The following is a 192,374-nucleotide window of genomic DNA, read 5'->3' as shown; positions in this document are numbered from 1 at the left end:
CGCCACCAGGCCGGTGATAAAGGCCAGCGGCAGGCCGGTGACCAGCAGCGCGAAGATGGCGCCGACCAGCAGCAGGGTTCCGTCTGCGATGCTCATCAGTCAGCGCCTCCTTCGGGTGCGTCGGGGGCGGGCTTGCCCTTGATCGACTGGATCAGGTGAATCAGCGCCTGGACGCACATGATCGCCACCGCGGCGAGGATCATGCCCTTGACCAGGGCGGGGAACGGCGGGTTCCAGGAGGTGCCGGAGCGCTCCAGTTGCCACTCGCCGAGGGGGTTGTGGGAGGCGCCATAGAACATCACCCAGGCGGCGTAGGTCATGCCCAGGCAGAAGCCGAAGGTGACCAGGTCATTGAAGCGATCGAGCCACAGCCGGAACCTCGGGCCCACGGCGTCGTAGAGCACCTTGACCCGGATATGGCGGTTGGAGGCCAGCGCGGCCGGGCCGCCGAGACAGAAGCTGACCGCCACCAGCATGACCACGGTCTCGTGGACCCAGGAGGTGGGCGCGCCGAAGCCATAGCGCATGATCACCTCATAGACGCTGATGGCCATGGCGATGAACACCAGCCAGGCGGCGAACTGGGCCACCCGAACCACGCCACGGTCGAACCGACTGCGCACCACATCGGGGGCACGCTCGGGCGTCTTGTCCATTGACGGATCGGGTGATGGGTCGGGCCCAGGCCCTGCACGTGTCTCGTCACTCATGAGACATCCTCGACATTGATGTATCGCGACGCCCGTGATCTATCGCCCCAACGGGCGCGGACATCGCAAGATGAAAAGGAGGGGGCGGTGCCTCGGCACCGCCCCGGGTTCCACTGGCGCACGCCAGCGAGGATTACAGCAGGTTGTGGTTCTCGAGGTAGGCCACCACGGACTCGTAGAATTCCTGGGTGATCTCGTTCTTCTCGGCCCAGTTCTCCCACTCCTGCTTGGCGATATTGCGGAACGCCACGCGCTCCTCCTGCGGCAGGTCGATGATCTCGATATCCGGGTTCTGGCGAGCCTCGCGCACGGCTTCCATGTCGCGGGTCTTGAGCTCGGCCACCATCTCGTAGGCCAGGGCGTCGACCGAGGTCTCGAGGATGCCCTTCAGGTCATCGGAGAGGCTGTCCCAGACGTCCTTGTTGAGCGACACCGCCACCATCGGCAGCGAGTGGAAGCCCGGGTACAGCGGGTACGGCGCGAACTCGTGCAGCCCCTGGGCCTGGTTGGTGGCGAACACGGTGTAGTCGGCAGCGTCGATGACGCCCTTCTCGAGGCCGGTATAGACCTCGGAGCCCGGAAGGTTGACCGGAGTCGCGCCGGCGGCCTCGAAGATGTTGTAGACCATGCCCTCGGGTGCACGCAGCTTGAGGCCCTGCATGTCGTCGATGGAGCGCACCGGCTTGGTCGACGGCAGCGACTCGAGGCCAGTGGCGGCGGCGCCGATCAGGTGGACGCCGTAAGGTTCGACCAGCTTGTTGTAGAGCTCTTCGCCACCGGCGTTGTTCATGTAGTCGAGGAAGTCGTAGGGATCGCTCCAGGCGCCTACCAGGTTGCCGATCATGCCGAAGGCCGGGTTCTGGCCGGTGAAGTAGCTCGGGTCGGTCAGGTGGCCCTGAAGAATGCCGGACTGCACGGCCTGCAGGGTCTGGTTGGCCTGGACCACGGCGTTGACCGGCAGGATCTCGATGGAGATGCGGCCGTTGGACATGGTCTCGACGTTGTCGGCCCAGGCCTTCTTCATCTCGAACTGCGGCTCACCCGCAGTCTCGGAGGTCTGGAAGGTCCACTCGTACTCGGCCGCCTGGGCAGAGGTCGCCGTTGCCGCGAGGATCGCCGCGCCCAACGTCGTGAGCGCGGAACCAGAGAACTTGAGCTTGGTGCTTGCCATCATGGGAATCTCATCCTTCTTGTTGGCGAGTTGCAGGGAATTCGGGAGCGTCGAAGGTGGTCTCGATCGTGGCGGGCGACCTTGTCACCCCTTCGAGACCCAGGTCCTGCCCGGTGCGCTCCAGTACCGCGAGAGCCGCTCGGGCGGCTTCCTGCGGCTGGCGAAGCCGGATCGCCTCCATCACCCGGCGGTGACGATCCATGCTGTCGTTGAGCCTGTCGGCGCTGTGGTTGGAGCGTTCAACCAGCAGCGCGATGGCGGGTTTGAGAACGTGGCTGATCTGGGCCCACACCAGATTGTGCGATGCGGTAAAGATCGCCTCGTGAAAGGCCACGTCATACTCGTCGTGGCTCTTGCCATCAAAGCGTAGATCATCGTTGGCCAGCGCTTCGATCATGCCTTCATAGGCCGTCTCGATGGCCAGCAGGTCGGCGGCGGTGGCGTGCTCGGCGGCGAGACGGGCGACAAAGGGCTCCACCGCCACGCGAAAGGCGAAGACTTCGCGCTGGATCACCGGATTGGGATGGGCAAAGCGCGCCAGCCAGCCACTGACCCTGGGGTCCAGCAGGTGCCAGCCCTCCAGCGGTTGTACCCGAGATCCCTGGCCCGAGATTCGCGTGATCATGCCCGCCGCCACCAGCACCTGCAGCGCACTGCGCACGGTGGAGCGACTGACTTCGAAGCGCTCGCACAGATCCACTTCCCTGGGCAGGAAGTCCCCCGGCGCATACTCACCGGCGAAGATCGCCTCGGCCAGGGCATCGGCGATGTCCGGGCGCGCGCGACGCGTGGAAGTGGAACTTGCCGACATGGAGCAATCCATACAGGGAACGAGAGAAATCGGACATGTAGCGCCGTGTGTCGGACGGTGCTACAGGCTATGTCCGACATAGCTTGACGAAAACGTGTTTCAAACGCCTTTAGACTTTAGTCATGATTGGGTAGCGCCCTGCCGCCACGCCCTGTCCATGGCGCTCCTCGGGGAACCTCGCTGATTCGGCACAGTCGTAGTGAATAGACCTCGGACCCAGGAAGACAATCGCCCCCTTTACGAAACAGACCGACTGGTCTATTGTGGCGACCGTACACCTATCGATGATCACGGAGCGAGGCGTGAATCCGAGTGATCCTCGGCCACGCTTCGCCCTCTCCGGAGCGACAGCCAATCGACTTCCGGTTCATCACGCAAAGGAGGCATGATGCAGTCGAACTACTACACCATCAGCGAGTATCCCACCGGCACCCCCAGCCAGGACGTCTTCAAGCTCAAGCAGCAGGACCTGCCGGCGCTGGCTGACGGTGAAGTGCGCATCCGCAATCGCTGGCTGTCGGTGGACCCCTACATGCGTGGACGCATGAGCGGTGTCACCACCTATATCGAACCCTTCGAGCTCGAGGCACCGCTGGAAGGAGCCGCCGTCGGCGAGGTCATCGAATCCCGTGACGATCGTTTCAAGGTGGGTGACAAGGTCAGCCACATGGGTGGCTGGCGAGACGTGGCCCAGCTGCCCGCCGACGGCGTGACCGCCCTGCCCGATCTGGACGTGCCGGAACAGGCCTACCTGGGCGTGCTGGGCATGCCGGGGATGACCGCCTGGACCGGCCTGAATGCCATCGCCGAGATGCAGCAGGGTGACAATGTGCTGGTCAGCGCCGCCAGCGGCGCGGTGGGCTCTCTGGCGGTACAGCTGGCGAAGGCCAAGGGTGGTGTTGTGGTCGGCCTGGCCGGCAGCCAGAAGAAGCGCGACTGGCTCGAGTCCCAGGGCGTGATCGCGGTGGACTACCGCGACAAGGACGCCGCCACCCTCAGCGAGGATCTGGCCAAGGCCTGCCCGGACGGTTTCAATGTCTACTACGAGAACGTCGGCGGTGTCTGCCTGGAAGCCGCGCTGAACAACCTCAGGGTCGGCGCCCGCATCGCCGTGTGCGGCATGATTTCCCGCTACAACGATGAAGGCCCGGCACCGGGACCGGCCAACCTGGCGATGATCCTGATTCGCCGAGCGCGTATGCAGGGCTTTATCGTGTTCGAGCACTGGGACAACTACCCGGCCTTTCTCAAGGACGTCGGCCCCAAGGTCGCGGCCGGCGAGATCGACTACCAGGAGACCGTGCGCGAGGGCCTCGAGGCCACGCCGGAAGCCTTCCTCGATCTGTTCAAGGGGGCCAACACCGGCAAGATGCTGGTGCGCCTGGGCTGATTGCTGATTGCCCTTGCTGGACGATTGACCCAGACACCGCCTACGGGCGGTGTCTGTGGTTCAGCACTGCTCGAATGACAGCCGCGCCATCAACGGCCACGGCTGGCAATCATCACGCCGGACACCACCATCAGCATGCCCACCGCCGTGACCCCGCCGATCGTCTCGTCCAGCGCCCACCAGGCCAGCGCCGTGGCGGCCACCGGGGTGAGCGAGCCCAGCGCCGAGGTCGCCTCGGCCCCCAGCCGTCGAATCGCCACGCCCATCAGCAGGCCAGACCCCAGCCCCACCAGGATGCCCTGCACCACCAACTGCACCAGCCACTCCTTCGTGGGCACCAGATGCAGGGACAGCCCCCCCGCCCCGCTCGCCTCGAGCCCGATCACCGTCAGCACAATGACCAGTCCACTGGGCACGGTGACCACCGCCGTGGCCTCGAGCGCCGACAGACCGCTCTGACGCACGCTGAGGGTGAACACCGCCCACATCACGCTGGACAGCAGGAACATGCCCTGCCCCAGCAGCAGGCTCTGCGAGCCCTGTCCCCCGGACGCCAGCAGGCAGACGACGCCGAGTCCGATGGCGACCAGGCCGGCGGCACGCCCCCGCGACAACGGCTGAGCGAAGACCCATACCGCCAGGGTGCTGACGAACAGCGGCGCCGCCCCGGGGATCAGGGTGCTGCCGTGGGCCACCGGGGCCAGCCCCATGCCCACCGCCCCCAGCAGGAAGAAGGGTATGCCGGCGCCTGCCATCATGCCGACCAGCCACACCGGGTTGACCGCCAGCAGACGCTGGCGCCGACGCAGCGCCAACGGCAGCAGCGCCAGACCAGGCACGGCGTAGCGAAACAGGGTCAGGTCGAGCGTTCCCAGTGGTGACAGCGCCCCTTGGCGCAGCGACAGGAAGTAGCACGACCAGATCAGCACCGCCCCCAGCGCAGCGGCGACCCCCAACAGGGCGCGCCGGGGAGAGGCGACAAGCGGTGCCACCTGGGTCAGTGAAGATGACATGACAGGACTCCGTGAGGTTCGGCGGGTGCCTGAACGAGCACCCTGCTGACCCTCAGTCTGCCGCCAACGGTCGGGCAAATGCAGGCAAAGACTCCGACGCGCTGGACCCATATTGGCAGGGCATGCCAATATTTCGCCTAAACCCGCCTGATTGAGCCAATCCGTTGAAAAAACTGGACCGTATCGATCGCCATCTGCTCGCCCTGCTCCAGCAGGACGCGCGACTCACCAGCCACCAACTGGCCGAGCGGGTGGGGCTGTCGCCGTCACCCTGCGCCAGGCGCATACGCCGGCTGGAGCAACAGCGGCTGATCCAGCGCTACCGCGCCGAGCTGGACCGCGAACGCCTGGGGCTGGGGCTGACGGTGTTCGTCCACGTCAAGCTCAGCCGCCACCAGGACGCCCTGGTGGAAGCCTTCGAAGCCGCCGTGGCAGACATGCCCGAAGTCATCGAGTGCCACACCGTGTCCGGTGCCTTCGACTATCTGCTGCAGATCGTCAGCGCCGACCTGAAAGGCTACGAGCGCTGGGTGCGACAGCTGCAGACCCTGCCCATGGTCAATACCGTGGATTCGAGCTTTGCCATCCGTGCCGTCAAGCGCGCCGGCGCCCTGAATCTGCGCAACGCCCGTCCAACTGACAACGATTCGTAAGGCTCCACACGAGGATCCGCTGCACAGCCCCACCAGGCAGACGTCGCCTCAGCCGGTGATCACGGCTGACGCAGCTTCGCCAGCATCGAGCCTAGCTGACGTCGGCGCTTCACTTCGGCGTCATCAATCGTCAAGCTAGGGTCGATCCCATTGCCGTCCGGGCCCACGTACCGCCACCCAGGAGAGTTGCATGCCGACCCCGCCCGCTCCCCCACGCCTGACCCTGGAGGTCTTCAGCGATCTGCGCTGCCCGTTCTGCTACCTGGAGTTGCCCGAACTGGAGGCGCTGGAAGACAGGTTCGGTCATGACATCCGCGTCGTCTGGCGCCCCTTCGAGCTGCGCCCCGAGCCGGAACCTGCCCTCGATCCCCACTGCGACTACCTGAACGAACTGTGGCGAGACGCGGTGCTGCCGATGGCTCAGGAGCGAGGTCTGAGCATGCGCCAGCCGAACATCCAACCACGCTCGCGTCTGGCGCTGGAAACGCTGGCCTGGGCCGAGCGCCGCTATCGCGACACCCCGTCAGCCAGCCAGGTCGCTGCGCTGCGAAAGGCCCTGTTCAGCGGCTTCTTCGAAGATAGCCTGGACCTGTCGGATCCCCGCGCCCTGGCCGAGATCGCCAATCAACTGGGGCTGGACGGCGCGGCACTCGAAGCGAGTCTTGCCGCCGGTGAAAACCGCGAGGCGGTACAAGCTTCCCGCGAGGAAGGTCAGGCGCAGGGGGTTCACGGTGTTCCGGCGCTGCGCTTTCTGGTCGACGGCGAACACGCCGGCATCCTGTCCGGCGCCCAACCCAGGCGCCAGCTCTTTCTTGCGGTGGAACGCCTGCAGGATGCCCTGCGCCAGCATGAGGGCAAAAGGACGTCATGAGTGACCGCACACGTCCGGTGGTGGTGATCGGTGGCACCGGCCTTGTCGGTGCTGCCGTGGTGCGCGAGCTCTACTTCGCGGGCCATGCGGTCCGCGTGGTGGCCCGCCACCCGAGACTTCCGGAAGAGGTGGAAGACGGCGATCCGGTCGAGGCGATCCAGGCGGATATCGAGGATCCGGAGAGCCTCAAGGCGGCCCTTGAGGGGGCCAGCGCGGTGATCAACGCGGTCAGCCTCTACCGCGAGAGTGGCAAGCGCAGCTTCGAGCAGGTGCATGTCGAGGGCGCCGCCAGGCTGGCGCGGCTCGCCCGGGAGGCGGGCATCGATCGCTATGTGCTGCTGTCCGGCATCGGCGCCCGGCTCGATTCGCCCTCGCCCTACGTGCGCGCCAGGGCGAGAGGCGAACAGGCGGTGATGGGCGAGATACCTCGCGCGGTCATCGTTCGCCCCAGCGCCCTCTATGGCCAGCAGTCAGGCCTGGTGGCGACCCTGGCAAGGCTGGTGAAGATGCCGCTGGTGCCGCTGTTTGGCGCCGGAGAGATGCGCCTGCAACCACTCCACGTGGGTGATCTGGCCAGCGCCCTGGCACGCCTGGCCACCCGGGCGAGCCTGCCCAGGGCGCTTTACGAACTGGGCGGGCCCGACCCGCTGCGCTACCGCGATCTGGTCACCCAGGTGGCGCGACACCTCGGCAGAGAGCCCAGGTTCATCAAGGTCCCCCTGCCCCTGTGGCGCGCCCTGGCACTGGCCCTTTCGCCCTTGCCCTCGCCGCCGCTGACCCGCGATACCCTGTGGCTGATCAGCGAAGACAATCTGGTCGCCAACGGCGTCGGCAGCTTCGCCGACCTGGGCCTCAATCCGCGCAGCCTGCGCGACAGCCTGCCGCACTGCCTGCCAACGCAGGCGGGCTGAGTCCGACGGACGGGCCTCGATGGCCCCCGGCCCTATGCCGCCGGGGCTTGGCGTTAGATAACCGCTTCAGGCGTCGCCCATGTTCGCCATCAGGCTCGGCTGCACCACCTCGATCCAGTAGCCGTCCGGGTCCTTGACGAAGACCACGTCCTTCAGCTTGCCCTGCTCGGGGCGCTTGATGAACTCGACGTCGTTTTCATCGAACCAGGCCACCGCCGCGTGCAGATCCGGCACCGCAAAGCAGATATGACCAAAGCCCTGGGGCTCGGCGTTGCCGTCGTGGTAGATCCGCCCTTCCTGCTCCTCGCTGCCCCAGTTGTGGGTAAACTCGAGCAGTCCGCGCTGCTGAAAGGTCCAGGTGGAGCGGGCGGCGGCGTCCTCGGGAACCTGATCATCCGCCTCGAGGTTGGCGAGAAAGTACAGCGAGAACTGCATTTCCTCGAAGTCCAGGCGCCTCAGAACGCTCATGCCGAAGACCCGTGAATAGAACGCCAGGGACACCTCGGGATCCTTGACCCTCAGCATGCTGTGATTGAGGCGAAAACCGCGCGTGGCCTCGGGGGCCGGCTCCACGCCGGGGTGCTGTTCGCCTTGGAAATTGTCGTGCATCTCGGTCTCCTTGGATGAGGGGTCGATTGTCGTTCAGGTGGCGTCAGATCGCCTGCTCGGCCATCTGCTGCGCGATATATTCTGCCTGACGCAGGGCCAGCGAGACGATGGTCAGGGTCGGGTTTTCCGACGCCGAGGTGGTGAACTGACTGCCATCGGAGATGAACAGGTTCGCCACCTCGTGGGTCTGGCCGTAGCCGTTGCAGACGCCGTCCTCGGGGCGCTCGCTCATGCGGCAGGTACCCAGGTTGTGGGTCGAGGGATAGGGCGGCACCTCGTAGACATCCCGCGCCCCCACCGATTCGTACAGCGCCTTGCCCTGCTGATACCCGTGCTGCCTCATGGCCACGTCGTTGGGGTGATCGTCGTAGTGCACGTTGGCCACCGGCAGGCCGAAACGATCGGTCACCTCCGGGTTCAGGGTGATGCGGTTGCTGGCCTGGGGCAGATCCTCCCCCACCAGCCACATCCCGGCCATATGATCATACTGGTCCATCGCGCCGGCGAAACGCTCGCCCCAGGCGCCGGGGTCGAGGAAGGCAGCCATGAACGGCAGCCCCAGCGACAGCGTCTCCATCTCGTAGCCGCCGACAAAGCCCCGCGACGGATCATGGCGCGCCTCATCGGAGATGATGCCGGCCATGGTGGTGCCGCGATACATGTGCACCGGTTCATCGAAGGTGGCGTAGACCGAACCCGTCATATGGCGCATGTAGTAGCGCCCGACCTTGTCCGCGCCATTGGCAAGCCCCTTGGGGAAACGACTGCTCGTGGAATTCAACAACAGCCGCGGCGTCTCGATGGAATTGCCGGCCACCGCCACCACCCGGGCCTTCTGTCGCTGTTCGCGGCCCTCGCTATCAAAGTAGACCACCGCCTTGGCACGACCCTCGTCGTCATGCTCGATACGCGCCACATGCGACTCGGGCCGCAACTCCAGGTGTCCCGTGGCGATGCCTCTGGGCAGCTCGGTATAGAGCGTCGACCACTTGGCCTGGGTCTTGCAGCCCTGGAAGCAGAAGCCGCGCTGCTGGCAGGGCGCCCGGCCATCGCGGATCTCGCTGTTGATGGCCATATGGCCGGTGTTGCAGGAATAGCCGAGCTTCTGCGCCCCGGCGTACATCACCTTGAAATTGTTGTTGCCCGGCAGCCCCTTGTTGTCGTGGGTGCGGGTCACCCCCATGCGCGCCTCGGCACGATCGTACCAGGGTGCCAGTTCCTCGTAGGACAGCGGCCAGTCGAGCAGGTCAGCGCCGTCCACCGCGCCATAGTGACTCAGGGCCTCGAACTCGTGGGGCTGGATGCGTAGGCTGGCACCGGCCCAGTGCACCGTGGTGCCGCCCACCGACTTGACGATCCAGGCCGGCAGATTGGGAAAGTCCCGTGCCAGCCGCCAGCTTCCCGAGGTGGTCCTCGGGTCCAGCCAAGAAAGCTGGTTGAAGGCGCCCCACTCGTCGGCCAGAAAGTCCGAGGTGGTGTGCAGCTTGCCCGCTTCCAGTACCACCACGTCGATGCCCTGCTGGGCCAGTTCGTTCGCCAGGGTGCCTCCACCGGCCCCCGAGCCGATCACTACCACCACACTGTCATCGTCCAGCGCAAAGGTCTTCTGACTGTCGGTCATGGCCATGACGACGCCTCCTCATTGGTCCGTACTGTTCGTTGTTGTCTGTTGTTGTCCGTGGCTGTCGCCAGCGGTCATCGACGCTCGCCTCACCCGGCGCCGATGGGACGGTCAGCCCGGGACTTCGTGGGGCAGGTAGCCGCCCTCGGGCCGGGGCGGATCCGGCAGCCAGTCCAGATCATTGAAGCCCTTGGTCAGGTAGCCGGGATTGCCCGCCTCACCCTCGTAGCCGAAGTGGGCGTAGGCCAGATCGTTGTCATAGAGCGAGACCACGGCGTCACCGCGTACCAGTTCGAAGAATGGCGAGCCGGCCCGAGCTTCCAGCAAGGTCAGACGTTCGCTCGACGTCAGCGATAGCCAGTCCCCCCCCGCCTCGCGATCGAGTGCATCGATACCTTCAGCCACCAGCGCCGCGACCTGGGGATCGGCGGCCTTGGTGTCCAGACTCTTGACCACCAGGGCGTAGACCGCGTCTTCAAGGTCTGGGTGAGGGAAGATGTGACGCGTCATCGCCAGCAGCACCTGGCCCTGGCGACTGGTCAGGGTTTCAAGGGACATGGCCCAGCTACGACTGGGCGCCAGCAGGGCGATGGGACCGGAGGCCATCGCCAGTGTGCCCATCAGCACACCACCGCTGGCCTTGAGAAAGACACGACGAGAAAAAGCGCTACCCTTCATAGCAGGACTCCTTGCCCCAGGCCTTAGAATTCAGATTCGACAGGCGCCACATGCGACACTGCGTCTCTCCAAAGCCTATGTCGCCTCCGCCTACGGCGGGTAACACTGGGGTACTACGTCGACCATGGTCTAATGCTCCTTGACGCAAGAGCCAGGCAGGGTCAGAAGACGGCATCATCGATAACGACCGGACGCCAGCGAGAGGACCACGCCATGTGCCATATGTACGCCTCCACCGACCCTGCCAAGTACGAGTGCACCACCCGTTCCATCCGCCTGCAGGGCTCGGTGACCAGCGTCAGACTGGAAAACGAGTTCTGGGATATCCTCAACGAGATCGCCGCCGGCCAGAACCTGACCACGGTTCAGTTCATCAGCGAGCTGCATCAGGAGGTGATCGAGATCCGTGGTGAGGTGCCTAACCTGGCATCGCTGTTGCGGGTGGCCTGCGCCATCCACCAGCAGAATGCCATCCAGGGGAATGCCGCCCAACAGAATGCCGCCCAACCCGCTGTCGAGCGCCTGTCTCGGGCATCGCTGGGCATAAACTGAAACGGCGCCGGGTAAAGGGGCTCACCGACACCTCGTTCGGCCTCACATGTCTGGCCTGAGGTGCCATTGAGAACAGCACCCTTCTTGATGCGACTAAAGTCTATATCTTTTTTCTCGAAAACTACGCCTTATCTCAATCTTTTCTCTACGCTCCTTGTCATACGCGGCAATTCGTGAAGAATGGCCTCCGCATTCCTACCCAATGGACAATTTGACATGGATTCCATCGCCACCTGGTTCAACGATGCCGTCTCCGTCGGCAACGGCCTGATCTGGGGTAAACTGCTCGTTTACCTGTTGATCGGCGCCGGTCTCTACTTCACCGTCATGACCCGCGGCATCCAGTTCCGCTTCTTCGGCCATATGTTCGCCCTGCTCAAGGGATCCCGTGATGGCGGCGAGGGCATTTCCTCCTTCCAGGCCCTGTCCACCAGCCTGGCGGCCCGCGTGGGTACCGGCAATCTGGCGGGTGTCGCCGTGGCCATCTATCTGGGCGGCCCCGGCGCCATCTTCTGGATGTGGATGACCGCGCTGGTCGGCATGGCCACCAGCTTCGTCGAGTCCACCCTGGCCCAGGCCTACAAGGTCGACCACGGCGACAAGACCTTCCGCGGCGGCCCGGCCCGCTACATCGAGCGCGGGCTCGGTCAGCGCTGGATGGCCATCGCCTTCTCGATCTGTCTGATCATCGCCTTCGGCCTCGCCTTCAACAGCGTCCAGGCCAACTCCATCGCCCAGGCCATGGAGCAGGCATTCAACATCCCGACCTGGATCGTCGGCATCGCCCTGCTGGTGGGGGTTACCCCGATCATCTTCGGCGGCCTGCGCTCCATCGCCAAGGTGGCGGAGCTGATCGTGCCGCTGATGGCACTGCTCTACCTGATCCTCGCTCTGGTGGTGGTGGCGCTGAATATCGATGAGCTGCCGAGCGCCATCGCGTTGATCTTCAACAGTGCCTTTGGCCTTGAAGAAGCCGCCGGCGGTGCCGTCGGCTACGCCGTGGCCCAGGCCATGATGCAGGGCATCAAGCGCGGCCTGTTCTCCAACGAGGCCGGCATGGGTTCCGCCCCCAACGTGGCCGCCACCGCCAGCACCCGACCGAACCATCCGGCGGCCCAGGGCTTTATCCAGATGCTCGGCGTGTTCTTCGACACCCTGGTGATCTGTACCGCCACCGCCGCGGTGATCATCCTGTCGGAGCCGGCGCTGCAGAGCGGCGACGCACCCAACGGCATCCAGCTGACCCAGGTCGCGCTGTCCGAGCACGTCGGTGACTGGGGCGGCATGTTCGTGGCCATCGCCATTCTGCTGTTCGCCTTCACCTCGCTGATCGCCAACTACTCCTACGGTGAATCCAACATCGAGTACCTGGCGGGCTCGCGTCGCTCTGCGGGCGCGGTGTTCATCTATCGCCTGGCGGTGCTGGCGATGATCATGATCGGCTCGATCGCCCAGCTCGGCACCATCTGGAACTTCGCCGACCTGTCCATGGGCATGATGGCACTGATCAACCTGACCGCCATCCTGCTGCTCTCGCCGCTGGCCTTCGCCCTGTTCCGCGACTACGAGCGTCAGCTCAAGGCCGGCCAGGAGCCGACCTTCAACCCGGACGAGTTCCCCAAGCTCAAGGGCAAGGTGGACCCGAGCGCCTGGCCGAGCCTGAGCAACAAGGCCTCGCAGGCCTCCTCCTCTGAGGCGCCCAAGGGCAGCGGAAAGGACGCCTGACCAGGGGTTGAACAAGCAGGACAGCAGGGGCCGCTCAAGCCCCAGCGCCAACAACGCCACGGCCAATGCCGTGGCGTTGTCGTTTCCGACGGCCGGACACGGGCCGTCTCGTCAGGCCAGGCACCGTCGCACCCCGATCGTCCCTACGCCCTGGGCAGTGGCGCGTCCTCCTCGTCCAGGGCACCGTCGAGAAAGTCGAGCAGTGCCCGTACCGACGGCAACTGTCCGCGGCGGCTGGGGTAGACCGCGTGGATCAGTCCGGCCCGAGGCTCCCAGCCCGGCACCACGTCCACCAGGCGCCCGGCGCACAGATCGGCGCCCGCGGCCACCAACGGCAAGCGTGCCACCCCCTGGCCATCGAGCACCGCCCGGTGCAAGAGCCCCACGTCGTCGGTCACCAGCCGAGGCCGATGCTCGATGATTCGCTCCTCGCCGCCGGGACCGTCCAGGCGCCAGCGATGGCGCCGGTCCGGTTCCTCGAAGTCGAGACTGGGCCAATCGCTCAAGGCTTGTGGCGCTTCCGGCATCCCCAGGCGCGCCACCAGATCCGGTGATGCCAGCAGCCGCTGGGGGCTGCGCGACAGCCTGCGCATCACCAGTTCGCTGTCTTCCAGCGGCGGATAGCGTACCCGGATCGCCAGGTCGAAGCCTTCTCGCACCACGTCGACGCGGCGACTGGTCGCCACCACGTCCAGGTCGATGCGGGGGCAGCGACGCAGGAACTCGGAAAACAGCGGCGTGAACAAGGTGGCGAGAAGGCTCGGCGGACAGCTCAGGCGAATGCGCCCGCGCGGTTCGGCCTGGTGGCGCTCGACCACCTCCACCGCCGCCTCGGCCTGCCACAGCATGGCCTGGCAGTGCTGATAGAAGGCCTGGCCCAGTTCCGTGACCACAAACTGACGGGTGGAACGCTGAATCAGGCGGGTATCGAGGCGTGCCTCCAGCGCCGCGATACGTCGGCTGAGCCGTGACTTGGGCAGCCCCAGGGCGCGGCCCGCCGGAGCAAAACCGCCGTGGTCCACCACCTTGACGAAATAGAAGAAGTCGTTGAGATCCTGCACGGCTCGGGTCCTGTCGAGGGTGATTGAGCGCACCATCGTTTCATGTATGCAACGATGCGTCCGAATTTTGCCTACTACCGCCTCCATCGTCTCGATTCTATGCTGTCACCATCACGGATCGCCAGCGATCCTTCCATGACAGGAGGTGTCCCATGAAGACCATCAACGCCGTACACGCTGCCCCTCGCGGTCACTGGGTGGGCGACGGCTTCCCGGTGCGCTCGCTGTTCAGCTACGACCGCCTTGGCGCCGAGCGCCTTAGCCCCTTCCTGCTGCTGGACCACGCAGGGCCTCACCACTTCGCGCCCAGCGAGCAAAAGCGTGGCGTCGGCGTGCACCCCCATCGGGGCTTCGAGACGGTGACCTTCGTGCATCGAGGCGAGGTCAGCCACCGCGATTCCTCTGGCGGGGGCGGCACCATCGGCCCGGGCGACGTTCAGTGGATGACCGCCGGCGACGGCATCCTCCACGAGGAGTTTCACTCCGAGGACTTCACTCGCCAGGGCGGCGACCTGGAGATGGTCCAGCTATGGGTCAATCTGCCGGCGCGCCACAAGACGACCCCGGCGGCCTACCAGAACCTGACCCGTGACGAGATCCCGGTGGTGACACTACCGGGCGAGGCGGGCCAGCTCAGGGTGGTGGCCGGCGAGTACCTGGAGGCACGTGGCCCGGCGCGGACCTTTACCCCGATCAACGCCTGGGAGCTGGCATTGAACGAGGACGCTGAAACGACCTTGTCGCTACCCAACGGGCACACTAGCCTTCTGGTAGTGCTCGACGGCACCCTGCTGGTACAGGATCAGGAGGTCGTGCGCGGTGGCAGCGTGGTCGAGCTGTCCCGCGATGGCGAGACGCTGGCCCTGGCCGCCAACACCGCCGCCCGGCTGCTGGTGCTGACCGGTGAACCGATCGACGAGCCGGTGGTGGGTCATGGCCCCTTCGTGATGAACAGCGAGGCCGAGATCCACGCCTCCATCGACGCATTTCGGCGTGGCCGGTTTGGCCGACTCGATACCCAGAGTGTCGGCAGCTAGAAACAGGTTGCCGGCGGCTAGGCGTCTGCCCCTGCCGACTCCCCCCTTCTCAATGCTTGGCAACTTCCCGGCGGCAGTCGCCGCCGGGACCCCACCTCCAGGCTGGATGCCGGAGGCATCTCTTAAGGAAGGTTTCCCCTGACAGGAGGAGAAAACCCATGACTCGCCCCTATGTTCGTCTCGACAAGGATGACGTCACCGTACTATTGGTCGACCACCAGGCCGGCCTCTTGTCGCTGGTGCGCGACTTCGAGCCCGACGCCTTCAAGAACAACGTGCTGGCCCTGGCCGACATGGCGAAGTTCTTCGAGCTGCCGACCATCCTGACTACCAGCTTCGAGGACGGCCCCAACGGCCCCATGGTCCCCGAACTCAAGGAGATGTTCCCGGACGCCCCCTATATCGCTCGCCCCGGCCAGATCAACGCCTGGGACAACGAGGAATTCGTCGCCGCCATCGAGAAGACGGGACGCAAGCAGCTGCTGATCGCCGGAGTGGTCACCGAGGTCTGCGTGGCCTTTCCGGTGCTGTCGGCCATCGAGGCCGGCTACGACGTCTTCGTCGTCACCGACGCCTCCGGCACCTTCAACCCGGTGACCCGCGAGGCCGCCTGGGATCGCATGAGCCAGGCCGGCGCCCAGTTGATGACCTGGTTCGGGGTGGGTGGCGAGCTGCATCGCGACTGGCGCAACGACATCGAAGGCTTCGGTGGCCTGTTGGCGTCCCACCTGCCGGCCTACTCCAACCTGATGCAGAGCTATTCGCAGCAGACCCAAGGGTGAGCTTCAGGCCTGGGCGTACTGCGCCCAGGTCTTGTTCTTTCTGTCGATCCCAGCCAGGTACAGCCAAACCAGGTCTAGCCATAACCGCCCAGGAGGCCACCATGAGCCTGCACGAAACGCCCCATCGCCCATCATCTTCTTTGGACTGCCCGGTGGTCGATGGACGCCGTTGTATCCAGCGCATCGGTTCCCGGGAGGCCGACGTCGGCGGCCTGCCGATCCACCGCGTACTGCCCACCCGCGAGCGCCGCCTGATCGGCGCCTGGTGCTTTCTCGACCACGCCGGCCCCAGCATCCTGCGCGAGGGCCAGGCCATGCGGGTCGGCCCCCATCCCCACACCAGCCTGCAGACCTTTACCTGGATGCTTTCCGGCGAGGTCCACCACCGGGATAGCCTGGGCAGCGACCAGGTGATTCGCCCGGGTGAGGTCAACCTGATGACCGCCGGCCACGGCATCAGCCATACCGAAGAGAGCCTGGCGGAAACCGACAGCCTGCACGCCGCCCAGCTATGGATCGCCCTGCCCCAGGACAAGGCCGACACCGCGCCACGCTTTGATCACTACGCCGAGCTGCCGCGCTGGCGCCGCGACGGCGCCGACTTCACCCTGCTGATCGGTGAAGCCGAAGGCCACCACGCCCCCACCCTGAGCTTTTCGCCGCTGGTGGGACTCGACGTTCAGGCCAGTGACACCACGAAGCTGGCGGTGCCCCTGCGTCCTGACTTCGAATACGGCGTGCTGGTGCTGGAAGGCGGCCTCGAGCTGGATGACGAGGCCTTCGCGGTGGACGAGCTGGGGTATCTCGGACGTGGGCGAGACAGCCTCGAGATGTCGCTGTCGGCGGGCAGCCGGATCCTGTTGATCGGCGGCGAGCCGATGCAGGACGAGATCCTGATCTGGTGGAACTTCGTTGGCCATTCGCGGGAAGCGATCATCCAGGCCCAGCACGACTGGGAAGCCGCCAGCGAGCGCTTTGGTGACATCCCCCAGTGGCAGGGAGCACGCCTGGAGGCGCCACCGCTGCCCTGGTCTTCCTGAAGGCCGCCTTGCCGACACGCAAGGCATTCATCCAGACGCCTTGTCCTCCTGCGCGTTCAGGCTGGCCCACCAGTCGGCGTAGGAGCTGTTGTGGGGCGCGCGTCCGGACTCATCCTCGGCGCCGTCGGACCACCACACCGGGCCACGCTCGCCCAGCGCCTCCTTGGCCGCCTGGACCTGGCGGCGTGTGGCCTTGAGCGCGTCGTCATCGTCGACCTTGTTGGCCTCCTTGACCGCGCGTCGGGCCGCCATCAGCGCCTTGACGTGGCGCTTGCGGGTGTCCTCGTCCAGGCCGGGATCGGTGCAGCGCCAGAGGCGATTGCGGGCAACAAAGTAGCGCCCATCCGGCGTTGTGGGGTACTTCACATCGTCCTCCTTCTGCCATCTTGATCCAATATGTTGCAGGATGAATGCACAAGATCGGCGCTGGCAATGGCTGACAGAGCGTGCTCCATTGGCTATTGGTCCATGCCTTGCCCTTTTGCGCTTCCGTTCACACCGCAGGAGAACCCCATGAGCGATACCCGTCCCCGTATCCTGGTCTTTGCCGGCAGCGCCCGGGAGGATTCCTTCAACAAGCGTCTGGCTAAGCTGATGGCACAACGCATCGACGCCCTTGGCGGACAGGCCACCTTCGTCGACCTGCGCGACTTTCCCATGCCGATCTACGACGGTGACCTGGAGGCCGGCGAGGGTCTTCCCGAGCACGCCAGCCGCCTCAAGCGGATGTTCATGGAGCATCAAGGTCTCGCCATCGCCTCCCCTGAGTACAACGGCTTCATCACACCGCTTCTGAAGAACACCATCGACTGGGTCTCGCGCCCCGACGGCGACCTGGGCGCCCTCGAGCCCTACCAGCACAAGGTGGCGGCCATCGTCGGCGCCTCACCCGGCGGGCTGGGCGGGCTACGCGCCCTGCCGCTGCTGCGTCAGCTCTTGAGCAATATCGGCGTCACCGTACTGCCTGACCAGCTTGCCGTGGGCGGCGCCGGTAGCGCCTTCCATGAAGACGGCAGCCTGGCCGACGAAGGCAAGGCCAAGGCGCTGGACAACATTTGCCAGCGGCTGGTCACCACCCTGGCGCGGTCGTCACAATGACGGCCGTTGGCTCCTGACGGTCAAAGGGCTGAACGCCGGCGGACAACCCGCCCGCCACCGGTCTCGTTTCAGGGCGGCTACCACAGCGCCCCGATCATGATCGTCAGACACGCCAGCATGCCGACGGCGAAGACGATGGAGCGGGTCCACTGCCAGTTCAGGGCGTAGGCCAGCGGGTGGAGCAGACGTGAGGTGAGAAAGACCAGCGCCGGCACGTCGAGGCTATCCAGCTCCACCCCGGCGCCGATCGCCACCACCGCGGTGGTGGCGTAGACGATCAGCGCCTCCCAGGCGTTGGACTGGGCCGCCTGCAGCCGCGCACCGACGCCTTCAAGACGCGCCTGCTGGGCACGCGGGTGGCGATTGTCCAGATGGCCGAACTGGCGCACGCGCCAGGCGGCGCCGATCCAGGCAAGGAGGATCGGCAGCAGGGAGGCAACAAAGAGGGTGACGAGAAAGATCGACATGGAAGGCTCCGAGGGCGAATTGCCCCCAGCATGGCACAGGGAATGGCTGACAGGCGAAGGGCCAGGCGTCAGCATGGCGGTAGTTGCCTGACACCGGGCAATACCGCATCCCCGAGGTTTCCTTCATGCCAGCGAGCCGAGCCCACGACGTCACCCACGCCCCCGATGTCCACCCTGCCCGTCATGCCCTGACCAGCCGCGCCCTGCACGCCTCGCTGGCGTTGACCATCGGTCTTCTCTACCTCACTGCCTACGGGCGCAAGTGGGCAACCACCCAGCTCGAGTCGGCCAACTGGTACCTGCTGGTGGTCCACGTCAACCTGGGGCTTTTGAGTGTGGCGCTGTCGCTCGGGCTACTGGTGGCCCACCTGTGGCTGCCGCAGCCGCCACCCCTGGGTCTGCCACGGGTGACTCGCCTCGCCCACCGTGGCCTGCTCGCCGTGCTCCTGGCGCTGCCCGTGGCGGCGTATATCGGTACCGGCTTCGACCTCAGGGTGCTGGGCCAGTGGACACTGCCCTCGTTTCAGCGCCTGCCATTGGCGGCGTCGCTCGCAGCCTTGTTCGAGGTGCCGCTGATCACCCTGATGGAGCCATTTGGCCGCTTTCATCGGGACTGGGGCGCCGATCTGCTGCTGCCCTTTTTGCTCGGTGGCCATATCGCGGCGGCCCTGTTTCACCATCTTGTGTTGAAGGACGGCGCTCTTGGCCGAATATGGTCGCTGCGCCGTTGAGCGGCGCCCCATGCTCCTCGCCACCGCGGCAGACATGCGAAGAAGCCCGCGCAGTCACCTGCGCGGGCTTTTGTGCTTCGACCTGGAGAGCGGTCTTCAGGCCTTGGCGGGCCCCTTGCGCAGCGGCACGTCCGGCACCGCCTCCATGCGCTCGCGCTCTTCGGTGATCAGCTCGAGTGCCTGGTCTTCGCTGAGCTCGGAAGCCGGGGTAAACAGACTGACCACAATACCGGCGGCCATGGCCAGGCCCACCGCCGGGATGCTCGGGTTGCCCCAGTACTCACTCCAGCTCTCCACCGAGATGACCGTCAGCGAGGTGGCGGACGCCACCACCAGCGAGGCAATCGCGCCCTGCCAGTTGTAGCGCGGCCAGAAGCGGCCCAGCACGCCGCACACGAACATGCCCGCCAGCACGGTCGCCACCATCTTGGTGATGTAGGCGATCACGTTGTCGGAGGTCAGGGCGAAGGCCAGCGCCAGGCTGATGGTGCCGACCAGGCCGACCCGCGACAGCATGACCACACTCTTGGCCGACGGCGCACGGCCCTTGACCAGCACGTAGAGATCGCGGATCAGGGTGGTGACACCGGCGATGGCGTCACTGCTGGCGCTGGACATGGTCGCCGACAGACCGGCCACCAGCAGCAGCAGGCCCAGCCACAGCGGCAGCACCTCGGTGGCCAGATACGGGAAGGCGAAGTTGCTGTTTTCCAGGTTGGGATTGAGGGCGTAGGTGGCCATGCCGATGATCGCCGGCACGATAGAGAACAGCATGTAAAGGCAGCCAGTCACCAGGAAGGAGCGGCGTACCGAGCCCACCGAGGCGCCGGAGTAGATGCGCTGGCGGAAGGACGGGGTTGCCAGCACGCCGACGGCGATCACCGTGATCAGCGACAGGGCGGGCACCAGGCCGACCTTGTCGATGGCCAGGAAGCTGGTCGCCGCGGCGTCCATGGAGGCGGTCATCTCGGAGAAGCCGCCCACCTCGACCACGGCCACCGCCGCCATCAAAAAGAAGCCGACAAACAGCACGATGGCCTGCACGGTGTCGGTCCAGACCACCGCCATGTAGCCGCCGATGACGCAGTAGACACCGAAGCCCAGCGCCACCACCATCTTGGCCTGCCAGGCGGGGATATCCGCCATCCAGGCCAGATACAGGCCGCCACCGAGGATATGGGCGCCGAGCCAGCCGATGCAGGCGACGTAGATGAACAATGCCACGACATTGCGCACCAGGCGGTTGGCCCCGACGTAGAACGACAACTCTTCGCTCATGGTCATGAAGCGGTAGCGGCGCACACCGGCGAAACACAGCGCCAGCAGCAGCACCCCGATCGAACCACCCAGACCATAGAGTGCGCCGCCCCAGCCGTTGGCGTAGCCGAAGCCCACCGCCCCCATGCTGGAACCTGTTCCCACCATGGTGGCCACGGTGGTACCGATGGTCAGGAATATCGGTACGCTGCGCCCGCCAAGGAGGAAGTCATCGCCGGTGCCGCGATCGTTCCGCGACATCCACCAGCCGAAGCCGATCATCAGGACGATGTAGACGCAAAAGGTAGCAAGGAAAAGATGACTGTTCATACAGACCTCTTATACTTGTCGTCTCGGTCGTTGCCGCGATCGAGACAGTGAACGTGAACGTTTGCTGTGCCTGGCGTCGGGTCCTTGCCGGGATCCGGCGCCTTCCTGTCGCTACGATGCGGGCATCCCTGCCCCGGTCGAGTTGCCGCTCGACGCAATATCCCTGGTTTAAGCGCGGTCGGCGCGGTAGCAGGTCAGGTCCACCTCGACCTTGCAGTCCACCACCAGATCCTGAACGCTGCAGATGCGCGCCGGCGGGTGATCCTTGAAGTACTCGGCGAACACCTTGTTGAACGACTGGAAGTAGCGCGAGTCGGTCAGCACGGCGGTGACGTGGACCACGTCCTCGATGTCGTAGCCCGCCTCGCGGGCGATGGTCAGGGCATTCTCGAAGGCCAGTCGGCTCTGCTCGATAATGCCGCCTTCCACCACTTCACCATCGGTCATCGGGGTCTGACCGGACACCTTCAGCCAGCCGCCGGCTTCCACCGCGCGGGAGAAGGGAAGTTTCTGACCGCCGGTACCGACGCCGCCTTCGGCGCCATAACGCTTGATCGTCATGTCAATGTCTCCTGATAAAGGCTGATGCAATAAACGTGGCTAGAGTGGCGTGGCCGCAAGGCGCACGCTTCGGCGCAACATGCGCCCGGATCGTTGGCCCGACGCCTGACCGTTGGCGTAGGCCGTCGTGCCGTTGACCAGCACCCGAAGGATGCCGCTGGCGGGCGTCTTCGGCTGGTCATAGGTGGCGCTATCTTCCAGGCGCTCGAGATCCAGAAGGACCAGATCGGCGAAGGCGCCTGGACGAATCACACCGCGGTCTTCCAGGCCAAAGGTGGCGGCGGAAAGACCGGTCATCTTGCGTACCGCCTCGGCCGGCGGCATCAGTGCCAGGTCGCGGCTGTAGTGGGCCAGCACGCGGGGAAAGGCGCCCCACAGGCGCGGGTGCGGATGCGGGTCATTGGGTAGGCCGTCGGAGCCGACCATGGTCAAGGGGTGCGCCAGCACCTGGCGCATGTCGTCCTCGCTCATGTTGTGATAGACCGCGCCGGCGGGCTGCAGGCGCCTGGCCGCGTCCATCAGTGACAGCCCCCAGTCGGCGGCGATGTCGGCCAGCGGCCGACGCGCCTGCTCCGGATGCGGCTTCGACCAGGTGATGGTGATGTCGATCTCGTCGGTGACCTGCCCCAGATCCAGGGTCGAGGAACCGGCGGTATAGGGGTAGCAGTCGCAGTGGACACGCTGGCGGCTGGCGGCCTCGGTCAACTGCGCCAGGGCCCGTGGCGCCTGGCCCCAGTTACCGGCACCGGCGCACTTCAGGTGCGAGATCACCAGCGGTGCACGGGCTTCGGCGGCGGTGGCAAAGGCCTCGTCCATCGCCTCGGCCTGTCCGGCGAACTCGTCACGCAGGTGGGTGGTGTAGATGCCGCCCGCCTCGCTGACCGCGCGCACCAGGGCACCGACCTCGGCGCTTGGCGCCTGACGGGCGTTGCGATAGGCAAGCCCGGTGCTCATGCCGATGGCCCCCTCGGCCAGCGCCTGTTCCAGAGCAAGGCGCATGGCGGCGATCTCGTCGTCGCGGGCCGGCCGCTCGAAGTCATCCATCACCAGTGAGCGCAGGCTGGTATGCCCCACCAGCGCCGCCACATTGACCGCCGGGCAGGCCGTCGCCACGGCATCGGCGTAGGCGGAGAAGCTGGGGTAGGCGAAATCCTCGGCGTCGCCCAGCAGGTTCATCGGATCGGGCACCTCGCTGCCGCGCAGCCTGACCGGCGAGGCGCTGATGCCGCAGTTGCCGACCACCACCGTGGTCACCCCCTGACTCAGCTTCGGCAGCATCTCGGGGGTGCGCACCACATTGGTGTCGTCGTGGGTGTGAACGTCGATGAATCCCGGGGTCAGCACCAGCCCCTCGGCCTGCACCACCTCGCTGGCCTCGTGCCCGGCGAGATCCCCCACCGCCACGATACGATCCCCCTTGATCGCGACATCCGCGATACGAGGATCTGCGCCGGTGCCATCCAGCAGCGTGGCGCGACGAATCAAGAGGTCATGGTGCATGTCAGTCTCCCAGCGGCTGGCGATTGTCACCGCCGCGATGGTCATCAAGTGCAATCTTCAAACGCCTGAGCTTGGTGCGCGCCTGGTCGCGATGACGCATGGCCAGCTCCAGCGCCAGCACGTCGATGGCGGCCATCAACGCATAGCGCGACGCCGAAGGGTGAAGAATGAAATCGGTCTCCCGGGCGGCGATCGGCAGCACCACGTTGGCGGCGGCGGCAAGCGGAGACCCCACGGCGGTGATGGCGATCACCTGGGCTCCGTACTGACTGGCGATCTGGGCCGACTCGACCATCTCCGGCGTATAGCCGGACACCGACAGCACCACCACTACGTCCTCGGGCTCCAGGGTGGCGGCCACCATCCTCGGCAGCAGACCGTGAGGATAGGCGCTGACCGCATAGCCCAGGCGCATCAGGCGAAACTGCAGCTCCTGGCACATCACGCTGGAGCCGCCGCCACTGCCGAAGGTCAGGATCTGGCGGGCATTGTCGAGTCGCTCCACCGCGCCTTCGATATCGGCCTCGAACAGCAACTCACGGTTGAGCGCCAGGGTCTGGGCGGCAACGTCGTAGACGATGCTCGATCCCCGGGCGGGATCGGCGTCCTCGATAAAGCGACGACCGGCGGCCAGGGCACGGGTCAGGCGCAGCTTGAGGTCACGCACGTTGTCGCAGTCCACCGAGCGGGCGAAGCGGGTCACGGTGGCATCACTGACGCCTGATCGCCGGGCGATCTCGCTGATGCTGGCCTCTGCCACGAAGTCGATGTCGTCGAAGATCAGCTCCGCCACCTTGCGCTCCGACTCGCTCAGCGAGCGAACCACCGCGGTGATGCGCGACAGGATATCGATCTGTTGACTCACGGCTTGCCTCCCTCCGTTGCGACGTTGCCAGATCACGAAGCCTGTCCAGGGCCCTCGTCATCTGCGGTATCCTTACGCTATGTTAGTTTCTAACAACCATCCACCGTTTTTTGAAAATTTCCGACAATGGTCGTAGTCAGATCAATCTTCGAACATTGCCAATCGTCCAGCGCGGCGTAACATGAGCCGCGTTCCGCCTTCAGGAGAACTTCCATGGCCCACTCCCCCGCTTCCTCCTCCTTCGATGCCAAGGGTTGCCACAAGGGCACCCTGGAAACCGGCAACCGGCTGCTGGCCGACGTCAGCCTGCCGGCAGCGGTGATCCACCAGGCCCCGCTCGCCCACAATCTGGCATGGATGCAGGACTTCGCCCGCCGCCACGGCGCCGAGCTTGCCCCCCACGGCAAGACCACCATGACCCCGGCACTGTTCCGGCGGCAGCTCGAGGCCGGCGCCTGGGGCATCACCCTGGCTACCCTGCCCCAGTGCCGCGCGGCCTTCGCCGAGGGCGCCCAGCGACTACTGGTGGCCAACCAGATGGTCGGTCAGGCCAACATGGCCATCGCCGCCGACCTGATCCGTGCCGGCGCCGAGCTCTATGTCACCGTCGACAGCGCCGAGAACCTGGACCAATTAGGCGCCTTTTTCGGGGCAGCCGGCATCTCCCTGAATATCCTGATCGAGGTAGGCGTCGAAGGGGGAAGGTGCGGACTTCGCGATGATGACGAGGTAATGGCGCTGGCGCGCCGGGCGGCTACCCTGCCCGGCATAGCCCTGGCGGGTCTGGAGGGGTATGAGGGTGTGGTCCATGGCGACGATCCGGTGGCCGGTATCCGTCGCTACGCCCAGCGCCTCGTCGACGGCGTCAAGCGACTGGCCGACGAAGGGCTGGTCGAGCGCGACAAGCCCATCGTCACAGCCTCGGGTTCGGCCTGGTACGACCTGATCGCAGAAGAATTCCGCGACGGTGGACTCGAGGGCCGCTTTACCCCGGTGCTGCGCCCGGGCTGCTACGTGGTCCACGACCATGGCATCTACCGCGAGGCCCAGGCCGGCGTGCTGTCCCGGCGCCAGGACCTGCACCAAGGGCTTGAGCCGGCGCTGGAGGTGTTCGCACAGGTGCAGTCGCTGCCCGAGCCGGGGCTGGCCATCGTGGCACTGGGCAAGCGCGATATCGGCTTCGACCTGGCGCCCGAGGTGCTCAGGCGCTATCGCGAAGGCGGACAGGCCAGCGAGCAGCTGTCGGTGGAAGGCTGGCAAGTCGTCAAGCAGATGGATCAGCACACCTTTATCCAGCTACCGGACAGCGCCCGCGACGTGCGCATCGGTGACGTCCTGGCCTTCGGCGCCTCGCACCCCTGCATGACCTTCGACAAGTGGCGCCAGCTCCATCTGGTCGATGACGCGCTCAGGGTCGTCGATACCTGGGCGACGCGCTTCTAGACTCTCCGACAAGCGAACGACCAAGGGGCGGGCGGAAACCATCCACCCGCCCCGCTCCTGCAATCTTTGCCGCAGCGCTGACGGCACGACCGAACGACGCCCTTCGCTTCTGCGCTCAATTTTCTGGCCACGCCCACGACATACACTGACAGCGACCACCGAGCATCGCTCGGATCAAGAGGGCTGACAGCAAGGGAAGCCGATGGCCAAGAATGTCGCGCTGTTCTTCGATGGCACCTGGCAGGTGCCGGACATGGACCTGGAAGACGGTGACACCAACACCAACGTCAGCCGGCTCTACCAGGCGGTGGCCGACAACCCCATGGCAGAGGGCGGCACCGTCAAGCGCTACTACCATGGCGTCGGCAGTGACCTGCACTGGTACGACCGCCTGGTGGCAGGCGCCACCGGACTCGGGCTATCGGAAATTCTGATCGAGGCGTACGTCGAGCTGGTCGAACTGTTGCGCCCGGACGACCGGCTGTTCCTGTTCGGCTTCAGCCGAGGCGCCTACACCGCGCGCAGCCTGAGCGGGATGCTTCACACCAGCGGACTGCTGCACCCCGAACACCGGCAGTTGGCGGGACGCGCCTACGCGCTTTACCGCGATCGAAGGCGTGGCCCGCAATCCGCCGAGGCTCGACGCTTCGCCTCGCGCTACGCCTGGGTGCCGGAGATCCACATGATCGGTGTGTGGGACACCGTGGGCAGCCTGGGGATTCCACTCAGGAGCTTTGCCGCCTTCAACCGCCGCCGATTCGAGTTCCATGACACCCGCCTGAGCCCGCTGGTGCGCCACGCCTACCAGGCGCTGGCGATCGACGAGCACCGCAAGGCCTTCGCCCCCACTCTGTGGTCGCCGCAGACCACCACCTCCACCCTCGAGCAGGTATGGTTTCCCGGCGCCCACTCCAACGTCGGCGGAGGCTACCGGGACCGCGTGCTGTCGGACGTCAGCCTGGACTGGATGATGGGCCGCGCCTGCGAACAGGGGCTGCCGCTGCTGCCTGACAGCCGCCCCTTGCTTGGTTCACCACCGCGCGAGGACGACATCGTCGACTCCTACCAGAGGTTTCTTTCGCGCCTCTATCGGCTGATCTCGCCCCGGCGTTATCTGCGGCGCATCGGCTTTGCCTCCTTCGGCAACGAGACGCTGCACCCGAGCGTCGCCACCCGTCGTATTGCCCTGCCCGGCTATCGCCCCGCCAACCCTATCCACCCGCGTCTTGCGGCGACGCCGCCATCCACTTAGGGCTTGTCTGAAAAGTGCCTGCGCTCGGTAATACGGCGTTAAAAATCGGATCAACATGCTCATTTACACCCCGTAAACTGCGCTTTCTCACCGATTTTTGCCTTGTCTAACCTTCGCTCGTCGACTTTTCGGACAGCGCCTAGACACTGACAGCCCCCGAGTGATGGCGCGAGCGCCTGCCACGGATACGACAACGCCCACTCGCAAGGAGTGGGCGTTGTCGGTGGCCTGAGGCGCTCTCCCTCGTCGGAGGTCCGAGGCCGGCGCTGCGCTTGCTGGACGAGTCTGGCCTCGAGAGCGCGCTAGTTCGAGGGGAAGTTGAACTGCGCGCTTTCCCTGTCCTGGCTCCTCGGCCAGCGCTGGGAGATGGCCTTGCGCCGGGTGTAGAAGCGCACGGCGTCGGGGCCATAGGCATGCAGATCGCCGAACAGCGACTCCTTCCAGCCGCCGAAGCTGTGGAAGGCCACCGGTACAGGCAGAGGTACGTTGATGCCGACCATGCCGACCTCGATGGCGTCGGCGAAGCGACGCGCGGCCTCGCCATCCCGGGTGAACACGCAGGTGCCGTTGCCGTACTGGTGGGCGTTGATCAGCGCAATGGCCTCATCGAAGCTGGCGACACGCACGACGCACAGCACCGGCCCGAAGATCTCGTCGCGATAGACGCTCATCTCGGGCGTGACCCGGTCGAGCAGGCTCGCACCGAGGAAGTAGCCCGGTGACGACGCGACCAGCGGATGCTCGCGCCCATCCACCACCAGCTCGGCCCCGGCGTCGACGCCCTGCTGGAGATAGCCCGCCACCTTGTCACGGTGCCCGGCGTTGACCAGCGCGCCCATATCCAGGCCGCGCTCGGTGCCGGCACCGATCTTGAGTTCCCGGGCCTCCTGCGAAAGCCGTTCGACCAGGGCATCGGCGGTGTCATCGCCGACACACACCGCCACGCTGATCGCCATGCAGCGCTCACCGGCGCTGCCGTAGGCGGCCCCGATCAGGGTGCTGGCGGCGTTGTCCAGATCGGCATCGGGCAGTACCACGGCGTGGTTCTTGGCGCCACCGAGCGCCTGCACGCGCTTGCCGTTCTCGGCGCCACGCTGGTAGATCGCCTTGGCCACCGGGGTCGATCCGACGAAGGACACCGCCTTCACATCGGGCGCATCGATCAGCGCCTCGGCCACCTCACGGTCGCCGTGGACCACGCTGAACAGGCCGTCGGGCAGACCGGCTTCGGTGAGCAGCTCGGCCATCTTGAGCGCCGCCGACGGCACCTGCTCGGAGGGCTTGAGAATAAAGGCGTTGCCGCAGGCCAGCGCCATCGGATACATCCACAGCGGCACCATGGCCGGGAAGTTGAACGGCGTGATCCCGGCCACGATGCCCAGCGGCTGATGATTGGACCAGGTGTCGATGGCCGGCCCGGCGTTGTGGGAGTACTCGCCCTTGAGCAGCTCCGGCACGCCGCAGGCGTACTCGACGTTCTCGATACCGCGCTTGAGTTCGCCCATGGCATCTTCAAGCACCTTGCCGTGCTCTTCGCTGACCAGTGCGCAGATCTCGTCGGCGTCACGCTCGAGCAGCGCCTTGAAGCGGTACATCACCTGGGCGCGCTTGGCCGGCGGCGTGTCGCGCCAGGCCGGCTGGGCACGGCGGGCCGCCTCGATGGCACGCTCGACGGTAGCAGCGTCCCCCAGGGCGACACGACCGACCGGCTCGGCGGTGGCCGGGTTGATGACATCCAGGTGGCGCTGCGACGGCTGTGACTCACCGCCGATCCAATGATTCACGTCTTTCATCAAAACTCTCGATATGACTTGCTGAAAAGGCGTCAGCGCCGGGCGACCATCTCACATGGGCCCAGCGCACAATGACAGGGCAGCGTGACGCCTCAGAACTGGCGGTCGAGCAGCGCCTCGTCGAAGGGATAGCGGGACAGCTTTTCCACACCGCTGTCGGTGATCAGCACTTCTTCTTCCAGCTTGACCCCGTCGGCGGCCCCCACCTCGCCGATGTAGCTCTCCACGGACACCACCATGCCGGGTTCGAGAACGCCATCCTTGGAGAAGCGATCGAAGTCCATATGGTGAGCGACCAGCGGGGTTTCACCGTGCATGCCGACGCCGTGGATGATGGAGGGATAGCGACGGTCGAGGAAGCGCTCGGGGATCTTCCAGGCCTGCTCAGCGATCTCGCGATAGCTCATGCCCGGCTTCAAGATGCCCATGTTGTGGTGCACCTGGTCGTAGGCCATGCGATACAGCTCCTTCTGGTAGGCGCTGGGGCGATTCGGGCCGACGTGGAAGGTACGCGAGAAGTCCGAATAGTAGCCGTGACAACCGATGGTATCGGTGTCCAGCGCCACCAGCTCGCCCGGACGAATGACCCGGTCACTGGCCTCATTGAACCAGGGATTGGTGCGCGGGCCGGACGACAGCAGACGAGTCTCGATGAACTCGCCGCCCTGGCGGATGACGTTGCCGTACATGATCGCGAACAGCTCGTTCTCGGTGATGCCCGGCTTGATCGCCGCCTCGACCTCGGCCACCGCAGCCTCGCTGCCGGCCATGGACTGGGCCAGACAGGCGATCTCCTCGGGGGTCTTGATGCGCCGGCAGTGCAGGGTGTCCTGCATGCAGTCGAAGACCTCGAGGCCCTGGGCCTCGAGTGAGCGCGCCAGGTTGAGCGCACAGCGATCCAGCCCGATCTTGCGGTTGCCGCGTCCGTGCTCTTCGATCAGTTCGGCGATCTCCACACCGAAGGGGTCCGAAGAGAGGTTGTCGCGCTGGTTGACGGCGGACCACACCACCTTGGAGGTGCGCGATTCATCGATGGTCTCGAGCCAGGTAGAGACGTGGGCGCTGCCCGGGTACTCGAACAGGATCACCGGCCCTTCCAGGGGCACATAGATGTAGCGGGTCGAGTTGCGCAGGAAGTAGCCGAACATGTTGCGCGAACCGGTGGCATAGCGCTGGTTGTTGGGGTCGAACAGCACCATGGCGGCGTAGCCTTGCTCCGCCATCGTCGCGCGCAGCCGCGCCAGGCGCCCGGCGCGCAGCTGCCTGGGATCGAAGGCGGTGGGGATGCTGTCGCCGTTGGCCATCGGCGCAGAGGGCACGACCGGAATATGGTCCGGCTCGTTGTCGGTCAGGTTGTCGAAATCGACGATGCTCATGTCAGGGTCCTGTTCGAATATGGCGGGGTCGCAAGGGGCACAGGCCGAGCCTCTACGTGCTCGGCTTCGATGTCATCGGCGTGGGCTCAGTCGGCCAGCGAATCGCTGCGATTCATGCCTTCCTTCAACAGGGTCTCGTGAATCGGCGCCATGCGCCCGAAGATGCGCTGGGCACGCTCGGGGCGACCGATGAAGCCGGGTTCCTTGGCGTAGGCGAAGATCACGGTGTGACGCTCCTTCTGGCCTTCCACCGGCGTCACCCGGTGCAGCGAATAGCGGCCGAAGAACACCTGCAGGTCACCCGGTTGAAGGTCCAGCGCCTTGAGCCGCGAACGATCGCCGTCCAGCACCTGCTCGACCTCGTCGAAGTTCTCACCCTCGGGGCTGCGGATGCCCGGGGCATACTCGAACCGGCCACCGCCGTGGGACTGGCGGGTCATCATGGTGACGATGAACTCGTTGGTGTCGTAGTGCCAAGGATGCTGGCAGCCCTCTCTCAGCACGTTGACCACCAGGTCCGCCAATGGGTCGGCGTACTGATGAATCTCTTCCATGCCCACGACAGTGGCGATAAAGCGCTGGAAGTCCGGGTGCTGGTAGACCTGGCGAATGATGGTGTCGTCATCGATGCGATCACCGGCGACAAAGCCGTTGGTGCGATCGTCGAAGCGATTGAGCGGATGGCGGGCCGGGCGCTCGGGATCGCCGGCATTGTTGTAGGGGTTGGTCTCGGTCTGGTTGTAGTGCGCCTCGGGCGACAGCCGCTCGGTCTCGCGCTCCAGCCGCGCCAACGCCTCCTCGGGGACAAAGTTCTTGAGTACCACACAGCCATCGTCGGCCAGCTGTTCGTGACAGCGCTGGATCAGCGCCCGTCCGGACTCGCCGTCCAGGTCATGAATCGGGTAGTGCTCAAGGTCGATCAGACCGTCCAGCGAGGAAGTGGTGGGCGCATCGGTGGCCTGCATGAGGAACTCCTGCCTGTCTCAAGTGATGTTGGACAGGATAGAGAGCGCCTCTTCATAATAGAAATGAATGGTTGAGATATCACTTATTTCAAAGGCTCATCGATTATGGATACCGACCTGCTCCGCGCCTTCGTCACCGTGGCCGAGTGCCAGGGCTTCAGCGCCGCCGGCCGCGTGCTGCACCGCACCCAGTCCGCCGTCAGCCTGCAGATCAAGCGACTGGAGGACCAGATGCACAAGTCGCTGTTCGAGCGCACCAGCCGCAGCGTGCTGCTGACGTCCGACGGTGAACGGCTGCTGCCCTATGCGCGACACATGCTGACGCTGGAGGACGAGGCCAGGGCGGCACTCGGCGACCGCCAGCACGGCGAGAAGATTCGTATCGGCACCTCCGAGGAACAGGCCAGCGCCTACCTGCCGGAACTGCTGCCCCGCTTCGCCGAGGCCTATCCGCATACCCGCATCGAGGTCATCTGTGGCATCAGTGCCGACCTGGTGGACAGCTTCCAGCAGGGCCTGCTCGACGTGGTCCTGTCGATCCGCCACGGACCGACGCAATCGGGCCAGTTGCTCGGCTGGGAACCCATGGTGTGGGTCGCGGCAGAAGATGCCGATCCTACCCGTGGCAGCCGACTGCCCCTGGCACTGAACCCCGAAGGCTGCATCTTTCGCGCCCATGCCCTCGCCGCCCTGGGGCGTCAGGAACGCGCCTGGGAACTGCGTTACTCGAGCCAGTCCCCCACCGGCATCAACCTGCCGGTCCAGGCGGGGCTCGCGATCACCGTCAAGACACCCCGCAGCGTACCGGCGGGCTGTCGGATTCTCGGCGAGGAGCAGGGCCTGCCGGCGCTCGGCCAGGTGGAAATCGAGATGCACCGGCGCCCCGGACATGCGAGCGACGCCTTCAACACCTTCTGCCAACAGCTCGAGGAGGTCGTCACCCACAACGACGCAGTCGCCGTGCCCGAGTTTCAGGACCAGGCCTAAGCCTGGCTCGACCGCGTGTCGGTCGAATGCCTGAGTCGCAATATCATGATCGTGACGGATTAATGGTTTGATTACCTCGTCATTACAGGCGAACTACCCCCTGATCCCTATATCGCCACAAGGAGAGATACGCCACACTTCAATAACCAGGATTCTCCGATGGTCTCGCCTGCCCGGCGGTGCCCTTGTCCTGGTCCGGAGATGACAGTGACCACGCCATTTGACGACTCCCTCGAACCTCGGGCTTCCCAGTTTTCATCGGTTGGAATGGATGGAATGGAGCTCCTTGAACAGGAACTCGAACACCTCAGAGCTCGGCATCTAAAGCTTCGCGAAGAGGTCGCAGCCATTCGCCACTATGCCGGCGACAACCTGCCCGCCAAGGCCGGCCTCGTCATCGTAAAGATGCTGGAAGACGCCTTGAAATCCTGACCGTCTTCTCTTCCCGAGAACCAAAATTCTTGCCGCTGCCAATGCATCTTCTTGCTCGTTTATCGGGGAAAGGGCCTCGACGACCTTGCCGCTTTGTCGCGCCTCGGGATTACCCGCCAGCGGGCAATAGTGCGCCTCTGGCCTCTCCTTTTCTTGCCGCTGCCATAAGGTATAGTCACGGCTATATGTCTTTGTTTTGGCTTAAACTTGCAGCCTTGGTAAAGAGTTGCATCTGTCAGCCTGCGCGCTAATATCGCCATGCAAATTCGCTATCGTGTCCATAGCCAATGCCCGGAATATCGGTCGTAACGCTGCGCACGAGGCTCTTTCAGCGACATCACGTATTTTCAACAGGCAACCGCCGGATTCGCACCTTCATGACGCCCACTTCGACCCTGCTGCTCGCCTTCTCGCTATCTTCCGATGCCTTTGCCGCCTCGGTCAGCAAGGGTGCCTGCGTGCGTCGGCTGCGTTTCGTGGTGGCCCTGCAGACCGGCCTGCTGTTTGGTCTGGTGGAAGCCACGACGCCAATTATCGGCTGGCTGCTCGGCACCAGCGCCTATGACACCATTGCCCACTGGGATCACTGGATCATCTTCTTCCTGCTGCTCGCCCTGGGCGGCAAGATGATCCACAGTGGCCTCGCTCCCGCCCCCAAGGACTGCGCCAGCTGCGATTGCGGCACGACCAGCGATCGCACCCGCTGGTGGCTGATCATCGCCACCGCGATCACCACCAGCCTGGACGCCATGGCGGTGGGCGTAGGTCTGGCGTTCATGAACGCCAACATCTGGGTGACGGCACTGGCGATCGGTGGCGCCACCACCCTGATGGCGACCCTGGGCATGCTGCTGGGACGCCGGCTCGGCAAGACGGTGGGGCCGCGTGCCGAGATCCTCGGGGGGCTGGTCTTGATCGCCATCGGCGCCACCACTCTGTATCACCACCTGCTCGCCTGATCCTCTTGCCCGGTCGACCCTGTCGCGATCCCGGGCAGGTTAACTGCCAATGACTCGCTCCTAGCGCTCATCCATGCCGGCAACACGCCTGCTCTAGCAAAGTTCGTCCACGATCTCGCCCGTTTTGTCGATAGTCTGGTGCACTACTGCCGGTATCAGACGGCTGGACACCTCATGATCCTCAAGCCCAGCGCACAGGCGGCTCGATTGCCACGATGGATAGCGGTAACCGTTCTGGCCGTTCTGCTGACCGGCTGCGCTGAGCACTCCCCTTTCTCGCCAGCAGCATCCGCCACCAGACCAGCCACCGAGATGACGTCAGCCCCCCTTGCGGGTCACGGCTTCCAGTCGTCGGTACAGATCGTTCAGCGTGATCAGATTTCCGGCGACCGACAGCACCTTTCGGCCAGCCCGGCGCTGCCCAGCGCCTCCCGTTCCGCCGAGCTGGTGGCCGGGGGGATCGGACGGATGACCGCCAACCAGCTCACGACTCAAGGAACCGCCGTGGCCCGTGCTGTCGGTGCCAACGGATGGGCCAGCGCTACCGAGTCCGCCCTGGCAAGCACCGGGGCCTACCTTGAGGGACCACTGGGGGGATCTCTGGAAGCGGTTGAGGGTGTGCTCGACAGCGTCGCTGCTCTGCCGTTACTGCATCGCTTCGATGACCGGCTGCAGCGGGTGCTGTCACTGGACCGCTATCGACGTCGCCTGACCAGCACGCTGGGCATCGGACAGCAGGAACTCGATCTCGAGGAGCCATGGGGCGATCTTGAGCAGTCACTGACCACCCGAGTGGCTAGCGCTATCCAGCTCGGCCTGGAACCGATCCTGATCACCTCCGACTCCTTGCTGTGGCCAAGCCTGGCGGCGGACCTGATCGTCGCCGGAGGCGATGCGCTGTCAGACGTCAGCGCCACCACCGGCAACGCCCTGGTCGACGCCTCCGCCAGCGGGCTCAGTCGTGCCGGCCAGTGGGTCGCCCTGGCCGGTCAGGTGCTGGGCGGCAGGCGTGATGAGACCAGCCTGCAAGGGGTGGCGGCGCGCACGGCGCTGCGCCATGGCGGGATCAGCCACAGCGGCATTCCGCGGCTGGATGAGCAGGCCGTCGTCGGACTGGTCGAGAGTATCGGAAACGATGAGCGCAGCACGCTCACGGCAGCGACGGACCTGGGCCGAGGCAGCCTGAGTCAGATGCTGGCCACCGAGGCAGTGGGCCTGACCGGTGAGTTCGGCGTCATGGTCACACGTCCCGGCGACATGCTCGACAACCGGGTGACACTCGCCCTGGCCCCGGCCCAGCAACTGGGCGACATGTCGGCCAATCTGTCATCGCTGGTAGGCGACACTCGCACCACCCTCGAGGAGGTCGGACGGCTGGTCGATGCCGGCCAGGACCTGTCCGGGCGTTTGCAGGGTCTGGTGCTGGCGGACAGCCTGGACAGTGGTGTCACGACCCTTGGGCGCTTCGATCAGGGCCTCGACAGGACCGGCAACCGGCTGCTGCCCCTGGCCGACACCCTGGCAGACGGGCTGGCGCAGGCCGATACCCGCATCGAGACGCTGGCCGATCGCCTGGGAGGCACGCTTGACCCCGTCACCAGCGCCCAGCAGGACGGCGTCAACCGCCTGGCGGACGCCGTGGTCCAGGCGCCGATGTCCAGTCGCCCGTTAAGCGAACTGGGAGACGCCGTGGTCGCACTGGGCGACGGCATGCGCCTTGCGCCGATCGCCGCCGGGCTCGACTGGATGATGGTGGTGCCGGTACCCGGGCGCGAAGGCCCGCTCGCAGGCGACACACCTGCCGACTCGCCAACCGCCGGCACAGACACCGACCGCAGTCCCGGCCACCCCACCGTCGACGGCCACGCCCTCGCCGGCTCCCGCGCTGACCATATGCCCTGAGAAGCCGCGCCCCTTACAACATCATCACAGCGCCGCCGGCGTGCAAGGGTCACCCTTTCCACCAGGATAACCCCGGCTATCGAGGCGCTGCCTACTGCCGTGCTGCCTATGCCAAATCTCCCCAGGGCGAATGGGCCAGAGCGCTGGCCGGCGTCGGCGCCAGCGGCAGCTGGGTCGCCTGAAAGGCGTGATAGATGTCCGCCGAGCCGGCGTCGATGATCGTCCTTGCGCAACACACAGTCATCCGGTGCAGCGAAGTTGGCGGAGTGCGGCATGGCGCCCCCCGGGGTGACGATGATGGTGGCGAGGCGAGACCAAAGTGCTATACGCCCAGGCCGGACAGCACCCGACAGCTATGCTAGTATGACTACCATACAAGCCATACCAGACCGGAGCCCAAAGGCTCAACAGTACAAGAGCTAAAAAGCTCAACGAAAGGTAGGTGCCCCCATGCTGACCCCCGCAATCGCTGAACTCTGGGAACAGGATGCTACCGGAGGATCGGTGCGTCAGCGGCTCTACCGAGTCCTCAGACTCGCCATCATCCGAATGCAGTTCGCCCCCGGCCAGGCACTGTCCGAGAAAGAGATTTCCGACGCCTTCTCGGTCAGCCGCCAGCCGGTGCGCGAAGCCTTTATCCGCCTGTCCGAGGCAGGCCTGGTCGACGTTCGCCCACAACGCGGCACCTATGTCGTGGGCATCTCGCAGAAGTCGGTGCGCGAAGCGCGCTTCGTCAGGGAGGCAGTCGAAACCGCCGTCAGCGCCTCCGCCGCCAGGCAAGGGCTCGCCGACAAGGTGATCTACGAGCTGCGGGATCTGATCGAACGCCAGATTCGCTGCGCCCGCAGCGGCCAGTATGACCAGTTCTTCATCCTCGACGAAGACTTCCACCGCGTGCTCGCCCTTGGCGCCGGACACGAGACAGCCTGGCGCGTCATCGAAGAGGTCAAGGCACAGCTCGACCGGGTGCGCTACCTCAGCGTGCCTGACACCACGCCCTTCGAAAAGCTGGTCCAGCAGCACGCCGACATTGTCGATGCCATCGAACAGAGAGACGAAGACAAGGCCCGCCAAGCCATGCTGGTGCATCAAAGCGAGATCCTGATCTCCCTGCCCCAGATGGTGCAGCGCTTTTCGTCGATCTTCGAGGACACCAACGGCTGATAGTTATCTACCCGGCAAACGTCTCTCATGGGCAAGGGCCACCCGCCCCCTGCCCTGCGGCCATCACCGTTCCGCCCTGTGACAATATTGAGCACAACGGCAAACGCACCTGCAAGGCCATCGATCACCTTAATCGCCCCGCGCGCAGCGAGCGAACTGGCAGACTGGACCAGCGACCAGGTCGACTGCACCGCACTGGGGCTGGCCGCCTGGGTACGCTACACCTCCGGCGTCTCGCTCGACGGCCAGCCACATGAGGTGAGCGACCCGCTGGCATCGCGCTTCATCGAGCTGCATGAACGTCACGGCGAAGCCCCTGAAGCGCTGGTGGCGGCCTTTCTGGCCCAGCAAGACATCGTCCCTGCGGCCCTGGCGGCGCAGCAGGGATTTGCCGATGCTGTCACCGATGGCTACCGCCGACTGATCAATACCGGGCTTGCGGCGTCACTGAGCACCCTCTAGCCGGACCCGAGAAAAGGAGATTTCCATGCAACACACCTGGCGCTGGTTCGGCCCCAAGGACCCGATCCGACTCGAGGAGATTCGCCAGACCGGCGCGACCGGCATCGTCACCGCGCTGCACGAGGTGCCCAACGATGAGGTCTGGTCCCGGCAGGCCATCGCCGAGCGCAAGCAGATGATCGAGGACGCTGGCCTCGAATGGTCGGTGGTGGAAAGCGTGCCGGTGCACGAGGCGATCAAGAAAGGACTGCCGGAGCGCAACGCCCTGATCACCCGCTACTGCGACACCCTGCGCAACCTGGCGGCCTGCGGCATCGATACCGTGTGCTACAACTTCATGCCGGTGCTCGACTGGACCCGCACCGACCTGCGCTGGGCGATGCCGGACGGCGCCCTTGCGCTGCGCTTTGACCAGACAGCCTTCGCCGCCTTCGACCTGTACCTGCTCGCCAGACCAGGCGCCGAGAACGAGTACAGCGACGACGAGAAGACCGAAGCCAGGAGCTACCTCGATAGCCTGGACGCCGAAGCCCGCCAGTCACTGGTCGACACCCTGATCGCCGGCCTGCCCGGCGCCGAAGAGCACTACACCCTGGAGCGCTTTCGCGAGGTACTGGCCGGATACGCCGAGATCGACGCCGCGCGGCTGCGCGAGCACCTCGGCTACTTTCTGAAAGCGGTCATCCCGGTCGCCGAAGAACTCGGCATCAAGATGGCGATCCACCCCGATGACCCGCCCCGGCCGCTGCTCGGCCTGCCCCGGGTGGTCTCGACGGCGGCGGACGCCGAGTGGATCCTTGCGGCCGTCGACAGCCCCGCCAATGGCCTGACGCTGTGCACCGGGTCCTACGGCGTGCTCGCCGCCAATGACCTGGCCGCCATGGTTCAGCGCTTTGGTCCCAGCATCCACTTCGTGCATCTGCGCTCGACCCGGCGCGAGTCCCCCGACTCTCGCTCCTTCCACGAGGCGCCTCACCTGGACGGTGATGTCGACATGGTCGCGGTCATCAGCGCGCTGGTCGCCGAGGAACGCCGTCGCGAGCGCGAAGGCGGCCGACGCTTACCGCTACGCCCCGACCACGGCCACCACATTCTCGACGATCAGCACCGCGCCACCGCCCCGGGCTATCCGCTGTACGGCAGGCTGCGCGGTCTGGCCGAACTGCGTGGCGTCGAGACCGCGGTACGCCAGCTCACCTGACGCCCTGGCGTTCTACCAGCCGCTGCGCTGGCGACGCCCGTCGCAGCGGCTATGGCCCAGCGCAGCGGGAGTGGCCCTTCACAACGAAAACGACCAGGCGGGGAGGCGCACTCCCCGCCTGGTCGGCTCAGCGCCAAACCCTGCGCAGAGCACCCCTAGGTCGGCAGATACTCCTCGCTCCAACTCTCCGACACGACGCCTTCGGCGATCAACCGATCGATCTCCTCAGGGCTGTGTCCCAGCTCTTCGAGCACCTGACGGCTCGAGCTGCCGTACTTCTCCGACGGCGCCAGCGGATAGATGCGACCTCGCTTGGGACGGATGGCGTACGGATCGAGCTGCGTAATGACGTGACCGCTGGGGTGCTCGTCGTAGACGGTGAAGGAGTAGCTGCCACGATCGATGCCCGGGGTGTTGTCCCAGCGCCGCGAGTTGTAGGAGCGCAGGGCCTCGATGTTCTCGCACACCGCCGCGGCGATGCCCGCCTTCTGCAGCCGTTCCACCCAGTCGGTGGCCACCGCATTGATAAAGCGAGGTGCCAGATAGGCCGCCCGCTCCTCCGGCGGAACATCGACCACCCCTTCGATCCCCGGCACCTGGGCGAACTTGTGCAGGTCCCGCTCGTAGGCGCTGATCAGCACCACCCCGTCGGCGGTGAAATAGAAGCGTGACAGATCGTCGTAGCCGTTGAGTTCACGGCCCGAGGGCTCGTCGAACAGACCGCGCCGCTCGTAGTCGTAGCAGAACGGCATCTGGGCCAGGCCACTGAGCGCCGACAGCGAGGTCTTGACCCGGCTGACCCGGCGGGTACGCAGCTTCTGGTACAGGGCGGTGGCGACACCAAGAGAGGCACCGAAGCCGCACATCACGTCGATGGTGCCGACGTGGGCGTGCTCTTCTGGCGTGTCCATGCTGCCCCCGAAGCGCAGCATGATGCCGGTGGTGGCCTGCACCAGGTCGTCGTAGCCCAGGTAGTTGGTCCGAGGGCCCGGCTTGACCCCGCTGAAGCAGTCGAGCTGGCAGAAGATCGCCTCGGGATTGATGCGCTGCATTTCCGCCTCGGTCAGCCCCATCCGCTCCACCTGCCTGTCGGTGGCATTCCACACCACCACGTCGCTCTGGCGGATCAGCTCGTCGAGGATTTCACGCCCCCGAGGCACCTGGATATCGGTCAGCAAGGAGCGCTTGGAGCGCATATGCGACAGGCCGAAGATGACCGTGTTCCAGCAGTCGTAGAACGGCTTGGCGGGGTCCACCTTGATGATGTCGGCGCCGAAGCGTGCCAAAAAGGCCACCGAGTGGGGACCGGCGATGACGTTGCACAGATCCAGCACCTTGACGCCTTCGAGCCAACCGTCCTTGGCGTTGCGCGCGCGAACCCGGGGCAGCTTGGTCTCGATGCGATGCAGCACTGCCAGCGCCTGGTCGAACGACACCCAGCGGCGCGGCGTCGGGGTGAGCATCTCGTGGCCGCTGTCGTGCAGCCAGACCATCGGGCCGGGCTGGGTCATCAGGCCGAATTCGGGATCGTCCACTTCGATCATCAGCCCGGCGGTCTCGGCGTGGTCGTCGTGGATCCACTCCTGCAGCCAGCGCTGCGGCGCGCCGGGGAACTTGCCACGGCCGAAGATCTTCTCCCACTCCTTGGAGGTGCGGGTCAGGAACACCTCCTTCATGCGCGCGGCGATATGATCCGCCCAACGCTTGGGCAGCGGGTAGACGCCAAGCGACACGTCACTCTGCCACTGGCTGGTGGGCGCATAGGTGTCGGGCTCTTCCACCAGCCCTTCCTCCACCAGCTCGTCATAGAGACCGAGCACCTTGAGGCAACGCTTGGCGTGCTCCTTGTGACTCGGGCAGACCACGTAGAACATGCGCCCGTCCTTGCACTTGTAGCTGCGATAGAAGGGGTCGAGCAGCTCCTGCAGTTCGTCGTAGTCCAGGTTCATCGGCGCGCCTTCGATGCGGCGTCGCTCGATCTCCTTTTCGCGCTGGGTCTTGTAGCGCTCCGGCAGGCCCTCGATCTTGATCGAGTTGTAGCAGAGGCCTTCCATCAGGGCGCAGGCGATGGGCACTTCGATCTCATCGCCGAGGCCGGTGCGCTCACGCGCCTGCAGCGCCAGGGTGACGGCGGTGGCCGCCAGCATGGTGCCGTAGGCCGAGCCCAGCGGCAGCGGCGAGAAGGACGGATTGATGCCCATCAGCACCCGGTTGAGCCCCATGTCGGTAAACACCCCCGAGTGGGCGGCGATGACGCTCTCGAAGGCCCGCCAGTCACGGCGCAGCTCGTCGTTGGAGGCAAAGCCCGGCATCGACAGGGTGATCAGCTCCGGACGCTCTTCGCGCAGCGCGCTGAAGTCGATGCCCAGGCGCTGCATGACACCGGGCCGGAAGCTTTCAATCACGATATCGGCCTCCTCGATCAGCGCCAGCGCCTGCTCGAGGCCCTCTTCGGTCTTGAGGTCGATCGTCACGATCAGCTTGTTGCGCTGCAAGGTGGCGTTGGCCGGTGACTCCCACATGGGCCCCGTGGGCGGGTCCACGTGAATGACCGTGGCGCCCAGGTCGGCGAGGATCATCGCCACCGCAGGGCCGGCCATGTACTGACCGAAGTCGATGACCTTGACGTCCTTGAGCGGCAGTTGGGAATGAGGATTCGGTGACATCGGGGTCTTCCTGTAGAGCAAGGGTGGCAACGTGAGGAGGCCGAAGCCTCCTCGGTGACGTCAGTGTTTGCCGTCTTCGATAACCAGGTGGGGTTCAAGGACCTTCTTGGCGAAGTCCTGGCGCAGCCAGCGCGGCAACGTGAGGAGGCCGAAGCCTCCCCGGTGAATCAGTGTTTTCCGTCTTCGATAACCAGGTGGGGTTCAAGGACCTTCTTGGCGAAGTCCTGGCGCAGCCAGCGCACCAGTGACCATGCCAGGATCGCCAGCACGGGAATCATCGGCAGCGCCACCACGATGGTGGAGGTCTGCACCGGCTTGAGCCCGCCAAGCTGGATCAACGCTACCCCGACGCCGGCGATCAGAAACGCCCAGATCAGGCGGATCTTGCGCTGCGGTTCCTGATAGCCAGACAACTTGCGCGAGGTCACCGACGCCAGCACGTAGGCGGAGCTGTCCAGGGTCGTCGCCAGGAAGATGAAGCACAGCAGCACGAACAGGGTGGTAATCACACCGGACATCGGCAGGGTGCCGAGGATCGCCTCGACCGCAGCGGGGATGCCTTCGGCCGAAAGAATGGCCGCCACGTCCAGGGTGCCGGAGATCTGCAGGTCCAGCGCATAGCCGCCCCACACCGCGAAGAACACCCAGCAGCCCAAGGAACCGAACACCATTTCGGCGATGATCAGCTCACGGATGGTGCGACCGCGCGAGATGCGGGCGACGAACAGGCCCATCATCGGGGCGTAAGCGATCCACCAGGCCCAGTAGAACACCGTCCAGTCGCGCCAGAAGCTGGAGTCCCCCACCGGGTCGGTCCACATGCTCATGGGCACGAAGTTGGAGACCATCTTGCCGAGGCTGTTGACCCAGCCCTCCACCATGAACAGGGTGTCGCCCACCACCAGGGTGAACACCAGCAGTACCCCCGCCAGCAGCACGTTGATGTCCGACAGGATCTTGATGCCCTTGGCCAGGCCGAACCACACACTGGCGGAGAAGATGGCGGTCCAGATCAGCAGCACCGCGATATCCAGCATGAACGACGGTGACACCCCGAGCAGACCGCTCAGCAGCTGCGATACCAGCGGCACCGCCAGCCCCAGCGAGGTACCGACGCCACCGACGATGCCGAAGACCACCACCGCATCGAGAAGCGCGCCCCACCAGCCGTCGGCATGACGCCCCATCACCCCGCGGGCGGCCACGGACAGCCTGACGCCCGGGCGGTTATGGACGAACATGGAGTAGGCGATCGGGATAGCCGGCAGGCAATAGAAGGCCCAGGGCGTGAAGCCCCAGTGGAACTGACCGTAGGTCAAGGCCCACTCGGCTGCTTCCTGTGAGCTCGGCTCGACGCCGAAGGGAGGCCCGGTGAAATAGTAGATGGGTTCGACCCAGGCCCAGTTGACGATGGCGATGCCGATACCACCGGCAAAGATCATCGCCACCCAGCTGAAGTAGGAAAACTCCGGCTTGTCATCGGGGCCGCCGAGCCGCACGTTGCCGTAGCGACTGATGGCCAGACCCACCAGAAAGACCACCACGGCGATGCCGGCGAGCAGATACAGCCAGCCGAATCGCCCGGTGGCAAAGGCAAAGGCCGCATTGACCAGTGCGGCCCCCGACTCCGGGAACACGATGATGGGCAGGATCAGGCCTGCGATGACCAGCACGGCGGGCACGAAGACCCGCAGGTCGAGCCGATCGGAATGGGACTCTGGCGCGTTCATCAGGGATACCTTTATCGTTTGTTGTTGTGACGCTTGCTGCGCAGGACGCCGGCGCTCAGCCGGCGGCCTCGAGCATCCAGCCCGCCGCTCGCTCGGCGATCATCAAGGTCGGCGAGTTGGTATTGCCACTGGTGATGGTCGGCATGACGCCGGCGTCCGCCACCCGCAGTCCCTGGATTCCCCTCACCCGCAGGCGTGAGTCGACCACCGCCATGGGATCGTCGGCCTGCCCCATCCGGGTGGTTCCGACCGGGTGGAAGATGGTGGTGCCGATGTCACCGGCCAGTCGCCACAGCTCTTCATCGGTCTGGTACTGGACGCCGGGCTTGACCTCCTCCGGTTCGTACCTGGCGAACGCCTTCTGCTCGGCGATCCTGCGGGTGACGCGCAGCGAGTCCGCCGCCACCCGCCGGTCCTCGTCGGTGCTCAGGTAGTTGGGGGCGATGGACGGCGCCTGGGCCGGATCGGCGCTCTGAATCCTGACGCTGCCGCGACTGGTCGGATTCAGGTTGCAGACGCTGGCGGTGACCGCCGGATAGGGATGCAGCGGCTGGCCGAAGGCCTCCAGACTCAGGGGCTGGACGTGGTACTGGATGTTGGGGTGCTCATGCTCGTCGCTGCTGCGGGTGAAGATACCGAGCTGAGACGGCGCCATGCTCATCGGGCCTGTGCGCTTGAACACGTATTCCAGACCGATGCCGGCCTTGCCCCACAGGGTGCTGGCCATGGTGTTGAGGGTCTTGGCGCCCTTGACCTTGTACACCGAGCGTATCTGCAGATGGTCCTGCAGGTTCTCACCGACCCCCGGCAGTTCGTGGACGACGTCGATGCCGTGCTGCTTGAGCAGCTCACCAGGTCCGATGCCGGAGAGCTGCAGGATCTGGGGTGAGCCGATGGCGCCGGCGGACAGCACCACCTCACGGCGCGCCCTGGCCAGCTGGGTGGTGCCCTCGCGCTTGACCTCGACCCCTTCACAGCGCTTCTCGCCGTCGGGCTCGCCGCCGGCGACGATCAGCCGATTGACCTGGGTCGAGTGCCACAGCGTCAGGTTCGGCCGCTTGAGCGCCGGGCGCAGGAACGCCTTGGCGGTGTTCCAGCGCCAGCCGGAGCGCTGGTTGACCTCGAAGTAGTCGACGCCCTCGTTGCTGCCACGGTTGAAGTCCTTGGTCCGTGGAATACCCGCCTGGACCGCCGCCTCGGCGAAGTCGTCCAGCACCTCCCACTTGAGCCGCTGCTTCTCGATGCGCCACTCGCCGCCGTGACCGTGAAAGTCCCGGTGGGCGGCGTCGGCGTCGCCGCCCTCGTCCAGACGATAGTGATCCTCGTGCTGGATGAAGGCCGGCAGGCAGTGCTCCCAGCGCCACTGGTCGTCACCGGTGACCTCGGCCCAGTGGTTGTAGTCCCGGGCCTGGCCGCGCATGTAGATCATGCCGTTGATGCTCGAGCAGCCGCCGAGGGTCTTGCCACGCGGGTAAAGCAGCGAGCGCCCGTTGAGGCCCGCGTCCGGATCGGTGCGAAAGCGCCAGTCGGTGCGCGGGTTGTCGATGCAGTACAGGTAGCCCACCGGCACGTGGATCCAGTGGTAGTTGTCGCGACCACCGGCTTCGATCAGCAGCACCCGGTTGTTGGGGTCGGCGCTCAAGCGATTGGCCAGCAGGCACCCGGCGGTGCCTGCTCCGACCACGATGTAGTCAAACTCGCTGTCGTATTGTTGTGCGGTTGTCATCGCAGATCCCTCGATTCAGGGCGTTATTTGGCGGTCGGCATCACGAACTCCGCGCCCGCCTCGATGGAGTCGGACCAGCGCTGCATGATCGACTTCTGCTTGGTGTAGAAGCGCACGCCCTCTTCGCCGTAGGCGTGCATGTCGCCGAACAGCGAGCGCTTCCAGCCACCGAAGCCATGCCACGCCATGGGCACCGGAATCGGCACGTTGATGCCGACCATGCCCACCTGGATGCGACGGCCGAACTCGCGGGCCACCTTGCCGCTCTCAGTGAAGCAGCTGACACCGTTGCCGAACTCGTGGTCATTGATCAGCTCGATGGCGGTGGCCACATCCGGCACGCGCACGCAGGCCAGCACCGGGCCGAAGATCTCCTCGCGGTAGATCGTCATCTCCGGGGTGACGTGATCGAACAGGGTGCCGCCCATCCAGAAGCCCTCGCTGCAGCCTTCGCCGGTATTGCTGCTGTCGAAGCCACGGCCATCGACCACCAGTTCGGCCCCCTCCTCGACGCCCTTGTCGATGTAGCCGGTAATACGCTGATGGGCCTGGGCGGTGACGATCGGCCCCATCTCGGCGTCCAGCTGCATGCCGTCCTTGACCTTGAGGTTGCGTGCGCGCTCGGCGATCCGGGCCACCACGTCATCGGCCACGTCGCCGACCAGCACCGCCACACTGATGGCCATGCAACGCTCGCCGGCGGAGCCGTAGGCGGCACCGATCAGCGCGTCCACCGCCTTGTCGAGGTCGGCGTCGGGCATCACCACCATGTGGTTCTTGGCACCGCCGAGGGCTTGCACACGCTTGCCCAGCGCCGCGCCACGCTGGTAGATCAGGTTGGCGATGGGGGTGGAGCCGACGAAGGACAGCGCCTTGACGTCGGGGTGGTCGATCAGCGCGTCCACCGTTTCCTTGCCACCCTGGACCACGTTGAACACGCCGTCGGGCAGCCCGGCCTGCTTGAGCAGGTCCGCCATCATCAGCGAGGCGCTGGGATCGGTGGGGCTGGGCTTGAGGATGAAGCTGTTGCCGGCGGCGATGGCGACCGGGAACATCCACATCGGCACCATGGCCGGGAAGTTGAACGGGGTGATGCCGGCGACCACACCAAGCGGCTGACGCAGGGTCCAGTTGTCGATGCCGGTGCTGACCTGGTCGGTGAAATCGCCCTTGAGCAGCTGCGGGATACCGCAGGCAAACTCGACGATATCGATACCCCGTGCCACCTCGCCCTGGGCGTCGGTGAAGACCTTGCCATGCTCACGGGTGATCGCCTCGGCCAGGGCATCCTTGTTGGCGTTGAGCAATTCGAGAAAGCGGAACATCACCCGGGCGCGGCGGATGGGCGGGGTGTCGGCCCAGCTCGGGAAGGCCGCCTTGGCCACCTCTACCGCCTTGTCGATCTCGCTGGCGGAGGCCAGCGCCACGCGGCCACTGACCTGGCCGGTCGCCGGGTTGTAGACGTCCTGATGACCCAGGGAGGCGCTTTCGTCGATCTGGCCGCCGATGAAGTGAGGAATCGTCGAGGTCATGGGGTGCTCCTTTATAAGTGTTGTTTAAGTCATTCGAGCGTGGCCGTATGAGGAAAGGTGCCCAGCCTGCTCGTCTTGTCGCTGTACAGCCTATCTCTGCAGGTGATCTGAGCAATTGAGTTATTTGAAACCCAGATATAAAGTTCTCAAATAACGCACTCTGTTGAAGGAAGGCGCCATGCAGGACTACCCCACGCTGCGAGCATTCGTCACGGTGGCGCACCTCGGCAGCGTCTCCCGCGCCGCCGAGGCGCTGCATCTCACCCAGCCGGCGGTTAGCCTAAAGTTGAAGCAGCTGCAGGCAACGCTAGGACTGACGCTGTTCCACCGCCGCCCCCAGGGACTGGAGCTGACGGCCCACGGTCAGGCACTGCTGCCCACCGCCGAAAAGGCCCTGGAGAGCGCCCGGGTGTTCGATCTGATGGCCCGCTCGCTGCACTCGACGGTGCGTGGGCTGTTGAGGATTGGCACCATCATCGACCCCGAGTTCATCCGTCTGGGCAGCTTTCTCAAGGTGCTGGTCGAGCGCGCCCCGGAACTCGAGACCGAGCTGCACCACGGCATGAGCGGCTACGCCCTGTCGCGAGTGGAGCGCGGCGAGCTGGATGCAGGTTTCTATCTGGCGCCCCCCGGAACAGGCAGCACCCACGCCGACGGCGCCGGCGAACTTGCGTTTGTCGAGCTGACCCACTTTCGCTACTACGTGGTGGCGCCCTCCGGCTGGGAATCGCGGGTCGAGGACACCCGCTGGTCGACGCTGGCCACCCTGCCCTGGATCGTCACGCCCCCCGACTCGGTCCACCATCGCCTGCTCAAGCGCGCCATGCAGGACAGCGGCGAGACGCCCCGGCGGGTCGCCCAGGTCGACCAGGAGGCCTGCATGCTCGACCTGGTACGCGCCGGGGTGGGGTTGAGCCTGGCCCGGGACTCGCTGGCCTTGACCGAGCGCCAGCGCAGCGGCCTGACCATCGTCGAGGGGGTGACGCTGGACTGCGCCCTGTGCTTTGTATGGAAGAAGGAACGCACCCGCGAGCCGCCGCTGCAGGCCGCGCTTGCCACCCTGGAGAGCGTCTGGCCCAACCGCCCTGAGTAAGACTTGTAGGAAAAGTGCCTGCGCTCGGTGGCTTTTTGTACAAGACCCAGGACCTGAGTCAGCCCTGGGCAGACCCCGCTGATAGGCGCCCGAACCTGCTAATAGGCGCCCCAACCCGACAATTGGCGCCCGAACCCGCTGATAGGCGCCCGAACCCGCTTTGGCAGCAGCGCCAAATGCACCAGAGCTGCGCCTTTCTGCGCCTGGCGACGCTCGAATCCGTCGTCGGGTGCTACCCTCCAGACGTTGGCTGACGGCTTTCCCCGGTTCAGGTCAAGGGCGACGCCTGTCTCGATCGCTCCTTGCTCGCACCGTCAGTTCGTACTTCCAGCCACCAGATGTCAGCGTCACGCTCCCTTCGTTCTTCACCACAAGGAATGTCCCCATGACCGACCTTTCCCGCTTCCCCATCACTGCCAAGTGGCCGGCGACACACCCCGAGCGCCTGCAGCTCTATTCGCTGCCGACCCCCAACGGGGTCAAGGTCTCGATCATGCTGGAGGAAGTCGGGCTGGACTACGAAGCGCACCGGGTCAACTTCGATACCAGGGACCAGCACTCTCCGGAGTTTCTCTCGCTCAGCCCCAACAACAAGATTCCCGCGATCCTCGACCCCGACGGCCCTGAAGGCCAGCCGATCGGACTGTTCGAGTCAGGCACGATTCTGCTGTACCTGGCCGACAAGACCGGCCAGCTGGTGCCCCAGACGCCCCAGGCCTACTACCAGGCCCTGCAATGGCTGATGTTCCAGGTCGGCGGCGTGGGCCCGATGTTTGGCCAGATCGGCTACTTCCACTTCTTCGCCGGCAAGGAATTCGAGGACAAGCGCCCTCTTCAGCGCTACGTGGACGAGGCCAAACGCCTGCTTGGGGTGCTGGACAAGCGCCTGGAACAGCGCGAGTGGATCATGGGCGAGGACTACTCGGTGGTGGATATCGCCATCCTTCCCTGGATACGCAACCTGGTCTACCGCTACGACGCCGGGGATCTGGTCGAGTTTGCCAACTTCCCCCACGTCGACCGCACCCTCCAGGCGTTTCTCGAGCGTCCCGCCGTGCAACGAGGCCTCAAGGTCCTGGCCTGAGGCGATACAGCAGGCGCTACCAGGGTGAAGGTGGCGATCGGTGAATGTGGCGACCGTAGAGGTAGAGCGAGACGAAATGAGGTGAGAGCCGCACGATCGAACCTCATCCCACGGGTGACTCGCCGCCGGGTTCAGGCGATGATTGTGCCGGCACAGCAGACTCCGTGAGCCTTCAAGGCGCGCCGTCCTGTGCCTGTCCGCCTGCCCCGTGGCCCCACGGCCCCGGGCAACACCCCCACACGACGGAATCACCGCTCATGCCCGTTCGCCCCGTTCATCTTCTGCCCCTCGTCTTCGCCGTGGGGACCACCTCCGCCCAGGCGGCCTCCGCGCCTAAAGACGCCGACCGGACTACCGTCGAGCAGCAGAGTAGCCGATCCTGCGAAAACCCGACCATGGACCAGCAGATCGAGGCACTGATGGATCACCACGGCATCCCGGGGGTGTCGGTGGCACTGATCGACCACGGCAACATCTGCCTGAGCCACTACGGCGTCGCCAGCCGGGAGTCCTCGACCGGCGCCGCCGTGAACGACGACACCCTGTTCGAGATCGGCTCGGTCAGCAAGACCTTCACCGCGGCGCTGGGCGCCTGGGTGCAGCAAGGCGGAGCCTTCTCCCTGAGCGACAGTGCGGCCAGCATCGAGCCCGACTTCGAGGGTCGTCCAGTAGGCGAGGTCAGCATGGTAGAGCTTGCCACCTACACCGCCGGCGGCTTCCCGCTGCAGTTTCCCGCGGGCGTCGAAGACGCCACCCTCCACGACTACTTCGTGAACTGGCAGCCGGACTTTGCCGCCGGCACCAAGCGCCTGTACTCGAACCCCAGCATCGGCCTGTTCGGCCTGCTCGCGGCCCAGAGCGAAGGCTCAAGCTTCGCTGAGCTGATTCAGGACAGCGTGCTGCCCACACTTGGCCTCGATGCCACCTGGCTTACGGTGCCCGACGACCAGGCCCGCCACTACGCCCAGGGCTACAACGGCGATGACCAGCCCGTGCGCGTCAATCCGGGCCCGCTGGACACCCAGGCCTACGGCATCAAGACCACGGCACGGGACCTGGCACGCTTCGTTCAGGCCAATATCGACGCCTATCAAGGCAGCCAGGACGACCAGCGCATGGCACAAGCCCTGCTGGCCACCCACCAGGGCTACGCCACCGTCGGCGAGATGCAGCAGGGACTCGCCTGGGAAAGCTACGCCCTGCCGACGACCCTCGATACGCTGCAAAACGGCACCACCGCAGAGATGGCGCTGGAGCCCCAGCCTGTCACCATGCTCGAGCCGTCAGGCGAGCCACAGCCCCAGCGCTGGTACCACAAGACCGGCTCCACCGGCGGCTTCGGCGCCTACGCCGCCTTTATGCCGGCGCATGAACTGGGCATCGTCATCCTCGCCAACAAGCGCTACCCCAACGGCGAGCGCGTCGAAGCCGCCTGGCGGATACTGGAGGCGCTGGAGCAGTAAGAACGAAAAGTGCTTGAACCCGGTGCCGCCCGGAGCAATGAAACAAGGAGCGAAGCAAGGGCGAAGCACGGGGCTGTGCAAAGGCAATACATGGGGCAGAGAAGCGTCTACGACCGGTGGTAGGCACTAACCGAGCCAACCAATGAAACCAGACGGCCTGGGCGCTGAATTCTCCAGCCCTCAGGCCCTGAAAGCCGCAGCACAAGCACCGGGGGGAAGCGCTTGGAAAAGACGATAGCTTGTCTGAATCGCAGAAAGCGTCAGGGAGCGTCGGCTCGCAGCGTGAAGCCAAGGGCATTCATGACCTTCATGACTGTCGCAAAACTTGGGTTCCCATCGGCCGAAAGCGCCTTGTAAAGCCCTTCGCGGGTCAGGCCGGTATCGCGCGCCAGTTGCGTCATGCCTCGCGCTCGAGCGATATCGCCAAGCGCCGCCACGACGAGAGCGGGATCACCTTCTTCAAGGCAGGCCTCAAGATACAAGGCCATGTCTTCTTCCGTCTGCAGATGGTCAACGACATCCCATTTCTGAAGTGTGCTCATGGTGCCTCCGTCAACTCCCTCGCCAATCGCTTGGCGAGTTCGATATCTCTGGCCTGGCTGGACTTGTCGCCGCCTGCCAGCAAAATGATCAGTTCGTGCCCCTTCTGGACGAAATACACTCGGTAACCAGGCCCGTAATGGATCCTCAGTTCCGAGACTCCCTCACCGACAGCCTCACAGTCACCGACGTTACCCAGTTCAACGCGCCGTAGCCGAGCCAGTATCCTGGCCTTGGCCCTGGGATCTCGCAGCTTGGCGAACCAGGCAGCATAGGACTGCGTCTCGCGGATCATATTCATACCATCAAGTGTTAACCATAGTTAACACCTTGACAAGATTTTTGCTCGGCGTACCACGGCCTTATCCCAATGACCTAAACGCCCCCTTGGGGCTGGTACACTACGCGCCCTCTCCTGCCCGACCTCTTGATGCCGATGACTGACCGAGATCCCCTGGCCCAGGCCCTCCGCTTTTCCGTGGCGCCGACGATCGGTCGGAGGTAAAGCCCACAGTCACGGGCTTTCCCGGTATCGTGCGCCAAAAATGCACCAGCAAGAAACAGTGGCACGGATCCTACCGCTGAAGTTGCGCTTGTCGGTGAGACAGGCGCGAGCATGGATGTGACGAAAGCATACGTGCGCATTAGAGGCGGCCCCGCTGACCTTCCCCTGACATATCGCCTTTTCAAGGTCTCATTGAGCATAAATCGCCTCCTCTCGCCTGGTGGCCCGTCGCGCCGAGGTAAGGCGCAATCCCTCGTCGGTACCACGATACTCGCGTCGCCGGAAGGCCAGCGCCAGCAGTCCTCCATCTGCAAAGTTTTCCTCGCTGCTCCAATTTGGCGGTAGAACGCAAGGCCAGGGGCAGACTGCGAAGCACCTCTGCTCCGACTCGTACCCGCCGCACAGTCACCACACCAACAATGAAAACGCCCCCTTGGGGCTGGTACACTACGCGCCCTCTCCTGCCCGACCTCTTGATGCCGATGACTGACCGAGATCCCCTGGCCCAGGCCCGCCGCTTTTCCGTGGCCCCCATGATGGACTGGACGACACGCGACTACCGCGTATTCGCGCGCACCCTGACGCGCCGGACGCTCTTGTACACCGAGATGGTGACCACTGGTGCGATCCTTCACGGGCGTCCGCGCGAGCGCTTCCTCGGCTACGACGAGGTGGAGCATCCGCTGGCGCTGCAGTTAGGTGGCAGCGATCCAGGAGAACTCGCCGAGTGCGCGGCGATCGCCGAGGAGTGGGGCTACGACGAGGTCAATCTCAACGTGGGTTGCCCCAGCGACAGGGTCCAGAACAACCTGATCGGGGCCTGCCTGATGGGTCATCCGGACAAGGTGGCGCTGGCGGTGGCGACGATGCGCGAGGCGGTGTCGATTCCGGTGACGGTGAAGTGCCGTATCGGGATCGACGATCAGGACGAGGACGCCGATCTCGAGCGCTTTATCACCCAGGTGGCCGACGCCGGCTGCGAGGTGTTTATCGTGCACGCGCGCAAGGCCTGGCTGCAGGGGCTGTCCCCCAAGGAAAACCGCGACGTGCCGCCGCTGAATTATCCGCGGGTGCATCGCTTGAAGGCCAGTCGCCCCGATCTGCATATCGGCATCAACGGCGGCATCAAGAGCCTCGAGGAGTGCCAGACGCAGCTTAATCACGTCGACAGCGTGATGGTGGGTCGCGAGGCCTACCAGAATCCCTGGCTGCTGGCCCAGGTGGACCAGGCGATCTACGGCGAGCCGGGGCCTGCTGACAGTCGCCACGCCGCCGCCATGGCGCTACGCCCTTACATCCAGCGCCGCCTGGAAGAAGGTGCCAAGCTCAACCATATCACCCGCCATCTGCTTGGCCTGTTCCAGGGCTGCCCCGGCGGGCGCCGCTTCCGTCGACATCTGTCGGAGAACGCTCATCGCGACGGCGCGGGCCTGGCGGTGTTCGACGATGCCCTGGGCCTGGTGCCGGAGCCCGCCAGCGCCTGACAACAGCTGCACGACACTCCGCTGCACGGGCAAACCTGCCCTGCAAAAAAGACAACGGCCGAGCGATCTACTCGGCCGTTCTTTATTGGGTCCGGGGTTGGGGACTCGATATTCATCAAGCCCTCTGGACATCTGTCTCGCTAGCCCTACCGCTACCTCTGCCGCCACCCTCATGCCTTAAGATAAGCGAGTGCTCACCTGCATGTGCAACCTTGGCTCTTGGGTGAACCGCTTCACGCCTTGAGGCCTAGTAGAGTGAATCGGGCGGCGGCTCCAGGCTCGAATGGAAGGTCTCGATGGCACTTTCGGCTTCTTCGATGGCGTCGAAGCGGGCGATATGGAACAGCGCCTCGCCTTCGTTGGCCAGGGGCAGCCGGCTCATGCCGATGACGATGCCGTCGGCCATGGACAGGATCTCGCCTTCGGTCTCGCCGAAGGGATCGGCGACCTTGCCCAGCACCTGCCCCTTGGCGACCCGGGCTCCCAGGCGCACCTTGGGCCTCAGGATGCCGTCGATGGGCGCACGCGCCCAGCTCGACCCATTGGCGACCTCCGCTGCCGGCGGCTTGCGCCGGCGTTGCTCGCCGGTGAGCATGTCGAGCCGGCGCATCACCCGCAGCACCCCTCGGACACCAGCGGTGATCGCCCACTCGTCGAAGCGCAGCGCCTCGCCGGCCTCGTAAGTGAGCACTGGCGTACCGCGAGTCTGGGCGTAGTGGCGAAGGCTGCCTTCGCGCAGCTCGGCGTTGAGAATCACCGGGGCGCCGAAGGCGTCGGCCATGCGCCGGGTCTCCTCGCCGGCGTCACCCAGCTGGGCGCGGATCTGCGGCAGGTTGGTGCGGTGGATGGCGCCGGTATGAAGGTCGATGATGTGGGTCGCGTGGTCGACGATCTGCTCGCGAAACAGCGCCGCGATACGCCCCCCGAGCGAGCCTGATTCACTGCCGGGAAAGCAGCGATTGAGATCGCGCCGATCCGGCAGATAGCGAGAGTGCTGAACGAAGCCGAAGATATTGACGATCGGCACCGCGATCAGGGTGCCGCGCAGACGGTTGATCTGGCGCGAACGCAAAAGACGCCTGACGATCTCGACGCCGTTTATCTCGTCGCCGTGGATGGCGCTGCACACCAGCAAGGTGGGACCGGGCTGGCGTCCGTGAACGACCTCCACCGGGATATCCAGCGGTGCATGGGTGTAAAGTTTGGCCACCGGCACGTCGATCTGGGCACGCGTGCCCGGCTTGACGGTAATGCCGGCCAGTTCGAAGGGGGCTCTTGCCATGGAAGTTCCTTAGTCGCCATGCCGCGCCGTCGACAACACGACAGCACCTGTCGTCCTTATACCTTTGTGACGTCGCCAAAACGAGCCCAATTTACCTCAGTGCGCGTATCGATGCCGCTGATCTCGCGGGGCCAGTCCGGTAGAATACGCGGACTGACCCACCGCCGGAGCGCCCCGCCCCCATGCCCCGCCGTACCAAGCAAGAAGCCGCCGCCACCCGAGCCGCATTGCTCGATGCCGCCGAGGAAGTGTTCCTCGAGCGCGGCGTCTCGCGCGCCTCGCTCGAGGTCATCTCGCGACGGGCCGGCGTTACCCGGGGCGCCCTGTACTGGCATTTTCGCAACAAGGGCGATCTGTTCCGGGCCATGCTGGAGCGTGTCCATCTGCCGTTCGAGGACCTGCTCAATGAGCTCGACGACTCCTCGGTCGATCACCACCCGCTGGAGGCCATTCGCTTGAGCTGTCATGTCGGGTTGCGTCAGGCCGATACTCCGCGCCACCGCCGGGTTCACGGTATCCTGCTGCACCACTGCGAGCGTACCGACGATTTCGACCCGCTGGAGGCCAAGGCCGAGATCGCCCGAGAAACCTGCCAGGCCTTGCTGCGCCAGTTCAAGCAGGCTGATCTCAAGCAGCAGCTACGCCCCGGGCTTAGCCCGGAGCGTGCCACCGACCTGTTTCACTATGCCCTGAGCGGGCTGTTCTGGGAGTGGCTGCGCGCGCCCCAGGCCTTCACTCTAAGTGAACGAGGCCCTGCCCTGGTCGATGACCTGATCAGCCTGATCGGTCGCGACTGACCCGTCGTCGCGAACCGGCACTCGATCGACTCGGGAAGGGCTCGACACGCTTCAATGCTGATGGCCGTGGGAGTGACGATGGCCGTGGTAGTGGTGCCCGTGCGTCGGCGCCTCATGGGGTGGTACCGGTTCATGGCGCTCGATCAGCTTGAGCCTTACCAGCCGGGTACGCGCATCGAGAAACTCCTGCTCGGCCACCGAGCGGAAGCTGTCGTGCTCTTCCAGGTACTTGACCAGCACCCGTACTTCCCCTTCCCGCGGCATCGCCCCCGGCTTGCCCCTCAGGCAGATCTCCCGGGTTCCGTCCGAGCAGAGCACCGCACGGCAGCACCCCTGGCCATCGATGAAGCCGACCACCTGAACACGCTCGCCCAGCAGGCAACGGCGGTTGAACGAGGGCCGATCGCGATAGCGCTTCAACAGTACCCGACAGAAGCGGGATGCCAGCGGGGACGACAGCGCAAAGGCTCCCCACAGCACCACGATGCCCAGCGGCACGATCACGATCGCCAAGTTGACCCACTGCAGAATCAGCAGTTCCGCCACTAGCGTGAAGACAGCAGCGAACAGGATCAGCGCGGTCAAGGCCACCGTCACCGGCACCCCGGCAAACCCCAGCGATACCATCGTGCTGGCCATATGATCGTCACGCAGGCTGTCACGTTCGAACAGCTGCAGCGGCACCAGCTTCAATGCCACCAGGATCCAGTAGAGCGCGACGAGTGGAAGCAGCACCGTGAACAGAATCAGCGGAAAACTCAGGGCAATGTCCCTGATCAGCGTTATGTCCATACCACCTCCCGTGGCGTTGCCACTTGCGTACTTGCTACCCGCAGCATAGCGCCATAGGCCACAAACCTCGACCCGCACATCCCAATTTTTCCTTTGGCGACAGCATGTTGCAACGCACAATATGCTGCACTGCACACTTCCCCCAGGCCCGCCACAAGCTTGTAATACGAAATAAAAAGCTCCCTGTCACCAGCGACTCACCGCCTCTGCAGCATAAAAAAAGCGCCGCCTGGAAAGGCGGCGCTTTGACCTGCATCAACCATTCTACCGATGAGGGGCGGTCATGTTGACCCGCCCACTGGTTCAATGATCGGTGGCAGTGCCCTTGGCTTCTGAGGCGTTCTCGTCCTCATCGTCGTCGGAACCACGCTCTCCGAACAAGCGCAGGGAGAGCGACGCGATCATGGCGTAGAACGACGGCACGAAACAGCTACCCAGTATCGCCACCGAGGCCATGCCCATGGCCACCGTGGTACCGATGTGGTGGCTGCTGGTGTCACTGGCGCCGGTGGCCATGGCCAGCGGCAGGGTGCCGAAGATGAATGCCATGGAGGTCATCACGATGGGCCGGAAACGCAGCTCCGCCGCGGTGATCGCCGCCTCGCGGATGGTCTTGCCCATCTCCTTGCGCTGCAACTCGGCGAACTCGACGATCAGGATGGCGTTCTTTGCCGCCAGGCCGATGACCACCAATACCCCGATCTGGACATAGACGCTGGTATCCAGGCCACGCATGGCGATACCGGCGATGCCCCCGAGGAAGGCGAACGGCGTGGCGGTCAGTACCGCCAGCGGCAATGACCAGCTCTCGTACTGCGCCGCCAGGATCAGGAACACCATGACCATGCCGAAGATGATGGCGATGGTGCCGGCGTTACCCGCTTCACTCTCCTGGTAGGCGGTACCGGTCCAGCCCATGCCCCAGTCGCTGCCAAGCGTATCCTGGACGATCCGCTCCATGGCCTGGAGCGCCTGGGTCGAGGAGTAGCCTTCCGCCGGGCCACCCTGGAACTGGGCCGCCGAGTAGACACCGAAACGCGTCACCACTGCAGGTGCGGCCGTGCGCTCGAGGGTCACGAACTCCGACAGCGGAATCCGCTCACCGTTGCCGCCGCGCACATAGACGTTGTTGATATCGTCTGGCGTGTCGCGGTACTCCGCCTCGTTCTGCAGGTAGACCTGGAAGTTGCGGTTCTGGTAGCTGAAGAAGTTGACGAAGCCGTTGCCGAAGGTGTTCGACAGGGTGGCGTTGAGGTCGGTCAGCGACACGCCGTAGCTCAGCGCCTTTTGCTGGTCGATCTCGGCGCGGAAGGACGGCACGTTGACGCTGAAGGTCGAGAATACCTGGTTGAGCGCCGGGTCCTGGTTGGCCGCCTGCATCACCTTGAGCGAGGCCTGGTAGATCTCCTCGGGGGTGGCACCGGAGAACGACTGCAGGTAACCGGTGAAGCCGCCGGTGGTGGACAGGCCGATGATCGGCGGCATGTTGAAGGCCATGACGTTGCCGCCGTCGACCTCGGCACCGATCTGGAAGATCCGGCCGATCAGGTCATCCACCGTGGTCTCGCGCTCGTCCCAGTTGTCCATGTTGATGAAGATGATGCCGCGCGCGGTGTTGACCGAGCTGGTCAGCATGTCGTAGCCGGCGATGGCCGAGGAATAGCGCACACCGGGCACTTCCTCGATGCGCTTGCTGACCTCGGCCATGTAGGCCTTGGTGCGGCTGAGCGATGCCGAGTCCGGCAGGCTGACCGCCGCCAGGGCGATGCCCTGGTCGGTTTCCGGCACCAGCGTCGAGGGCGTGTTCTCGTAGAGCCAGAAGGAACCGGCCCCGACCAGCCCCACCAGCAGCAGGGTCAGCACCCAGGCCTTGACCAGCGCCTTGACCGCCACCATGAACACCCTGGTGACGCCGTCGAAGAAGCGGTCGAACAGGCGCAGCGGGGTGCGCACCGCCCGCATGAAGGAGGATTCCTTCTTGTGCAGGTCGTGCTTGATGAAGATCGCCGACAGCGCCGGGGTGAAGGTCAGCGCCATCAGCGCCGAGAACGCCACCGAGATGGCGATGGTCAGGGCGAACTGCTGATAGATCTGCCCGGTAAAACCGCCGAGGAAGGCCACCGGCACGAACACCGCCGCCATGATCAGCGAGGTGGCGATGACCGGCCCACCGACCTCCTTCATGGCCTGGATGGTGGCCTGGCGAACCGTGATCTCCTCGTCCTCCGACAGCACCCTTTCGACGTTCTCCACCACCAGGATGGCGTCATCCACCACGATGCCGATGGACAGCACCAGAGCGAACAGCGTCAAAAGGTTGATCGAGAAGCCGAACACGTAGAAGCCTGCGAAGGTGGCCAGTACCGATACCGGCACCACCGACATGGCGATCACGGTAAAGCGCCAGTTCTGCAGGAAGATGAACAGGATGACGCCGACGATCAGGAAGGCTTCGATAAAGGTGTGGAAGACGGTTTCCACCGAGGCGTCGATGAACAGGGTGGTGTCGTAGGGCACCACGTACTCGAGGCCCGGCGGGAAGCGCACCTCCAGCTCGTTCATCTTTTCCTTGACCATGTCTGCCGTCTGCAGGGCATTGGCGCCCGGCTGCTGCTGGATCATGATCGGCGTCATGATGGCGCCGTTGAGGCGTGCCTCGACGCCGTAGAAGGAGGCGCCCAGCTCGATCCGCGCCACATCATCCAGGCGCAGCGCAGAGCCGTCCTCGTTGGTGCGCAGCAGGATGTCGCGGAAGTCGTCGGCGCTGGACAGACGTCCGCCGGCGGTGATGGTGTAGGTGAATGCTCGCGGGCTGTCGATCGGCGTGGACGCCAGGCTACCCGCCGGTACCTCGGTGTTCTGGGCACGAATCGCCGCCGCCACCTCGGTGGGGGTCAGGTCGTACTCGGCCAGCTTGTTGGGGTCCATCCAGATGCGCATGGCGAACTCGCCACCGCCCAGCACCTCGGCCTCACCGACGCCGGGAATCTGGCGCAGCTCGTCGAGAATGTTCAGGGTGGCGTAGTTCTGCATGTAGATGTTGTCGTAGTCGTCCTGGGGCGAGATCAACGACACCAGCATCAGGATCGAGCTGGAACGCAGCTCGACCTGGACGCCCTGCTCCTGCACCGCCTCGGGCAACTGGGACAGCGCGCCCTGGACCCGGTTGTTGACGTTGATGGTGTTGATATCACCGTCGGTCCCGATGTCGAAGGCCACGCTCAGGCTCATGGAGCCGTTGTCGGAGCTGGTCGAGTTCATATAGAGCATGTTCTCGACGCCGTTGATCGCCTCCGCCAGTGGCGCGGCCACCGTCTGCGCCACGGTCTCGGCATCGGCACCCGGGAAGGTGGCGCTGACCGACACCGTGGGCGGCACCACGCTGGGATACTGCTCGATCGGCAGTACCCGCATGCTCATCGCCCCGATGATGGTCAGGATGATCGCCAGGACCGAGGCGAAGATCGGCCGCTTGATGAAGAAGTTGGCGAAATTCATTCGTTACCCTCTCCTCGAGCCTCCTCGGCCTCCTGATCGCCCTGCGGCGCGTTCATCGGCGCCTGCTGGGCGGCCTGGGTGGCACTCGCGGCATCCTCGCCCTGACCAGCGCTCTCGGCAGTGCCCTGCCCGCTCTGTTCGGCCGCTGGCTCGCCCGGTGACGCCGCTGCGCCCTGCTCAGCTTGCTCGGGCGCGGCCTGGCCGGCGCCCTGCCCCTGTTGCTCGTACTGGGCTTCTTGCATCAGTGCCTCGGCGTCGCCGTCGAACGGCTGGGGATCGATCGGGGTACCCGGCTTCAGGCTGCCCGGATCACCGACCACCACACGCTCGCCGGGTTCGACGCCGTCGAGGATGATCTGCCAGGCGCCCGCCAGCTCGCCGAGCTGCACCGGACGCGCCCTGGCGACGTTGTCTTCATCGAGCACGTAGACCTGCGGGCCCATCAGGCCCTGGGTCAACGCCAGCTCCGGCACCGCCAGCACGCCGAAGCGAGCCAGCCCCTCGATCTTCACGCGCACGTACTGACCCGGCAGCACCGCGCCGTCCGGGTTGGCAAAGGTGGCCTCCGCCTGGACGGTGCTGGTCTCGGGATCGACACGGGAGCCAAGGAAATCCAGGTGGCCGCTGAGCACGGCAGGCTCATCCCCACGCGAAGAGAACGCTTCGAGCGAGGCGGCGATGTCCTCGATGCTCATGTCCTTCAACTGACGACGCAGCTCGAAGGCGTCGTTCTGAGGCATCTGGAAACGGACCTCCAGCGGGTCCAGCGGAGTGATGGTGGCAAGTTCGGTATTGGGTGACACCAGGTTGCCGACATTGACCTCACTGAGACCGATCACGCCAGACACCGGCGCCGTGACCTCGGCGTAGTCCAGATCGAGCTGGGCGCTCTTCAGCGCCGCCTCGGCCTGGGCCACGCTGGCCCGCGCGACGCGCGCGTCGGCCAAGGCCTGGTCGACCTGCTGACGGCTCACCGAGTTCTGGGCTGCCAGTTGCTGGAAACGATTGGCGTCACGCTCGGCCCGCGACAGCTCGGCCTGGGCGCTGGCCAGGTCGGCCTCGCGCTGGGCCACGGTGGCCTCGTACAGGTCCGGCTCGATGGTGTAGAGGCTCTCACCCTGCTCGACCTGATCGCCGGGTTCGAACTTGCGCTCCTCGAGCACACCGGTGACACGTGCGACCAGGGTGACTTCCTGCTCGCTCATCAGCTTGGAGGGGTAGGACTTGTCCAGAGGAATGTCCTGATAGGCCAGCTCGGCCACCTCGATGGCCTTGGCGGGTGGCTGACCACCGGCCTGGCCGGCGGACGGGTCTTCTTCCTGACCACAGCCGACCAGCAGCAATGCCGCCGCCAGGGCGGCCCAGAGGCGGCCGCGATAGATGGTGGTTTTCATCCCTTGATTCCTTCGGGGTAATTGGATCGTCAGATGCCGGGCGCTGACCGCCTCGAGGGAGGAGGCGGTCAGTCTGGACGCCAAGGCGTGCGTCAGCCGTCCTGACTCGGCGGTGCACCGATATCGAGAACCGCGTCGTATTCGTCGGCCTCGCCCTGCTCCGGCAGGGTGAAGTTCACCTGCCCTTCCTCGACCAGGAAGGCGTTGAGCTCGGCGATATCCTGGGCGTCGAGCACCCCCGCCTGACGGTGCAGACTGAGCAGGTTGATCACGTAGTTGAAACGGGCATCGGCGTAGTCAGCGATGGCGTTATACAGGTTCTGCTCGGCGTTGAGCACGTCGACGATGTTGCGGGTACCCACCTCGTAGCCCGCGCGGGTGGCATCCAGGGCACTCTGGTTGGAGACGATGGACTGCTTGCGCGCCGCCACCGTGGAGACGTCATTGCTGACCTGGGTGTACAGCGAGCGCACCTGCAGCACCGTCTCGCGGCGCTGGGACTCGAAGTCGTACTGGCTGGACTCCAGGTCGTAGGTGGTCTGGCGCACCGAGGCGCTGGTCCGACCGCCGGTGTACAGCGGCATGCTGGCGCTCACGCCCACCTGGCTGTTGGAGTTGTAGTCCTCGAAGTTGTCACGCTCGTCGTCGCTGTAGGCGTAGTTGGCGAAGGCCTCCACCACCGGCAGATCGGCGGCCCTGGCCACATCGATCCGCTCACGCGCCACATCGACGCCCGCCTGCTGCGCCAGCAGTTCCGGATTGCGCTCGATGGCAAGCTCGATCCAGGCATCACGACTGGACGGCTCGGGCAGCGCAATAGGCAGATCGTCCTGGAGCATCTCGATGCTGTCGTAGCGCTTGCCGGTCAAGCGCTCCAGCGCCTCGAAGGCCACCTGGAGGTCGCTCTCGGCGACGATCCGGTCGGCCCGTGACTGGTCGAAGGTCGCCCGCGCTTCCTCGACCTCGGTGATCGCGATCAAACCGACGTCGAACTGCTCCTGGGCCTGCTCGAGCTGACGCCCGATGGCGCGCTCCTGGGCCCTGCGAGCTTCGAGGATCTCGTAGGCACGCAGAATATCGAAGTAGGCCGACGAGGTGTCGATCAACACCTGCTGCTCGGTAGCCGCCAGGGTGTAGGTCTGCTGCTCCAGCTGGGCCTCGGCCACGTTCACTTCGCGGCTGTTCAGGGCGTCGTAGAGCTTCTGGGTCGCCTGCAGGTTGAGGCCGTAGCTGAGGTAGTCGTCATCGCTGCCGGTGCCGCTGAAGCCTGACTGCGACTGGGTCTCGAAGATATGGTTGTAGGCCGCCTCGCCGGAGGCGGTCACCTGAGGATTGAGATCCGCCTGTTCGACGTTGATGCCTTCTTCCGCACTACTGGTGGTGGACCGCTCGGAGGCCAACTCGGAGTTGTTGTCCAGCGCGTCGCGGGTAATGGTCAACAGATCGGCGGCCTGGACCTGGCCCATCATCAGGGCGGCGACAGCGGCACACAGAAGGCGGCGGCGAGAAGGAACCCGCGAGGTCAGAGTGACGGGGACTGGTCGGGAAGGCGTCATTGATAGCATCCTCGGATCTGTTGCTCGGCGTTGTCCACAAGTCCCTTTGACCAGGCCACAGAGACATCACACCAGGGACGCCGCGCGACGCGAGCACGACCTCCCTGACACACTGTCCTTGCCATTTCCTGGGCGCCTCGACTTCCTGGAAAGCACCGGGTGGCGTTCGAATCTAGGGGTATTCGATATACATACATTGTCGCATGTTTGGCGTCGTATTCTACCGCCCTTCATGCAAGGATGGTGAAAAATTCGCAATTCCGCACTATATTGCTGGCTAAACCATAATGCTGCACTGCAACACAGCCAAGATCGCCCTCCCCTGCAGGACCATCACCAGGAGCCACCATGGACACTCTGAGACTGGTCACCTTCCGAGAGCTCGAGATCGCGGTACGCGTGTTTCATCCCGAGGCCCCCAGAACCGTCATCGCCTGGCACGGACTGGCACGCCACGGCGGTGACTTCGCTGCCCTGGCCCGGGAACTTGGCCCCGAATGGCGAGTCCTGGCACCCGACACACCGGGGCGAGGGCTGTCGAGCTGGTCGCTGTATCCTGCCAATGACTACTTGTACTCCCACTACATGACAGTCGCGTTGGCGGTCATGGACCACTTCGAACTCGACCGGGCAGCCTGGGTGGGTACCTCCATGGGAGGGCTGCTCGGCATGCTGCTGGCCGCCGATCCATCCAGTGCAGGCCGCATCGAGCGACTGGTGCTCAACGATGTCGGTCCGGAACTGGTGCCACAAGGCCTGGCCGAACTGGCCACCTACTTCACCGTCCCCCACCGTTTTTCCCGCTTGAGCCAACTGGAGGCGGAGCTTCGCCGCCACTACGCCGGCTTCGGCATCGATGACGAGGACGCCTGGCGCCAGCTTACCCTGGAGAGCGCTCGCCGCCTGCCGGACGGTAGCTGGACCTACCACTACGACCCGCGCATCGGCGAGCAATTCGTCCACGACACGCCCAGGGACACCTGGGCCGACTGGAAGGCCATCCGCTGCCCCTTGATGGTCGTGCGTGGCGAAGACTCACCTTTGCTGTCCGAGGATATCGTCACCCGCATGGGCGAGGCCCAGCCACAGCTCGAGACGCTGGCGGTCCCGGGCTGCGGCCACGCCCCGATGCTCGATCGCCCGAGCCAGGTTGCACCGATCAAGGCCTTTCTCGAGAAAAGCCTCGCCGAGCAGCCTCACGAGCCGTCCAGGGCGATCACGCGTCCCTGGTGGCGGCGCCTGCTGGGGCTCGGCGCCTCCTGAAGCCCGCTCTGTCTAGGCGCTGTCCGAAAAGTCGACGAGCGAAGGTTAGACAAGGCAAAAATCGGTGAGAAAGCGCAGTTTACGGGGTGTAAATGAGCATTTTGATCCGATTTTTAACGCCGTATTACCGAGCGCAGGCACTTTTCAGACAAGCCCTAGTCGTTGGAGTCCTGCTCCAGCCGCGTGATCGTTCGCAGCACTGCCGCGTGATAGCCACGGCCGAACAGCAGCAGGTGATTGAGCAACGGATAGAGCTGGAAGGCGGCTTCGCGCCGGGGCCAGTCGGCGGGGGCGCGCTCCCGCCCCTGCGCCTGCCAGTAGGCCTCGAAAAAGGCCTCGCCCGGCGCGCCGAACAGCGTCAGCATGGCCAGATCCACCTCCGGGTAGTGGCGATAGACCGCCGGGTCGATCAATGCCGGGCCCCGCGAACTGTGGATGACATTGCCGGACCACAGGTCCCCGTGCACCAGACTCGGCGCCTGGTCAGGCAGCCACGCCTCGAGCTGGTCGGCCACCTGCCCCAGGCGGGCAAGTTCGCTGCGCGACAGCAAGCCGCGGCCGTGGCAGGCCTCGCCCAGAGGCATCAATCGGCGCTCACGCTGGAAGGCGCGTCCGTCGTGAAGCGGCGCATTGGGCTGGGGCGTCGCCCCGCAGGCGTTGTCGTGCGCCCAGCCGTGGGCGGCCTCGCAAGGCGCGTGCAGCTCCGCCAGCCCTCGCCCCAGCGCCGTCCAGTCGGCGGGCCCCGGCTCCAGTGCTTCCATCACCAGCCAGGAGCCGACCTGGCCCATCACTGCGGGTATCACCAGCGAGCTACCGGCATCGCCGAGTGCGGCAAGGCCCTCGGCCTCTCCTGCCAGGCGTTCAGGATCGTCGCGCTTGGCCACCACCGCGCCCTGCGCTGTCTCGATCCGCCACACCTCGGCCATATCACCCCCCGACAGGGCACGTGGCGGTGCCGTGGCGGCTAGCCCCAGCGTCTCGAGGGCGTCATTCAGTTTCATGCTGGCTCCTGCTGGCTGCTGGCAGATTCGCCGGGCGCAGGTTGCGCGTCGCCACCCTCGGGTGGTACACCCGGCTCGACCATCCCCCAGCTTACGCAAGGAGACCCCATGTACAAGCTTGCCTTCTTCGTGCCTAGAGACGACGCCGAGGCGGTCAAGGAAGCCGTGTTTGCCACCGGTGCCGGACGCATCGGTGACTACGAGGCCTGCTGCTTCCAGACCGCCGGTCAGGGCCAGTTTCGCCCGCTGGACGGCGCCGACCCGCACATCGGGCAGGTGGGTGAGCTTGAGCGGGTAGAAGAATACAAGGTGGAGCTGGTGTGCGAGGACGAGCTGATCGGCGCCGCCATCTCCGCGCTCAAGCTGGCCCACCCCTACGAGGAGGTAGCCTACGACGTCTGGCGGCTGGCAGATCTATAACGCGAACGAAAGCGGACGAGCCGGCCAGGGGCCTTTCGAATCTGCGTCGGGCCACCGGGGGCAGACCTGGCCCCGCCCCCGGCAAGCCTTGAAAGAGTGCCGTCAGGCGCTGCCGAAGAAGCGCCTGCGCTGATCCGGTGTGATATCGCTGATGTGCAGCGGGAAGGTCGCGCTTGCGCGGTCCTCGAAGAAGTGACGCAGGGTACGCTCGATGGTGGGAAAGGCCAGTTCGTCCCAGGGCACCTCGTGCTCCTCGAACAGCGCGACCTCAAGACTCTCGGGGCCGGCGGCGTAACCTCCATCGAGCTCGGCGAGAAAGATCATGAACACCTGATTGATATGGGGCAGGTCGATCATGGTGTAGAGCCCCGACAGCGCTACCTCGGCGCAGGCCTCCTCGCGGGTCTCGCGCCGTGCTGCGTCCGGGGTGGTCTCGCCGTTTTCCATGAATCCCGCCGGCAGCGTCCAGTAGCCTTCACGCGGTGCGATGGCGCGACGACACAGCAGCACCCGTGACCCGCAAACCGGCAGCGTGCCGGCCACGATGCGCGGGTTCTGGTAGTGGATCGTGCCGCAGTCGTCACACAGGTAACGCGGACGGTCGTCCCCCTCGGGGATGACGAAACGGACGGTCTGCCCGCAATGGCTGCAAAAATTCATGGGCTGCAATCGTTCATGTCGCTCCCGGCTCGGGAATGGAGGACGGGCTTGACGCCACTGCACGGGGCTGGGTACAAGGAGTGAAACCCTGCGGATCCCCCATGTTAGAGAAACTTCGCAAACGCCTGCAAGCGCATTCCCCCCGCCGCCTGACGCTGAAGCTGCCCGAGGCGGCGGTACTCATTCCGTTGGTCGATCGGCCCGAGCCCGGCCTGCTGTTCACCCGCCGCGCAAGCCACCTGTCGACCCACAGCGGCCAGGTCGCCTTTCCGGGCGGCAAGCGGGAGCCTCATGACGCCGACCTGCTGGCCACCGCCCTGCGCGAGTCCGAAGAAGAGATAGGCCTGCCCCCCGGCCAGGTAGAGGTGCTCGGCCAGCTCTCTGATGTGCTGTCGCTGCATGGTCTCAAGGTCACCCCTTTCGTCGGACTGATTCCGCCGGATCTGCCGCTGGTCCCGGACCTGGGCGAGCTGGACGCGATCTTCGAGGTGCCGCTGTCGCACTTTATCGATGACCAGCGTACCCACACCGACGTGATCCCGGTGGACGGCAACGACATCTATGTACCGAGCTACCTGATCCCCGCCGACCAGGGCGACGACTACGTGATCTGGGGGCTGTCCGCCATGATGCTGGTGGAGCTGCTGGCCAAGGGATGCGACCTGGACATGAGCCTTTCTCGCCGCCCGGAGGGTAGACTACGCCATCTGCCTCCGAGAAGAGCGCCAAGATGACCAGGCACGGCCCCGCGATGACAAGACGAGCACCGATTTCATGAGCTACCCCGATCCCTGCCCCCTGCCGCCGCAACGGATGGAGGAGCTGGTGGACGCCCTGGTGGAACGCGGCTTCTATGTCGGTGAAGCGATGATCGACGCCGAGCTGTGCCAGGCCTTGCACGCCGAGGTCGAGGGCCGAGCGCACCAGCAGGCCCTGGCCCGGGCCGGCATCGGCCGCGGATCCGACTTCGATACCCGCGAAGACATTCGTGGCGACGCCATCCACTGGCTCGATCGGGAAACCCTGGCCCAGCGCCGCTATCTGGACGCCATGGGCGAACTCCAGCAGAGACTCAACGAGAGCCTGTTTCTCGGCCTGTTCGAGTACGAGGCGCATCTGGCCCGCTACCCTGCCGGAGCCTTCTACCGTCGCCATCTCGACAGTTTCCGAGGCCGCGCCAACCGCGTGGTCTCCACGGTAGGCTATCTCAATCCCGACTGGCCGGAAGATGGCGGAGGCGAGATGGTCATCTACGCTGAACAGGACCCGCAGAGGGAGCTCACCAGGGTCGCCCCCAGGGCCGGCACCCTGGTGTGCTTCCTGTCCGAGCAGGTGCCGCATGAAGTACTGCCGACCCGCCTGCCCCGCGCCAGCATCGCCGGCTGGTTCAGACGCAATGCCTCGCTGGGTGGCGTGGTAGACCCGGCTCGCTAGGGCCTGATGACCATGCGCCACGACAGCAACGACGCTAAAGCCTCCAGCGCCGAACCGCGAACCGAAGAGGCACGCTTGCGCCAGCAGGTAGAGGCGCTCAGCGAACGGGTACAGCAGCTCGAACAGGAGAAGCGCCACTATCAGTGGCTGGCCGAGAGCACCACGGATCTGATCTCGCGCCACGACCACAACGGCGTCTTCCTCTACGCCTCCCAGGCCGCCAGGACCCTGCTGGGCTATGATCCTGACGACTTGATCGGTGTATCGGCCTACGACCTCTTCCACCCGGACGATCTGGCGGCGCTGCTGTCCAAGTCCCCTCGTATCTACTACCACGAGGGCTTCTACGAGCAGACCTACCGTTTTCGCACCCGCAGCGGCCACTACATCTGGTTCGAGACCACCAGCCGTACCCGTCGCGACCCCGCTACCGGCGAACTCACCGACGTGCTGTGCGTCTCCCGCGACGTCAGTCGGCGGGTCGAGTCCGAGGCACGCCGCGAGCGTCTGGCAAGGGTGGTGGAATCGACCACCGATTTTGTGCTGTTCTGCGACCAGGACGAACACGTGGTCTACTGCAATCAGGCCGCACGCAGCCTGTTCAGGCTCGACGACGAAGGCGCAAGCACGACCATTGCCGAACTGTTGGTGCCAACGTCGGCACAAAGATGGCGTGAACAGGTGCTGCCTGCCGTCACCCTGGAGGGGCGCTGGAGTGGCGAGCTGGCCCTGGCCTCACCCTCAGGCGAGATCCCAGTGCTCAGCGTGGTCCAGCTGCACCGTGAACAGGGAGGGCAGACGCGACTGTCGATCCTCAATCGAGATCTCAGTCTGCGCCTGGAGGCGGAGGCCCAGGCACGCCGCCATCAGGAGCAGATCACCCACGCCAATCGCCTGGCGAGCCTGGGTGAACTGGCCACCAATATCGCCCACGAATGCAATCAGCCGCTGGCGGCTATGGGCAACTACGCCAGCGGCGCGCTGATGCAGCTCGAGCGCGACCCCGACCAACCCGCCCACCAACTGGCGCTGCCCCTCAACCGCATCAACGATCAGATTCAGCGCCTATCCGAACGCTTCAAGCATATCCGTCGCTTCGTTCGCCGCGGCAGTCTTCACCTCGCGCCCCAGGATCTCGCCGAGATCATTGGCCAGGCCTGCGACCTGTGCGAGCCCCAGTGTCGGCACGAAGGCGTGCATCTGGCGTCACGCCTGGCCCCTGGCCTCGACCTCGTCATGGCCGACGCCATCGGCCTGGAACAGGTACTGGTCAACCTGATCCGCAACGCTCTCGACGCCTGTCGCGACATCGCCACTCCGCCCAGGCCTCCGTGCATTCGCCTGGAAGCCTACCCGCTTGGCTCCCGCGAATGCTGCGTGGACATCGTCGACGGCGGCCCCGGCGTGGCACCAGAGCAACGCCAGGGCCTGTTTACGCCCTTCGTCAGCGGCCGCAAGGACGGTCTCGGCATGGGGCTATCGATCAGCCTGTCGTTGATCGAGGCCATGGGCGGCAACCTGGTGCTGATCGATGACGGCGACCCACCGAGCGCAGACGCTCTTCCCCCCGGTCCCGGTGCGAGGCGGCCAGAAGATCCTGACGCGCCACAGGGTGCGCGCTTTCGCATTACCCTGCCCTCCGCCTGAGGGCTTGAACAGCTGATACCTCGGCGCGTCCCCTGACTTGAGGCGCCAAGCGCCAGCCAGGCGGAGATCAGGCACCAGGCTTTGTACGAAAACCCGGCGACCAGGCATCGCCTGGCACGGTCCCCTTTGGCCGGGGGATCGGCTAGCATAGGGGCCTGCCCGCGAGACTCGCCCAACCAGCGAAGTGACCATCATGCCTGTCGACACTGCTGACCAGCCAACCATCGCCATCATCGACGACGACGATGACCTGCGCGAGTCGCTCGCCTGGCTATTGCAGTCGGTGGGACTTGGCAGTCAGGGCTACGCCAGCGGCGACGCCTTTCTCGCCTCGTCGCGGCACCATGAGGTGCTGTTGCTGGACGTGCGCATGCCCGGCCTCAGCGGTCTGCAGGTCCAGCAGCGGCTGGCCGAGCGAGACCGTTGTCCTCCCCTGATCATGATGACCGGTCACGGTGACGTGCCCATGGCGGTCGCCGCGTTGAAGGCGGGAGCCTTCGACTTCATCGAAAAGCCCTTCAATCAGCAGCAATTGATCGATGTCATCCAGCAGGCGCTGGCCCACCACCAGCACCGGCAGCGGGCCCAGGCCGATCTCGAAGAGCTGCGACAGCGATACGAAGGGCTGAGGGCCAACGAACAGGCCATTCTGGTCGAGGTGGCCCGCGGGCTTACCAGTCGAGAGATCGCCGAGAAGCTGACGCTGAGCGCCAAGACCGTGGAGGTCTACCGTCAGCGCATCATGAAGACACTCGGCGCCGATAGCCTGGCGCATCTGGTCAGGCTGGCCGTGGCGCTGGGACTGGTGGCAGCACTGCCCAGGCAGGATAGCGACGTCGGCCGAGATGCCGGCGCACCGTCATGAGTCTGGTGATAAGGGCAGAGTGAGAGGCCACCAACTGGCAGCCGGCTCAGTTCGACATGCAGCAGGAAGTGATGCAAAGCGGTTCAGGCCGAACGCTGTAGCCAGTCATCCGGACCCGCTAACCCCGGTCCCCTCAGCCGTGCCAGACGACTGGACAGCGGCTCCAGCCCGAGCGCCTGACGACGTCGATCGACGTCATCCGGCCGTTCGATGACGCTGGGCACGGGCCAGCCGTCGTCGCCGATCTCGAATTGGGTGCCATAGCGCTGGGGCCGACCGGTCAGGACCCTTATGCGATCCTCGAGAAAGGCCAGCTGCCACCCGGGCGCCTGGCCGGCGGCAACCGCCTGAATCAGTGCAGAACAGCAGCGTTGCATGAAATCCACGTCGAAAACCGCGTGCATCGCGATGTACCAGGCTGCTTCGCTGCCGTCTTCCCCGACGGTGTCCTTGCCCGGCCAGCCGTGACGATCGATGACCGCAGACAGGCGCTCGGCGTTGGCCTGATGCAGCGCACGCACTCGCGGATGATAGTCGGCGGAGGGGATCTCCCCCGAGGCCGCGAGTTCATCCAGCAACGCTCTATCCTGCTCGGCCAGCGCCACCATCTGCTGGGCCAACATGGTATTCCTCGTGTTCATGCAACGCACCTCATTTGCAGGCCAGCTTGCCGACAACCTACAGCGTCCTAGGGTTACCCTTCGGCATCAATAGTCGATCCGCCGGGCGCTGCGTAGGAAAATGCCGACGCCAGAAGCATATTTCAGTGAAGAATCACGTATCTGGCTGTCCGTCATCGGACAACTTTGGTCCATGCTAGAGTCAAGCCAAGGCCACAGATATCCCTCCCCGGAGGCATCCTTCCCCAGGCAGGAGGCCGCCCGCGGATCATCTTTATGAGGAATACTGAATGAATTCGACCGATCGTCAGCACCTGCGCCGCTGCGTTGACCTGGCCAGGGAGGCCCTCGAGGCTGGTGATGAGCCGTTCGGCTCGCTGCTGGTGGATCCGCAAGGGCAGGTTCGCTTCGAGGATCGCAACCGCGTCGCCGGCGGTGACGCGACCCGCCACCCCGAATTCGCCATCGCCCGCTGGGCGGCCGAGCACCTCAGCGTCGAAGAGCGCGCGCACTCGACCGTCTATACCTCCGGTGAACACTGCCCCATGTGCGCCGCGGCGCATGGCTGGGTCGGACTCGGACGCATCGTCTACGCCAGCTCCTCAGAACAGCTCGGCCGCTGGCTAGGCGAGTGGCAGGTGGCACCTGCCCCGATCGCCCCGCTGCCGATCCAGACCATCGTGCCGAGTGCCGAGGTGGAGGGGCCGGTTGAGGAGTTTGCCGACGAGATTCGCGAGCTGCACCGGCGGCTCTACCGGAAGTGACGTCGTGATGGAGGACGGGAAGGACGGGAAGAACGTGAGAGCATCGAGAAGTCGGACAGCGGCGTCGAGTCGTTGGCCGGCAACGCCGGTGATCAACCGTCAGCTCAGGCTCTCGAGCACGTCGCCCACACGCAGGATGGCCCCCACGCCCTGCTCGACGACGGCATTCTGGCCAAAGAAGGCGCCCTTCCAACCGGGCTGGGTATCCATTTCCACCAGGGTCTTCAACGGTTCCTTGGCCGAGGGCGCCTCACCGCTGCGCTGATCCAGGGTGATGATCTTGCAGCGCTTGCATGGCTTGCGCAGGCCGAGGCGATAGCCGGGCCCGGCCAACGAGGCCCAATCCCGTTCGGCGAAGGGATCACCGCCCGACACCACCAGGTTGGGGCGGAAGCGCTCCATCGGCACCGGCGCCTCCCCCTTGGCTTCCAGCCGCTGGTTGAGCGCCGCCAGCGAGGCCTCGGAGGCGATCAGCAGGGGGTAGCCGTCGGCAAAGGCGGTATGCACCACACCGCGCTCCGCCGGCGGCAGAAACTCGGTCTCTACCCAACGGCGCTGCTCGTGGGGCAGGCGCACCAGCCGCAACCGCCGGAAACGTCCCGCTTCGCCCCGGGGTGCTGGCAAGGACTCTGGCAAGGACTTTGCCAGCGCTTCTGCCAGCCAATTCGCCGCACCGTCGCCTTCGTCCAACGCCTGGCATTCGCTCTGCCAGACCCGCACCCGGCGCACCGCCGCCTTCGGCTCGTCCAATGACAGGACGAGCGGCGCCATCCTGTCGTGGACCAGGCGCAGCGTGTCGGACGACAGTTCGACACCGATGGTCGCCAGGGCGGGGATCTCACGCTGGGTGACGAAACGCCCGTCGTCGTCGACCAGCATCCAGCGCCGATCGAAGGCGAGCCCGCGCTCGGTGAGTTCAGCCCTGGACAGCGCGATGCCGCGCAGCGACTTGACGGGGTAACAGGCGAGAGTGGAAAGCTTCATGGGCATCCTTGCCAGGGGCCATCGTATCAAGTTGGTGGCACGGGCACTGCACGGAGCCAGTACCAGTGCTAATAACCAGTACCAGTATCAGCCTAGCGCCAGTTCGACGGCCCTGCGGGCGTGAATGGCCGTCGTATCATACAGCGGAATCTCGGTGTCGGCCTGAGCGACCAGCAAGGCGATCTCGGTGCAGCCCAGTATCACCGCTTCCGCACCACCGGCCTTGAGCTCTTCCATGATCGACAGCATCACCTGGCGTGACGCCTGCTCGATTTCACCATGGCAAAGTTCATCGTAGATGATCCGGTGGACCTGATCGCGCTGGGCCTTCTCGGGTACCTGTACCTCGATACCGTAGGCCTCGAGCCGGTCCTTGTAGAAGCCCTGCTCCATGGTAAAACAGGTGCCGAGCAGCCCCACCCGCTTGACCCCGTCGGCGATCAGGGCATCGGCGGTGGCGTCGGCAATGTGCAACAGAGGGATATCCACCGCCTTTTCGATGTCTCGGGCCACCTTGTGCATGGTATTGGTACACAGCACGATAAGGTCCGCGCCCGCCTCCTGAACGCGCCAGGCGGCGTCGGCGAGCAGCCCGGCGGCATCCTCCCAGCGGCCCTGATGCTGAAAGGCCTCGACCTCGGCGAAGTCCAGACTGATCAAGGCAATCTTGGCCGAATGATGTCCACCAAGTGCGTGGTTCACATCCCGATTGATGACCTGGTAGTAGCTCACCGTGGACTCCCAACTCATGCCGCCCAACAGCCCGATGGTCTTCATAGCGCCCTCCCGAGGACTTCCCTGGCCCAGTCAGTGTTGCGGTACCGTCTACTTCAGCATACAAGAGTCATCGGTGGCTCACAGCACCCTCACCCTCAACGGCTTTCCTGTTTCGCGCATCTCGCATACTCTTAGCGGGCTAGCAAAAGTGCTACCACTACCTCCACCGTCCCACGACAAGGAATCTCGATGACGGCCTCAGACACCCTCAAGCTGGTCCTGCTGTCGAGCCTGTGGGGACTGTCCTTCATCTTCATGCGGGTGGCCTCGCCGGAGTTCGGCGCCGTCCCGGTGGTGATGATCCGCATGGGGGTCGGCGCCCTGCTGCTGCTGCCCCTGCTGGCCTCACTGCACTACCTGCGCCAGGTGCGCGACAATATCGGACGCCTGGCGCTACTCGGCTTCATCAACCACGTGGTGCCGTTTTCGCTGCTGGCCCTGGCGACCACCCAGCTCGAGGCAGGCTTCACCTCGCTGATCAACGCCACCACTCCGATCTTCACCGCGCTTATCGGCGCCGCCTGGTTCGCCACGCCGATTCGCCGCCGTCAGTACCTGGGTCTGGCGCTGGCCTTCGTCGGTGTCTACGTGCTGTCCGCCGATCGGCTGGACTTCCAGCTGGGCGGCGATGGCTGGTACATCCTGGCGATACTCGGGGCCACCTTCTGCTATGGCATCGCCGGCAACTACTCAAAGACCCACCTCGGCCATCTGCCGGTACGCGTGCTGGCCGCAGGCAGCTGCTCGATGTCCGGGCTGATGCTGCTGGTACCTGGGCTCCTGATGTGGCCGCAGCAAGCCGTCAGCATCGAGGCCTGGGGCAGCGCCCTGGCCATGGCGGTGCTGTCCACCACTGTCGCCTTTCTGCTGTTCTTCAGCCTGCTGGCCAGCGCCGGGGCTACCGCCGCCTCCACCGTGACCTTTCTGGTACCGGTCAGCGCCCTGCTGTGGGGCTATCTACTGCTCGACGAGACCCTGGGGCTGCGCACCCTGGTGGGCATGGCCATCACCCTGGCAGGCACCGCTGTGGCCACCGGCATGCTGTCGCCGGGCCGGGACAAAGCCACGCGACCATTGCCCCGCTAGGCGCCCCCAGAACCTTCGCGCCTGAATGACGAAGCGGCCATGGCGTTCGCCATGGCCGCTTCAGTGCTAGGCGCTGTCCGAAAAGTCGACGAGCGAAGGTTAGACAAGGCAAAAATCGGTGAGACAGCGCAGTTTACGGGGTGTAAATGAGCATGTTGATCCGATTTTTAACGCCGTATTACCGAGCGCAGGCACTTTTCAGACAAGCCCTAGCTGAAGGCTTGTGAAAGGGACTCAGAAGTTGGGCTTGCGCTTCTCGACGAAGGCGCTCATGCCTTCGCGCTGCTCGTCGGAGGCGAAGCACAGGGCAAACAGGCTGGTCTCCAGCGCCAGGGCGCTGTCCAAGTCCTGGTCCATGCCGTCGTGGATCACCTGCTTGGCACTGCGCACCGCGCCGGGGCCATTGCCGGACAACTGCTTGGTCAGGGTGGCGGCGTAGTCCTCGAGCTCGGCCTGGGACATCACCTGATTGACCAGGCCGATGCGCAGGGCCTCCTGGGCGTCGATCTTGCGACCGGTGGTGCAAAGGTCAAGCGCCATGGCCGGGCCGACCCGACGCGGCAGACGCTGGGAGCCACCGAAGCCGGGAATGACCCCAAGCAGTACCTCGGGCTGGCCAAACACCGCGTTGTCGCTGGCCACCGCCCAGTCACAGGCCAGCGCCAGCTCGCAGCCGCCACCGAGGCAGAAGCCGTTGACCAGCGCCACCACCGGCACCGGCAGCGTCTCGAGGCGCTTGATGGTCTTCAGCGCCTGACCGGCGAAGTCGCGCGCCTCGAGCGGGTTCATCTCGCGCATCGCGGTGATGTCGGCACCGGCCACGAAGGACTTCTCGCCGGCGCCGGTGATCAGCACCGCGCGCAGGCCCTCGCGACCTTCGAGCCCATCAAGGATCTCGGCCAGCGCCTCGATGACCTCGCGATTCAGGGCGTTCAACGCCTTGGGACGGTTGATGGTGAGGCGTACCACGCCATCGTTGTCCACCATCTCGACCAGTTGTTCGCTCACGAAATGCTCCTTGTCAGAGTTGTCAGTTGTCGGCGAGGCCCGCCTGGCGTCGGCGGAGCCTGGCGCGTTCGTCACCTTTGGCCCAACCCTAGCGAACGCTTGGTAGGCTCACAAGCCATCCTTTCGGCGCATGCCACCGCCTCAACCGCTGTAGTCGTGAAAGCCGCGGCCGCTCTTGCGTCCCAGATAGCCGGCGTCGACCATCCGCTTGAGCAGCGGGCAGGGACGATACTTGGGATCGCCGAAACCATCGGCCAGCACATTCATGATCGCCAGGCAGACGTCCAGGCCGATCAGGTCGGCCAGCGCCAGCGGGCCCATCGGGTGGGCGGCGCCAAGCTTCATGGCGGTGTCGATGTCTTCGGCGCTGGCTACCCCTTCCTGCACCAGGAAGGCCGCCTCGTTGATCATCGGCACCAGCAGGCGGTTGACCGCGAAGCCTGGGGCGTCGCCGATCGCCACGGCGGTCTTGCCCATGGACTCGGCCAGGGCTTCGACACGGGCCACGGTCGCGTCGCTGGTCTGCTCGGCGCGGATGACCTCGACCAGCTTGAGCACCGGCACAGGGTTGAAGAAGTGCATGCCGACGACTCGCTCTGGCCGCTGGCACACCGCCGCCAGACGGGTCAGCGACAGCGAGGAGGTGTTGGAGGCCAGCACCGCCTCGGGGTTGAGCTCATCGAGCTCCCGGAACAGGCGTTCCTTGAGCTCCGGCGCTTCCGGCGCCGCCTCGATGATCACCCCGCAGTCGGCCAGGGCCTGAAGCGAGTTGACCGTGGTCAGGCGCGCGCGGGCCTCGTCCCGCTGTTCGGCACTCAGCCGTTGCTTTTCCACCAGCTTGGCAAGGCCCTTGTCGATCGCCGCGCTGGCCCGCTCCAGGGCGGCCTCGGCAACATCATAAAGGCTCACCTCGAAGCCGCTTTGCACCAGCACCTGGGCGATGCCCTGACCCATGGTTCCACCACCGACCACACCGATCCGCGTCTCGCTCACTTGCTTTCTCCCTTGATGGATATTTCCCTCGATCATGACACAACCACGCCGCCCCCGGTCACCCCGACGGCGGCGTCTGATGATCTGCTCCCCGCTCTGTCTCGGGCGGGCTTACCCTGCCATCAGCGGATGGCAGGCGGCGATCAGCTCTCCTTGGCCTGCTGACGCAGCACGAACTTCTGGATCTTGCCGGTCGAGGTCTTCGGCAGTTCGGTGAAGACGACGCGCTTGGGCACCTTGAAGCGCGCAAGCTTGCCCCGACAGTGCTCGATGATGTCCTCTTCGGTCACCTCACCGCTGGTGGCCTTGAGCTTGACGAAGGCGCAGGGGCTTTCGCCCCACTTCTCGTCAGGCTGCGCCACCACTGCGGCCTCTTCCACCGCCGGGTGGGCGTAGAGCGCATCCTCGAGTTCGATGGTGGAGATGTTCTCGCCGCCGGAGATGATGATGTCCTTGGAACGATCCTTGATCTCGATGTAGCCATCGGCGTGCCATACTGCCAGGTCGCCGGTGTGGTACCAGCCACCATCCAGCGCTTCCCGGGTGGCGGCCTCGTTCTTCAGGTAGCCCTTCATCACATTGTTGCCACGCATCATGATCTCGCCGATGCTCTCGCCGTCCTTGGGCAATGGCTCCAGGGTCACCGGGTCGGCCACGCAAAGCGCCTCCAGCATGTGCCCACGCACGCCCTGGCGGGCCTTGATGCGGGCACGCTCCTCCAGCGGCAGCTCGTCCCAGGCCTCGCGCCAGGCGCACACCGTCACCGGACCATAGACCTCGGTCAGACCATAGACGTGGGTCACATCGATACCGAGTGACTCCACCCCGGCGATCACCGCAGCAGGCGGCGCCGCCCCGGCGGTGGTGGCCTTGACCGGGTGGTCGATGGCACGACGCTGGGACTCGTCCAGATTGACCAGTCCGTTGAGCACGATCGGCGCGCCGCTGAAGTGGGTCACCTTCTCGTCGGCGATCAGTTCCATGATCTTCTTCGGGTCGACCTTGCGCAGGCAGACGTTGACCCCGGCGTTGGCGGCGATGGTCCAAGGGAAACACCAGCCGTTGCAGTGGAACATCGGCAGCGTCCACAGGTACACCGGGTGATGCGGCATCGCCCACTCGAGGATGTTGCTCACGGCGTTGAGGTAGGCGCCGCGATGGTGATAGACCACGCCCTTGGGCTTGCCGGTGGTACCGGAGGTGTAGTTCAGCGAGATGGCGTCCCACTCGTCTTCGGGCAGGCGGTAGGGGTAGTCGGCGTCACCTTCGGCCAGCAGGTCCTCGTACTCGATCTCGCCCAGGCGCTCGGCCTGGCCCTCGAACTCGGGATCCAGCACGTCGATGACCAGTGGCGGCCTATCGAGGCCCTTGATCGCCTCACGCACCACCTCGACAAACTCAGGGTCCACCAGGATCGCCCGGGTCTCGGCGTGTTCCAGCATGTAGGCAATCGCCGAGGCATCGAGACGGATATTCAGGGTGTTGAGCACGCAACCGGCCAGGGGCACGCCAAAGTGAGCCTCGAACATCGCCGGCACATTGGGCAGCATCACCGACACCGTATCCCCCTTGCCGAGCCCACGACGCTCCAGCGCCGAGGCCAGTCGCCGGCAGCGCTGCCAGGTGGTGGCCCAGTCGCGGCGCGTCTGGCCGTGGACCACCGCCGGCAGGTCCGGATAGACGCTGGCCGCGCGTTCGATGAAGGTCAACGGCGAGATCGCCACGTGGTTGGCCGCGTTGCGCGGCATGCCCTGGTCGTAGATGTTGCTCATTAGACACTCCTGATTGAAGGTCGCATGCGTAGCCACTGGCGGCCTGCGCCTCGCTACGAGGAAAATGACGATGGCCGATCCTGAACAGAAGATAGCCGCCGGTGGACACCGACGGCCAATCGGTTCAGCCAAGCGATACGGAAAGCAGTTCGTCGAAGCCAGCCTCGATGACGCGACGCTGGGCGCGCCCCTCGGGGAGCCACTGGCGCACGGCGAAGTCGGCACAGGCCAGCTTGCGCCGGTAGAAGTCGTCGTTACCGGCGTCCAGCGCGGCCCGGGCGATGATCGCCGCGCGACCCATCTGCCAGGCGCACAGTACGTGGCCGGTCAGCGACAGAAGCGGTGTGGCGTAGGCCTGGATGGCGTCGGCGCCGCGTTCGGCGTCTGCCCCCGCCTCCAGCACCAGGGCCGCACAGGCACGCAGATCCTCGGCACCGGCGGCAAGCTCTGCCCCCAGCGGAGCAAGAGAAGAATGGGCTGACAGCGCTTCGGCGGTGGCCTGCACTTCGTCGATCAGCAGTGACAAGGCCGCGCCGCCATCGCGCTGGAGCTTGCGCCCCGCCAGATCGAGCGCCTGGATGCCGTTGGTGCCCTCGTAGATCGGTGCGATACGCACGTCCCGCAACAGTTGCGCGGCGCCGGTCTCCTCGATGAAGCCCATGCCGCCGTGGACCTGAACACCCAACGAGGCGATGTCCACCGCCTGGTCGGTGGAGAAGCCCTTGACCACCGGGATCAGCACCTCGGCCCGCGCCTGGGCCTCGCGACGGCGCGGTTCGTCCTCATGGTGACGAGCCACGTCGAGTTGCTGAGCGCACAGCAGCGCCAGCGCCCTCAGGGCGTCGGTGCGCGCCCGCATCGACAGCAGCATGCGGCGCACGTCCAGGTGCTCGCCGATGGTGCAGGGCTCGCCTCCGCGGGACGGTGGTGTGCGTCCCTGGGAGCGATCGTTGGCGTAGGCCAGGGCGTGCTGGCAGGCACGCTCGGCGACACCGATACCCTGGATACCGACCTTGTGGCGAGCCTCGTTCATCATCGTGAACATGTGGTTGAGGCCGCGCCCGGCCTCCCCCACCAGATAGCCGACGGCGCCGTCCTTCTCGCCGAAGCTGAGGGTGCAGGTGGGACTGCCGTGGATGCCCATCTTGTGTTCGATGGAGGCACATACCACGTCGTTGCGCTCGCCAAGCGAGCCGTCCTCATTGACCAGGAACTTGGGCACCAGAAACAGCGAGATGCCCTTGTTGCCCTCGGGGGCGTCGGGGGTGCGCGCCAGCACCAGGTGGATGATGTTCTCGGCGGCCTCGTGTTCGCCCCAGGTGATGAAGATCTTCTGGCCGAACAGCCGGTAGTGATAGCCTTCCGGCACCGCGCGGGTGCGCACCCGAGACAGGTCCGAGCCGGCCTGAGGCTCGGTCAGGTTCATGGTGCCGGTCCAGCTGCCTTCTACCAGACGCGCCAGGTAAAGCTGCTGGAGTTCGTCGCTGCCATGGTGAGCCAACGCCTCGATGGCACCCGCGGTCAGCATCGGACACAGGCCCAGCGCCATGTTGGCGCCATGCAGCATCTCCTGCACGCTGCTGGCCACCACCTCGGGCAGCCCCTGGCCGCCACGCTCCTCGGACACACCGATCCCGTTCCAGCCGCCCTCAGCGTAGGCCTGGTAGGCCTCGGCGAAGCCGTCGGGCAGTGTCACGCTGCCGTCTTCCAGCCGGCTGCAGCCCTGGCGATCACCACTGGCATTGAGCGGCGCCCAAACATCAGAGGCGAGCTTGGCGGCCTCCTCGAGCACAGCGTCGACCAGCTCGGGGCCAACCTCGGCAAAGGGGGCCAGGTTCAAGGACTCGTGCTCGAGCATTTCCGACAGCACGAAGGACAGGTCTCGCAGGGGAGCGGCGTAGGGATACATGGGGCACCTCGTGAAAACGATACCCGGGATAGTAGTTTCCCTAGTCGGCTCACACTATTGGGCCAAGGTCGCAGTAGACTTCAGGGTTGATCGGGGACAAGCGGCGTGCTCGATAGCGCACGGTAAGGAGGGAACGGACAGAAAATGGGAGGCCGTGGAAAAGGTGCGGAAGGGAGGCCGCCGCCGAGCGTGATCGGCGGCGGCAGGTGTGATCAGCGGGTCTGGCGAATCACGTCGGTACCCTCAGGCACCTCGAAGCGGTAGCGCTGGTCATCGATGTTGCCGTTCTGCTCGGCATTATCGAAGGCGATGGCGGTACGCTGACCGGTGCTGTCGGTCATCTCCAGCGCCGCCAGCCGCTCGCTGTAGAAGGTCAGGCGCAGGCTTTCGAACAGGGTGTCCGAGGCCTTGGGCTCCAGGGTGAAGGTCTCGGCGGTGCCTTGCTGAGAGCTCTTGACCTCGTAGCTGTCGGTGAGCTCGTTGGCGCTGCCGGACAGCAGCAGAGCCGGGGTGTGGGTGATGCGCTCATCCAGCGGCTGAATGGTGGCCTGCTCGAGATCGGGGTCATAGAGGGTGACCTCATCGCCGTCCGACACCACGATCTGCTCGTAAGGTGCCTTGACCTCCCAGCGGAACTTGCCGGGGCGCGACAGCCACATGTGCCCTTCGGTCTGCTGCAGGCGCTGGCCACTGCCGTCGAGGATCTGCTGCTCGAAGTCGGCGGAATAGGTGTTCAACGGCTCCAGCATGCGGGTCAGGCGCTCAGCGCCGTCGGCCAGGGCGGTGGCGGGAATCGCCAGCGCCAGGGCCAGCGTGGCAAGACCGGAACTCAAGGTAAGGCGTGCGGGCATAGCGTCTCTCCGTCGAAATCGTCGAAATCCTTGTCGCGCCGGAGCGGCTCCGGCGCCGGGAGGATGTCCGTTTGAGTCCAGTATGCCTGGCAAGTTGCCGCTGAACCCGGTCGTGACACCCTCTTGCATGGTGATTACATCCTGACGCGACACTGTCCCCAAATGGAGACAGTGTCGCGCCGATCGGGTTAGCCTGCGGTGGGCGGCGGTGCCAGCACCTCTCGCCCGCCGTTGCTGCCCATGGACGATACCACCCCGGCCATCTCCATGGCCTCGACCAGGCGTGCGGCGCGGTTGTAGCCGATCTTGAAGCGCCGCTGGACCGCCGAGATCGAGGCCCGGCGCGTCTCGGTGACGAAGGCCACGGCCTCGTCATAGAGGGCGTCCTGCTCGGCGTCGCTGTCGTCGCCGGTGCCTTCGGCCTCGAGCCCGGTCAGGGCATCGGCGGAGACACCACCGGAGAGGATCTCGTCGATGTACTCGGGCTCGCCGCGCCGCTTCCAGTCTTCCACCACCCGGTGCACCTCATCGTCGTCGACGAAGGCGCCGTGCACGCGGGTCGGCTGACCGGAGCCCGCCGGCAAGTAGAGCATGTCACCATGGCCCAGCAGGTTCTCGGCGCCGCCCTGATCGAGGATGGTGCGGGAGTCGACCCGCGACGACACCTGGAAGGCCATGCGGGTGGGGATGTTGGCCTTGATCAGGCCGGTGACCACGTCCACCGAGGGACGCTGGGTCGCCAGCACCAGATGGATACCGGCGGCGCGGGCCTTCTGCGCCAGTCGGGCGATCAGCTCCTCGACCTTCTTGCCGACGATCATGAACATGTCGGCAAATTCGTCGATCACCACCACGATGTAGGGCAGTTTTTCCAGCACCGGCGGGGTCTGGTGCATCTCCCAGGGCTGGGGCTCCCATAACGGATCGGCAACCTGGGCACCGGCCCGCTCGGCCTCATCGAGCTTGCTGTTGAAGCCGGCGATGTTGCGCACTCCCATGGCGGCCATCAGCTTGTAGCGACGCTCCATTTCGGCCACGCACCAGCGCAGGGCGTTGGCGGCCTCCTTCATGTCGGTGACCACCGGCGCCAGCAGGTGCGGGATACCGTCATAGACCGACAGCTCCAGCATCTTGGGGTCGACCATGATCAGCCGAAGCTCGTCGGGGGTCGCCTTGAGCAGCATCGAGATCAGCATGGCGTTGACCCCGACCGACTTGCCCGAGCCGGTGGTACCGGCGACCAGCACGTGGGGCATCTTGCCCAGGTTGGCCACCACCGCGGCGCCGCCGATGTCCTGACCCAGCGCCATGGTGAGACCAGAGGCCTCGTGCTGGTAGCGGTCCGAGTCGATCACCTCGCGCAGGCGGATCATCGCGCGATTGGGGTTGGGGATCTCGATACCCACGGTGGGACGCCCGGGTATCACCTCCACCACCCGTACGCTCTTGACCATCAGCGAACGCGCCAGGTCCTTGGCCAGGTTGCTGATCTTGGAGACCTTCACCCCCGCCGCAGGCTTGATCTCGAAGCGGGTGATGACCGGACCCGGCCAGGTATCGACGACCTCGGCCTTGACGCCGTATTCGCGCAGGCGCATCTCGAGCAACTCCGCCATATCGGCCAGTTGCTGCTCGGTGTAGTTGGGCTGATGCGGCTCCGGCGGGGTCAATAGCCTGAGGCTTGGCAGCTCGCCGTCGGGTTCCGGCAGGTCGTCGAAACCGGGACGCTGGCTTTGCAGGTGCTCTACCGTCCACAGCGTCGGGCCGTCGTTGTCGGCGGCCTCACGGGCTTGCTCGGCGGTAGCCACACGTCCTTCGCCCACGCTGTCGTGGCCTCCGCCAACATTCGCGCCCGCGGCGTCGTGACCTGGCTCAGCCCGGGGAGGCTCGGCCGGCGTGCCGGCGTCGCTGCGGGTCGCTTCCTGCTGCACGCGCTGACCAGCGTCCTCAGCAGAAGACGGACGGGGAGAAGAACTGGGAGCCTGGCTCGAGACACTACGCGGCGCCTCATGGGTGGCCGCCAACAGACCGGCACCCGCCCCTGCAGCGATGGCGCCGCCAGCCAGGGCGCCACCATCATCAGGCAGCACCGGCTCGGGGATTTCCTCGGCACGACGCTCCTCTCGACGAGGCTGCGTCTGGTGGCTCGACGGCTCCTCCCCGCGAGCGGGCTCTTCCCGACGCGGCTCCTGTGGAGCGCCAGTCGCCGGCGCGGACGGCGCAGATTCGGACTCCTGAGACGAGCCAGGCGCGGCGGGCGCGGCGGGCGCGGCGGGCGCGGCCCCGGGCGCCTGTGGAGAGCGCGCCTGTTGAGAGCCCTGCGCGGCTGGCGCGGCTTCGGGCGCCTGAGAAGAGCTAGGCGCGGCTGGCGCGGCTTCGGGCGCCTGTGAAGAGCGCGCCTGTGGAGAGCGCGCCTGTGGAGAGCCAGGCGCGGTTTCGGGCGCCTGTTGAGAACCCTGCGCGGCTGGCGCGGCCCCGGGCGCCTGTGAAGAGCGCGCCTGTGGAGAGCGCGCCTGAGCAGTAGGCCCGGCTTCGGGGGCCTCTAAAGAGCTCGGCTCGCTTGCACGTTCAGGCGAAGGCACCGGCGCATCCCTCTCTGCACGCAGCGACATCGGCTCTTCTGCCCTTGCCGCCGAAGGTGCCTCTGCCGCAAAACTGCCGCCCAGGGTCGGCTCTCGCCGCTCTCTGGAAGCCGTGGGCTCCGGGGCCAGGGTCGGCTCTCGCCGCCCGCCCTCAGGTTCGGTGGGACGGGTGTCCCGCGGCGTTGTGGTGCCGTCCTGAACGCTACCTTCATGGCGGCGGCGAGGCGCGGCCTCGGCAAAGCGTTCGGTATAGGCAGCGCCAGGCTCCTTGGCCGACGGCGTGGATTCCGCCACGTCCCAGGGAATATCGGTGTTGCCGTCGTCGCCCATGGACGACCCCGCGGCCTCATTCAGGTCGGTCGGTGTCCCCTTGCCGCGCAGGCGCTGCCACAAGGAGGGCCGGGGCGTCGTATCGCTTTCCTCGCCATCTTCGCTGTCGATCGGCGATGACGCCTTGGCCCTGGGCTCAGGTGCACTGTGCTGGTCGGCGCTCTGCCCTGCGTCGTCCTCGTCTTTAGACGATGCGAAGCGGGACTTGAGCCAGCGTCCCAGCAACAGACAACGGTGGCCCGCCTCGTCCATGACATTGAGCCAGGACAACCCGGTAAACAGCGGCATTCCGCCCAGGATAGCGACAACGGCGAGCAGACCTGTTCCGCCGACGCCCACCAGTGGCCGCAGGGCGCCGACCAGCCCGACTCCGAGGATGCCACCGGTGGAGTATGGCAACACGCTGTCGGGCTGATGGAAGTAGAGCGCCCCCAGGGTGGTGCACCCCAGCAGCAGCAGAATCAGCCCGCCGCAGCGCACGGCCAGGGCGGTCGCATCCCACTCGAACTCCACTCGACGGGAACGGATCAGATACCAGGCGGCAAACGCCAGCATGCCTGGCCACCACAGGGCGCTGATGCCAAACAACGAATACAGCACGTCGGCGAGCCAGGCCCCGATGGGGCCCATCCAGTTGGCCACCGCGGTCTCGGGGCCACTGCTCGACCAGCCGGGGTCCGCCGGCTCGAAGCTGAACAGTGCCAGCAGCAGGAATACGCAGGCAGCCAGCAGTACGATGATCACACCTTCCCTGGCAGAGCCATGCAGACGCAACCCGACCTTGCGGGCGGTCTCCTTGGCGGCTGCCGCCGTCGCGCGCGACGACATGGACTTCTTGTTGGCACTCAAACGGCCTTCCCCTTGCGCCATAACGGCGTCTTCCATCCTTCTGACTGGAGGTCATGATACCGAGCCAGCCGGTGAGCGAATAGGCCCAGCATACCTTGAGCGAAGCGCGGGCTGGGGGCACACTGCCCCATCTTCCACCCGGTATTGCAAAGGGAGCCCCATGCTGCCCTGGCTCAACGAACATCCTGTGACCTTTCCTTCGGTCGATATTGCCCTCGACGACCCGGACGGCCTGCTGGCCGCTGGCGGCGGGCTATCTCCCGAATGGCTGATAGAGGCCTACCGCCGCGGGATCTTCCCCTGGTACAGCGACGACCAGCCGATTCTCTGGTGGAGCCCCGATCCGCGCATGGTGTTGCACCCCGAAGAGCTACGCGTGCGCCGAAGCCTCGCCAAGCGGCTACGCAACGGGGGCTTTCGCGCCACCGCCGACCAGGCGTTCGACGCCGTTATCGACGCTTGTGCTGCACCGCGCAACGATGGTCATGCGTCAGGCACCTGGATCACCGATGAAATGCGTGATGCCTACTGCGACCTGCACCGGGAGGGGGTCGCTCACTCGGTGGAAATCTGGCGTGACGACCGGCTGGTCGGCGGGCTCTATGGTGTCGCCCTGGGACCGGTGTTTTTCGGCGAATCGATGTTCAGCCGCGAGGCCGATGCCTCCAAGATCGCCCTGGTGCATCTGGCCCGCGCCATGGCGGCCGGCGGCGGGCGTCTGATCGACTGCCAGATGCACACGCCCCACCTGGCCAGCCTCGGCGCTCGAGGTATCGCTCGATCAGCCTTCATCGGCTATCTTGAGAGGTGGCTGGATGATCTGGACCGAGACAGCCTGACGACGCCGGCATGGTCATTCACCGGCATCGGTGAATGACCTGGTATCAGAAGGCCATGTATGACGACCACCATTGACACGACCCATACCAACGCCTGATCCATCACTCGATGCCATCCGACAGGGAGACGGCAGCCTTGAGCAGCAATACACCGCGTCAACCCGTACGCGACCTGCGGTTCTTTCTTACTGTGCCGCACGCCTGCAGCTATCTGCCGGGCAAGGAAGCGACCACCCTGTTCCTGGATCCCAAGGAATCCCCGGGACAGGGCGTATATGACGCGCTTACGCTACTTGGCTTCCGTCGCAGCGGTCTGCATCTTTACCGCCCTCACTGTGAAGGCTGCCACGCCTGCATCTCCGTGCGAATCCCGGTAGCGGACTTTAGCCCCAATCGCACCCAGCGACGCCTGATGCGGCGCAATGCCGACCTGACCATCGAGGTGGTGCCGGCGCAGTTCGACTCCCGCCACTACGACCTCTACGCCCGCTATATCTGCACGCGCCACCATGACGGCGACATGTTCCCACCGAGTCACGAGCAGTACCGTACCTTCCTGAGCCTCGATCAGCCCTACGCGAGACTGCTGGAGATGCGCCTGGACGGAAAGCTGGTAGCGGTATCGGCCTTCGACGAGCTGCGCCACGGCTTGTCCGCCATCTACACCTTCTTCGACCCGGACCACAGCCTCGAGCGCCGTTCTCTTGGCACCCAGGCGGTGCTGGCGCTGATCCAGATGGCATCCCTGAAGGGACTTCCCCATGTCTACCTGGGCTACTGGATCGAGGAGTGCCGCAAGATGAGCTACAAGAGCAGCTTCTCGCCCCTCGAGCGCCTGGATGGCCGGCTCTGGCGACGACTGGTACCGATCGACAGCGAGTAACCGCCCAACCCGATAGCTCAAGCACGTTCTCTGCTCTCTAGAGAGCGGCAAAATATCGCTCACCTTGCTGATCCTTGAGAGCTAACCTGCCATCTGCCTTTGCCATCTGCCTCCGGGGATACTGGAAAGCGGCAGAATATCGCGCACTTTGAGGGGCTAGCCTGCTATCAATGGCCATCTGCCTTTGCCCTCTGACTCCGGGGATACTGGAAAGCGGCAGAATATCGTGAGCTTTGAGGGCCGATCAGCCACCTGCCTTTGCCATCTGCTTCCGGGGATACTGGAAAGCGGCAGAATATCGTGAACTTTGCCTATCCTTGAGAGCTAACCTGCCATCTGCCTTTGCCATCTGCTTCCGGGGATACTGGAAAGCGGCAGAATATCGTGAACTTTGCTTATCCTTGAGAGCTAACCTGCCATCTGCCTTTGCCATCTGCTTCCGGGGATACTGGAAAGCGGCAGAATATCGTGAACTTTGCTTATCCTTGAGAGCTAACCTGCCATCTGCCTTTGCCATCTGCTTCCGGGGATACTGGAAAGCGGCAGAATATCGTGAACTTTGCTTATCCTTGAGAGCTAACCTGCCATCTGCCTTTGCCATCTGCTTCTGCATCCGGCAGAATATCGCGCTATCCTGACCACAGTAACGGCAGTGACGCCTCAAGGTCAGGCATCTTTTCGATTTCACCAGCGAGGATTCGCCTATATGGCACGCGAAGACCATATCGAAATGGAAGGCGTGGTCGTCGACACCCTTCCCAACACCATGTTCCGGGTCGAACTGGAAAACGGCCACGTGGTGACCGCCCACATCTCGGGCAAGATGCGCAAGAACTACATCCGCATCCTGACCGGTGACAAGGTCAAGGTCGAGCTGACTCCCTACGACCTGTCCAAGGGTCGCATCGTCTACCGTTCCCGTTGAGAACGGCCGGCGTCAGCGCTTCAGCGCCGACGCTACTTGCCGGTAACGCGCCTTAGCGGCGCGCCCCACCCCACCGGCAAGCGCAGCCCCCTTTCGCAAGACAGCAAGACTCTGGTGCAGCACCAGCCCTGCTTTGCCTGACGCAGCAGGGCGGCACTGCCTCGTCCAAAAGCCGGGCAACGACCCGCTACCGGGGACTCGCACGGCTGTTGCCGTCCAGACCCTGCTGGATACAAACGACGACGCCCCGTCGTTGACGGGGCGTCGCGTAGTTTCACTTCCTGACCAGTCGAAGCAACCAACTTGCTGATAGTCTCAGCAGGCAGGACCAACAGGCAGGCTTCAGGCTTGGCCACACCCCACAAAGCCTGCCTCGACGCTCAAGGCGCGTCGGCCATTTCCACGTCGGTGGACAGGTGAAGCTCTCCGTCCTCCAGACTGACGTGCACCAGCCCACCGTGCTCGGCCAGATCCCCAAACAGGATCATCTCGGCCAGGGGCTTCTTCAGCTTTTCCTGGATCAGTCGAGCCATGGGGCGGGCGCCCATGTCCGGGTCGTAACCCATGGTCGCCAGCCAATCGCGCGCCTCGTCGTCCACCTCGAGCTGCACCCGCTTCTCGTCGAGCTGGGCCTGCAGTTCCACCAGGAACTTGTCGACCACATTGCGTACGACAGGCTTGGCCAGCGACGCGAACTGGATGATGCCATCCAGACGGTTGCGGAACTCCGGCGTGAAGGTCTTGCGAATCGCCTCCATGGCATCGGTGGAGTGGTCCTGGGTCTGGAAACCGATCGAGCGACGCGTCGCGATCTCGACCCCGGCGTTGGAGGTCATGATCAGAATGACGTGACGGAAATCCGCCTCGCGCCCGTTGTTGTCGGTCAGACGACCGTGGTCCATGACCTGCAGCAGCAGGTTGAAGACCTCGGGGTGCGCCTTCTCGATCTCGTCGAGCAGCAGCACGCAGTGGGGCTGCTTGGTGACCGCCTCGGTCAGCAGACCACCCTGGTCATAGCCGACATAGCCAGGAGGTGCGCCGATCAGCCGCGATACCGTGTGCCGTTCCATGTACTCGGACATGTCGAAGCGCAGCAGTTCGACCCCCATGATATGGGCCAGCTGACGCGCCACCTCGGTCTTGCCGACGCCGGTGGGGCCGGCGAACAGGAAGCTGCCGACCGGCTTGTCCGGCGACTTGAGCCCGGCGCGGGACAGCTTGATCGCCGCCGCCAGGCTGTCGATGGCCTCATCCTGACCGAACACCAGCATCTTGAGATCGCGATCCAGGTTCTCGAGCAGCTTGCGATCGGAGCTGGATACGCTCTTCGGCGGAATCCGCGCGATGGAAGCGACCACCGCCTCGACCTGATCGACGTCGATGGTGTCCACGCGCATTTCCGGCGGCAACAGGCGCTGGTGGGCACCGGCCTCATCGATGACATCGATGGCCTTGTCCGGCAGGAAGCGGTCGTTGATGTAGCGATCCGCCAGCCGCGCGGCGCTGTCCAGCGCGGCGTCGGTGTACTTGAGCTGGTGGTGCTCCTCGAAGCGTGAACGCAGCCCCTTGAGGATCTTGATGGAGTCCTCGACCGAGGGGGCCATCACATCGACCTTCTGGAAACGACGTGCCAGGGCACGATCCTTCTCGAAGATACCGCGGAATTCCTGGAAGGTGGTGGAGCCGATACAGCGCAGCTCGCCGGAGGACAGCAGCGGCTTGAGCAGGTTCGATGCGTCCATCACTCCACCGGACGCCGCACCGGCGCCGATCACCGTATGGATCTCATCGATGAACAGGATGGCGTTGGGCAGCTTGCGCAGTTCCGCCAGCAGGCTCTTCAAGCGCTTCTCGAAGTCACCACGATACTTGGTACCCGCCAGCAGCGCGCCCATGTCCAGCGAGTACACCACGGCGTCGCCGATCACATCGGGCACGTCTTCCTCGACGATGCGCTTGGCCAGGCCCTCGGCGATGGCGGTCTTGCCGACGCCGGCCTCACCGACCAGCAAGGGGTTGTTCTTGCGCCGCCGTGCCAGAATCTGCACCACCCGCTCGAGCTCGTGATCACGCCCGATCAGGGGGTCGATCTTGCCCATGCGGGCCTGCTCGTTGAGGTTGGTGGCAAAACCGGTCAACGGATTGCCGCCGGCCTCGCTGCCGGCTTCCTCGGCGTCCTCGGCCTCGGGAGCCGCCGAAGACGGGCTCTGGCCGTGGCCGGTGACCTTGGAGATCCCGTGGGCGATGTAATTGACCGCATCGACCCGTGCCACGTTCTGCTGCTTGAGGAAGTAGACCGCCTGGCTCTCCTGCTCGGAGAAGATCGCAACCAGTACGTTGGCACCGGTCACTTCGCTCTTGCCAGAAGACTGCACGTGGAACACGGCCCGCTGAAGCACTCGCTGGAAGCCCAGCGTCGGCTGGGTCTCGCGCTCGGTCTGGTCTTCCGGAATCAGCGGGGTGGTGGAATTGATGAAATCCTGCAGGTCGGACCGCAGCTTGTCGAGATTGGCCCCACAGGCACGCAGCACATCTGATGCTGAAGCATTATCCAGAAGCGCCAGCAACAAGTGCTCCACGGTCATGAACTCATGGCGCTTGGAACGCGCCACGGTGAAGGCCGTGTTCAGGGTCAGTTCAAGTTCTTTGCTCAGCATGGCAGTCCCCTTCTCGCCGCATAGGGCTTGCATCGGATCTTTTGTGGTCCGGCACCATCAACATCGGGTACAAATGGCGCCGTTGCAAGTTCTTCGTCAACGCAGCAGCCGTCTCTCGTTAACGCGGGGCCGGCTTGTGCGGATCTGTGACCACTCGTCGCCGCCAGCGGCAGCACTGTCAGGGCGATCCGATATCGACCCGTCTCAGTCCGCTGCCTCGATATCGCTCAACAGCGGATGCTGGCACTCTCTCGCATACTCGTTGACCTGATGGCTCTTGGTCTCGGCGATGTCATGGGTAAAGACACCGCAGGTTGCCTTTCCGTGGCTGTGGACCGTCAGCATGATCTGCACGGCGGTCTCGCTGTCCAGATGGAAGAAGGTCTGCAGCACCTCCACCACAAACTCCATGGGGGTGAAGTCGTCGTTATGCAAGACAACCTTATACATGGGTGGCCTGGCCACCTCGGGGTCAGCCTCCTGGGTCGCCAGGTCACCGTCATCCTGCTCGCCCGGCTCACTGGGCGGACGGGTCATTCCGGCGAAGGGGGCACGGATCCAGACAGGATCCTCCTCTCTTGCGTTGAACATAGGCCTCACACTGTCAATCGGGTGCCTGCGCCCACCCGCGTCGAGCATTGGACGTCGGCGGCGCGGCAGGGTTCCGTTCCGTCTCCCATTATCGGAAATCCGACGGACGCTTTCACGCAAAAAACGTACAAAGCAAAAAGCCCCCGCCCGAGCGGGCGAGGGCCTTTTCAGAGCGCCGCGATGAACAGCCGGTACGGGCGATAGCGATCACCTGCACCAGACGCTGTCATCGGACGATCGGTACGTCGCTTACATGTTGTCGGCGACGGCCTGACCGAACTCGGAGCACTTGAACAGCGTGGCGTTTTCCATCAGGCGATGGAAGTCGTAGGTGACCTCGCCCTTGCTGATGGCCTTCTCCACGCCCTTGAGCACCAGATCGGCGGCCTCGACCCAACCCATGTGGCGCAGCATCATCTCGGCGGAGAGGATCAGCGAGCCCGGGTTGACCTTGTCCTGGCCGGCGTACTTCGGCGCGGTGCCGTGGGTCGCCTCGAACATGGCGGTGGTGTCGGAGATGTTGGCGCCCGGCGCGATGCCGATGCCGCCCACTTCCGCCGCCAGTGCGTCGGACAGGTAGTCACCGTTCAGGTTCAGGGTGGCGATGACGTCGTATTCGGCCGGACGCAGCAGGATCTGCTGCAGCATGGCGTCGGCGATGACGTCCTTGACCACGATGTCCTTGCCGGTCTTCGGGTTCTTGAAGGTCATCCAGGGGCCGCCATCGAGGAGTTCGGCGCCGAACTCTTCCTTGGCCAGCTCGTAGCCCCAATCCTTGAAGGAGCCTTCGGTGAACTTCATGATGTTGCCCTTGTGCACCAGGGTCAGCGACTCGCGGTCGTTGTCGATGGTGTACTGCAGGGCCTGACGGACCAGACGCTTGGTGCCTTCGATGGAGACCGGCTTGACGCCGATGCCACAGTTCTCGGGGAAGCGGATGTTGGTGACACCCATCTCTTCACGCAGGAACTTGATGACCTTGTCGGCTTCCGCGGTACCGGCCTTCCATTCGATGCCGGCGTAGATATCTTCGGAGTTCTCGCGGAAGATGACCATGTCGACGTCGGCAGGCTTCTTGACCGGGCTCGGCACGCCTTCGAACCAGCGCACCGGGCGCTGACAGACGTACAGGTCCAGCTTCTGGCGCAGCGCCACGTTCAGTGAACGGATGCCGCCACCGACCGGCGTGGTCAGCGGGCCCTTGATGGAAACGATGTAGTCCTTGACCGCTTCCAGGGTCTCTTCCGGCAGCCAGGTGTCCGCGTCATAGACGTGGGTGGCCTTCTCGCCGGCGTAGACTTCCATCCAGTGGATCTTGCGCTCGCCGTTGTAAGCCTTCTGCACAGCGGCGTCGATGGCGATCTTCATCGCCGGGGTCACGTCGACACCGATACCGTCACCCTCGATGAAGGGAATGATCGGATTATTCGGTACGTTCAGGCTGTTGTCGGCGTTGGCGGTGATCTTTTCGCCGCCCTCAGGGACGACAATTTTCTGGAAACCCATTGAGAACTCCCCTGTCAGGTCTATTCAGTGGAGCGCGGAGTATAGCATTACCCCCCGCGCCCGGAGTAGGCTTTGTCGACAATCTTTGGAAAAGGCCTAAACGGCCCGCCGCCACGCCTTCCGAGCCAGATCATCGAGCCCGCCCATGAGTCAACTTTATCTGCTGCACAAGCCCTATCGGGTGCTGTCCCAGTTCACCGATGACCAGGGACGCAATACCCTGGCCTCGCTGATCGACGTGCCGGACATCTATCCGGCCGGCCGCCTCGACTACGATTCCGAAGGCCTGTTGTTGCTCAGTGACGATGGCGAGTTGATTCATCGTATCAGCCACCCGCGCCACAAGCAGCCGAAGACGTATCGAGTGCTCGTCGAGGGACAGCCGGACGATCGGGCCTTGAAGGCGCTCGCCGAAGGGGTCACTCTCAAGGATGGACCCACCCGGCCGGCCAAGGTCCGGCGACTGACGACCAGCGGGCTGCCCGAGCGCACGCCGCCCCTGGACCCGAAGCGCCATCCCGTTACCTGCTGGCTGGAGCTGACCATCAGCGAGGGGCGTAATCGCCAGGTGCGCAGGATGACCGCCCATGTGGGCCACCCGACGCTGAGGCTGGTACGCGTCGCCATCGGCCCCTGGCGGCTCGACGGCCTGGCCCCGGGACAATGGCAGCGCCAGACGCTGCACGCGCCAAAGCGCCCCCGGGGCTCAGCCCCTACAACAAGGAGACGCCGATAATGCGCTGGACCCCCTACGTGACCGTGGCCACGGTGGTCGAACGAGCCGGTCGTTTCCTGCTGGTGGAAGAAGACCGTGGCGGCCCCCATACCCTGTTCAACCAGCCCGCCGGCCACCTGGAACCCGGTGAGCGCATCCGCGACGGCGCCCTGCGCGAGGTCGCCGAAGAGACTGCCTGGCGGGTCGGCATCACCGACTACCTGGGCATGTACGTGTACGAGGCCCCGGACGGCAAGACCTTCCACAGCCACGCCTTCTTCGGCATGGCGCTGGCCCACCTGGGCACCGAACTGGACCGGGATATCATGGCCATCCATTGGCTGACCCTGGAGGACGTCGAGGCGCTGGAGCGCGAGGGCCGCCTGCGCAGCCCACTGGTGATCAAGCGCATCCGCGACGCCCTGGCCGGCAAGACCTTCCCGATGGAGGTGCTGCACGAACGCTGAGGCTTCGGTTGACGGGTGCAATTCGTGTATAATCACCGCCCATTTGCCCCACCACTCCGAGAGTCGTTATGTCAGCGTCCACCGGCAAAGTCATCGTCGGCATGTCCGGCGGCGTCGATTCCTCCGTTTCCGCCCTCCGCCTGATCCAACAGGGCTATCAGGTGGAAGGGCTGTTCATGAAGAACTGGGATGAGGACGACGGCACCGAATACTGCACCGCCATGGAAGACCTGGCGGACGCCGAAGCGGTGTGCAAGAAGCTCGGCATTCCCCTGCACACGGCCAACTTTGCCGCCGAGTACTGGGACAACGTGTTCGAGCACTTCCTCGCCGAGTACAAGGCCGGACGCACACCGAATCCCGATATCCTTTGCAACCGCGAAATCAAGTTCAAGGTGTTCCTCGACTACGCCGAGATGCTCGGCGCCGAGATGATCGCCACCGGTCACTATGTTCGCCGCGGCGAGCGCGACGGCCGCCCGCGACTGCTCAAGGGACTCGACGGCAACAAGGACCAGAGCTACTTCCTGCACGCCGTGCCGGAAGCCGCCATCGCGCGCACCCTGTTCCCGGTGGGCGAGATCGAAAAGCCCGAGGTTCGCGCCATCGCCGAACAGCACGATCTGGTTACCGCAAAGAAGAAGGACTCCACCGGTATCTGCTTCATCGGCGAGCGCCGCTTCAGCGACTTTCTCAAGCAGTACCTGCCGGCCCAGCCGGGGACCATCGAGACACCGGACGGCGACGTCATCGGCGATCACATGGGCCTGATGTACTACACCCTGGGCCAGCGCCAGGGCCTCGGCATCGGCGGTCTCGCCAACTATTCGGAAGACCCCTGGTACGTGGCCGGCAAGGACCTCGAGCGCAACGTGCTGATCGCGGTTCAAGGCAAGCATCACCCTCTGTTGTACACCGACAGCCTGGCCACCGAGGCGATGGATTGGGTCGCCGGTGAGCCGCCTTGCGCCGAGGGGCGCTTCAGCGCCAAGACCCGCTATCGTCAGGACGACGTGCCATGCACGCTGACGACCCGGGCCGATGGCGGCGTCGCGGTACACTTCGACGACCCACAGCGGGCCGTGACACCGGGCCAATCGCTGGTCATCTACGACGGTGACGTCTGCCTCGGCGGCGGCGTCATCCGGTCCACCTGGAACGCCGAGGAGCGAGCGGCATGACCGATTCGGTACCTATCCACCGCGCCCCCGAGTCCCCGGCGGCTCGCCAGGCGATCGCCCTGGCCGGCGTATTTCAGGCCGCCCATCTGGTCGACGAGCTGGCGCGCACCGGCCAGGTCGACAGCCGCGCCTGGGACACCCAGATCACCGCCACCCTGGAAACCAACCCGCCAACCTTCGAATCCATCTATGGCGGGCATCCCAACAATCTGCGCCTGGGGCTCGAGACCCTGGAGGCAGTGCTCGGCCGACGCCAGGCCAACCCGGTGGTGATGCGCTACGGCTTCAGCCTGATGCTGCTGATGAACAAGCTGCGCACCCAGCCCGACATGATGGACGCGCTCGGCACCCACCTGACCCGCATCCAGGGCCAGGCCGAACACTTCGGACCGACCCACGAGAACGTCGTGGCGAGCCTCGGCGAGGCCTACCAGCAGACGCTTTCCACCTTCAAGAACCGAATCGTGGTCCAGGGCGACCCTTCGCTGCTGCAAAGCCGGATGATGCCGGAGCGGGTCCGCGCCTGCCTGCTCTCCGGCATTCGCTTCGGCCTGCTGTGGCACCAGCAGGGCGGACGTCGCTGGAAGCTGATCTTCCAGCGGGGCAGCCTCAAGCGCGCCCTGGACACCCTCTGATCGCTCGATCTTCCTTTCCTACCCGTACCGGAAAACCGCCATGCAACTCTCCGCTCTCACCGCCCTCTCTCCCGTCGACGGTCGCTACGGCAGCAAGGCCGAATCACTGCGCGAACACTTCAGCGAATTTGGGCTGATCCGCGCCCGCGTCATCGTCGAGATCCGCTGGCTGGAGCGCCTGGCCGCGCACCCGCAGATCACCGAGGTGCCGGAGCTGTCGGCCACCGCCACAGCCTTCCTGGATGGCCTGGTCAAGAACTTCAGCGAAGCCGACGCGGCGCGCATCAAGGACATCGAGCGCACCACCAACCACGACGTCAAGGCGGTCGAGTACTGGATCAAGGAAGCCATTGCCGAGAATGCAGAGCTGCATGCCGTCACCGAGTTCGTGCACTTCGCCTGCACCAGCGAGGACATCAACAACCTGTCCTACGGCGTGATGCTGCGCGATGGCCTCGACAGCCTGCTGCCGACCATGCGCCAGGTGGCCGACGAGATCGCCCGTCTGGCCGAAGAACACGCTGCCGTGCCAATGCTGTCGCGCACCCATGGCCAGACCGCCAGCCCCACCACCCTGGGCAAGGAAATGGCCAACGTGGCCTACCGTCTGCGCCGCCAGCTCAAGCAGATCGAAAGCGCCGAGGTACTGGGCAAGATCAACGGCGCCGTGGGCAACTACAACGCCCACCTGGCCACCTACCCGGACATCGACTGGGAGGCCAACGCTCGCACCTTCGTCGAAGGCCTGGGCCTGACCTTCAATCCCTATACCACCCAGATCGAACCCCACGACTATATCGCAGAGCTGTTCGATGCTGTGTGTCGCTTCAACACCATCCTGATCGACTTCGATCGTGACGTCTGGGGCTACATCTCGCTGGGATACTTCAAGCAGCGCACCGTGGCCGGCGAGATCGGCTCCTCGACCATGCCGCACAAGGTCAACCCGATCGACTTCGAGAACTCCGAGGGTAATCTGGGCCTGGCCAATGCCATCCTCGCCCACCTGGCCCAGAAGCTGCCGATCTCCCGCTGGCAGCGTGACCTGACCGACTCCACCGTGCTGCGCAACCTGGGCGTCGGCCTGGCCTACGGCCTGATCGCCTACCAGGCCTCGCTGAAGGGTATCGGCAAGCTCGAGGCCAACCCCCAGCGTCTGGCCGAGGACCTGGACGCCAGCTGGGAAGTACTGGCCGAGCCAATCCAGACGGTGATGCGTCGCTACGGCATCGAGAAGCCCTACGAAAAGTTGAAGGAGCTGACCCGCGGCAAGCGCATCGACCAGGCCGGTTTCGCCGCCTTCATCGATGGCCTGGAACTGCCCGACGAGGTCAAGGCAGAGCTCAAGCAGCTGACCCCCGGCAACTACATCGGCAATGCCGTCGAGCAGGCTCGCGCCCTGCCGCAGCACTGAGCCGGAGCCGCTGACAGAACCCCGCTTCACCCCGCCAATCGGTGGGGTGAGGCGTTTCTGGAGCCCTCTCTTCGGGGCCGGGGCCGATACCGAGCCCGCTACTCCCAATCACCATCAGGATTCCTCATGTCAACTGATACCCCCCTCACCCTGCTGGGCGGCCTGACATCGGCAGAGTTCCTGCGCGATGTCTGGCAGCAGCAACCTCTGCTGATCCGTGGCGCCTTTCCCGACTTCGACAACCCGCTGACGCCAGACGAACTGGCCGGGCTCGCCTGCGAGGACAATATCGAGGCACGCCTGGTCGAGGAACAGGGCCCCGACGGACCCTGGCAGGTCAGCCACGGCCCCTTCGACGAGGCCACCTTCGCCCGCCTGCCGGAGCACGACTGGACCCTGCTGGTACAGGCGGTGGATCACTATGTGCCGGAGGTCGCCGCCCTGCTGGAGGACTTCACCTTCCTGCCGCGCTGGCGCCTGGATGACATCATGGTCAGCTACGCGCCTCCGGGGGGCAGTGTCGGCCCGCACCTGGACCAGTACGATGTCTTCCTGCTCCAGGGCAGCGGTCAGCGCCGCTGGCAGCTTGGCGGCAAGGTGGCCGATGACGCACCCATCGTGCGCGGCATCGACCTGCGTATCCTCGAGACCTTCGAGGTCAACGCCGAACAGGACTGGGTGCTGGAGCCCGGCGACATGCTCTACCTGCCCCCCGGCTGGGCGCACCATGGGGTCAGTCAGAGCGATGACTGCATGACCTACTCGGTGGGCTTTCGCGCCCCCTCGGCGGACGAGGCGATCACCTCCTTCGCCGACTACCTGGGTGAGCAGCAACCCCCCTCTCGCCGCTACGGCGATGCCGGAATGACCCCGGCCGAGGACCCGGGCGAACTCGATCAGGCGGCGCTGTCACGCATGCGCCAGTTGATCCTCGAGACCCTGGACGATCCGGCCCAGATGGCCCAGTGGTTCGGCCGGGTGATGACCCAGCCCAAGTACGTGGACCAGCTCGAACCCAGCGAGACACCGACAGCGCCAGACGAGCTTGTTGCTGCACTACAGGAAGGCGAGGTGCTGGTGGCCGCGCCGGGCTCTCGCTTCGCCTGGCACGCTCTGGCGGACGACCGGGCCACCCTGTTTGCCGACGGCGACGGCATCGACTGCGATCTGGCGCTGGCCCGCGAGATCGCCAACCGCGGCGAGTTCGACGCCTCGCTGCTCGACTACCCCGGCGCCGCCGAGGTGCTGACACGGCTGTTCGACGCCGGCAGCCTTGGCTGGCCGGTCGACGACATGGAGGACGACGATGCCTGAGGTGGTGATCGAACAGGGAAGCTGGGAACAACTTGGCGAAGCGGCCGGTGACATTCGCTATCGCGTCTTCGTCATCGAACAACAGGTGCCGATCGAGGAAGAGTGGGACGGCCTCGATCCTGACTGCCTGCATTTCCTGGCGCGCCAGGACGAGCGTGTACTGGGTACGGCGAGACTGCTGCCCGATGGCCATATCGGTCGCGTGGCGGTGCTTGCCGAAGCCCGGGGACTCGGCGTCGGCGTGGCGCTGATGCGCGCCACCATCGAGGCTGCGCGACAGCGTGGTCACTCGAGCGTCGAGCTCGCCGCCCAGACCCATGCGCTCGGTTTCTACGAAGCCCTGGGCTTCCGCGCCGAGGGAGATATCTTCCTCGACGCCGGCATTCCGCATCGCAATATGACCCTCTCCCTGAACGACTGACCTCTCCGTCAACTCCTCCGTTCAGGAAACTCGACTACAGGAATGTGCCTCTACGGCGCTTTCCTGTAGTCGGACTACAACGCCTTGTTCCCCCAAGTACCAATGGCGAACCCCCGCCGCTGTGGGCCATAGTCACAACCATGGCGCAGCGGACAGACCTCGATGGCGAGTCAGATCGCTCACTTTGTAGTCGACCTCTACCGTTCCGCCAAGATTCGACCAAGGCCGTAAAGACTTCTCGGCCAAGGTGCAGGAACCTGACTACACTTCGCAGGTGCAGCATGGCATGGCGAGCAGTCGATCCTCTTGCAATGACGCCAACCGCAAGAGCCTGCAAGCCACTGGAGCCAAAGGCCGGTCGAAAACGACCGCCCCGACACCGCCCCTCACCATGGATGCCAGGCAAGTCGTATCAGAACGTCGAACCAAACAGTCGATTCAACATCAGGACGGCCCGATCATGACCTTTCGTGAAGAACTGAAGACCCTGACCCAGCTTCGTGAAGCCCAGCGCGGCAAGTGGGACAACATCGATCCGGAAAGCGCCGCCCGCATGCGCGTGCAGAACCGTTTCCGCACTGGTCTCGACATCGCTCGCTACACCGCCGCCATCATGCGCGAGGACATGGCCGCCTACGACGCCGACACCGCCAACTACACCCAGTCACTGGGCTGCTGGCACGGCTTCATCGGTCAGCAGAAGCTGATTTCCATCAAGAAGCACTTTGGCAACACCAAGCGCCGCTACCTCTACCTGTCCGGCTGGATGGTCGCCGCCCTGCGCAGCGAGTTCGGTCCGCTGCCCGACCAGTCCATGCACGAGAAGACCAGCGTGGCATCGCTGATCGAAGAGCTCTACACCTTCCTGCGCCAGGCCGACACCTGGGAGCTCAACCACCTGTTCCGTGCCCGAGAAGAAGCCAAGGAAGCCGGTGACAGCGCCAAGGTCGACGATCTGACCAACCAGATCGACAACCACGAAACGCACATCGTGCCGATCATCGCCGACATCGACGCCGGTTTCGGCAACGCCGAGGCCACCTACCTGCTGGCCAAGAAGATGATCGAGGCCGGTGCCTGCTGTATCCAGCTCGAGAACCAGGTGTCCGACGAGAAGCAGTGCGGCCACCAGGACGGCAAGGTCACCGTGCCCCACGAGGACTTCATCGCCAAGATCAACGCCGTACGTTACGCCTTCCTTGAACTGGGCGTGGATGATGGGGTGATCGTGGCCCGTACCGATTCCCTGGGTGCCGGCCTGACCCAGAAGATCGCGGTCACCAACGAGCCAGGCGACCTGGGCGATCAGTACAACAGCTTCCTCGACGGTGAAGAGATTTCCTCGGCCTCCGATATCGACAACGGCGACGTGGTGATCAAGCAGAACGGCAAGCTGGTCAAGGTCAAGCGTCTCGCCTCCGGCCTCTATCAGTTCAAGCCTGGCACCGGCGAAGACCGGGTGGTGCTGGACTGCATCACCAGCCTGCAGAACGGTGCCGATCTTTTGTGGATCGAGACCGAAAAGCCCCACGTCGGCCAGATCGCCGGCATGGTCAACCGCATCCGCGAGGCGGTGCCCAACGCCAAGCTGGTCTACAACAACTCGCCGTCGTTCAACTGGACGCTGAACTTCCGCCAGCAGGTGTTCGACGCCTGGGAAGCCGAAGGCAAGGACGTCTCCGCCTACGAGCGTGCCGACCTGATGAACGCACGCTACGACGACACTGAGCTTGGCCAACTGGCCGACGAGTGGACGCGCAACTTCCAGCGTGACGCCGCCCGCGAGGCAGGCATCTTCCACCACCTGATCACCCTGCCGACCTACCACACGGCCGCCCTGTCTACCGACAACCTGGCCAAGGGCTACTTCGGCGACGAGGGCATGCTGGCCTACGTGGCGGGTGTGCAACGCCGCGAGATCCGCGAGGGTATCGCCACCGTTCGCCACCAGGACATGGCCGGCTCCAATATCGGTGACGACCACAAGGAGTTCTTCCACGGCGATGCGGCGCTCAAGGCCGGCGGCAAGGACAACACCATGAACCAGTTCGGCTAAGGATCGCGGGCCGGCGGCACCCAGTCACTGAGCCCAGACACTGAGCCCTGTGACTGTGAGAAAGGGAGGCCGTTGGCCTCCCTTTTTGCTGTCCGTGATCTTGCCCTGCCAAGCCAGCCTTTCCTTCTTCCCTGGCAAGGGCCTACTCTCGAACTAGCACGTCTGGCTCCAGCGAGTCCGACAACTGCAGCCATGCGACTCCCTCCGATACCCATTGGCCTGGCAGGCCCGGTTCGGCATATGATGAATGTCAGGAAAGCGCTGTCGGCGCGACTCAGTGGCAGTCGCGGGGCGACTAGGGCGACAGGCGGACGGCGGACGGCGGACGGCGGACGGCGGACGGCCACCATGGGACGGACGAGACCGATCATCGCTGGATCCGGGGAACCATCGCCCTGTCAAAGCCTCCAAACAGGCGTTACACTATTTTCGAACAGCGTTTGCGAACTTTGGTGCGGTACCACTACAAGCGAATGTGACCCGAACCGATGCGTTCAGAATGCGGCGCAGAAGACATTCAAGGAGAATCGCCATGAAAACTTCCATCCTTCCTGTCCTGGCGCTGAGCGTCGTGGTGCTTGCCGGCTGCACCGCCACCAATCAGTACTCGGGCAACGTCTATTCCGGCAACCAGGCTCAGACCGCCCAGAACGTGCAGTTCGGCACCATCACCGCCCTGCGTCGCGTCCAGATCCAGGGTGAAAGCTCCGCCGGCGGCATCCTCGGCACAGGGGGTGGCGCGGTGATCGGTGGCCTGCTCGGCAACCAGGTCGGCGGCGGTTCCGGTCGCACCATCGCCACCGCCGCAGGTGCCATCGGTGGCGCCGTGGCCGGCAACCAGATCGAGAAAGGCGTCAACCGCACCGACGCCTGGGAGATGGAGATTCGCAAGGACAGCGGCCAGACCGTGGTCGTCGTGCAGAAGGCAGACCAGGCCTTCCAGGTGGGGCAGCGTGTTCGCCTGATCGGCAGCGGTTCACGTCAGAGTGTTGCCCCCTACTGAGGGCTTGACGAAGGCGCTCGCGAAAGGGGCTTGTACTTGTAAGCGACAACAGCACTTCGCTCCCCCGCAAACATCTCTGCGTGATATGCAAAGGGCCCTGAGGCGTATCCGCCTCAGGGCCCTTTCGGTGATCACCAGGTGAACGCCAGGTGATTCACGTCACCACCGACTAGTGGACCTTGCCCATCACCCAGCAGCCCAGCTTGCAGCCCACCAGGGCGATGATGCCGATCACCAGCAGTGTCATCAGCATATCGATGGGGAAGACGATGAAGGTGGCCCCCAGCACGGCAAGGGCGGGGCACCAGATCCACTGGTCATCGTCACTGCGCAGCACCGCCGGCAGCAGGCTGCCCAGGGCACAGCTCAGGCCCTTGTCCCAGGCCTTGATCATCACCGCCAGCAGTACCGCAAAGGCCAGCACCCAGATCACAAATAGCGTCATGTTCAGCTCCGCAAGAAAAGCGTGAAAGGCAGAATCGAAAAATCTCACAAGAGGGTATCCCCACCACCGATACTGCGCAACAACCCGAAGGTGGCAGAGGGCGCGCGTGAATACCGTTCAGGATATGACCACACAAGGTGAAAAATGTCCCACGCCCCTGACAGCCCCAGCACCCACGCGTTACCATGCGTCCTCACACGCACTCACCAAAGGTTCATCAATGCAAATTGCGCAAAATTCCGTTGTCGCGTTCCACTACACCCTGACCAATGATGCAGGTGAAGTGCTGGACAGCTCGGAAGGCCGCGAGCCGCTGACCTACCTCCACGGCGCCGGCAACATCATTCCGGGTCTGGAAAAGGAACTCGAAGGCAAGGCCGCCGGCGACAAGGTCAACGCCAAGGTTGCCCCCGCCGAAGGTTACGGCGAAGTACAGGAGCAGCTGGTCCAGGAAGTGCCGCGTGACGCCTTCCAGGGTGTCGAGAGCATCGAGCCGGGCATGCAGTTCCAGGCGCAGACCCAGGGCGGTCCGCTGATGGTCACCGTGACCCAGGTCGAAGGCGACACCGTCACCGTCGACGGCAACCACCCGCTGGCCGGCCAGAACCTGAACTTCGACGTCGAGATCGCCGAAGTCCGTGAAGCCAGCCAGGAAGAAATCGAGCACGGCCACGTGCACGGCGAAGGCGGCCACGAGCACTGATCAGCGCTACGCTCGTTGGAAGCACCACGAGCATGCATGATCAAGTGCCGGCATGGTCAAAAGAAAGGGCAGCCCAGGCTGCCCTTTCGCGTGTCTGAGTATCACGTCTGATGAAAGACCCCTCGCCTCGCAAGCCACGACCGGGGATCAGCTTCTGTCCTCGACGCCAGCGCCTCGCTCGATTGCCCTGAGGGTATGATAGCCGCCCCATAGCCGAGTGGCGGTGGTCAGCAGACAGGCCGCGGCGAACAGCCCTGCCAGCACAGGAAAGTGCGCCGGCCACAGACAAAAGGCCACCAGCGCCAGCACGGTCTCGGTACCTTCGGTCAGGCCGTGCAGATAGTAGAAGGCCTTGCGCTGGAAGCGTGGGCGCTCGAGATCATGGCGCGCCGCCATGATGGCGAAGGCCAGAAAGGACGTCCCGGTGCCGATAAAGGCAAACAGCAGCAGCGCTGCCGGCAAGGCGTTGCGCTCGCTGTCGGCCAGGGCAAAGCCGAGCACCACCGCGGCGTAGAAGACGAAGTCCAGCCCGATATCGAGAAATCCCCCGGCATCGCTGGGCGTACCCCGACGGCGCGCCAGCGCCCCGTCCAGGCCATCGGCGAGTCGATTGAGGAGGATCGCCGCCAGCGCCCATCCATAGGCCTGAACGGCCAGCAGCGGCAGCGCCAGCAAGCCGATAAGAAATCCCGCCAGAGTCACCTGATCAGGCGTCACCTTGCAGCGCTCCAGCATCTTGACCAGAGGCGCCAGGGGCGCCTGGGTTCTGGGCATGGTCCAGCGATCCAGCATAAAAGTCTCGTCAGCAGTAAAACGTCGATTCGGTAGAAGGAAAGCACAAGCGGCGGGCCAGGGCCCACCGCTTGTGTCTTCAGGTCCAGGCTACTGCCTGGGCGGTTCGCTCAGTCGCTGGACTGGGCAGAGGACAGCGACGATGCTTCGTGTCGCTCGGGGCTCGCACCGGCTCTGTCTCCCGTCACCGGCTGGCTTGAGGAATCGGCGTCGCCTCCCCCGCCTCGCCGCCAATTGAAGTAACGCTCCAGATACCCCAGGACCCGCTCGGGCTTGTTCGCGTTCTTCCACACCCCGGCGGCGGCCTTTACGGCTTCCGAGTGGGTCGGGTACGGGTGGATGGTCCCCAACAGCTTGTTCAGTCCGATACCGCGGGTCATTGCCAGGGTGAACTCCGCCAGCATCTCGCCAGCGCCAGCACCGACGATGGTGGCACCGAGAATGCGATCCTTGCCCGGCACGGTCAGCACCTTGACGAATCCGGTGGTATCGCCCTCGGCGATGGCCCGGTCGAGCTCGGACAAGGAATAGCGGGTGACCTCGAAGGGCACCTTTTGCTCCTTGGCTTCGCGCTCGTTGAGCCCCACTCGCGCCACCTCCGGGTCACAGAAGGTGACCGCCGGCAGCGCCCGATAGCTCACATTGAAGCGCTTGAACTCGCCAAACAGGGCATTGACGGTGGCGTGCCAGGCCTGGTGGGCGCTGGCATGGGTCAGCTGGAAGGGCCCGACCACATCGCCACAGGCCCAGACATTGGGCAGCACTGACTGCAGCCCGCCATCCACGTCCAGGGTGCCGTTGTCGCGAGTGCCCACGCCCAGTTCTTCAAGCCCGAGCCCCTCGACGTTGGCCTGTCGACCCACCGCCACCAGCAACTGATCGAATTCCAGTTGCTCGATACGTGTCTCGCCTGCCTCGTTGACCTCGATCTCGAGTCGATGGAGATCGCCGTCACCGGCCACCACCTTGAGCGCCCGGGTCGACAGGCACAGCGTCACGCCGCTGGCCTCGAGCCCCTGAGCCGCCTCCCTGGCGACGTCCTCGTCTTCGCGTGGCAAGAGTTGCGGGCCCATCTCCACCAGGGTGACCTGGCTACCCAGCCGGGCGAAGCTCTGGCCCAGTTCACTGCCGATCGGACCACCACCAAGCACCACCAGTCGCTTCGGCAATGCCTTTAGCTCCCACAGATTGTCGGAGGTCAGCACCTCGATATCCTCGATTCCCGGCAACGGCGGGACTCTGGGGCGGGCACCGCTGGCGATGATCACGTGACGGGTGGTCAGCACCTGTTCACCAACCTGCACCCGCCAGGGATCGAGCAGCCTGGCTTCTCCTTCGACCACATCGACGCCCAGGCCCCGATAACGTTCCGGACTATCATGGGGCTCGACCTCGGCGATGGCGCCGTGGACGTGGCCCATCACAGCGGCGAAGTCGACGCTTGGCTCACCGGCGCTGACACCATAGGACGGCGCCCGACGAATATCCTCGGCTGCGCGAGCGGCGCGAATCAATGCCTTGGACGGCACACAGCCGGTATTGAGGCAGTCGCCGCCCATGCGGTGGCGCTCCACCAGGGTCACCTTGGCCTTCACCGCCGCGGCAATATAGCTTGCCACCAGGCCCGCCGAGCCCGCACCGATCACCACGATATCCCGGTCAAAACGCGACGGGCGCTGGTATTCGGCGGCGAGCCGGCGACGCTTGAGCACCGCCACCACCGCCTTGGCGATCCAGGGAAACAAGCCGATCAACACAAAGGACAGGATCAGCCCTGGCGACAGGATGCCCGCCAGCGACTCGAGTTCACCCAGTTCCCGACCAGCATTCACGAACACCATGGTACCCGGCAGCATGCCGAGCTGGCTGACCCAATAGAAGGTGGACAGACGCATGCGGGTCAGGCCGACCACCAGGTTGATCACGAAGAAGGGGAAGATCGGAATCAGCCGCAGCGTGAACAGGTAGAAGGCCCCTTCGCGCTCGATGCCGCCGTTGATTCGCGCCAGCTGGCGCGAGAAGCGCGTCTCCAGCGTCTCGCGCAGCAGGGTTCGGGCGATCACCGCGGCCAGGGTCGCGCCCAGCGAACTGGCAAAGGACACCAGCACCAGACCGATCCAGAAGCCGAACAAGGCCCCCGCCAGCAGCGTCAGCAACCCCGCCCCAGGCAGCGACAGCGCCGCCATCAGGATATAGACCGCGAAGAAGCCACCGGCCACGGTCCAGGGGTCCTCGTGGAACCACTGTTGAAATTGCGCCTGCTGGGCCTTGATCGCGTCCAGCGTAAAGGCCTCGTTGGCGCCGGTGACAAAGAACGCCACCACGGCGACGGCAATCAGTGCCAGCAAGATCCATTTGTTACGGGTCACCCGCGTCTCCTTCTAGGTCAACTGGTGTCGATGATCGGGTCGATGATCGATAGGTAGCCGTGGCCAGCAGCAGCGGCGCCCGTTGTCCTGCGCCCGTCTTGCGACGAGACGATGACGTTACCAGGAGCTGTGCGGCCGGCTATCGGGATGCAATCGAGATTAGCAGTCTGCCTGAGTCGCGCACAGGCGACCGAGCCTTACGACCGAAAATGCAAAAAATCATCCCCTTATCGACAGCGCATGTAAGGATGCGCCTGCCACAATGACTGAACCAACCGGGAACTGCCCTACTCGAACCTTACAATGACGCCATCCTGACGGAGCCTACGAATGCGATATCCCTTCAATCAGCGTACCTTCCTGCTGGCCGGCCTGCTGACTGGTGCCGTGCTTTCCACGACCCCCGCCCTCGCCGCCGAAGAAAAGGCCATCTTCGCCGGAGGCTGCTTCTGGTGTGTCGAGGACGCCTTCGACAAGATCGATGGCGTCGAGGCTACCGTCTCTGGCTATGCGGCGGGCAACACCGATAACCCCACCTACGAAACCGTCAGCGCGGGAGGCACCGGACACGCCGAAGTGGTGGAAGTCACCTTCGACAGCGACACGGTGAGCTACCAGGATCTGCTCTACGTCTTCTGGCGCAATATCGATCCCTTCGTCGCCAACCGTCAGTTCTGCGATGAAGGTGATTCCTATCGCTCCGCCCTGCTGCCACTCAACGATGAACAGCGCGAACTGGCCGAGGCCAGCAAGGCGGACATCGCCGAGCGCTTCGACCAGCCGATCGAGACCACCATCGAAGATCCCGGCACCTTCTATCCGGCCGAGGACTATCACCAGAACTACTACCAGAAGAACAAGGTGCGCTACACCTTCTACAAGAATGCCTGCGGCCGTCCTGATCGACTCGAGGAAATCTGGGGAGACGAAGCCATGCCCCACGACGTGCCTGCCTCGTCCGCAGCATCCTGACGGCGCGGCGCTGACAGCAACGTCATGACACACCGATCGACCCTGGTGCGAGCCAAGGTCGATCGGTCTCTGCAACGCATCTGCAACCTATCAGCAACAGCGTCGCTGTAGCGGACTCATACGTGTTGGAGTCGACGCTCGACGACGCACTCGTGCTGCATACGCCGCAGCCGCTTTCCTAGCCGCCAGGACAACCAGCCCGTGGTCGCCAGCACCAGCAAGCTGGCCGCCACCACCCCTGGCCAGCCCCGCCACAGCCAGAACGGCTCGAGCCACAGCGGCCCGAGACTCGCCCCCAGGTAGTAGAACACCAGATAGAGCGCCGATGCGCCGCCTCGTCCTTCGCGGGCCTGGCGACCGACCCAGCCCGAAGCGGTGGCGTGGCACAGAAAGAAGCCGAAGGCGCTGAGGGTCAAGGCGGCAATGATGACGGCGAGCATCGGTATCAGGGACAGACCCAGCGCCAGCATCATGATGACAACGCCCAACCCCATGGTGGCGGGCGCTCCCGCTCTGGCGACGACCCTGGCAGATAACGTCGAGCCCAGAGTGCCGCCCAGGTAGGTCAGAAACAGCAGGCCCAGCCAGCGGGGCCCGAGAGCAAAGGGTGCCTCGGCCAGACGAAAGGTCATGTAGCTGTACTGGTTGATGAACACCAGGAAGTTGAGACCACCGATCAGATAGGCCGACAGCAGCCATGGGTTGGCCAGGTGGCCACGCATCTGGCGGCAGGCGTGCCCCACTCGAAAGGGTTGAGGGGCAAAGGCGCTGGCCGCCGGCAACAGCCACCAGAACACCGCCACGCCCACCAGGGTCAAACCGCCAACCGCCACGAAGCTCGCCTGGACGCCATACCATTCACCGATGACGCCTCCCAGCACGCGACCACCGATACCGCCCAGGGTATTGGCCGCGATATAGAGCCCCACGGCTCGACTCATCGCCTCCGGCGAGAACTCGTCGCCCATCCAGGCGATCGCCACCGCCGGCAGCCCTCCCAGGGCGACCCCCTGCAGCACGCGCGCGACCAGCAGCCAGTCGAGCCCAGGCGCAAATGCCGCCAACAGTGTCGCGAGAGCTGCCACCGACAGGCTCGCACGCATGATACCGCCCCGCCCGATGGCGTCGGACAAGGGCCCGTAGACCAGCAACGAGAGCGCCAGGGTCAGGGTGGCAAGCGACATCACCAGGCCCACCTTCAGGGTCGAAGCCTCATGGGTATCGCGCAGCAGCGGCAGCAATGGCTGGGGGGCGTAGAGGTTGATGAACACCAGCATCGAGCCCAGACACAGGGCGAGGGTCGCCCTGCGCCAGGCAGGGGTATTGGCGTGAATCATGGTGGTCTCCGGTTGGCCTCGCCCATCTTCCATGCTTCACTACCATCACACCAACAGAAGAAAATGATGCTATCCATCACATTCGCTTATGTCGCTACCCTTTGACCTGCGCTCGCTGTCGCTGTTTGTCGCGGTGGTGGAGCACGGCGGCTTCAGCGCCGCCGCCCGCGTCCGTCACATCGCCCAGTCCGCCGTCAGCCAGACCATCGCGGGCCTGGAGCGACGCCTCGACACTCGTCTGTTCGAACGCCACGATCGGCGTGTTCGACTGACACCAGAAGGTGAGGTGCTGCTGGAACATGCCCGACGGCTACTCGCCGACGCCAGTGCCACCGAACTGGCGCTGAAGGAACTCAACGGCCTGGTAAAGGGCGAAGTGCGCATCGGCATCCCCTCGATGCTGGGCTCCTACTATCTGCCGCCGCTGCTGATGGGCTTTGCCGCACGCCACCCTGGCATCCGCATGACGGTGATCGAGGCGGGCGCCCGCCGACTGCAGGCAATGATCAAGGCTCGCGAGCTGGACCTGGGAATCGTGGTCGAGGATGGCAGTACCTGCGAACTGGAAACCGAGGCCCTGCTGCGTGCCGAGATGGTGGTCTGCACGCCCCGGGACCATCCCTTCACGGCACGCCACAGCGTGACCCCGGAAGCCTTTCTGAGCGAGCCCCTGGTGCTGTTTCAGGACGGCTATTTTCACCGCGAGTTTGTCGACGCCATGGCCCGACGGCTGGATATCCAGCCCCGCCTGACGTTCCAGTCGAATCTGATCCCGCTGACCAAGGCCATCGTCCGCCAGGGCTTTGGCATCACCACCTTTCTGCGTCGGGTGATCGAGGAAGATGACCTGTCGGCGGTGTCCTTTGACCCCGCCGCCTGGCTGACCCTGTCGCTGGCCTGGCAGCCACAGGGCTACCTGTCACGCGCCGAGCGCGCCTTTATCGACTACGCCCTGTCGCAACGCGACTCCCTGTAACCAGGAGTCGTCGAGGGCTAGCCAGGGCCTGCGAACGCAAACGGGGCGAGCCCAGTACAAGGCTCGCCCCGTTGTGGTGGCGACGTCGATGGCGCCGAGGACGCTTCAGCCGCCCATGCCCGCCGGGCTGTAGGCGAACTGGCGCATGCTCAACCGGGTGGGTTCCAGCGGTCGACGCGCCTGCCAGTAGTAGCGGCGCCAGTAGCTGTTATCCAGCTTGGAGATCATCACACCGCGCGACGATGAGGCGTGCAGAAAGCGCCCCTGGCCGACGTAGATGCCGACGTGGCGGTTGCCCGGAGGACGAAAGAACACCAGATCGCCGGGAGACAGCTGATCACGCGTGATCGGTTCGCCGGTATGCACCTGGCTGCCGGTGGTGCGCGGCAGTTGCACCTGGAAGGCGTCGCTGAAGATGTTCTGCACCAGCGCCGAGCAGTCGATGCCGCTCATGCCGGTGCCGCCGAAACGATAGGGCGTACCCGCCCAGCGATCGTGCTCCGCCATCAGCGCCTCGCGGATGGCAGCGGCGGGATCTTCAAGGAAGCTTCCCCCTGCCGCTGGGTCCTCCAGCGGGGACATGCGCGAGGCGGCGCGTTCGGCCAGGCTCGGCATATCACGGGAAAAGTAGTCGTTATCGGCGGTATTCTGGTAGTTCGATGCCGCACAGCCTGACAGCAGGCCAAGCAACACCATCGCCGCTGTCACGCGGCTTGTCTGGGCGACGCTCATGCGACACACACCTCATTCCCTGAACCGGCCTGGCTGACGGCCTGCCGGCGCCCAAGAGCCGCTGTGGAAGTGACGCACTCGTGTCACTACCATAACGCCCCTCAGCTGCAAGTTTGACAATTCGGCCTCCTTCTTGATGGGAGGCCTGACGAAAGATCAATACGATACTAGCCAAAATTATCCGATCTGACGATAGATCAGGACAATTTTTTGGCGTTTTTTTCTGCTGTTTCGCGACGATCAGTGCAGGGTTCGTCCATCTCCCGGCAAGGTATCGATGTGAAGCGGTGCCCAATGGCGGGGACGCGCACCCGGGAAATCCAGGCTGGCCCAGGTGCCGGCGAGGGGCGGAGCGCCCGACAGCCAGGCCACCAGCGCCTGGCGGAAGCTGGCCAGAAACGCTTCGCGCTCAGGGGTTTCCCCCATGAAGAACGAAAATCCTGCATAGAGACCCCGGGCATACTCCTGCCAACCGGCGTAGTGCTCCGACGCCAACTGGTGCGCACGCTCCAGCAGTGCCAGGAAGTCCTGCTGAGCCAGCCAGCCCAGCTGGCGACCGGCGATCGCCAGGTCGACCGCCTGGGCCAGGTCCCAGGCACACATGTCGACGTCATTGCACTGGTCGGCGTTGTCACGTACCCGCAGCAGGCGCTCCAGGTGGTTGCGCTCTTCCTCGTTGCACTCACCGGACTCCAGGGTCGCAATCTCGGAATTCAGGCGCGCGCTGTTGAGGGTGTAGGGCGCGTAGTTGATCTGATATTCCTGGCGATCACCGGCGTCCAACAGAAAGCGCACGAAATCGATCAGCTCGGTGGCGGAGTGCAGGCCGTAGTGTCCATCGATCCACTCCAGGATCGAAGCCCCTTCCCGGTCGCTTTCCGGCTGCGGCAGGCTCCAGGCGGCGGTGTTCAAGGGTCCCACCAGCGACAGCGCGGTAAAGTGCATCAGGCTCGGACGCTCGCCAGGCTCGCGCCAATCGCCGCTGCGCCACTCGAGCCAGTGGAACAGGCTACCCGGATCGTCCAGGTGCCAGCGAATCTCGTAGGTCAAGGAAGGCTGATCCGGTTCCGGCAACAGCGCATCCCAGGTCGCCCAGGCCTCGAGCAGGCGCTTGGGGGTGCTGTAGAACCGACACAGCACATCGCGCAGGGACGCCGCCATATCGGTCAGGCTGTCCTCGTCGAACTGCTCACTGTCCATGCTCATCAGCAAGTAGAAGGCGTACTTCTCGGCCATATGGATGGTCGCCGAATGGCGGGTCGCCCTGGCCAGGCCATCACGACCTGCCAGATCCGCCTGGGGCGCATCACCAAAGGGGGTTCTGGCCGATGGCAGCGCTCGATGCGCCGCGTCAGCCGCCAGCTGATTGAGATGATGGGCCTGGGCCGGCAGCCAGTAGCGCACCAGTGAGCGGGCGCCCTCGTCGGGGTGCAGATCGAGGGTCTCCGCCAGGTACTTGCGCGCCTCGTCACGACGTGCCTGGGGCAGCGGCGGAATCGGCCCCTGACGTGCCGCCAGCTCGGGTTCACGCACCGAGGCCAGCGCCAGCACCCAGTGGCGAGGTGAGGCGCGCCACTGCCTGGCCGCCTGGCGTGATGCCTCGACCTGCTCCTGGTCGAGCAACTCCTGCAACGAGCCATGCCAAGGGCTCACCGGCGAGCCCATCAGCAACTGCCAGTCGGCTGCCAGGGTCGGCAGCCGGTCCTGACCTTCGAACAGACCACGGCCGCGCTGATAGGAGCGCGCCAGGGCGCTCCAGTCACTGTAGCGACGCTGGACCAGATCGCCTGCGTGATGCGCCAGCAGCGACGCTTCCTGGGGTGTCAGCCAGCCGATGCAGCTGCCGGCCCAGGCCAGATCCACCGCCCTCAGCCAGTCCCAGGCGGCCCACTCCAGCGGCTCCCCCTGATCCACGTAGCGGCACAGAAGGCGGCCGTATGGGCGCTCCTGAGGCGCCAGCCCCTCACACCAGGCCTGGCGTTCGCCGGCACTGACCGCCATCAACCGCGCGGCGTCGATATCCCAGCCCTGGCGATCCCCCTGACTGGTCAGCCACAGCAAGGCGCGCTTGAGATCCTCGGCGCCGTGAATCTGCCAGACTTCCCCCAGCCAGGCCTCGACCCCGTCCCAGTCATCGATGCTGGCCGGCGTCATCAGTACCGGCGAGAAGGCCGCCCGCAATCGCCAGACACGATCTTCCGGGCTGTCGGGCCAGAGGGCGGCGGCAGGCTCGCGACTCAGCGCAGTGCCGAGCAACGGCCAGGTGATGCCGGCGCCCTCGCCTTCCAGCTTCGACAGCGCCCGGCAGGTATCGAGCAAGCCCTCATCGCCGCGAAGCCAGCCTTCGCCGCTGCGGGAGGCGCAGAGTGCCTCCAGCCATTCATCCAGGCTTGCGTGACGATGGTGGATGTCGCTGCACAGGCGTGCTGCCCAGCCACGACTTACCTCGGCCGACATCCATCCCGACGCCCCTGCCAGGGCCACCAGCTCAAGCGCTCCCAGCAGGTGGGAGGCAGGCACCGTGTTCGCAGCATTGAGCTCGAGCAGGCGCCACCCCAGTTCGCCCCGGTCGGGGATCTCGAGGGCGGCCAATCGCTCACGTGCCGCCTCTTCAGGCAGCATCAAGGGGTCAGGCATAAAGGCCCAGTCGCACAGCACCAGTTGCTGAGCCCACCAGGCATTGAGCGGATCAACCAAGTCTCACCTCGCAGAAACACGGAGTCAGGCCAGCCCGGTCCGGCCTGACACAAGGCGCCAAGGACCATCGCTTCGGGCAGCTAGAAGTCGGCGACACAGTGTACCGGAAACTGTTCGCCACGCCGATGGCGATTGTTGCCGATAGATCTTCCAGACCTGGGCCTCGAGGGCCCGGCAAGCCTCATCGATGCATTCTTCGAACGGGCGTAAAAAATTCCGATCACAGCCCTTGGCGAGATGTTTCAAATAATGCACACTCGTCAATCATGACATAACACCCCTCTTCTCTGACCCTTTCCGGAGCTCCCGCATGTCCCACGTTCAGGACCTGATCATCGACAAGGCGTACATCGGCGGCCAGTGGCGTGACGCCGATCGCCACTTCAGCGTCACCAATCCCGCCACCGGCGAGACCCTGGCCGAGGTGCCGGACTTGAACGCCGAGGAAGTCCGCGAAGCCATCGGTGCCGCCGATGCGGCCTGGGCCGGCTGGAAGCGCAAGACCGCCAAGGAGCGCTCGGCCCTGCTGCGCGCCTGGTTCAACAGCATCATGGACCACCAGGAAGCCCTGGCCGAACTGATGACCCGTGAACAGGGCAAGCCGCTGGCCGAGTCCCGTGGCGAGGTCGCCTACGGCGCTGCCTTCGTCGAGTTCTACGCCGAGGAAGCCAAGCGTGTGGCTGGCGAGACCCTGCCGGGCCACGGACCCGACAAGCGTATCCTGGTGTTCCGCGAGCCGGTCGGTGTGGTCGCCGCCATCACCCCCTGGAACTTCCCGCTGGCGATGATCACCCGCAAGTGCGCCCCGGCCATGGCCGCCGGCTGCACCGTGGTGGTCAAGCCGGCCGAGGCCACCCCGCTGACCGCCCTGGCGCTGGCCAAGCTCGCTGAAGACGTGGGCATCCCCGCCGGCGTGCTCAACGTGGTGACCTCGAGCTCCCCGCGCGAAGTCGGCCCGGTACTGACCGGCGATGCCCGAGTACGCAAGGTGTCCTTCACCGGCTCCACCCCGGTGGGCAAGATCCTGCTGGCCCAGTGCGCCGACACCGTGAAGAAGGCCTCCATGGAGCTTGGCGGCAACGCGCCCTTTATCGTCTTCGATGACGCCGACCTGGACGCCGCCGTCGAGGGTGCCATCGCCTCCAAGTACCGCAACTCCGGCCAGACCTGCGTATGCACCAACCGCTTCCTGGTTCAGGACGGCGTCTACGATGCCTTTGTCGGGAAGCTGGCCAAGCGCGTGGGCGAGCTGAAGGTCGGCAACGGCCTCGAGGACGGTGTGGTTCAGGGTCCCCTGATCAACTCGGCAGCGGTGGACAAGGTGCAGTCGCACATCGCTGACGCCCTCGACAACGGTGCCCGCCTGGTCGCCGGCGGTGAGGCCCTGGAGGGCACCTTCTTCCAGCCCACGGTACTGGCCGACGTGACCACCGACATGCGTGTCGCCCGGGAAGAGACCTTCGGGCCGCTGGCCCCGGTGTTCCGCTTCTCCAGCGACGACGAAGCCATCGCCATGGCCAACGACACCGAATTCGGTCTGGCCGCCTACTTCTATGCCACCGACTATCGCCGTATCTGGCGCACCATGGAACAACTCGAGTACGGCATGGTCGCCATCAATGAGGGCATCCTCTCTACCGAGCTCGCCCCCTTCGGCGGCGTCAAGGAATCGGGTCTCGGTCGCGAAGGTTCACGCCATGGCCTCGATGAGTACACAGAGCTGAAGTACGCCTGTGTCGGCGGCCTCTAAGGGCCAGCCCCGTCTCCCCGGGGCACGCCCTGCGTGTCCCGGACCTAGCGTCTACCCTATACATTCAGTGCCCTCAAAGGAGTCACGACATGAATAACGCTCAGCTGAACGAACTCAAAGACAAGTACGTCGCCAAGGGCGCGGCCAGCCCCGCCACCGCCTTCGCCGATCGCGCCAAGAACGCTGAACTGTGGGATGCCGATGGCAACCGCTTCATCGACTTCGCCGGCGGTATCGGCGTGCTCAACATCGGTCACTGCCACCCCAAGGTGGTGCAGGCGGTCAAGGACCAGCTCGACAAGGTGATGCACACCTGCCAGACCGTGATGCCCTACGAGGGCTACGTGAAGGTCGCCGAAAAGCTTGCTGCGATCACCCCGGTGCGCGGTGAGGCCAAGGTGATGCTGGCCAACTCCGGCGCCGAGGCGCTGGAAAACGCGGTCAAGATCGCCCGCGCCGCCACCGGTCGCAACAACGTCATCTGCTTCGACGGCGGCTACCACGGCCGTACCTTCATGACCATGGCGATGAACGGCAAGGTTGCCCCCTACGCCAGCGACTTCGGCACCATGCCGGGTTGTGTGTTCCGCGCCGGCTACCCGGTGGCCGAGCACGGCATCAGCGAGGAAGAGGCGGTGCGTCGCCTCAAGATGGTGCTGAAGACCGACGCCAACCCCAAGGATACCGCCGCCATCGTGCTCGAGCCGGTACTGGGTGAAGGCGGCTTCTACCCCGCGCCGCAGAGCTTCCTCGAGAAGATCCGCGAGATCTGTGACGAACACGGCATCCTGATGATCGTCGACGAGGTCCAGAGCGGCTTCGGTCGTACCGGCAAGATGTTCGCCATCGAACACAGCGGCGTGAAGCCGGACCTGATGACCATGGCCAAGAGCATGGCCGCAGGCATGCCGATCTCCGCCGTGGTCGGCACCGCCGAGCACATGGACGCCTCCGGCGGCAACTCGCTGGGCGGCACCTACTCCGGCAGCCCGGTGTCCTGCGCCGCGACCCTGGCGGTGATGGAGGTGTTCGAGGAAGAGGACATCCTGGCCAAGAGCCAGGCGCTGGGCGACAAGCTGGCCAAGCGTTTTGCCCAGTGGGCGAGCGACTTCGACGCCGTGGTCCACCCGCGCAACCTGGGTTCCATGGCCGCCTTCGAACTCAACGGCAAGGACGGTCAGCCGGCTCCGGATCTCGCCGCCGCCCTGTGCAAGCGTGCCCGGGAGCAGGGCCTGATCCTGCTGTCCTGCGGCATGTTCGGCAACACCATCCGCTTCTTGATGCCGGTCACCATCGAGGACAAGGTACTCGAGGAAGGCCTGGACATCGTCGAGCAGAACCTCAAGGCCCTGGTCGGCAGCGAAGCCGCCGCCACCGCCTGATCGTGAAGCCTTGACGGCCTGAGCCGTCAGCCGATGACGCCACCGGTCCCGCCGGTGGCGTCATCGTTTGTGGGGGTTGGCAACACTATGCCGAATCAAGCTAGGGTAAGGGTCCATCCATGGACGCGAGGGACCCGACCATGCAAGAGGACGAACTGGGCATTCTGGGCGTTGCCGCGCTGACGGAGCACTATCGCAGCGGCGACGCCTCCCCCCTGGAAGCTACACGGGCGGCGCTTGCGCGCATCGAGCGCTTCAACGACGCCGTCAATGCCTACACCTACGTCGACGCCGAGGGTGCCGAAAAGGCGGCCAAGGCGTCGGCACGTCGCTGGGGCCGGGGCAAGCCGCTGAGTCCGATCGACGGTGTTCCGGTCTCGCTCAAGGATCTGACCAACGTGGCCGGCATGCCGACGTCCAACGGCTCGCTGCTGGGTTCAAGCGAGCCCTGCGATGCCGACGCGCCACCGGCGAAACGCCTGAGAGAGGCCGGCGCCATCCTGCTGGGCAAGACCAACACGCCGGAAGACGGCTGGAAGGCGGTCACCGACAATCGGGTGTTCGGCGCCACCTGCAACCCCTGGGATACCCGCCTGACCGCAGGAGGTTCGTCCGGCGGTGCTGCCGCCGCAGCGGCCCTCAACATGGGGGTGTTGCACCAGGGCGGCGACTCCGGCGGCTCGATCCGCATTCCCGCCGCCTTCTGCGGGGTGTTCGGCTTCAAGCCGACCTTCGGCTGGACGCCCCAGTGGCCGCCGGCGGAAGAACCGACGCTGTCCCATATCGGACCCATCGCCCGCAGCGTCGACGACGCCGTGGCGATGCTCAATGTCATTGGCCGCTACGACTATGTCGATCCCTACGCCACCCGGGGCCAGCCGGAGGACTGGGGCCAGGATATCGGCAAGGGGCTCGAGGGACTGCGCATCGCCTTTTCCACCGATCTGGGCTTCGCCGAGGTGGACCCTCAGGTCGCCACACGGGTCAGAGAAGCGGCGGATCGCATGCGCGATCTGGGCGCGGAGATCTGCGAGGTGGATCCAGAGCTGCCCTCGCCGCTATGGATCTTTCAGCGGCTGTGGTTCACCGCCTCGCTGGAGATGGTCTCGCAGCTCAGCGACAGCGAACGCGCCAAGCTGGACCCCGGCCTCTACGAGAACGCCCTGCGTGCAGAAGAGTGGAAGGCCGTGGAGCTGTTTCGCGCCCAGGCGGCCCGAGCCGAGCTGACCATGCGTCTTGAGCAGTTCAACCAGGACTACCACCTGCTGATGACGCCCTCGGTGCCGATCAGCCCCTTCGAGATCAACCACCAGGTGCCGCCGGGTAGCCAGATGCGCGACTGGGAGGAGTGGGCGCCATTCTCCTACCCCTTCAACCTGAGCCAGCAGCCGGCCGCCTCGGTACCCTGCGGTTTCACCGACCGTGGCCTGCCGGTGGGTTTCCAGCTGGCCGGCGGCAAGTTCGACGACGCCCGGGTACTGCGCGCCTGCCACGCCTTTCTCGAGGCACATCCGCCGCGCTTCCCGACCCTGCCGGACCCGGCCCAGCGCGCCGGCTGAGCGGTGCATCAGGCCCCTGGCAGGGGCCACCTACGACAAGGGCCCGGTGCAGTGCACCGGGCCCCTTGCGATGACGGCGAGTCGCCGCCATTCGGTCGCTGATCAGAGCGCGCTAACCGCGTAGCTTGCCCACACCCCACAGCAGCACCACGGCACCCACCACCGCTGTGACCAGTGAACCGATAAAGCCGCCGCTGGACAGCCCCACCAGGCTGAACAGCAGGCCGCCAATCAGGGCACCTACCACGCCGACGCCGATGTTGCCGAGCAGGCCGAAGCCGCCGCCACGCATGATGTTGCCCGCGATCCAGCCCGCCAGACCACCGATGATCAACCACGCGATAAAGCTCATTGCGTTCTCCTTTCGTCACTGAATGGAAACTTGCGAATCATTCACCCTCGCTCCTTCGACCAAATCCCTTGACCAGGGCGCGAGGTGCCGCGTCGATCGCCCGCGGACGATCTTCACCGCTCACAGCTATACCATTACATCAATGCATACGAAAGTAGGGATATGTCACGTAATGTGAGACGCGACAGCACGAATGCCGTCCGGTGACGCTGGGTCAGCGCCGATGACAGCCCCTTCGTCGCGACTAGAATCGGTTGCCGGGCTGGGCAAGAAAGGCCAGCTCCTCGGCGGTGGACGCTCGTCCCAGCGCCTCATTGCGCTGAGGATAACGACCAAAACGCACCAGTACCTCGCGGTGGCGATGTTCGTGGTGCAGGTTGTGCTCGAGTCCCGGTTGGTCGAACAGGCGCAGCGCCTCGTCGTGCACACGCAACGACTCGCTGTGCATATAGGGCATGTACAGGAAGGCTCGCCAGGGAGGATCGAGCACCCGATCTGCGCGCTGGGACACCGCCTCCTGGGCCAGTACCAGGGCCTGACCGTCACAGGCGAAGGCTCGCGGCTCGCCGCGGTAGATGTTGCGAGAGAACTGATCGAGCACCAGGATTTCCGCCAGCCGCCCGCGGGCCGAGGTACGCCACTGCCAGGTCTCGCCGGCGGCCGCCGCCGCCAGGGTCGCACCGAAGTCATGGCGGATACGGCCATCCAGCGCATCATCCTTGGCAAACCACTGTTTTGGTGTCAGCGTCTGAAACCAGAACTCGATCACTTCGTCGGCTCGCACCACCCTGTCGGTCATGGCAGACTCCCCTTCGCTCGCTTGTGACCCAGGCGGCCGCGCCCTTTCGCTCGCGGATTCCGCCACGTCGCCCCTCTGCCACAGGATGCCCAGGGACAGCCCATGACCTCGTTTGAACTGCTTCGATCGCTCGCCGTGGTGTTTCATCTCACGGGCTTGCTGGTCTGCCTGCTCGGCCTTCACCTGGCACGCCACCCGCAGCGCCGATGGCCCGGTCGTGCACTGGCCCTGTGCGGCTTTATCATCGCGGCAACGCCGACACTGCTGCAACTGTTCGGCATCATCGAGCCTGTGCCGATTTCAGCAGCTCCGCCAAACTGACCCGCTGCGACAAAAGACGTATGGCTCGCCACGGCGAGCCGATTAGACTTGCGATCACGTAGTTGGAATACGCAACCGTCGGTTAACTTAATCCTTTAAGTTCGACGTCTTTCTGGAAAAAGACGAAGACTTTCGGAATTTCCACCGACTTGACGTCAATGCGACACTGCGCGAACCCGCGCTGCTTCAGCGCCAAAAGATGCACTGCAGCGGGCAGGATGACGCAAGCGCTGCAAAGATACTTCCTGGGTGTCGGCGCCACTGGCCTGCCAGCTGGCGCTCGGCACGGACATCGACCCAAGTGCGGTAATCGCCATGCCCCCTTTGGGAGGTGGCTCACGACCACGCCGCACCGGACAACGACCGCAAGGATGACACCATGCCCCTACTCACCTTCGCGTCCTTCCTGTTCTTTACAGGACTGGTCGCCTTCATCACCTGGCGCATCACCCGCCGTGACGACCATTCAAGCACCAGCGGCTTCTTCCTGGCGGGACGCAGCCTGACCTTCCCGCTGATCGCCGGCTCGCTGTTGATGACCAACCTGTCCACCGAGCAGATGGTCGGCCTCAACGGCTCCGCCTTCACCGATGGCCTCAGCGTGATGGCCTGGGAGGTGGTGGCGGTCATGGCGCTGGTGGCGCTGGCGCTGTTCTTCCTGCCGCGCTTTCTGAAAAGCGGCATCGCCACCCTGCCCCAGCTGCTCGAGATTCGCTTCGACAAGGGCACCCAACTGATCACCAACGTGATCTTCCTGATCGCCTACGCGGTGGTACTGCTGCCGATCATCCTCTACTCCGGCGCCATCGGCCTGCAGGGCATGCTCGACCTGTCCGGGCTCACCGGCATCGAATCCAGCACCACCCTGCTGTGGCTGACGGTGTGGATCGTCGGCATCATCGGCTCCATCTATGCCCTGTTCGGGGGCCTGCGCACCGTTGCCGTGTCGGATACCCTCAATGGCGTCGGCCTGTTGATCGGTGGCTTCGTGATCGTCTACTTCGGCCTTCAGGCGGTCAGCGACAATGGCGGTGTGCTCGCCGGCTGGGAGATCCTCAAGGAATCCAACCCCGACAAGATGAACTCCATCGGTGGCAGCGAGCAGAGCGTCCCCTTCTTCACCCTGTTCACCGGCGTCTTCCTGATCAACGTCTTCTACTGGACCACCAACCAGCAGATCATCCAGCGGACCTTCGCCGCCAAGAACCTGGCCGAGGGCCAGAAGGGCGTGCTGCTGACCGGCTTCTTCAAGCTGCTGGGGCCCCTGTACCTGGTCCTGCCGGGCATCATCGCCTACCACCTGTACGCCGATCAGGGCGTCAAGGCTGACGCGGCCTACGGCCACCTGGTGTTCAACGTGCTGCCGGCGCCACTCACCGGCTTCTTCGCCGCGGTGATGGTCGGCGCCATCCTGTCTTCCTTCAACTCGGCGCTGAACTCCACCACCACCCTGTTCAGTCTGGGCCTCTACAAGGCGGTCCTGAAGAAGGACGCCACCGAGGCTCAGGTGGTCAAGTCGAGCCAGGTGTTCGGCTGGATCATGGCCATCTCCGCGATGATCATCGCGCCACTGCTGGCCGGCCAGGAAAGCCTGTTCGGTTATCTGCAGAAGATGAACGCCATCTACTTCATCCCCATCCTGGCGGTGGTGGTGGTCGGCCTGCTGACCCGGCGGGTGCCCCCCATGGCGGCCAAGATCGCCCTGGTGGGTGGCTGTCTGGCCATCTTCTGTGGCTACTTCATCCCGCCCTTCAACAAGCTGCCGGTGATCATGCACGAGTTCCACTTCGTCGCCCTGGTGTTCGTGCTGCTGGTGGCATTGATGCTGGTGATCGGCAAGCTGCGCCCGCGCGCTGAGGCCTGGAAGCAGGAGGACGTGGGCGCCGTCGACCTGACGCCCTGGAAGGGCGCCGTGCCGGCGGGCATCGTGCTGGTGATCCTGGTCATCGCCATCTACCTGGCCTTTGCCGGCTGATGCTCCCGATCTCCGACGGACCAGAACCTGACCGTCACCACGGTCTGCTCTGACCGCGACGCCCCGCCCTGTCAAGGCGGGGCGTCGTCGTTGTGGACACCGTATGTCCATATCGGTGGGGTATTGGTCCTTGCCGACATTCCTGACCTCCCCCAGACTCCAGAGATTCGCTGTCGCGCCGTTGTCAGGTGCGCCCCCCCTTCTCTGGAGCCCCCATCGTGACCACGACTCGAGACGTCGCCCTGCTGGCCTACCCCGACTGTCAGATGCTCGACGTCAGCGGCCCCTGGCAGGTCTTCGCCAGCGCCAACGACGTGCTGGGCAAGCCTGCCTACCGGCTACGTCTGATCGGCCGAAGTGCGAGCGAACTGGTCACCAACGGCGGTCTGCGACTCCTGCCGGATCTTGACTGGGAAGGGTGGGAGAGCGAACTCGACAAGCCCCCCGATGCTGGCGGCAACGGCCGCGACCTGACCACCCTGCTCATCGCCGGAGGCCACGGCGTCTTCGTCCAGTGCCAGCAACAGCGCTGGCGCGAACGACTGACGCGGGTGGCGCCGCACCTCGGGCGCCTGGGCGCCGTCTGCACCGGCGCCTTCCTGCTGGCCGATGCGGGCCTGCTCGACGGACGCAGCGCCACCACCCACTGGCGCCACTGTCGACAGCTTGCCGACGACTTTCCGCAGGTAAGGGTCCAGGCCGATGCGCTCTACGTCCATGACGGCGGGCGCTACACCAGCGCCGGGGTCACCGCCGGCATCGACCTGGCACTGTCGCTGGTCGAGAGTGATCTGGGCGCAGAAGCCGCCGCAGCGGTGGCCCGCGAACTGGTGATGTTCCTCCATCGCCCCGGCGGCCAGTCCCAGTTCAGCGAACTGCTGTCTCGCCAGCATCGTTGCGGCCCCCGCCTGCGCCCCTTGATCGATCGACTGCACGCCGACCCCGGCGGCGCCTTCGACCTGGAGAGCATGGCCGACAGCCTGAAGATCACCCCACGCCACCTGACCCGGCTGTTTCGCCACCACCTGGACACCAGTCCCGGCGAGTATCTCACCGGACTGCGCCTGGAGGCGGCTCGGCGCGAGCTGGTGCGTGGCGAAACCTCGCTGGAACGCCTCGCTTCACGCTGGCGCCTGGGCACCAGCGAACAATTGAGACGCCAGTTCCATCGCCACTATGGCGTTTCGCCGTCGATCTACCGCGCGCGCTTCGGCGCCGATTCAGCGAACCATCGCTGAGTCACCGCCTCAGTCTTTTTTATCCACGACCTTCGTTACCGGAGACTCCGCCATGCCCCCTGTGACTTCATCCCGCCTCCCCGGCGGTGTGCTTCTGCTGTCGCTGTGTCAGGCGCTGCTGGTGAGCGGCAACATTCTGTTGATCGCCGTCTCGCCGCTGATCGGCCAGAGCCTGGCGCCCTCGCCCTGGCTGTCCACCCTGCCGGTGGCGACTCAGTGGCTGGGGTTGATGCTCGCCACCCTGCCGGCCTCCTTGATCATGGGCCGATTGGGGCGCAAGCGAGGCTTCGTGATCGGCAACCTGATCGGCTTCGCCGGCACGGTGGCCGCCTACCTGGCGCTGCTGGCCAATCACTTCGCCGCCTTCGCCGTGGCGACCATGGCGATCGGCGTGGGCATCGGCTTCGGTCAGCTCTATCGCTTCGCGGCGATCGAGCTGGCCCCGAGCGGCGCCAGGGACAGGGCCATCGGTCTGGTCATGGGCGGTGGTGTGCTGGCCGCCTTCTTCGGCCCCTGGCTTGCGCGTATCAGTCAGGACGCCGTCACGACGCCCTTTCTCGGAAGCTTCATCGGCCTGGCAGCGCTCTACCTCATCGCCCTGGCCCTGTTGCTGGTGGTACCTTTGCCACCGCTGGACCCGAGCACCCGTCATGGCAAGAGACGTCCGCTTGGGGAGCTGCTGGCACAGCCCAAGCTTTGGCTTGCGGTACTCGCCGCCATGATCGGCTACGGCGTGATGAACCTGGCCATGACCGCCACCCCCCTGGCCATGGCCTCCGATGGCCACGCCTTTCACCACGTCTCGATGACGATTCAGTGGCATGTGCTGGCGATGTTCGCGCCCTCGTTCTTCACCGGCCAACTGACCCAGCGGTTCGGCACGACACGCATGATCGCGCTGGGTTGTGTGCTGCTTTGCGCCAGTGCCCTCAGCGCCCTGGCACCCTCCAGCCTGGCGGGCTTCAATGTCACCTTGATCCTGCTGGGACTGGGCTGGAACTTTACCTTTCTGCCGGCCACTGGCCTTCTGACCGAGTGTCACCTGCCTGCAGAAAAGGCCCGCGTCCAGGCCGCCAACGAGTTCCTGGTGTTTTCTACTGCGGCGATCACCGCCCTGGCGGCCGGCCCGCTGATCCAGTGGCTGGGCTGGCAGACGCTCAATCTGTGGCTGTTGCCGATGGCTGCCCTGCCGCTGATACTGATCGCGGCGCAGCGTCTTGCCTTTGACGCCGGTCGCCCCCAGATTAAGGAATAACTATTACCGACGGAGTGGCAATGCCAACGGACCTGACCCGTGATCTGATGGACCTGATCGAGCGCGGCCGAGACCGCCAGCTGCGTCTGGCGGTGACCGGGCTATCTCGGGCCGGCAAGACGGCATTCTTGACCTCCCTGGTGGACCAGTTGCGTCACGCCGGGCTCGAGGCGCGGCTCGACCTGCTTTCGGCCAGCCGCGAGGGGCGCCTGCTGGGCGCCCAGCGCGTTTCCCAGCAGGATCTCGCGGTCCCCAGGTTTCCCTTCGACCGAGCCCGCGCCAGCCTCGAGAGCACTCCTCCCGAGTGGCCCCAGCCCACCCGTGGCATCAGCGAGTTACGCCTGAAGATTCGCTATCGCCCCGGTCGCCAGCAGTGGTTGCGACCCGATACCGCCGAGTTGACCCTGGACCTGTTCGACTATCCTGGCGAGTGGCTGCTCGACCTGCCGCTGCTGGACCACGACTTCCTGAGCTGGAGCCTCGCCCAGTGGGACGCGGCGGGGCCAGCAAGGCGCGCCATGCTGGCCGACTGGGAAAGCGCGGTGCGTGAACTTCGGCTCGACGACGAGGCCGACGAGGCCCGCCTGGCGGAGATCAGCGAGCGCTACGCCGAAGGCCTGCGCGCCGCCAGGGAGGCCGGCTTCTCCGACCTTCAGCCCGGCCGTTTTCTGCTGCCGGGGGAGCTGTCCGGCGCCCCGGTGCTGCAGTTCTTCCCCCTGCCGGGGCTGGAGCAGGCATCGCCCGACGAGCTCGAACGGCTGCCCGAGACCAGCGTCTACCGTACCCTGGCCCGACGTTTCAGCTACTACCAGCAACATATCGTCAAGCCGTTCTACCGCGAGCACTTCCGGCGCTTCGATCGCCAGATCGTGCTGGTGGACGTGCTGGGGGCACTGAATGCCGGGCCGGAACGCTTCGAGGATCTGTCCAAGGCGCTCCATCGTCTGATGCAGAGCTTCAACTACGGCCAGCGCAGCCTGTTCTCGCGGCTGTTCACGCCACGCATCGACCGCCTCGCCATCGCCGCCACCAAGGCCGACCACGTGACCCCGGAACAGCATGCCCGCCTGGTCGGGCTGCTCGAGGCGCTGCTGGCCGAACCACTGAAGAACCTCAAGTACGCCAATATTCCGGTCAAGGCCATGTCGCTGGCGGCCATTCGCGCCACCGAGGCCCGCGAGGTCACCCACCAGGGCAGGAAATCCCCTGCGCTCAAGGGCGTCACCCTGGAAGGCGAGCCCTTGCTGGCCTTCCCCGGCGAGGTGCCCAGCCGCCTGCCTGACCCAGCCTTCTGGGATCGCCAGGGGTTCGATTTCACCGCCTTCCGCCCTCAGCCCTCGACCACCGGTGCGCTGCCCCATATTCGCATGGACCTGGCGCTGGACTGGCTGATTGGAGACAAGCTCGCATGACTCGAGATAGCCGTGACGACCCGCGCCCTGCGGTACGCTTCGCCGATGACGACGATGCGCCCTCCGCTGCCGGCGTCGACAACACCACCTTCAGTGACCCGCGTCCGGGCCTGCGCTTCGACGATCACCTGGATAGCCGAGCGCTGACCCCAGCCGAGGCGCCGGAAACCGATACCAAGGTAGATCTGGAGGGCTCTCTGGGACGCCCACGCAAGCGCCGCTGGGGCCTGATGGCAGTACTGGGAGCGGCGGTGGGACTAGGCGGCGCCGAACTGGTGACCGGGGTCCCCGCTACCCTGGCAGGCGGTGACCTGATCGCCACCGGCTGGCAACTGCTGGGACTTGCCACCATCGGTCTTGGCGGGCTCGCCCTGAGTCGGGAGCTGTTTCGCCTTAGGCGCCTCAAGCGCCACGACCAGTTGCGTGAATCCCTGGCCGAATTGCCGTCGCGCTCCCCCAGGGACGCACTGTCCATGGTCAGACGGCTCAAGCATCAGCTGGCCCTCGGCGACGACGATCCCCATTGGCTGGCCTTCGAGGCCGCCCGTGAAGACCACCATGACGGCCGTGACCTGCAGGCGCTGGTGGCCCACCATCTGCTCGCCCCCCGTGACCGAGAGGCGCGCCGGCTGATCTCGCGCATGAGCGGAGAGACCGCCGTGATGGTGGCAGTCAGCCCGCTGACCCTGGTCGACATGGCACTGGTGGCCTGGCGCCACCTGGCGATGATCGATCGCCTGTGCCGACTCTACGGATTGGAGCTGGGCTACGCCGCCCGGGTACGCCTGCTACGCAGCGTGCTCTATCAGATGGCCTTCGCCGGCGCCACCGAGCTTGCCGCCGACGCCAGCATGCAGATGCTGTCGCTGGACCTGGCCGGGCGGCTGTCCACCCGCGCCGCCCAGGGCCTCGGCGTGGGGCTGCTGGGGGCACGTCTGGGGCTGCGCACCCAGCGTCTGGTGCGCCCGCTGGCCTTCGACCCTGACGAGCGCCCCCGAGTGGCGGACCTGCGCCGCGATCTGTGGCGCCAGCTCAGGCGCATGGAGGCGCCAAAGAAGGACGCCTGACGGCCCAGGACGGTGTGGAGCGCCGGCCGTGGCATGGCATCGGCCGGCGCCGAAGACAGATGCCTAGCGATCCAGCCGCTCGAGCACTTCCATGACGTCCTGACAGGCGCCCATGGTGTGGTAGTCGACCTTGCCGGCAGGGCTCTTCAGGTTGTCGTAACGACGATTGTCCGGCGTCAGGATACGCACCCAGGCGCCATGGTGGTGGTCGATCATGTGCTGCCAACTGTAGTCCCACAGCCGCTGGTACCAGCGTCGATAGCTGGCCTTGCCGGTGACCTCCCAGAGCACGGCGGCCGCGGCGAAGCTCTCCGCCTGGACCCAGAAGTATTTGTCGCCGTCACATACCTGCCCGTCGAGATCCAGGCCATAGACCAGGCCGCCATGGGTCCTGTCCCAGCCCGCTTCGCAGGCGCTCGAGAACAACCGCTCGGCGGTGGGGATCAACCAGGCATCATCGCGATAGCGTGCCAGCAGCACCAGCAGCTTGGCCCATTCGGTCTGGTGGCCCACCTGATAGCCCCAGGGACGGAACAGATGCTTGGGATCGTCGCGGTTATAGTCGAAGTCGCGCTGCCACTGGCGGTTGTAGTGCTCCCAGATCCAGCCATGGGGATGGTCATCGCTGGCCTTGGTGATCGCGCGGGCGATGGCCATGGCCTGGTCCAGATAGGGGGTCTCGCCGGTGGCCTCGAAGGCGGCGATCAGCGCCTCACAACCATGCATGTTGGCGTTCTGGCCGCGATAGTCGCTGAGATTCCAGTGCTCATCTGCCTCATCGGCGAAGCGCTGCCACTGGGGTTCCCAGAAGCGCTTGTCGAGCATGGCGTGTACCCGACCGATACCCTCGTAGGCTTCATCGATGCCGGCGCTATAGGCCTCGGCGTAGGCCAGCAACACGAAGGCCAGGCCGTAACAGTGATGGGTGGGGTCTTCGACCTTTCCATCGCGCAGGGTCCAGGCGTAGCCCTGATGGCGCGTCTGGAAGTGGGCCTTTTCGAGATAGGCCAGACCATGGCGGGCCCAGTGCAGATACTCGGGATTGCCGGTCTGGCGAGCAAAGCGTGCATAGGTCACCACGAAACGCGTACTGGAGACCAGGTGCCGATGTCCGGCGTCGACGATGTGGCCATCGTCACGAAAATACTGGAAGAAACCGCCGTGCGGATCGATCGCCCGCGGATGATAGAACGCCATGGTGTCGCGCACATGGCGATCGAGAAACATCGGGTCAAATCCGTTCATCACTGCCTCCTGTTACAGGGGATGCAAGACCTCGGTATGACGGCGCTAGCCCGCCGCCCCACCACTGCCCCAAGTGTGGCCTCAGTGTAGCGCGCTGCCTTTGCCTCGGCCGCCCGTCAGCCGTCCAGCCCAAAGCGCTGCCGCAGGTGCTGGGCCACCGCTGCCTCGGCGTGGTGACCGATCACGCGGGCCTCGGGCAGGTCCTCGGCCAGCCTGGGATGCGCGTTGGCCATCACCTGGGCCTCGCCGGCCAGCGCCAGCATCTCCAGATCATTGAGGTTGTCGCCGAAGGCCAGGCAACGGGTGGCGGGGATGCCGAGGTCGTCAAGTAGTGCCGAGACGGCGGTGCCCTTGTTGACCCCGGCGGCCATGATCTCCAGCGAATGACTCATCGAGTAGGTGATGTGAAGCGCCTCGCCTGCCGCCTCCCGGGCGCCGGCTTCGATGTCGGCGAGCAGACTGGGGTCACCGATATAGAGCACCTTGCCGACCCCCTGGACGTCCATCTCTCCCGGTCCCTCCACCCGGTAGCCAAAGCCGGTGGCCTCGTGCAGCGACAACAGACCCGGGGCGTGATCATCGATCACCCAGGCCTCGTCGCGGTACATGTTGAGGCGTACGTCGGGATGACGCGGCAGCTGGATCAGCGCCTCGACCAGCTCCGGGGCGAGGTGTGCCGACCGCACGCAGCGGTCGCTCGGGTCCAGCGTCCAGGCGCCGTTGCTGGAGATGATATGGGCGTCCACCCCCAGGCGATCGCGAAAGCCGATCATGTCGCGATGATGGCGGCCCGAGGCCAGGGCGATACGGTGGCCATCGGCGGCCAGTCGACGCAGGGTCTCGACGGTCAGCTCGGCCAGGTCATGGTTGGCACCCAGCAGGGTACCGTCGAGGTCGGACACGATCAGGTGAGGCAGCATGGCGACTCCGGGTCTTCAGGGGGAACGGGGAAGTCTACACCAGATGGCCAGGCGTAGAACGCCAGCGGCGGCACACCCTGAAGTGTGCCGCCGCTGGCGGTAAGGCGAGATGACCGCAGGTGGCGGGCGCATCACACTCGCCACCTGCCACCCAGCGGGCTACCACTCAGCGGGCTACCACTCAGCGGGCTGCCAGCCCTGCCTGGTGCAGACCACCGGCCAGGGCCTCGGCGTCCTTGCCCACCACCAGGTGCCAGACGCCATCGGCTACTCGCATCACGCCGTGACAACCCAGCTGCGCCAGCGCCTGCTCGTCCAGCGCACCGTCGCTGCCGACCTCCAGGCGCAGACGGGTCGCCGCCCGGGCTTCCAGCGCGCGAACGTTGTCCGAGCCACCCAGCGCTCGGGTCCAGGCGTCTATCTGCTCGTCATTGAGACTCTTGGCGCTCACCACCTTGGGGACGCCGGTGGCGATAGGTGCGGGGTCGGCGCCCACCGGCGGGGTCTGGCCCTCGGCGGCCATGGCGGCGCGAATCTCATCGGACACGCTGTCGGCGATGGGGCCCAGGATGACCTGGATGCCACCTCCGCCTAAGCGCATGATGCCACGCGAGCCCAGCGCCTTGAGTGCCGGCTCGTCGATCTGCTCCGGCTCCTTGAGCACCAGCCGCAGGCGTGTGGTGCAGGCACCGACGGCCTCGAGGTTGGCGGCACCGCCGAGCGCCGTGACGAAGGCCGGCCCCCGCTCGCCCAGGTCCTCGGCTTGTACCTTGGCGCCCTCGTCCATCGGCTCACGCCCTGGCGTCGGCAGATCGAAGCGCACGATCGCCCACCGGAACAGCACGTAGTAGACGCTACCGATGGCCAGCCCCACCGGCAGCATCAGCCAGCCGTTGGTGGACAGACCGTAGGACAGGGCGTAGTCGAAGGCCCCGGCCGAGAAGGTGAAGCCAAGCTTGACGTCGAGCCACTGCATGATCGCCATGCTCAGCCCGGTCATCAGCGCGTGGAAGGCGTACAACAGCGGCGCCAGGAACATGAAGGTGAACTCGATCGGTTCGGTCACCCCGGTCAGGAAGGCGGTCAGCGCCAGCGACATCAAGAGCCCGCCGACCTGGGCGCGACGGCCCTTGTCTGCGGTGTGGTACATGGCCAGTGCCGCCGCCGGCAGACCGAACATCATCACCGGGAAGAAGCCGGCCATGAAACCACCCGCCGCCGGGTCACCGGCGAAGAAGCGATTGAGGTCACCGGTGGCGTCACCGAAGCTGCCGAACACGAACCACACAAAGCTGTTGAGCACGTGGTGCAGGCCGGTGACGATCAGCAGTCGATTGAGCGCACCGTAGACGAACTTGCCAAAGGCGCCGGCGTCGATCAGCCAGTGTCCCAGGGTGTCGATGGCGTGCTGGATCGGCGGCCAGCCCCAGCCGAAGGCGATCCCCAGCACCACCCCGGCAAGGCCGGTGGCGATGGGCACGAAGCGCCGTCCGCCGAAGAAGGCCAGATAGTCGGGCAGTTTTATCGCCTTGAAGCGGTTGTACAGAAGCCCGGCCACGGTACCCATGATGATGCCGGCCAGCACCCCCATGTCGATCTCGGGATTGAGGCTTTGCAGCACCGCGTCCAGCACCAGATAGCCGATCACCCCGGCGAGCCCCGCCGCGCCGTTGCTGTCGTCGGCAAAGCCGACGGCGAGCCCGATGGCGAAGATCAACGCCAGGTTGGCGAAGATCGCCTGACCGGCGCTGGCGACGAAGGCGATGTCCAGCAGGTCCGGCTGGCCCAGGCGCAGCAGCAGGCCGGCCACCGGCAGTACCGCGATCGGCAGCATCAAGGAGCGCCCGAGCAGCTGAAGTGCCGCCATCAGGCGTGAACCAAAGGAGGTGGTCATGTCAGGATCCTCTCGGGAGTGGGTTCGACGTCGAGGGCGGCGTCCACCAGCGGTGCCAGTGCCTTGCGCACCGAGGCTGCATCGGGCATCGCCAGCAGGGTGTCGATTTCACGCGCGATCACGGCGGCATCAAGTCTGCGCAGGCGGGCCTTGACCGAAGCGATACGCGACGGCTCCACCGACAATTCCGACACGCCCATGGCCACCAGCAGCGGGCCGGCCAGGTCGTCACCCGCCGCTGCGCCACACACCCCCACCGGGCAGCGGTTGGCGGTGCCCGACAGGGTCGCCTGGATCAGCCGCAGCACTCCGGGATGCAGCACGTCGGCCTGGGCCGCCAGCTGAGGATCCTCGCGGTCCATCGCCAGGCCATACTGGGTCAGGTCATTGGTGCCGATCGACAGGAAGTCCGCGACCTTGGCCATGGCGGCGGAGCACAGCGCTGCGCTGGGCACCTCGATCATGGCGCCGAGCAGCGGCAGTTCGGTCAGCCGCATCTCGGCGGCCAGCGCCTCCATGCGTTCGCGCACCCACTCGAGTTCGCTGGCATCGCTGACCATCGGCACCATGATGCGCAGATGACGCAACGGCTTGACCCCGAGCAAGGCCTTCAACTGGGTATCCAGCAGGGCCGGCTGGGTCTGCCACAAACGCATGCCGCGCACGCCCAGCGCCGGGTTGGGGACGGTGGGCAGGGTGAGGTACGGCAACTGCTTGTCGGCACCGATATCCAGAGTACGGATGATCACCGGCCTGGAACCCAGCGCATCGACGCTTGCCTGGTACTCCTGACGCTGGGCGTCCTCGTCCGGCGCTGCGTCACGCCCCAGAAAAAGAAACTCGGAGCGCATCAGGCCGACGCCATCGGCACCACAGTCGCTGGCCTGGCGGGCTTCCTCGGCGCTGCCGATATTGGCCGCCACCTCGACCATGTGGTTGTCCCGGGTGACCACCTCCAGGTGAGCCTCGGCGCGTTCTTCCTCGGCGCGCGCCTGGCGGGCGGCGATGTCCGCCACCACCTGGTCGCGACGCGCCTGGTCGGGCTCGAGTTCCAGCCGGCCGTTGTCGGCATCCAGCACCACCGCCCGATCCAGACACGACTCGGTCGCTTCCATCAGGCCGCCGCCCATGGCGACCAGGCACGGCAATCCCCTGGCCCTGGCCATGATGGCCACGTGGGAGGTGGTGCCTCCGGCGGCCAGGCATATCCCTGCCGGCGCCAGGGCGCAGAGATCGACGAAGGTGGACGGTGTCAGATCCTCTGCGACGACGATGGCGCCGGGGGTGATATCACCGAACCCGCTGCCCTCGCCTTCGCTGAATTCCAGCATCACCTGGCGTTGCAGATCACGCAGGTCGGCGATCCGCCCGATCAGGATGGGGTTACCAGTGGCCCGCAGCCGATCGGCCTCGGCATCCAGCGCCTCGCGCCAGGCCTGGCCAGGGCTTAGTCCCTCTTCCAGGCGGCTGATCGACGAGGCCACCAGATCAGGGTCTTCAAGCCACGCCTGGTGCGCCTCGAACACCTCCGCCTCGGCGGTCTGGCCACTGCGCTCGGCGCGCTCTCGGGCGGCCTCCAGCTGGCGCCCGACGCGTTCGAGCGCCTCTTTCAGACGCGGACTTTCCAGCTTGCGCCCCAGCCCTTCCAGCGGTACCTCGGGTAACTTGACCGACAGTGTCGCCAGCGGACCGGTCGCGATCCCGGCGCTGGCCACAAGACCTGCGAGCTGTCCGGCGGGCAGATCGACGCTGGGCGCTGCCGATGATGTGGCGGCCTCCGCCTGTCCTGGGCCATGCCCTTCCGGGGTGGTCAACAGCGCCATCGCTGCCGCCAGGGCCGCGTCGGCCTGACGCCCCTTTACTCTGATGACCACCTCGTCACCGCACTCGAGCCCCAGGTTCATCAGGGCGCTGACACTATCCGAACTGGCCGTGCGAGCGTCGCGCAGCAGGCTCAGGCTCACCTGGTGATCACGCGCGATGGCACGCAGGCGTGCCGCCGGCCGGGCGTGCAACCCTGACTCGATCGCCAGTACCAGAGAGCGCTCCAGCGCCTGGTCATCGCCGCCTTCTTCATCGGTGACATCATCGGCAAGCCTTTCGGGGCCCAGCACCACCAGCGGATCACCGCGCTGGACGATATCGCCGGCACGCAGGTCCAGCGACACCCACTCACGACCTCCGGCATCCAGCACCACCAGTGGTGTCACCAGCGATACCGCCTCGCATACCAGTTGATCTACATCGAAGTAGCACAGCGGCTCGCCCGCCTCGATGCGCTGGCCCAGGCTGACGCAGGGCTCGATGCCCTTGCCTTCGAGGGCGACGGTGTCGAGGCCAAGATGAACCAGTACCTCGACGCCCTCGTCGCTCTTGATGGTGAAGGCGTGATGGGTACGGGCACACTGAATCACCTCGCCGGCGCAGGGCGCGTGCAGGCAACCGCCCAGGGGATCCAGGGCGATGCCCTGGCCGAGGGTACCCTCGGCAAAAACCGGGTCCGGCACGTCGGCCAGGGGGACTACCACCCCCTTGACCGGCGCCACCAGAGTGACATTGCTGGAAGTCATGATCGGCTCCGTATGATTGTCGTAGTGATTAGAGCGTGCAGGTCACCTTGCGCAGGTGCCTCGGTTGATCCGGATCGATACCGCGAGCCTCGGCCAGGCGGGCCACCATCGGATAGAAGCTCTGGATCACCGACACCGGTTCCAGCGCCTCGTGACCCGCCGAGGTCAATGTCAGATGGCGCTTGGGCACACGGTCGTCGGCGGCCAGCAGCACCTTGGCACCCACGCTCTCGAGCCACTCGGCCAGCTCCAGCAAGCCCTGCTGTTCGGCGCCGGGGGGGGCGAACACCAGTACCGGATAGCCTGGCTCGATCAGCGCCATGGGGCCGTGCTTGACCTCGGCGCCACTGAAGGGCTCTGCCTGAATGGCGCAGGTTTCCTTGAACTTGAGCGCCGCCTCTTGGGCGATGCCAAGCCCGGTACCCCGGCCGATGACCATCAGCCGATCGGCGTCCTTGAGCGCTTCTACCGCCGGGCTCCAGTCCTGGGCGGCGGCGTCGGTGAGGCGGTCGGGCAGCTCATTGAGCGCCCCCAGCAGCATGGCGCTCTCGTTCCAGTGCGCCATCAGCTGGGCACCGGCGGACAGGGTCGCCAGGAAGCTCTTGGTGGCCGCCACACTCTTCTCTTCACCGGCAAACAGCGGCACTTCCAGATCGCTCGCCCGGCCCAGTGGTGACTCCGGCGTATTGACCAGCGCGATGGTGGTGGCGCCACCCTGCTTCAGCGCCTCCTGGCTCGCCACCAGGTCGGGACTCTGGCCCGACTGGGAGATGGCGATGGACAGCTGGCCGGCCAATCGCCAGGGCGTACGCGACAGGGTCGACAGTGACGGCGGCAGCGAAGCCACCGGAATGCCGCGATTCTGCATGCACAGGTAGGCGAGATAGCTGGCGGCGTGATCAGAGCTGCCCCTGGCCACGGTGACGGCGCCTGTCGGCGGCTCGGCACGCAGGCGATCACCCAGTTCCCGCAGCACTGTCTGGTTACGCGTCAACTGACCGCGCAGGCGTTCCGGCGCGTTCAGCGCCTCTTCAAGCATGAGTGACATGGGATTCTCCAGAGACAAGACGACCGTCCAGATGGACAGAGGTAAGGGTGAGTTCGGGGTCGAGGGTCACGATATCGGCGCGGGCCCCGGCCTCCAGGCGGCCGATGTCACGGCGCCCGAGGAAGTCCGCGGGAAAGCGCGACAGCCGATCCGAGGCCTCGGCCAGACTGAGCCCGACACTGACGAAGTTGCGCAGCGCCTGGTCCATGGTCAGGGTGCTGCCGGCCAGGGTGCCGTCGGCCAGACGCACGCCGCCCAGGCACTTGGTCACCTTCTGCTCGCCAAGGCGGTAGTCACCGTCGGGCATGCCAGCCGCCGCGGTGGAATCGGTCACCGCATAGAGCCGCGGAATGCAGCGCAGCGCGGTGAGAATGGCGCCGGGATGTACATGCAGCAGATCGGGAATGATCTCGGCGTACTCGGCGTGGGCCAGCGCCGCCCCGACCATGCCCGGCTTGCGGTGGTGCAGCGCGGTCATGGCGTTGAACAGGTGGGTAAAGCCGCAGGCGCCGTGGGACAGCGCCTCGACACCTTCTTCGTAGCTACCCAGGGTATGGCCCAGCTGGACGCGCACGCCCTTGTCGGTGAGGTGACGGATCACCTCGCCATGCCCGCTGATTTCCGGTGCCAGGGTGATCAGCAGGATGGGCGCCAACGCCATCAGTTCATCCATTTCGGCGACGCTGGCGACCTGGGCGTGGGCCGGCTGGGCGCCGAGCTTGCCAGGATTGATGAAGGGCCCTTCGAGGTGTACGCCTAGCACCCGGGAAGCCGCGGGGTCCGGGGCTTCCATATAGCCTGAGATCTCGCCCAGCACCGCACGCACCTCTTCCGGGCGCGCGGTCATGGTGGTCGCCAGCAGGCTGGTGGTGCCAAACCGCAGGTGAGTGCGGGCGAGCGTCGAAACGGCCTCGCGCCCCTCCATGGCGTCGGCTCCGCCACCACCATGTACGTGCAGGTCGACGAAGCCGGGTATCAGCCGAGGGGCATCATTGGTAGAGGGGTCTACGGGGGAGCCCTTGATGGCGGCGATCCGGCCCTGTTCCAGCCGAATCTCACCCAGGCGCCAGCCCTCGGGGGTCAGCACGTTGCCGGCAAGGCGGGTGGGAGCGGTACTCATGGCGGTCTCCTAGCGGGCGAGTTCGACGGTGAAGTCGTAGTAGTCGGTACGGCAGTAGGTGATGGTCAGCTCCGCCGGGGTGTCGTCGGCCAGGTAGCCCAGCCGCGTCACCTTGAGCAGAGCCTGGCCTTCGGCCACCTGGGCAAGCCCGGCGAGTTCGGCGTCGGCATTGACCGCGGTGACCTGCTGACGGGCACGCACGATGGGGCGACCAGCCTGCTCGAGCCATTGATACAGCGAGACGTCGACCGCCATGGGGTCCGGCAGCACCGTGACCGGCAGGCAGCTCTCCTCCACCGCCATCACCACGTCATCGGCCAGACGCAGACGCTTGAGTCGCGACACCTGGGCATTGCTCGACAATCCCAGGCGTAGATTCTCCTCGGAGCTCGGCTGGCAGCGCTCGCGCCTCAGCCACTCGGAGCGCGGCGAAAACCCCCGCTGGATCAGCATGTCGCTGAAACTCGCCAGTCGGGTCAGCGGTTGATCCATGCTGGGGCGAATAAAAGTGCCGGAGCCGCGGTCGCGTCGGATCAGGCCGCTTTCCTCCAGCTGGTCGAGGGCCTTGCGCGCCGTGATGCGTGACACCGCCAACGCCTCGGCCAGGTTGCGTTCCGACGGCAGCGCCTCTCCGGCGCGCCAGCTGCCACTGCGGATGGCCGCCTCCAGGCCGTTGGCCAGCTGGCGGTACAGTGGCGTGGCAAGCGAGGCGTCGAGGTGCAGGTGCTCGAATCGTGAATCCATGGCGGCGTGGTCCCTGGGAGCTTGGTGATAACCACTATAGCTCCACATAGAGACCAATTGAATACCAATCTAATACCACATTGGTCGAACCCTGACTGTGCATTTCACGGCGCCCCGCACGCCCCCTCAACTCCTCTACCGAGGTATTCCCACGGGAGCGAAAGGAGGCGTGGCAAGGATGCCGCACAGGAAGCGGTGAAATTTTGCCGGATACCGTTTCCAACCCCTTGATTTGTGGCCTCGGGCTCCACGGGGTTTGGCCGGGGCTGCAACAATCCGTATAGTGGCCCCCTTATTCCCGCCACTCGATCGTGACCATGCTGCAGAACAACGCCTTGCTGGCTCAGCTCAAGCAACAGATCCGCGATAACACCCCCCGCGTCACGGGTGTCATCAAAGCCACCGAAAAGGGCTTCGGCTTCCTCGAGTGCGAGGACGGTGCGTCCTATTTCGTGCCGCCCCCCGCCATGAAGAAGGTGCTGCACGGCGACCGCGTCGAGGCAGTGCTGCACGAGGAAGGCGAGCGCAAGTCGGTGGAACCCGACACCCTGATCGAGAGCAACATGCAGCGCTTCGTTGCCCGGGTGCAGAAGCGTGATGGACGCCTGGCGGTGGTGCCTGATCACCCGTCGATCAAGACCGCCATGAAGGCACGCATCAAGCGCAGCCTCGAGGAAGACGCCATCGGTGACGGCGACTGGGTAGTGGCACGTCTGGTGCGCCACCCGCTCAAGCCCGACGATCGCGCCTTCTTTACCCAGATCGACGAGCTGGTGGCCAAGACCGATGATCCCGCAGTACCCTGGCGCGTCACCCTGGCCCGCCACGCCCTCGAGCAGGAATGCCCCGACGCCGGCAACGACTGGCCGCTGCGCGACGAGGGCCTGGAGCGAGAGGACCTGACCGCCGAGCCCTTCTTCACCATCGATGGCGAGAAGACCCGGGACATGGACGACGCCTTGCGCGTCGAGGTCCGCGAGGACGGCGGCTGGCGCCTGTCGGTGGCCATCGCCGACCCTACCGCCTACGTCGAGGAAGGCCACGCCGCCGACCTCGAGGCCCGCACCCGCGCCTTCACCGTCTACCTGCCGGGCCAGAACGTCACCATGCTGCCCGAGCAGCTGGCCGACGATCTGTGCTCGCTGCACGAGGGCCAGGAGCGCCCGGTGCTGGCCTGTCGCCTGGACGTCAACGCCGATGGCAGCCTCGGTGACTATCAGTTCTTCGCTGCCACCGCGCGTTCACAGGCTCGCCTGGTCTACGACAACGTCTCTGACTGGCTCGAGGGCCAGGGCGACTGGGTACCCGACGACACCATCGGTGAACAGCTCAAGGCTCTCCGCGATCTGACCGAGGCACGCACCGCCTGGCGTCAGGAGCACGCCCTGGTGTTCAAGGACCGTCCCGACTATGTCTTCGACCTGGACGAGGCCGGCAACGTGCTGGCGATCCGCACCGAAGAGCGGCGCATCGCCAACCGCATGATCGAAGAGTCGATGATCGCCGCCAATGCCTGCTGTGCGGCGCTGCTGGCCGACAAGGTCGGTCACGGCATCTTCAACGTCCATCGTGCCTTCGAGGACGACAAGGCCGAGGCCGCCCAGAGCTTCCTGGCGACCCAGGACATCGCCGTCGAGCGTGAGGCGCTGACCGACCTGTCGCGCTACAAGGAGCTCAAGCGTGCGCTGGAAAGCCGCGACGATGCCTGGCTCGACGCCCGCCTGCGCAAGTTCCAGGGCTTTACCGCCATGTCCGCCCAGCCGGGCCCGCACTTTGGCCTGGGACTGGCCGCCTACGCCACCTGGACCTCGCCGATCCGCAAGTACGGCGACATGGTCAACCACCGCCTGATCAAGCGTGTGCTCAAGGGCGAGCAGGCGCCGAAGGAGGCCAGCGTCGAGTTGACAGAGCAGCTCACCGAGCGTCGTCGCCTCAACCGCCTGGCCGAGCGCGACGTCAAGGACTGGCTCTACGTGCGCTACCTGACCCCGGCGGCCAAGCAGCAGGACGTGTTCGATGCCGAGATCATCGCCATCAACCGCGGCGGCATGCGGGTGCGCCTGACCGCCAACGGCGCCACCGCCTTCGTGCCGGCACCGCTGATGCACGCAGACCGCGACAAGGTGGTAGTCGACGACAAGGAAGGCCGCATCCAGATCGAGGGCGAGGAGCGCTTCAAGCTCGGCGACGCGGTACGCGTCGCCCTGACCGAAGCCAAGGAAGAGACCCGCTCACTGGTGGCCCAGCCCGCCGCCTGAACGATCCTTCCTGCTCGGTCGCGGCGGTAACACCGCTATCGACCTGGAAGTACAGAAAACGGCGACCTTCGGGTCGCCGTTTTCTTAGATGGCTTCAATTGCTGCGGCCCAACGGCGGCAAGACCAGGCAAGACTGGCAAGGCTCCCGGTGTTTCACGCCATCATCCGCCTTCCCCACAGGCCTCACGAATCTCCTTCGTCCAGACCACCTCGCGGCTGGTCAGCATCGAGACAAAGTGCCCCAGTGAGAACAGCGCCAGCATCGGCGACATCAGCACCATGCGCCATTGGGAGTAACGAATATCATGGCCCCGCGCCTTGTCACGCTTCATCTCCCGCAGCGGGAACCAGCGCAGAAAGGACTCCTTCAGCGACAGCCTGTCGGTGTGGTACCAGCCGGGCTCCTGCACTTGGTCCGGCCCTTCTTCCATATAGCGGCGGATATACTCCCACCAGCCCAGGCACTCCTCGTGCTTCACTAACTCCCCTCCCACCGGAAAGCTGTCGTAGTAGCGGGTTCCGTCCGGCGTTGCCGCCATGATGTTCAGCACAAAGTAGCCGCCGTTGTCGAAGGGGGTGATGGTCGCCAGGATATCGTCCCAGTCATAGCTGCGTGGACCGCCCAGCTTGGGCGTATAGAACACATGCACCTGACGAGTACGACGGTTAAAGCGAATCGCCGCATGGCGATAGGTAAAGCAGTCCCAGGCGGAGTGAACATGGGTGACCAAGTAAACAAGCCCAGTAATCCCCACAACAATAAGAGCAACCAAAACAAATGAGGCAAATTCATAATCCCCGCTGAAGATATCTAACAAGACAATCGCTAGAAAGAAAACAAAGAAAGGAACAATACCACCGAAAAGAAACCCGAACATTGCGGTATAAAACCCACGCCGACAGAATTCATCGGCATTGGCGGTTTCCAGAAAAACATCATTCTTTGTGTAGATAAACTCGGCGTCATAGGGCGCTTCGGTTGCTCGAGTCTTGAGGTCAAAGGGGACATCATCGTCCACAGGAATATCCAGCGGCTCGGCAAACCAGTCGAGTCCCCGGTCGCGATACAACATCTGGGTAAAGTACTCGTTGATCATCGCGGCCATCCTCTAGCGCGTCATATCGTCCAGCGCATCGAGCGCCGCCTGAAGATCCCGGTAGCGAACGTCAGCATCTCCATTGCCAAAGACGCAGCGTGTCAGCCAGGTCTCGAGCTGGTTCTTCTCCAACGCCACTATCAATAGCGCCACCGCCAGGCCAATCCAACCCAGCCGGGCAGCCACCAAGGCCCAGCCCGAGCGGCTGATGATCAAGGAACCCATCGCCGCTTCTGTTCTCGATATCTTGCCCACCTGTTGAGCGACAGCAGCTAGGGCTGATGCACCAGAGGCAATAAAAACTAGCGAAGATGAAAAATAGAGTGCTGCCACTCCTTTGCTACCATCTCGATAAACCTGCATAGCCTTTACCGCATGCCATACGCCAAAAATCCAGGCTCCCAGCGCAGCGGTGATTCCTCCGCCCCAGGCCAGCCCTCTGTAAAGACGGCTCTCCGGCGCCGCCACCGGGTGGATCATCTGATTGGCCACCCCGACCAGACTACTGGCCAGATACAGCAGCCCACCGCCAAACATCCAGTTTCGCTCCGCCTGACTCCTGGCGGAGTTCTCGTCAAACACGGCTTCGCCCAGATACACCGAATTGATCAGCTCCAGGCTGGCGGCGAAGACGCCCAACCAGGAGCCGGGCGTCATTGCCGATGCGACGGCTATTCGCCGCATCTCGATCGACTGGGCAAGTTCCGCCTGGATGATCGGGCGCTGCAGCGGGTCCACGGAGGTGGGAACAAAGGCCCACAGACGTATCGGCACATCAGGAGGCCCTTCCGGCAAGGGTGGGAAGAAGTGGCGCAGGTCATGCCGGATATTGCGGAAGGCCAGTTCATCACGCCAGAGCACCTGGTCGTACATGGACAACAGCTGTCTGGGAGTGGCATCGAACACCATCAAGGACGTCTTGAACCCGTAGCGCAACCAGCCAACCGCCTGCCACAGTCGTGCCAGCGAGTCGTTGGCGATATTGGTGTAGCTGACCAGCCCGAGCTTTTGCGCGATCTGACTGGCCATGGTGGCCAGCAGTTGCTCGGTCTGGGAGCGGTTGTCCATGTCAGCCCCCAGCACCCGCCTCAAGGGGCCCAGAATCTTGCTGCCCCAGAAGGCACTTTCGAAGACCAGATCCTTGACCATGTCGATGGCCGGGGTGTGATTGGCGAAGGTGGCACGCCACAGGTAGGAATCCACCTCGTCGATCGATCGCTCGATCAACTCGGCGACGGTTTCCTGCCCCGTCTCTGTCGTGGTCATGCCCACCGTCATGGCGGCCACGGCCACCTCATAGGCCGCCCCATTGTCCAGGTCCTGGTCGTCGTAGCCGAGCATGGCGTCACGGCCCAGGTCGGACATTAGCCAGTCACGGTGAATCTCGGCCAGCTTCACCACCGCCTGGCTGTCACGTTCAAGATGGGCGCTATAGCGCGACTCGAACTCCAGACGCTGCTGCTCGTCGTAGCAGGCCTGATACTTTTCCCAGCTCTGCTCGATGGCACGACGCTGATAGGCTAGCGCGATATCAGCCTGCTGAGCGCGCAGCAATTCGAGCTCGCGGCGCCCCCGCTCGACTCTTCGCCTGTCGATATCGCCCATCAGCGCCCAGCGCCTTGCCTTTTCTGATGCGTCCGTCAGCGCATCGAACTCCTGAGCGAGCCTCTGGTCACCAAATACCTCGGCTCGACGTGCCCGTTCAATATGTTTCTCAGCCTGGTGCTCGGCCTTGCTTTTCACCGCTTCTCGTATGCCCTCGATCAATTCCGACGTCACCTTCTTTTCCACCACATCCTTGCGGCGGGCATAGCGATCGAGGCGAGCCTTGGCCTGGTTACGAAAATGATTGACGGAGATGCACATACCGATAGGGTCAGCCACCGCCAGTATCGGGGTCCTGTCGATCCACTGAGGGGCGTCCTGGACCATCCAGTTCATCCGATCGCGAAGCTGACTCACCGTCGACGGCAATCGCTCGCAGACGCCAACAAGAGGAAAACCATCGTTTTCCAGCAGTTCCTCGGGACAGGCGTCATTAAACTCCATGACATGCGTGCCGAGTTGCGTAGAGGGAATGACGCCAGCGGCCTCTCCCTTACCGAGCCAGGCAGCCACATCGAAAGGACTAAGCAGGCGATCACGCAGGCCGCTGTCGTTGCGCTCCAGCCGCCCCAGCATGGCCTGCGTGAAGGGATGGTCACTATAGCCAACGTGAACGATGCCAGCTTCCTGAGCCTTCGGTAGAGAAATCAGGCGCGCAGAGAGATTATTCTCGGGAATATTGCAAGGCGCGTCGATGTGCGAGTCCCCGTAGGCCGTCTCTCTCGGCCCGCGTCCATAGGGGTCGAATTCTTCAAAACGGGAGTCGTGAGTGATGCGCCAGGCTTGCCAGCGCTGGCGCTTCTCGTCGAACAGGTAGAGATAGCCCTCGCGCATCAGGCGCAGGACATAGCGCGTCTCACGCGGGGCAGGAAAGTGGCGATTGGCGTGTACCGCCATCGACCTGGGAAGGTCTTGCGACCAGTCGCTGACGTGACGGTCCGATACCGCGTAGCGCACCGGCAGGATGGGTAGTCCCACCCTGTCGCAGCAAGGGCAGCCCTGCTGCTTCGTTCCTGGCAGCGGGCTGTTGTCGTCCAGTGTGCCTCGAGCCAGTCGGCAATCTCGCTGATCCTGACGTCCGCCATACTTCTCCCCCTTCCCTGAAGTCGCCTTCCCGCTCCATGTGCTGGTGGCGATGAAACGCGGCTTGGACTTTGCCGCCGCTGTTTCTCTCAGCATAAGGGGTCGTCACCTCCAACTTCTGTACGAGAACACCTAACCACTACTCCGGTTCGACCAGCGCGCTTCAGGAGCGTATCGAGATCAAGGCGCCGGTGACGAAAGGCACACCCGATACAGGTGCCAGCCCCGTACCTCGCCTGCTTCTTGACCGACTCATGGCGAGGTGCCGCCGTACTGACACAGCCTGTCGCTGAACTGACTTATTTCCCTCGTAGGCTCATGGCAATGACGCGCTCGCCATGGAGGCCCCTTTTGCATCTCGCCGACGTCACCATGTTTCACGCCCCCGCCAGCGGCGGCGTACGCACCTACCTTCAAGCCAAACACCGGGTGTTTTCGCGCTTCCCGCAGCTGCGCACCAGTCTGCTGGTGCCGGGGGCCGAGCGAGACAGCCTCGGCGACCATCACCAGTTGCCTGCACTGCGCATCCCGCTGGGCCAGAGCTACCGCTTTCCGCTGCGCCGCCGACCCTGGCGCGACGCCCTGGTGGAGCTATCGCCGGATCTGATCGAAGCCGGCGACCCCTACGTTACCGCCTGGGCGGCACTGGACGCCGGCCAGCGTCTCGGCGTGCCGGTGGTGGGCTTCTACCACTCGGACCTTCCTCGGTTGATGGGGGATCGCTTCGGGCCGATGGTGCAGCGACGGCTGGAGCGCTACGTGGTCGACCTTTACCGCCGCTTCGACAGCGTACTGGCGCCCTGCCAGGCGATGGCCGACCGTCTGACGTCCTGGGGCGTCAAACGGGTGCGGGTGCAGCCCCTTGGCGTCGATCTGGCGACCTTTCACCCGGACAGGCGCGATCCCGAGCTCAGGCGCAAGCTGGGCCTGGACAATGACAGCCGTCTATTGGTGTTCGTCGGGCGCTACTCACGAGAGAAGAACATCGAGGTGTTGCTGGACACCGCCAGGCGCCTTGGGCCTCCCTACCACCTGCTGTTGATGGGCCCCGGCATGCCCACCGAGGTGCCCGCCAACGTCAGCGTCATCAATCGCTGCGTCGGCGTGCATGAGGTCGCCCGTGCGCTCGCCTCCAGTGATGCCCTGCTGCACGCGGGCACCCGCGAGACCTTCGGGCTGATCGCCCAGGAAGCCATGGCCAGCGGCATCCCGGTGATCGGCGCCAGGGCCGGTGCGCTGATCGAGAACGTGCCATTGGGCGGCGGCGTGCTATGTCAGCCACATTCGGCAGCCGCCATGGCCGAGGCCACCGAGGCGCTGTTCGCCAATGATCCGCAATCGGCCGGGCGCCACGCTCGGCGCTTCGTCGAGCGCCAGTTCGACTGGGACAAGGTGATGATTTCGCTGCTCAACCATTACGAAGCCGTCATCGATCCGGTCTGCCCGCGCGATCGGCGCCATGGCTAGGTTTGGGCCAACACCATCGCTGGACAGGCGCCTGCGTGCCCCTGCCGGGATGCGATCACGCCTGTGGTGGAAGGCCGCCCTGCTGATCCTGACCCTGGCCATCACCCTGCTGCTGCCGTGGTGGCTGGGGGGCGCCGGCACCTTCACTGCGGTTATCGCCTTCCCGCTGCCCCTGCTGGCGCTGATGGTAGCCCTGGCGGTGATCTGCTGGAACCTCAACGCGGCGCGCCTGCGGCTGATGCTCGACGGACGAGCCGGCCGCCTCGGTCAGGGCGGTGCCCTGGCGATCGAGATGTCGTCGAAGTTCGCGCTATGTGCCACCCCGGCCGGGGGCGGAGGCGTCGCCACCCTGCTGTGGCTGCTGGCACGCCGGGGCTATCCGCCGGCCCAGGCGTCGGCCATCTTTCTGGTCGATCAGCTCGCCGACATGCTGTTCTTCAGCCTGATGCTGGGCGTACTGGTGTCGCTGTCGATGAGCGGACTGGCCAGCTGGCCTCACCAGACCCTGGTCGAGGCCTCCCTGGCGGCGCTGCTGCTGGCGCTTGTGGTGTTTGCGGTGGTGATCGTGTGGCTACCCTGGCTGCTGCGCCATGTCCCTCCTCCTCCCTTTGTCGGCCCGGGGCCCAGGCGCTGGCTGGTCCGGCGCCTGCTGCGCTGTCGCCGGACCCTGGCGAGTACGCTGGCGCTGCCCAAGGGTGTGCTGATGGCGATCTTCGCGCTGTGCTGCCTGCACTGGCTGGCGCGCTACAGCCTCCTGTACCTGGCGGTGGTGGGGGTCGGCGGCGGCGCCGACTGGGCCTGGACCTTTCTGGTGCAGATGCTGGCCATGGCCGCCAGCCAGTTGAGCGTGCTGCCGGGCGGCGCCGGCGCCGCGGAGGTCAGCGTAGGCGCCCTGCTGCTGCCGCTGATGGCCCGAGAGCAGGCCGCGGCGGCGGTGATCGTCTGGCGCCTGGTCAGCTACCACCTCTATCTGGTGGCAGGCGCGCCGGTGTTCGTGGCACAGGTGGTCGGCTGGTGGCGCACGCGGGCCAGATCGTAGTCGCCCCGTCCCGATCACCTTCCTCGTACTTCCCCCTTCGACCCGCCCTCTCGTCGCATCTTGTGGAATTCCAGCCATAAAAAAAAGGCCACCCGGAGGTGGCCTTTATTCTGACGCTTATTCTGATGGTAGGACCGCTTACCAGCCGGTCGCTTCCTTCAGGGCGTCGCCGATCTCGGCCAGGGAGCGCACGGTCTTGACGCCCGCGGCTTCCAGGGCGGCGAACTTCTCGTCCGCGGTGCCCTTGCCACCGGCGATGATGGCGCCGGCGTGGCCCATGCGCTTGCCGGGAGGAGCGGTGACACCAGCGATGTAGGACACCACCGGCTTGGAGACGTGCTCCTTGATGTAGGCAGCCGCCTCTTCCTCGGCGGTACCGCCGATCTCACCGATCATGACGATGGCCTCGGTCGCCGGGTCCTTCTCGAACATCTCGAGGATGTCGATGAAGTTGGAGCCCGGGATCGGGTCACCGCCGATGCCCACACAGGTGGACTGGCCGAAGCCGTGGTCGGTGGTCTGCTTGACCGCTTCGTAGGTCAGGGTGCCGGAGCGCGACACGATACCGACCTTGCCCGGCTTGTGGATGTGACCCGGCATGATGCCGATCTTGGTCTCGCCCGGGGTGATGACACCGGGGCAGTTCGGACCGATCAGACGCACGCCCAGCTCATCGCACTTGACCTTGACGTCCAGCATGTCGAGGGTCGGGATGCCTTCGGTGATGCACACGATCAGCTTGATGCCGGCGTTGGCGGCTTCCAGGATGGAATCCTTGCAGAACGGGGCAGGCACGTAGATCACGCTGGCCTCGGCGCCGGTCTGCTCGACGGCTTCCTTGACGGTGTTGAACACCGGCAGGCCCAGGTGCTCCTGGCCGCCCTTGCCCGGGGTCACGCCGCCGACCATCTGGGTGCCGTACTCGATGGCCTGTTCGGAGTGGAAGGTCCCCTGTCCGCCAGTGAAGCCCTGGCAGATGACCTTGGTGTTCTTGTCGATCAGGATGCTCATTACTTGCCCTCCGCTGCCTTGACGACCTGCTGAGCCGCATCGGTGAGGCTCTTGGCAGCGATGATGTTCAGACCGCTGGAGGCCAGTTTCTCGGCACCCAGCTCGGCGTTGTTACCTTCCAGACGCACCACGACCGGCACATTGACGCCGACCTGCTCGACGGCACCGATGATGCCTTCGGCGATCATGTCGCAACGCACGATGCCGCCGAAGATGTTGACCAGCACGGCCTGCACGCTGTCGTCGGACAGGATGATCTTGAACGCCTCAGCCACGCGCTCCTTGGTGGCGCCGCCGCCGACGTCAAGGAAGTTGGCCGGCTGGCCACCGTGGAGCTTGATGATGTCCATGGTGCCCATGGCCAGGCCTGCGCCGTTGACCATGCAGCCGATGTTGCCTTCCAGGGCGACGTAGTTCAGGTCCCACTGGGCAGCGTTGGCTTCACGCTCGTCTTCCTGGGACGGGTCACGCATTTCCTGCAGGTCCGGGTGACGGTACAGGGCGTTGCCGTCCAGGTTGATCTTGGCGTCGAGGCAGTGGAGGTTGCCTTCGTCGGTGATCACCAGCGGGTTGATCTCCAAAAGCGCCAGATCCTTGTCGTGGAACATCTTGGACAGACCCAGGAAGATCTTGGTGAACTGCTTCACCTGCGCGCCTTCCAGGCCGAGGGCGAAGGCCAGCTCACGCGCCTGGTAGGGCTGAGCGCCGACCAGCGGGTCGATCTCGGCCTTGAGGATCTTCTCGGGCGTCTCTTCGGCGACCTTCTCGATCTCGACACCACCTTCGGTGGAGGCCATGAAGACCACACGCTGGGTGCCACGGTCGACCACCGCGCCAAGGTACAGCTCATTGGCGATGTCGGTGCAGTTCTCGACCAGGATCTTGGCGACCGGCTGACCGTTCTCGTCGGTCTGGAAGGTCACCAGGTTCTTGCCCAGCCACTGCTCGGCGAAGGCCTTGGCCTCGTCCGGGCTCTTGATCAGCTTGACACCACCGGCCTTGCCGCGGCCACCGGCGTGGACCTGGGCCTTGACGACCCACATGTCGCCGCCGATCTTCTTGCAAGCCTCATAGGCTTCTTCGGGGGTGTCGCAGGCGAAGCCCTTGGAAACGGGCAGACCATAGTCGGCAAACAGCTGCTTGCCTTGATACTCGTGAAGGTTCATCGATTCATGCCATTGGTTGCATGTGACTCGAACGGCGACCCACCCTGCCCCGAGGGACGAAAGTCATCGGGTCGCCACCGACCGCCACCGATACATGGTCGGCGGCGATGCGCTCGCGGAAAACACCGGCAAGCCTGCCAAAACTGCACAGGCTTGCCTAGAATTACCGGGCGCTTGTTGTCTTGCTAGCGCTTCTTGCGGTTGGCCACGTGGATGGCGTGACCTTCCACCGCCAGCGCCGCCTCGTGCACCGCCTCGGACAGGCTCGGGTGCGCGTAGCAGGTAAGCGCCAGATCTTCGGCGCTGGAGCCGAATTCCATGGCGATGACGCCCTGGGCGATCAGCTCACCGGCGTGCTGACCGACGATGTGCATCCCCAGGATGCGATCGGTCTCGGCGTCGGCAATGATCTTGGCCTGGCCTTCGGTGGCGTTGTTGGCCATGGCACGGCCACTGGCGGCGAACGGGAAGCTACCGGTCTTGACCTTGATACCGGCGGACTTGGCGTCCTGCTCGTTCATGCCGACCCAGGCCACCTCGGGGTGGGTGTAGATCACGCTGGGAATGGCGTCATAGTTCATCTGCGCCTTGTGGCCTGCGATGATGTCAGCCACCATCACGCCCTCTTCGGAGGCCTTGTGGGCCAGCATCGGGCCACGCACGCAGTCACCGATGGCGTAGACGCCCGGCACGCTGGTGCGGCACTGGTCATCGACGTGGATGAAGCCGCGCTGATCCAGCTCGACGCCCAGGCCGTCGGCTACCACGCCCTTGGTGTAGGGACGACGGCCGACACAGACGATCAGCTTGTCGAAGGTCAGTTCCTTCTCGCCCTCGTTGTCCTCGTACTTGACGACGACTTCCTCACCCTTGACCTCGGAACCGGTCACGCGGGCGTTGAGCTTGATGTCCAGACCCTGCTTCTTGAGCAGCTTCTGGGTCTCCTTGGCGATGGCCGAATCGACCATCGGCAGGAAGCTGTCCAGCGCCTCGAGCACGGTCACTTCGCTGCCCAGGCGGCTCCACACGCTGCCAAGCTCAAGGCCGATGACGCCGGCGCCGATGACGCCCAGACGCTTGGGCGTCTCCTGGAACTCGAGGGCGCCGGTGGAATCGACGATCAGACCCTCGGTCAGCGGGGTCGGCGGGATCTCCACCGGCACCGAGCCAGCGGCGATGACGATGTTGTCCGCCTCGACCGTGCTGGACTCGCCGTCCTTGTCGGTGACCTCGACCTTGTTCTTGGCCACGACCTTGCCGGTACCTTCGATGGCGGTGACGCCATTGGCCTTGAACAGCCCGGAGATGCCGCCTGTCAGCTGCTTAACGATCTTGTCCTTGCGCGCCATCATCTTGGACACGTCCATGCTGACGTCGCCGGCCTGGATGCCCATGTCGTCGAAGTCGTGCTGCGCCTCGACGAACTTGTGGGAGGCCTCGAGCAGTGCCTTGGACGGGATACAGCCCACGTTCAGGCAGGTACCGCCGTGCACCACCTTGCCTTCCTTGCCGATCCACTTCTCGACGCAGGCGGTCTTCAGACCCAGCTGAGCAGCACGGATGGCGGCCACGTAGCCACCCGGGCCCGCGCCAATGACGATCACATCATACTTGTCGGCCATGTTGGCTCCTGTTCGTTCTGTGTGCAGAGGCTCTGCAGTAAATCCCTGTCGCTGCCACGGTCAGGCTCAGATTTCCAGCAGCAGACGCGCCGGATCCTCGAGCAGCTCCTTGATGGTGACCAGGAACTGTACCGCATCCTTGCCATCGATCATGCGGTGGTCGTAGGACAGCGCCAGATACATCATCGGGCGAATCTCGACCTTGCCGTTGACCGCCATCGGACGCTCCTGGATCTTGTGCATGCCGAGGATCGCGGTCTGCGGCGGATTCAGGATCGGGGTCGACATCAGCGAGCCGAAGATGCCGCCGTTGGTGATGGTGAAGGTACCGCCCTGCATGTCCTCGATGCCCAGCTTGCCTTCGCGTCCGCGCTTGCCGAAGTCGACGATGCCCTTCTCGACGTCGGCGATCTTCATGCTGTCGGTATCGCGCAGCACCGGCACCACCAGGCCACGGTCGGTGGATACGGCCACGCCGATGTCCTGATAACCGTGGTAGACGATGTCGTCACCGTCGATGGAGGCGTTGACGTCAGGGAAGCGCTTGAGCGCCTCGGAAGCCGCCTTGACGAAGAAGCCCATGAAACCGAGCTTGACGTCGTGGGCCTTCAGGAAGGTGTCCTTGTACTGGGAGCGCAGCTCCATCACCGCACCCATGTCCACCTCATTGTAGGTGGTCAGCATGGCAGCGGTCTGCTGAGCCTGGACCAGACGCTTGGCGATGGTCTTGCGCAGACGGGTCATCGGCACGCGCTTCTCGGGGCGCTCGCCTTCCACGGCCGGGGCTGCGGTGGCGCCGGAGCTGGCCTTCTTGGCCGGCGCGGACTTCTTGGCGCCGCCGTCCTTGACCGCCTTGAGCACGTCTTCCTTGAGGACGCGACCGTCCTTGCCGGTGCCCTTGATGGCACTGACGTCGAGGTCGTGCTCGGCGATCAGCTTGCGTGCGGCAGGCGCCACGATCTTGTCGCCGACCTGCTCGTCGCTGTCGCCATCGTCGGCGCTGGCCTTGGGCGCTTCCTGGTCGGCGGTATCGGCAGAGCCACCGCCTGCCCCCACCTCGAACACCGCCAGCACGGCCTCTGACTCCACGGTGTCGCCTTCCTCGATCTTGATCTCGGCCAGGGCGCCATCTTCCGGTGCGACCACCTCGAGCACGACCTTGTCGGTCTCGATCTCGGCCAGCACTTCGTCACGCTTGACCGCTTCGCCGACCTTCTTGGTCCAGCTGGCGACGGTCCCTTCCTGCACCGACTCGGGGAAGCTCGGTGCCTTGACGTCGCGCTTCTCGCCGCCGCCCTTGGGCGCTTCGGCCGGCTTCTTCTCAGCCTTGTCGTCGGACGCTTCGGAAGCGGCTTCCTTGGCGTCGTCCTCGTCTTTCTCGGACGACTCCTCGGACGCTTCCTTGGACTCGCCGCCGCCTTCACCGATGCGGCCCAGGACCTGCTCGGACTCCACGGTGTCGCCTTCTTCCACCAGCACCTCTGACAGGGTGCCGGCTTCCACCGCCACCACCTCGAGCACGACCTTGTCGGTCTCGATCTCGACGATCAGTTCGTCACGCTCGACGCTGTCACCCGGCTTCTTGTGCCAGGTACCTACGGTGCCTTCGGCAACGGATTCCGGAAAGGATGGTGCCTTGATCTCGGTAGCCATGTCGTATCCTTAGTGTTCTCTCTCTTCCCGATGGTCGCCTTAGAGATTGAAGGCGTCTTCCACCAGTTGGCGCTGCTGTTCGGTGTGTACGGACATGTAGCCCGCCGCGGGAGCCGCCGATGCCGGACGTCCGGCAAACTTCAGCTGACCGCCCAGGCCGTCCTTGAGCGAATCGGCGACGATGCGCAGATTGTGCTGCATGGAATACCAGGCGCCCTGGTTCAGGGGCTCTTCCTGACACCAGACGATGTCGGTGACGCCGCTGTAGTCCTTGAGCGTCTCGATCAGCTCTTCCTTGGGGAACGGATAGAGCTGCTCGACGCGCACGATCGCTACATCGTCACGCAGGTTCTCCTCGCGCCAGTTGGCCAGATCGTAATAGACCTTGCCCGAGCACATGATGATCCGCTCGACCTTGGACGCATCACGCTGTCCCTGGTCGGGCAGCACCATGTTGAAGCTGCCGTTGGCGAGGTCCTCGAGGCTCGAGGTGGCTTCCTTGTGGCGCAGCAGGCTCTTCGGCGACATCACCACCAGCGGCTTGCGCAGCGGGCGAATCACCTGACGGCGCAGCAGGTGATAGATCTGCGCCGGGGTGGTCGGCACGCACACCTGCATGTTGTGCTCGGCGCACAGCTGCAGGAAGCGCTCGAGACGCGCCGAGGAGTGCTCGGGGCCCTGCCCTTCGAAACCGTGGGGCAGCAGCATGGTCAGGCCACACAGACGACCCCACTTGGTCTCGCCGGAGGAGATGAACTGGTCCACCACCACCTGGGCGCCGTTGAAGAAGTCACCGAACTGCGCTTCCCAGATCACCAGCGCGTTGGGCATGGTGGTCGAGTAGCCGTACTCGAACGCCAGCACCGCCTCCTCGGAGAGGAAGGAGTCATGGATAGTGAAACGCGGCTGACCGTCCGCCATGTGCTGAAGCGGCACGTAGGTGGAACCGTCGGCCTGGTTGTGGATCACCGCATGGCGGTGCGAGAAGGTACCGCGTCCGACATCCTGACCGGTCAGGCGAATCGGGTGTCCCTGCTCGAGCAAGGTGGCGTAGGCCAGGGTTTCGGCGAAGCCCCAGTTCATGGCCAGCCCACCGCCCTGCATCTTGCGGCGATCATCGTAGATCTTGGCGACCTGACGCTGCACCTTCACCCCGTCAGGGATCTCGCACATCTTGGCGGCAAGCTGCTTGAGCCGCTTCATGTCGAAGGTGGTATCGGCGTGCCCGGTCCACTCGTGACCGAGGTACGGCTTCCAGTCGACGAACAGTGAGGTGTTGGGTTCCTGCACCAGGGCGTTGGCCACGTGATTGCCGGCGACCAGATCATCGCGATACTTCTCGACCACCGCCTTGGCTTCGTCTTCGCTCAACACGCCCTGCTTGACCAGGCGCTCGGCGTAGATCGCACGAGAGGACGGATGGTCCTTGATCTTGCGGTACATCATCGGCTGGGTGCCGGAGGGCTCGTCGGCCTCGTTGTGGCCGCGGCGGCGGTAGCACACCAGGTCGATGACCACGTCCTTCTTGAACTGCTGACGATAGTCCAGGGCCACCTGGGTCACGTGGAGCACCGCGTCGGGATCGTCGCCGTTCACGTGCAGGATCGGCGCCTGCACCATCTTGGCGATGTCGGTGCAGTACTCGGTGGAACGCGCGTCCTCGGGATGCGACGTGGTGAAGCCGACCTGGTTGTTGATGACGATGTGCACCGTGCCACCGGTCTTGTAGGCACGGGTCTGGGACATCTGGAACGTCTCCATGACCACGCCCTGACCAGCGAAGGCGGCATCGCCATGGACGTTGATCGGCAGCACCTTGCCGCCATCGACATCGTCGCGGCGATCCTGGCGTGCGCGTACCGAGCCTTCCACCACCGGCGCCACGATTTCGAGGTGCGAGGGGTTGAAGGACATCGCCAGGTGAACCTCACCGCCCGGCGTCATCACGTTGGAGCTGAAGCCCTGGTGATACTTGACGTCACCGGAACCGCGCTCGATCAGCTTCTTGCCGTCGAACTCGTCGATCAGCTCGCCGGGGTTCTTGCCGAGGATGTTGACCAGCACGTTGAGGCGACCGCGGTGGGCCATGCCGATGACCACTTCCTTGGTGCCGTAGCTGCCCGCGCGCTGGATCAGCTCGTCCATCATCGGAATGAAGGTCTCGCCACCCTCGAGGCCGAAGCGCTTGGTGCCCGGGTACTTGGAGGCCAGATAGCTTTCCAGCCCCTCGGCCGCGGACAACCGCTCGAACAGCTGCTTGCGGCGATCATCACCATGGTCCGGAGCCGAGCGCACCGACTCGAAACGCTGCTGCAGCCAGCGCTTCTCTTCGGTGTCGACGATATGCATGAACTCGCAACCGATCGAACGGCAATAGGTGCGATCCAGCGCATCGACGATTTCCTTGAGCGGCGCCTGGTCCTTGCCCAGGAAGAAGGAACCGGTCTGGAACTCGGTATCGAGGTCGGCCTTGGACAGCTGGTGGAACGCCAGATCAAGATCAGGCACCGGCTTCGGATCACGCAGCCCCAGCGGGTCGATGTCGGCCTTCTGGTGGCCCCGGAAGCGATAGGCGTTGATCAGCTGCAGGACCTTGACCTGCTTGCGGCTCTCTTCGCTGTCGACAGGCGTGCTGCCGGCAACGGCGGTGCGACGTTCGCGGCCAAGCTGATAGAACTGATCACGGATCGGTGAGAGGGGGGTCTCGTCGGACGGGGCGCCTTCCTGGCGTGACAACTCGTCGAAGTAATCGCGCCATTCATCGGAGACGGCGCTAGGGTCGTCGAGGTACTGCTCATAGAGCGCTTCCACGTAGTGGACGTTGCTGCCCGTCACGTGAGAGGAGCGCCACATCAACTCCATTATGCCTTGTTGCATCTCTCGGTCACCCTGCACTGATGGGGTGGTAGTGGGCTCGATGCTCGTGATCTACCGCGGGCGTGGCGCAGGCCCCTCAGTGGAAGGCTTCCTGCCCATCGTCACCCTTGGCACTGACCATCATCGAGCGCCCTGGTGGTTCTGCCGCGGTCATCGGGGCCGCGGTCGATCTGCCTAGCGGTCTTGCATCATGCTCAAAAGCCGGTGCCCATGGCACCGGCTCCAGACGCTGTCATCCGGGGGCGCGACAGGATGCCGCGCCCCGGACCGAGCCCATGATAACAAGCCCGGCGCCACGATTTAAGTGGCATTCGCCAGCAACATCTCACGGATCTTGCCGATCGCCCGAGTCGGGTTAAGCCCCTTGGGGCAGACCGCCACACAGTTCATGATGCCGCGGCAACGGAATACGGAGAACGGATCCTCCAGCTCCGACAGACGCTCCTGGGTCGCCGTATCGCGGGAATCCGCGAGGAAGCGATAGGACTGCAGCAGGCCGGCGGGACCGACGAACTTCTCCGGATTCCACCAGAACGACGGGCACGAGGTCGAACAGCAGGCGCACAGGATGCACTCATACAGACCGTCGAGCTTGTCGCGCTCTTCCGGAGACTGCAGGCGCTCGATGGCCGGCGCCGGCGTGTCATTCTGCAGGTACGGCTGGATCTTCTCGTACTGCTTGTAGAACAGCGCCATATCGACCACCAGATCACGAATGACCGGCAGACCAGGCAAGGGACGCAGCACCAGCTTGTTGTTCTTGACCACCTCGGACAGCGGGGTGATACAAGCCAGGCCGTTCTTGCCGTTCATGTTCATGCCGTCACTACCGCAGACGCCTTCACGGCAGCTGCGACGGAAGGCCACGGAACTGTCGTCCTCCTTGATCATCTCAAGCAGGTTCAGCACCATCAGGTCGCGACCCTGGGTATCGACCTCGAACTCCTGCATATAAGGCGCGGAGTCGGTTTCCGGGTTGTAGCGGTACAGGGATACCTGAAGCTTGGACATGTTGACTCCCCCTTAATAGGTACGGATTTTCGGCTCGAACTTGTCGACGGTCTTCGGCGCGAAATTGACATCGCGCTGGCCGACCCGCTTCTCGCCGGGGAAGAACATGGAGTGCTTCAGCCAGTTGGCGTCGTCACGATCCGGATAGTCGTAGCGGGAGTGCGCACCGCGACTCTCCTTGCGCTCCAGTGCCGCGATGGCGGTGGCCTCGGCCACTTCCATCAGGTTGTCGAGCTCGAGCGCCTCGACCCGGGCAGTGTTGAACGCATGGGACTTGTCGGCCAGATGGGCGTTGGCGATCCGTCCACGCAGTTCGGCCAGCTTCTCGACGCCCTCGACCATGTTCTTCTCTTCGCGGAACACGCCGAAGGAGTTCTGCATGATGCTCTGCAGCTCGCGCTTGAGCTCAGGCACGCTCTCGCCGCCTTCGGACTCGTTCCAGCGAGTGATGCGCTTCATCGCGGTCTCGATGTCGGACTCGCGGGCATCCAGGTACTCGATGCCTTCATTGAGCGCGCTCTCGATGTACATGCCGGCGGCACGCCCGAACACCACCAGATCCAGCAGCGAGTTGCCGCCCAGGCGGTTGGCACCGTGCACGGAGACACAAGCTGCCTCGCCACAGGCGTAGAGACCATTGATGATCTGGTCGTTGCCGTCGGCATCCTGGGCAATCGCCTGACCATGCACGTTGGTGGCGATACCACCCATCATGTAGTGGCAGGTCGGCACCACCGGGATCGGCTCCTTGGCCGGATCCACGTGGGCGAAGGTCTTGGCCAGCTCGACGATGCCCGGCAGACGCTTGGACAGCACCTCCTCGCCCAGGTGGTCGAGCTTGAGGAAGACGTGATCGCCGTCTTCGCCGCAACCACGACCTTCGAGGATTTCCATGACCATGGAGCGCGCAACCACATCGCGGCCGGCGAGGTCCTTGGCGTTCGGCGCATAACGCTCCATGAAGCGCTCACCGTCCTTGTTGACCAGGTAGCCGCCTTCACCGCGACAACCTTCTGTCACCAGCACACCGGCACCGTGGATACCGGTCGGGTGGAACTGCCACATTTCCATGTCCTGCATCGGCACACCGGCACGCAGCGCCATGCCGATACCGTCACCGGTGTTGATCAGGGCATTGGTGGTGGAGGCATAGATGCGACCGGAACCGCCGGTGGCCAGCACGGTAGCCTTGGACTTTACGTGCACCACTTCACCGGTCTCGATATCCATGGCGATACAGCCGACCACGTCACCGTTGGCGTTCTTCACCAGGTCGACGGCGTACCATTCATTGAGAAAGGTGGTGTTATTTTTCAGATTGTTCTGGTACAGCGTGTGCAGCAGAGCGTGTCCGGTACGGTCGGCCGCGGCGCAGGTACGGGCCGCCTGGCCGCCTTCGCCAAAGTTCTTGGACTGACCGCCGAACGGGCGCTGATAGATCCGCCCATTGTCGAAACGGGAAAACGGCAGGCCCATGTGCTCGAGTTCGAACACCGCCTTCGGCCCCTCGGAACACATGTATTCCGCAGCGTCCTGGTCGGTGATGTAGTCACCGCCCTTGACGGTGTCGTACATGTGCCAGCGCCAGTCGTCGTTGGGGTCGGAGGAAGCGATGGCACAGGTAATGCCGCCCTGGGCGGACACGGTGTGCGAACGCGTCGGGAAGACCTTGGACAGCACCGCGGTCTTCTTGCCGGACTTGGCCAGCTCCAGCGCCGCACGAAGGCCGGCACCACCGCCACCGATGATGATGGCGTCAAAGGTCAAACTACGCATGGTTGACATGTATCAGGCTCCCCACAGCACTTGGATGCCCCAGACCAGGAACACGAAGATGGCAATGATGATGACGGACTGGGTGCCGACACGAATGGCGGTCGGCTTGATGTAGTCGGTGGTCACGGTCCACAGGCCCACCCAGGCATGGGCGGCCAGCGAGACGAAGGCCAGCAACGAGAAGATTCGCATCCAGGTCTGCTCGAACAGACCGCTCCAGGTGGCATAGTCGAGCTGCGGATGAGCCAGCAGATAGACCACCAGAAAGACCGTGTAGAGCGCCATGACAACCGCACTGGCGCGCTGGATGATCCAGTCGGACAGGCCGCTGCGGCTGAAGCTCGTGATGTTGGTTACCATACCCAGACTCCCGCCAGAATGATCAGGACAACGCTCGCCACGATGGTGATCTGCGCCTTTTTCACCGCACCTTCCAATGACACGCCGATGTTGGCGTCCATAATGAAGTGCTTGCAGCCGGCGACGAAGTGGAAGGCCAGAGCGGACAACAGTCCCCAGGCCACCAGCTTGGCGAAGAAGTTGTGCGCCAGCGCATCACGTACGGCGTCGAAACCGGCCGGCGAGGACAACGAGGCGTCCAGCGCCCAGAAGCCGAAGATCAGACCGACGAAGAGAATGACGCCAGTGACCCGGTGGGTAATCGACGTCAAGGCGGGAAGGGGGAAGTGGATCGTGGATAGATCCAGATTTACGGGTCGTTTGCTATTCACGGCTCTCTACACACTCTCTTGGCCCACTCTACGACATACGGGCCAGAGGCCCGAGCGGGCGGTGGTTTTGGGAAGGGCGCTGTCGTGACCCAACCTGCGACAAGTTGGACACGACCTCCTGTTCCTGCCAGTCGCGGCCTGAATTATAGGGACATGCCCCCACCATGACAAATGGCATGACCATGCAATTTGGCGAACGCTTCGTCGGAAAATGCGGCAAAGCTGCATAAAAATGCGACTTCGTCAAGTTGCTGCACTGCAAAAGGACAGCCTATGATGCAAAGCATCATAACCTGTACAACATCTATACTTCTAAATGAGCATAGTACAACAGCAAGCGTTCAATGGGAGAATTGACAATATCCTGAACGCTTCTATAGTGGGCGAACCTTTTTTGCCGGGCGACCCCCTATTCGTCGGCACGTTAGTGAGAAATGACAACGTATCGCTCCATATCGAACACGAAGGAGGCCTGACATGGCTGAGAGAAAAGCGACCCTGACGGTGGATGGTCTGGAGAAACCTGTCGAACTTCCCGTCCATTCAGGCACCCTCGGCCCCGACGTCGTTGACGTGCGCGGACTCGGAGCGGAAGGCCTCTTTACCTTCGACCCCGGCTTCCTGGCCACCTCTTCCTGCGAATCCGGCATCACCTACATCGATGGCGCCAACGGCGTGCTGCTGCATCGCGGCTACCCGATCGAGCAACTGGCCAAGCATTCCAACTTCGTCGAGCTCTGCTACACCCTGCTGTTCGGTGAACTGCCAGACGAAGAGCAGTACAAGGACTTCGAGCACCGGGTGCGCAACCACACCATGGTCCACGAGCAGATCGCCAACTTCTTCAAGGGCTTTCGCCGCGACGCCCACCCGATGTCGATCATGTGCGGCGTGATCGGCGGCCTGGCAGCCTTCTACCATGACCACCTGGACATCACCCAGGCGCAGGACCGCGAGATCAGCGCCATTCGCCTGATCGCCAAGATGCCGACCATCGCGGCCATGTCCTACAAGTACAACATCGGCCAGCCTTTCAACTACCCGCGCAACGACCTGAACTATGCAGAGAACTTCCTCTACATGATGTTCAGCAACCCGTGCGAGCCCTACGAGATCAACCCGGTCTACGCCAAGGCCATGGACCGCATCTTCATGCTGCACGCGGACCACGAGCAGAACGCCTCCACCTCCACGGTGCGCCTGGCAGGCTCCACCGGCGCCAACCCGTTTGCCTGCATCAGCGCCGGCATCGCGGCCCTGTGGGGTCCAGCCCACGGTGGCGCCAACGAAGCAGTGCTCAACATGCTCGACGAGATCGGCGACGACTCCGAAGAGAACATCCAGCGCTTCATCGACAAGGCCAAGGACAAGGATGACCCGTTCAAGCTGATGGGCTTCGGTCACCGCGTCTATCGCAACTTCGACCCGCGCGCCAAGGTCATGAAGGAGACCTGCGACGAGGTCCTGGAAGAACTGGGCAAGGCCGACGATCCGCAACTCAAGATCGCCAAGCGCCTGGAGCAGATCGCCCTGGAAGACGAGTACTTCGTCGAGCGCAAGCTCTACCCGAATGTCGACTTCTATTCCGGCATCATCCTCAAGGCGATGGGCATCCCGACCAACATGTTCACGGTCATCTTCGCGGTATCCCGTACCATCGGCTGGATCTCGCACTGGAACGAGATGATCAGCGAAAGCTACAAGATCGGTCGTCCGCGCCAGCTCTACACCGGGCATCCCAAGCGCGACTACCCGTCCAAGTAATTCGCCAACCAGGCAATTCGCGTGACGCCCGCTGCCCCATGCAAGGCAATCGCCGTCACGCCAGAAGACGCAACATCCCGCGTCGCATTGCCATGAAAAGGGCCGCCCTCCGGGGCGGCCCTTTTTTTTGCTCAACTTTTTTGCCCAACGGATGAACGGACACGCCTACCGGCGCTATGCTGACCCCCTCTAGCGAAATAACAAAGGAGCGCTTTCATGAGTCGAGACATCTCCACCGTCGCCTTTATCGGCCTTGGCGTGATGGGTTTTCCCATGGCAGGACATCTCGCCGAAGCCGGACTGACGGTACGCGTCTACAATCGCACCCAAAGCAAGGCCGAGCAGTGGTGCGAGCGCTTCGACGGCAGCCATCATGCGACACCCGCCGAGGCCGCCAGCGGCGCCGATCTGGTACTGGTGTGCGTGGGCAATGACGACGACGTTCGCGAGGTCACCACCGGGCCCGACGGGGCACTGTCGACGCTCTCCCAGGGCGCCATCCTGGTGGACCATACCACCGCCTCCTCGAGCCTCGCCGAGGAGCTCGACCAGGCCTGCCAGAAGCAGGATGTGGGCTTCATCGATGCGCCGGTCTCCGGCGGCCAGCAAGGAGCAGAGAACGGCGCCCTGACCATCATGTGCGGCGGCCAGGAGGAGCACTTCTCCAGGGCAAGGCCGGTACTCGAGCACTATGGCAGAGCCGTGACCTTGATGGGCGGCGTCGGCGCCGGACAGCTGACCAAGATGGTCAACCAGATCTGCATCGCAGGCCTTGTCCAGGGCCTCGCTGAAGGCCTTCATTTTGCCGAGCAAGCGGGTCTCGACCAGGAGCGGGTGGTCGAGGTCATCAGCCAGGGAGCCGCCGGATCGTGGCAGATGGAGAACCGTCACGCGACCATGATCCGTGACGAATACGAGCATGGCTTCGCCGTCAACTGGATGCGCAAGGATCTGGATATCTGTCTGAACCAGGCGCGCCAGCTGGAGGCTCGCCTGCCGGTGACCGCCCTGGTGGACCAGTTCTACGCCGACGTGCAGGCAATGGGAGGTGGACGCTGGGACACGTCCTCATTGCTGCGACGCCTGCGCGAAAGGTCTGACAGCAAGGACTGACATTTTCCATACCTGCCGGGCCAGCGCCCTCCTGCTGGCCCGACCTTCCCGCGGCGCCGGCATGCGCTCATGGGCCAACATCCCCCTCTCTTCTCAAGCCCCTTACACCCCGCCCAGCGTTTTCCACACTTTCTGTGGATAACCCTGTTCACAACCTATCGAAACCGCCCTCGAATCGCCATGAACTGGGCATTGGACTTAGATTGGTTAATTTTTAACCTGTCGCAACACGTTGATTTTGAAGGAAAAAAATATAAATCGCGCAACCACGGGCGTTATCCCCGTAGCAGAGGCTGACCGGGGGAAAAATGCGTCACTGGTGGACAAGAGGAAGGTTCTGTCAAGCCGTACAAGACAGTTTTTGCAAACCATCCACAAGCAAACTGAGGCTTCGTGCAAATCACGAAGAGCTCACAAAGCGAATGGTGATAACAAGAGGAGAGACCACGGAGTTCACAACGATTCATGCGAAAGCATGAATCCATGAGGAGCAGACGCTACGCACAGGAAGTGGCGTCCCATAGGGGGTTCGAACCCCTGTTCCCGCCGTGAAAGGGCGGTGTCCTGGACCACTAGACGAATGGGACGCAGCCTGAAACGAGATTGGTGGAGCCTAGCGGGATCGAACCGCTGACCTCGACACTGCCAGTGTCGCGCTCTCCCAGCTGAGCTAAGGCCCCATCTCGTGAAGACGAGACGTATCTTACGGATATCATAAGATTTGGTCAACCCCGGAAGCGCCAAAATTTTTCGGTGTCCCGGCCATGGCGATGCCAAGGTGATGGGGTGCCAGCAGGCCTCCCCATCTTTTTCATCATGCCGCCGGCAGCTCGCGCTTTTTCTCAGGTCAGCTCGCGGCGCGCCTTCTCGAAGCGCTTGGCCTGCCTCCTGGAGACGCCACCCAGCACGCCGATGGCGTGACGCAGGCGGGCGCGGGGGAGCTAAACGTATCAAGCGCCATGGCGATGGGGGCTCGCAATAACGCCTCTCCCCCACCGCCATCACTTGTCACTATTCCGCCGGCAACTCGCGATATTCCTTCTCGAAGCGCTTGGCCTGCTTCTTGGAGACGCCACCCAGCACGCCGATGGCGTGACGCAGGCGGGCGCGGGTCATGTCGGAGCCAAGAATCGCCATGGCGTCCATCACCGAGGTGCTCGACGAAGAGCCGGTGATGGCGATAAAGACCGGTGCCAGCAGTACCTTCATCTTCAGATCGAAGTGGCTGCCCAACAGCTTGATCTCGGCCAGCAGCGCGTCCTTGTTCCAGCTGGACACACCTTCGAGCCGCCAGACCAGGAACTGCAGCAGCTTGACGAGATCTTCACGCTCCAGGTTGATCCCGTCGAAGCTTGCTTCGCTGATGGCGGGCAGCCCGGAGAAGAAGTGCCCCGCCAGAGGCGCCACGTCGGACAAGGTATCGACCCGCGTGCGCACCTGGGGCAGGATCTGCGCCACATAGTCTTCATTGAAGGCCCAGGTCATCAAGGCCTGGAGAAAGGCGCGGTCGTCCAGGTCCTCGCGCAGGTAGACACCGTTGAGCCAGGTCAGCTTCTCGAGATCGAACACCGGGCCACCCAGCGATACCCGCTGAATGTCGAAGTTTTCCATCATCTCGGCGAGGGAGAACTTCTCTCGTTCGTCCGGCATGGACCAGCCCATGCGTCCGAGATAGTTGGTTACCGCCTGGGGCAGGAATCCCATACGCCGATAATAGTTGATCGAGGTAGGGTTCTTGCGCTTGGACAGCTTGGACTTGTCGGGATTGCGCAGCAGCGGCATATGGCACAGCTCAGGCATGTCCCAGCCAAAGTACTCATACAGCAACTGGTGCTTGGGCGCCGAATTGATCCACTCCTCGCCACGCAGCACGTGGGTGATCCCCATCAGGTGATCGTCCACCACATTGGCCAGGTGATAGGTCGGCATGCCGTCGGACTTGAGCAGGATCTGCGCATCCACCTGGGCCCAGTCCACCTCGATGGCGCCACGCAGCATGTCCTGAACGACGCAGGGGCCGCTTTCCGGCACCTGCATGCGCACCACATAGGGCATGCCCTCTTGCTCGCGACGGGCCTGTTCATCGGGATCAAGCGCCAGATCGGCCGGTTTCAGCGCCAGGTGCAGCCCCTGGGCCTTGCGCGCCTCACGCAGCTCGTCGAGCTCCTCGCTGGTGCGGTAACACTTGAAGGCATGGCCGGCATCGATCAATCGCTGGGCGTGCTCGGCATAGATGTCTCCTCGCTCGCTCTGACGATACGGACCATGCGGGCCGCCTACATCGGGTCCTTCGTCCCATTCGAGCCCCAACCAGCGCAACGAATCGAGGATCATCTGCTCCGACTCGGCGGTGGAACGAACACGATCGGTGTCCTCGATGCGAAGGATGAACTCTCCCCCATGCTGTCGAGCAAAGCACAGGTTGAACAAGGCAATGTAGGCGGTTCCTACGTGGGGGTCCCCGGTGGGCGACGGGGCGATACGCGTGCGAACAGTCATAACGTCCTGCATCCTGAAGTCGTTGAAGCCAAGCTGGCGGCGTGGGCGCATTATACGCACCGACGAAGCAATTGCGCAGGACCCGGCGGGATTCGCGAAACTCTGAAATCGTCACCCCGTGCGGGACTCGAACAGGTTGCCACCCCACCCAGGCCAGGAGAGCGACATGGACAGACTTCCCGACGGCTATCGCGCCCTCGTCATCGGCGGCAATGGAGGCATAGGTCGCGCCGTCGTCGATCGACTGCTCGCCGACCCACGGCTGGGGCAGGCGACCGTCGTCAGCCGAACCTCCTTTCAGGCCTCCTCTTCTCGCCTGGAAGCGATCGAAGGCGATGTCACCACTGCACAGGGCCGGGCTGACCTGGGTCGAGCCCTTCACGGCCCTGCTGGCCAAGCCGTTCCTCTTCACCTTGTGGTCAACGCCATTGGCCTGTTGCACGACGAAGCAAGCAACATTCAGCCCGAGAAACGCCTGGAGGACCTCGACGAAGCCGCCCTGACGACCCTTTTTCAGGTCAACGCCGCCACGCCGGCCTTGATGCTCCAGACGCTGCTTCCCCACCTCAAGGGCTCCCATCCCACCACCGTGGTCAGCCTGTCGGCACGGGTCGGCTCGATCGGCGATAACGGCCTGGGCGGCTGGTACGCCTACCGCGCCAGCAAGGCCGCCCACAACATGCTGATGAAAACCGCTGCCATCGAACTCAAGCGATTGAACCCCCGGTCCTGCGTGCTGAGCTTCCACCCGGGTACCACCGACAGCTTGCTGTCACGCCCCTTTCAGGCCCGAGTCCCTGAGCACAAGCTGTTCACCGCCGACTTTGTCGCCGACCGACTGATGACCATGGTGCAGCAGCGTGGCCCCGACGACAGCGGCGGCTTCTTCGACTGGTCCAACGAGCCGATCACCTGGTAGTGCGGCATAGGAACCGTCGAATATCGTTGACGCCTGATATTGCACAAGAGGTGCTTATGAATGAGTATTCTAAATTCTCTTTATGTGTCGACAGGAAGGTTCCATGGACGCGCTGGGTCCGCGCATCAAATCTTTGAGGTTGGCAGCCGGCTTGAACAAGGCGGCGCTGGCTCGCCAGGTCGGGGTCTCTGACGTCACCATTTCCTACTGGGAGTCCGGCACCATCAAGCAGATCGGGCATGAACGCCTGGTGGCACTGTCACAGGCCCTTAACTGCCCCCTGGCACACCTGCTGGAAGGAGAACCGAGCCGACCATCTCCCCTCTACCTGAGATCGACCCTGCCGCTGCCCTGGCAGGAAGTCGCCCACAAGGGGATCGATCTGCCACTGGAGCTGATCCCGGAGCAGCGTTGGGACGGTGACTGCCACCTGGTGACGCCAGCGCCGGATGAGCACTTCGATTTTCTGGGACCGCTGGATCTGGCCGCCGTGGCTCCGACCGAGATATTCCGGCAGCCGGGACTCTATCTTGTGGCGGAGGAAGATACCCTGTACCTGCGCCGGGTCGCACAGGACAACAACGGGCAACTGACCTTTCAGCGCCAGGGCCAGACCACCACCATGCCTTATCACAGCGGCATGCGACTCAAGGCCAAGGTGGTAGCGCTATGGCGTAGCGAGTCAGCGACCTGAGGTGAGACGAAAAGCAGAGATGAAACCAAAAGCAGTCGGCCGGGCCTGACGTTTCATCTCTCGCCTACCCAGATCATCCAACCAGGCGCCCAAGCCCCGAGAGCGAGCCCGACGGGGCAGGTCGGTCACTCCGGCCTGACCGTCCCTTGCCGCCTCTGCCCTGCCCGGCAGTCTTGTCGCCACCGCTCTCTGTGCCTTGCCCTTCTTATCCTCTGCCCTTCTTATCACTTGCGTTTCTTATCTCTTGAGCTTCTTATCCCTGGCGCCGTTTATCCCTCTTACTTATAAGTCGGCGATGGCGTCCAGGCGCGTTCGACGCATGACGTCCGCTTCCAGCCATCTTCCAGGACGCTTTTCTGGAACACTTCTCCAGAACTCTTCTCAAGAACGTTGCCCCGAGAACTCTTCCCAAGAACTTTTCCCAAGAACTTTTCTCAAGCATGTTTTCCGAGAACACTTCTCAAAGCCTTTTCAGATACATCTTCTCAACAACTTTTCGCAAGAACTTTGCCAGGAACACTTCTCAAGAACACGTTTCCGGAACGATTTCCAAAAACGATTTCCAAAAGCGACTTCCACGGGCGGTCTGTAACAACTTCCTGCTGCGTTCGCGTCTTAGGGACACTTATCAAGAGGTGCTTTCAAGGTTGATTCAGGGGCTCTGCTGCACTTCGACATCGTCCAGCGTTCGTCGCACTTCCTGCCCTACCAGAAACCGCTGGCTAGCCTTGATGATCTTGCCCAGTCCATGCTCCGACGTGGCAACCAGCGGCCCATCAAGGTACTCGCCGCTCGGCCCGATCCGCGCCTTGACCTCGGCGGGCTGCACGTCAGCAGGAGCGGTGACCAGTTCGATACGATAGTAGCCATCGGGCAACCCGCTACCGGGACCGTAGGGCCCGGCTGCCACACTGCCCTCACGCACCTCGGTGCGTGACTGCCAACGCACATTGCTGGCCTCGCGCACCACCCGCAGCTGGACTCTGGTGCCTTCCGGCAAGTTGGTCGTGGCCGCCACATGCATTCGCCGATCCGACGCCAGCCGGATATCCAGCGATACCGTCACCGGCTCGTCCAGCGCCGCGACCGTCATCGGTTCAGGTTCAGGTTCATCAGCTCGGGACGTCACCCTTTCGACAGAACCGGACGCGATGTCTCGCTCACCGCTCGGCTCCGAAGGGTGACTCACTGTTGAATCTCCATCACAGGCCGCCAGCACCCCGGCAACCAAGGCTCCTGCGACCAACATTACTACAAAACGCCAAGGGCTCATCATCACCTCTCCTTGCTGCTACATGAGCCTAGCACGGTGCTAGTTCAGTGTACGCCCGAGCGCCCCGCCCTTTTCAAAACAACCTTCAGCACAATCACTTCATAACACCTTTCATTACGTTTGATAACACTTAAACACCAATTAAAACCCATAAAAAGCTAATAAAAAGGAATCATGCGTAAAGATGCATCTACGCTAAATATTCAACTACAAGAGTTTTAGAAAGCCCATACTGGCTTCATTGCCTTTCCACCAAGATAACCATTACATCCGGACTAGGTGAGGTATAAACCGATGACTTTGCAACGAAAACTACTCGTTATTGCTCTCGCCAGCGCGATGGCGACCCTGACCGCCTGCTCTGGTGATTCCAGCAACTCTCGCACCCTGGCCAGTAACAGCCAGGACCCGATTACCAGCGGTGGCGACGATGGCTCCGGTGGCGCCGGTGGCGATGGCGGCTCAGGTGGCGATGGCGGCTCCGGTGGCGATGGCTCCGGTGGTGATGGCTCCGGTGGCGATGGCTCCGGTGGCGATGGCGGCGATGGTGATGGATCCGACGGCGGCGATGGCGGCGATGGCATTGCCCGCTCATCGCTGGAAGGTGTATTCCTGGCGACAGCCGATACCAGCGACGGTGTAGACACCACGCTTACTGACATCGGGAACGGCATCTCCCAGCAGAGCGCCGTCCCTCAATTGGCCAGCGTCACCGAACCTGCAGGTACGATCGTCTCCGAAACGGGCGATGCGGTCGGCGACATCTCGAGCGGCATACGCGATGGTGTCGGCAGCCTCAGTACCAATGACAACTATCTGGGCACCACCGCCGCAGGCGTGACCAACGGTGTCGGCGAGCTTGGACAGGCAGTTTCGGCGACAGGAGACACCGTTGCCGGCCTGGGCGAACTGCCCGTAGTGATGGAACTCGACGCCCGAACAGGACTGGTGACCAAGCTCGGTACCACCGTCAATGGGCTCGGCGGCAAGGTGGAGCGCGCAGGCGACGCACTCAGCGTTAATTTCGAGGATTCCAGCGAGGTGCTCGGGGCCACCACTACCAAGCTTGGTGTTGCCCTTCGTCCTGTGCTGCTGGGCACCGACGGCAAGGTCACACGCGTCGGTCAAGCGCTGGTGTTGCCGGCCCAGGCCGGCAACCTGCTGCTACGCACCGGTGGCACCCTGGCCGACCTCGGTCAGCGTATCGGTGAACGCTACTCTCTGCTTGGCGGCGCCGGCGATAGCGTGACCGGCAGCGGTAATATCGTCATCGCGACCGGCGAGCTGCTCGGCGGGGGTGAAGGCGACAATGGCTCAGGCGGCGGCCTCGGCGGACTGCTCGATGGCGATACCAGCGCGCCTGAAGACGGCCGCACCGACCTGGAGCGCACCGTCGCCAGCGCAGGACAGACCGGCGCCGGTGCTGGAGACGCGGTCACCGCCCTGGGCGATGGCATTTCGCAACAAAGTCTGGGAGGACGTGGAGAGTTCGTCACCGACGGGCTGGGCAATGTCATCAGCAATGGCGGCCAAGCCGTATCCGGGCTCAGCAACGGACTCGACAATGGTCTGGGCAACTTCTCGAATAACCCCAACGCTGTGGGAACCACCTTGGCCGACGGCGGTGTAGCGGTCTCCGAAACCGGAGAGGTGGTATCCAGCCTCGGCGCCACCGTCGGCAACCTGAACCAGCTCCCCCTGGTCATGCAGCTCGACAACCGCAGCGGCGCCATCACCCAGCTCGGCAGCAGCGTCGCGGCCCTTGGTGGCGGCGTGACCCAGGCCGGTAACGTGCTGACCCTGAACTTCAACGACGATGGCTCGCACCTTGGTGGCCTGACCCGCGAAGTGTCGGCGGTATTGCGCCCCGTTGTCATCCAGACGGATAGCGGCGTTACCCAGCTCAGCCAGGCCCTGGTGGTCGGCCCCGAGGTAGGCAACGTGCTGATCCAGGCCGGCGTAGCGGTAGATGGACTGGGTGGCCGCCTGGGCCAGGGCAATGACCTCGCCGCTGGCGTGGGTGGTGCTGTCAGTGGTGTCGGAGGCATCGCCGCCAACACCGGCAGACTGCTGGGCGGTGATGAGGCTCGACTGCTTTCACGCCTCGATGGTCAGGGACTCAGTCAACTGGAATCTGCCGGACTGCTGGGCCAAGGGGCTCTGCTCTCGGACCTCGGAGGAAGCCAGCAAGGCGGCCTCGGGGGCGGACTCGAGGCAGGGCTTGGCGACCAGCTTGGTGGTGACAGCAACCTCATCGCCGGACTCAACGATACGCTGGGCGGCGGCAGCGGCTTGACCGCAGGGCTTGGCGACACCCTCGGTGGCGACAGTGGCGGCGGCCTGGTCTCTGGCGTCTCCGACACCCTGACCAGCACCCTCGGCGGTGGCGACAGCGACAGCGGCGGTGGCCTGGTCGGCGGCACCCTGGACGCCGTCGGTGGCGTGACCGAGAAGCTTACCGGTGACATGGGTAGCAGCCAGGACGGCAGCAGTAACGACTCCAGCAGCAATGACGGCCTGGTCAGCAACGTTCTGGGAGGACTGCTGGGCAGAAACTGATCTCGCCTGACCAGCCATGCCAGACGCAGGCCCGATACCCCCGCGGGTATCGGGCCTTTTCTTGAGGTCAAACCCAACACCAGTCCAGACGCTGTTCATAACAATATTCGAGCCCCCTTGAGGGGCCTCTACCAGGGATCGACAAGGAAGCCTATGCCAAGCACTACGCCGCAACCAACGCCCTACACCAAGCCGCCTACCCCGCCACGTTCGCGATACAGTCCCCTTCCACTAGTGATGGCCGCCGGCAGCCTGCTGGCCGTGTCCCCCCTCCAGGCCCAGCAGACGCTGGAGACCGTCGACGACATCATCGAAAATCGCCGGCTGGCGCCACAACAGCGCAGCGTGGAAACCGAGGTTGACCTGCCCAGCGACGCCAGCGCCGGCATCCCTGCCCGCGTCACCGTGCGTCACGTGCGCTTCATCGGCGACAGCGTGCTGGATCTGGCCGAACTGAGTCAGGGACTTCAGGCCATGATCGGGCAGAGTGTGAGCCGAGAGGCCATCGAGGCCGAAGTCCAGGCGATCACCGACGCCTACCAGGATGGCGGCTATCCGCTGTCCTTCGCCTACCTGCCAACCAACAACTTTCGTGACGGCAACGTGCGCATCGTACTGGTGGAGGGGCATATCGCCCGTACCGAGATCGTGGTGGACGATGACCCCGTGGCGGGCCGGGTGGAGAAACTGGTCCAGCCATTGCTGGAAGAACGCCCTCTGACGCGCAGCACCTTTGAGCGTGTCAGCGGGCTGATCGAGCGAATTCCCGGTGCCAGCCTGACCCTGAAGGCACCGGTGCCGCGCACACCCAGCGGTGCCACTACCCTGCGTGTCGAAGAACGTCGTATCGATCATTTTGACTATTCGGGCAACCTCAGCGGCGGCGATGAGCAGGACGCCGTCTTCATCAACCGGGTCTCGACCCAGAGCCTGACTACCTGGGGCGACAGCCTGGGCTTCTCCTGGCTGTGGCCCATCGACAACGACAACGAGCTCTACGCGTTGGACTATCGTACCGATATCGGCAACGACGGCCTGACCCTGACCGCCTCCGCCGACAGCTATGACGGTGACGACGAGGAGAATCTGATCTACCTGCTCGACGGACAGCGCTTCGATCTGCGCCAGGACCAGGATACCGACCGTAGACGCTATCGCCTGGGGCTGTCCTACCCCTTGCTGCTGTCACGCTCCTCGAGCCTGACCCTGGGCGGCGCCTTGCGTCACCACGACGAGACCAAGACCACATCACTCAGCTTCGAGGAACAGACCCTCAACCAACTGGTCGAGGAGTCCGAGTACTCGGCCGCCGATCTGGACCTGAACTATCGCACCCAGCGTGGACGGCAGTTCTGGCTTGCCTCGCTGGCCCTGCGCCAGGGCGTAGATCTGGGGGCCAACGAGCAGCAGCGCCGGCTCAACGGTACACCGCTTGCCGACAACGGAGATCTGCACTTCACCCGCTGGCAGCTGGACGCCCAGTACAGACGCCTGTATGGCGATCACTGGCGCCTTACTGCCAGCGCCAACGGTTTCTACTCCGATGATGCGCTGCCGGAACCCGAGCGCGGCAACTACGGTGGCCAACGCTTCGGGCGCGGCTATGACGCCGGCCAGGCGGAGGGCGACTACGGTTTCGCCGGGGCGCTGGAACTACGCTATCTGCAGCCTGTGAATAGTGCCTGGCTTTCCCGCGTCGAGCCCTACCTGGTGCTGGATGGTGCCCGCACCGAGTTTCAGGAGCGCGACGCGGATAGCCACCTGGCCTCGGCGGCGGCCGGCGTCAGTCTGGGCAAAGGACGTCTGTACGGCCTCACCCTGGAGTACGCCGAGCCCATCGGCGATCGTGACCTCGAGACCGATAGCCGCGAGGGTCGCATCAACGCCCGCCTGACATGGAACTTCGAAGGCTGATCTCTGGGCTATGGATGAACTCGCCAGGGGCCGCCACACCGGGCCCCTGGCCATATCACCTGACCCAAGGCCCTCATTTGCGGCAGGGCCGGCCGCTCGCTCAGTCGGCCTCCCGGCCTCCCGGCCGCCCTTTCAGCCGCCCTTTCAGCCGCCCTTTCAGCCGACCCCAGCGCCACTTCCTACTGCCCTGCACACGACAACCCTGCGCGTGTCTCGTCGTGCAGCGAGACCGCGTGCGGTGAAACATTGGGGTCGTCTCGTTTCTTGAGCCAGGCCAGCAAATTTACCTCTCATCTCGCCGCATCGTCGCCGTCCTTGCAGCGGATCAAGCATTGTGCCGACCCAAGTCCCGACAGACCGTCGAGGCCCGTAGACTCGAAGGCAGGCGGTCAGACAAGGGCCGTCAGTCCCTGATTACACCGACAACAAAAGAGCCTACACCATGACCTTCTGAAACAAGGAAACCGAGATGGAAACGCAAGCGACCTCCTCCAAACGGCGCTCCGGCCTGCGCATGCCCACGGTCTATACCCTGCTCTTTGTGATCACCGCGCTGGTGGCGGTGCTGACCTGGGTCATGCCCGCCGGCAAGTACGACTACCATGTGGAAGGCAGCGATCAGGTCATTGCTGCCAGCGACGTGCTCGACTATCAGGGTGACGGCCGCCTGTTGCCGATTCCCGGCACCTACCAGGTGCTGGAAAGCTCCCCCCAAGGGCCGCTAGATGTGCTGGTGGCACCGATCCAGGGATTCCACAAGGCCGTGGACGTTGCCCTGTTCGTGCTGGTCATCGGCGGCTTCCTGGCGGTGACGATGCGCTCGGGCGCCCTGGATGCCGGGATCGGCGCGGTGGTCGAGCGCTTTGGCGGGCGCGAGCAGTACCTGATTCCCGTACTGATGGTGCTGTTTGCCCTCGGCGGGTCCACCTACGGCATGGCCGAGGAAACGGTCGCCTTCTGGGCCATCATCCTGCCGGTGATCACCGCCGCCGGCTACGACCGCATGGTGGCCGCAGGCATCATCCTGCTCGGCTCCGGCACCGGTGTGCTGGCCTCCACCGTCAACCCCTTCGCCACCGGCATCGCCTCGGGCTTCGCCGGCCTGCCGATCGGCGCCGGTATCACGCTCAGGCTGGTGCAGTTCGTGATCCTGGTGTCACTGGCTATCTGGTTCGTGATGCGCTACGCCGCGCGGATCAAGCGCGACCCGCAGCGCTCGGTGCTGGCGGACCTGCAGCTGGCGGCCGCTCCTCAGGCCAAGGAGGCCGCCTCGACCCAGGCGTTCACCCTGCGCCACAAGCTGACCATGACGGTGTTTTTCATGACTTTCGGGATCATGGTCTACGGCGTCGTGCCCTGGGAAGACATGGGCATCACGGCTTTTCCGACTCTGTGGTGGTGGTTCGATGAACTCTCCACCCTGTTCCTGAGCGCTGCCATCCTGATCGCCCTGATCAATCGACAGTCCGAATCCGACTTCATCGAGACCTTCCTCGATGGTGCCAAGGACCTGATCGGCGTGGCCCTGGTGGTGGCCGTGGCACGCGGCATCTATGTGGTGATGGACAACGGCGTGATCATCGACACCATCCTCAATTGGGCCGAAGGCGCGGTAGCCGGCCTGTCCTCGGGCCTGTTCGTGGTGGTGGCCTACGTGGTCCACATCGTGCTGAGCTTCTTCATCCCATCGACTTCAGGGCTGGCCACGGTGTCCATGCCGCTGATGGCGCCACTGGCCGACTTCTCGGGCGTGGATCGCGAACTGGTGGTCACCGCCTTCCAGTCCGCCAGCGGCTGGATCAACATGTTCGCTCCCACCGCCGCCCATCTGGTCGCCGGACTGGCGCTTGCCAAGATACCCTACGAGCGCTTCGTCAAGTGGGCGCTGCCTTATATCCTGATGACCCTGGGAGTCACCACCGTGACATTGTTCGTGGGCGCCAGCCTCACCTGAGCACAGGTCGCGTCAGGGCAACCAACGCAAGTCGAGCATAAAAAAACGCCAGCGCTTTCCAAGCGCTGGCGTTTGCCCTTGCATGACGCCTCAAGGGCCGCATTCAGGCCTTCTTGACGTACATCGACTTGAGCTTCATGGCGCCGATGCCATCGATCTTGCAGTCGATGTCATGGTCACCATCGAGCAGGCGGATGTTCTTCACCTTGGTGCCGACCTTGACCACCGAAGAAGAGCCCTTGACCTTCAGATCCTTGATCACGGTGACGCTGTCGCCGTCGCTCAGCACATTGCCGTGGGCGTCCCGCACCTGGTCACCGCTCTCATCGGGCTCGGCGTTCAACGACCATTCGTGGCCGCACTCGGGACAGACCAGGGAATGGCCATCCTCGTAGCCGTATGGGGACTCACAGGCGGGACAGGGGGGCAGGTCGCTCATGACACTCTCGCAGGTGGGAAAAGCGAAGACGGTACTCCGCCCCCCGCCGGATTGCCAGTCGTCCAATGGAAGGAGAGCCTTGTCAGGCGCTGTCTTCCTATTGCTTCCTATTGCTCCCTATCTTCCTTTTCCGCCTTTTCGCCCTCGCCTTGGGCCTGGCGCTCATGGATACGCTTGATATCGGCCTTCAGGGCCCGCCGCTGGCGGCGTGTACTGAACTGCAGAGTGTCCCAGGTCTCGGGCACCAGGGTGCAGGAATCCTCGCTCTGGTGAAACACGAAACGCCGCTCGGCACCGATCGGCAGGTTCTCCGAACAGTAGGTGCCGATCACCCGTACACAGACGGCCTTGAATACCAGCCCATCCCGCGACTCGTCGATGTCGGCGATGGTGGTAATACGTTCCTTCAAGGCATTGAACGAACCGATATGAACGAAGCCACCGCTGTCCAGCGGACCCTGGTGGGTACAATGACTGGCGTTGTGGCCAGCTTCCTGCTGGTCTTCATCATCATCAAGATCCGCCTCGTGGTCACTGACATCCAGCGTCCAGTCTCCTTCCGAGGTCTCCAGCGTCATCATGATATGTTGCAAGTAGATGGGCTCGGCGCTCATGTTGCTGATCACGCACAGCGCATCCAGATTCTTTCGCTTGCCGCGATTGATGATCAGCCGGGGGCGACGCTGGCGGCGAAAGCCAAAGTACAGAAGCTGCGCGTAGATCAGCCAGATCATGAAGGAGCCGACGCTGGCCAGCGTCTGCAATACGTCCTTGTGGGCAGAAATCCATTCGTACATGGGCGTCATCCTTGAACGAGAAGCCCGTTAAAAACGGGCTTCAGTACGTCATGTTCTGATGGTGGCCGAAGCGCCTCAGGCGTCGCGCTGATAGCTCCCCACCAGCCGATTCATGCCGAGCAGGTGCGGCTCGACCTCGGACAGCAGTTCATTCATGCCGAGGCCCTCCGGCAGGTTCGTCTCGGTGTCCAGCGCCAGTACCCAGAAGTAGTAGCGGTGCACGCCATGCCCTTCCGGCGGCATCGGACCATTGAAACCGAGGTTGCCGGCGTCGTTGATTCCTCGGGTGCCTTCCTCGGTGGCCTCCTCCAGCGAGGAGAGGGACGCCGGCAGGTTGTAGAGCACCCAGTGAACAAAGCCGTAGCATCCCTTCTGGACCAGCGGCGCGTCGGGGTCGTGACAGATGACCGCCACCGACTTGGTACCCTCGGGCAGGCCATCCCAGGCCAGCGCCGGAGACAGGTCTTCTGCCTCCTGGGAGTGCCGTGCGGGGATGGCGCCATCATTGTCGAAGGCGGTGCTGGTCACTCTTAGCGAAGAAAGCGCAAAGGGCATGGTGATATCCTCCCTGGATCGAAATGGTTCACAATCTGCAAAGGGCGTCTGCGTGATGTTCATGCCACCGCTAGGAGATATTTCACCGCGGCAGCCATGTCCAGCCTTGACGAGTCGCCCCGGGCTGTCAAACCCGCATGTCTTTGACATGATGATGATCCCCCATGGCTTCAAGGGGGGCAGCCGGAAGATCGACGCACCGAACCGTCGCTCGCCACTCTAGCCACCATCCTCGCACCAGCCTTGCCGGAGCCCTGCATGAAACGTCTGCTGATCGTCGCCCATGCACCCTCGCCCAACACCCTGGCACTAAGGGAAGCGGCCGAGCGTGGCGCCCGCCACCCGGACATCGACGGCGTGGACGTCCAGGTACTGGCGCCGCTCGATGCTGGCCCCGAGGATGTCAGGAAAGCCGACGCCATCCTGCTTGGCACCACCGAGAACCTCGGCTACATGAGCGGTGCCCTCAAGGACTTCTTCGATCGTAGCTACTACCCCGTGCTGGAACACACCCAAGGGTTGCCCTGCGTACTGTACATCCGCGCGGGTCACGACGGCACCGGCACGCAGCGGGCGGTGGAAGGCATCGTCACCGGTCTGCGCTGGAAATGGGTCCAGACGCCACTGGTGCTGCGGGGTGAATGGCAGGATGACTTCACCGACCAGGTGGAGGAGCTCGCCATGACCCTGGCGGCGGGACTTGATGCGGGGATCGTGTAATCCGCGGGCGGGAAGCATGAAGCTTCCATCTCCAGAAGCAGCGCTAGTTCAGGTAGCGTGTATCACCACCCAGAGCCGAGAAGCCCCGCTACCGAGCCGCCGTCTGGTCAGCGCCTTGGCGCTATGCTCTGCCGGAGGAGACGTTCGAATAGGCCTGACGTCGCGATCGACTCGCCGCCCCCTTGCTTGCCGCAGCGAACGGAAATGTCGCCAAGACCTCACAACTATGCACCATCACATCGCCAATGGCGTATTAGATAGGTCGCATAAAGCCTCGACATTGCCAGGCCACGATCCCTGTGGAGACACTCTCACCAACGTACAGATGGGCCTTTGGCAAGATGCCTGATGTCGCCCGGACTGTGCGTCACTCACTCGATACTCGTCCGTTCAAGGGATGCCGTAAATCACGGCGAGGTCGGGGTCTACAGGGAAGTACAACGGCTCCGACCAACGGAGCCACAGGAGATGCGCATGGATGCACAGCAGACGCTGGAGGACCTACCGATCGAATTCGAAGGTCCCTCCTACACCGGTGATACTGTCTTTGGCTATCTGGTCATTGCGGTGTCGCTGATTGTCTTGATCATCGCTGTTCTCATCATCATGTTCGGCCCCGAGTACGTCAGCGTATCGATCGCCCACGGCCCCACCTTCACCCAGTTCTGGCAGCTCTACCCGGGCCCCATCGCTACCGTCGCGGGGATCGTGACGCAGCTTGGCTGGATGTTGGTCAAAAAGCAGGATGAGGTATTGTCAGAGGAGGTCTGGGATCGTGTACGCCGGCTCCTCCCGGCCTCCGCCGAGATGCCTGAGGGCCATCGGTTCGTGTTGACTCACCTCGCCGGACATCGCTACAGGGTGGAATTCGAGGAAGTGGTCGAACCATCGGACCAGCAGAACCCGCCGGACAACGTCGATCAGATCGTGCCACTGGGACGAGGAGGCGCCATGGTGCGCATCTGCCACGATCAGATGATGGCCACGGCAGCATCCAGCGGTTGAATGACTTGCGCGTGTACACTGCACTCTCGCAACAACGCCGGCACTGTCAGACAGTGCCGGCGTTTTCCGCTCTGCTCCGCCCGAAGGCGGCAAGAGTTCAGTCGAGGCGTTCGAACACGGTCGCCACGCCCTGCCCCATGCCGATACACATGGTGGCAAGACCCAGGCGGGTGTCCTGGCGCCGCATCACGTTCAGCAGGCTGTTGCTGATACGGGTGCCGGAGCAGCCCAGCGGGTGACCCAGGGCGATGGCGCCGCCGTGCAGGTTGACCTTCTCGTCCATCACGTCGAGCAGCCCCAGGTCCTTGAGTACCGGCAGCGCCTGGGCGGCAAAGGCTTCGTTGAGCTCCACCGTGTCGATGTCATCGATGCTCAGTCCCGCCGCCTTGAGCGCCTTCTGGGACGCCGGTACCGGGCCATAGCCCATGATCGAGGCGTCGCAGCCGGACACTCCGGTGGACAGCACCCGGGCAATCGGCGAAAGACCAAGGGCCTGGGCGCGTTCGTAGCTCATCACCAGCATGCCACTGGCGCCCACCGACAGTGCCGAGGAGGTGCCGGCGGTGACGGTGCCGCCACGCGGATCGAACACCGGCTTGAGGCCCGCCATGCTGTCCAGGCTGGCCTCGGGACGAATCACCTCGTCACGCTTGACCAGAATCCGGCGACCGTCGGCGTCATGGCCTTCCACACCGATGATCTCGCGGTCAAAGGCGCCGCTCTGCTGGGCCTCGTAGGCACGCTGATGGGAGCGTACGCCGAAGCTGTCCTGCTGCTCGCGGGAAATGCTGTGCAGCTTGCCCAGCAATTCGGCGGTCATGCCCATCATCATCGCTGCCTTGGCGGCGTGCTTGCTGGCGCTGGGGTTGACGTCGATGCCGTGGGTCAGCGGGATGTGCTCCATATGCTCGACGCCACCGACCAGGTAGACGTCACCCATGCCGGCCTTGATGTTGGCGGTGGCGATGTGCAGTGCGCTCATCGACGAGCCGCACAGGCGGTTGACCGTCTGGGCCGGCACGCTGCGCGGCATGGCGGTCATGATCTGGGCGTTGCGTGCGACGTTGAAGCCCTGCTCCAGGGTCTGGTTGACGCAGCCCCAGATGACGTCATCCACTTCGCCGGGATCAACGGCGGCGTTGCGCTCGAGCAACGCATTCATCACCGCCGCCGACAGGTTCTCGGCACGCACGTGGCGGAAGCCACCGTTCTTGGCCTTGGCCATGGCGGTACGGGCACCATCGACCACCACCACATCTCTCGGGTTCAAGCTCATCTGTCTTCTCCTGTCTGGTGGGGTCACTTGGCGTCGGCGTAGAAGGTCTTGCCACTGTTGGCCATCTCACGCAGGCCATCGGTGGGCGCATAAAGCGGCCCGAGCTCCTCGGCCAGGCTGTCGGCCAGGGCGACGAATTCGGCCACGCCCATGGCATCGATATAGCGCAGCGCACCACCTCGGAAGGGAGGGAAGCCAATGCCGTAGATCAGCGCCATGTCGGCCTCGGCCGGGGTGCCGACGATGTCATCTTCGAGACAGCGCACGGTCTCCATGCACAGCGGCACCATCATCCGCGCGATGATATCCTCGTCGGAGAATTCGCGGTTCTCGCTGACCACCTGCTTGACCAGCTCGATGGCGGCCTCGTCGCTGACCTTTCTGGGCTTGCCCTTGCGATCCTCTTCGTAGGCGTAGAAGCCCTTGGCGTTCTTCTGCCCCAGGCGATCGTTGTCGAACATCACCTGAATGGCGGTCTTGGCGTCACGCGCCATGCGGTCGGGGAAGCCTTCGGCCATCACCTCGTTGGCGTGCACCGCGGTATCCATGCCGACCACGTCGAGCAGATAGGCCGGGCCCATCGGCCAGCCGAACTTCTCCATCACCTTGTCGACGCGCTGGTAGTCGGCACCCTTCTCGACCAGCAGGCTGAAACCGCCGAAATAGGGGAACAGCACGCGATTGACCAGGAAGCCCGGGCAGTCGTTGACCACGATCGGCGTCTTGCCCATGGCCTTGGCGTAGGCCACGGTGGCGGCCACGGCTGCGTCGCTGGTCTTCTCGCCACGGATGACCTCGACCAGCGGCATGCGGTGCACCGGGTTGAAGAAGTGCATGCCGCAGAAGTTCTCGGGACGCTTCAGGTTCTCGGCCAGCCGGGTGATCGAGATGGTCGAGGTGTTGGACGCCAGGATGGTGTTATCGCCTACCTGCTGCTCGACCTCGCTGAGCACCGCACCCTTGACCTTGGGGTTCTCGACCACCGCTTCGACCACCAGGTCGACATTGTCGAAATCACCGTAGGACAGCGTCGGACGAATGTTGGCGAGCTTCTCGGCCACCCCTTCGACGGACAGCTTGCCGCGGGAGGCCTGCTTGCCGAACAGCTTGCGCGCCTCCTTGAGGCCCAGCTCGATGGCGTCTTCCTTGATGTCCTTCATCAGGATCGGGGTGCCCTTGGAGGCGCTCTGGTAGGCGATTCCGCCGCCCATGATGCCGGCACCGAGCACCGCCGCCTGGCGCACCGGTTGCGCCTTGCTGGCGTACTTGCCGCCCTTCTTCTTGACCACCTGGTCGTTGAGGAACAGCCCGACCAGGTTGTAGCAGACGTCGGTCTTGGCCATCTTGCAGAAGGCCTTGGCCTCGATCGCCTGTGCCCGCGCACGACCTTCACCGGCGCCCTTCTGGATCACCTTGATCGCTTCCACCGGCGCCGGATAGTGCGGCCCGGCCTTGCCGGCGACATATCCCTTGGAGGTCTCGAACACCATCATCTGCTCGACCGGATTGAGGTTCAGCGCGCTGTTCTTTTCCTCGCGCCGGGCCTTGAAATCGAGTTCGCCGGCGTTGGCTCGCGCCAGCATGTCGAGCGCCGCTGCCTCGAGGTCATCGGCGGGCACCACCGCATCCACGGCGCCGACCTTGAGGCAGGCGTCGGCACGGTTCTCGGTGCCGCCGGCGATCCACTCGATGGCGTTGTCGGCGCCGATCACCCTGGGCAGACGCACGCAGCCGCCCCAGCCGGGGACAATACCGAGCTTGGTCTCGGGCAGGCCGATCTTGGCGTCAGGCGTCATCACGCGGAAGTCGGTGGACAGCACCACCTCACAGCCGCCACCGAGGGCCAGGCCGTTGATCGCGCTGACCGTCGGGAAGGGCAGGTCCTCGAGGCCATTGAAGATGCCGTGGACCTGCTCGAGCATGCCCTGGATCTCCGCCTCGTCCTTGCCGAACATGGCGTGAAACTCGGTGATGTCGGCACCGACGATGAAGGCGTCCTTGGCGCTTTTCAGCATCAGGCCCTTGACGCCGCTCTCGCCGCGTACCGCGTCCAGCGCTTCGCCCAGCTCCTTGATCACCGCGCCAGAGAGCTTGTTGACCGATTCATCCTTCAAGTCGAAGGTCAGAGTGGCGATATCTTCGCCATTGCGAGCCACCGAAATGGCATTGCCTTGATAGATCATCCACGCATCTCCACTGAAGTCATGCCGTGTCATCCGGAAAGGGCCCGACAATCGATGGGCCAGGCGACATTCATACGCCCGTTTGATTTCGCCAGCTTGGTGCAAAGATTCACTTCCGTCAACCCCTACCAATACCTTAGAGGGCTTGCGAGGCGTTGAAGCATGCAGCGGCGCTTCACCAGCGTTTAAGCATACTGATAGCATGCCCCTCCCAGCCGCCGCGGACCACGCCATGCCCTCCTCGCCCCCTCAGCGCACCACCCTCAACGCGACGCAGCGATTCATCGAGACCTGGGTAGCGCGTCTGCGGCCCTGGCACTGGCTGTGGCCACCGCTGGCCTTTGCTGCCGGCGTCGCCAGCTTCTTTCTGGTCGAGCGCCAGCAGTGGCTCGGCGTGCTGCTGGCCGGGGGCATGCTGCTGGCCTGGACCCTGCTGCTGTCGGAGAGCCTGATCGGACGCCTGATGGTGCGGCGCGGCTATCCTGCCCTACCCCGTGGCGTCACCACCTTCATCGCCCAGATGATCCACCAGGAGACGCTGTTCTTCGCCTTGCCCTTTCTGGTCGCCACCACGGTGTGGAGCAGCGGTCAGGCGCTGTTCACCCTGTTCATGCTTGGCATGGCGGTGCTGTCCATCGTTGATCCGCTCTACTACCGACTGGCCGAACGCAAGCGCTGGCTCTACTTCGTGTTCCACGCCCAGTGCGTGTTCCTGGTGGTGCTGGTGACCCTGCCGCTGGTACTGCACCTGAGTACCGGTCAGAGCATGCTGGCGGCCGCCGTGGCCATGGTGGTATTCAGCCTGCCGAGTCTGTTGCATCTGCTGCGCCCCATGAGTCCCGCCCGCTGGCTGGCGATGTTCGCGCTGCTGCCGTTATTGGCCGGGGTCGCCTGGCTGGGCCGGGTGTGGGTGCCGCCGGCGACCCTGTGGCTGTCCGGCAGCGCCCTGTCGCCGGCCTTCGACGAGGCCGCACGCACGCCGCAGGGCTCCATGGCGCTGACACCGGAGGCGCTGTCGTCCCGAGGGCTCTATGCCTACACCGCAATCCATGCGCCACGCGGCTTGAAGGAAGAGGTGGTACACGAGTGGCGCCACGAGGGAGAACTCGTCGACCGCATCGCGCTGAATATCTACGGCGGACGCGCCGAGGGCTATCGCGCCTGGACCCGCAAGCAGAACTTTCCCGAGGCCAGCAGCGGCAGCTGGCGCATCGATGTGATGACCGCCGGCGGCCAACGTATCGGCGTATTGCGCTTCGAGGTTGCCGAAGACCCTGGGGCGGCGACCACCGCCGACGCCAGCATCGATACCCAGGCGGGCATTCCCGGCCTCAGGCTACGCTGGTTGACCGCCCGCCCCGAAGGACAGCAGGAGACACCGGACATGGCATCCGACAAGGCACGCCAGCAAGAGCCGCCGAATCACGAGGAGCCAGCCCCTGCTGAAGAGGATGCGGAGGGTGAGCCGAAAGATGCCACGGGACAAAGCGGCGAGACGAGGGAGAGCGATTCGGCAGGCGATCAGCCGGCCGAACAGAAAGGTGATCGCGAGGGCAAGGAGGAGCAAGCGCTGCAAGCAGACGATGAAGGGGAACACGACAACGGTGAGACAGGGCGTGAGTCGTAAGTCGCGAACGAGCGACAGCCAGGGAGCGGCTGTACCCCCGAAGAGTGAAGAATAGGCGCAGTTTCGAAGCAAAGGAGGGAGTTGGCTTGCATTACCGCCGCTGCGTTCGGACAATCAAATCATTTGCAGCCTTGCGATCTTGATCACTATGAACGAGAACATCGGATTTCAACTGTCTCGGGCACCACGCATCTGGCGTGCGGTGCTCGATCAGCGCCTCGCACCGTTGGGACTGACCCAGACGCGGTGGGTGACGCTCTATCACCTGTGGCGCATGCCGGACGGGCAGCCCCAGTGCGACCTGGCGCGGGCCATCGGCGTCGAGGCGCCGTCGCTGGTCAGGACGCTGGATCAGCTTTGCGAGCAGGGCCTGGTCGAGCGCTGTCCCTGTGACCAGGATCGCCGCACCAAACGCGTGCACCTGACCAAGCAGGCGACGCCTCTGCTCGAGAAGATCGATGCCATCGTGCAACAGGCCAGGGAAGAGATGCTCAAGGGGCTGGACGAGCAGGAACAGGAAAGACTCAGCGACATGCTCAGCCGCATCGAGGCCAACGGTCAGGCCTTGCTGACGCCGGATGATTGCCAGCGCTGACACCTGAGCTCGACGAGCCCAGCAAGAGCCTCGCCGAGATCGCCTTCAAAGCCCGCCCTGACACCTGGGCCGGATACCCAGCCTGACGCAGCCCTGTTCGATCCTGGGTGGTCGATCGCCATCGTCCATTGTCGAGCCGCCAATATCAGGGCGGCGAGTTGGGGAGATTGGCGGCGGGACGATCCGGACGTCCCTGCAGGGCGTCGCGTAGCGCCGTCGCAGGCGCCGCCAGGCTGCCGAAGGCGTCGGCCTCCAGCGACTCTTCCCACCACAGCGTCAAGGCCTTGTCGCTGGATTCGACCACGCAGGCGTCCTCGGGCAACTGGGTAAGCAGTCGCGACAGTCGCGCATTGATCACCGATGGCAACGGCTCCAGCGGCTGAATCCGCCAGCGCCAACCATTGTCGTAGTCGAACGACTTGAGCGCCTCGCTGGCACGTTCTGTGCGTACCAGCACAAAACGTGGGCCAGGCCGCTGGCTCGGATAGACCCAGCGATAGGCCGCCATCTTGTCGGTCTCGCCGTGCAGCGGTGGCGTCTCCAGCTTGACGCTGGCCCCCGCCTCGATCGCCACCTGGCGCAGCGACCCCTGACGACGCTCTCGGGCGGTGGGGCGCAGCCACATGGCCGGGGCGAAGACCATTCCTACCACCCCCAGGATCAGCAGCCACAACATACGGTTTCCTCAGAAAAATCGTTGATCATCAGCATTGTTTTGACGGGACTGGCGGCCTAGAGTGGAAGCACAGACCTTTTCTCAACCGACCGCCGCTGGAGGCGTAGTCCCGTGAGCAATGAATATCGTCATGTGCTGGTGGCCGTGGACCTCACCAAGGACTCCCACAAGATCCTCGAACGCGCCCTGCAGATCGCCGATCGCAACCACGCGAAGCTGTCGATCATGCATACGCTGGAGCCCCTCGGCTTTGCCTACGGGGGCGACATCCCCATGGACCTGACCAGCATCCAGGACCAGTTGGACGACCATGCCAAGCAGCGCCTGGCCGAGATCGCCGATGCCCACGTGGCGCGAGACGACCAGCACGTGGTCGTCGGCATGCCCGATACCGAGATCCATCGCTTCGCCGATGAGCACGACGTCGACCTGATTGTGGTCGGCTCCCACGGCCGTCATGGCTTCGCCCTGCTGCTCGGCTCCACCTCCACCGGCGTGCTCCATGGTGCTCAGTGCGACGTACTGGCCGTGCGCGTCGGCAAGGAAAGCGAAGAGTAACCCCAGCGGTTGACCGGATCGCACCTCGCGGCAACCGCATCGCGCCCACTGCCCCGTTCATTCCCGGGAGCTTGCCCTCGCCCGTCCACCCAAGCGGTGGACGGGCGAGGCTCCTTTCGCAAGGCGCCTATCGAGCGACTCCTCGGTACCACGCAAAGGGGCCAGAGCGCGTCCGTGTCTACTCGCCGGCGGCCATGGCCTCGAGTTCCATCCAGCGCTCCATGACCGCGTCGAGGCGTTCCTGAGTCTCCTGCAGCAACGCCAGACGCTCGGTGACCACACCGGATGGCTGCTGGTAGAAGTCGGGCTTGCCCGCCTCCGCCTCGAGCTCGGCCACCTCAGACTCCAGCCGTTCGATCTCCGCCGGAAGGCCATCGAGCTCCCGCTGCAGCTTGTAGGATAGCTTGACCGGCTTGGCCTTGGCTGGCGCTGCGGCCGTGTCCGCCGTATCCGTCTTGCTGGATGCCGGCGCCGGTGCCGCGTCATCCGCGGTCGGCTCCACCCGCTGGCGCGCCGCACCCTCCCAGGGCGCCGGCGGCAACTTGCCGCCCTGGCGGACCCAGTCGCTGTAGCCACCGACGTACTCGCGTACCTGCCCCCTGCCTTCGAAGGCCAGCACGCTTGTCACCACGTTGTCCATGAAGGCGCGGTCGTGTGATACCAGCAACAGGGTGCCGTCGAAGTTGAGCAACAATTCCTCGAGCAGCTCCAGGGTCTCGACGTCCAGGTCGTTGGTCGGCTCATCGAGCACCAGCACGTTGGCCGGCTGGGTGAACAGCTTGGCCAGCAGCAGGCGGTTGGACTCGCCCCCGGACAGTGCCTTGACCGGCTGACGCGCACGCTCCGGCGAGAACAGAAAGTCCTGCAGGTAGCTCATCACGTGGCGGTCCTTGCCACCCACCGTGACCCGATCACTGCCCTGGGCCACGTTGTCGTAGACGGTGCGCTCAGGCTCAAGCCCGGCGCGGAGCTGGTCGAAGTAGGCGACCTGAAGCTTGGTCCCCAGCCGCACCGTGCCTTCGCTCGGCTCGAGTTCGCCCAGCAGGATCTTCAACAGGGTGGTCTTGCCGGCGCCATTGCGCCCGATCAGACCGATACGATCCCCACGCTGAATCTCGATATTCAGGTCACGGATGACCGTCGCATCCTCGAAGTGCTGGGTGACGTGAGACAGCTCCACCACCCGCTTGCCGCTGCGTTCGCCGGTATCCACCGTCAGCGAAGCATTGCCCTGACGCTCGCGCCGCTGGCTACGTTCGCGGCGCAACTGCTCGAGCGCCCTCACCCGTCCTTCGTTGCGCGTACGTCGGGCCTTGATCCCCTGACGAATCCAGGCTTCTTCCTGGGCCAGTTTCTTGTCGAACTCGGCGTTCTCCCGGGCCTCGACCTCAAGCTCGTGCTGCTTCTGGGCCTGGTAGGTGGCGTAGTCACCGGGATAGCGCCCGAGCTTGCCACGATCCAGCTCGAGGATCCCGGTGGCCAGACGCGACAGAAAGGCGCGGTCGTGGGTGATGAACAGCACCGCGCCGGCAAAGGCGGCAAGCTGTTCCTCGAGCCAGGCGATGGTGTCCAGGTCCAGGTGGTTGGTCGGCTCATCGAGCAGCAGCAGATCAGGTTCGGCGACCAGCGCCCGAGCCAGCGCCACTCGCCGGCGCCAGCCGCCCGACAGCGAGGACATCTCGGCGTCTTCGGGCAGCCCCAGGCGGGTCAGCACCACATCGATCCGCTGGTGGAACGACCAGCCGTCGATGGCCTCCAGCCGCGTCTGCAGCGTGGCCATGCGGTTCATGTCCGGATCCTCGGACTGCACCAGATGGTGATACTCGGACAGCAGATCGCCGGCCTCGGGCAGGCCCTGGGCCACCACATCAAAGATGGTCTCGCCGCTGGCCTCGGGCAGGTCCTGCTCGAGCACCCCGATCTTGAGGCCTGGGGCGCGCCAGATGGTGCCGCTGTCGGCCTGATTCTCGCCCGCCACCAGTCTCAGCAGCGTGGACTTGCCGGTGCCATTGCGGCCCACCAGCGCCAGCCGCTCTCCCCGCTCGAGCACCAGGTCGGCACCGTCGAGCAACACATGGTGGCCATAGGCCAGTTGCAACTGCTCCAATCGTAGCAGGGTCACGCTTCACCTCTTCGCTTGATCATCGCGACAGTGTACCTCATGCCCCCCTCCTGCTGGCATGACCGATCCCACCTGAGAGTCAAAATCAGAGACCACGCGATCAGCGACATGGCCACCTCGAGCACCGCACCACGTGGTTGTGCCGCCGACACACAGGTACAATGCGCCTCCATCGATATAGCCGCCCCAAGGAGACCGCGTTGTCCGTCCCAGACAAGCCAGCCCCAGACGAGACGCTGCCGAACCCGCTGCCGGAGCCGCTGCGCTTTCACTCGCCTGCCCCTCTGGTCGACATCGGCGCCAACCTGACCCACGAGAGCTTTACCCACGATATCGATGCCACCCTCGCCCGTGCCCGCGCGGCCGGCGTCGAGACGCTGATTCTCACCGGTACCGATCGTGAGCATGCCGAACAGGCGGTGGCCCTGTGCCAGGCCCACGAAGGCCTTTACGCCACCGCCGGCATTCACCCGCACCAGGCCAGCGAATGGGGTCCGGAGCTCGAAGCCGCCATGGCCGAGCTACACCAAAAGCCCCAAGTGGTCGCGGTGGGAGAATGTGGCCTCGACTTCAATCGCAACTTCTCGACCCCGGCCGAACAGGAACGCGCCTTCGAGGCGCAACTCGCCCTGGCTGCCGAGTCGGGGCTGCCATTGTTCCTGCACGAGCGCGACGCCGGTGCCCGAATGCGTGACATCCTCGGCGCCTGGCGAGATGATATTTCACGGGCGGTGATACATTGCTTCACCGCGGATCGCGAGACGCTCCACGGCTACCTGGATCTTGACCTGCACATTGGCCTGACCGGCTGGATCTGCGACGAGCGCAGGGGCCATCATTTACGTGATCTGGTAGGCGACATCGCCGCCAATCGACTGATGGTGGAGACCGACTGTCCCTACCTGTTGCCGCGTAATCTGCCGGCCAAGCTCAAGGGCCGCCGCCACGAGCCGGCGCTGCTGCCCTGGATCGTGCGAGAGATCGCCCACTGGCGCGGCGAAAGCGAAGCTGAGCTTGCCGCCAGCAGCACCGCGACGGCCCGCGCCTTCTTCGATATCAAGGAGTCCTGACATGGGCGACATGCCTGCCTTTATCGCCGTGGAGACCGGCGGCGACGGCGATCTGCCCCTGGCCATCGCCTGGAGCCTCGACGATGGCCGCATCAAGCACACCCTGATCCAGCCCGACGAGGACTGGCTCGATGCCGAGACGGTGTCCCTCGGCGACTACAGCCGCGAGGAACTGGCCAGCATCGGCGTGAGTCCGCTGGACGTGATCCGTGAACTGGAGACCGATCACTTCAATGCCACCCTGCTGACCGCCGGCGTATTCGACGACGAGGCGGCCATCTCACGGCTGTTCGACACCTACGGTCTCGACCCCTTCGTCGAGCTGGCCCCGGCAGAATCCCTCTATCCCGACCTGGATCCTGGCGAGTGGGCGCGCGCCCGCAACGAGCTGTTTGCCGAACTGGGCCTCGAGCCCATGCGTCCGGAGCAGGAGGTAGAGGTAATGTTGCATCTGCACAAGCGACTCAGCGACAGCGACTGAGACCGCAAACGAAATGCGACCGCTGACGGTGCGACTCGGGCCGTCAGTCCTACCAGCAGTCCTCCCGTCAGCCCTCCCATAGCTCCATCCCCTGTTACCAGGGCTTCAGGCGTTCTCGCGAACTATCGCTTGGTCACGAAGCAGTACCGCCCCTCCCGGCGCGAAGCAAAGCAGCGGCTGGCGTCACCCCCGCGTGGTGGTCGCGGTATACCTTGGTCGACTGGTCTCCTCCCTCCTCTCGGGCCAGGCTTGTTCTTCCCAACAAATCGAACTTAAGTACGCCATCCGAACAATAAGCTTCGAGAGAGTGACCCCATGCCCATTACTACGACCATTGCCACGTCTTTTGCCCAGCCCCGTCGTCTTGCCAGCCCCCGACCTGCCCCCCGCGCCATCGCCACCTTCCTTGCCCTGGCCAGCGCAGCCCTTTTCAGCGCAACCCTGTCCACCTCCGCCCAGGCCGACACCAGTATCGTGATGCTGGGCACCGGCACCCCGGTACCCGACGGGGAGCGGGCCGGTTCCGGGGTCGCGGTCATCCATGATGGCGAGGCCTATCTCTTCGATGTTGGCCCCGGCGTCGTCGAGCGCGCCAGCCAGGCCCAGGAGCGAATGGGCATCGAAGCGCTCGCCCCGGTGAACATCGAGCGGCTGTTTCTGACCCACCTCCACAGCGACCATGTACTGGATTACCCGGAACTGCTCGGCACCTACTGGTGGCGCCGCGAGCAGCCCATCTCGGTGGTCGGCCCGGTGGGTTCCGAGGCCATGAGCCAAGGGGTCTACACCATGCTGGCCGAGGACACCAATACGCGCCTGGCCGACAAGAGTCCTGTCACCAATCCTGCGGCGGCCAGGGCCCTGGTGACCGAAATCGAGAAGGAGGGGCTGGTCCACGAGTCACCCGGCATCAGCATCCACGCCTTCGGGGTAACTCATGGAGACTGGGAGCAGGCCTACGGCTACAAGGTCGTCACCGATGACCTGACCCTGGTGATCTCGGGTGACACGTCGCTTTCCGAGGAAGTGCGTCGCCAGGCGAGCGGCGCAGACGTACTGATCCACGAGGTGATCAGCCGTCAGGGGTGGGAACAACTGTCACCGCAGTGGCAGGCCTACCATCAATACGCCCACACGCTGAGCGATGAACTGGCAGAGTTGGCCCGGGAAGCGCGTCCCGGGACCCTGGTGCTGACCCATGTTCTGCACTACTCGGCCCCGCGGGAGAGCGTGCTTGACGAGGTTCGCGCCGACTATGATGGCAGGGTGCTGCTACCCGATGATCTTGACGTCATCGAGTGACCGACACCATCAGGCGATGGCAGGCTCGAGCTGCTCTCGTCCGAGCTCGATCGCCTCGCTCAACGCCAGCCCTTGCCGATAGAAGCCGCGCAGCGCCGCTTCGAAGGCTGCCGCACGGCGCGGCAGTCCTTCGTCACGGTAACGGCGGGCACGCTCGGCCACCCGTCGGGCGAAGCCTTCACGATCGACCTCCACCTCGCCGAGGTTGTCGACGCTGACGTGAAAGGTCAGCCCGGCCGCCTCGCTGAAGATGCGCTCCAGCGCCTGGGGCGCCACCTCGACCTTCTCGAAGGCCTGCTGCTGCATCTCGCTGCGACCGTCAGGCTCGTACCAGTAGCCGTAGTCTTCCAGCAGTCGCCGGCGCGGCCCGGCGATACACCAGTGACTGACCTCGTGCAGAACGCTGGCAAAAAAGCCCCGTGCGAAGATCACCCGATGCCAGGGCACCTGTTCGTCGGCGGGCAGATACAGTGGCTCATCACCGCCACGCACCAGACGGGTATCGCAGGGGCCCAGAAACAGCCCATCGAACAGTTCGATCACGTCTTCCAGGCGGTGCTCCACAAGGGCTCCTTCACGTCGAGCGTTTGTCTAAAGCGGCGGCGGGTTGTTGACCAACGCCACTACCGAGCGATGTTGGCGAGGGCACTTGCCAAGGGCGCCTGCCGACAACGATTGCCGAACCCGCCTGGCGAGAACAGTGGCCGATGCCGATTGGCGCGAGCCGGCAAGGATACCAAGGCTTGGCGCACAGCCAAACTCTCGAAGCGTTCGATTCTGGCGACATCGCTGGTTTGATTGACCAGACACCGATGACAGCGCTCCGCCTTGGCGCACTGGCAACTGGCCGCGCGGCGCCAAGATGGTGCATCGCTGGTACACTCTCACGGTACCCCGTGTCCCGAGTCGGCGCTTGCCCGGCGATCACCTCTTGGCCGTCTGTCCCGACAGCGGCCCGCTGACTCAAGGCACCAGGGCAAGAAGCCCGTATTCTCTGCATGGAGCCCACCAACGTGCGTCCTTTCCCCACCGGCCTCGGCGCCACCAGCCGCCGCGAGAGCTGGCCCTTGATCCGTCTGGCATTGCCCATCTGTGGCGCCCAGCTGGCCCAGGCCGGCATGAGCGTCGTCGATATCATGATGACTGGCCGCCAGAGCGCCACCGATCTTGCCGCGGTCTCCGTCGGTGCCAGCCTGTGGATGCCCTTGATGCTGTTCATGACCGGCACCCTGATGGGACTGACCCCGATCGTCGCCCAACTGCTGGGAGGCGGGCGCCAGGCGGGCATTCGTCCCAACGTGCACCAGGCGCTGTGGGTGGGCCTGGTGCTGGGGCTGATCTCGGCGCTGCTGCTGCGCCTGGCGGTGGCGCCGGTATTCGCCTGGATGGAGGTCCCCTCCGAGGTAGCCGAACGCGCTCGTGACTATGTTGGCGCAGTGGCTTTCGGAATGCCCGGCGTCGCTATCTTTCTGGCGCTGCGAGCGTTCTCCGACGGGGTCAATCATACCCGACCGGCGCTGTGGATCAGCCTGATCGGGCTGGCCGTGAATATTCCCAGCAACTATGTGCTGATCTACGGTGGTGACGGTTTCACTCGCCTGCTGGGCGACGCCACCCCCGGCTGGTTGGCCGACCTGCCGGCACTGGGCGCCTATGGTTGCGGCATCGCCACCGCCATCGCCATGTGGGTGATGACCCTGGCGATGATCCGCTACACCCAGAAGAGCCGCGCCTACGGCAGTATCGAACTGTGGCACTCGCCCACCCGTCCGAATCCCCGGATGATCGCCGAACTGCTCTACGTAGGCGTTCCCATCGGTGTGGCGATCTTTGTCGAGGTCACCCTGTTCACCCTGATCGCGCTGTTTATCGCAAGCCTCGGCGAGATCGTGGTGGCCGCTCACCAGGTGGCGCTCAACTACACCTCGGTACTGTTCATGCTGCCGCTGTCACTGGGTATGGCCTTGACGGTGCGGGTCGGCAACACCCTCGGCGGTGGCGACCCTCGGCTGGCGCGACTGGTGGCCTGGAACGGCATCCTGATCGCGCTACTGGTGGCGCTGTTCAACAGCCTGCTGCTGTGGCTGACGGCGGAGACCATCGTCGGACTCTACACCCATAACGTCGAGGTCCAGGCACTGACCCTGTCGTTGGTGGGACTGGCGATGCTCTATCAGGTATCGGATTCCCTGCAGGTGGCCCTCGCCGGCGCCCTGCGCGGCTACAAGGATACCCGGGTGATCATGTTCATCACCCTGCTGGCGTACTGGCTGGTCGGCCTCGGCGGCGGCCACCTGTTGGGACGCTACGGGGTTGGCGACTGGATCGAACCGATGGGGGTACACGGCTACTGGATCGGGCTGATCGCGGGGCTGACCGTCGCCGCGCTGCTGCTCGGTGAGCGCTTCCGGCGCAAGGCCAGAAGCGTTGCCAGGCGCGCGGAGGACGGCTGAGCATGAACGGCTTTCGTCCTGGCCGGTGGCGGCTGCTGCTGCTCACCTCCTGCCTGTCGCTGCTGGTGGGCTGTGGCGACTCGGCGCTGGAACGTGATCTGCTGGCCTATCAAGAGCGGCTAGCCGAGGCACTCGATCAGCCACCACCGGAGCCCGCGCCGGTGGCCAACATCGGCGACTTCCCCGAACGCCGTCAGTTGACGATCGAGATCCCGCCGATCAGGGAAGGCATGCTCGACGTCTTCGCCCTGCGCGGCTGCCATATCGCCAACCTGGTCGCCGAGCGCAACAACCAGCTTGGCAAGACCGCCGCCCCCAGCCAGCGCTGGCTCTACGAGCTGCGTCTGTGGCGCCGCCTCAGTGCCTGCTGGAACGCCGACGCCGCCGACGCCCTGGCCGAGGGTGACCGCCAGCGCCTGGCTCGCCTGACTGACGTCAAGACACGCCAACTGCCGCTGGCCAGCTACAACGCCCTGGTCTCCTCCGAGGAGTGGACCGGCAGCTTCTCGCGGGCAAGCTCTCCCCTGCCTCTCGACGAACTCTCGGCGGTCGACGAGCAGCTTGCGGCGCTTGGCTATCTGAACGAAGCGGTCATCCACCAGTTCGACCGCCAGTGGACGCCAGAGTCCGGGCCACTGGAACAGGCGCTTGCCACCCTGCGGGATCGTCCACTGAGTGCCGAGCTGATGCGCGCCCTGATGCTGGCAAGCCAACGCCTCGAGGAAGCCAGTCGACTGCTTGAGAGCGCCCTCGCCTCCCGCCATGGCTCAGACAACGACCGGACCGGCGCTGATGCGGCATGTTCACAGGCGACGACGCTGCCCGAGGAAGGCGACACCCTAGCGTCACTTGAGCGCCTCGAGACGCAGGCGCTACGCTGGTTCGCTGGCATGGACCGACTGCTGGACGCCCATGTGGCGGGCAGCCAGGCCTTTCAGGACTACCGCCGGCAATGGCTCGACCTGGACAGCGAAACCACGCCACTGGCAAGTTTCGTGCGCGTACGAGACGATCACCTGTGGTTGCGTCAGCAATGGCGTCAACGCTGTGATACCCACGAGGACTTACGCTAGTTGATGAGTCTGTGCTATTGATGAGAACAGGGACGTAGAGCGCAGCGTCCGGCCCCGGGCCGAGATGCGATGCCGTAAGCAAGCAGCCGCTGGAGGGAGATCATGGGCATTCCACTGTCACCCCGCCCCGCTCGGGTCATCGACCTGGAGAGCATGCGCCAACGCCAACTGGCCCGCAGACGCCTGGTTCGCCTGGCCCCGGAGCTCGATGGACTGGAGATGGTGTACCGACTCGACGCGCACCCGGATACCCTGTACGGCATGCCGATACTGGCCTGGGGGATGCGTGAGAACGGCGATATTGTCGGGCTGGTCCCGTGGATGGAGTCGCTGACGCCATGCGAGCAGCTCGACGATCCGGACCACGGTCACTTCGTCGGCTACCGTGATCCGGAAACCGAGGAGTTGTTCGACCAGCCCCCGGAACACAAGGAAATGGAACTGGCCCACGCGGCGGCCTACTTCGAATACGAGGATACCCGCGAAACCACCCTGATCCAGAGCCTGCCGGATCATCAGGGTACCCACGCCCTGTGCATGGACGAGGAAGGCGCGCCCTGGCAGCTCAAGCAGGTCTTCGGCTGGCGCCTGTACAGCGATGGCACCATCGAGTCCCTGCTGGCCGACGAGAACCTGATCGAAACCGTCCCGGTACTGCCCGGCGACGCCTGTCTCTACCCGGGCCACAGCCGACACCGGGTGGTGTACTTCTTCCAGCGCCAGATCGCCAATCGCATTCGCCAGGAAGACCCGGCGACGCTGGAAGCTCTGGCCATGATGGTCATGCCTGACGACGATGAGGAAGCCGCGCCATAACGTAAGAAGGAGCGTCGGGAGGAGCGTCGGAAGGAGCGTCGGAAGGAGCGTCAGGATCAGCGTCACCACCGGGGAGGGGGCTCAAGCGTTGAGTCCCCTCCCTCGGCAATATCATCCCAGCCGGATAAAGTAGAAGTGCGAGCCATCTTCAAGACTGCGATGCTCCACCAGCTCGTGCCCGAGAAACTGGCAGAACTTGGGCACATCTCGGGTGGTCGCCGGATCTGTCGCCGTGACCTTGAGCACCTGGCCAGGACTCATGTCCCGCACCGCGTTGTGCATCATCATGATCGGTTCAGGGCAGAACAGACCGCTGGTATCCAGTTCCTTGTCGCTTGCGGGCAGCGCATCGGAAGAATCCACCATCAATACCTCGGAGTTGGAGTGAAAGCATGATCAAGATCATCATCGAGCGCCGCATCATGCCGGGCCTGGAAGAAGAATACGAGCAGGCCGCACGAGAGGCCATGCGCCAGTCGCTGGGCGCCGATGGCTTCTTCGGCGGCGAGAGCCTGGTCGAACAAGGACGCTCCGACCGCCGTCTGATGATCACCAAGTGGCGCGATCTGCGCGCCTGGAAGGCATGGTACAACAGCGAGGCCCGAGAAAGAGTGATGCAGCACGTCCAGCCGCTGCTGACCGAGGCAGAGAACGTCCGGATCTTCGAACCGGCCTACTGACCCACGCCCATCTGCTGCCCGTGTCGCCGCCTCAATCGAGGCGAACGTGCACGGTGACCTCTTCCCTGTCGTGATAGAGGTGACGACAGCGTATTTCGGCCCGAACCCCGGCCTCCTGCAAGCGTGACGCGAGGCCGGAAAGACACAGCGATACCTCCTCCCAGCGCTTCTTCATCGGCAGCTTCAAGTTGAACACCGCCTCGCGACACCAGCGCTGCAACAGCCAACGCTCCATCATGGTGATGACGCGCGAGGGCTTGTCGACGATGTCGCAGACCAGCCAGTCCAGGCGCATCGGCGGCTCCCACACGAAGCCATCCTCACGCAGATGCTCGACCATGCCGCTGGCCATCAGGGCCTTGTCCATGGGGCCATTGTCGATGGCGTAGACCTGCATCCCCCGCTGCACCAGCTGCCAGGTCCAGCCCCCCGGGGCAGCACCAAGATCCGCCGCCTGCATGCCCTCCCCGAGCCGCTCGTCCCACTCGTCACGCGGCACGAATTCATGCCAGGCCTCCTCGAGCTTCAAGGTCGAGCGGCTTGGCGCAGCGTGGGGGAAGCGCAGACGTCGAATGCCGCCGGGGAATTCACTGCGATTGCCGGGAAAGCTCATCGCCAGCTGGACCCGGTCACCGTCACGCCAGACCAGGTGCAGCCGTCGTCCTCCCGCCTTGCGCCGCAAGGCACCACGCTTCTTGAGCTGGGAGTTGAGCGGGCGTTCCAACGCCTTCAACAGGCTACTCAGCGCCTTGGCCTCGTTGGTATCCGGGGTCTCCTGCCAGATCGACTCGAAGCTCCAGCCACAGGCCTTGAGCTGCTCGAAGATGGGCGAGAGTCGATCGTCCCGGGACAGCGAGAGCTCCGGCAGGGCCAGCAACGACTGGCGGGCAAATACCAGCTCGTCGAGACGCAGGCGACGATGCAAGTCATTGGCCGGGTGCTCGCCGTCCATGCTGACCCTGACCAGCCCCTCCTCCATCAGGGGCTCGACGCTGGCGCCCTCGCCTTCGGCCAGGAACTCAGCGTGCAGGCGGTCGGTAAGCTCGGCGGCCAGGTCCGGCTCGAACCCCGGGCGACAGAATAGAAGGATTTGATCAGGCGTCATGGGTAAAGGTTCTCTTTCTCCAGTCGAGTCCGGCGCGTCCCTCGGCGGTCAGTTCGATATCCTTCAACTGAACATTCAGGGCGTTGGTGGAGATCACCACCTCCCACAACGAAAACACCAGGGATATCGACAGCGATGCCAGGCTGATGCCGAAAAGCAGCATACCCAGCGGCGTCCATGACAGGAACAGCGCAAACATCGACAGGGTACACAGCAGGAAGCTGAAGACCCCGGCGATCTGCATTCGCTTGGTCAGCGAGATGCGCCTGCGCAGTAGTCGGATCTGGGTGACGTGATCCTCTTCCCCCTCCTTTACCTGCTCCGCCAGCTTGCGGATCAGTCCGGCCAGGGTCAGGAAGCGGTTGGTATAGGCCAGCAACAGCAATGAAATGGCGGGAAACAGCAGGGCCGGCGTGGTTAGATTCACGGGGGCACTCCAGAGGATCGACGAAAGTCGATCATGGTAGCAGTCACGGCGCCTGGCGACGAGTCGCGCGGCCCTTCCCCCAGCCTCGAAGGTCAGCTTGACGCACCAGGTGCGACACACCCGGTACGCTGAGACAAGCTCGCGTGGAAAGACGCACAACTTGCCGATCCGGTAGCGACCGCCGGATCGCTGTGCCTTATACGAAACTGCCCCCGACGCAAGCGTCGGGGGCAGACAATGGAGCGGAGGCCGCAATCAGGACTCAACCTGCAGAGCCATCAGGCCGCGGCCAACAGAGGCGATGTCCCGATTACAGGATGCCCTGCTCCTTGGCCATCTGACGAGCCGCCCGAGGGGCCGTCCACAATGTCGGCAGCAGCACCAGCGACACCGGGATGGCGGTGATCACGATAAACTGCTGCAGGGCACTGATCTGGCCTGCACCCATTCTCAGCAGAATGGCGGCCATCAGCGCCATGGCGATGCCCCAGAAGGCACGAACCAGAGCATTGGGCTCGTCGTGACCGGCACCGACCACGGAAATGGCGTAGCTCATGGAGTCACCGGTCGTCGCCACGAAGATGGTGGTCAACAGCAGGATGGCCATGGCCATCAGGCTTCCGCCGGGCAGCGCCTGGGCCACGGTCAGGGTCGCGACATCAAACTGGAAGTTGTTCAGCGCCTCGGTCAGATCGATGGCACCACTCAGTTGATAGTAGATGCCGGAACCGCCCAGCAGGGTGAACCAGATCATGGTAGCCACAGGCGCCATCACCGCCACCGCCAGAATCATCTGCCGGATGGAGCGTCCACGAGAAATCCGAGCGACGAAGATCGCCATCAGCGGGCCGTAACCGATAAACCAGGCAAAGAAGAACACCGTCCACCACTGCATCCACCAGTCCGGTGCGGTCTGGGTGGTCATGGTCGCCATCTCGAAGAACGAGCTCAGATAGGCGCCCGCCCCCTGGGTAAAGGCATCGGTCAGAAACAGCGTCGGTCCCAGGATAAAGATCGTCGCAGCGATCGCCAGAGCCAGAAACACGTTGAAGCGGCTGAGGATCTGGATCCCCTTGTGGATTCCGGTGACCGCCGAGGTCACGTACACCACCCCCAGAGCAGCAAGCACCATCAATTGGGTGCTGTAGCCTTCACTGACACCGAACAGCTCATGAAAACCGAAGCTGACCTGAGTCGCCAGGAAACCGATGGGGCCGACGGTACCCGCCACCACGGCGATTACGCACAGAGCGTCGACCAGGCCACCGAAGGGCCCCTTCATGACCTTTTCGCCCAGCACCGGATACAGCAGGGTCCGCGGCTGCAGCGGCTGTCCCTTGACGTAGTGGGCATGAGCCAGCACCACCGACGCCAGCGTACCCAGCACGGCCCAGGCCAGCAGCCCCCAGTGCATGAACGACTGGGCCAGAGCCCCTGAAATGGCCTCGGCCGTCCCGGCTTCGCTGTTGAAGGCCGGCGGCGTCACCACGAAGTGATAGACCGGCTCACCGGCGGCGAAGAACACACCGCCGCCCGCGAGCAGCGTGCACATGATCATCGACAGCCACTTGAAGGTACTGATCTCTGGCGTCTCGAGATTGCCGATACGCGCCTTGGCGCTGGGAGACACGGCGATGCCCATGGCGATGAAGAAGGTCGCCAGCAACAACAGCTGGAAATAGCTGCCCAGGGTCTTGGCGGTCCAGGCGAAGCCTGCCGAGATGCCGTTGGCAACCATCTCGATGTCGTACACAGACAGGGCGACGAAGCCCATGATGAAGCCGATGCTCAAGATGAGCACGATGGGATCACCCAGTCGAGAACCGGCCGAAGAAGCCCGCGAGTCGGAGGAAGCGGTGGTATGACTCATGTGGTGGGTAGCGACAGCAGACTAGGGTCAGGCTGTCGGACTCTCCTTTTGGGAAAGATGAATGGCGCCCTGATGGGCATGAAGGAAGCACGGAGGATTCCGCGATTTCATGACAGCTCTGTGGCTGAAGGGAAAGGATTCACCGCGCCTCATGCGCGAATCGAACCCGGCGACGCGCCTGGAACCCGTTCCAGGCTTATCGTAAAAAAAGCATGACAATGTCGACGCCGCGTGACCACCCCCTGAACAGCGCGATGGTTCAACGCTTGAGTCTTTTTCCGGTCATGCCAGCATGCCACTGGAGGGGTATACGACCTCCGGGCGTCACACAAACACCAGCGCCCTCGCATGGGGGTGAGTCACCCCGAAGCTCTTTACAAGGGCTGCTGCGAAGCTGCAAGGGGTGACGAACGACGCGAGCTTCTCCTTGAGAAGAGCCAGGCCGGACCGCGCCGAGGGGGTTATCGTCCCGCGCCCGCTTATAGAAAGCGAGCTTAACCTTGTGGAAATTCCGGTATCCGGAGTTGTACTAGAAACAAGGCAGCTTATCTCTCGCATGGGGGTGAGTCACCCCGAGCTTTTGCAGCGAAGCTGCAAGGGGTGACGAACGACGCGAGCTTGCGAGCGGCCGGACCGCGCCGAGGGGGTTATCGGCGCGGCCCCACATATAAAGAGAGGGGTCTTCCCCATGCGTACGAAAAAGCCCAACTCCTCTCGGAATTGGGCTTCTTCTGAATAAATGCCTGACGATGACCTACTCTCGCATGGGGAGACCCCACACTACCATCGGCGCTGAGCGGTTTCACTTCTGAGTTCGGCAAGGGATCAGGTGGTTCCCACT

Annotated in this window: 161 protein-coding genes, 2 tRNA genes, 1 rRNA gene and 1 pseudogene; 80 read left to right on the top strand and 85 right to left on the bottom strand. The window is 64.5% G+C overall.

Features of this window, described 5'->3' with window-relative positions:
* Nucleotides 1-95: 95 nt before the first annotated feature.
* The 3 genes from KUV74_RS20275 to KUV74_RS20265 form a co-directional block, all read right to left on the bottom strand.
* Complete coding sequence (locus KUV74_RS20275; RefSeq protein ID WP_253028901.1) at nucleotides 96-656, bottom strand: TRAP transporter small permease subunit; 561 nt, start codon at nucleotides 654-656, stop codon at nucleotides 96-98.
* A 187-nt stretch (nucleotides 657-843) separates the two neighbouring features.
* Nucleotides 844-1,884, bottom strand: a complete 1,041-nt coding sequence (locus tag KUV74_RS20270) for a TRAP transporter substrate-binding protein (protein ID WP_108449155.1) — start codon at nucleotides 1,882-1,884, stop codon at nucleotides 844-846.
* Nucleotides 1,885-1,891: 7 nt separating this feature from the next.
* On the bottom strand, nucleotides 1,892-2,692 hold the full coding sequence (locus KUV74_RS20265; protein WP_045995058.1) for a FadR/GntR family transcriptional regulator: 801 nt from the start codon (nucleotides 2,690-2,692) through the stop codon (nucleotides 1,892-1,894).
* 388 nt (nucleotides 2,693-3,080) lie between these two features.
* Between KUV74_RS20265 and KUV74_RS20260 the strand changes: the two genes are divergently transcribed.
* A complete protein-coding gene (locus KUV74_RS20260) occupies nucleotides 3,081-4,082 on the top strand; it encodes an NADP-dependent oxidoreductase (RefSeq protein ID WP_222517215.1) in 1,002 nt (333 codons plus the stop codon).
* Nucleotides 4,083-4,171: 89 nt separating this feature from the next.
* On the opposite strand, the gene KUV74_RS20255 is transcribed toward KUV74_RS20260, so the two are convergent.
* Nucleotides 4,172-5,095 (bottom strand): DMT family transporter, encoded by a 924-nt coding sequence (locus tag KUV74_RS20255; protein WP_124803971.1) that lies wholly within the window; start codon nucleotides 5,093-5,095, stop codon nucleotides 4,172-4,174.
* A gap of 164 nt (nucleotides 5,096-5,259) precedes the next feature.
* On the opposite strand from KUV74_RS20255, the gene KUV74_RS20250 reads away from it, so the two are divergent.
* The 3 genes from KUV74_RS20250 to KUV74_RS20240 all read left to right on the top strand — a co-directional run bounded on the left by KUV74_RS20250 (nucleotide 5,260) and on the right by KUV74_RS20240 (nucleotide 7,530).
* Complete coding sequence (locus tag KUV74_RS20250; protein ID WP_222517214.1) at nucleotides 5,260-5,748, top strand: Lrp/AsnC family transcriptional regulator; 489 nt, start codon at nucleotides 5,260-5,262, stop codon at nucleotides 5,746-5,748.
* Between the two features lie 190 nt (nucleotides 5,749-5,938).
* On the top strand, nucleotides 5,939-6,619 hold the full coding sequence (locus KUV74_RS20245) for a DsbA family protein (RefSeq protein ID WP_222517213.1): 681 nt from the start codon (nucleotides 5,939-5,941) through the stop codon (nucleotides 6,617-6,619).
* A complete protein-coding gene (locus KUV74_RS20240) occupies nucleotides 6,616-7,530 on the top strand; it encodes a complex I NDUFA9 subunit family protein (protein WP_222517212.1) in 915 nt (304 codons plus the stop codon). Before KUV74_RS20245 ends, KUV74_RS20240 begins: the two co-directional genes overlap by 4 nt.
* A gap of 66 nt (nucleotides 7,531-7,596) precedes the next feature.
* Here the strand turns inward: KUV74_RS20240 and gloA are convergent, their stop codons facing one another.
* The 3 genes from gloA to KUV74_RS20225 form a co-directional block, all read right to left on the bottom strand.
* Nucleotides 7,597-8,139, bottom strand: a complete 543-nt coding sequence (gene gloA, locus KUV74_RS20235; protein ID WP_045995063.1) for a lactoylglutathione lyase — start codon at nucleotides 8,137-8,139, stop codon at nucleotides 7,597-7,599.
* Nucleotides 8,140-8,182: 43 nt separating this feature from the next.
* Nucleotides 8,183-9,766, bottom strand: a complete 1,584-nt coding sequence (locus tag KUV74_RS20230) for a GMC family oxidoreductase (protein ID WP_108133313.1) — start codon at nucleotides 9,764-9,766, stop codon at nucleotides 8,183-8,185.
* A 105-nt stretch (nucleotides 9,767-9,871) separates the two neighbouring features.
* A complete protein-coding gene (locus KUV74_RS20225; RefSeq protein WP_222517211.1) occupies nucleotides 9,872-10,438 on the bottom strand; it encodes a tat (twin-arginine translocation) pathway signal sequence in 567 nt (188 codons plus the stop codon).
* A 213-nt stretch (nucleotides 10,439-10,651) separates the two neighbouring features.
* On the opposite strand from KUV74_RS20225, the gene KUV74_RS20220 reads away from it, so the two are divergent.
* A complete protein-coding gene (locus KUV74_RS20220; RefSeq protein WP_222517210.1) occupies nucleotides 10,652-10,990 on the top strand; it encodes a ribbon-helix-helix domain-containing protein in 339 nt (112 codons plus the stop codon).
* 216 nt (nucleotides 10,991-11,206) lie between these two features.
* The gene (locus tag KUV74_RS20215) at nucleotides 11,207-12,715 is read left to right on the top strand and encodes an alanine/glycine:cation symporter family protein (protein ID WP_045995065.1); all 1,509 of its coding nucleotides are present in this window, start codon (nucleotides 11,207-11,209) and stop codon (nucleotides 12,713-12,715) included.
* 143 nt (nucleotides 12,716-12,858) lie between these two features.
* Here KUV74_RS20215 and KUV74_RS20210 read toward each other — a convergent pair whose 3' ends face one another.
* Complete coding sequence (locus tag KUV74_RS20210; RefSeq protein ID WP_222517209.1) at nucleotides 12,859-13,776, bottom strand: LysR substrate-binding domain-containing protein; 918 nt, start codon at nucleotides 13,774-13,776, stop codon at nucleotides 12,859-12,861.
* Between the two features lie 152 nt (nucleotides 13,777-13,928).
* Here KUV74_RS20210 and KUV74_RS20205 point away from each other — a divergent pair, with 152 nt between their 5' ends.
* The 3 genes from KUV74_RS20205 to KUV74_RS20195 all read left to right on the top strand — a co-directional run bounded on the left by KUV74_RS20205 (nucleotide 13,929) and on the right by KUV74_RS20195 (nucleotide 16,635).
* Nucleotides 13,929-14,813 (top strand): pirin family protein, encoded by an 885-nt coding sequence (locus KUV74_RS20205; protein WP_222517208.1) that lies wholly within the window; start codon nucleotides 13,929-13,931, stop codon nucleotides 14,811-14,813.
* Nucleotides 14,814-14,971: 158 nt separating this feature from the next.
* Nucleotides 14,972-15,595, top strand: a complete 624-nt coding sequence (ycaC, locus tag KUV74_RS20200) for an isochorismate family cysteine hydrolase YcaC (RefSeq protein ID WP_045995068.1) — start codon at nucleotides 14,972-14,974, stop codon at nucleotides 15,593-15,595.
* Between the two features lie 101 nt (nucleotides 15,596-15,696).
* On the top strand, nucleotides 15,697-16,635 hold the full coding sequence (locus KUV74_RS20195; protein ID WP_045995069.1) for a pirin family protein: 939 nt from the start codon (nucleotides 15,697-15,699) through the stop codon (nucleotides 16,633-16,635).
* 27 nt (nucleotides 16,636-16,662) lie between these two features.
* Here KUV74_RS20195 and KUV74_RS20190 read toward each other — a convergent pair whose 3' ends face one another.
* Complete coding sequence (locus KUV74_RS20190) at nucleotides 16,663-17,001, bottom strand: hypothetical protein (RefSeq protein WP_222517207.1); 339 nt, start codon at nucleotides 16,999-17,001, stop codon at nucleotides 16,663-16,665.
* Between the two features lie 147 nt (nucleotides 17,002-17,148).
* Here KUV74_RS20190 and KUV74_RS20185 point away from each other — a divergent pair, with 147 nt between their 5' ends.
* Nucleotides 17,149-17,733: an NADPH-dependent FMN reductase gene (locus KUV74_RS20185; protein WP_222517206.1), complete on the top strand. Its 585-nt coding sequence runs from the start codon at nucleotides 17,149-17,151 to the stop codon at nucleotides 17,731-17,733.
* Between the two features lie 77 nt (nucleotides 17,734-17,810).
* On the opposite strand, the gene KUV74_RS20180 is transcribed toward KUV74_RS20185, so the two are convergent.
* The gene (locus KUV74_RS20180; protein WP_222517205.1) at nucleotides 17,811-18,200 is read right to left on the bottom strand and encodes an MAPEG family protein; all 390 of its coding nucleotides are present in this window, start codon (nucleotides 18,198-18,200) and stop codon (nucleotides 17,811-17,813) included.
* A 125-nt stretch (nucleotides 18,201-18,325) separates the two neighbouring features.
* Between KUV74_RS20180 and KUV74_RS20175 the strand changes: the two genes are divergently transcribed.
* Nucleotides 18,326-18,931, top strand: coding sequence for a cytochrome b/b6 domain-containing protein (locus KUV74_RS20175; protein ID WP_222517204.1), 606 nt, complete (start codon nucleotides 18,326-18,328; stop codon nucleotides 18,929-18,931).
* 96 nt (nucleotides 18,932-19,027) lie between these two features.
* On the opposite strand, the gene KUV74_RS20170 is transcribed toward KUV74_RS20175, so the two are convergent.
* The 4 genes from KUV74_RS20170 to KUV74_RS20155 form a co-directional block, all read right to left on the bottom strand.
* Nucleotides 19,028-20,518: a sodium:solute symporter family protein gene (locus KUV74_RS20170; protein WP_108133304.1), complete on the bottom strand. Its 1,491-nt coding sequence runs from the start codon at nucleotides 20,516-20,518 to the stop codon at nucleotides 19,028-19,030.
* 168 nt (nucleotides 20,519-20,686) lie between these two features.
* Nucleotides 20,687-21,079, bottom strand: coding sequence for a RidA family protein (locus KUV74_RS20165; RefSeq protein WP_222517203.1), 393 nt, complete (start codon nucleotides 21,077-21,079; stop codon nucleotides 20,687-20,689).
* Between the two features lie 39 nt (nucleotides 21,080-21,118).
* Nucleotides 21,119-22,579: an N-acyl-D-amino-acid deacylase family protein gene (locus tag KUV74_RS20160; RefSeq protein ID WP_222517202.1), complete on the bottom strand. Its 1,461-nt coding sequence runs from the start codon at nucleotides 22,577-22,579 to the stop codon at nucleotides 21,119-21,121.
* Between the two features lies 1 nt (nucleotide 22,580).
* Nucleotides 22,581-23,444: a MurR/RpiR family transcriptional regulator gene (locus tag KUV74_RS20155; RefSeq protein WP_045995075.1), complete on the bottom strand. Its 864-nt coding sequence runs from the start codon at nucleotides 23,442-23,444 to the stop codon at nucleotides 22,581-22,583.
* Between the two features lie 213 nt (nucleotides 23,445-23,657).
* Between KUV74_RS20155 and KUV74_RS20150 the strand changes: the two genes are divergently transcribed.
* Nucleotides 23,658-24,887, top strand: a complete 1,230-nt coding sequence (locus KUV74_RS20150) for an amino acid deaminase (RefSeq protein ID WP_222517201.1) — start codon at nucleotides 23,658-23,660, stop codon at nucleotides 24,885-24,887.
* Nucleotides 24,888-25,089: 202 nt separating this feature from the next.
* On the top strand, nucleotides 25,090-26,139 hold the full coding sequence (locus tag KUV74_RS20145; RefSeq protein ID WP_222517200.1) for a DUF2235 domain-containing protein: 1,050 nt from the start codon (nucleotides 25,090-25,092) through the stop codon (nucleotides 26,137-26,139).
* Nucleotides 26,140-26,441: 302 nt separating this feature from the next.
* Here the strand turns inward: KUV74_RS20145 and KUV74_RS20140 are convergent, their stop codons facing one another.
* The 3 genes from KUV74_RS20140 to KUV74_RS20130 all read right to left on the bottom strand — a co-directional run bounded on the left by KUV74_RS20140 (nucleotide 26,442) and on the right by KUV74_RS20130 (nucleotide 30,273).
* Nucleotides 26,442-27,932: a CoA-acylating methylmalonate-semialdehyde dehydrogenase gene (locus tag KUV74_RS20140; protein WP_222517199.1), complete on the bottom strand. Its 1,491-nt coding sequence runs from the start codon at nucleotides 27,930-27,932 to the stop codon at nucleotides 26,442-26,444.
* 92 nt (nucleotides 27,933-28,024) lie between these two features.
* The gene (locus tag KUV74_RS20135; RefSeq protein ID WP_045991823.1) at nucleotides 28,025-29,308 is read right to left on the bottom strand and encodes a M24 family metallopeptidase; all 1,284 of its coding nucleotides are present in this window, start codon (nucleotides 29,306-29,308) and stop codon (nucleotides 28,025-28,027) included.
* A gap of 86 nt (nucleotides 29,309-29,394) precedes the next feature.
* Entirely contained in the window at nucleotides 29,395-30,273 is an 879-nt protein-coding gene (locus KUV74_RS20130; RefSeq protein ID WP_222517198.1) for a hypothetical protein, read from the bottom strand.
* Between the two features lie 105 nt (nucleotides 30,274-30,378).
* Between KUV74_RS20130 and KUV74_RS20125 the strand changes: the two genes are divergently transcribed.
* From KUV74_RS20125 to uxuA, 7 genes are all read left to right on the top strand, one after another.
* Nucleotides 30,379-31,260 carry a LysR substrate-binding domain-containing protein gene (locus tag KUV74_RS20125; RefSeq protein WP_045991825.1) on the top strand — a complete coding sequence of 294 codons (882 nt, stop codon included), beginning with the start codon at nucleotides 30,379-30,381 and terminating at the stop codon, nucleotides 31,258-31,260.
* A gap of 207 nt (nucleotides 31,261-31,467) precedes the next feature.
* Nucleotides 31,468-31,692: a hypothetical protein gene (locus KUV74_RS20120; protein ID WP_222517197.1), complete on the top strand. Its 225-nt coding sequence runs from the start codon at nucleotides 31,468-31,470 to the stop codon at nucleotides 31,690-31,692.
* Nucleotides 31,693-32,069: 377 nt separating this feature from the next.
* Nucleotides 32,070-32,651: a manganese efflux pump MntP family protein gene (locus KUV74_RS20115; protein ID WP_045991826.1), complete on the top strand. Its 582-nt coding sequence runs from the start codon at nucleotides 32,070-32,072 to the stop codon at nucleotides 32,649-32,651.
* 312 nt (nucleotides 32,652-32,963) lie between these two features.
* The gene (locus tag KUV74_RS20110) at nucleotides 32,964-34,553 is read left to right on the top strand and encodes a hypothetical protein (protein ID WP_222517196.1); all 1,590 of its coding nucleotides are present in this window, start codon (nucleotides 32,964-32,966) and stop codon (nucleotides 34,551-34,553) included.
* Nucleotides 34,554-35,003: 450 nt separating this feature from the next.
* Nucleotides 35,004-35,717, top strand: coding sequence for a GntR family transcriptional regulator (locus KUV74_RS20105; protein ID WP_222517195.1), 714 nt, complete (start codon nucleotides 35,004-35,006; stop codon nucleotides 35,715-35,717).
* Between the two features lie 87 nt (nucleotides 35,718-35,804).
* Nucleotides 35,805-36,179 carry a hypothetical protein gene (locus KUV74_RS20100; RefSeq protein ID WP_222517194.1) on the top strand — a complete coding sequence of 125 codons (375 nt, stop codon included), beginning with the start codon at nucleotides 35,805-35,807 and terminating at the stop codon, nucleotides 36,177-36,179.
* Between the two features lie 25 nt (nucleotides 36,180-36,204).
* Entirely contained in the window at nucleotides 36,205-37,380 is a 1,176-nt protein-coding gene (uxuA, locus tag KUV74_RS20095) for a mannonate dehydratase (protein ID WP_222517193.1), read from the top strand.
* 155 nt (nucleotides 37,381-37,535) lie between these two features.
* Here uxuA and KUV74_RS20090 read toward each other — a convergent pair whose 3' ends face one another.
* From KUV74_RS20090 to KUV74_RS20075, 4 genes are all read right to left on the bottom strand, one after another.
* On the bottom strand, nucleotides 37,536-40,046 hold the full coding sequence (locus KUV74_RS20090; protein WP_222517192.1) for a CoA transferase: 2,511 nt from the start codon (nucleotides 40,044-40,046) through the stop codon (nucleotides 37,536-37,538).
* A 167-nt stretch (nucleotides 40,047-40,213) separates the two neighbouring features.
* On the bottom strand, nucleotides 40,214-41,776 hold the full coding sequence (locus KUV74_RS20085; RefSeq protein WP_045991835.1) for a BCCT family transporter: 1,563 nt from the start codon (nucleotides 41,774-41,776) through the stop codon (nucleotides 40,214-40,216).
* Nucleotides 41,777-41,831: 55 nt separating this feature from the next.
* Entirely contained in the window at nucleotides 41,832-43,502 is a 1,671-nt protein-coding gene (locus tag KUV74_RS20080) for a GMC family oxidoreductase (protein WP_222517191.1), read from the bottom strand.
* A 23-nt stretch (nucleotides 43,503-43,525) separates the two neighbouring features.
* Nucleotides 43,526-45,034 (bottom strand): CoA-acylating methylmalonate-semialdehyde dehydrogenase, encoded by a 1,509-nt coding sequence (locus KUV74_RS20075; RefSeq protein ID WP_222517190.1) that lies wholly within the window; start codon nucleotides 45,032-45,034, stop codon nucleotides 43,526-43,528.
* Between the two features lie 178 nt (nucleotides 45,035-45,212).
* On the opposite strand from KUV74_RS20075, the gene KUV74_RS20070 reads away from it, so the two are divergent.
* The 3 genes from KUV74_RS20070 to ampC all read left to right on the top strand — a co-directional run bounded on the left by KUV74_RS20070 (nucleotide 45,213) and on the right by ampC (nucleotide 48,674).
* Nucleotides 45,213-46,127, top strand: a complete 915-nt coding sequence (locus tag KUV74_RS20070) for a LysR family transcriptional regulator (RefSeq protein ID WP_222517189.1) — start codon at nucleotides 45,213-45,215, stop codon at nucleotides 46,125-46,127.
* A 385-nt stretch (nucleotides 46,128-46,512) separates the two neighbouring features.
* On the top strand, nucleotides 46,513-47,211 hold the full coding sequence (locus tag KUV74_RS20065; protein WP_222517188.1) for a glutathione binding-like protein: 699 nt from the start codon (nucleotides 46,513-46,515) through the stop codon (nucleotides 47,209-47,211).
* 257 nt (nucleotides 47,212-47,468) lie between these two features.
* On the top strand, nucleotides 47,469-48,674 hold the full coding sequence (ampC, locus tag KUV74_RS20060) for a class C beta-lactamase (RefSeq protein WP_222517187.1): 1,206 nt from the start codon (nucleotides 47,469-47,471) through the stop codon (nucleotides 48,672-48,674).
* A gap of 260 nt (nucleotides 48,675-48,934) precedes the next feature.
* On the opposite strand, the gene KUV74_RS20055 is transcribed toward ampC, so the two are convergent.
* Both KUV74_RS20055 and KUV74_RS20050 read right to left on the bottom strand, forming a co-directional pair.
* Nucleotides 48,935-49,216 carry an addiction module antidote protein gene (locus tag KUV74_RS20055; protein WP_045991840.1) on the bottom strand — a complete coding sequence of 94 codons (282 nt, stop codon included), beginning with the start codon at nucleotides 49,214-49,216 and terminating at the stop codon, nucleotides 48,935-48,937.
* Nucleotides 49,213-49,515 carry a type II toxin-antitoxin system RelE/ParE family toxin gene (locus KUV74_RS20050; RefSeq protein ID WP_045991841.1) on the bottom strand — a complete coding sequence of 101 codons (303 nt, stop codon included), beginning with the start codon at nucleotides 49,513-49,515 and terminating at the stop codon, nucleotides 49,213-49,215. The genes KUV74_RS20055 and KUV74_RS20050 overlap by 4 nt, the downstream gene beginning before the upstream one ends.
* 680 nt (nucleotides 49,516-50,195) lie before the next feature.
* Here KUV74_RS20050 and dusA point away from each other — a divergent pair.
* Complete coding sequence (gene dusA / locus KUV74_RS20045) at nucleotides 50,196-51,203, top strand: tRNA dihydrouridine(20/20a) synthase DusA (protein WP_409996595.1); 1,008 nt, start codon at nucleotides 50,196-50,198, stop codon at nucleotides 51,201-51,203.
* 247 nt (nucleotides 51,204-51,450) lie between these two features.
* Here dusA and KUV74_RS20040 read toward each other — a convergent pair whose 3' ends face one another.
* Entirely contained in the window at nucleotides 51,451-52,485 is a 1,035-nt protein-coding gene (locus tag KUV74_RS20040; RefSeq protein ID WP_045992886.1) for a succinylglutamate desuccinylase/aspartoacylase family protein, read from the bottom strand.
* A gap of 182 nt (nucleotides 52,486-52,667) precedes the next feature.
* Between KUV74_RS20040 and KUV74_RS20035 the strand changes: the two genes are divergently transcribed.
* On the top strand, nucleotides 52,668-53,282 hold the full coding sequence (locus tag KUV74_RS20035) for a TetR family transcriptional regulator (protein ID WP_108449083.1): 615 nt from the start codon (nucleotides 52,668-52,670) through the stop codon (nucleotides 53,280-53,282).
* A gap of 51 nt (nucleotides 53,283-53,333) precedes the next feature.
* Here the strand turns inward: KUV74_RS20035 and KUV74_RS20030 are convergent, their stop codons facing one another.
* From KUV74_RS20030 to KUV74_RS20015, 4 genes are all read right to left on the bottom strand, one after another.
* Nucleotides 53,334-54,074, bottom strand: a complete 741-nt coding sequence (locus KUV74_RS20030) for a hypothetical protein (RefSeq protein ID WP_052704358.1) — start codon at nucleotides 54,072-54,074, stop codon at nucleotides 53,334-53,336.
* A gap of 303 nt (nucleotides 54,075-54,377) precedes the next feature.
* The gene (locus tag KUV74_RS20025) at nucleotides 54,378-57,572 is read right to left on the bottom strand and encodes an efflux RND transporter permease subunit (RefSeq protein WP_222517186.1); all 3,195 of its coding nucleotides are present in this window, start codon (nucleotides 57,570-57,572) and stop codon (nucleotides 54,378-54,380) included.
* Complete coding sequence (locus KUV74_RS20020; RefSeq protein ID WP_222517185.1) at nucleotides 57,569-58,966, bottom strand: efflux RND transporter periplasmic adaptor subunit; 1,398 nt, start codon at nucleotides 58,964-58,966, stop codon at nucleotides 57,569-57,571. Before KUV74_RS20020 ends, KUV74_RS20025 begins: the two co-directional genes overlap by 4 nt.
* A 92-nt stretch (nucleotides 58,967-59,058) precedes the next feature.
* Nucleotides 59,059-60,522: a TolC family outer membrane protein gene (locus KUV74_RS20015; protein WP_108133278.1), complete on the bottom strand. Its 1,464-nt coding sequence runs from the start codon at nucleotides 60,520-60,522 to the stop codon at nucleotides 59,059-59,061.
* Between the two features lie 348 nt (nucleotides 60,523-60,870).
* Between KUV74_RS20015 and KUV74_RS20010 the strand changes: the two genes are divergently transcribed.
* Nucleotides 60,871-61,785 carry an alpha/beta fold hydrolase gene (locus KUV74_RS20010; RefSeq protein ID WP_222517184.1) on the top strand — a complete coding sequence of 305 codons (915 nt, stop codon included), beginning with the start codon at nucleotides 60,871-60,873 and terminating at the stop codon, nucleotides 61,783-61,785.
* Nucleotides 61,786-61,940: 155 nt separating this feature from the next.
* Here the strand turns inward: KUV74_RS20010 and KUV74_RS20005 are convergent, their stop codons facing one another.
* The gene (locus tag KUV74_RS20005) at nucleotides 61,941-62,786 is read right to left on the bottom strand and encodes a fructosamine kinase family protein (RefSeq protein ID WP_222517183.1); all 846 of its coding nucleotides are present in this window, start codon (nucleotides 62,784-62,786) and stop codon (nucleotides 61,941-61,943) included.
* A gap of 108 nt (nucleotides 62,787-62,894) precedes the next feature.
* Here KUV74_RS20005 and KUV74_RS20000 point away from each other — a divergent pair, with 108 nt between their 5' ends.
* Nucleotides 62,895-63,206, top strand: a complete 312-nt coding sequence (locus KUV74_RS20000) for a YqfO family protein (RefSeq protein WP_108133275.1) — start codon at nucleotides 62,895-62,897, stop codon at nucleotides 63,204-63,206.
* Between the two features lie 102 nt (nucleotides 63,207-63,308).
* On the opposite strand, the gene KUV74_RS19995 is transcribed toward KUV74_RS20000, so the two are convergent.
* The gene (locus KUV74_RS19995) at nucleotides 63,309-63,866 is read right to left on the bottom strand and encodes an NUDIX hydrolase (protein WP_045992893.1); all 558 of its coding nucleotides are present in this window, start codon (nucleotides 63,864-63,866) and stop codon (nucleotides 63,309-63,311) included.
* Between the two features lie 101 nt (nucleotides 63,867-63,967).
* On the opposite strand from KUV74_RS19995, the gene KUV74_RS19990 reads away from it, so the two are divergent.
* The 4 genes from KUV74_RS19990 to KUV74_RS19975 all read left to right on the top strand — a co-directional run bounded on the left by KUV74_RS19990 (nucleotide 63,968) and on the right by KUV74_RS19975 (nucleotide 67,812).
* Nucleotides 63,968-64,600 carry a CoA pyrophosphatase gene (locus KUV74_RS19990; protein WP_108133273.1) on the top strand — a complete coding sequence of 211 codons (633 nt, stop codon included), beginning with the start codon at nucleotides 63,968-63,970 and terminating at the stop codon, nucleotides 64,598-64,600.
* Nucleotides 64,601-64,640: 40 nt separating this feature from the next.
* On the top strand, nucleotides 64,641-65,300 hold the full coding sequence (locus KUV74_RS19985; protein ID WP_108449077.1) for a 2OG-Fe(II) oxygenase: 660 nt from the start codon (nucleotides 64,641-64,643) through the stop codon (nucleotides 65,298-65,300).
* A 12-nt stretch (nucleotides 65,301-65,312) separates the two neighbouring features.
* The gene (locus KUV74_RS19980) at nucleotides 65,313-66,947 is read left to right on the top strand and encodes a PAS domain S-box protein (RefSeq protein WP_222517182.1); all 1,635 of its coding nucleotides are present in this window, start codon (nucleotides 65,313-65,315) and stop codon (nucleotides 66,945-66,947) included.
* 193 nt (nucleotides 66,948-67,140) lie between these two features.
* Nucleotides 67,141-67,812, top strand: a complete 672-nt coding sequence (locus KUV74_RS19975; RefSeq protein WP_124804117.1) for a response regulator transcription factor — start codon at nucleotides 67,141-67,143, stop codon at nucleotides 67,810-67,812.
* 83 nt (nucleotides 67,813-67,895) lie between these two features.
* Here the strand turns inward: KUV74_RS19975 and KUV74_RS19970 are convergent, their stop codons facing one another.
* Nucleotides 67,896-68,453, bottom strand: a complete 558-nt coding sequence (locus KUV74_RS19970; protein ID WP_222517181.1) for a DUF6624 domain-containing protein — start codon at nucleotides 68,451-68,453, stop codon at nucleotides 67,896-67,898.
* Between the two features lie 269 nt (nucleotides 68,454-68,722).
* Between KUV74_RS19970 and KUV74_RS19965 the strand changes: the two genes are divergently transcribed.
* Nucleotides 68,723-69,196, top strand: coding sequence for a nucleoside deaminase (locus KUV74_RS19965; protein WP_124804121.1), 474 nt, complete (start codon nucleotides 68,723-68,725; stop codon nucleotides 69,194-69,196).
* Between the two features lie 99 nt (nucleotides 69,197-69,295).
* On the opposite strand, the gene KUV74_RS19960 is transcribed toward KUV74_RS19965, so the two are convergent.
* The gene (locus KUV74_RS19960; RefSeq protein WP_222517180.1) at nucleotides 69,296-70,180 is read right to left on the bottom strand and encodes an MOSC domain-containing protein; all 885 of its coding nucleotides are present in this window, start codon (nucleotides 70,178-70,180) and stop codon (nucleotides 69,296-69,298) included.
* 87 nt (nucleotides 70,181-70,267) lie between these two features.
* Nucleotides 70,268-70,957, bottom strand: coding sequence for an aspartate/glutamate racemase family protein (locus KUV74_RS19955; RefSeq protein WP_124804125.1), 690 nt, complete (start codon nucleotides 70,955-70,957; stop codon nucleotides 70,268-70,270).
* Between the two features lie 189 nt (nucleotides 70,958-71,146).
* Here KUV74_RS19955 and KUV74_RS19950 point away from each other — a divergent pair, with 189 nt between their 5' ends.
* Entirely contained in the window at nucleotides 71,147-72,043 is an 897-nt protein-coding gene (locus tag KUV74_RS19950; RefSeq protein WP_108133266.1) for a DMT family transporter, read from the top strand.
* Nucleotides 72,044-72,277: 234 nt separating this feature from the next.
* Here KUV74_RS19950 and KUV74_RS19945 read toward each other — a convergent pair whose 3' ends face one another.
* From KUV74_RS19945 to KUV74_RS19920, 6 genes are all read right to left on the bottom strand, one after another.
* Complete coding sequence (locus tag KUV74_RS19945; protein WP_222517179.1) at nucleotides 72,278-73,051, bottom strand: enoyl-CoA hydratase-related protein; 774 nt, start codon at nucleotides 73,049-73,051, stop codon at nucleotides 72,278-72,280.
* A 141-nt stretch (nucleotides 73,052-73,192) separates the two neighbouring features.
* A complete protein-coding gene (locus tag KUV74_RS19940) occupies nucleotides 73,193-74,044 on the bottom strand; it encodes a 3-hydroxybutyryl-CoA dehydrogenase (RefSeq protein ID WP_045992903.1) in 852 nt (283 codons plus the stop codon).
* Nucleotides 74,045-74,187: 143 nt separating this feature from the next.
* Nucleotides 74,188-75,816: an acyl-CoA synthetase gene (locus KUV74_RS19935; RefSeq protein ID WP_222517178.1), complete on the bottom strand. Its 1,629-nt coding sequence runs from the start codon at nucleotides 75,814-75,816 to the stop codon at nucleotides 74,188-74,190.
* A 124-nt stretch (nucleotides 75,817-75,940) separates the two neighbouring features.
* Nucleotides 75,941-77,725 carry an acyl-CoA dehydrogenase gene (locus KUV74_RS19930; RefSeq protein WP_222517177.1) on the bottom strand — a complete coding sequence of 595 codons (1,785 nt, stop codon included), beginning with the start codon at nucleotides 77,723-77,725 and terminating at the stop codon, nucleotides 75,941-75,943.
* Between the two features lie 212 nt (nucleotides 77,726-77,937).
* On the bottom strand, nucleotides 77,938-78,576 hold the full coding sequence (gene lolA, locus KUV74_RS19925; RefSeq protein ID WP_222517176.1) for an outer membrane lipoprotein chaperone LolA: 639 nt from the start codon (nucleotides 78,574-78,576) through the stop codon (nucleotides 77,938-77,940).
* Between the two features lie 188 nt (nucleotides 78,577-78,764).
* Nucleotides 78,765-82,316, bottom strand: a complete 3,552-nt coding sequence (locus KUV74_RS19920) for a DNA translocase FtsK (protein ID WP_315900890.1) — start codon at nucleotides 82,314-82,316, stop codon at nucleotides 78,765-78,767.
* 181 nt (nucleotides 82,317-82,497) lie between these two features.
* Between KUV74_RS19920 and aat the strand changes: the two genes are divergently transcribed.
* The 3 genes from aat (at nucleotide 82,498) to infA (ending at nucleotide 84,984) form a co-directional block, all read left to right on the top strand.
* The gene (aat, locus tag KUV74_RS19915) at nucleotides 82,498-83,214 is read left to right on the top strand and encodes a leucyl/phenylalanyl-tRNA--protein transferase (protein ID WP_045992907.1); all 717 of its coding nucleotides are present in this window, start codon (nucleotides 82,498-82,500) and stop codon (nucleotides 83,212-83,214) included.
* A 98-nt stretch (nucleotides 83,215-83,312) separates the two neighbouring features.
* Nucleotides 83,313-84,059, top strand: coding sequence for an arginyltransferase (locus KUV74_RS19910; protein WP_045992908.1), 747 nt, complete (start codon nucleotides 83,313-83,315; stop codon nucleotides 84,057-84,059).
* 706 nt (nucleotides 84,060-84,765) lie between these two features.
* Nucleotides 84,766-84,984, top strand: a complete 219-nt coding sequence (gene infA, locus KUV74_RS19905) for a translation initiation factor IF-1 (RefSeq protein ID WP_013332816.1) — start codon at nucleotides 84,766-84,768, stop codon at nucleotides 84,982-84,984.
* A gap of 380 nt (nucleotides 84,985-85,364) precedes the next feature.
* Here the strand turns inward: infA and clpA are convergent, their stop codons facing one another.
* From clpA to icd, 3 genes are all read right to left on the bottom strand, one after another.
* Entirely contained in the window at nucleotides 85,365-87,641 is a 2,277-nt protein-coding gene (clpA, locus tag KUV74_RS19900) for an ATP-dependent Clp protease ATP-binding subunit ClpA (protein WP_045992909.1), read from the bottom strand.
* A 204-nt stretch (nucleotides 87,642-87,845) separates the two neighbouring features.
* Complete coding sequence (gene clpS, locus KUV74_RS19895) at nucleotides 87,846-88,232, bottom strand: ATP-dependent Clp protease adapter ClpS (protein ID WP_083970414.1); 387 nt, start codon at nucleotides 88,230-88,232, stop codon at nucleotides 87,846-87,848.
* Between the two features lie 249 nt (nucleotides 88,233-88,481).
* On the bottom strand, nucleotides 88,482-89,738 hold the full coding sequence (gene icd / locus KUV74_RS19890) for an NADP-dependent isocitrate dehydrogenase (protein ID WP_045992911.1): 1,257 nt from the start codon (nucleotides 89,736-89,738) through the stop codon (nucleotides 88,482-88,484).
* 145 nt (nucleotides 89,739-89,883) lie between these two features.
* On the opposite strand from icd, the gene KUV74_RS19885 reads away from it, so the two are divergent.
* The 9 genes from KUV74_RS19885 to KUV74_RS19845 all read left to right on the top strand — a co-directional run bounded on the left by KUV74_RS19885 (nucleotide 89,884) and on the right by KUV74_RS19845 (nucleotide 98,944).
* Nucleotides 89,884-90,474, top strand: a complete 591-nt coding sequence (locus tag KUV74_RS19885) for a pseudouridine synthase (protein WP_108133262.1) — start codon at nucleotides 89,884-89,886, stop codon at nucleotides 90,472-90,474.
* A complete protein-coding gene (locus tag KUV74_RS19880) occupies nucleotides 90,471-90,920 on the top strand; it encodes an NUDIX domain-containing protein (protein WP_045992993.1) in 450 nt (149 codons plus the stop codon). Before KUV74_RS19885 ends, KUV74_RS19880 begins: the two co-directional genes overlap by 4 nt.
* Nucleotides 90,921-90,988: 68 nt before the next feature.
* On the top strand, nucleotides 90,989-92,101 hold the full coding sequence (gene mnmA, locus KUV74_RS19875) for a tRNA 2-thiouridine(34) synthase MnmA (protein WP_108133261.1): 1,113 nt from the start codon (nucleotides 90,989-90,991) through the stop codon (nucleotides 92,099-92,101).
* Nucleotides 92,098-92,736, top strand: a complete 639-nt coding sequence (gene hflD / locus KUV74_RS19870; RefSeq protein ID WP_045992914.1) for a high frequency lysogenization protein HflD — start codon at nucleotides 92,098-92,100, stop codon at nucleotides 92,734-92,736. Before mnmA ends, hflD begins: the two co-directional genes overlap by 4 nt.
* 40 nt (nucleotides 92,737-92,776) lie before the next feature.
* On the top strand, nucleotides 92,777-94,150 hold the full coding sequence (purB, locus tag KUV74_RS19865; protein WP_108133260.1) for an adenylosuccinate lyase: 1,374 nt from the start codon (nucleotides 92,777-92,779) through the stop codon (nucleotides 94,148-94,150).
* A 126-nt stretch (nucleotides 94,151-94,276) separates the two neighbouring features.
* Nucleotides 94,277-95,464 (top strand): cupin domain-containing protein, encoded by a 1,188-nt coding sequence (locus KUV74_RS19860; protein WP_222517175.1) that lies wholly within the window; start codon nucleotides 94,277-94,279, stop codon nucleotides 95,462-95,464.
* Nucleotides 95,457-95,885 carry a GNAT family N-acetyltransferase gene (locus KUV74_RS19855; RefSeq protein WP_124804137.1) on the top strand — a complete coding sequence of 143 codons (429 nt, stop codon included), beginning with the start codon at nucleotides 95,457-95,459 and terminating at the stop codon, nucleotides 95,883-95,885. The genes KUV74_RS19860 and KUV74_RS19855 overlap by 8 nt, the downstream gene beginning before the upstream one ends.
* A 460-nt stretch (nucleotides 95,886-96,345) precedes the next feature.
* Complete coding sequence (locus KUV74_RS19850) at nucleotides 96,346-97,941, top strand: isocitrate lyase (protein ID WP_124804139.1); 1,596 nt, start codon at nucleotides 96,346-96,348, stop codon at nucleotides 97,939-97,941.
* A gap of 532 nt (nucleotides 97,942-98,473) precedes the next feature.
* A complete protein-coding gene (locus KUV74_RS19845; RefSeq protein ID WP_108449068.1) occupies nucleotides 98,474-98,944 on the top strand; it encodes a glycine zipper 2TM domain-containing protein in 471 nt (156 codons plus the stop codon).
* Between the two features lie 169 nt (nucleotides 98,945-99,113).
* Here KUV74_RS19845 and KUV74_RS19840 read toward each other — a convergent pair whose 3' ends face one another.
* On the bottom strand, nucleotides 99,114-99,389 hold the full coding sequence (locus KUV74_RS19840) for a hypothetical protein (protein ID WP_045992920.1): 276 nt from the start codon (nucleotides 99,387-99,389) through the stop codon (nucleotides 99,114-99,116).
* A 220-nt stretch (nucleotides 99,390-99,609) separates the two neighbouring features.
* Here KUV74_RS19840 and KUV74_RS19835 point away from each other — a divergent pair, with 220 nt between their 5' ends.
* Complete coding sequence (locus KUV74_RS19835; protein ID WP_045992921.1) at nucleotides 99,610-100,092, top strand: peptidylprolyl isomerase; 483 nt, start codon at nucleotides 99,610-99,612, stop codon at nucleotides 100,090-100,092.
* 147 nt (nucleotides 100,093-100,239) lie between these two features.
* Here the strand turns inward: KUV74_RS19835 and KUV74_RS19830 are convergent, their stop codons facing one another.
* Nucleotides 100,240-100,884: a CDP-alcohol phosphatidyltransferase family protein gene (locus KUV74_RS19830; protein WP_108133256.1), complete on the bottom strand. Its 645-nt coding sequence runs from the start codon at nucleotides 100,882-100,884 to the stop codon at nucleotides 100,240-100,242.
* Between the two features lie 110 nt (nucleotides 100,885-100,994).
* Nucleotides 100,995-103,253, bottom strand: coding sequence for an FAD-dependent oxidoreductase (locus tag KUV74_RS19825; protein WP_222517174.1), 2,259 nt, complete (start codon nucleotides 103,251-103,253; stop codon nucleotides 100,995-100,997).
* Between the two features lie 330 nt (nucleotides 103,254-103,583).
* Between KUV74_RS19825 and msrA the strand changes: the two genes are divergently transcribed.
* A complete protein-coding gene (msrA, locus tag KUV74_RS19820) occupies nucleotides 103,584-104,225 on the top strand; it encodes a peptide-methionine (S)-S-oxide reductase MsrA (RefSeq protein ID WP_213228857.1) in 642 nt (213 codons plus the stop codon).
* 116 nt (nucleotides 104,226-104,341) lie between these two features.
* Here msrA and KUV74_RS19815 read toward each other — a convergent pair whose 3' ends face one another.
* The gene (locus tag KUV74_RS19815; protein ID WP_222517173.1) at nucleotides 104,342-105,562 is read right to left on the bottom strand and encodes an MFS transporter; all 1,221 of its coding nucleotides are present in this window, start codon (nucleotides 105,560-105,562) and stop codon (nucleotides 104,342-104,344) included.
* Nucleotides 105,563-105,650: 88 nt separating this feature from the next.
* On the opposite strand from KUV74_RS19815, the gene KUV74_RS19810 reads away from it, so the two are divergent.
* Nucleotides 105,651-106,538: a LysR family transcriptional regulator gene (locus KUV74_RS19810; protein WP_108133253.1), complete on the top strand. Its 888-nt coding sequence runs from the start codon at nucleotides 105,651-105,653 to the stop codon at nucleotides 106,536-106,538.
* A gap of 105 nt (nucleotides 106,539-106,643) precedes the next feature.
* Here the strand turns inward: KUV74_RS19810 and KUV74_RS19805 are convergent, their stop codons facing one another.
* On the bottom strand, nucleotides 106,644-107,270 hold the full coding sequence (locus KUV74_RS19805; protein ID WP_231498679.1) for a C40 family peptidase: 627 nt from the start codon (nucleotides 107,268-107,270) through the stop codon (nucleotides 106,644-106,646).
* Nucleotides 107,271-107,510: 240 nt separating this feature from the next.
* Nucleotides 107,511-109,967, bottom strand: a complete 2,457-nt coding sequence (locus KUV74_RS19800) for a DUF1266 domain-containing protein (RefSeq protein ID WP_108133252.1) — start codon at nucleotides 109,965-109,967, stop codon at nucleotides 107,511-107,513.
* A gap of 310 nt (nucleotides 109,968-110,277) precedes the next feature.
* On the opposite strand from KUV74_RS19800, the gene KUV74_RS19795 reads away from it, so the two are divergent.
* The 3 genes from KUV74_RS19795 to KUV74_RS19785 all read left to right on the top strand — a co-directional run bounded on the left by KUV74_RS19795 (nucleotide 110,278) and on the right by KUV74_RS19785 (nucleotide 114,658).
* Nucleotides 110,278-111,717 carry an NAD-dependent succinate-semialdehyde dehydrogenase gene (locus KUV74_RS19795; RefSeq protein WP_222517172.1) on the top strand — a complete coding sequence of 480 codons (1,440 nt, stop codon included), beginning with the start codon at nucleotides 110,278-110,280 and terminating at the stop codon, nucleotides 111,715-111,717.
* An 89-nt stretch (nucleotides 111,718-111,806) separates the two neighbouring features.
* The gene (gabT, locus tag KUV74_RS19790) at nucleotides 111,807-113,099 is read left to right on the top strand and encodes a 4-aminobutyrate--2-oxoglutarate transaminase (protein ID WP_108133251.1); all 1,293 of its coding nucleotides are present in this window, start codon (nucleotides 111,807-111,809) and stop codon (nucleotides 113,097-113,099) included.
* A gap of 140 nt (nucleotides 113,100-113,239) precedes the next feature.
* Complete coding sequence (locus KUV74_RS19785; RefSeq protein WP_108133250.1) at nucleotides 113,240-114,658, top strand: amidase; 1,419 nt, start codon at nucleotides 113,240-113,242, stop codon at nucleotides 114,656-114,658.
* 112 nt (nucleotides 114,659-114,770) lie between these two features.
* Here the strand turns inward: KUV74_RS19785 and KUV74_RS19780 are convergent, their stop codons facing one another.
* Both KUV74_RS19780 and KUV74_RS19775 read right to left on the bottom strand, forming a co-directional pair.
* Nucleotides 114,771-115,010 (bottom strand): GlsB/YeaQ/YmgE family stress response membrane protein, encoded by a 240-nt coding sequence (locus tag KUV74_RS19780; RefSeq protein WP_045992930.1) that lies wholly within the window; start codon nucleotides 115,008-115,010, stop codon nucleotides 114,771-114,773.
* 244 nt (nucleotides 115,011-115,254) lie between these two features.
* Nucleotides 115,255-115,809, bottom strand: a complete 555-nt coding sequence (locus tag KUV74_RS19775; RefSeq protein WP_108133249.1) for a DUF924 family protein — start codon at nucleotides 115,807-115,809, stop codon at nucleotides 115,255-115,257.
* 102 nt (nucleotides 115,810-115,911) lie between these two features.
* Between KUV74_RS19775 and KUV74_RS19770 the strand changes: the two genes are divergently transcribed.
* The 6 genes from KUV74_RS19770 to KUV74_RS19745 all read left to right on the top strand — a co-directional run bounded on the left by KUV74_RS19770 (nucleotide 115,912) and on the right by KUV74_RS19745 (nucleotide 123,077).
* Nucleotides 115,912-116,130 carry a hypothetical protein gene (locus tag KUV74_RS19770; RefSeq protein WP_045992932.1) on the top strand — a complete coding sequence of 73 codons (219 nt, stop codon included), beginning with the start codon at nucleotides 115,912-115,914 and terminating at the stop codon, nucleotides 116,128-116,130.
* A gap of 379 nt (nucleotides 116,131-116,509) precedes the next feature.
* The gene (locus KUV74_RS19765) at nucleotides 116,510-118,105 is read left to right on the top strand and encodes a solute:sodium symporter family transporter (protein WP_108133248.1); all 1,596 of its coding nucleotides are present in this window, start codon (nucleotides 116,510-116,512) and stop codon (nucleotides 118,103-118,105) included.
* 218 nt (nucleotides 118,106-118,323) lie between these two features.
* Entirely contained in the window at nucleotides 118,324-119,343 is a 1,020-nt protein-coding gene (locus tag KUV74_RS19760) for a GlxA family transcriptional regulator (protein WP_231498678.1), read from the top strand.
* 52 nt (nucleotides 119,344-119,395) lie between these two features.
* Nucleotides 119,396-120,598, top strand: coding sequence for an MFS transporter (locus tag KUV74_RS19755; RefSeq protein ID WP_222517171.1), 1,203 nt, complete (start codon nucleotides 119,396-119,398; stop codon nucleotides 120,596-120,598).
* 20 nt (nucleotides 120,599-120,618) lie between these two features.
* Complete coding sequence (locus KUV74_RS19750) at nucleotides 120,619-122,010, top strand: YcjX family protein (protein WP_108133246.1); 1,392 nt, start codon at nucleotides 120,619-120,621, stop codon at nucleotides 122,008-122,010.
* Complete coding sequence (locus KUV74_RS19745) at nucleotides 122,007-123,077, top strand: YcjF family protein (protein WP_222517170.1); 1,071 nt, start codon at nucleotides 122,007-122,009, stop codon at nucleotides 123,075-123,077. Before KUV74_RS19750 ends, KUV74_RS19745 begins: the two co-directional genes overlap by 4 nt.
* 63 nt (nucleotides 123,078-123,140) lie before the next feature.
* Here KUV74_RS19745 and KUV74_RS19740 read toward each other — a convergent pair whose 3' ends face one another.
* The 7 genes from KUV74_RS19740 to KUV74_RS19710 form a co-directional block, all read right to left on the bottom strand.
* Complete coding sequence (locus KUV74_RS19740; protein WP_222517169.1) at nucleotides 123,141-124,322, bottom strand: AGE family epimerase/isomerase; 1,182 nt, start codon at nucleotides 124,320-124,322, stop codon at nucleotides 123,141-123,143.
* Between the two features lie 116 nt (nucleotides 124,323-124,438).
* Nucleotides 124,439-125,242, bottom strand: coding sequence for a Cof-type HAD-IIB family hydrolase (locus KUV74_RS19735; RefSeq protein ID WP_222517168.1), 804 nt, complete (start codon nucleotides 125,240-125,242; stop codon nucleotides 124,439-124,441).
* Between the two features lie 181 nt (nucleotides 125,243-125,423).
* The gene (nagE, locus tag KUV74_RS19730) at nucleotides 125,424-127,136 is read right to left on the bottom strand and encodes an N-acetylglucosamine-specific PTS transporter subunit IIBC (protein ID WP_222517167.1); all 1,713 of its coding nucleotides are present in this window, start codon (nucleotides 127,134-127,136) and stop codon (nucleotides 125,424-125,426) included.
* Nucleotides 127,133-129,706 carry a phosphoenolpyruvate--protein phosphotransferase gene (gene ptsP / locus KUV74_RS19725; protein WP_222517166.1) on the bottom strand — a complete coding sequence of 858 codons (2,574 nt, stop codon included), beginning with the start codon at nucleotides 129,704-129,706 and terminating at the stop codon, nucleotides 127,133-127,135. The genes nagE and ptsP overlap by 4 nt, the downstream gene beginning before the upstream one ends.
* Nucleotides 129,707-129,734: 28 nt before the next feature.
* On the bottom strand, nucleotides 129,735-130,754 hold the full coding sequence (locus tag KUV74_RS19720) for an SIS domain-containing protein (RefSeq protein WP_222517165.1): 1,020 nt from the start codon (nucleotides 130,752-130,754) through the stop codon (nucleotides 129,735-129,737).
* Nucleotides 130,738-131,874, bottom strand: coding sequence for an N-acetylglucosamine-6-phosphate deacetylase (nagA, locus tag KUV74_RS19715; protein ID WP_222517164.1), 1,137 nt, complete (start codon nucleotides 131,872-131,874; stop codon nucleotides 130,738-130,740). The genes KUV74_RS19720 and nagA overlap by 17 nt, the downstream gene beginning before the upstream one ends.
* Nucleotides 131,875-131,883: 9 nt before the next feature.
* Nucleotides 131,884-132,618: a GntR family transcriptional regulator gene (locus KUV74_RS19710; RefSeq protein WP_108133240.1), complete on the bottom strand. Its 735-nt coding sequence runs from the start codon at nucleotides 132,616-132,618 to the stop codon at nucleotides 131,884-131,886.
* A 317-nt stretch (nucleotides 132,619-132,935) separates the two neighbouring features.
* Here KUV74_RS19710 and KUV74_RS19705 point away from each other — a divergent pair, with 317 nt between their 5' ends.
* Nucleotides 132,936-134,876, top strand: coding sequence for an exoribonuclease II (locus tag KUV74_RS19705; protein WP_108133239.1), 1,941 nt, complete (start codon nucleotides 132,936-132,938; stop codon nucleotides 134,874-134,876).
* Nucleotides 134,877-135,037: 161 nt separating this feature from the next.
* On the opposite strand, the gene KUV74_RS19700 is transcribed toward KUV74_RS19705, so the two are convergent.
* Both KUV74_RS19700 and KUV74_RS19695 read right to left on the bottom strand, forming a co-directional pair.
* On the bottom strand, nucleotides 135,038-135,973 hold the full coding sequence (locus KUV74_RS19700) for a DUF6708 domain-containing protein (protein WP_222517163.1): 936 nt from the start codon (nucleotides 135,971-135,973) through the stop codon (nucleotides 135,038-135,040).
* Between the two features lie 12 nt (nucleotides 135,974-135,985).
* Nucleotides 135,986-138,757, bottom strand: coding sequence for a T6SS effector BTH_I2691 family protein (locus KUV74_RS19695; RefSeq protein WP_315900886.1), 2,772 nt, complete (start codon nucleotides 138,755-138,757; stop codon nucleotides 135,986-135,988).
* Nucleotides 138,758-139,012: 255 nt separating this feature from the next.
* On the opposite strand from KUV74_RS19695, the gene KUV74_RS19690 reads away from it, so the two are divergent.
* Nucleotides 139,013-140,128 (top strand): glycosyltransferase, encoded by a 1,116-nt coding sequence (locus KUV74_RS19690; RefSeq protein ID WP_222517161.1) that lies wholly within the window; start codon nucleotides 139,013-139,015, stop codon nucleotides 140,126-140,128.
* Nucleotides 140,121-141,167, top strand: coding sequence for a YbhN family protein (locus KUV74_RS19685; protein ID WP_261395608.1), 1,047 nt, complete (start codon nucleotides 140,121-140,123; stop codon nucleotides 141,165-141,167). The genes KUV74_RS19690 and KUV74_RS19685 overlap by 8 nt, the downstream gene beginning before the upstream one ends.
* Nucleotides 141,168-141,305: 138 nt before the next feature.
* Here the strand turns inward: KUV74_RS19685 and sucD are convergent, their stop codons facing one another.
* The 9 genes from sucD to sdhC form a co-directional block, all read right to left on the bottom strand.
* Entirely contained in the window at nucleotides 141,306-142,178 is an 873-nt protein-coding gene (gene sucD, locus KUV74_RS19680) for a succinate--CoA ligase subunit alpha (protein WP_045992944.1), read from the bottom strand.
* Complete coding sequence (sucC, locus tag KUV74_RS19675; protein WP_045992945.1) at nucleotides 142,178-143,344, bottom strand: ADP-forming succinate--CoA ligase subunit beta; 1,167 nt, start codon at nucleotides 143,342-143,344, stop codon at nucleotides 142,178-142,180. The genes sucD and sucC overlap by 1 nt, the downstream gene beginning before the upstream one ends.
* Nucleotides 143,345-143,529: 185 nt before the next feature.
* Nucleotides 143,530-144,966, bottom strand: a complete 1,437-nt coding sequence (gene lpdA, locus KUV74_RS19670) for a dihydrolipoyl dehydrogenase (RefSeq protein WP_213228887.1) — start codon at nucleotides 144,964-144,966, stop codon at nucleotides 143,530-143,532.
* Nucleotides 144,967-145,032: 66 nt separating this feature from the next.
* Nucleotides 145,033-146,619 (bottom strand): 2-oxoglutarate dehydrogenase complex dihydrolipoyllysine-residue succinyltransferase, encoded by a 1,587-nt coding sequence (gene odhB, locus KUV74_RS19665; protein ID WP_222517160.1) that lies wholly within the window; start codon nucleotides 146,617-146,619, stop codon nucleotides 145,033-145,035.
* A 39-nt stretch (nucleotides 146,620-146,658) separates the two neighbouring features.
* Nucleotides 146,659-149,496, bottom strand: coding sequence for a 2-oxoglutarate dehydrogenase E1 component (locus KUV74_RS19660; protein ID WP_222517159.1), 2,838 nt, complete (start codon nucleotides 149,494-149,496; stop codon nucleotides 146,659-146,661).
* Between the two features lie 300 nt (nucleotides 149,497-149,796).
* Entirely contained in the window at nucleotides 149,797-150,507 is a 711-nt protein-coding gene (locus tag KUV74_RS19655; RefSeq protein ID WP_045992949.1) for a succinate dehydrogenase iron-sulfur subunit, read from the bottom strand.
* A 12-nt stretch (nucleotides 150,508-150,519) separates the two neighbouring features.
* Nucleotides 150,520-152,292: a succinate dehydrogenase flavoprotein subunit gene (gene sdhA / locus KUV74_RS19650; protein ID WP_045992950.1), complete on the bottom strand. Its 1,773-nt coding sequence runs from the start codon at nucleotides 152,290-152,292 to the stop codon at nucleotides 150,520-150,522.
* Between the two features lie 3 nt (nucleotides 152,293-152,295).
* A complete protein-coding gene (sdhD, locus tag KUV74_RS19645) occupies nucleotides 152,296-152,643 on the bottom strand; it encodes a succinate dehydrogenase, hydrophobic membrane anchor protein (RefSeq protein WP_045992951.1) in 348 nt (115 codons plus the stop codon).
* Nucleotides 152,637-153,014 (bottom strand): succinate dehydrogenase, cytochrome b556 subunit, encoded by a 378-nt coding sequence (gene sdhC / locus KUV74_RS19640; protein ID WP_045992952.1) that lies wholly within the window; start codon nucleotides 153,012-153,014, stop codon nucleotides 152,637-152,639. The genes sdhD and sdhC overlap by 7 nt, the downstream gene beginning before the upstream one ends.
* Before the next feature lie 477 nt (nucleotides 153,015-153,491).
* Between sdhC and gltA the strand changes: the two genes are divergently transcribed.
* Together gltA and KUV74_RS19630 are read left to right on the top strand one after the other, a co-directional pair.
* Nucleotides 153,492-154,778: a citrate synthase gene (gltA, locus tag KUV74_RS19635; protein ID WP_222517158.1), complete on the top strand. Its 1,287-nt coding sequence runs from the start codon at nucleotides 153,492-153,494 to the stop codon at nucleotides 154,776-154,778.
* Nucleotides 154,779-154,994: 216 nt separating this feature from the next.
* Nucleotides 154,995-155,891: an NAD(P)-dependent oxidoreductase gene (locus KUV74_RS19630; protein WP_222517157.1), complete on the top strand. Its 897-nt coding sequence runs from the start codon at nucleotides 154,995-154,997 to the stop codon at nucleotides 155,889-155,891.
* Nucleotides 155,892-156,402: 511 nt separating this feature from the next.
* Here KUV74_RS19630 and KUV74_RS19625 read toward each other — a convergent pair.
* The 3 genes from KUV74_RS19625 to gltX form a co-directional block, all read right to left on the bottom strand.
* Nucleotides 156,403-156,478: transfer RNA gene (locus KUV74_RS19625), tRNA-Glu, on the bottom strand.
* A 17-nt stretch (nucleotides 156,479-156,495) separates the two neighbouring features.
* Nucleotides 156,496-156,571 (bottom strand) — tRNA-Ala (locus KUV74_RS19620).
* Between the two features lie 331 nt (nucleotides 156,572-156,902).
* Nucleotides 156,903-158,390 carry a glutamate--tRNA ligase gene (gene gltX / locus KUV74_RS19615; protein WP_045992955.1) on the bottom strand — a complete coding sequence of 496 codons (1,488 nt, stop codon included), beginning with the start codon at nucleotides 158,388-158,390 and terminating at the stop codon, nucleotides 156,903-156,905.
* Between the two features lie 166 nt (nucleotides 158,391-158,556).
* On the opposite strand from gltX, the gene KUV74_RS19610 reads away from it, so the two are divergent.
* Entirely contained in the window at nucleotides 158,557-159,309 is a 753-nt protein-coding gene (locus KUV74_RS19610; RefSeq protein WP_222517156.1) for an SDR family NAD(P)-dependent oxidoreductase, read from the top strand.
* Nucleotides 159,310-159,412: 103 nt separating this feature from the next.
* Nucleotides 159,413-160,003, top strand: coding sequence for a helix-turn-helix domain-containing protein (locus KUV74_RS19605; protein ID WP_162816469.1), 591 nt, complete (start codon nucleotides 159,413-159,415; stop codon nucleotides 160,001-160,003).
* 652 nt (nucleotides 160,004-160,655) lie between these two features.
* On the opposite strand, the gene KUV74_RS19600 is transcribed toward KUV74_RS19605, so the two are convergent.
* Nucleotides 160,656-161,192: a hypothetical protein gene (locus KUV74_RS19600; RefSeq protein WP_315900885.1), complete on the bottom strand. Its 537-nt coding sequence runs from the start codon at nucleotides 161,190-161,192 to the stop codon at nucleotides 160,656-160,658.
* A 378-nt stretch (nucleotides 161,193-161,570) separates the two neighbouring features.
* Here KUV74_RS19600 and KUV74_RS19595 point away from each other — a divergent pair, with 378 nt between their 5' ends.
* The 3 genes from KUV74_RS19595 (at nucleotide 161,571) to KUV74_RS19585 (ending at nucleotide 167,703) form a co-directional block, all read left to right on the top strand.
* Entirely contained in the window at nucleotides 161,571-163,835 is a 2,265-nt protein-coding gene (locus KUV74_RS19595) for a collagen-like triple helix repeat-containing protein (protein WP_222517155.1), read from the top strand.
* A 153-nt stretch (nucleotides 163,836-163,988) separates the two neighbouring features.
* Nucleotides 163,989-165,749, top strand: a complete 1,761-nt coding sequence (locus KUV74_RS19590) for a ShlB/FhaC/HecB family hemolysin secretion/activation protein (RefSeq protein WP_222517154.1) — start codon at nucleotides 163,989-163,991, stop codon at nucleotides 165,747-165,749.
* Nucleotides 165,750-166,218: 469 nt separating this feature from the next.
* Complete coding sequence (locus KUV74_RS19585; protein ID WP_222517153.1) at nucleotides 166,219-167,703, top strand: YfcC family protein; 1,485 nt, start codon at nucleotides 166,219-166,221, stop codon at nucleotides 167,701-167,703.
* Between the two features lie 103 nt (nucleotides 167,704-167,806).
* On the opposite strand, the gene KUV74_RS19580 is transcribed toward KUV74_RS19585, so the two are convergent.
* From KUV74_RS19580 to KUV74_RS19570, 3 genes are all read right to left on the bottom strand, one after another.
* The gene (locus KUV74_RS19580) at nucleotides 167,807-168,142 is read right to left on the bottom strand and encodes a zinc ribbon domain-containing protein YjdM (protein ID WP_222517152.1); all 336 of its coding nucleotides are present in this window, start codon (nucleotides 168,140-168,142) and stop codon (nucleotides 167,807-167,809) included.
* A 107-nt stretch (nucleotides 168,143-168,249) separates the two neighbouring features.
* The gene (locus tag KUV74_RS19575; RefSeq protein ID WP_222517151.1) at nucleotides 168,250-168,939 is read right to left on the bottom strand and encodes a hypothetical protein; all 690 of its coding nucleotides are present in this window, start codon (nucleotides 168,937-168,939) and stop codon (nucleotides 168,250-168,252) included.
* Nucleotides 168,940-169,014: 75 nt separating this feature from the next.
* A complete protein-coding gene (locus tag KUV74_RS19570) occupies nucleotides 169,015-169,494 on the bottom strand; it encodes a YbhB/YbcL family Raf kinase inhibitor-like protein (protein ID WP_108133225.1) in 480 nt (159 codons plus the stop codon).
* A gap of 258 nt (nucleotides 169,495-169,752) precedes the next feature.
* Here KUV74_RS19570 and KUV74_RS19565 point away from each other — a divergent pair, with 258 nt between their 5' ends.
* Together KUV74_RS19565 and KUV74_RS19560 are read left to right on the top strand one after the other, a co-directional pair.
* Complete coding sequence (locus KUV74_RS19565; protein WP_124804193.1) at nucleotides 169,753-170,214, top strand: flavodoxin family protein; 462 nt, start codon at nucleotides 169,753-169,755, stop codon at nucleotides 170,212-170,214.
* Between the two features lie 474 nt (nucleotides 170,215-170,688).
* Nucleotides 170,689-171,219 (top strand): hypothetical protein, encoded by a 531-nt coding sequence (locus KUV74_RS19560; RefSeq protein ID WP_222517150.1) that lies wholly within the window; start codon nucleotides 170,689-170,691, stop codon nucleotides 171,217-171,219.
* 97 nt (nucleotides 171,220-171,316) lie between these two features.
* Here the strand turns inward: KUV74_RS19560 and fadA are convergent, their stop codons facing one another.
* Both fadA and fadB read right to left on the bottom strand, forming a co-directional pair.
* The gene (gene fadA / locus KUV74_RS19555; protein WP_045992964.1) at nucleotides 171,317-172,495 is read right to left on the bottom strand and encodes an acetyl-CoA C-acyltransferase FadA; all 1,179 of its coding nucleotides are present in this window, start codon (nucleotides 172,493-172,495) and stop codon (nucleotides 171,317-171,319) included.
* 23 nt (nucleotides 172,496-172,518) lie between these two features.
* A complete protein-coding gene (gene fadB / locus KUV74_RS19550; RefSeq protein WP_222517149.1) occupies nucleotides 172,519-174,678 on the bottom strand; it encodes a fatty acid oxidation complex subunit alpha FadB in 2,160 nt (719 codons plus the stop codon).
* Nucleotides 174,679-174,910: 232 nt separating this feature from the next.
* On the opposite strand from fadB, the gene KUV74_RS19545 reads away from it, so the two are divergent.
* Entirely contained in the window at nucleotides 174,911-176,305 is a 1,395-nt protein-coding gene (locus tag KUV74_RS19545; RefSeq protein WP_222517148.1) for a DUF5924 family protein, read from the top strand.
* Between the two features lie 148 nt (nucleotides 176,306-176,453).
* Complete coding sequence (slyA, locus tag KUV74_RS19540; RefSeq protein WP_045992966.1) at nucleotides 176,454-176,900, top strand: transcriptional regulator SlyA; 447 nt, start codon at nucleotides 176,454-176,456, stop codon at nucleotides 176,898-176,900.
* Between the two features lie 145 nt (nucleotides 176,901-177,045).
* Here slyA and KUV74_RS19535 read toward each other — a convergent pair whose 3' ends face one another.
* On the bottom strand, nucleotides 177,046-177,576 hold the full coding sequence (locus KUV74_RS19535; RefSeq protein ID WP_045992967.1) for a hypothetical protein: 531 nt from the start codon (nucleotides 177,574-177,576) through the stop codon (nucleotides 177,046-177,048).
* Nucleotides 177,577-177,687: 111 nt separating this feature from the next.
* On the opposite strand from KUV74_RS19535, the gene KUV74_RS19530 reads away from it, so the two are divergent.
* Nucleotides 177,688-178,134, top strand: a complete 447-nt coding sequence (locus KUV74_RS19530; RefSeq protein ID WP_045992968.1) for a universal stress protein — start codon at nucleotides 177,688-177,690, stop codon at nucleotides 178,132-178,134.
* A 178-nt stretch (nucleotides 178,135-178,312) separates the two neighbouring features.
* Here KUV74_RS19530 and KUV74_RS19525 read toward each other — a convergent pair whose 3' ends face one another.
* Complete coding sequence (locus KUV74_RS19525; RefSeq protein ID WP_108133209.1) at nucleotides 178,313-180,256, bottom strand: ATP-binding cassette domain-containing protein; 1,944 nt, start codon at nucleotides 180,254-180,256, stop codon at nucleotides 178,313-178,315.
* 200 nt (nucleotides 180,257-180,456) lie between these two features.
* Here KUV74_RS19525 and KUV74_RS19520 point away from each other — a divergent pair, with 200 nt between their 5' ends.
* The 3 genes from KUV74_RS19520 to KUV74_RS19510 all read left to right on the top strand — a co-directional run bounded on the left by KUV74_RS19520 (nucleotide 180,457) and on the right by KUV74_RS19510 (nucleotide 183,109).
* Nucleotides 180,457-181,326 carry a TatD family hydrolase gene (locus KUV74_RS19520; RefSeq protein ID WP_231498675.1) on the top strand — a complete coding sequence of 290 codons (870 nt, stop codon included), beginning with the start codon at nucleotides 180,457-180,459 and terminating at the stop codon, nucleotides 181,324-181,326.
* Nucleotide 181,327: 1 nt separating this feature from the next.
* Entirely contained in the window at nucleotides 181,328-181,807 is a 480-nt protein-coding gene (locus KUV74_RS19515; RefSeq protein ID WP_108133207.1) for a hypothetical protein, read from the top strand.
* A gap of 315 nt (nucleotides 181,808-182,122) precedes the next feature.
* Nucleotides 182,123-183,109 (top strand): MBL fold metallo-hydrolase, encoded by a 987-nt coding sequence (locus tag KUV74_RS19510; protein WP_222517147.1) that lies wholly within the window; start codon nucleotides 182,123-182,125, stop codon nucleotides 183,107-183,109.
* Nucleotides 183,110-183,118: 9 nt separating this feature from the next.
* Here KUV74_RS19510 and KUV74_RS19505 read toward each other — a convergent pair whose 3' ends face one another.
* Entirely contained in the window at nucleotides 183,119-183,673 is a 555-nt protein-coding gene (locus KUV74_RS19505) for an elongation factor P hydroxylase (protein ID WP_222517146.1), read from the bottom strand.
* 449 nt (nucleotides 183,674-184,122) lie between these two features.
* On the opposite strand from KUV74_RS19505, the gene KUV74_RS19500 reads away from it, so the two are divergent.
* The 4 genes and pseudogenes from KUV74_RS19500 to KUV74_RS19490 all read left to right on the top strand — a co-directional run bounded on the left by KUV74_RS19500 (nucleotide 184,123) and on the right by KUV74_RS19490 (nucleotide 187,451).
* The gene (locus KUV74_RS19500) at nucleotides 184,123-185,562 is read left to right on the top strand and encodes an MATE family efflux transporter (protein WP_315900882.1); all 1,440 of its coding nucleotides are present in this window, start codon (nucleotides 184,123-184,125) and stop codon (nucleotides 185,560-185,562) included.
* Nucleotides 185,563-185,564: 2 nt separating this feature from the next.
* Nucleotides 185,565-186,332: pseudogene (locus KUV74_RS19495) on the top strand (DUF3080 family protein); the annotation flags it as partial.
* A 79-nt stretch (nucleotides 186,333-186,411) separates the two neighbouring features.
* Entirely contained in the window at nucleotides 186,412-186,639 is a 228-nt protein-coding gene (locus KUV74_RS21100; protein ID WP_375038301.1) for a hypothetical protein, read from the top strand.
* A 98-nt stretch (nucleotides 186,640-186,737) separates the two neighbouring features.
* Entirely contained in the window at nucleotides 186,738-187,451 is a 714-nt protein-coding gene (locus KUV74_RS19490; protein ID WP_045992975.1) for a hypothetical protein, read from the top strand.
* Between the two features lie 111 nt (nucleotides 187,452-187,562).
* Here the strand turns inward: KUV74_RS19490 and tusA are convergent, their stop codons facing one another.
* Entirely contained in the window at nucleotides 187,563-187,817 is a 255-nt protein-coding gene (tusA, locus tag KUV74_RS19485; protein ID WP_045992976.1) for a sulfurtransferase TusA, read from the bottom strand.
* A 26-nt stretch (nucleotides 187,818-187,843) separates the two neighbouring features.
* Here tusA and KUV74_RS19480 point away from each other — a divergent pair, with 26 nt between their 5' ends.
* On the top strand, nucleotides 187,844-188,131 hold the full coding sequence (locus tag KUV74_RS19480; protein ID WP_045992977.1) for an antibiotic biosynthesis monooxygenase family protein: 288 nt from the start codon (nucleotides 187,844-187,846) through the stop codon (nucleotides 188,129-188,131).
* Nucleotides 188,132-188,162: 31 nt separating this feature from the next.
* On the opposite strand, the gene rlmM is transcribed toward KUV74_RS19480, so the two are convergent.
* The 4 genes from rlmM to rrf form a co-directional block, all read right to left on the bottom strand.
* Nucleotides 188,163-189,236, bottom strand: a complete 1,074-nt coding sequence (gene rlmM / locus KUV74_RS19475) for a 23S rRNA (cytidine(2498)-2'-O)-methyltransferase RlmM (RefSeq protein WP_045992978.1) — start codon at nucleotides 189,234-189,236, stop codon at nucleotides 188,163-188,165.
* Nucleotides 189,226-189,663, bottom strand: a complete 438-nt coding sequence (locus KUV74_RS19470) for a DUF2721 domain-containing protein (protein ID WP_045992979.1) — start codon at nucleotides 189,661-189,663, stop codon at nucleotides 189,226-189,228. Before KUV74_RS19470 ends, rlmM begins: the two co-directional genes overlap by 11 nt.
* Nucleotides 189,664-189,973: 310 nt before the next feature.
* Complete coding sequence (locus tag KUV74_RS19465) at nucleotides 189,974-191,533, bottom strand: BCCT family transporter (protein ID WP_124804209.1); 1,560 nt, start codon at nucleotides 191,531-191,533, stop codon at nucleotides 189,974-189,976.
* Between the two features lie 741 nt (nucleotides 191,534-192,274).
* A 5S ribosomal RNA gene (rrf, locus tag KUV74_RS19460) occupies nucleotides 192,275-192,374 on the bottom strand; the annotation flags it as partial.

Origin of the sequence: Halomonas sp. DP1Y21-3, assembly GCF_019801245.1 — a bacterium.
Lineage (GTDB): Bacteria > Pseudomonadota > Gammaproteobacteria > Pseudomonadales > Halomonadaceae > Halomonas > Halomonas litopenaei.
This window is presented reverse-complemented; position numbering and strand designations above follow the sequence as displayed.

Bases quoted from the DNA above. Each gene is read 5' to 3' on its own strand.
- KUV74_RS20275 (WP_253028901.1), bottom strand. From the start codon at position 656: ATGGACAAGACGCCCGAGCGTGCCCCCGATGTGGTGCGCAGTCGGTTC.
- KUV74_RS20270 (WP_108449155.1), bottom strand. From the start codon at position 1,884: ATGATGGCAAGCACCAAGCTCAAGTTCTCTGGTTCCGCGCTCACGACG.
- KUV74_RS20265 (WP_045995058.1), bottom strand. From the start codon at position 2,692: ATGTCGGCAAGTTCCACTTCCACGCGTCGCGCGCGCCCGGACATCGCC.
- KUV74_RS20260 (WP_222517215.1), top strand. From the start codon at position 3,081: ATGCAGTCGAACTACTACACCATCAGCGAGTATCCCACCGGCACCCCC.
- KUV74_RS20255 (WP_124803971.1), bottom strand. From the start codon at position 5,095: ATGTCATCTTCACTGACCCAGGTGGCACCGCTTGTCGCCTCTCCCCGG.
- KUV74_RS20245 (WP_222517213.1), top strand. From the start codon at position 5,939: ATGCCGACCCCGCCCGCTCCCCCACGCCTGACCCTGGAGGTCTTCAGC.
- KUV74_RS20240 (WP_222517212.1), top strand. From the start codon at position 6,616: ATGAGTGACCGCACACGTCCGGTGGTGGTGATCGGTGGCACCGGCCTT.
- gloA (WP_045995063.1), bottom strand. From the start codon at position 8,139: ATGCACGACAATTTCCAAGGCGAACAGCACCCCGGCGTGGAGCCGGCC.
- KUV74_RS20230 (WP_108133313.1), bottom strand. From the start codon at position 9,766: ATGGCCATGACCGACAGTCAGAAGACCTTTGCGCTGGACGATGACAGT.
- KUV74_RS20225 (WP_222517211.1), bottom strand. From the start codon at position 10,438: ATGAAGGGTAGCGCTTTTTCTCGTCGTGTCTTTCTCAAGGCCAGCGGT.
- KUV74_RS20220 (WP_222517210.1), top strand. From the start codon at position 10,652: ATGTGCCATATGTACGCCTCCACCGACCCTGCCAAGTACGAGTGCACC.
- KUV74_RS20215 (WP_045995065.1), top strand. From the start codon at position 11,207: ATGGATTCCATCGCCACCTGGTTCAACGATGCCGTCTCCGTCGGCAAC.
- KUV74_RS20205 (WP_222517208.1), top strand. From the start codon at position 13,929: ATGAAGACCATCAACGCCGTACACGCTGCCCCTCGCGGTCACTGGGTG.
- ycaC (WP_045995068.1), top strand. From the start codon at position 14,972: ATGACTCGCCCCTATGTTCGTCTCGACAAGGATGACGTCACCGTACTA.
- KUV74_RS20195 (WP_045995069.1), top strand. From the start codon at position 15,697: ATGAGCCTGCACGAAACGCCCCATCGCCCATCATCTTCTTTGGACTGC.
- KUV74_RS20185 (WP_222517206.1), top strand. From the start codon at position 17,149: ATGAGCGATACCCGTCCCCGTATCCTGGTCTTTGCCGGCAGCGCCCGG.
- KUV74_RS20180 (WP_222517205.1), bottom strand. From the start codon at position 18,200: ATGTCGATCTTTCTCGTCACCCTCTTTGTTGCCTCCCTGCTGCCGATC.
- KUV74_RS20175 (WP_222517204.1), top strand. From the start codon at position 18,326: ATGCCAGCGAGCCGAGCCCACGACGTCACCCACGCCCCCGATGTCCAC.
- KUV74_RS20170 (WP_108133304.1), bottom strand. From the start codon at position 20,518: ATGAACAGTCATCTTTTCCTTGCTACCTTTTGCGTCTACATCGTCCTG.
- KUV74_RS20165 (WP_222517203.1), bottom strand. From the start codon at position 21,079: ATGACGATCAAGCGTTATGGCGCCGAAGGCGGCGTCGGTACCGGCGGT.
- KUV74_RS20160 (WP_222517202.1), bottom strand. From the start codon at position 22,579: ATGCACCATGACCTCTTGATTCGTCGCGCCACGCTGCTGGATGGCACC.
- KUV74_RS20150 (WP_222517201.1), top strand. From the start codon at position 23,658: ATGGCCCACTCCCCCGCTTCCTCCTCCTTCGATGCCAAGGGTTGCCAC.
- KUV74_RS20145 (WP_222517200.1), top strand. From the start codon at position 25,090: ATGGCCAAGAATGTCGCGCTGTTCTTCGATGGCACCTGGCAGGTGCCG.
- KUV74_RS20140 (WP_222517199.1), bottom strand. From the start codon at position 27,932: ATGAAAGACGTGAATCATTGGATCGGCGGTGAGTCACAGCCGTCGCAG.
- KUV74_RS20135 (WP_045991823.1), bottom strand. From the start codon at position 29,308: ATGAGCATCGTCGATTTCGACAACCTGACCGACAACGAGCCGGACCAT.
- KUV74_RS20130 (WP_222517198.1), bottom strand. From the start codon at position 30,273: ATGCAGGCCACCGATGCGCCCACCACTTCCTCGCTGGACGGTCTGATC.
- KUV74_RS20125 (WP_045991825.1), top strand. From the start codon at position 30,379: ATGGATACCGACCTGCTCCGCGCCTTCGTCACCGTGGCCGAGTGCCAG.
- KUV74_RS20115 (WP_045991826.1), top strand. From the start codon at position 32,070: ATGACGCCCACTTCGACCCTGCTGCTCGCCTTCTCGCTATCTTCCGAT.
- KUV74_RS20110 (WP_222517196.1), top strand. From the start codon at position 32,964: ATGACGTCAGCCCCCCTTGCGGGTCACGGCTTCCAGTCGTCGGTACAG.
- KUV74_RS20105 (WP_222517195.1), top strand. From the start codon at position 35,004: ATGCTGACCCCCGCAATCGCTGAACTCTGGGAACAGGATGCTACCGGA.
- uxuA (WP_222517193.1), top strand. From the start codon at position 36,205: ATGCAACACACCTGGCGCTGGTTCGGCCCCAAGGACCCGATCCGACTC.
- KUV74_RS20090 (WP_222517192.1), bottom strand. From the start codon at position 40,046: ATGTCACCGAATCCTCATTCCCAACTGCCGCTCAAGGACGTCAAGGTC.
- KUV74_RS20085 (WP_045991835.1), bottom strand. From the start codon at position 41,776: ATGAACGCGCCAGAGTCCCATTCCGATCGGCTCGACCTGCGGGTCTTC.
- KUV74_RS20080 (WP_222517191.1), bottom strand. From the start codon at position 43,502: ATGACAACCGCACAACAATACGACAGCGAGTTTGACTACATCGTGGTC.
- KUV74_RS20075 (WP_222517190.1), bottom strand. From the start codon at position 45,034: ATGACCTCGACGATTCCTCACTTCATCGGCGGCCAGATCGACGAAAGC.
- KUV74_RS20070 (WP_222517189.1), top strand. From the start codon at position 45,213: ATGCAGGACTACCCCACGCTGCGAGCATTCGTCACGGTGGCGCACCTC.
- KUV74_RS20065 (WP_222517188.1), top strand. From the start codon at position 46,513: ATGACCGACCTTTCCCGCTTCCCCATCACTGCCAAGTGGCCGGCGACA.
- ampC (WP_222517187.1), top strand. From the start codon at position 47,469: ATGCCCGTTCGCCCCGTTCATCTTCTGCCCCTCGTCTTCGCCGTGGGG.
- KUV74_RS20055 (WP_045991840.1), bottom strand. From the start codon at position 49,216: ATGAGCACACTTCAGAAATGGGATGTCGTTGACCATCTGCAGACGGAA.
- KUV74_RS20050 (WP_045991841.1), bottom strand. From the start codon at position 49,515: ATGAATATGATCCGCGAGACGCAGTCCTATGCTGCCTGGTTCGCCAAG.
- dusA (WP_409996595.1), top strand. From the start codon at position 50,196: ATGCCGATGACTGACCGAGATCCCCTGGCCCAGGCCCGCCGCTTTTCC.
- KUV74_RS20040 (WP_045992886.1), bottom strand. From the start codon at position 52,485: ATGGCAAGAGCCCCCTTCGAACTGGCCGGCATTACCGTCAAGCCGGGC.
- KUV74_RS20035 (WP_108449083.1), top strand. From the start codon at position 52,668: ATGCCCCGCCGTACCAAGCAAGAAGCCGCCGCCACCCGAGCCGCATTG.
- KUV74_RS20030 (WP_052704358.1), bottom strand. From the start codon at position 54,074: ATGGACATAACGCTGATCAGGGACATTGCCCTGAGTTTTCCGCTGATT.
- KUV74_RS20025 (WP_222517186.1), bottom strand. From the start codon at position 57,572: ATGAATTTCGCCAACTTCTTCATCAAGCGGCCGATCTTCGCCTCGGTC.
- KUV74_RS20020 (WP_222517185.1), bottom strand. From the start codon at position 58,966: ATGAAAACCACCATCTATCGCGGCCGCCTCTGGGCCGCCCTGGCGGCG.
- KUV74_RS20015 (WP_108133278.1), bottom strand. From the start codon at position 60,522: ATGACGCCTTCCCGACCAGTCCCCGTCACTCTGACCTCGCGGGTTCCT.
- KUV74_RS20010 (WP_222517184.1), top strand. From the start codon at position 60,871: ATGGACACTCTGAGACTGGTCACCTTCCGAGAGCTCGAGATCGCGGTA.
- KUV74_RS20005 (WP_222517183.1), bottom strand. From the start codon at position 62,786: ATGAAACTGAATGACGCCCTCGAGACGCTGGGGCTAGCCGCCACGGCA.
- KUV74_RS20000 (WP_108133275.1), top strand. From the start codon at position 62,895: ATGTACAAGCTTGCCTTCTTCGTGCCTAGAGACGACGCCGAGGCGGTC.
- KUV74_RS19995 (WP_045992893.1), bottom strand. From the start codon at position 63,866: ATGAATTTTTGCAGCCATTGCGGGCAGACCGTCCGTTTCGTCATCCCC.
- KUV74_RS19990 (WP_108133273.1), top strand. From the start codon at position 63,968: ATGTTAGAGAAACTTCGCAAACGCCTGCAAGCGCATTCCCCCCGCCGC.
- KUV74_RS19985 (WP_108449077.1), top strand. From the start codon at position 64,641: ATGAGCTACCCCGATCCCTGCCCCCTGCCGCCGCAACGGATGGAGGAG.
- KUV74_RS19980 (WP_222517182.1), top strand. From the start codon at position 65,313: ATGCGCCACGACAGCAACGACGCTAAAGCCTCCAGCGCCGAACCGCGA.
- KUV74_RS19975 (WP_124804117.1), top strand. From the start codon at position 67,141: ATGCCTGTCGACACTGCTGACCAGCCAACCATCGCCATCATCGACGAC.
- KUV74_RS19970 (WP_222517181.1), bottom strand. From the start codon at position 68,453: ATGAACACGAGGAATACCATGTTGGCCCAGCAGATGGTGGCGCTGGCC.
- KUV74_RS19965 (WP_124804121.1), top strand. From the start codon at position 68,723: ATGAATTCGACCGATCGTCAGCACCTGCGCCGCTGCGTTGACCTGGCC.
- KUV74_RS19960 (WP_222517180.1), bottom strand. From the start codon at position 70,180: ATGAAGCTTTCCACTCTCGCCTGTTACCCCGTCAAGTCGCTGCGCGGC.
- KUV74_RS19955 (WP_124804125.1), bottom strand. From the start codon at position 70,957: ATGAAGACCATCGGGCTGTTGGGCGGCATGAGTTGGGAGTCCACGGTG.
- KUV74_RS19950 (WP_108133266.1), top strand. From the start codon at position 71,147: ATGACGGCCTCAGACACCCTCAAGCTGGTCCTGCTGTCGAGCCTGTGG.
- KUV74_RS19935 (WP_222517178.1), bottom strand. From the start codon at position 75,816: ATGAGCAACATCTACGACCAGGGCATGCCGCGCAACGCGGCCAACCAC.
- KUV74_RS19930 (WP_222517177.1), bottom strand. From the start codon at position 77,725: ATGTATCCCTACGCCGCTCCCCTGCGAGACCTGTCCTTCGTGCTGTCG.
- lolA (WP_222517176.1), bottom strand. From the start codon at position 78,576: ATGCCCGCACGCCTTACCTTGAGTTCCGGTCTTGCCACGCTGGCCCTG.
- KUV74_RS19920 (WP_315900890.1), bottom strand. From the start codon at position 82,316: ATGTCGTCGCGCGCGACGGCGGCAGCCGCCAAGGAGACCGCCCGCAAG.
- aat (WP_045992907.1), top strand. From the start codon at position 82,498: ATGCTGCCCTGGCTCAACGAACATCCTGTGACCTTTCCTTCGGTCGAT.
- infA (WP_013332816.1), top strand. From the start codon at position 84,766: ATGGCACGCGAAGACCATATCGAAATGGAAGGCGTGGTCGTCGACACC.
- clpA (WP_045992909.1), bottom strand. From the start codon at position 87,641: ATGCTGAGCAAAGAACTTGAACTGACCCTGAACACGGCCTTCACCGTG.
- clpS (WP_083970414.1), bottom strand. From the start codon at position 88,232: ATGTTCAACGCAAGAGAGGAGGATCCTGTCTGGATCCGTGCCCCCTTC.
- icd (WP_045992911.1), bottom strand. From the start codon at position 89,738: ATGGGTTTCCAGAAAATTGTCGTCCCTGAGGGCGGCGAAAAGATCACC.
- KUV74_RS19885 (WP_108133262.1), top strand. From the start codon at position 89,884: ATGAGTCAACTTTATCTGCTGCACAAGCCCTATCGGGTGCTGTCCCAG.
- mnmA (WP_108133261.1), top strand. From the start codon at position 90,989: ATGTCAGCGTCCACCGGCAAAGTCATCGTCGGCATGTCCGGCGGCGTC.
- hflD (WP_045992914.1), top strand. From the start codon at position 92,098: ATGACCGATTCGGTACCTATCCACCGCGCCCCCGAGTCCCCGGCGGCT.
- purB (WP_108133260.1), top strand. From the start codon at position 92,777: ATGCAACTCTCCGCTCTCACCGCCCTCTCTCCCGTCGACGGTCGCTAC.
- KUV74_RS19860 (WP_222517175.1), top strand. From the start codon at position 94,277: ATGTCAACTGATACCCCCCTCACCCTGCTGGGCGGCCTGACATCGGCA.
- KUV74_RS19855 (WP_124804137.1), top strand. From the start codon at position 95,457: ATGCCTGAGGTGGTGATCGAACAGGGAAGCTGGGAACAACTTGGCGAA.
- KUV74_RS19850 (WP_124804139.1), top strand. From the start codon at position 96,346: ATGACCTTTCGTGAAGAACTGAAGACCCTGACCCAGCTTCGTGAAGCC.
- KUV74_RS19845 (WP_108449068.1), top strand. From the start codon at position 98,474: ATGAAAACTTCCATCCTTCCTGTCCTGGCGCTGAGCGTCGTGGTGCTT.
- KUV74_RS19840 (WP_045992920.1), bottom strand. From the start codon at position 99,389: ATGACGCTATTTGTGATCTGGGTGCTGGCCTTTGCGGTACTGCTGGCG.
- KUV74_RS19835 (WP_045992921.1), top strand. From the start codon at position 99,610: ATGCAAATTGCGCAAAATTCCGTTGTCGCGTTCCACTACACCCTGACC.
- KUV74_RS19830 (WP_108133256.1), bottom strand. From the start codon at position 100,884: ATGCTGGATCGCTGGACCATGCCCAGAACCCAGGCGCCCCTGGCGCCT.
- msrA (WP_213228857.1), top strand. From the start codon at position 103,584: ATGCGATATCCCTTCAATCAGCGTACCTTCCTGCTGGCCGGCCTGCTG.
- KUV74_RS19815 (WP_222517173.1), bottom strand. From the start codon at position 105,562: ATGATTCACGCCAATACCCCTGCCTGGCGCAGGGCGACCCTCGCCCTG.
- KUV74_RS19810 (WP_108133253.1), top strand. From the start codon at position 105,651: ATGTCGCTACCCTTTGACCTGCGCTCGCTGTCGCTGTTTGTCGCGGTG.
- KUV74_RS19805 (WP_231498679.1), bottom strand. From the start codon at position 107,270: ATGAGCGTCGCCCAGACAAGCCGCGTGACAGCGGCGATGGTGTTGCTT.
- KUV74_RS19795 (WP_222517172.1), top strand. From the start codon at position 110,278: ATGTCCCACGTTCAGGACCTGATCATCGACAAGGCGTACATCGGCGGC.
- gabT (WP_108133251.1), top strand. From the start codon at position 111,807: ATGAATAACGCTCAGCTGAACGAACTCAAAGACAAGTACGTCGCCAAG.
- KUV74_RS19785 (WP_108133250.1), top strand. From the start codon at position 113,240: ATGCAAGAGGACGAACTGGGCATTCTGGGCGTTGCCGCGCTGACGGAG.
- KUV74_RS19780 (WP_045992930.1), bottom strand. From the start codon at position 115,010: ATGAGCTTTATCGCGTGGTTGATCATCGGTGGTCTGGCGGGCTGGATC.
- KUV74_RS19775 (WP_108133249.1), bottom strand. From the start codon at position 115,809: ATGACCGACAGGGTGGTGCGAGCCGACGAAGTGATCGAGTTCTGGTTT.
- KUV74_RS19770 (WP_045992932.1), top strand. From the start codon at position 115,912: ATGACCTCGTTTGAACTGCTTCGATCGCTCGCCGTGGTGTTTCATCTC.
- KUV74_RS19765 (WP_108133248.1), top strand. From the start codon at position 116,510: ATGCCCCTACTCACCTTCGCGTCCTTCCTGTTCTTTACAGGACTGGTC.
- KUV74_RS19755 (WP_222517171.1), top strand. From the start codon at position 119,396: ATGCCCCCTGTGACTTCATCCCGCCTCCCCGGCGGTGTGCTTCTGCTG.
- KUV74_RS19750 (WP_108133246.1), top strand. From the start codon at position 120,619: ATGCCAACGGACCTGACCCGTGATCTGATGGACCTGATCGAGCGCGGC.
- KUV74_RS19745 (WP_222517170.1), top strand. From the start codon at position 122,007: ATGACTCGAGATAGCCGTGACGACCCGCGCCCTGCGGTACGCTTCGCC.
- KUV74_RS19740 (WP_222517169.1), bottom strand. From the start codon at position 124,322: ATGAACGGATTTGACCCGATGTTTCTCGATCGCCATGTGCGCGACACC.
- KUV74_RS19735 (WP_222517168.1), bottom strand. From the start codon at position 125,242: ATGCTGCCTCACCTGATCGTGTCCGACCTCGACGGTACCCTGCTGGGT.
- nagE (WP_222517167.1), bottom strand. From the start codon at position 127,136: ATGACCACCTCCTTTGGTTCACGCCTGATGGCGGCACTTCAGCTGCTC.
- ptsP (WP_222517166.1), bottom strand. From the start codon at position 129,706: ATGACTTCCAGCAATGTCACTCTGGTGGCGCCGGTCAAGGGGGTGGTA.
- KUV74_RS19720 (WP_222517165.1), bottom strand. From the start codon at position 130,754: ATGTCACTCATGCTTGAAGAGGCGCTGAACGCGCCGGAACGCCTGCGC.
- nagA (WP_222517164.1), bottom strand. From the start codon at position 131,874: ATGAGTACCGCTCCCACCCGCCTTGCCGGCAACGTGCTGACCCCCGAG.
- KUV74_RS19710 (WP_108133240.1), bottom strand. From the start codon at position 132,618: ATGGATTCACGATTCGAGCACCTGCACCTCGACGCCTCGCTTGCCACG.
- KUV74_RS19705 (WP_108133239.1), top strand. From the start codon at position 132,936: ATGCTGCAGAACAACGCCTTGCTGGCTCAGCTCAAGCAACAGATCCGC.
- KUV74_RS19700 (WP_222517163.1), bottom strand. From the start codon at position 135,973: ATGATCAACGAGTACTTTACCCAGATGTTGTATCGCGACCGGGGACTC.
- KUV74_RS19695 (WP_315900886.1), bottom strand. From the start codon at position 138,757: ATGCTGAGAGAAACAGCGGCGGCAAAGTCCAAGCCGCGTTTCATCGCC.
- KUV74_RS19685 (WP_261395608.1), top strand. From the start codon at position 140,121: ATGGCTAGGTTTGGGCCAACACCATCGCTGGACAGGCGCCTGCGTGCC.
- sucD (WP_045992944.1), bottom strand. From the start codon at position 142,178: ATGAGCATCCTGATCGACAAGAACACCAAGGTCATCTGCCAGGGCTTC.
- sucC (WP_045992945.1), bottom strand. From the start codon at position 143,344: ATGAACCTTCACGAGTATCAAGGCAAGCAGCTGTTTGCCGACTATGGT.
- lpdA (WP_213228887.1), bottom strand. From the start codon at position 144,966: ATGGCCGACAAGTATGATGTGATCGTCATTGGCGCGGGCCCGGGTGGC.
- odhB (WP_222517160.1), bottom strand. From the start codon at position 146,619: ATGGCTACCGAGATCAAGGCACCATCCTTTCCGGAATCCGTTGCCGAA.
- KUV74_RS19660 (WP_222517159.1), bottom strand. From the start codon at position 149,496: ATGCAACAAGGCATAATGGAGTTGATGTGGCGCTCCTCTCACGTGACG.
- KUV74_RS19655 (WP_045992949.1), bottom strand. From the start codon at position 150,507: ATGTCCAAGCTTCAGGTATCCCTGTACCGCTACAACCCGGAAACCGAC.
- sdhA (WP_045992950.1), bottom strand. From the start codon at position 152,292: ATGTCAACCATGCGTAGTTTGACCTTTGACGCCATCATCATCGGTGGC.
- sdhD (WP_045992951.1), bottom strand. From the start codon at position 152,643: ATGGTAACCAACATCACGAGCTTCAGCCGCAGCGGCCTGTCCGACTGG.
- gltA (WP_222517158.1), top strand. From the start codon at position 153,492: ATGGCTGAGAGAAAAGCGACCCTGACGGTGGATGGTCTGGAGAAACCT.
- KUV74_RS19630 (WP_222517157.1), top strand. From the start codon at position 154,995: ATGAGTCGAGACATCTCCACCGTCGCCTTTATCGGCCTTGGCGTGATG.
- gltX (WP_045992955.1), bottom strand. From the start codon at position 158,390: ATGACTGTTCGCACGCGTATCGCCCCGTCGCCCACCGGGGACCCCCAC.
- KUV74_RS19610 (WP_222517156.1), top strand. From the start codon at position 158,557: ATGGACAGACTTCCCGACGGCTATCGCGCCCTCGTCATCGGCGGCAAT.
- KUV74_RS19605 (WP_162816469.1), top strand. From the start codon at position 159,413: ATGGACGCGCTGGGTCCGCGCATCAAATCTTTGAGGTTGGCAGCCGGC.
- KUV74_RS19595 (WP_222517155.1), top strand. From the start codon at position 161,571: ATGACTTTGCAACGAAAACTACTCGTTATTGCTCTCGCCAGCGCGATG.
- KUV74_RS19590 (WP_222517154.1), top strand. From the start codon at position 163,989: ATGCCAAGCACTACGCCGCAACCAACGCCCTACACCAAGCCGCCTACC.
- KUV74_RS19585 (WP_222517153.1), top strand. From the start codon at position 166,219: ATGGAAACGCAAGCGACCTCCTCCAAACGGCGCTCCGGCCTGCGCATG.
- KUV74_RS19580 (WP_222517152.1), bottom strand. From the start codon at position 168,142: ATGAGCGACCTGCCCCCCTGTCCCGCCTGTGAGTCCCCATACGGCTAC.
- KUV74_RS19575 (WP_222517151.1), bottom strand. From the start codon at position 168,939: ATGTACGAATGGATTTCTGCCCACAAGGACGTATTGCAGACGCTGGCC.
- KUV74_RS19570 (WP_108133225.1), bottom strand. From the start codon at position 169,494: ATGCCCTTTGCGCTTTCTTCGCTAAGAGTGACCAGCACCGCCTTCGAC.
- KUV74_RS19565 (WP_124804193.1), top strand. From the start codon at position 169,753: ATGAAACGTCTGCTGATCGTCGCCCATGCACCCTCGCCCAACACCCTG.
- KUV74_RS19560 (WP_222517150.1), top strand. From the start codon at position 170,689: ATGGATGCACAGCAGACGCTGGAGGACCTACCGATCGAATTCGAAGGT.
- fadA (WP_045992964.1), bottom strand. From the start codon at position 172,495: ATGAGCTTGAACCCGAGAGATGTGGTGGTGGTCGATGGTGCCCGTACC.
- fadB (WP_222517149.1), bottom strand. From the start codon at position 174,678: ATGATCTATCAAGGCAATGCCATTTCGGTGGCTCGCAATGGCGAAGAT.
- KUV74_RS19545 (WP_222517148.1), top strand. From the start codon at position 174,911: ATGCCCTCCTCGCCCCCTCAGCGCACCACCCTCAACGCGACGCAGCGA.
- slyA (WP_045992966.1), top strand. From the start codon at position 176,454: ATGAACGAGAACATCGGATTTCAACTGTCTCGGGCACCACGCATCTGG.
- KUV74_RS19535 (WP_045992967.1), bottom strand. From the start codon at position 177,576: ATGTTGTGGCTGCTGATCCTGGGGGTGGTAGGAATGGTCTTCGCCCCG.
- KUV74_RS19515 (WP_108133207.1), top strand. From the start codon at position 181,328: ATGGGCGACATGCCTGCCTTTATCGCCGTGGAGACCGGCGGCGACGGC.
- KUV74_RS19510 (WP_222517147.1), top strand. From the start codon at position 182,123: ATGCCCATTACTACGACCATTGCCACGTCTTTTGCCCAGCCCCGTCGT.
- KUV74_RS19490 (WP_045992975.1), top strand. From the start codon at position 186,738: ATGGGCATTCCACTGTCACCCCGCCCCGCTCGGGTCATCGACCTGGAG.
- tusA (WP_045992976.1), bottom strand. From the start codon at position 187,817: ATGGTGGATTCTTCCGATGCGCTGCCCGCAAGCGACAAGGAACTGGAT.
- KUV74_RS19480 (WP_045992977.1), top strand. From the start codon at position 187,844: ATGATCAAGATCATCATCGAGCGCCGCATCATGCCGGGCCTGGAAGAA.
- rlmM (WP_045992978.1), bottom strand. From the start codon at position 189,236: ATGACGCCTGATCAAATCCTTCTATTCTGTCGCCCGGGGTTCGAGCCG.
- KUV74_RS19465 (WP_124804209.1), bottom strand. From the start codon at position 191,533: ATGAGTCATACCACCGCTTCCTCCGACTCGCGGGCTTCTTCGGCCGGT.